At 39.9% G+C, this 230,686-nt stretch carries 198 protein-coding genes and 4 pseudogenes (2 of these 202 running past the window's edge); 83 read left to right on the plus strand and 119 right to left on the minus strand.

The window, feature by feature from the left end; genetic code table 11:
* The 3 genes from QUE46_RS07845 to QUE46_RS07855 all read left to right on the plus strand — a co-directional run.
* A protein-coding gene (locus tag QUE46_RS07845) for an efflux RND transporter permease subunit (protein ID WP_286247452.1) crosses the window boundary here: on the plus strand, nucleotides 1-926 show its end. It extends 2,152 nt beyond the left edge of the window; 926 of the gene's 3,078 nt are visible here — the last part of the coding sequence; its start codon lies off the left edge, out of view; its stop codon occupies nucleotides 924-926.
* 137 nt (nucleotides 927-1,063) lie between these two features.
* A complete protein-coding gene (locus QUE46_RS07850; protein ID WP_286247454.1) occupies nucleotides 1,064-2,959 on the plus strand; it encodes a DUF294 nucleotidyltransferase-like domain-containing protein in 1,896 nt (631 codons plus the stop codon).
* Between the two features lie 3 nt (nucleotides 2,960-2,962).
* Nucleotides 2,963-3,667 carry a 3'-5' exonuclease gene (locus QUE46_RS07855; protein ID WP_286247456.1) on the plus strand — a complete coding sequence of 235 codons (705 nt, stop codon included), beginning with the start codon at nucleotides 2,963-2,965 and terminating at the stop codon, nucleotides 3,665-3,667.
* 71 nt (nucleotides 3,668-3,738) lie between these two features.
* Here QUE46_RS07855 and QUE46_RS07860 read toward each other — a convergent pair whose 3' ends face one another.
* A complete protein-coding gene (locus QUE46_RS07860) occupies nucleotides 3,739-5,319 on the minus strand; it encodes a BCCT family transporter (protein ID WP_286247458.1) in 1,581 nt (526 codons plus the stop codon).
* 434 nt (nucleotides 5,320-5,753) lie between these two features.
* Between QUE46_RS07860 and egtB the strand changes: the two genes are divergently transcribed.
* Both egtB and egtD read left to right on the plus strand, forming a co-directional pair.
* Nucleotides 5,754-7,028 (plus strand): ergothioneine biosynthesis protein EgtB, encoded by a 1,275-nt coding sequence (egtB, locus tag QUE46_RS07865; protein ID WP_286247460.1) that lies wholly within the window; start codon nucleotides 5,754-5,756, stop codon nucleotides 7,026-7,028.
* Nucleotides 7,025-7,999 (plus strand): L-histidine N(alpha)-methyltransferase, encoded by a 975-nt coding sequence (gene egtD, locus QUE46_RS07870; RefSeq protein ID WP_286247462.1) that lies wholly within the window; start codon nucleotides 7,025-7,027, stop codon nucleotides 7,997-7,999. Before egtB ends, egtD begins: the two co-directional genes overlap by 4 nt.
* A 4-nt stretch (nucleotides 8,000-8,003) precedes the next feature.
* Here the strand turns inward: egtD and QUE46_RS07875 are convergent, their stop codons facing one another.
* The 4 genes from QUE46_RS07875 to pxpB all read right to left on the minus strand — a co-directional run bounded on the left by QUE46_RS07875 (nucleotide 8,004) and on the right by pxpB (nucleotide 12,508).
* Complete coding sequence (locus QUE46_RS07875; protein WP_286247464.1) at nucleotides 8,004-8,843, minus strand: PhzF family phenazine biosynthesis protein; 840 nt, start codon at nucleotides 8,841-8,843, stop codon at nucleotides 8,004-8,006.
* Nucleotides 8,827-10,500, minus strand: coding sequence for an asparagine synthase B (gene asnB, locus QUE46_RS07880; RefSeq protein ID WP_286247466.1), 1,674 nt, complete (start codon nucleotides 10,498-10,500; stop codon nucleotides 8,827-8,829). The genes QUE46_RS07875 and asnB overlap by 17 nt, the downstream gene beginning before the upstream one ends.
* Nucleotides 10,501-10,914: 414 nt before the next feature.
* Nucleotides 10,915-11,847 carry a biotin-dependent carboxyltransferase family protein gene (locus tag QUE46_RS07885; RefSeq protein WP_286247468.1) on the minus strand — a complete coding sequence of 311 codons (933 nt, stop codon included), beginning with the start codon at nucleotides 11,845-11,847 and terminating at the stop codon, nucleotides 10,915-10,917.
* 1 nt (nucleotide 11,848) lies between these two features.
* Complete coding sequence (gene pxpB / locus QUE46_RS07890) at nucleotides 11,849-12,508, minus strand: 5-oxoprolinase subunit PxpB (RefSeq protein ID WP_286247470.1); 660 nt, start codon at nucleotides 12,506-12,508, stop codon at nucleotides 11,849-11,851.
* A 196-nt stretch (nucleotides 12,509-12,704) separates the two neighbouring features.
* Here pxpB and msrA (QUE46_RS07895) point away from each other — a divergent pair, with 196 nt between their 5' ends.
* Both msrA (QUE46_RS07895) and QUE46_RS07900 read left to right on the plus strand, forming a co-directional pair.
* Nucleotides 12,705-13,994 carry a peptide-methionine (S)-S-oxide reductase MsrA gene (gene msrA, locus QUE46_RS07895; RefSeq protein ID WP_286247472.1) on the plus strand — a complete coding sequence of 430 codons (1,290 nt, stop codon included), beginning with the start codon at nucleotides 12,705-12,707 and terminating at the stop codon, nucleotides 13,992-13,994.
* Nucleotides 13,995-14,195: 201 nt separating this feature from the next.
* Nucleotides 14,196-14,867 (plus strand): ABC transporter substrate-binding protein, encoded by a 672-nt coding sequence (locus tag QUE46_RS07900; protein WP_286247474.1) that lies wholly within the window; start codon nucleotides 14,196-14,198, stop codon nucleotides 14,865-14,867.
* Between the two features lie 743 nt (nucleotides 14,868-15,610).
* On the opposite strand, the gene QUE46_RS07905 is transcribed toward QUE46_RS07900, so the two are convergent.
* The 9 genes from QUE46_RS07905 to QUE46_RS07945 all read right to left on the minus strand — a co-directional run bounded on the left by QUE46_RS07905 (nucleotide 15,611) and on the right by QUE46_RS07945 (nucleotide 25,189).
* Entirely contained in the window at nucleotides 15,611-16,492 is an 882-nt protein-coding gene (locus QUE46_RS07905; RefSeq protein ID WP_286247475.1) for a LysR family transcriptional regulator, read from the minus strand.
* 313 nt (nucleotides 16,493-16,805) lie between these two features.
* The gene (locus tag QUE46_RS07910) at nucleotides 16,806-17,462 is read right to left on the minus strand and encodes a CoA transferase subunit B (protein WP_286247477.1); all 657 of its coding nucleotides are present in this window, start codon (nucleotides 17,460-17,462) and stop codon (nucleotides 16,806-16,808) included.
* A gap of 14 nt (nucleotides 17,463-17,476) precedes the next feature.
* Entirely contained in the window at nucleotides 17,477-18,175 is a 699-nt protein-coding gene (locus QUE46_RS07915) for a CoA transferase subunit A (protein ID WP_286247480.1), read from the minus strand.
* Nucleotides 18,176-18,220: 45 nt separating this feature from the next.
* Nucleotides 18,221-19,123 carry a hydroxymethylglutaryl-CoA lyase gene (locus QUE46_RS07920; protein WP_286247707.1) on the minus strand — a complete coding sequence of 301 codons (903 nt, stop codon included), beginning with the start codon at nucleotides 19,121-19,123 and terminating at the stop codon, nucleotides 18,221-18,223.
* Nucleotides 19,123-21,114, minus strand: coding sequence for an acetyl/propionyl/methylcrotonyl-CoA carboxylase subunit alpha (locus tag QUE46_RS07925; protein WP_286247482.1), 1,992 nt, complete (start codon nucleotides 21,112-21,114; stop codon nucleotides 19,123-19,125). Before QUE46_RS07925 ends, QUE46_RS07920 begins: the two co-directional genes overlap by 1 nt.
* Before the next feature lie 8 nt (nucleotides 21,115-21,122).
* Nucleotides 21,123-21,893, minus strand: coding sequence for an enoyl-CoA hydratase/isomerase family protein (locus QUE46_RS07930; protein WP_286247483.1), 771 nt, complete (start codon nucleotides 21,891-21,893; stop codon nucleotides 21,123-21,125).
* Nucleotides 21,894-21,906: 13 nt separating this feature from the next.
* Entirely contained in the window at nucleotides 21,907-23,514 is a 1,608-nt protein-coding gene (locus QUE46_RS07935) for a carboxyl transferase domain-containing protein (protein ID WP_286247485.1), read from the minus strand.
* Between the two features lie 10 nt (nucleotides 23,515-23,524).
* A complete protein-coding gene (locus QUE46_RS07940; protein ID WP_286247486.1) occupies nucleotides 23,525-24,700 on the minus strand; it encodes an isovaleryl-CoA dehydrogenase in 1,176 nt (391 codons plus the stop codon).
* Nucleotides 24,701-24,754: 54 nt separating this feature from the next.
* On the minus strand, nucleotides 24,755-25,189 hold the full coding sequence (locus tag QUE46_RS07945) for a MerR family DNA-binding transcriptional regulator (protein WP_286247488.1): 435 nt from the start codon (nucleotides 25,187-25,189) through the stop codon (nucleotides 24,755-24,757).
* 330 nt (nucleotides 25,190-25,519) lie between these two features.
* On the opposite strand from QUE46_RS07945, the gene QUE46_RS07950 reads away from it, so the two are divergent.
* The 7 genes from QUE46_RS07950 to QUE46_RS07980 all read left to right on the plus strand — a co-directional run bounded on the left by QUE46_RS07950 (nucleotide 25,520) and on the right by QUE46_RS07980 (nucleotide 33,230).
* A complete protein-coding gene (locus QUE46_RS07950; protein ID WP_286247490.1) occupies nucleotides 25,520-26,701 on the plus strand; it encodes an acetyl-CoA C-acyltransferase in 1,182 nt (393 codons plus the stop codon).
* 102 nt (nucleotides 26,702-26,803) lie between these two features.
* Complete coding sequence (locus QUE46_RS07955; protein WP_286247492.1) at nucleotides 26,804-28,294, plus strand: CoA-acylating methylmalonate-semialdehyde dehydrogenase; 1,491 nt, start codon at nucleotides 26,804-26,806, stop codon at nucleotides 28,292-28,294.
* Between the two features lie 141 nt (nucleotides 28,295-28,435).
* Nucleotides 28,436-29,593, plus strand: a complete 1,158-nt coding sequence (locus QUE46_RS07960) for an acyl-CoA dehydrogenase family protein (protein ID WP_286247494.1) — start codon at nucleotides 28,436-28,438, stop codon at nucleotides 29,591-29,593.
* A 10-nt stretch (nucleotides 29,594-29,603) separates the two neighbouring features.
* Nucleotides 29,604-30,389: an enoyl-CoA hydratase gene (locus QUE46_RS07965; protein ID WP_286247496.1), complete on the plus strand. Its 786-nt coding sequence runs from the start codon at nucleotides 29,604-29,606 to the stop codon at nucleotides 30,387-30,389.
* Nucleotides 30,389-31,540: an enoyl-CoA hydratase/isomerase family protein gene (locus tag QUE46_RS07970; RefSeq protein ID WP_286247498.1), complete on the plus strand. Its 1,152-nt coding sequence runs from the start codon at nucleotides 30,389-30,391 to the stop codon at nucleotides 31,538-31,540. The genes QUE46_RS07965 and QUE46_RS07970 overlap by 1 nt, the downstream gene beginning before the upstream one ends.
* A 10-nt stretch (nucleotides 31,541-31,550) precedes the next feature.
* A complete protein-coding gene (gene mmsB, locus QUE46_RS07975; RefSeq protein ID WP_286247500.1) occupies nucleotides 31,551-32,450 on the plus strand; it encodes a 3-hydroxyisobutyrate dehydrogenase in 900 nt (299 codons plus the stop codon).
* Between the two features lie 9 nt (nucleotides 32,451-32,459).
* Nucleotides 32,460-33,230, plus strand: coding sequence for an SDR family oxidoreductase (locus QUE46_RS07980; protein ID WP_286247502.1), 771 nt, complete (start codon nucleotides 32,460-32,462; stop codon nucleotides 33,228-33,230).
* 252 nt (nucleotides 33,231-33,482) lie between these two features.
* Here the strand turns inward: QUE46_RS07980 and QUE46_RS07985 are convergent, their stop codons facing one another.
* Nucleotides 33,483-34,451 carry an integron integrase gene (locus tag QUE46_RS07985; protein WP_286247505.1) on the minus strand — a complete coding sequence of 323 codons (969 nt, stop codon included), beginning with the start codon at nucleotides 34,449-34,451 and terminating at the stop codon, nucleotides 33,483-33,485.
* Nucleotides 34,452-34,685: 234 nt separating this feature from the next.
* Between QUE46_RS07985 and QUE46_RS07990 the strand changes: the two genes are divergently transcribed.
* The 4 genes from QUE46_RS07990 to QUE46_RS08005 all read left to right on the plus strand — a co-directional run bounded on the left by QUE46_RS07990 (nucleotide 34,686) and on the right by QUE46_RS08005 (nucleotide 37,213).
* On the plus strand, nucleotides 34,686-35,042 hold the full coding sequence (locus QUE46_RS07990) for a hypothetical protein (protein WP_286244627.1): 357 nt from the start codon (nucleotides 34,686-34,688) through the stop codon (nucleotides 35,040-35,042).
* A 129-nt stretch (nucleotides 35,043-35,171) separates the two neighbouring features.
* Complete coding sequence (locus QUE46_RS07995) at nucleotides 35,172-35,528, plus strand: hypothetical protein (protein WP_286244627.1); 357 nt, start codon at nucleotides 35,172-35,174, stop codon at nucleotides 35,526-35,528.
* 157 nt (nucleotides 35,529-35,685) lie between these two features.
* Nucleotides 35,686-36,636: a hypothetical protein gene (locus QUE46_RS08000; RefSeq protein WP_286247507.1), complete on the plus strand. Its 951-nt coding sequence runs from the start codon at nucleotides 35,686-35,688 to the stop codon at nucleotides 36,634-36,636.
* A gap of 124 nt (nucleotides 36,637-36,760) precedes the next feature.
* Nucleotides 36,761-37,213 (plus strand): hypothetical protein, encoded by a 453-nt coding sequence (locus QUE46_RS08005; RefSeq protein WP_286247509.1) that lies wholly within the window; start codon nucleotides 36,761-36,763, stop codon nucleotides 37,211-37,213.
* A gap of 421 nt (nucleotides 37,214-37,634) precedes the next feature.
* Here QUE46_RS08005 and QUE46_RS08010 read toward each other — a convergent pair whose 3' ends face one another.
* Nucleotides 37,635-38,789: an IS110 family transposase gene (locus tag QUE46_RS08010; RefSeq protein WP_286247511.1), complete on the minus strand. Its 1,155-nt coding sequence runs from the start codon at nucleotides 38,787-38,789 to the stop codon at nucleotides 37,635-37,637.
* A gap of 130 nt (nucleotides 38,790-38,919) precedes the next feature.
* On the opposite strand from QUE46_RS08010, the gene QUE46_RS08015 reads away from it, so the two are divergent.
* From QUE46_RS08015 to QUE46_RS08025, 3 genes are all read left to right on the plus strand, one after another.
* On the plus strand, nucleotides 38,920-39,480 hold the full coding sequence (locus tag QUE46_RS08015) for a GNAT family N-acetyltransferase (protein ID WP_082422704.1): 561 nt from the start codon (nucleotides 38,920-38,922) through the stop codon (nucleotides 39,478-39,480).
* Between the two features lie 102 nt (nucleotides 39,481-39,582).
* A complete protein-coding gene (locus QUE46_RS08020; RefSeq protein ID WP_286247518.1) occupies nucleotides 39,583-40,041 on the plus strand; it encodes a hypothetical protein in 459 nt (152 codons plus the stop codon).
* A 611-nt stretch (nucleotides 40,042-40,652) separates the two neighbouring features.
* Nucleotides 40,653-41,429, plus strand: coding sequence for a hypothetical protein (locus tag QUE46_RS08025; RefSeq protein ID WP_286247520.1), 777 nt, complete (start codon nucleotides 40,653-40,655; stop codon nucleotides 41,427-41,429).
* A 397-nt stretch (nucleotides 41,430-41,826) separates the two neighbouring features.
* Here QUE46_RS08025 and QUE46_RS08030 read toward each other — a convergent pair whose 3' ends face one another.
* A complete protein-coding gene (locus tag QUE46_RS08030; protein ID WP_286247511.1) occupies nucleotides 41,827-42,981 on the minus strand; it encodes an IS110 family transposase in 1,155 nt (384 codons plus the stop codon).
* 198 nt (nucleotides 42,982-43,179) lie between these two features.
* Here QUE46_RS08030 and QUE46_RS08035 point away from each other — a divergent pair, with 198 nt between their 5' ends.
* Together QUE46_RS08035 and QUE46_RS08040 are read left to right on the plus strand one after the other, a co-directional pair.
* A complete protein-coding gene (locus QUE46_RS08035; protein ID WP_286247522.1) occupies nucleotides 43,180-43,641 on the plus strand; it encodes a hypothetical protein in 462 nt (153 codons plus the stop codon).
* A gap of 286 nt (nucleotides 43,642-43,927) precedes the next feature.
* Nucleotides 43,928-44,986 (plus strand): annotated as a pseudogene (locus QUE46_RS08040) (transposase).
* Nucleotides 44,987-45,287: 301 nt separating this feature from the next.
* Here the strand turns inward: QUE46_RS08040 and QUE46_RS08045 are convergent.
* Nucleotides 45,288-46,319 (minus strand): methionine synthase, encoded by a 1,032-nt coding sequence (locus QUE46_RS08045; protein WP_286247524.1) that lies wholly within the window; start codon nucleotides 46,317-46,319, stop codon nucleotides 45,288-45,290.
* 29 nt (nucleotides 46,320-46,348) lie between these two features.
* The gene (locus QUE46_RS08050; protein WP_286247527.1) at nucleotides 46,349-47,323 is read right to left on the minus strand and encodes a DUF1852 domain-containing protein; all 975 of its coding nucleotides are present in this window, start codon (nucleotides 47,321-47,323) and stop codon (nucleotides 46,349-46,351) included.
* Nucleotides 47,324-47,879: 556 nt separating this feature from the next.
* On the opposite strand from QUE46_RS08050, the gene QUE46_RS08055 reads away from it, so the two are divergent.
* The 4 genes from QUE46_RS08055 (at nucleotide 47,880) to QUE46_RS08070 (ending at nucleotide 50,582) form a co-directional block, all read left to right on the plus strand.
* Nucleotides 47,880-48,893: a DUF5924 family protein gene (locus QUE46_RS08055; protein ID WP_286247529.1), complete on the plus strand. Its 1,014-nt coding sequence runs from the start codon at nucleotides 47,880-47,882 to the stop codon at nucleotides 48,891-48,893.
* 71 nt (nucleotides 48,894-48,964) lie between these two features.
* Nucleotides 48,965-49,201, plus strand: a complete 237-nt coding sequence (locus QUE46_RS08060) for a hypothetical protein (protein ID WP_286247531.1) — start codon at nucleotides 48,965-48,967, stop codon at nucleotides 49,199-49,201.
* Between the two features lie 14 nt (nucleotides 49,202-49,215).
* The gene (locus QUE46_RS08065) at nucleotides 49,216-49,662 is read left to right on the plus strand and encodes a hypothetical protein (protein ID WP_286247533.1); all 447 of its coding nucleotides are present in this window, start codon (nucleotides 49,216-49,218) and stop codon (nucleotides 49,660-49,662) included.
* A 14-nt stretch (nucleotides 49,663-49,676) separates the two neighbouring features.
* A complete protein-coding gene (locus QUE46_RS08070; RefSeq protein ID WP_286247534.1) occupies nucleotides 49,677-50,582 on the plus strand; it encodes a cation diffusion facilitator family transporter in 906 nt (301 codons plus the stop codon).
* Between the two features lie 13 nt (nucleotides 50,583-50,595).
* Here the strand turns inward: QUE46_RS08070 and QUE46_RS08075 are convergent, their stop codons facing one another.
* A complete protein-coding gene (locus QUE46_RS08075) occupies nucleotides 50,596-51,795 on the minus strand; it encodes an Nramp family divalent metal transporter (protein ID WP_286247536.1) in 1,200 nt (399 codons plus the stop codon).
* Nucleotides 51,796-52,224: 429 nt separating this feature from the next.
* On the opposite strand from QUE46_RS08075, the gene QUE46_RS08080 reads away from it, so the two are divergent.
* A complete protein-coding gene (locus QUE46_RS08080) occupies nucleotides 52,225-53,025 on the plus strand; it encodes a hypothetical protein (RefSeq protein ID WP_286247538.1) in 801 nt (266 codons plus the stop codon).
* 162 nt (nucleotides 53,026-53,187) lie between these two features.
* A complete protein-coding gene (locus QUE46_RS08085) occupies nucleotides 53,188-53,847 on the plus strand; it encodes an NADPH-dependent FMN reductase (RefSeq protein WP_286247539.1) in 660 nt (219 codons plus the stop codon).
* A gap of 61 nt (nucleotides 53,848-53,908) precedes the next feature.
* Here the strand turns inward: QUE46_RS08085 and QUE46_RS08090 are convergent, their stop codons facing one another.
* A complete protein-coding gene (locus tag QUE46_RS08090) occupies nucleotides 53,909-55,924 on the minus strand; it encodes a TonB-dependent receptor (protein ID WP_286247541.1) in 2,016 nt (671 codons plus the stop codon).
* 234 nt (nucleotides 55,925-56,158) lie between these two features.
* Here QUE46_RS08090 and QUE46_RS08095 point away from each other — a divergent pair, with 234 nt between their 5' ends.
* Nucleotides 56,159-57,976, plus strand: coding sequence for a serine/threonine protein kinase (locus QUE46_RS08095; RefSeq protein WP_286247542.1), 1,818 nt, complete (start codon nucleotides 56,159-56,161; stop codon nucleotides 57,974-57,976).
* Between the two features lie 49 nt (nucleotides 57,977-58,025).
* Here QUE46_RS08095 and QUE46_RS08100 read toward each other — a convergent pair whose 3' ends face one another.
* Both QUE46_RS08100 and QUE46_RS08105 read right to left on the minus strand, forming a co-directional pair.
* Nucleotides 58,026-58,550: a hypothetical protein gene (locus QUE46_RS08100; protein ID WP_286247543.1), complete on the minus strand. Its 525-nt coding sequence runs from the start codon at nucleotides 58,548-58,550 to the stop codon at nucleotides 58,026-58,028.
* A gap of 23 nt (nucleotides 58,551-58,573) precedes the next feature.
* Nucleotides 58,574-59,569 carry a YHYH protein gene (locus QUE46_RS08105; RefSeq protein WP_286247544.1) on the minus strand — a complete coding sequence of 332 codons (996 nt, stop codon included), beginning with the start codon at nucleotides 59,567-59,569 and terminating at the stop codon, nucleotides 58,574-58,576.
* Nucleotides 59,570-59,733: 164 nt separating this feature from the next.
* On the opposite strand from QUE46_RS08105, the gene QUE46_RS08110 reads away from it, so the two are divergent.
* Nucleotides 59,734-60,165 carry a DUF3859 domain-containing protein gene (locus QUE46_RS08110; protein ID WP_286247545.1) on the plus strand — a complete coding sequence of 144 codons (432 nt, stop codon included), beginning with the start codon at nucleotides 59,734-59,736 and terminating at the stop codon, nucleotides 60,163-60,165.
* A 254-nt stretch (nucleotides 60,166-60,419) separates the two neighbouring features.
* Here QUE46_RS08110 and QUE46_RS08115 read toward each other — a convergent pair whose 3' ends face one another.
* The 3 genes from QUE46_RS08115 to QUE46_RS08125 all read right to left on the minus strand — a co-directional run bounded on the left by QUE46_RS08115 (nucleotide 60,420) and on the right by QUE46_RS08125 (nucleotide 62,582).
* Nucleotides 60,420-60,836 carry a VF530 family protein gene (locus QUE46_RS08115; protein WP_286247546.1) on the minus strand — a complete coding sequence of 139 codons (417 nt, stop codon included), beginning with the start codon at nucleotides 60,834-60,836 and terminating at the stop codon, nucleotides 60,420-60,422.
* A 73-nt stretch (nucleotides 60,837-60,909) separates the two neighbouring features.
* Nucleotides 60,910-61,899, minus strand: coding sequence for an MDR family oxidoreductase (locus QUE46_RS08120; RefSeq protein WP_286247547.1), 990 nt, complete (start codon nucleotides 61,897-61,899; stop codon nucleotides 60,910-60,912).
* Nucleotides 61,900-61,949: 50 nt separating this feature from the next.
* The gene (locus tag QUE46_RS08125) at nucleotides 61,950-62,582 is read right to left on the minus strand and encodes a TetR/AcrR family transcriptional regulator (RefSeq protein ID WP_286247548.1); all 633 of its coding nucleotides are present in this window, start codon (nucleotides 62,580-62,582) and stop codon (nucleotides 61,950-61,952) included.
* A gap of 440 nt (nucleotides 62,583-63,022) precedes the next feature.
* On the opposite strand from QUE46_RS08125, the gene rmf reads away from it, so the two are divergent.
* Nucleotides 63,023-63,193 carry a ribosome modulation factor gene (gene rmf / locus QUE46_RS08130; RefSeq protein ID WP_004586522.1) on the plus strand — a complete coding sequence of 57 codons (171 nt, stop codon included), beginning with the start codon at nucleotides 63,023-63,025 and terminating at the stop codon, nucleotides 63,191-63,193.
* Nucleotides 63,194-63,263: 70 nt separating this feature from the next.
* Here the strand turns inward: rmf and fabA are convergent, their stop codons facing one another.
* Nucleotides 63,264-63,779, minus strand: coding sequence for a bifunctional 3-hydroxydecanoyl-ACP dehydratase/trans-2-decenoyl-ACP isomerase (gene fabA, locus QUE46_RS08135; protein ID WP_286247551.1), 516 nt, complete (start codon nucleotides 63,777-63,779; stop codon nucleotides 63,264-63,266).
* A 204-nt stretch (nucleotides 63,780-63,983) separates the two neighbouring features.
* Between fabA and QUE46_RS08140 the strand changes: the two genes are divergently transcribed.
* Genes QUE46_RS08140 through QUE46_RS08150 form a run of 3 tightly spaced genes read left to right on the plus strand, consistent with a single transcriptional unit; the run spans nucleotide 63,984 to nucleotide 66,092 of the window.
* Nucleotides 63,984-64,841, plus strand: a complete 858-nt coding sequence (locus QUE46_RS08140; RefSeq protein WP_286247553.1) for a 6-carboxytetrahydropterin synthase — start codon at nucleotides 63,984-63,986, stop codon at nucleotides 64,839-64,841.
* Complete coding sequence (locus QUE46_RS08145; protein ID WP_286247554.1) at nucleotides 64,834-65,652, plus strand: M23 family metallopeptidase; 819 nt, start codon at nucleotides 64,834-64,836, stop codon at nucleotides 65,650-65,652. The genes QUE46_RS08140 and QUE46_RS08145 overlap by 8 nt, the downstream gene beginning before the upstream one ends.
* 5 nt (nucleotides 65,653-65,657) lie before the next feature.
* A complete protein-coding gene (locus QUE46_RS08150; protein WP_286247555.1) occupies nucleotides 65,658-66,092 on the plus strand; it encodes an acyl-CoA thioesterase in 435 nt (144 codons plus the stop codon).
* Nucleotides 66,093-66,299: 207 nt separating this feature from the next.
* Here the strand turns inward: QUE46_RS08150 and QUE46_RS08155 are convergent, their stop codons facing one another.
* From QUE46_RS08155 to QUE46_RS08175, 5 genes are all read right to left on the minus strand, one after another.
* Nucleotides 66,300-67,622: a Na+/H+ antiporter family protein gene (locus QUE46_RS08155; RefSeq protein ID WP_286247556.1), complete on the minus strand. Its 1,323-nt coding sequence runs from the start codon at nucleotides 67,620-67,622 to the stop codon at nucleotides 66,300-66,302.
* Nucleotides 67,623-67,630: 8 nt separating this feature from the next.
* Entirely contained in the window at nucleotides 67,631-69,592 is a 1,962-nt protein-coding gene (locus QUE46_RS08160) for a DUF3488 and transglutaminase-like domain-containing protein (protein ID WP_286247557.1), read from the minus strand.
* Nucleotides 69,585-70,397 carry a DUF58 domain-containing protein gene (locus tag QUE46_RS08165; RefSeq protein WP_374761401.1) on the minus strand — a complete coding sequence of 271 codons (813 nt, stop codon included), beginning with the start codon at nucleotides 70,395-70,397 and terminating at the stop codon, nucleotides 69,585-69,587. The genes QUE46_RS08160 and QUE46_RS08165 overlap by 8 nt, the downstream gene beginning before the upstream one ends.
* Nucleotides 70,398-70,581: 184 nt before the next feature.
* Nucleotides 70,582-71,487: a MoxR family ATPase gene (locus QUE46_RS08170; protein WP_286247561.1), complete on the minus strand. Its 906-nt coding sequence runs from the start codon at nucleotides 71,485-71,487 to the stop codon at nucleotides 70,582-70,584.
* Between the two features lie 12 nt (nucleotides 71,488-71,499).
* Nucleotides 71,500-71,883: a response regulator gene (locus QUE46_RS08175; protein ID WP_029772290.1), complete on the minus strand. Its 384-nt coding sequence runs from the start codon at nucleotides 71,881-71,883 to the stop codon at nucleotides 71,500-71,502.
* 677 nt (nucleotides 71,884-72,560) lie between these two features.
* On the opposite strand from QUE46_RS08175, the gene QUE46_RS08180 reads away from it, so the two are divergent.
* From QUE46_RS08180 to QUE46_RS08205, 6 genes are all read left to right on the plus strand, one after another.
* Entirely contained in the window at nucleotides 72,561-73,883 is a 1,323-nt protein-coding gene (locus tag QUE46_RS08180; RefSeq protein ID WP_286247570.1) for a hypothetical protein, read from the plus strand.
* A 139-nt stretch (nucleotides 73,884-74,022) separates the two neighbouring features.
* Nucleotides 74,023-75,327: a sugar ABC transporter substrate-binding protein gene (locus tag QUE46_RS08185; RefSeq protein ID WP_286247572.1), complete on the plus strand. Its 1,305-nt coding sequence runs from the start codon at nucleotides 74,023-74,025 to the stop codon at nucleotides 75,325-75,327.
* A 114-nt stretch (nucleotides 75,328-75,441) separates the two neighbouring features.
* Entirely contained in the window at nucleotides 75,442-76,314 is an 873-nt protein-coding gene (locus tag QUE46_RS08190; RefSeq protein ID WP_024033631.1) for a carbohydrate ABC transporter permease, read from the plus strand.
* Between the two features lie 2 nt (nucleotides 76,315-76,316).
* Nucleotides 76,317-77,147, plus strand: coding sequence for a carbohydrate ABC transporter permease (locus tag QUE46_RS08195; protein ID WP_286247575.1), 831 nt, complete (start codon nucleotides 76,317-76,319; stop codon nucleotides 77,145-77,147).
* Between the two features lie 10 nt (nucleotides 77,148-77,157).
* Nucleotides 77,158-78,171: an ABC transporter ATP-binding protein gene (locus tag QUE46_RS08200; RefSeq protein ID WP_286247577.1), complete on the plus strand. Its 1,014-nt coding sequence runs from the start codon at nucleotides 77,158-77,160 to the stop codon at nucleotides 78,169-78,171.
* Nucleotides 78,172-78,335: 164 nt separating this feature from the next.
* The gene (locus QUE46_RS08205) at nucleotides 78,336-79,295 is read left to right on the plus strand and encodes a sugar-binding transcriptional regulator (protein ID WP_286247579.1); all 960 of its coding nucleotides are present in this window, start codon (nucleotides 78,336-78,338) and stop codon (nucleotides 79,293-79,295) included.
* A gap of 835 nt (nucleotides 79,296-80,130) precedes the next feature.
* On the opposite strand, the gene QUE46_RS08210 is transcribed toward QUE46_RS08205, so the two are convergent.
* From QUE46_RS08210 to QUE46_RS08275, 14 genes and pseudogenes are all read right to left on the minus strand, one after another.
* Nucleotides 80,131-80,907: a DNA/RNA non-specific endonuclease gene (locus QUE46_RS08210; RefSeq protein ID WP_286247581.1), complete on the minus strand. Its 777-nt coding sequence runs from the start codon at nucleotides 80,905-80,907 to the stop codon at nucleotides 80,131-80,133.
* Nucleotides 80,908-81,376: 469 nt separating this feature from the next.
* Nucleotides 81,377-81,638 (minus strand): annotated as a pseudogene (locus QUE46_RS08215) (alpha/beta fold hydrolase); the annotation flags it as partial.
* Between the two features lie 129 nt (nucleotides 81,639-81,767).
* Nucleotides 81,768-84,599 (minus strand): response regulator, encoded by a 2,832-nt coding sequence (locus tag QUE46_RS08220; protein ID WP_286247584.1) that lies wholly within the window; start codon nucleotides 84,597-84,599, stop codon nucleotides 81,768-81,770.
* Nucleotides 84,596-85,759 carry a hypothetical protein gene (locus QUE46_RS08225; protein WP_286247585.1) on the minus strand — a complete coding sequence of 388 codons (1,164 nt, stop codon included), beginning with the start codon at nucleotides 85,757-85,759 and terminating at the stop codon, nucleotides 84,596-84,598. The genes QUE46_RS08220 and QUE46_RS08225 overlap by 4 nt, the downstream gene beginning before the upstream one ends.
* 9 nt (nucleotides 85,760-85,768) lie before the next feature.
* Nucleotides 85,769-86,584 (minus strand): type II secretion system F family protein, encoded by an 816-nt coding sequence (locus QUE46_RS08230; RefSeq protein ID WP_286247587.1) that lies wholly within the window; start codon nucleotides 86,582-86,584, stop codon nucleotides 85,769-85,771.
* Nucleotides 86,581-87,456 (minus strand): type II secretion system F family protein, encoded by an 876-nt coding sequence (locus QUE46_RS08235; protein ID WP_286247589.1) that lies wholly within the window; start codon nucleotides 87,454-87,456, stop codon nucleotides 86,581-86,583. The genes QUE46_RS08230 and QUE46_RS08235 overlap by 4 nt, the downstream gene beginning before the upstream one ends.
* Entirely contained in the window at nucleotides 87,449-88,747 is a 1,299-nt protein-coding gene (locus tag QUE46_RS08240; protein ID WP_286247591.1) for a CpaF family protein, read from the minus strand. Before QUE46_RS08240 ends, QUE46_RS08235 begins: the two co-directional genes overlap by 8 nt.
* Before the next feature lie 6 nt (nucleotides 88,748-88,753).
* Nucleotides 88,754-89,521 carry a hypothetical protein gene (locus QUE46_RS08245; protein WP_286247593.1) on the minus strand — a complete coding sequence of 256 codons (768 nt, stop codon included), beginning with the start codon at nucleotides 89,519-89,521 and terminating at the stop codon, nucleotides 88,754-88,756.
* Nucleotides 89,522-89,588: 67 nt separating this feature from the next.
* Nucleotides 89,589-89,978, minus strand: a complete 390-nt coding sequence (locus tag QUE46_RS08250) for a hypothetical protein (RefSeq protein ID WP_286247595.1) — start codon at nucleotides 89,976-89,978, stop codon at nucleotides 89,589-89,591.
* 396 nt (nucleotides 89,979-90,374) lie between these two features.
* The gene (locus QUE46_RS08255; protein WP_286247598.1) at nucleotides 90,375-91,046 is read right to left on the minus strand and encodes a lipopolysaccharide assembly protein LapB; all 672 of its coding nucleotides are present in this window, start codon (nucleotides 91,044-91,046) and stop codon (nucleotides 90,375-90,377) included.
* Entirely contained in the window at nucleotides 91,043-92,962 is a 1,920-nt protein-coding gene (locus QUE46_RS08260) for a pilus assembly protein N-terminal domain-containing protein (RefSeq protein ID WP_286247600.1), read from the minus strand. Before QUE46_RS08260 ends, QUE46_RS08255 begins: the two co-directional genes overlap by 4 nt.
* A 183-nt stretch (nucleotides 92,963-93,145) precedes the next feature.
* Nucleotides 93,146-93,718 (minus strand): tRNA-(ms[2]io[6]A)-hydroxylase, encoded by a 573-nt coding sequence (locus tag QUE46_RS08265; protein ID WP_286247602.1) that lies wholly within the window; start codon nucleotides 93,716-93,718, stop codon nucleotides 93,146-93,148.
* 75 nt (nucleotides 93,719-93,793) lie between these two features.
* Nucleotides 93,794-94,423: a sulfotransferase gene (locus QUE46_RS08270; RefSeq protein WP_286247604.1), complete on the minus strand. Its 630-nt coding sequence runs from the start codon at nucleotides 94,421-94,423 to the stop codon at nucleotides 93,794-93,796.
* Between the two features lie 11 nt (nucleotides 94,424-94,434).
* Entirely contained in the window at nucleotides 94,435-94,809 is a 375-nt protein-coding gene (locus QUE46_RS08275; RefSeq protein WP_286247606.1) for an MAPEG family protein, read from the minus strand.
* 118 nt (nucleotides 94,810-94,927) lie between these two features.
* Between QUE46_RS08275 and QUE46_RS08280 the strand changes: the two genes are divergently transcribed.
* On the plus strand, nucleotides 94,928-96,286 hold the full coding sequence (locus tag QUE46_RS08280) for a DUF2254 domain-containing protein (RefSeq protein WP_286247608.1): 1,359 nt from the start codon (nucleotides 94,928-94,930) through the stop codon (nucleotides 96,284-96,286).
* On the opposite strand, the gene QUE46_RS08285 is transcribed toward QUE46_RS08280, so the two are convergent.
* The 3 genes from QUE46_RS08285 to ggt all read right to left on the minus strand — a co-directional run bounded on the left by QUE46_RS08285 (nucleotide 96,276) and on the right by ggt (nucleotide 100,772).
* Nucleotides 96,276-97,004, minus strand: coding sequence for an SIMPL domain-containing protein (locus QUE46_RS08285; RefSeq protein WP_286247610.1), 729 nt, complete (start codon nucleotides 97,002-97,004; stop codon nucleotides 96,276-96,278). The genes QUE46_RS08280 and QUE46_RS08285 overlap by 11 nt on opposite strands.
* Nucleotides 97,005-97,156: 152 nt before the next feature.
* The gene (locus QUE46_RS08290) at nucleotides 97,157-98,851 is read right to left on the minus strand and encodes an NAD-dependent malic enzyme (RefSeq protein ID WP_029773682.1); all 1,695 of its coding nucleotides are present in this window, start codon (nucleotides 98,849-98,851) and stop codon (nucleotides 97,157-97,159) included.
* A 142-nt stretch (nucleotides 98,852-98,993) separates the two neighbouring features.
* Nucleotides 98,994-100,772, minus strand: coding sequence for a gamma-glutamyltransferase (gene ggt / locus QUE46_RS08295; RefSeq protein WP_286247615.1), 1,779 nt, complete (start codon nucleotides 100,770-100,772; stop codon nucleotides 98,994-98,996).
* 97 nt (nucleotides 100,773-100,869) lie between these two features.
* Here ggt and rrtA point away from each other — a divergent pair, with 97 nt between their 5' ends.
* Nucleotides 100,870-101,454, plus strand: coding sequence for a rhombosortase (gene rrtA / locus QUE46_RS08300; protein WP_286247617.1), 585 nt, complete (start codon nucleotides 100,870-100,872; stop codon nucleotides 101,452-101,454).
* A 56-nt stretch (nucleotides 101,455-101,510) separates the two neighbouring features.
* Here the strand turns inward: rrtA and QUE46_RS08305 are convergent, their stop codons facing one another.
* The 5 genes from QUE46_RS08305 to QUE46_RS08325 all read right to left on the minus strand — a co-directional run bounded on the left by QUE46_RS08305 (nucleotide 101,511) and on the right by QUE46_RS08325 (nucleotide 108,775).
* Nucleotides 101,511-104,015, minus strand: coding sequence for a prolyl oligopeptidase family serine peptidase (locus QUE46_RS08305; RefSeq protein WP_286247619.1), 2,505 nt, complete (start codon nucleotides 104,013-104,015; stop codon nucleotides 101,511-101,513).
* Nucleotides 104,016-104,119: 104 nt separating this feature from the next.
* Nucleotides 104,120-105,283, minus strand: coding sequence for an endonuclease/exonuclease/phosphatase family protein (locus QUE46_RS08310; protein ID WP_286247621.1), 1,164 nt, complete (start codon nucleotides 105,281-105,283; stop codon nucleotides 104,120-104,122).
* Between the two features lie 115 nt (nucleotides 105,284-105,398).
* Nucleotides 105,399-106,550 carry a 5-(carboxyamino)imidazole ribonucleotide synthase gene (locus QUE46_RS08315; RefSeq protein WP_286247623.1) on the minus strand — a complete coding sequence of 384 codons (1,152 nt, stop codon included), beginning with the start codon at nucleotides 106,548-106,550 and terminating at the stop codon, nucleotides 105,399-105,401.
* A 2-nt stretch (nucleotides 106,551-106,552) separates the two neighbouring features.
* The gene (gene purE, locus QUE46_RS08320) at nucleotides 106,553-107,035 is read right to left on the minus strand and encodes a 5-(carboxyamino)imidazole ribonucleotide mutase (protein ID WP_024033606.1); all 483 of its coding nucleotides are present in this window, start codon (nucleotides 107,033-107,035) and stop codon (nucleotides 106,553-106,555) included.
* Nucleotides 107,036-107,185: 150 nt separating this feature from the next.
* Nucleotides 107,186-108,775, minus strand: a complete 1,590-nt coding sequence (locus QUE46_RS08325; protein ID WP_286247709.1) for an ABC-F family ATPase — start codon at nucleotides 108,773-108,775, stop codon at nucleotides 107,186-107,188.
* 614 nt (nucleotides 108,776-109,389) lie between these two features.
* Here QUE46_RS08325 and QUE46_RS08330 point away from each other — a divergent pair.
* Complete coding sequence (locus QUE46_RS08330; RefSeq protein ID WP_286247626.1) at nucleotides 109,390-110,601, plus strand: porin; 1,212 nt, start codon at nucleotides 109,390-109,392, stop codon at nucleotides 110,599-110,601.
* Between the two features lie 44 nt (nucleotides 110,602-110,645).
* On the opposite strand, the gene QUE46_RS08335 is transcribed toward QUE46_RS08330, so the two are convergent.
* Nucleotides 110,646-111,587, minus strand: coding sequence for a LysR substrate-binding domain-containing protein (locus QUE46_RS08335; protein ID WP_308447159.1), 942 nt, complete (start codon nucleotides 111,585-111,587; stop codon nucleotides 110,646-110,648).
* 75 nt (nucleotides 111,588-111,662) lie between these two features.
* On the opposite strand from QUE46_RS08335, the gene QUE46_RS08340 reads away from it, so the two are divergent.
* The 3 genes and pseudogenes from QUE46_RS08340 to QUE46_RS08350 all read left to right on the plus strand — a co-directional run bounded on the left by QUE46_RS08340 (nucleotide 111,663) and on the right by QUE46_RS08350 (nucleotide 113,998).
* Nucleotides 111,663-111,869, plus strand: coding sequence for a hypothetical protein (locus QUE46_RS08340; RefSeq protein ID WP_286247630.1), 207 nt, complete (start codon nucleotides 111,663-111,665; stop codon nucleotides 111,867-111,869).
* 12 nt (nucleotides 111,870-111,881) lie between these two features.
* A pseudogene (locus tag QUE46_RS08345) lies at nucleotides 111,882-112,838 on the plus strand (MFS transporter); the annotation flags it as partial.
* A 23-nt stretch (nucleotides 112,839-112,861) separates the two neighbouring features.
* Nucleotides 112,862-113,998: an MFS transporter gene (locus QUE46_RS08350; protein ID WP_286247633.1), complete on the plus strand. Its 1,137-nt coding sequence runs from the start codon at nucleotides 112,862-112,864 to the stop codon at nucleotides 113,996-113,998.
* Nucleotides 113,999-114,286: 288 nt separating this feature from the next.
* Here the strand turns inward: QUE46_RS08350 and QUE46_RS08355 are convergent, their stop codons facing one another.
* Entirely contained in the window at nucleotides 114,287-114,901 is a 615-nt protein-coding gene (locus tag QUE46_RS08355; RefSeq protein WP_286244385.1) for a MarC family protein, read from the minus strand.
* Between the two features lie 139 nt (nucleotides 114,902-115,040).
* The gene (locus QUE46_RS08360) at nucleotides 115,041-115,523 is read right to left on the minus strand and encodes a GNAT family N-acetyltransferase (protein WP_286244386.1); all 483 of its coding nucleotides are present in this window, start codon (nucleotides 115,521-115,523) and stop codon (nucleotides 115,041-115,043) included.
* A gap of 99 nt (nucleotides 115,524-115,622) precedes the next feature.
* On the opposite strand from QUE46_RS08360, the gene QUE46_RS08365 reads away from it, so the two are divergent.
* Nucleotides 115,623-115,823 (plus strand): hypothetical protein, encoded by a 201-nt coding sequence (locus QUE46_RS08365; protein WP_002962626.1) that lies wholly within the window; start codon nucleotides 115,623-115,625, stop codon nucleotides 115,821-115,823.
* 57 nt (nucleotides 115,824-115,880) lie between these two features.
* Here the strand turns inward: QUE46_RS08365 and QUE46_RS08370 are convergent, their stop codons facing one another.
* On the minus strand, nucleotides 115,881-116,075 hold the full coding sequence (locus QUE46_RS08370) for a CPXCG motif-containing cysteine-rich protein (RefSeq protein WP_058428886.1): 195 nt from the start codon (nucleotides 116,073-116,075) through the stop codon (nucleotides 115,881-115,883).
* Nucleotides 116,076-116,310: 235 nt separating this feature from the next.
* Between QUE46_RS08370 and msrA (QUE46_RS08375) the strand changes: the two genes are divergently transcribed.
* On the plus strand, nucleotides 116,311-116,910 hold the full coding sequence (gene msrA / locus QUE46_RS08375) for a peptide-methionine (S)-S-oxide reductase MsrA (RefSeq protein ID WP_286244387.1): 600 nt from the start codon (nucleotides 116,311-116,313) through the stop codon (nucleotides 116,908-116,910).
* A 48-nt stretch (nucleotides 116,911-116,958) separates the two neighbouring features.
* On the opposite strand, the gene QUE46_RS08380 is transcribed toward msrA (QUE46_RS08375), so the two are convergent.
* Nucleotides 116,959-117,273 (minus strand): hypothetical protein, encoded by a 315-nt coding sequence (locus tag QUE46_RS08380; protein ID WP_286244388.1) that lies wholly within the window; start codon nucleotides 117,271-117,273, stop codon nucleotides 116,959-116,961.
* Between the two features lie 382 nt (nucleotides 117,274-117,655).
* Nucleotides 117,656-118,261: a hypothetical protein gene (locus QUE46_RS08385; RefSeq protein ID WP_286244389.1), complete on the minus strand. Its 606-nt coding sequence runs from the start codon at nucleotides 118,259-118,261 to the stop codon at nucleotides 117,656-117,658.
* Nucleotides 118,262-118,559: 298 nt separating this feature from the next.
* On the opposite strand from QUE46_RS08385, the gene QUE46_RS08390 reads away from it, so the two are divergent.
* On the plus strand, nucleotides 118,560-119,474 hold the full coding sequence (locus QUE46_RS08390; RefSeq protein ID WP_286244390.1) for a 2OG-Fe(II) oxygenase family protein: 915 nt from the start codon (nucleotides 118,560-118,562) through the stop codon (nucleotides 119,472-119,474).
* 137 nt (nucleotides 119,475-119,611) lie between these two features.
* Entirely contained in the window at nucleotides 119,612-120,361 is a 750-nt protein-coding gene (locus QUE46_RS08395; RefSeq protein ID WP_286244391.1) for an ABC transporter substrate-binding protein, read from the plus strand.
* A 120-nt stretch (nucleotides 120,362-120,481) separates the two neighbouring features.
* Here the strand turns inward: QUE46_RS08395 and QUE46_RS08400 are convergent.
* The 4 genes and pseudogenes from QUE46_RS08400 to QUE46_RS08415 form a co-directional block, all read right to left on the minus strand.
* Nucleotides 120,482-122,593, minus strand: a pseudogene (locus tag QUE46_RS08400) (TonB-dependent siderophore receptor).
* A gap of 84 nt (nucleotides 122,594-122,677) precedes the next feature.
* Entirely contained in the window at nucleotides 122,678-123,949 is a 1,272-nt protein-coding gene (locus QUE46_RS08405) for a DUF3526 domain-containing protein (protein ID WP_286244392.1), read from the minus strand.
* Nucleotides 123,946-125,394, minus strand: coding sequence for a DUF3526 domain-containing protein (locus QUE46_RS08410; RefSeq protein ID WP_286244393.1), 1,449 nt, complete (start codon nucleotides 125,392-125,394; stop codon nucleotides 123,946-123,948). Before QUE46_RS08410 ends, QUE46_RS08405 begins: the two co-directional genes overlap by 4 nt.
* Nucleotides 125,394-126,209, minus strand: coding sequence for an ABC transporter ATP-binding protein (locus tag QUE46_RS08415; RefSeq protein WP_286244394.1), 816 nt, complete (start codon nucleotides 126,207-126,209; stop codon nucleotides 125,394-125,396). The genes QUE46_RS08410 and QUE46_RS08415 overlap by 1 nt, the downstream gene beginning before the upstream one ends.
* Nucleotides 126,210-126,510: 301 nt before the next feature.
* Between QUE46_RS08415 and QUE46_RS08420 the strand changes: the two genes are divergently transcribed.
* Nucleotides 126,511-127,212, plus strand: a complete 702-nt coding sequence (locus QUE46_RS08420; RefSeq protein WP_286244395.1) for a metal-dependent hydrolase — start codon at nucleotides 126,511-126,513, stop codon at nucleotides 127,210-127,212.
* Between the two features lie 371 nt (nucleotides 127,213-127,583).
* Complete coding sequence (locus QUE46_RS08425) at nucleotides 127,584-128,186, plus strand: thiamine biosynthesis protein ThiC (protein WP_286244396.1); 603 nt, start codon at nucleotides 127,584-127,586, stop codon at nucleotides 128,184-128,186.
* A gap of 258 nt (nucleotides 128,187-128,444) precedes the next feature.
* On the opposite strand, the gene QUE46_RS08430 is transcribed toward QUE46_RS08425, so the two are convergent.
* The 3 genes from QUE46_RS08430 to QUE46_RS08440 all read right to left on the minus strand — a co-directional run bounded on the left by QUE46_RS08430 (nucleotide 128,445) and on the right by QUE46_RS08440 (nucleotide 130,203).
* Complete coding sequence (locus QUE46_RS08430) at nucleotides 128,445-128,801, minus strand: hypothetical protein (protein WP_286244397.1); 357 nt, start codon at nucleotides 128,799-128,801, stop codon at nucleotides 128,445-128,447.
* Between the two features lie 105 nt (nucleotides 128,802-128,906).
* On the minus strand, nucleotides 128,907-129,320 hold the full coding sequence (locus QUE46_RS08435) for a hypothetical protein (protein WP_286244398.1): 414 nt from the start codon (nucleotides 129,318-129,320) through the stop codon (nucleotides 128,907-128,909).
* Nucleotides 129,321-129,594: 274 nt separating this feature from the next.
* The gene (locus QUE46_RS08440; protein ID WP_286244399.1) at nucleotides 129,595-130,203 is read right to left on the minus strand and encodes a cold shock domain-containing protein; all 609 of its coding nucleotides are present in this window, start codon (nucleotides 130,201-130,203) and stop codon (nucleotides 129,595-129,597) included.
* Between the two features lie 236 nt (nucleotides 130,204-130,439).
* Between QUE46_RS08440 and QUE46_RS08445 the strand changes: the two genes are divergently transcribed.
* From QUE46_RS08445 to QUE46_RS08455, 3 genes are all read left to right on the plus strand, one after another.
* Nucleotides 130,440-131,372, plus strand: coding sequence for a permease (locus QUE46_RS08445; RefSeq protein ID WP_286244400.1), 933 nt, complete (start codon nucleotides 130,440-130,442; stop codon nucleotides 131,370-131,372).
* A gap of 526 nt (nucleotides 131,373-131,898) precedes the next feature.
* Complete coding sequence (locus QUE46_RS08450) at nucleotides 131,899-132,306, plus strand: metalloregulator ArsR/SmtB family transcription factor (protein ID WP_286244401.1); 408 nt, start codon at nucleotides 131,899-131,901, stop codon at nucleotides 132,304-132,306.
* A 241-nt stretch (nucleotides 132,307-132,547) separates the two neighbouring features.
* Nucleotides 132,548-133,168 (plus strand): trimeric intracellular cation channel family protein, encoded by a 621-nt coding sequence (locus QUE46_RS08455; protein WP_286244402.1) that lies wholly within the window; start codon nucleotides 132,548-132,550, stop codon nucleotides 133,166-133,168.
* A 65-nt stretch (nucleotides 133,169-133,233) separates the two neighbouring features.
* Here the strand turns inward: QUE46_RS08455 and QUE46_RS08460 are convergent, their stop codons facing one another.
* On the minus strand, nucleotides 133,234-133,743 hold the full coding sequence (locus QUE46_RS08460; RefSeq protein WP_286244403.1) for a DUF421 domain-containing protein: 510 nt from the start codon (nucleotides 133,741-133,743) through the stop codon (nucleotides 133,234-133,236).
* A 184-nt stretch (nucleotides 133,744-133,927) separates the two neighbouring features.
* On the opposite strand from QUE46_RS08460, the gene gloA reads away from it, so the two are divergent.
* Nucleotides 133,928-134,455 (plus strand): lactoylglutathione lyase, encoded by a 528-nt coding sequence (gene gloA / locus QUE46_RS08465; protein ID WP_286244404.1) that lies wholly within the window; start codon nucleotides 133,928-133,930, stop codon nucleotides 134,453-134,455.
* Nucleotides 134,456-134,520: 65 nt separating this feature from the next.
* Here gloA and htpX read toward each other — a convergent pair whose 3' ends face one another.
* From htpX to bioB, 6 genes are all read right to left on the minus strand, one after another.
* Entirely contained in the window at nucleotides 134,521-135,384 is an 864-nt protein-coding gene (gene htpX, locus QUE46_RS08470; protein WP_286244405.1) for a protease HtpX, read from the minus strand.
* A 230-nt stretch (nucleotides 135,385-135,614) separates the two neighbouring features.
* Nucleotides 135,615-137,186, minus strand: coding sequence for an FAD-dependent oxidoreductase (locus QUE46_RS08475; RefSeq protein WP_286244406.1), 1,572 nt, complete (start codon nucleotides 137,184-137,186; stop codon nucleotides 135,615-135,617).
* Nucleotides 137,187-137,376: 190 nt separating this feature from the next.
* Nucleotides 137,377-138,060 carry a dethiobiotin synthase gene (gene bioD, locus QUE46_RS08480; RefSeq protein WP_286244407.1) on the minus strand — a complete coding sequence of 228 codons (684 nt, stop codon included), beginning with the start codon at nucleotides 138,058-138,060 and terminating at the stop codon, nucleotides 137,377-137,379.
* A gap of 32 nt (nucleotides 138,061-138,092) precedes the next feature.
* On the minus strand, nucleotides 138,093-138,977 hold the full coding sequence (locus tag QUE46_RS08485) for a methyltransferase domain-containing protein (RefSeq protein ID WP_286244408.1): 885 nt from the start codon (nucleotides 138,975-138,977) through the stop codon (nucleotides 138,093-138,095).
* Nucleotides 138,974-140,131: an 8-amino-7-oxononanoate synthase gene (locus tag QUE46_RS08490; protein WP_286244409.1), complete on the minus strand. Its 1,158-nt coding sequence runs from the start codon at nucleotides 140,129-140,131 to the stop codon at nucleotides 138,974-138,976. The genes QUE46_RS08485 and QUE46_RS08490 overlap by 4 nt, the downstream gene beginning before the upstream one ends.
* Nucleotides 140,132-140,142: 11 nt before the next feature.
* Nucleotides 140,143-141,183, minus strand: coding sequence for a biotin synthase BioB (gene bioB / locus QUE46_RS08495; protein WP_286244410.1), 1,041 nt, complete (start codon nucleotides 141,181-141,183; stop codon nucleotides 140,143-140,145).
* Between the two features lie 93 nt (nucleotides 141,184-141,276).
* Here bioB and bioA point away from each other — a divergent pair, with 93 nt between their 5' ends.
* The 6 genes from bioA to QUE46_RS08525 all read left to right on the plus strand — a co-directional run bounded on the left by bioA (nucleotide 141,277) and on the right by QUE46_RS08525 (nucleotide 147,781).
* Entirely contained in the window at nucleotides 141,277-142,578 is a 1,302-nt protein-coding gene (bioA, locus tag QUE46_RS08500) for an adenosylmethionine--8-amino-7-oxononanoate transaminase (RefSeq protein WP_286244411.1), read from the plus strand.
* Nucleotides 142,579-142,742: 164 nt separating this feature from the next.
* The gene (locus QUE46_RS08505) at nucleotides 142,743-143,555 is read left to right on the plus strand and encodes a hypothetical protein (protein ID WP_286247711.1); all 813 of its coding nucleotides are present in this window, start codon (nucleotides 142,743-142,745) and stop codon (nucleotides 143,553-143,555) included.
* Nucleotides 143,556-144,596, plus strand: a complete 1,041-nt coding sequence (locus QUE46_RS08510) for an extracellular solute-binding protein (protein ID WP_286244412.1) — start codon at nucleotides 143,556-143,558, stop codon at nucleotides 144,594-144,596. It abuts the gene before it with no gap.
* The gene (locus tag QUE46_RS08515) at nucleotides 144,597-146,096 is read left to right on the plus strand and encodes an iron ABC transporter permease (RefSeq protein WP_286244413.1); all 1,500 of its coding nucleotides are present in this window, start codon (nucleotides 144,597-144,599) and stop codon (nucleotides 146,094-146,096) included.
* A 14-nt stretch (nucleotides 146,097-146,110) separates the two neighbouring features.
* Nucleotides 146,111-147,124, plus strand: a complete 1,014-nt coding sequence (locus QUE46_RS08520; protein ID WP_286244414.1) for an ABC transporter ATP-binding protein — start codon at nucleotides 146,111-146,113, stop codon at nucleotides 147,122-147,124.
* 18 nt (nucleotides 147,125-147,142) lie between these two features.
* On the plus strand, nucleotides 147,143-147,781 hold the full coding sequence (locus QUE46_RS08525; RefSeq protein WP_286244415.1) for a Vat family streptogramin A O-acetyltransferase: 639 nt from the start codon (nucleotides 147,143-147,145) through the stop codon (nucleotides 147,779-147,781).
* Between the two features lie 18 nt (nucleotides 147,782-147,799).
* Here QUE46_RS08525 and QUE46_RS08530 read toward each other — a convergent pair whose 3' ends face one another.
* Nucleotides 147,800-148,234, minus strand: coding sequence for an ATP-binding protein (locus QUE46_RS08530; RefSeq protein ID WP_286244416.1), 435 nt, complete (start codon nucleotides 148,232-148,234; stop codon nucleotides 147,800-147,802).
* Between the two features lie 283 nt (nucleotides 148,235-148,517).
* Between QUE46_RS08530 and asnS the strand changes: the two genes are divergently transcribed.
* Both asnS and QUE46_RS08540 read left to right on the plus strand, forming a co-directional pair.
* On the plus strand, nucleotides 148,518-149,915 hold the full coding sequence (gene asnS / locus QUE46_RS08535) for an asparagine--tRNA ligase (RefSeq protein ID WP_286244417.1): 1,398 nt from the start codon (nucleotides 148,518-148,520) through the stop codon (nucleotides 149,913-149,915).
* Nucleotides 149,916-150,067: 152 nt separating this feature from the next.
* A complete protein-coding gene (locus QUE46_RS08540; RefSeq protein WP_286244418.1) occupies nucleotides 150,068-151,000 on the plus strand; it encodes a PstS family phosphate ABC transporter substrate-binding protein in 933 nt (310 codons plus the stop codon).
* A 50-nt stretch (nucleotides 151,001-151,050) separates the two neighbouring features.
* On the opposite strand, the gene QUE46_RS08545 is transcribed toward QUE46_RS08540, so the two are convergent.
* On the minus strand, nucleotides 151,051-151,977 hold the full coding sequence (locus QUE46_RS08545) for an electron transfer flavoprotein subunit alpha/FixB family protein (RefSeq protein ID WP_286244419.1): 927 nt from the start codon (nucleotides 151,975-151,977) through the stop codon (nucleotides 151,051-151,053).
* A complete protein-coding gene (locus tag QUE46_RS08550; protein WP_004586651.1) occupies nucleotides 151,978-152,727 on the minus strand; it encodes an electron transfer flavoprotein subunit beta/FixA family protein in 750 nt (249 codons plus the stop codon).
* A gap of 206 nt (nucleotides 152,728-152,933) precedes the next feature.
* On the opposite strand from QUE46_RS08550, the gene QUE46_RS08555 reads away from it, so the two are divergent.
* The 6 genes from QUE46_RS08555 to QUE46_RS08580 all read left to right on the plus strand — a co-directional run bounded on the left by QUE46_RS08555 (nucleotide 152,934) and on the right by QUE46_RS08580 (nucleotide 159,778).
* Nucleotides 152,934-154,580, plus strand: a complete 1,647-nt coding sequence (locus QUE46_RS08555) for an electron transfer flavoprotein-ubiquinone oxidoreductase (RefSeq protein WP_286244421.1) — start codon at nucleotides 152,934-152,936, stop codon at nucleotides 154,578-154,580.
* Nucleotides 154,581-154,713: 133 nt separating this feature from the next.
* On the plus strand, nucleotides 154,714-155,178 hold the full coding sequence (locus tag QUE46_RS08560; RefSeq protein WP_055014849.1) for an acyl-CoA thioesterase: 465 nt from the start codon (nucleotides 154,714-154,716) through the stop codon (nucleotides 155,176-155,178).
* A gap of 239 nt (nucleotides 155,179-155,417) precedes the next feature.
* The gene (locus tag QUE46_RS08565) at nucleotides 155,418-155,987 is read left to right on the plus strand and encodes an outer membrane beta-barrel protein (RefSeq protein ID WP_286244423.1); all 570 of its coding nucleotides are present in this window, start codon (nucleotides 155,418-155,420) and stop codon (nucleotides 155,985-155,987) included.
* Nucleotides 155,988-156,187: 200 nt separating this feature from the next.
* A complete protein-coding gene (gene tsaA / locus QUE46_RS08570) occupies nucleotides 156,188-156,892 on the plus strand; it encodes a tRNA (N6-threonylcarbamoyladenosine(37)-N6)-methyltransferase TrmO (RefSeq protein ID WP_286244424.1) in 705 nt (234 codons plus the stop codon).
* 90 nt (nucleotides 156,893-156,982) lie between these two features.
* Entirely contained in the window at nucleotides 156,983-158,707 is a 1,725-nt protein-coding gene (locus tag QUE46_RS08575; protein WP_286244425.1) for a proline--tRNA ligase, read from the plus strand.
* Between the two features lie 231 nt (nucleotides 158,708-158,938).
* Nucleotides 158,939-159,778, plus strand: coding sequence for a UDP-2,3-diacylglucosamine diphosphatase (locus QUE46_RS08580; RefSeq protein WP_286244426.1), 840 nt, complete (start codon nucleotides 158,939-158,941; stop codon nucleotides 159,776-159,778).
* 17 nt (nucleotides 159,779-159,795) lie between these two features.
* Here the strand turns inward: QUE46_RS08580 and QUE46_RS08585 are convergent, their stop codons facing one another.
* From QUE46_RS08585 to QUE46_RS08600, 4 genes are all read right to left on the minus strand, one after another.
* Nucleotides 159,796-162,852 carry an ATP-binding protein gene (locus QUE46_RS08585; protein ID WP_286244427.1) on the minus strand — a complete coding sequence of 1,019 codons (3,057 nt, stop codon included), beginning with the start codon at nucleotides 162,850-162,852 and terminating at the stop codon, nucleotides 159,796-159,798.
* Nucleotides 162,853-163,145: 293 nt separating this feature from the next.
* Nucleotides 163,146-164,354, minus strand: a complete 1,209-nt coding sequence (locus tag QUE46_RS08590) for an ABC transporter permease (RefSeq protein ID WP_286244428.1) — start codon at nucleotides 164,352-164,354, stop codon at nucleotides 163,146-163,148.
* A complete protein-coding gene (locus QUE46_RS08595) occupies nucleotides 164,347-165,135 on the minus strand; it encodes an ABC transporter ATP-binding protein (RefSeq protein ID WP_286244430.1) in 789 nt (262 codons plus the stop codon). Before QUE46_RS08595 ends, QUE46_RS08590 begins: the two co-directional genes overlap by 8 nt.
* Nucleotides 165,132-165,944 (minus strand): DUF3025 domain-containing protein, encoded by an 813-nt coding sequence (locus QUE46_RS08600; RefSeq protein WP_286244431.1) that lies wholly within the window; start codon nucleotides 165,942-165,944, stop codon nucleotides 165,132-165,134. The genes QUE46_RS08595 and QUE46_RS08600 overlap by 4 nt, the downstream gene beginning before the upstream one ends.
* A gap of 113 nt (nucleotides 165,945-166,057) precedes the next feature.
* On the opposite strand from QUE46_RS08600, the gene QUE46_RS08605 reads away from it, so the two are divergent.
* Nucleotides 166,058-167,683: a M28 family metallopeptidase gene (locus tag QUE46_RS08605; protein WP_286244432.1), complete on the plus strand. Its 1,626-nt coding sequence runs from the start codon at nucleotides 166,058-166,060 to the stop codon at nucleotides 167,681-167,683.
* A 141-nt stretch (nucleotides 167,684-167,824) separates the two neighbouring features.
* The gene (locus tag QUE46_RS08610; RefSeq protein ID WP_286244433.1) at nucleotides 167,825-168,994 is read left to right on the plus strand and encodes a putative manganese transporter; all 1,170 of its coding nucleotides are present in this window, start codon (nucleotides 167,825-167,827) and stop codon (nucleotides 168,992-168,994) included.
* A gap of 67 nt (nucleotides 168,995-169,061) precedes the next feature.
* Here QUE46_RS08610 and QUE46_RS08615 read toward each other — a convergent pair whose 3' ends face one another.
* The 7 genes from QUE46_RS08615 to seqA all read right to left on the minus strand — a co-directional run bounded on the left by QUE46_RS08615 (nucleotide 169,062) and on the right by seqA (nucleotide 176,988).
* Complete coding sequence (locus QUE46_RS08615; protein WP_286244434.1) at nucleotides 169,062-169,427, minus strand: DUF805 domain-containing protein; 366 nt, start codon at nucleotides 169,425-169,427, stop codon at nucleotides 169,062-169,064.
* A gap of 141 nt (nucleotides 169,428-169,568) precedes the next feature.
* Nucleotides 169,569-171,167 (minus strand): dihydrolipoyllysine-residue acetyltransferase, encoded by a 1,599-nt coding sequence (locus QUE46_RS08620; RefSeq protein WP_286244435.1) that lies wholly within the window; start codon nucleotides 171,165-171,167, stop codon nucleotides 169,569-169,571.
* Between the two features lie 8 nt (nucleotides 171,168-171,175).
* On the minus strand, nucleotides 171,176-172,153 hold the full coding sequence (locus tag QUE46_RS08625) for an alpha-ketoacid dehydrogenase subunit beta (RefSeq protein ID WP_286244436.1): 978 nt from the start codon (nucleotides 172,151-172,153) through the stop codon (nucleotides 171,176-171,178).
* Nucleotides 172,153-173,367, minus strand: a complete 1,215-nt coding sequence (locus QUE46_RS08630; RefSeq protein ID WP_286244437.1) for a thiamine pyrophosphate-dependent dehydrogenase E1 component subunit alpha — start codon at nucleotides 173,365-173,367, stop codon at nucleotides 172,153-172,155. The genes QUE46_RS08625 and QUE46_RS08630 overlap by 1 nt, the downstream gene beginning before the upstream one ends.
* A 265-nt stretch (nucleotides 173,368-173,632) precedes the next feature.
* The gene (gene astE, locus QUE46_RS08635; protein ID WP_286244438.1) at nucleotides 173,633-174,685 is read right to left on the minus strand and encodes a succinylglutamate desuccinylase; all 1,053 of its coding nucleotides are present in this window, start codon (nucleotides 174,683-174,685) and stop codon (nucleotides 173,633-173,635) included.
* Nucleotides 174,686-174,764: 79 nt separating this feature from the next.
* A complete protein-coding gene (gene pgm / locus QUE46_RS08640) occupies nucleotides 174,765-176,402 on the minus strand; it encodes a phosphoglucomutase (alpha-D-glucose-1,6-bisphosphate-dependent) (protein ID WP_286244439.1) in 1,638 nt (545 codons plus the stop codon).
* Between the two features lie 10 nt (nucleotides 176,403-176,412).
* Nucleotides 176,413-176,988, minus strand: a complete 576-nt coding sequence (gene seqA, locus QUE46_RS08645) for a replication initiation negative regulator SeqA (RefSeq protein WP_024033550.1) — start codon at nucleotides 176,986-176,988, stop codon at nucleotides 176,413-176,415.
* Nucleotides 176,989-177,344: 356 nt separating this feature from the next.
* Here seqA and QUE46_RS08650 point away from each other — a divergent pair, with 356 nt between their 5' ends.
* The 5 genes from QUE46_RS08650 (at nucleotide 177,345) to fur (ending at nucleotide 179,883) form a co-directional block, all read left to right on the plus strand.
* Complete coding sequence (locus QUE46_RS08650; protein WP_286244440.1) at nucleotides 177,345-178,112, plus strand: alpha/beta fold hydrolase; 768 nt, start codon at nucleotides 177,345-177,347, stop codon at nucleotides 178,110-178,112.
* Between the two features lie 95 nt (nucleotides 178,113-178,207).
* Nucleotides 178,208-178,429 (plus strand): DUF2788 domain-containing protein, encoded by a 222-nt coding sequence (locus QUE46_RS08655; RefSeq protein WP_004586672.1) that lies wholly within the window; start codon nucleotides 178,208-178,210, stop codon nucleotides 178,427-178,429.
* A gap of 2 nt (nucleotides 178,430-178,431) precedes the next feature.
* A complete protein-coding gene (ybfE, locus tag QUE46_RS08660) occupies nucleotides 178,432-178,710 on the plus strand; it encodes a LexA regulated protein (RefSeq protein WP_004586673.1) in 279 nt (92 codons plus the stop codon).
* A 14-nt stretch (nucleotides 178,711-178,724) separates the two neighbouring features.
* Nucleotides 178,725-179,252, plus strand: a complete 528-nt coding sequence (gene fldA / locus QUE46_RS08665) for a flavodoxin FldA (protein ID WP_138541142.1) — start codon at nucleotides 178,725-178,727, stop codon at nucleotides 179,250-179,252.
* A 187-nt stretch (nucleotides 179,253-179,439) separates the two neighbouring features.
* A complete protein-coding gene (gene fur / locus QUE46_RS08670) occupies nucleotides 179,440-179,883 on the plus strand; it encodes a ferric iron uptake transcriptional regulator (RefSeq protein ID WP_286244443.1) in 444 nt (147 codons plus the stop codon).
* Nucleotides 179,884-180,013: 130 nt separating this feature from the next.
* On the opposite strand, the gene glnS is transcribed toward fur, so the two are convergent.
* Nucleotides 180,014-181,678, minus strand: coding sequence for a glutamine--tRNA ligase (gene glnS / locus QUE46_RS08675; RefSeq protein WP_286244444.1), 1,665 nt, complete (start codon nucleotides 181,676-181,678; stop codon nucleotides 180,014-180,016).
* A 208-nt stretch (nucleotides 181,679-181,886) separates the two neighbouring features.
* Between glnS and QUE46_RS08680 the strand changes: the two genes are divergently transcribed.
* Nucleotides 181,887-182,957 carry a DUF3083 family protein gene (locus QUE46_RS08680; RefSeq protein WP_286244445.1) on the plus strand — a complete coding sequence of 357 codons (1,071 nt, stop codon included), beginning with the start codon at nucleotides 181,887-181,889 and terminating at the stop codon, nucleotides 182,955-182,957.
* Between the two features lie 63 nt (nucleotides 182,958-183,020).
* Here the strand turns inward: QUE46_RS08680 and sucD are convergent, their stop codons facing one another.
* The 8 genes from sucD to sdhC form a co-directional block, all read right to left on the minus strand.
* Entirely contained in the window at nucleotides 183,021-183,893 is an 873-nt protein-coding gene (sucD, locus tag QUE46_RS08685; RefSeq protein WP_004586678.1) for a succinate--CoA ligase subunit alpha, read from the minus strand.
* The gene (gene sucC, locus QUE46_RS08690; protein ID WP_004586679.1) at nucleotides 183,893-185,059 is read right to left on the minus strand and encodes an ADP-forming succinate--CoA ligase subunit beta; all 1,167 of its coding nucleotides are present in this window, start codon (nucleotides 185,057-185,059) and stop codon (nucleotides 183,893-183,895) included. Before sucC ends, sucD begins: the two co-directional genes overlap by 1 nt.
* Nucleotides 185,060-185,236: 177 nt before the next feature.
* Nucleotides 185,237-186,760 carry a 2-oxoglutarate dehydrogenase complex dihydrolipoyllysine-residue succinyltransferase gene (odhB, locus tag QUE46_RS08695; RefSeq protein WP_286244446.1) on the minus strand — a complete coding sequence of 508 codons (1,524 nt, stop codon included), beginning with the start codon at nucleotides 186,758-186,760 and terminating at the stop codon, nucleotides 185,237-185,239.
* 3 nt (nucleotides 186,761-186,763) lie between these two features.
* The gene (locus tag QUE46_RS08700; protein ID WP_286244447.1) at nucleotides 186,764-189,583 is read right to left on the minus strand and encodes a 2-oxoglutarate dehydrogenase E1 component; all 2,820 of its coding nucleotides are present in this window, start codon (nucleotides 189,581-189,583) and stop codon (nucleotides 186,764-186,766) included.
* An 89-nt stretch (nucleotides 189,584-189,672) separates the two neighbouring features.
* Nucleotides 189,673-190,389 (minus strand): succinate dehydrogenase iron-sulfur subunit, encoded by a 717-nt coding sequence (locus QUE46_RS08705; protein WP_004586682.1) that lies wholly within the window; start codon nucleotides 190,387-190,389, stop codon nucleotides 189,673-189,675.
* Nucleotides 190,390-190,399: 10 nt separating this feature from the next.
* Nucleotides 190,400-192,172: a succinate dehydrogenase flavoprotein subunit gene (sdhA, locus tag QUE46_RS08710; protein WP_286244448.1), complete on the minus strand. Its 1,773-nt coding sequence runs from the start codon at nucleotides 192,170-192,172 to the stop codon at nucleotides 190,400-190,402.
* Nucleotides 192,173-192,520, minus strand: a complete 348-nt coding sequence (sdhD, locus tag QUE46_RS08715; protein WP_004586684.1) for a succinate dehydrogenase, hydrophobic membrane anchor protein — start codon at nucleotides 192,518-192,520, stop codon at nucleotides 192,173-192,175.
* Entirely contained in the window at nucleotides 192,511-192,888 is a 378-nt protein-coding gene (gene sdhC / locus QUE46_RS08720; RefSeq protein WP_084554498.1) for a succinate dehydrogenase, cytochrome b556 subunit, read from the minus strand. Before sdhC ends, sdhD begins: the two co-directional genes overlap by 10 nt.
* 416 nt (nucleotides 192,889-193,304) lie before the next feature.
* Between sdhC and QUE46_RS08725 the strand changes: the two genes are divergently transcribed.
* From QUE46_RS08725 to QUE46_RS08735, 3 genes are all read left to right on the plus strand, one after another.
* Entirely contained in the window at nucleotides 193,305-194,591 is a 1,287-nt protein-coding gene (locus QUE46_RS08725) for a citrate synthase (RefSeq protein ID WP_286244449.1), read from the plus strand.
* Nucleotides 194,592-194,701: 110 nt separating this feature from the next.
* The gene (locus QUE46_RS08730) at nucleotides 194,702-195,928 is read left to right on the plus strand and encodes an aminotransferase class V-fold PLP-dependent enzyme (protein ID WP_286244450.1); all 1,227 of its coding nucleotides are present in this window, start codon (nucleotides 194,702-194,704) and stop codon (nucleotides 195,926-195,928) included.
* A 13-nt stretch (nucleotides 195,929-195,941) separates the two neighbouring features.
* Complete coding sequence (locus tag QUE46_RS08735) at nucleotides 195,942-196,358, plus strand: SufE family protein (RefSeq protein ID WP_286244451.1); 417 nt, start codon at nucleotides 195,942-195,944, stop codon at nucleotides 196,356-196,358.
* Nucleotide 196,359: 1 nt separating this feature from the next.
* Here the strand turns inward: QUE46_RS08735 and tcdA are convergent, their stop codons facing one another.
* The 7 genes from tcdA to QUE46_RS08770 are packed head-to-tail and all read right to left on the minus strand — an operon-like array spanning nucleotide 196,360 to nucleotide 203,821.
* Nucleotides 196,360-197,163, minus strand: coding sequence for a tRNA cyclic N6-threonylcarbamoyladenosine(37) synthase TcdA (tcdA, locus tag QUE46_RS08740; protein WP_286244452.1), 804 nt, complete (start codon nucleotides 197,161-197,163; stop codon nucleotides 196,360-196,362).
* Nucleotides 197,164-197,835: a TIGR01621 family pseudouridine synthase gene (locus QUE46_RS08745; protein ID WP_286244453.1), complete on the minus strand. Its 672-nt coding sequence runs from the start codon at nucleotides 197,833-197,835 to the stop codon at nucleotides 197,164-197,166.
* Nucleotides 197,836-197,837: 2 nt separating this feature from the next.
* Nucleotides 197,838-198,599 (minus strand): 3-deoxy-manno-octulosonate cytidylyltransferase, encoded by a 762-nt coding sequence (gene kdsB, locus QUE46_RS08750; RefSeq protein WP_286244454.1) that lies wholly within the window; start codon nucleotides 198,597-198,599, stop codon nucleotides 197,838-197,840.
* On the minus strand, nucleotides 198,587-198,784 hold the full coding sequence (locus tag QUE46_RS08755; protein WP_286244455.1) for a Trm112 family protein: 198 nt from the start codon (nucleotides 198,782-198,784) through the stop codon (nucleotides 198,587-198,589). The genes kdsB and QUE46_RS08755 overlap by 13 nt, the downstream gene beginning before the upstream one ends.
* Nucleotides 198,774-199,754, minus strand: a complete 981-nt coding sequence (gene lpxK / locus QUE46_RS08760) for a tetraacyldisaccharide 4'-kinase (protein WP_286244456.1) — start codon at nucleotides 199,752-199,754, stop codon at nucleotides 198,774-198,776. Before lpxK ends, QUE46_RS08755 begins: the two co-directional genes overlap by 11 nt.
* The gene (gene msbA / locus QUE46_RS08765; protein ID WP_286244457.1) at nucleotides 199,751-201,496 is read right to left on the minus strand and encodes a lipid A export permease/ATP-binding protein MsbA; all 1,746 of its coding nucleotides are present in this window, start codon (nucleotides 201,494-201,496) and stop codon (nucleotides 199,751-199,753) included. The genes lpxK and msbA overlap by 4 nt, the downstream gene beginning before the upstream one ends.
* Before the next feature lie 60 nt (nucleotides 201,497-201,556).
* Nucleotides 201,557-203,821, minus strand: coding sequence for a DNA internalization-related competence protein ComEC/Rec2 (locus tag QUE46_RS08770; RefSeq protein ID WP_286244458.1), 2,265 nt, complete (start codon nucleotides 203,819-203,821; stop codon nucleotides 201,557-201,559).
* Here QUE46_RS08770 and QUE46_RS08775 point away from each other — a divergent pair.
* Nucleotides 203,801-204,307, plus strand: coding sequence for a DUF2062 domain-containing protein (locus QUE46_RS08775; protein ID WP_286244459.1), 507 nt, complete (start codon nucleotides 203,801-203,803; stop codon nucleotides 204,305-204,307). The two genes, QUE46_RS08770 and QUE46_RS08775, sit on opposite strands and share 21 nt — an antisense overlap.
* A gap of 59 nt (nucleotides 204,308-204,366) precedes the next feature.
* Here QUE46_RS08775 and QUE46_RS08780 read toward each other — a convergent pair whose 3' ends face one another.
* The 15 genes from QUE46_RS08780 to prc form a co-directional block, all read right to left on the minus strand.
* On the minus strand, nucleotides 204,367-206,103 hold the full coding sequence (locus QUE46_RS08780) for a DUF3466 family protein (protein WP_286244460.1): 1,737 nt from the start codon (nucleotides 206,101-206,103) through the stop codon (nucleotides 204,367-204,369).
* 11 nt (nucleotides 206,104-206,114) lie between these two features.
* Complete coding sequence (locus tag QUE46_RS08785; RefSeq protein WP_286244461.1) at nucleotides 206,115-208,025, minus strand: ABC transporter ATP-binding protein; 1,911 nt, start codon at nucleotides 208,023-208,025, stop codon at nucleotides 206,115-206,117.
* A gap of 12 nt (nucleotides 208,026-208,037) precedes the next feature.
* A complete protein-coding gene (locus QUE46_RS08790; RefSeq protein WP_286244462.1) occupies nucleotides 208,038-208,274 on the minus strand; it encodes a glutaredoxin family protein in 237 nt (78 codons plus the stop codon).
* Nucleotides 208,267-210,384 carry a bifunctional 23S rRNA (guanine(2069)-N(7))-methyltransferase RlmK/23S rRNA (guanine(2445)-N(2))-methyltransferase RlmL gene (rlmKL, locus tag QUE46_RS08795; RefSeq protein WP_286244463.1) on the minus strand — a complete coding sequence of 706 codons (2,118 nt, stop codon included), beginning with the start codon at nucleotides 210,382-210,384 and terminating at the stop codon, nucleotides 208,267-208,269. The genes QUE46_RS08790 and rlmKL overlap by 8 nt, the downstream gene beginning before the upstream one ends.
* Nucleotides 210,385-210,473: 89 nt before the next feature.
* Nucleotides 210,474-211,004, minus strand: coding sequence for a cell division protein ZapC (locus QUE46_RS08800; RefSeq protein WP_286244464.1), 531 nt, complete (start codon nucleotides 211,002-211,004; stop codon nucleotides 210,474-210,476).
* A gap of 130 nt (nucleotides 211,005-211,134) precedes the next feature.
* Nucleotides 211,135-212,145: a quinone-dependent dihydroorotate dehydrogenase gene (gene pyrD / locus QUE46_RS08805; protein ID WP_286244465.1), complete on the minus strand. Its 1,011-nt coding sequence runs from the start codon at nucleotides 212,143-212,145 to the stop codon at nucleotides 211,135-211,137.
* A 117-nt stretch (nucleotides 212,146-212,262) separates the two neighbouring features.
* Nucleotides 212,263-217,104: an NAD-glutamate dehydrogenase gene (locus tag QUE46_RS08810; RefSeq protein ID WP_286244466.1), complete on the minus strand. Its 4,842-nt coding sequence runs from the start codon at nucleotides 217,102-217,104 to the stop codon at nucleotides 212,263-212,265.
* A gap of 213 nt (nucleotides 217,105-217,317) precedes the next feature.
* Nucleotides 217,318-219,639 (minus strand): RND family transporter, encoded by a 2,322-nt coding sequence (locus QUE46_RS08815; protein WP_286244467.1) that lies wholly within the window; start codon nucleotides 219,637-219,639, stop codon nucleotides 217,318-217,320.
* A complete protein-coding gene (locus QUE46_RS08820) occupies nucleotides 219,639-220,634 on the minus strand; it encodes a YCF48-related protein (RefSeq protein WP_286244468.1) in 996 nt (331 codons plus the stop codon). Before QUE46_RS08820 ends, QUE46_RS08815 begins: the two co-directional genes overlap by 1 nt.
* 127 nt (nucleotides 220,635-220,761) lie before the next feature.
* A complete protein-coding gene (locus QUE46_RS08825; RefSeq protein WP_286244469.1) occupies nucleotides 220,762-222,126 on the minus strand; it encodes a DUF1329 domain-containing protein in 1,365 nt (454 codons plus the stop codon).
* Between the two features lie 13 nt (nucleotides 222,127-222,139).
* Nucleotides 222,140-224,233, minus strand: a complete 2,094-nt coding sequence (locus tag QUE46_RS08830) for a DUF1302 domain-containing protein (protein WP_286244470.1) — start codon at nucleotides 224,231-224,233, stop codon at nucleotides 222,140-222,142.
* A gap of 249 nt (nucleotides 224,234-224,482) precedes the next feature.
* Entirely contained in the window at nucleotides 224,483-224,704 is a 222-nt protein-coding gene (locus QUE46_RS08835; RefSeq protein ID WP_024033528.1) for a DUF2835 domain-containing protein, read from the minus strand.
* On the minus strand, nucleotides 224,705-227,299 hold the full coding sequence (gene pepN / locus QUE46_RS08840) for an aminopeptidase N (protein WP_286244471.1): 2,595 nt from the start codon (nucleotides 227,297-227,299) through the stop codon (nucleotides 224,705-224,707).
* Between the two features lie 43 nt (nucleotides 227,300-227,342).
* The gene (gene nhaC / locus QUE46_RS08845) at nucleotides 227,343-228,803 is read right to left on the minus strand and encodes a Na+/H+ antiporter NhaC (RefSeq protein ID WP_286244472.1); all 1,461 of its coding nucleotides are present in this window, start codon (nucleotides 228,801-228,803) and stop codon (nucleotides 227,343-227,345) included.
* A 180-nt stretch (nucleotides 228,804-228,983) separates the two neighbouring features.
* Nucleotides 228,984-230,686, minus strand: the 3' portion of a protein-coding gene (prc, locus tag QUE46_RS08850) for a carboxy terminal-processing peptidase (RefSeq protein ID WP_286244473.1). 322 nt of this gene lie beyond the right edge of the window; 1,703 of the gene's 2,025 nt are visible here — the last part of the coding sequence; its start codon lies beyond the right edge, outside the window; the stop codon is at nucleotides 228,984-228,986.

The raw sequence follows: 230,686 nt of genomic DNA on the forward strand, positions 1-230,686 counted from the left end.
TAAACGACATTGCTATTACCTTGCGCGCAGCAATAAATGGCGACGACGTAGAAGATTTAAACATTGGTGATCAGTCTGTGCCAATTATGTTGCAAGCGCAAAACCAAACAATAAACAGCCCAAGCGATCTGGTTAATTTATACATAAGAGCCGGTAATGGTAGTTTAGTTCCTTTAAGTAGTGTGGCTTATATTTCTGAAGAAGGCGTGGCAGCAGAGCTTGAGCGTCATGCCCAGCGCCGCTCTATAGAGTTAAGCATGGAGCTGCCAGAATCGTTAACCATTGCTGATTTAGTTGAGCAAATAAAAACGGTGTCTGAGCAGTCGTTAGAACCAGGTATTGCACTTGCGTTTAAAGGCGAAGCACTAACCTATGAAGAAACATCCAGCGAAGTACTTGTAACTTATGTTCTTGCTTTTTTAATTGTATTTTTAGTGTTGGCTGCCCAATTTGAAAATGTAAATAGTGCCATTGTGGTTATGATAACCGTTCCCTTTGGTATTACATCGGCCATATTAGCGCTTTATTTAACCGGCACATCGCTAAATATTTACTCTCAAATTGGTTTAGTCATGCTGATAGGCTTAATCGCTAAAAACGCAATTTTGCTTGTTGAATTTGCTGATCAATTACGCGATCAAGGTTTAACAGTCAGAAAAGCGGTCGAGCAAGCTGCACTGGTACGTTTGCGCCCAATTACAATGACCCTTATATCTACTCTACTTGGTGCATTACCGTTAATACTCTCTACAGGTGCGGGGGCCGAGGCCAGAAATGCCATTGGCTGGGTGGTGTTTGGCGGATTAGCACTTGCGGTGTTGTTTACGCTTTATCTTACTCCGGTAATTTACTTAGGCTTAGCACGCTTTACCACGCCAAGGGGGGATGAATCTAAGCAGCTCGCACAAGAGCTTGAAAAAATCTAACCTTAAAGCCATGCCCAGCAACGTTTATAAATTAAAAGTGTACTGGGCATGGTTATGGCTTGATTGGCATACCTTGTTTGTTAAGATAGCCACTTGAGCATATACATGCCTTTTTGTGTGGCCACAAGGAATCCCCAATGCAAGCCGAACAAGTTGAAATTGCGCAATTTTTAGCGCAGCACCCGCCATTTGATGACTTACCAACAAACGCTTTAAACGAGCTTGCGCAACAAGTTGAGGTAGCTTACTACCGCTCGCAAACTGATATTTTAACGTTAGGCCAAGACATCGCTGATTTATTTATAATTCGCAGTGGCTCTGTGGAAATTTATCGTCGTAATAACGAGCTTTATAATCGCTTAGATGTGGGCGGTATTTTTGGCCAAATGGGCTTGTTGATGAATCGTAAAGTGCGCTTTCCTGCAAAGGCATTAGAGGACACCCTAGTTTATTGCATTAACTTTGAACTATTTAACCGTTATTGTGATGAGTTTGACGGCTTTGCTGATTATTTTGAAGCCGATGGCAATGTACGCCTTCGCCAAGCGTTAGTTGAGCAAGCCGACAGCAACGATTTAACAACCGCCAAAGTTAAATCGCTTATTCACCGTGATGTGGTAACGCTAAGTACTCAAACCACCATACAAGATGTTGCAAAAGTAATGACAGAAGAAGCGGTATCTTCTGTGTTAGTTACCGATTTAGATAAACCAATAAGCGACGACCCAGAAGAAGATGATGGTCAAATAGTAGGTATTATTACCGACCGCGATATACGCACAAAAGTGGTAGCACAAGGCCTAGGGCTTGATGTTACTGCTGATAAAATTATGTCAACTAATCTTGTACTGCTTGATTCAAATGCCTATGTATTTGAAGCCGTGCTTGCCATGCTTCGTGACAACTTGCACCACTTACCTGTGGTACAAAAACGCCGACCCATTGGGGTTATTTCATTATCCGATATTTTAAGGTACGAGTCGCAAAGTAGTTTACTCTTGGTACGCGGTATTTTAGCGCAGCAAACTATTGAAGATTTAGCACATTATGCGCGCCAGCTGCCCAATGTATTTGTACGTATGGTAAACGAAGATGCTAATTCACATATGATTGGTACGGCAATGGCGGTAATAGGGCGTACTTTTAAACAGCGCTTATTAGTACTGGCTGAAGAAAAATATGGCCCGCCGCCAGTACCTTATTGTTTTATCGCGTTAGGCTCTATGGCGCGAGATGAACAACTTATTGTAACAGATCAAGATAACGCGCTTATTTTGGATGACAATTACGATGATGAAAAACACAATGAGTACTTTCAAAATATTTCTGATTTTGTGTGTGATGGCTTAGCGCAATGTGGTTATACCTATTGTAGCGGCGAGATTATGGCCTCGTTTAAAAAATGGCGTAAAACACGCTCGCAATGGTTTGATCAATTCTCACAGTGGATAGCCTTACCTAAACCACAAGCACTGCTTAACAGCTCAATATTTTTTGATTTAGATGGTGTGTGGGGTAAAACTAAATGGGCCGACGAGCTTAAAATTTTTATTGCTAAGCAAAGTAAACAAAACCGTGTGTTTTTAGCAAATATGGCCGCCAATGCCCGAAACCGTACACCGCCACTTGGTTTTTTTAAAGGCTTTGTGCTTGAGCATAACGGCCAACATAAGCGCTCAATGAACTTAAAACGTAGAGGCACTGCGCCGCTTTCTGATGTAATAAGAGTGCATGCTCTGGCGATAGGCTCTCGTAAGCAAAATTCGTTTGAACGCCTTGAAGATATTATTGAGTCGCGCTTGTTACCTGAGGGCAAAGCACAGGATTTACGTGACGCATTAGAATACATTGCCATGATGCGAATTCGTCATCAAGCATGGCAAATAGAGCAAGAAGAAGAGCCAGATAACGACATAGACCCGCATTTACTTTCGCCGTTTGAGCAACGCAATTTAAAAGAAGCGTTTGCGATACTCGAAAAAGCGCAAAGTTACTTAAAATTTAGTTATTCAGCTAATGTAGGTGTGAAGTAATTAATGGTTAAACAATCGCATTTTGATTGGCAGGCTCACTATAAAACACTGGCTAACAACGCTAAAAATGAGCATTTAAAAGCGTTTTACCAACACGCTTATGGTGAAACCCACGCGCCTTTAAAAGACATTTCGTTTGTGGCTCTTGATTTTGAGACAACCGGTCTAAATAGTGAGGTGGACGATATAGTTAGTATTGGCTTAGTCCCCTTTACAATGCAAAGGGTGTATTGCACACATGCTAAGCATTGGGTAGTGCAGCCTCGTAAAAGCTTAAGTGAGGAGTCGATTGTTATTCATGGTATTACGCATTCAGAAGTGGATGATGCTCCTGATTTAACCTCTCGTCTAGGGCCGCTACTTAATGCACTTAGTGGAAAAGTTGTGGTGGTGCATTATGCAGTGATAGAGCGGCACTTTTTAAACAATGCATTACTTGCGCGAATTAACGAAGGGATCCAGTTTGCATTAGTCGACACCATGGAGCTTGAGCAACGAGCATTGCGTGCTCGCCAAGGCTTAATAGGACGTTTGTTTAATCAAAAGATCGGTTCGCTTAGGTTAACTGATTGCCGCGCGCGGTATTCACTGCCGGCTTATCATAACCATAATGCGCTAACTGATGCTCTGGCAACGGCTGAGTTGCTTATAGCGCAAATTCAGTATCATTATCGTGAAGATACACCACTGTTCGAGCTACTTAGTTAAATAAGCATACAAAGCTATAAAAAATGCCGCAATAAATGCGGCATTTTTATTAAATGTATTACTAAACTGTATTATTTACCCGTACGAGGCTCAGTACGTAATCCTAACAGTAGGCTTACACACATTAATAACAGTACAGCTGTAAACGGAAGACCCGTTGATACCGCACCCGCTTGCAGGGCTTGTATTGCCTCTGTGCCGCCAATCCATAATAGAGCCGCAGCTATAGAGCCCTCAACCGTAGCCCAAAATATACGTTGTGGTACAGGTGCATCCACTTTACCGCCTGCTGTAATTGAGTCGATAACTAATGAACCCGAATCAGAAGAGGTAATGAAAAACACTAATACTAAAACCACAGCCAAGAACGAAAGCACGCTTGACATAGGCAGTTCGTCTAGCATTTGGAACATTGCCATAGGCACATCAGTTAAACCGTTTACGCCTAAGCTACCTACGCCTTGAACAACTTGGTCTATTGCAATGCCGCCGTAAATAGACATCCATAAAATAGTAACCGCAGTAGGAATTAATAATACAGCGATTAAAAATTCTCTAATTGTACGACCACGAGAAACACGCGCAATAAACATACCTACAAACGGTGACCACGAAATCCACCATGCCCAGTAAAATACAGTCCAACCGTGCATCCATGTTTCGTCTTCACGGCCGTGTGGGTTGCTCAGTGGAATAATATTTTCAATGTAACCCATAACAGTATTGGGTACGTTACCGATTGCCACAGCAAAGCCAACTAAACCAACAAACAAAAGTAAGGCAAATGCAATGAGCATGTTTATATTACTAAGTACCTTTACGCCACCGTCAATGCCGCGTACAACTGAGATAATAGCCAGTAAGGTAACGCCAATAATAACCAATAATTGTGCGCCTACACCGCCATCGGTACCAAATACATGATTAATACCGGCAGAAGCCTGCTGCGCGCCTAAACCTAACGAGGTTGCAAGGCCAAACAAAGTGGCAAGTACGGCAAGAATATCAATAATATGACCAGGCCAGCCCCACGCTCTGTCGCCTAATAGTGGATAAAAAATTGAACGAATTGATAAAGGAAGACCTTTATTATAAGTAAAAAACGCAAGTGAGAGCGCTACAACGGCATAAATAGCCCAAGGGTGAAGACCCCAGTGAAACATGGTTGCACCCATGGCTACTTTTGCAGCCTCTGGTGTATTTGCAGTTACATTAAGTGGGGTTTCGTACCAGCCTGTAAAGTAGGCTACAGGCTCTGCAACACCCCAAAACATTAAGCCAATACCCATACCTGCGGCAAATAACATGGCAAGCCATGAAATGCGTGAATGCGATGGTTTAGCACCGTCTCCGCCTAAACGAATATTACCATATGGCGATACAATTAATGCCAAGCAAAATATAACAAAGAAGTTTGCTGCCCACATAAAAAACGCATCAAAGTTATTTATTATATCGAGTTTAATACCATCAAGTGTTGCTTTGGCTGTTTGCGCATCCGAAACGAGAATGGCGACTAAAAAGATGACAATCAAACCGGCACTAATACCAAAAACAGGATTGTGTATATCAAACCCCCATTTTTGAACGTTATCTTGACCTACGGTGTAGTCCGTATTATCAATACTATACTTGTCATGATTTTCGCTCATGAATACCTCTTATGTTGTCCTAACAAGCCAGAGAATTCCGGCATAACACTAAGTTAATTAGCCACAGAGTAAGTTGCATTATTTTCAATAAAACTTATTTGAGGACTAACTAAATTAATCGCTGATCATACCCTTAATAGTGTATGAGTTAAATCGTAAATGTAAAACTATTTGGTGTTATATGCCTGATTACTTAGCGCTAAAAGCTATTTATCACCAAAAAGATAAGCTATTGTTAATTCAGTGAGTGTTAAAAATTAGTTTGTTATTAAACTAAAATTAAAGCAGCGCCTCCAAACTCGTTTAGTCGTTAATTCATTAGTCTACGTTTTAAATGGGTAGAGGGTTTGATTTAATCATTATGTAACATGCATAAAGGTAAAATCTGGCGTAGGCTTTATTTAATCGCAAAGAGTGAAAGGACTAACATTAATATGCTAAACAAGAAAACGAATGAAGCGCACGGCACTGAAAAAATACACGCTCAATTTCAGTCAATTCGCCAACATAGTCTTACACTTATAGAAAACCTCAGCGCAGAAGATTGCCAACTACAAGCAATGGACGATGCAAGCCCAATGAAATGGCACTTAGCTCACACCACGTGGTTTTTTGAAACATTTTTACTTAGTAAGTATCTGCCTAACTACACGCTCTTTGATGAACAATTTAAGGTGCTTTTTAACTCCTACTATAACGGCATAGGTGAGCAATTTAAGCGCGCTAACAGAGGAAGTTTATCTCGCCCTAGTTTAGAGGAGGTGTTGCGCTACAGAGCTTATGTTGATAATGCGCTAAACGAGTTGCTTAAATTAGGCACTAACCAAACACTGTGCAATATTATAGAACTTGGACTGAATCATGAGCAGCAACATCAAGAGCTCATGCTAATGGATATTAAGTATAATTTTTCGGTTAATCCAAGCTTTCCTGCCTACAGCCAAGCCCCAAGTTACTCACCAATGATTAGTGATTCATTAGGCACTTTAAAATTTACCGAATTTAGCCAAAGCATAACCAATATAGGGGCTAATGCTAAAAACGGCTTTTCGTACGATAACGAACAACCTAAACACCAAGCGCTTATCCATGCGTTTAGTTTTGCTAATCGATTAGTGACTAATAGAGAGTACTTACATTTTATAGAGGCGGGCGGATATAAAAACCCTTCATTTTGGTTAAGTGATGGCTGGGCTAATATAAATACCGAGCAACTTAGTCACCCTTTGTATTGGCATTATATTGACGGGCGATGGTTTGAATTTACCCTCTACGGGCTACAGCCTTTAAATTTAGATGCGCCAGTGAGCCATGTAAGCTATTTTGAAGCAGCGGCTTACGCTAATTTTGTAAATGCGCGTCTACCTACTGAGTTTGAGTGGGAGTATGTAGCACAGCAACAAGCACTTATACAACGACAAAACGATTTGCTCACGCCAAGTGCATGTAAAAACCTTGATGTTATCTCGCAGTTAAGCGATACATGCTGGCAGTGGACTAATAGCGCCTATTTACCTTACCCAGGCTTTAAACCCTTTAGCGGAGCCGCAGGGGAATACAATGGTAAATTTATGAATAACCAAATGGTTTTGCGTGGCGGGTGTGTGTTTACCCCAAAAGATCATTTAAGGCAGACTTACCGTAACTTTTTTTATCCACATCAAGCGTGGATGTGCAGCGGCATTAGACTAGCAAAGGACATACTATGAGCCAAGTAACAGCAATTAATCAGCAATCAATAACCGATCTAGACTTTTTAAATGATGTATTACATGGACTAGCTCAACAGCAAAAGTCGCTGCCATGTAAGTATTTCTATGATGATAAAGGGGCGGCCTTATTTGAGCAAATAACTTCATTGCAAGAGTACTATGTTACCCGCACTGAACTTTCCATATTAGAAGATTACTCAAAAGCGATTGCTAGTAGACTGCCCGAGAACCTATCAATTATTGAGCCTGGCTGTGGCTCGGGTAAAAAGGTCGCGTATTTACTCGCCCATATGAGCAATGTAAAAACCTTTGTTCCTTTTGAAATATCATCAGAAATGCTTAATTATTCGCTAGCGCATTTATCACCGTTATTTCCGGAGCTAGCAATTACGCCATTGCTAGGCGATTTTACCCATAGTCAAATGGTTAAGAAGTTAACAAAAGACACCGCCTTAGATAGCCAAACAAATTTAGTCTATTTTCCAGGTTCTACACTGGGTAACTTTGCGCCAGTAAAAGCCATTGAAATAATGAATAATTTTCACCGTTTATGCGGTGTTGATGGCTATGTATTAATAGGTATTGATTTAGTAAAAGAGCGACAAGTGTTACTTGATGCTTACGATGATAAAGCTGGCATTACCGCCGCCTTTAATAAAAACTTACTCCAGCGAATAAATAACGAATTAAATGGCACGTTCATTTTAGATAATTTTAAACACGAATCTCGATTTAACGAAGTGCATAGCCGCATTGAAATGCATTTAGTGAGCAAATGTAATCAAAGCGTGGTAATTAACAACACGCAAATAGACTTTGCAGCGGGAGAGAGCATTCACACTGAAAACTCGCACAAATATACCCTTGAGTCGTTTAAAAATCTTGCTGCCCAAGCTAATTTATCGCTTGAACAAACTTGGCAAGACGAGAAAAGCTACTTTGCACTTTGCCTACTAAGGCCAATGTAATAGCTTAATTCACAACTACCTGATTGCTGCTAAACGTATAGTTTAGCAGCGCGCCTTTTGGTGATTGTTGTATAAGGCTTACTTTATTTAAACCATATAGTCTAAAAATAAGTGGCGCAATAATCGACACCGCAGAGCCAGTTGCAGTATCTTCATTTATCCCAAATTGCGGCGCAAAATACCTAAAATACACGCTTGCGTTGGTATCATTAGTACTATCTATTTGCAGTGCTATCACCGCATTGTTATGCACTTTTGCCAAGCGTGTAAAATTAACCTCTAAATGCTTTAAATTAGCCATGCTTTTAAACAGTATAACGGTATAGCCATTTTTATAAGCTGTTGAGTAAGTTGCTTTTATAGAGTGCGAAAACACATCACAGAGACTGTTACTCTCATCACTTTTTTTGGAGTTAATAGCCGCCAGCTGAAGTTGTACACGGCCTGTAGCTAGCTTAATTTTAAACCGTTCTTTATCGTTTGAAATAAAGTGTGAAGGACAAAAACCAAAGTGTGCTAATAAACATTTTGCAGCAGCAAGGGTGCCATGGCCGCAGCGCTTAATTTCTGATGTTTGATTAAACCAGCGAATGTTACATATACGGCGAGAAATTTCATTTTCATTTATAAAAACGCTAGCAGGGTGCTGCGAATTTGATGCAATTTTTTGCATTACGCGAGTACTCAACCCTTGCGTATAAATAACAATTAACGCACTTGAACCGGCTAAGTGATGCTGTGAGCTAGAAAATACAGGAACTGAATAAAGATGCTTTATATACCGCAACATAGGCTGATTGAGCCTACGTTGCGATAAAAAGGGGCGTTTAGCCTTTGCTTGCATACGCGTCGTTGTGAACGCCAGCAGCACGGCCTGAAGGATCCGCATTATTTTGAAATGATGCATCCCATGCAAGTGCTTCAGGGGTTGAACACGCAACCGACTTACCATGTGGTACACATTTAGCTGATGCATCCCCCGGGAAGTGTGATTCAAAAATAGAGCGATAGTAGTACGCTTCTTTCGAATCTGGTGTGTTAATTGGGTATTTAAACTTAGCGTTAGCAAGCTCTTGGTCGCTTACTTGCTCGTTTACAAACTCTTTTAACGTGTCTATCCAGCTGTAGCCAACACCGTCTGAAAATTGCTCTTTTTGACGCCACAGTACTTCTTCAGGCAGGTAGCCATCGAAACCTTCGCGTAAAATGTGTTTTTCAATTTTGCCATCTTTACACATTTTAGCTTCTGGGTTGATACGCATAGCCACATCAACAAATTCTTTATCAAGAAACGGTACACGTGCTTCTACGCCCCATGCAGCCATAGACTTATTAGCTCGTAAACAGTCAAACATATGCAGCTTTGATACTTTACGGTTTAGCTCTTCATGAAATTCTTGTGCGTTTGGCGCTTTGTGGAAGTATAAATAGCCACCAAATAGCTCATCTGCGCCTTCGCCCGATAACACCATTTTAATACCCATAGCTTTAATTTGGCGCGCCATTAAATACATTGGCGTTGAGGCACGAATGGTGGTTACATCATACGTTTCAATGTGATAAATAACCTCACGAAGTGCATCAATACCTTCTTGAATGGTAAAGTGAATAGGGTGATGCACTGTGCCAATCATATCTGCTACTTTTTGCGCAGCGGCTAAATCTGGTGAACCCTCAAGCCCAACAGAAAATGAATGTAGCTTAGGCCACCATGCGTCACTTTCATCGTTATCTTCAATACGTTTAGCGGCAAAACGTTGCGTAATAGCCGAAATAACCGACGAGTCTAAACCACCAGAAAGTAGCACACCGTAAGGCACATCACACATTAGCTGGCGTTTAACTGCCGCTTCTAATGCTTCTTTAACGTCTTGCGCTTGTGCGCTGTTATCTTTAACTGCGTCGAAAGTTTCCCAATCACGTTTGTAATAAGGCTTAAGCTCACCATCTTTGCTGTATAAGTAATGCCCAGGTGGAAACTCTTCAATGTGCTTACAAATCGGTGAAAGCGCTTTTAGCTCTGAGGCAACATAAAAATTACCATGCTCATCGTGACCAGTATAAAGCGGAATAATACCAATGTGATCGCGGCCAATTAAGTACGCATCGTTTTCTTCATCGTATAAACAAAATGCAAAAATACCATTTAAGTCATCTAAAAACTCAGGCCCTTTTTGTTTGTATAACGCTAAAATAACTTCACAGTCTGATTGAGTCTGAAATTCAAAATCAACCTCTAACTCTGCTGCCAGCTCTTTGTGGTTATAAATTTCGCCGTTAACCGCTAAAATATTTGTTTTTTCAGGGTTGTATAAAGGTTGTGCGCCGCTTGATACACCAACAATGGCTAAGCGCTCATGCACTAAAATCGCTTTTTCAGATGAATACACTCCAGACCAATCTGGGCCACGGTGCCTTAGTAGTTTTGACATTTCAATTGCTTGGGTACGCAATTGAGTGGCGTTAGATTTAATATCTAATACACCAAAAATTGAACACATAGTAACTCCTCATTCCTATTATGTGTGCAGCAGGGCAACTTTGCTATGCTGCGAAACCTTGTTTTATCAGAAATAATTACTCAAGTCACACTGCTTTTACAATTAATTAAGAATAATTTATGCACCAAGTGAAAAGTGCGCGCACCAAACTAGTGCACCACTCACAGGTGTGTCTATATTTACAGCACTTTTGGTGGTTAAAGTCGCTTTAGTAAGGCATTTAGTGCAGTGTTTGAAAAAAAGCACACCATACAAACGCACCAAGTGTGTGCATAAATTAAAGCGAAGCTTAAATTATTTTATTGTAATTTTATGCGTTTAATTAAGTAATCTACGCTTACTTATTACACGTGAATAGAGCCTCGCTAATACTTTAAATAGCGTAATGAAATAGATTTATACCTCATCTTAAAATCAACTATATTTGAGCGCCAAACTGAGCTGGTGCAAGTGACCTTTAAGCTTTTGTTTTGCCAAGTGAGCTTGCTCAAGGGTGACTTGCTTAAATTCAATAGAGTCACCGGGTCTAAATTGCGCAAATTGATGTAAATCGGCCTCTATTACAGTGCCAAGTATAGGGTAGCCACCGGTAGTTTGCGCATCGTTTAGTAATACAATAGGCTCGCCACTGGGTGGTAATTGAATTGTTCCAGGGGCAGTGCCAACAGAGGCAAGTGAGTGACTATGAGTTAGAGGGCTTTCGTTTGTTAGCCTAAGTCCCATCCTGTTGCTGTTATGGCATACTTTAAACGATGTAGAAAAAAACTGTTTAAGAAGCGTATCACCTAGTATTTGTGCGTGCGGGCTTGCATGTATCCTGATCACCTTTAGTTTAGGCGGAGTAATAGCTCCGCGCTGTATAAAGCGCGTTATTGGCAGGGGAGATGTTTTAATAGGAATAATGTCGCCCTCGCTAAGTGCTTTACCTGCTAAGCCACCAAAGTGCGCGTTTAAATCGGTTGATTTTGAACCCATGACATCTTTAACATCAATGCCGCCTTGTACGGCTATATAGGCACGCAAACCAGCTCGACCTGTATCAAAGCTTAAAGTTTGATTGGCGCTTACTTGGTAACTCCACCCTGGGTAGAGGGGCGTTTCATCAAGCGTGGCGTTTAAATCAGCGCCTAGTAGGGCAATAATGGCATCGGCTTCAAACTGTAACTCGCACAGGCCTAACGTAACCTCAAGCACAGCGTCATTATCTTTGTTACCCACTAATTTATTGGCAATTATTTGTGCGTAAGGGTCTAAACAACCCGCTTGGCTAACACCTAAATGGCGATAACCGCAGCGCCCGCTATCTTGAATTGTAAGTTGCACGCCGGGTTTAAGTACTTTTATCACGTTATGCTCCTTGCACTGTATTTATTGAAACAAATGATAGCGTATCGCCGGGTTTGAATAAGCATGGCTCAGGATGTGTGCTATCAAAAAGGGGCGTGTTTGTGTGGCCAATGATATGCCAACCGCCAGGTGTTTCTGCTGGGTAAATAGCAGTTTGCTCTGCGCCTAAAGCAATGGCACCTTTAGGTACTTTAGTACGTGGAGTGTCTCTGCGTGGGATATGCAAGCGTGAATCTAATCCATGTAGGTAAGCAAAACCGGGCTGAAACCCTAAAAATAAAACGTGGTAAGTGGCTTGGCTGTGTATTTGAATAATTTGTTGGTGAGTTAGGTTAGTTTTTTTTGCAACAAAATCTAAATCTTCTCCATCATAAGTGGTGTGTATTTTATGGTGAGTGCCTTTAAATGTTGTTGCTTTTACTTTGTCCCATAAATCAGGCAAAGCGTTTTGCCACTTTTGTAAATTACTTGCCGATTTTAAATAAAGCGTTAAAGAGTTCATGCCTGGGACTAAATCAGAAAATTCATCGTATTGTTTTAGTTGTGCAGTGAGTGCCCAAATTTTTCTTTGCGTTTTAAGTGCATCACTTTGTTTATGGTGTGATGCACTAAGGAGCAAACTAGTATTTGTTAACGCCACGACTTGTAAAAGTTCAGTCATAATTATTATCTTTTTATACAACGTGCAGCAAAGCTAACATAGTTTTGTTTATTTATTCAGTACCTAGCCATAAGAAAAATAATGAAAATGAAATGCAGACTCAAACTGTATTCAAATTTAGCACGTATCTATTTACTGAAATTAAAACAAGGGATGTTAGGTCTTAATTAAAACACGTAGGTATTAAGAGGTATTTATGACATTTTCTCACTCAGTTTATTTATTTGGCGCCGCTATTACGTTTAGCGCCGGCTGTTTTGCTTTATCAACTGAAAAAATAGAGCACAGTAACGTAGAGGCTACAATGCATATAAAAACCATTGTGTTAGGTTCTGGCTGTTTTTGGGGGGCAGAAAAGCGCTACGAAGCATTAGAAGGGGTTATCGATGCAGAGTCAGGCTATGCAGATGGTCATGGCTTTAAAGCTACATATAACAATATCACTGATAAATCACGCCGCTTCGATGAAAATAACTACGCTGAAGTAGTACAAGTTATGTACAACGACAATGTTATTTCTTCTAAAGCATTATTACAGCATTACTTTGAAAGTCATGATCCTACAAAATTGAATCGCCAAGGTAATGATATTGGTACGCAGTATCGATCAATTATTCTTACTACCACAAAAGAGCAAGCCCAGCTTGCAGAGCAAGTTAAAGCCGAGTATCAGCCGTTATTAACAAAAGCAGGTTATGGACAGATTAAAACAGACATAAAGCCTCTTGAGGGGTTTGTATCTGCCGAGGAGTATCATCAAAATTATTTACAAAAGAATCCAAATGGCTACTGCCCAGATCACGCTACTGGTGTGGTATTTAATAAGTCTAAAAAAACCGATATAGACAATAATTTTTTACTCACTGGCAAGCAGATTGTGGTACTAGATTCGCGTGAGTACTGCCCTTATTGCGAAAAGTTTAAAAAAACAGTAGCAAACGATTACAAGGGCTCAATCCCTTTAACATTTCGTCATGCTGATGAGCTCAATGGTTTAACTATAAAATCGGCAACATGGGCAACTCCCACCATTTTGTTTTTAGAAAATGGTAAAGAGGTGTATGCGCATCAAGGCTACGCGACCTCTGCTGAATTTTACAAAGCGCTTGGCGCCTTTAAACTAGGCGATAGTGATGCCTACGAAGTCGCATTTCATGAGCGCACCGATAGACCTTACTGTAAAGAGTATAAAGAATTTAAAAACACTCCCGACGGCGTATTTGTAGATAAATTAAGTGGTGAGCCATTATTTGATACCCGCGATAGATTTAACTCAGGAACGGGGTGGTTATCGTTTAAACACCCGGTTAAAAATAGTGTTACTGAGCATAAAGATACTAGCTGGGGAATGACACGCATTGAGCTTAAATCAAAAAGCACAGGTATTCATTTAGGGCATTTATTTAAAGGTGAGGGGCCAAGAGGTACAGATAGATACTGTATTAATGCTACTGTGCTGGAGTTTATACCTCGTAATAAAAGCTGATTTATATGAGCTATCAGTTCGCTCTTATATATGTAATAAATCTAAACTTTAATTAACTGTGAATATGATATATAAATTAATAAAGCAAATGACAAAAAACGGCATTTTATTATCAAACTGATTAATACGTTAGCAATTGTCTCAGGGCTTATTACTATAAGCCCTGTATTAGCACAACCTGTCGAAAAATATGTAATAGGGGTGGAGAATATAGAATACCTGCCTTATTACGATGGCAGTGGCACTAACAAGCGTGACTATTTTGGTTTTAGCAAAGAGTTATTGGAACTATTTGCCAAACAACAGAATATAAAGTTTGAGTTTTACACTTTGCCAATTCCGCGCCTTTATAAAGAGTTTATAGAGCATCATCATGTTGACTTTAAATACCCCGATAACCCGCACTGGCAAGCAAGTTATAAAAATCAGCATCAACAAAGTATTATTTATTCAGTCCCTTCATTGGTTACACATACAGGTATAGCGAGCTTAAAAGACGATATTAAACTTGAAGAATGCAAATCACTTGCAAAAGTTCGCGGCTTTACATTGCAAGGACTTGGTAAATTAACGTCTAGCCCAGAGCTAAAAGTCGTTGAAAATGATAATGTAATCGAGATGATTTATTTGCTGCATAAAGAGCGAGTTGATTGTATATATATTTCACACGATGTACTTAAATACAATATAGAAGAGTTTTTTGATACACCCGTACCTGTGTTTTTTCAGCATCAGCTGCCTGTTGATCGCCAAGCGTTTATGTTATCGAGCATTAAACACCCACAGCTGGTTAAAAAGTTTAATGTATTTTTAAAACAGAATGAAAACACCATTAAACAGCTTAAAAAAAAGCATAACTTTATAGTTGAATAATACTTAATTAAGTGAATTGGTAAAAACGCTGGGGTAGGTAATAGTGTTTATAAAACAAAAACGGCCCATATAAGGTCACCACCTCACATGAACCGCTCTTCACACTGACAACATCTTACACACACAATATAAGATTTGGTTTGCTACAAAGTAGCTAATTTAGTTATTGCTGTGCGCTGCTGGTGGAATAAAAAACAGTTCAAACTAAGTCACCACCTAACTTGAACTGCTTTTTCACACTGACAACATCTTACACACACAATATAAGATTTGGTTTGCTACTCAGTAGCTAATTTAGTTATTGCTGCGTGCTGCTGGTGGAATAAAAAACAGTTCAAACTAAGTCACCACCTAACTTGAACTGCTTTTTCACACTGACAACATCTTACACACACAATATAAGATTCTTTTCTTACCTTGTTAGAGCTATTACCTCTAAAAAGGTTGCATTTATTTGGTGCAAAACAGTAAATAATGTCTAATAAGTAAAAACGTTTAGCTGCTTGCTTTCGATAAGTTAACTTTAAAATAATCATATAAGTCATACAAACGATAAAAATAAAACTAATAAGTGAAAAAAATTAAGCTATAGACTTTAGTCTAAAGCCTGGATTTATCTTTTTGTTTTTAAATGAAAAAATTTAAAGGTTAGGAAAGGGGCAATAGGGTGGCGATTAAAAAACTATTTTTAAATAATTAAAAAGTAGTATTGCAGGTTTTGCGAGCTCGACACCCTAAATAATTTAACTTTGAATTTTTCTAAAAGTAGATACCACCCACTTAGCAAATAGGTCTAATGCAGGATTTGGCGTATTAGCCTCGTGTTGTACTAAGTAGTATTTATCTTTAGTTGTAAGAGGCTGTTGAAATAGCTTATAAAGCCATTTTTCATCAAACCAACTTTGGCTAATAGGCAGCGGTATAAGTGAAATGCCAATGCCCTGTTGCGCTGCACGAGCGACCCCAAACATACTATCAATTTGTATGATTTGCGTAGGCGAAAAGTCATCTATACCTGCTTTTTCAGCCCATTGGTGCCATGCCCACGGCCTTGCTTTGTGAAGGATTAAAGGAACTTGATTTAATGCTTGGCAATGATCGTCTTTCCACTGTTTTAATAATTTTTCGTTACAAGCAGGAATATACTCTAAATTAAATAATTCAGTAGTAAGGCCCTCAGTGGGTTTACTCGATGATAAAACAATCGATAAGTCACTATGGCGCGTAAGCTCTTTACGTGTTTTAAGCGTATCCATTTGCAGGTTTATATTAGGGTGCTCAGATGTCCACTCACTTAATTTAGGCATGAGTAGCTCACTGGCAAAAAATTCAGGCAGCGTAATAGTTATATTGGTATTTTGTTGCAACTGACTAAATTCATTGATGGTGTTTTCAAGGGTATAAATAATAGGCGAAATGGCATCAAAAAAGTTTTTACCCGCAGCGGTTAAACTAATTGAGCGAGTTTGGCGCTGAAATAACTCAATGCCTAGTTGTTCTTCAAGTTGTTTTATTTGATGGCTAACCGCAGAGGGCGTTAAGTACAGCTCTTTAGCTGCATGTTTAAAACTTAAGCTTTTTGCTGCAAAGCAAAAAGAGCGGAGGCCTCGAATAGGAGTTTGCATGTTTTCCAGAATTGTTTAATTAATTTAAGACGCCTTTAACAGGCAATAATCGAACCAATAATTTAATATAATAATATCAATAGTTTAATTTTAAATATAGCACTAGTTCACAAAAAGGGTGCATAGCTTCTACAAATTAGTGCAAATAATCTAAGCGCTTACATTATAGTTATTTGTATTATAGATAATATTTACTACATATGTGTGAAAAGCTTAAGAATATTTTTAAAGGCAAAAAAAATCCCTCTTGCGAGGGATTTTGGGTAACTCAGCGCCATTGGCACTGGGAATGAGGTCGGTACATGGTAAAGCGTTAAAAAACCATTTCTGGTACTTCACCGTCAACAAGTAGTTTACCTGCTGTTTTACTAATTATTTCATCAACTGATACGCCAGGAGCACGCTCTAATAAATGAAATGCGCCGTCTTTAACTTCTAATACGGCTAAATCTGTTACTATTTTTTTAACGCAATTAACGCCTGTAAGGGGTAAAGAGCAATTTTCTAGCAATTTAGAATCACCATGCTTACTTGCATGGGTCATAGTAACAACAATATTTTTCGCGCCAGCGACTAAGTCCATCGCGCCACCCATGCCTTTAATCAGCTTTTTCGGGATCATCCACGACGCAATGTTGCCGTTCTGGTCAACTTCAAATGCACCCAGAACGGTTAAGTCTACATGACCACCCCGTATCATGGCAAAACTATCTGCACTATTAAATATGGCTGCGCCTGTTGCAGCTGTCACGGTTTCTTTACCCGCGTTGATCATATCGGCGTCTAATTCTGCTTTTGTTGGGTAGGGACCCATACCTAACAAGCCATTTTCGGACTGTAACATAACTTCAATACCTTCAGGTACATAGTTTGCGACGAGTGTCGGAATTCCTATGCCTAAATTAACGTAGTAGCCGTCCTTAAGTTCTTGTGCAACGCGCATTGCAACTTGTTCACGTGATAATGCCATAATTATGCTCCTGCTTAATCTCGTGTTGTTACACGTTCAATGCGTTTTTCAAAGTTGCCTTTAATAACGCGATTTACAAAAATACCTGGGGTATGAATTTGGCTAGGCTCAAGTTCACCGGGCTCTACAATTTCCTCTACTTCGGCAACGGTAATTTTACCTGCGGTTGCCGCCATAGGGTTAAAGTTCATAGCGGTGTGCCTAAATACTAAATTACCGTATCGGTCGGCTTTCCATGCTTTTACAATGGCAAATTCACCCGTTATAGACTCTTCTAAAATATAAGGGCGACCGTTAAACTCTTTTACTTCTTTACCTTCAGCTACAGGGGTACCGTAACCTGTAGCGGTATAAAAAGCTGGGATACCTGCACCACCTGCACGCATTTTTTCAGCAAGCGTGCCTTGTGGGGTAAGCTCTACATCTATTTCGCCGCTAAGAAGTTGTTGCTCGAATAGGGCGTTTTCGCCAACGTATGAGGCAATCACTTTTTTTATTTGTTTGTCTTTAAGTAAAATACCCAATCCAAAGTCATCTACACCGCAGTTATTAGAAACCACTGTTAGCTCTTTGGTTTTCATTTGTTTAATTTGTTTAATTAAGCCTTCAGGAATGCCGCATAAGCCAAAACCACCAGCAATTACGGTATCGCCATCTTTTAAACCTGCCATTGCAGCTTCGTAACTAGAAACTACTTTATCAAAACCGGCCATGAGTCTCTCCTCATTGTGTTAACTGCCATTTGGCAAGTCAAACTATTATTTTTGTGTGTTGTGCAGTGCAATTGCCACTTTACTTACAGGGGCTTTGCCAAGTGCTTGCGTAATTTGCCAACCTGCGTTACTTAACCTTTGTAAATCAATTCCATGCTCTATGCCAAGCCCATTGAGTAAGTAAACAACATCTTCAGTGGCAACATTTCCTGACGCACCCTTAGCATAAGGGCACCCGCCAAGGCCTGCAACGGCAGCGTCAATGGTGGCTATACCTAAGCTCAGTGCTGCGTAAATATTTGTGAGCGCTTGACCATAAGTATCATGGAAGTGAATTGCTAATTTCGTCTTATTTATGTGCTGTAATAATAAAGATAACACCTCGGTAATTTTATTGGCGGTACCAACTCCTACAGTATCGCCAAGGCTTACCTCATAACAGCCAAGTGCAAGTAGTTTTTGTGTTACTTCAAGCACTTTTTGTGGCGCTATGTCACCTTCGTATGGGCAACCGGCAATGCAGCTTACATAACCACGCACGCGTATATTATTGGCTTTTGCAAACGCCATTACTTCACTAAAGCGCTCAATACTTTCATCAATGCTGCAGTTTATGTTTTTTTGGCAAAACGATTCGCTTGCAGCAGTAAAAATAGCAAATTCCTTAACACCTGCATCTAGGGCAGCTTGAGCACCTTTTAAATTAGGCGTAAGGGCACTTAAATTTACATGGGGTAAATCAAGTGCTTTTATCACGTCGGCTGAGTCGGCCATTTGTGGCACCCATTTAGGTGATACAAATGCCCCTGCTTCTATATCTTTTAAGCCTGCATCACTGAGTGCATTAATTAAGGCAATTTTATCTTTTGTAGGTACGGCTTTTTCGTTTTGCAGACCATCGCGGGCACCCATTTCTACAATACGTACTTTTTTAGGAAAAGCAGTCATCACGATGCCTCCTGCGCCGTGGTATCTTCTACAATAGCAAGTAGGGCACCATGGGTTACAAGTTCGCCCTCGGCAAAACAATAACTTTGTAAAATACCATCGTGCGGAGCGCTCAGTGTGTATTCCATTTTCATGGCTTCAATAATAACAACCGCATCGCCTTTGGTTAAAGTGCTTCCTACTTCAACTAAGTGCTTAACTACTGTGCCATTAAGTGGCGCTGCAAGTGGTAGGGCGTCACTTTCGTGGCTGCTAATGTAATGTTTAGTATTTAGAGTAAGCTTGATTTGCAGCGCAGCAAACATCACGCTAATACTGTTATCAATGTGGCTTACATGGGCGGTAAATTTTTCGCCATTAATAAACACGCAGCATTGGTTTTGGTTTAGTTCACCCATAACCTCAAACAGTTCTTCATTATGGTTAATGACATAGCCTGTTTTAGTTTTAACGGCGTTTATAGGTAAATCTGTAAATGGAATATTTATTTTTTGCGGTGCATTAAGTGTAAAACCACTGAGTTGCTGCCAAGGGCTTGCACTTTGAACAGTTTCGTTTTTAGCGCTAAGCGATTCAAGATAAGCAAAGGCTGCAATTACGTGTGCTTTTTCAAGGGCAATGCTATTAACACTCACCAATGCATCACCTTGCTCAGCAATAAAGTGGGTACTTGGCGCACCTTGAGCAAACGTAGGGTGGCTTGCTAAGTTATGTAAAAAGCCAATGTTAGTGCTAAAACCCGCTAAGTGAAATTGCTCAAGTGCTTGGCGTAAACGCGATAATGCTTGCTCTCGGTTATCATCATGCACAATCAGCTTTGCAATCATAGGGTCGTAAAACGGGCTTATTTCATCGCCTTGTGCAATACCGGTATCAATACGTACAAACTCACTGTTAAGTGGTGTGCTCAACGCTTCTATTGTGCCCGAGCAGGGAATAAAGTCGTTAGCTGGATCTTCTGCATAAATACGTGCTTCAAAGCTGTGGCCTTGGAGTTCTATATCTGATTGCGTAAGTGGCAGTGTTTGCCCAGCGGCAATATTAATTTGCCAACTCACTAAATCTACACCAGTTACCATTTCTGTCACTGGGTGTTCTACTTGCAGGCGTGTGTTCATTTCCATAAAGAAAAACTCATCACCGCACAGCAAAAACTCAACGGTACCTGCACCTCTGTAATTTATAGCCAGGGCGCAGCGTACTGCGGCTTCCCCCATTTCTTTGCGTAGTTCATCGCTTAAACCAGGCGCTGGCGCTTCTTCAATAACTTTTTGATGACGGCGCTGCAGGGAACAATCACGATCCCCTAAATAAACACAGTTACCGTGGTTATCGGCAAATACCTGTACTTCAACATGGCGAGGCTGGTCAACGTAGCGCTCAAGTAGTACTAAGTCGTTTCCAAAACCGGCTATTGCTTCACGTTGTGCGCCCTCAAGTGCATTTATAAAATCGTTGGCTTGCTCAACTACGCGCATGCCTTTACCGCCGCCGCCAAAGGCAGCTTTAATTAGCACGGGATAGCCAATTTTTTCAGCCTCAGATTGTAAAAAAGCAGGGTCTTGGTTATCACCATAATACCCAGGCACTAATGGTACATTGGCAGCGGCCATTATTTCTTTGGCGCGGGTTTTAGAGCCCATAGCCTCTATGCTGCTTGCTAGTGGGCCAATAAACGCAATATTGTTTGCTTCACAGGCTTTAGCAAATTCGCTGTTTTCAGATAAAAATCCATAACCAGGATGAATACAGTCAGCGCCTGCATTTTTAGCTACTTGCAAAATTTTGTCGGCGACTAGGTATGAGTCTTTACTTGGTGCTGGGCCAATGTGGTAGGCCTCATCAGCCATTTTTACGTGTTGTGCATGTTTGTCGGCGTCAGAATAAACAGCCACTGTTGTTAGGCCCATTTGTTTTGCACTTCGCATTACACGGCATGCAATTTCACCACGGTTGGCAATGAGTATCTTTTTTAAAGTGTGTGTGTTCATAGTTAATCCTACAGTTGCCAAGCGGGTGGGCGTTTATCAAAAAAGGCACTTAGCCCTTCTTGGCCTTCATTTGATACACGAATTTTTGCAATACGTTCGGCCGTGAGCTCAATAAGTTCATCGTTAATTGGCTTATTTGCTACATCGTTTATTAATGATTTAGCGGCTTTTACAGCGACAGGGCCGTTATCGATTAATGTTTGCAGCATGTTATCAAGCGCACAATCTAAATTACCGGTGACCTGATGAACCAAACCAATTTGTTTTGCTGTGTGGGCATCAAACACCTCGGCGGTTAAAAAGTAGCGACGCGCAGCGCGCTCACCAATGGCTTTAATTACATAGGGGCTAATTACCGCAGGGATAAGTCCTAATTTCACTTCACTTAAGCAAAACTGGGCGTCATCTTTACTTAGGGCAATATCGCAACAAGCAATTAAGCCCAGAGCGCCGCCAAACGCAGCGCCTTGTACAGCACATATAGTTGGGTGAGGAGAGGTCGCTAACACCTGCATTAATTTAGCGAGTTGCATGGAGTCGGCAAGGTTATCGGCGTAATTGTTATCAGCCATTGATTTCATCCAGGCTAAATCGGCACCGGCAGAAAAATGCTTTCCTTCGGTTTTTAAAACCAAAGCGCGAATGTCGAGCGTATTTGCATGCTCTATGCACTGAATAAGCTCGTGGATTACTTCACTATTAAATGCGTTACGTTTTTCAACTCGGCTTAAAACAAGTACAGCCACATTAGATTTTGTTATTTGTAGTGTTACTGACATTTTTGCACTCCGGTTACATTCTAAATACGCCAAATTTAGAGTCTTGCTGTGGTGCATTTTTAGCTGCACTCAAGGCAAGGCCTAATACGTTACGGGTATCGGCAGGGTCAATAATGCCGTCATCCCACAAGCGCGCGCTTGCGTAATACGGATGGCCTTGCTCTTCGTATTGATCAATAATTGGCTTTTTAAAATCGTTAACTTCTTGCTCGCTCATGCTATGGCCTTTACGGGCTAAGCCATCTTGCTTAACTTGTGCCATTACACCGGCGGCTTGCTCTCCACCCATTACAGAAATACGGGCATTCGGCCACATCCACATCATGGTTGGTTCAAATGCGCGGCCACACATACCATAGTTACCCGCGCCGTAAGAGCCCCCAATTAGCACCGTAAATTTAGGCACATCGGCACACGACACTGCCATCACCATTTTTGCGCCGTGCTTTGCTATGCCTTCAGCTTCGTATTTTTTACCCACCATAAAGCCGGTAATATTTTGTAAAAACACTAAAGGAATATTGCGCTGTGCACATAGTTGAATAAAGTGTGCGCCTTTTTGCGCCGACTCACTAAATAAAATGCCGTTATTTGCCACTATGCCAACAGGGTTACCGTAAATACTGGCAAAACCGGTTACCAACGTTTCACCAAAGTAACGTTTAAATTCATCAAACGATGAGTCATCAACTGTGCGGGTAATAACTTCACGCACATCAAATGGTTTTTTAAGGTCGGTGCCTACAATGCCATAAAGCTCGTTTATATCGTAACGTGGCGGTTTAACATCTTCTAAAAGAGGGGTTGTAGGTCGCGTATAATTTATACGCTCAATACATTGGCGCGCAATAGACAGCGCATGCTCGTCATTTTCAGCAAAGTGATCGGCAACCCCTGATGTTTTACAATGCACATCGGCGCCGCCTAATTCTTCGGCGCTTACTATTTCACCTGTGGCTGCTTTTACAAGCGGCGGGCCGGCTAAAAATATAGTGCCTTGCTCTTTTACTATTATGCTTTCATCGGCCATAGCGGGTACGTAGGCGCCACCAGCGGTACATAACCCCATTACCACAGCAATTTGAGGAATACCTTTACCCGACATACGGGCTTGGTTATAAAAAATACGCCCAAAATGCAATTTATCAGGGAATACATCGTCTTGCTCGGGCAGGTTAGCACCGCCCGAATCAACTAAATAAATACACGGTAAGTGGCAGCGCTCGGCTATGTCTTGTGCGCGTAAATGCTTTTTAACGGTAAGTGGAAAGTACGTACCGCCTTTTACTGTGGCATCGTTTGCGATGATCATGCACTCAACGCCTTTAACACGGCCAATACCGGCAACTACACCCGCACAAGCAATTTCTTGTTCGTACACACCAAAGGCAGCAAATTGTGAAATTTCTAAAAATGGCGAGCCTTCATCTAGTAAAGTACTAATACGGTCGCGTACAAATAATTTACCACGACCTTCGTGACGCTGTTTTAACGCAGTGCCGCCACCTAAGCTGATGGTGGCCACTTTGCTTTGTAAATCATCAACTAAAGCGGCCATGTTTTTGTGATTTTGAACAAAAGTAGGATCGTGAGGATTAACGCTCGATTTTAATATCGTCATAATTTAATCCTTAACGGCTTTCGGTAAATAGTTCGCGGCCGATAAGCATGCGGCGAATTTCGGATGTGCCAGCACCAATTTCGTATAATTTGGCATCACGTAGTAAGCGCCCTGTGGCGTATTCATTTATGTAGCCGTTCCCACCTAAAATTTGAATGGCATCTAGCGCCATTTTAGTGGCAAGCTCAGCGGCATATAAAATGGCGCCAGCAGCATCTTTACGGGTGGTTTCGCCGCGGTCGCAGGCTTTAGCTACGGTATAAACGTATGAGCGAGCAGCGTTCATTTGCGTATACATGTCGGCCACTTTGCCTTGAATTAACTGAAATTGACCAATAGGGGTATCAAACTGTTTACGCTCATGAATATATGGCACCACTATATCCATACAGGCTTGCATAATGCCAAGCGGGCCTGCAGCAAGTACCACACGCTCGTAATCAAGGCCGCTCATTAGAACCTTCACGCCTTCGTTTAGCTTACCTAAAATGTTCTCTTCGGGTACTTCGCAGTTTTCAAACACCAGTTCACACGTGTTTGATCCACGCATACCAAGTTTGTCTAGCTTTTGCGCAGTAGAGAATCCTGGGAAGTCTTTTTCCACAATAAATGCGGTAATGCCTTTAGCGCCGGCTTCTAAATCTGTTTTTGCATAAATAACAAATGTGTTTGCATCGGGGCCGTTGGTGATCCACATTTTATTGCCATTTAAAATGTATTTATCGCCTTTTTTTTCGGCTTTTAGTTTCATCGATACCACGTCAGAGCCTGCGTTTGGCTCACTCATAGCAAGGGCACCAATATGTTCGCCGCTAATAAGTTTTGGTAGGTATTTTTCTTTTTGTGCTTGATTACCGTTACGGTTAATTTGATTTACACACAAGTTTGAATGCGCACCATAGCTTAAACCAATTGATGCACTCGCACGGCTAATTTCTTCCATTGCAATTACATGTTCTAAGTAACCTAAGCCTGCACCGCCAAAGTCTTCAGAAACGGTCATGCCTAATACACCCATTTCGCCCATTTGCGGCCAAAGCTGATTAGGAAACGCATTATCAATATCAGTTTGCTCAGCCAGTGGCGCAATTTCTTGGCTTGCAAAGCTATTTACATGGTCGCGGATCATATCGGCGGTTTCGCCTAGGCCAAAGTTCATCTCTTTATAAAGTGAAATAGTGCTCATGATTCATTCCTGTGTGAGTGTGTGTTGTCAGTGTGTTTTTATTATTAAAATAGGCTACTCGTCTATTTTATTAAGTGTGTCTCTGCAGCGGCGCTCCGCTGTCACTAATTCCATAAGCACAACTTTTATGTCGTCCATTTGCTGAGAAAGGTCGGCTTTTTTCTCTGCTATTAAATCGAGCATAGTTACCAGCTGTTTAGCGCTTGATTTATCGGCGTCGTACAGTTCAAACAAACGGCCTGTTTCAGCCAACGTAAAGCCTAAGCGTTTGCCACGCAGTATTAGTTTTAAGCGAACTTTGTCGCGTTTTGAATAAATACGGGTTTGGCCATTGCGCTCTGGGCTGACTAAACCTTGGTCTTCGTAAAAACGAATAGAGCGGGTGGTAATATCAAACTCTTTAGCTAAATCGCTAATGCTAAAGGTTTGATCGCTGCTGCTAGGCGCTTTTGCAGAACTTGCAAAGTTTGTTTGGTTATCTGGTTTCATAGTTGTGTTTACCTCATTCGAATAACTCCAATATAAGTGAAGTTTACGTAAAGGTAAAGCTTGGTGTGGTATGAAACTATTTATAAAGGAGTGTTGGTGTAGAATATTAAATTATATTTTTAATATTCAATGGTTTATTTTTGATATTTGTTCACATTGCCGTTACTGGAAAATAATGCTTACACTTTTAAAACTAAAAATTAAACGTTTTTTAGTTGACGTTAGCGTAAACGTTAGTATTGTGTAAGGGTGTTAAACAATAAATGAATACTAAATTAATAGAGCAAATATTCTAACAACTATTTGCATATAAATACAACGGAGTTAATTATGGCTTTAGAATCAGTGGTAATTGTAGCAGCAAAGCGTACGCCAATGGGCGGTTTTATGGGCGCATTGACCGATGCACAATCTACCGAGCTTGGCGCTACCGCCATTGCAAGTGCACTGGCACAAACTGGTTTAGCAAATGATGCAATAGATGAAGTAATAATGGGCTGTGTATTGCCAGCGGGCCTTGGCCAAGCGCCAGCTCGCCAAGCAATGTTAAAAGCAGGCCTTGCTCTGGGCACGGGTGCTACCACCATTAATAAAGTATGTGGCTCTGGGTTAAAAGCCGCCATGCTAGCAAACGATTTAATTAAAGCGGGCTCAATTAGTAGTGCAATTGCTGGCGGGATGGAAAGCATGAGTAACGCACCGTATTTTATACCTAAAGCGCGTGGCGGTATGCGTATGGGCCACGGCGAAATTAAAGATCATATGATGAGCGACGGCCTAGAAGATGCTTACGATAACAAAGCAATGGGCTGTTTTGCGCAAGACACCGCCGATGAATATGGCATTGGCCGTGAGCAAATGGATGCGTTTGCACTGGGTTCGTTAAGCAAAGCCAATGCGGCAATCGAAAACGGCAGTTTTGAAAACGAAATTGCACCGCACACTATAAAAACCCGTAAGGGCGATGTAACCGTATCGGTTGACGAACAACCGGGTAATGCACGCCCTGAAAAAATACCAAGCCTTCGTGCTGCCTTTAAAAAAGACGGCACTATTACTGCGGCAAATTCATCGTCAATTTCTGATGGTGGCGCAGCGCTAATATTAATGAGCGAATCAAAAGCAAAAGCGCAAGGCTTAACACCGCTTTGTAAAATTGTAGCGCACAGTACTCACTCTCAAAAACCAAGCGAATTTACAGTAGCACCCGTGGGCGCAATGAACAGCGTGCTTGAAAAAGCAGGTTGGACTACTGCTGATGTTGATCTTTGGGAAATTAACGAAGCCTTTGCCATGGTTACCATGCTTGCTATTAACGAATTAAAGCTTGATGAGAGCAAAGTAAATGTAAATGGCGGTGCGTGCGCACTTGGCCATCCAATTGGTGCCAGCGGCGCGCGAATTTTAGTTACGCTTATTCATGCCCTTAAAAACCGTGGTCTTAAAAAAGGCATTGCGTCTTTATGTATTGGTGGCGGCGAAGCCGTAGCCATGGCTGTAGAGGCTTACTAACAAAGCAGTTAATTAACTAACAGCAACTAAAATGCACCGTACTAATACTAATAACAAAACGGTGCCATTTTTAAAAGAACACACTAACAACAGGATTTACCCATGCACCAAGTTCCACTACTTATAAATGGCGAATTTGTTCAATCGGCTTCAAACGAGCTTATTGATGTAATTAACCCCGCAAACCAAGAAGTACTTGCACAAGTTCCATGTACTACCGACTCAGAAATGGATGCAGCCATTGCCTCGGCCTCAGAAACATTCAAAACGTGGAAAGATGTGCCTATTACCGAACGTGCCCGCATTATGATGAAATACGCCGCGCTATTAAAAGAGCACCACGATGAGCTTGCAACCATTATTTGCCACGAACTAGGTAAAACATTCGAAGATGCAAAAGGCGATGTATGGCGCGGTATTGAAGTAGTAGAGCAAGCAGCTAACGCACCGTCATTAATGATGGGCGAAACAATGGAAAACGTTGCCCGTAAAATCGATACCTATTCTTACATGCAGCCCCTTGGCGTATGTGCGGGCATTACGCCGTTTAACTTTCCGGCGATGATCCCACTTTGGATGTTTCCGCTGGCTATTGTATGTGGTAACACCTTTATTTTAAAACCGTCTGAACAAGACCCACTCACACCAATGCGCTTAGCTGAACTATTTATTGAAGCCGGCGCACCAAAAGGCGTATTACAAGTGGTTCATGGTACAAAACCGCAAGTAGACCGCTTATTAGAAGACAAAGCCGTACGTGCAATTTCGTTTGTGGGTTCGTGTGGCGTAGGTGCTTATATTTATTCTAAAGGCACACAAAACCTTAAGCGCGTGCAAGCGTGTGTGGGTGCTAAAAACCACATGGTTATTATGCCAGATGCGAGTAAGTCACATGTTGTAAATAACCTTGTTGGCGCCTCAGTAGGTGCTGCAGGGCAGCGCTGTATGGGTATTTCGGTTGCTGTGTTTGTAGGCCAAGCAAGCGAGTGGGTTGATGAAATAAAAGCAGGCTTTGAAAACGTACGTCCAGGCGTATGGGATGACAAAGACGCAGCCTACGGCCCACAAACATCAAAAGCCGCAAAAGCGCGTATTTTATCGCTTATAGCAAGCGGTAAAGAGCAAGGCGCCACCTGCTTAATTGATGGCTCAAACTATACAGTAGAGGGCTACGAGCAAGGTAACTGGGTTGGCCCAACGCTATTTACCGATGTGACAAAAGAAATGGATTTATACAAAGAAGAAATTTTTGGTCCTGTGCTTGCCTGTATGTTTGTAGATACGCTTGAGGAAGCAATTGCCCTTATTAACGAAAGCCCATACGGAAACGGTACATCACTATTTACCTCAAGCGGCGCTGCGGCTCGTAAATTCCAACACGAAATAGAAGTAGGCCAAGTGGGTATTAATGTGCCTATTCCGGTGCCGCTGCCGTTTTTCTCGTTTACTGGTTGGAAAGGCTCGTTTTATGGCGATACTCACACCTACGGTAAGCAAGGTATACGTTTTTACACAGAAACTAAAACCATTACCTCACGTTGGTTTGAAGACGACATCGCTTCAGGGCCAAACATGAGCATTAATTTAAAATAAACACACTCAAAAATAATAATAAAGAAGGGCGCAAAGGCTAAACTCGCTGACAAGCAAATAGAACACACACATCAGCCTTTGCCGCTCTTCACACCTATCCCAATAGGGCACACTAACAACACACAATTAAAGAGGTCTAACATGGACTTTAACTTATCAGAAGATCAACACGCCTTTGCAGAAACTGCACGCCAATTTGCCGAATCAGAACTTGCTCCACATGCAGCAAAGTGGGATCGCGAGCATATTTTTCCTAAAGATACGATTAAAGCCGCAGGCGAGCTTGGTTTTTGTGGTTTATACACGCCAGAGGAAGCCGGCGGCCTTGGGTTATCACGCTTAGATTCAAGCATTATATTTGAGCAGCTTGCTATGGGCTGTACTGCTACAACGGCCATGTTAACTATTCATAATATGGCTACGTGGATGGTAGCAAGTTTTGGTACCGACGCAGTTAAAGACAAATACGTAGAGCAATTAGTAATGGGCGAGCTACTTGCCTCTTATTGTTTAACAGAGCCTGGCTCGGGCTCAGATGCGGCATCACTAAAAACAAAAGCCGTACTTGAGGGTGATGAATACGTTATTAACGGCTCAAAAATGTTTATATCGGGCGCGGGCGAAACCGAAGTATTAGTAGTAATGGCACGCACAGGCGGCGAAGGTGCAGCGGGTATTTCGGCATTTGTAGTACCGGCCGACGCACAAGGCGTTGAGTACGGTAAAGCAGAAGAAAAAATGGGTTGGAACGCACAACCAACACGCTTAATTAGTTTTGAAAATGTGCGTATACCTGCGCACAACTTATTAGGTAAAGAAGGTGAAGGCTTTAAATTTGCAATGCAAGGCCTAGATGGCGGGCGAATTAATATTGCAACGTGCTCAATTGGTACAGCACAAGCCGCACTAAACACCGCAAAAGAGTACTTAAAAGAGCGCACGCAGTTTGGTAAGCCACTGGCTGCGTTTCAGGCTTTACAGTTTAAAATTGCAGATATGAATACCGAACTTGTCGCTGCGCGCCAAATGGTAAGGCTTGCGGCCTTTAAACTTGATACCGGCGATAGTGAAAAAACTACCTACTGTGCCATGGCTAAACGCTTTGCGACCGATGTTGGTTTTACCGTGTGTAACGATGCACTGCAAATTCATGGTGGTTACGGTTACATAAAAGAATACCCGCTTGAGCGCCATGTACGTGATGTGCGTGTTCATCAAATTTTAGAAGGCACAAACGAAATTATGCGCGTAATTATAGCGCGCCGTATTTTAGCAGAATCTGCAAGCGACGTTTTATAAGGAGCAAGTTATGTCACAATCAAAGCCGTGTATTGAATTAACAACCGAAGGCCATGTTGCAATTTTAACTATGTCTAACCCGCCAGCTAATACCTGGACAAAAGACACCTTAATAGATTTAAAAAACAAAGTTAACGAGCTTAATAACAACAAAAATATTTATGCCTTAGTACTTACCGGCGAAGGCGAAAAGTTTTTTAGCGCCGGTGCCGATTTAAACGTATTTGCCAGTGGCGATAAAGGCGTTGCTGCTGATATGTCGCGTGTATTTGGTGAAGCATTTGAAGCATTGACTAATTTTACCGGGGTGTCGGTTGCAGCCATTAATGGTTATGCCATGGGCGGCGGATTAGAAGTGGCCCTTGCGTGTGATATTCGTATAGCAGAAGAGCAAGCACAAATGGCACTGCCAGAGGCAAAAGTGGGTTTATTACCATGCGCGGGCGGTACACAAAATTTAGCATGGCTTGTAGGTGAAGGATGGGCAAAACGCATGATTTTATGCGGCGAGCGCTTAAAAGCCGATAAAGCCCTGCAAATTGGCTTAGTAGAAGAAGTAGTACCACAAGGTGAGAGTTTTGCAGCGGCGTTAAAACTTGCCAACCAAGTAAGCGAACAAAGCCCAAGCTCTGTTTCTGCGTGTAAAACGCTTATACAAAAAGGCCGCCATCAACCTATGGCCAGTGTATTACCACTTGAGCGTGAATTGTTTGTTGGTTTGTTTGATACACAAGATCAACAAGAGGGCGTTAATGCCTTTTTAGAAAAACGCCGTGCTAATTGGGTAAACGGCTAATGAGTAATTTAACATTATTAAATAATGCCGACGACCCCGTGCTATTTGAAACGGCAACCGCAGCAAACGGCAGCTTAATTGGGGTTATTACACTCAATGCGCCAAAAGCATTAAACGCCCTTAATTTTGACATGATCAAATTACTAGAGCCGCAGCTGCGCGCTTGGCAAGACGATGATGCAATCGCAATGGTGTTGTTAAAAGGCACAGGCGATAAAGCGTTTTGCGCTGGTGGTGATGTAGTAAGCCTGCATAATGCAATGGCGCAAGGTAAAACCACAAGCCTAGTTGAAGAGTTTTTTACCCTTGAGTACAAACTTGATTACCTTATTCATACCTTTGATAAACCAATTCTAGTCTGGGGTAGCGGCATAGTAATGGGTGGCGGTTTAGGCTTAATGGCTGGTGCTAGCCACCGCGTAGTAACCGAAACATCGCGCATTGCCATGCCAGAGCAAACCATAGGCTTATACCCAGATGTAGGCGGCAGTTATTTTTTACATAAAATGCCACACAGTGTAGGGCTATTTTTAGGGCTAACGTCGGCGTCTATTAATTGTGAAGATGCACGCTTTGTATCGCTTGCCGATCACTTTATCGACAGCACTAAATATGATGACATGCTAGCGCAAATTTTAGCTGCTAAGTGGGGCAAAACTGCAAGCTTAAATCATGAGCGTTTAACTAAATTATTAACCGATTTAGACAACCAATCTGCGCGTATGCCAAAAGGTAATATTAAAGCTAACTTAGCAACCATTCAAAAATTAGCTGACCTTAATACACTACAAGAACAGGTTGATTATATTTTAGGCCTAACTACTGACGATAAATGGCTGCAACGTGCTCAAAAGTCACTTAAGCATGGTTGCCCACTAAGTTGCGTACTGGTTAGTGAGCAATTAAAGGCCAGTAAAGGCAAAAGCTTATTAGCGTGTTTTAAAATGGAGCTGGGTATGTCGATACGCGCTGGCGAAGTAGGAGAGTTTCAAGAAGGCGTAAGGGCGCTATTAATAGATAAAGACGGCGCGCCTAATTGGCAGTACAAAACACTGAGCGATGTACCACAAGTCGTAATAGAGAGCTTTTTTGCTAACCGGTTTGGCGAAAACCACCCACTCAATGGCTTACACACGCCATCACACACATAAAGGAAAGACGATGACTAAACTCAATATTGGTTTTATCGGCTTAGGTAATATGGGCGGCCCAATGGCGGCTAACTTAATTAAAGCCGGCCACAGTGTTACGGCATTCGATTTAAACCAGTCGGTCTTAAATGAACTTGCAAGCAAAGGTGCACACGCAGCTGAAAATGCAAAAGCATGTGCAAGCAATGCCGATATACTCATTAGTATGTTACCAGCAGGCAAGCATGTTAAATCGCTTTACTTAGGTAATAACGACGATAGCGGCCTAATTAATGTGCTGAGCAAAAACACCCTAATTATTGATTGCTCAACAATAGATGCAGAGTCGGCCCGAGTGGTTGGCAGCGCACTTGGCGAGCAGGGTATTAGCTTTGTAGATGCACCGGTATCGGGCGGCGTTGCAGGCGCAGCGGCTGGCACGCTTACGTTTATAGTAGGTGGTAGTAAAGCTGCGTTTAATACCGCACAGCCAATACTCAGTGATATGGGTAAAAACATATTCCATGCAGGCGACATTGGCGCAGGGCAAGTTGCAAAAATATGTAACAACATGCTGTTAAGTATTTTAATGGCAGGCACCAGCGAAGCCCTGCAAATGGGTATTAATAACGGGCTAGATGCAAAAGTACTTAGCGACATTATGACTGCAAGCTCTGGCCGTAACTGGACGCTTGAACTTTACAACCCATGCCCAGGGGTGATGGATACTGCTCCTGCAAGTAAAGATTACAAACCAGGCTTTATGGTTGATTTAATGGCTAAAGATTTAGGCCTTGCCATGGAAGCCGCGCAGCAAAGTAATTCATCAACCCCAATGGGGTCAATGGCTAAAAATTTATACACTATGCTGCAGCACCAAGGTGCAGGCAGTGATGATTTTAGTGCCATTTTTAAACTGTTTTCTAAGTAGGAGCAAGGCGTGGAAATTAAAAATAACACGGTAGTAATAACCGGTGGCGCACAAGGCTTAGGTTTTGCAATGGCGCAAAAATTTGCCCTTATGGGCGCTAACATTGCACTTATAGATATGGCGCAAGAGTTATTAAACACAGCATGCGAGCAACTAACACAGCTTGACGGTGTATCTGGCACTATTAAAGGTTACGCTGCAAACGTAACCGTAGAGAGCGAAGTAGAAAACGTATTTAATACCATTAATAGCGATTTAGGCCACATTGGTGTGCTTATAAATAACGCCGGTATTTTACGCGACGGCATGTTTATAAAAGCTAAAGACGGCAAAGTGGTAAAAAAAATGTCCCTTGAGCAATTTCAATCAGTGATTGATGTAAACCTTACTGGCGTATTTTTAGCAGGGCGAGAAGCTGCAAGCCACATGATTGAATCAGGCAAAGGCGGCGTAATCGTTAATATGTCGAGCGTAGCGCGCGCAGGTAACATAGGCCAAACAAACTACGCAGCATCAAAAGCTGGCGTAGTAGCACTTACCACCACATGGGCTAAAGAGCTCGGCCGTTTTGGAATACGCGTAGGGGCTATTGCACCAGGCGTAATAAGCACCGCGATGACCGACGTCATGAAACCCGAAGCCAAACAGCGTATGCTGGCAGTCACACCCGTAGGGCGCTTAGGTGAAAGCGACGAAATTGCCCATACTGCACAATACATAATCGAAAACGACTTTTTTACCGGTCGCGTGGTTGAAATAGACGGCGGTATTCGTTTGTAATTTGTCAGCTCTCATTTAATTATTCGAAGCACAGCTCAAACGAGTTGTGCTTTTTTGTTTTCAATAGGGGAGGTTTATAATCTTGAAAAAGGGCTAATAACCCCGTTGGCACCTTGTTGTAGTACATGGGTAGGATACCCGCTGAATTAAAACGTTGACCATTTTAGCGCTCTAAATAACTCATTAACTGCGTTAAAAACTTCTCATGTAGAAAAACTATATAACTAACTTTTTGCCTTGTTACTGAGCTATTTATAATCTTGAAAAAGGGCTAACAACCCCGTTAGCACCTTGTTGTAAAACATGCGTATAAATCTGTGTAGTACGTACATCACTGTGACCTAACTGTGTTTGTACTGTACGTATATCAGCGCCGCTTTGCAGCAAGTGCGTAGCAAATGAGTGGCGCAAAGTATGTGGGGTAACGTGTTTATTAATTTCAGCTTTTGTTGAAGACAGTTTAACTGCCTTTCTTACCCCTGAACGATCTAAGTGATGGCGTCTTATTTCTCCTGTTTCAGGGTCTGTACTTAATTTATGTGATGGGAACAGAAACTGCCATTGTAATGACTTATTAGCACTTGGGTATTTTTTACTAAGTCGATGAGGCATCCATACACCGGCGTAAGCATCATTTTTTAAATCTAACTGTAAATATTCATCAACTTGAATTATTTGATTTCTTAGCATTGGTATTAATTCTTCAGCAAGTGTCACAATACGATTTTTATTACCCTTACCGTTCCATATGCGTATATTTTTATATTCGAAATCAATATCTTGAACTCTTATTTTTACTGCTTCCATCAGCCGTAAACCACTTCCATATAGCAGGCTTGCTATCAAATAATGTCGCTTATGTATATTTCTAAAAAGTAGCGATACCTCAGTTTGTGTAAGTACGACAGGAAGCTTCTGTTGGCGGTTACTTTTGATGAAATTTAAATCTAATGAAAGTTCATTCTTGATAATATGTTTATATAAAAAAGCAAGTGCATTTAAAGCGGTTGCTTGTGTTCTCGCTGCCACTTTTTTTGTAACTGTTAAGTGATTTAAAAATACTTCTACTTCATTATTGCCCATACTGGTAGGGTGTCGCTTATTATGAAAATGGATATAGGCAGTAATCCAAAAGACATAAGTTTCAATAGATTTTTTAGCATAATGATGGCTATACATATAGTCGATAATACTATTAAGGAAAGGGGATTTAGTTTTCATTTCAAATCCTATTTAGCTGTATTTATATACAGTATTGATATTTTTCCTCCTAAGTCAAGAAAGGAGGACGTTTTCCTCTTTTCTTCATTTTAATAAAAGAACAGCCTGACTTAAAGTTTAAAGCTGGCAATGTGTTACAGGATTTGTTATTAATATTAAAAATAATTAAGAGGACATACATTACTCATTAAAAGAGGAAAGTGTCCTCTGATAAAGTTGTTAGGTGCTACCTCGATGGATAACTTTCCAGAATTGCATGACTTAATTGGTTTCTTCGAAGTGGAACCGGTGATCGAAGACAGAGACGTACCTTGGTTCTATAGCAAGTTGGTTTTCAGAACTATACGCGAGCACAATAAGATCTACTTCGCTATTGAGCCGGGTCACGGAAAAGTTGTCTTTATCTGGGAAAGCTCAAATGAGCTAATCGCATCGTTAAATCTTGAAAATGTAACAGCGTTGCTATTATTCACAGAAAGTGGCACAGAGAAGCTTTTGGCAAAATTTGCTCCTTCTACAAATCAATTAGATTTTGAGCTTCAATTAAAGCCTACTATTCATATCAAATGGGGAAATGAGCGTGCAATGTAACGCACCTAACAATCGCATAAACTCGCTCGCAAGCTTGCTGGGACAAAAACACGTAGGCTCCCTTCGCTTCGCTCAGTATTATAGCCTACGTATTTTTGCCCGTTATGCGGGCCGTTAGGTGCTACCTCGATGGATAACTTTCCAGAATTGCATGACTTAATTGGTTTCTTCGAAGTGGAACCGGTGATCGAAGACAGAGACGTACCTTGGTTCTATAGCAAGTTGGTTTTCAGAACTATACGCGAGCACAATAAGATCTACTTCGCTATTGAGCCGGGTCACGGAAAAGTTGTCTTTATCTGGGAAAGCTCAAATGAGCTAATCGCATCGTTAAATCTTGAAAATGTAACAGCGTTGCTATTATTCACAGAAAGTGGCACAGAGAAGCTTTTGGCAAAATTTGCTCCTTCTACAAATCAATTAGATTTTGAGCTTCAATTAAAGCCTACTATTCATATCAAATGGGGAAATGAGCGTGCAATGTAACGCACCTAACAATCGCATAAACTCGCTCGCAAGCTTGCTGGGACAAAAACACGTAGGCTCCCTTCGCTTCGCTCAGTATTATAGCCTACGTATTTTTGCCCGTTATGCGGGCCGTTATAGCCTAGAAGCAATCTGCCCATCTACAAGGAGATAGGACTTGTCCGAAAAACCGAACTATTTTGTAAGAATTTTAATTGTTGGCTTCGTTGTTGCGTTGGTATCGATGGTTTTCGTAAGCTTTTCTTTCGCAGATACCAAGTATCAAATAACTGCCGGAATTATTACAGTAGTTGGATTTATAGTGATACTTATATTGTCAGAGTCATTTAATAATTTGAGTCTTGGCAAAATACTTTCCTTGAGCAGAGAAGTTCAAAAAAAGGAAGATGAAAAGGTACAGGTAAAAACTGAAAACAAGGAATTGAGACAAGAACTATTTAAAATAGTATCCAACATTCAACAGTCTCAAGTGAACAACACATACAACGCGCCTTCAGATGAATGGTTAAAGTTGCTTGGTGTAGTGAAAGCACAAGAACCTGAGAAAGAAGAAGATCAGGAAGAGCAAAAAGAAGTGCAGCGTGCGATGTCATATATGGCTGAAAGAGAGAAGTCTAGAGAGGAATCTCGACAACGTATGAAACAGCGAAGAACTGCTGAGTACGTAGGTATTAGTAAATATGCTGCAAACCTTTCTATACCAGATACAGAAATTATTACAGGAGCAGAGTTTTCACAAGCATTCGACGAAATTGACCCAATAATGAACCGAAGAATTGTTTTTGATGGTTATATTAAAGGTGAACACCAAGAGAGATTTATTGATGTGCGTCCTAAGAATCTAGTGTCACCAATGTATTACGATCGTCTTTACGTAATGCTTAACAAAATACACCTTTACCGAAAAGCTAAAGGCATTTCAGCAGAGCTAGTTTTAATAATCCTAGATATAGAGGGTGAAAGTGAGGATAGACCATGGAGGTCAGAACGATTCTATGAATATTTTCAATCTGCCATATCTAATAAACTACTTAAAATCGAGAGCATCAAAATAAGTGCTAAAGACATTGAGAGCTTCGATTCTAATGACCAGCAAAGTTTGCTATAACAAGCGCATGTTGTCGGACTGGTTTTACGCTGCGCTCCAAACCAGCCGCAAATGCGGGCGTTAGCATTACTTTTAATCTTGGTGCTAAAACTGAACTTTAAGTTAACAATCTAAGGATGGAAACATGAAAAAAATTGTATTATCACTTCTTTGTATCTTTTGTTGTTTACCTGCAATTGCTGTTACTCAGCAAGAATTAAGTGAAAATAAGAAACTTATTTCATCTGCCAAATCACTAATAGCAATAGATCAATTTAATGGCGCTTCAATTTGTGGTTTTACTAGCCATTATTTAGGCGACTCTAATTCTGGTGAACGACATAGTGAGAATGCATTTAATATAGGGTTAAAAAACGGGTTCACTTACCCTGAAGTTATGACCGCTATGGCTTTTTCAATGGAAGTATATAAAGCAAGATTAAATGCTTATATTGATGGTTTAGTTGCTGGATTTAAGCAAAACTCACCAGATGGAAATTATAGTCCTGAATTTCGTAAAGTTGCTAAAAACAAATTACTCAAGCACTGGCGTGAGTCTAATAATTGCAACAGTGCAAAAAGCAGCTCAAAATACTAAAGTGTAGTACCTGTAATGCTAACAAGGCATTCAAACGGACAAAAAACAGTTGGTTGTTTTCACTCCGTTCAATATTTTAACCAACAATTTTTTGCCGCTTAATGTGGCGTTGGTATGACTCCCACTGTCAAGTTAAACGCACTGGTCCCTGCCTAACTTTTTTAAGCCATAATTACTTTAGCTCGAATTAGAGCGAGTTAATACATAGGATGAAGCAAGTAATGTCGTCGGTTATCTTGCTGATATTCGTTGGTTATTACTATCTCTAGTAACAGAGCAGACCTTACTTATTTCGTCGTGGCACCTGTCTTCAGTCTATGTTCGTGGTTCAATGAAGCGTTAACTGCATTGCCATCCTAACGCCGTCGGTGGTTGTGCCACACCCGATGCTTGATCCCATGCATTAACTCTAATTCGTTTATCATGCAGGTACTCTTGCCAATCTAAGTTTTGTATTTACTGGCGTTAGCACCACTTCTTTTGCAATTGCCCATATGTATGCAATCATTTCTCGAGCAATGGCGGTGACAACCAGGTTGTAATGTTTCCCTTTGGCTATCATTTTTTTATAGCGCTTGCAGAGCCTAAGTTGTGCTTTCCACGCAATATCAATAATGTCCTTTGGTAAACCTTCTTGTCGTTTTTGCATATCTGTTGATATATTGGCCGCATACCGATAAGTGTGTGCGCCTTCAACGAGAAGGCGCCTCGCTCGGCCGTTTCCGCATTTTGTGATGGCGCCAATATGGCGTTTGCCACCACTCGAGTGCTCACTAGGTACAAGACCAAGATAACTCATTAATTTGCGGGGGTGGTCGAAGCGCGATAAATCGCCAAGCTCAGCAACAACGCCGGTGGCGACTAACAAACGAACACCACGCATAGCTTGTATTGCTTTTACTACAGGATAATAGCGCCATTGATGGACGTGATGTGTTAGCTCATTGTCTAGCCGCTCAAGTCGGCTTATTCGTTCATTAATTGTGTGTAAAAACTCTTGTAAGACGATGTGCTGCGCGGGATGTGGCAACACAAGCTCAGTGAGCCAACGTAAATGTTTTTGTGACCAATTTGCGGTGCCTTTATAATTAATATTATTGCGAAGCAGCAACGCTTTTAACTGATATTTAGCATCTTTTAAATCCTTCATGGCTACTTCGCGTGCACGAGATAAATCGCGTACAGCTTCATCTTCAGGCTCGGGGACATAAATAGGTGTTAAATCTTCAGATTTGAGTAATTTAGCAAGCTTAAGGGCATCACGTTTATCGGTTTTAATCTTCTCACCTGGCTTTTTAGGAATAAGAGAGGGTGCAACCACATAACAGCAATGGCCAAGGCTGGTAATTAATCGGTAAATCCAATAACCACAAGGGCCTGCTTCATAGACAAAGTGTAGCGTTGCGCCAGGGTATTTGGATTCAAACTGACGAACAAGCTTTTGAACGGCCACTTTGGAAGAAGAAATTCGGCCAAGATGAACGGGTTGCGCGCCTCTATGTTCTTCAATATAGGCGACTTCATTGAATTCTTTATGTGTATCAAGTCCGATAAAAAGTATGCTATGTTTGTTCATGTTAGCCTCTGCTATTTAGTTATTTGACAAACTAATTATGGCTCTGGCTTTGAATTAAGCTAACCCACGAAAAGCGGAGGCTAACACCGTGTGGGAGTCATTATGTCTATAAGGTCATCCTAGTTTGCATATGAATTCAAATAAAATTTTAACTACTGAACGATTGATCTTAAGACAATGGAAAAGCGAAGATCATGCCCCTTTTGCCGAACTAAATTCATGTAAGGAAGTTATGGAGTATTTTCCAAACACATTGAATGAAGTTGAAAGTACAAATTTAGCTTTAAAGCTTGCGCAGCTTATATCTGAGCGAGGTTGGGGGCTTTGGGCTGTAGAAGAGAAAAAAACAAGTAAATTTATTGGTTTTGTTGGTTTACATAATTCACCTGCAGAACTTGAGGTAAGTCCTGCAACCGAAATTGGTTGGCGTTTATCAAAACAATTTTGGGGTAAAGGTTATGCTACTGAAGCTGCAGAAAAAGTATTAGAGTTTGCGTTTAATGATTTAAATATTGAGAGTGTTATTTCATTTACTGCTGTTGTGAATAAACCTTCACAGAAAGTTATGTGCCGTTTAAAAATGACTAATACTGAGCAAAACTTTAAACATCCATTAGTTAGTAATACTCAATTAAAAGAACACGTCCTATATAAAATAACAAAGGACGAGTGGGTAGCTACAACCTTATAACAAGGCCTTTAAACGGAACAAAAACAGTTGGCTTTGTTTCGTGCCTCAACAAGTGTAGCCAACTTTTTTTGTCCGCTTAAGGCGGCGTTGGTAAGTGAAACGATGAATTATATTCCACGTGAAAAAGCAAAGGAGCTAATTGGAGAGTTTGGGTTTTCTAAATTTTTTATCGATGTAATAGATGGAAAACTTGATTCTCCCTTAAGCATTTATTTTGGGTGTCCAACTCTTTATTTCCTTAATGATGAAGAGCAGAAAGCATATAACCTAGGCGATATATTACCCCTTTGGGAAGATGCTGGTGGCTACATGCAGTATGCATATGACATCGATAAGAAAGATTACTTTTGCTTTGATATTGAGGATGGTGATGCATCAAGCCGATATACATGGGACGAGTTAATTAAGTCTGTTATAGATACTCTAATAGAGCATGAATATGATGATCATGAAAATCTAGAAGAAACAATTTCCGCAGTAAAGTTGTTGTTAGCAGATTTAAAAATAGAAAACTTTGATAAATTGTCGGCAGATATCAAAAATGAATGGAAAAACTCATAACAAGGGCGTGCAATCTGACCTCCGGCCACTGTCACCTTTTGTGCAAAAAAAACGCACAAAAGGCGCCAGTAGCCTCCGGCAGTTGACGCCGGCGTTATATTACAAAGGGAGTTGTGGTGAAGTTTCTAGTTTTTTTTACATTCAGTTTTTTGTCATACACAACTCAAGCTTGTATGTTTCCACCTAAAGGGTTAATTGAGGAGCATAATAATCAATTTGATTTACTTGTTTTATCTTCTCTCCTAATCGCGGTTATTTCTCTACTAATAAGGTTATCCCATCAAAAATCTAGATTGTGGGTGCCTGTGATATTAGTTTTAGGGTTTGGCTATTTTCCATTTATTCTCTTTAACCTTGATAGTTATGGGATGATCGGCCCAAGTGGTGCTTGTGGTCGTCCGGGGATGGTTCTAATTGGTCAAATATGTCTAGGTGGCTACTTATTAATTTTGTCCTACGAACTATTTAAGTACTTAAAATATCGGCGTAAATTGTAATATAACAAGCTAATTAACAGGACAAATTACAGTTGGTTTTTGCTCCTGCGTCGCCTATTATAACCAACTGCAATTTGCCCATTATTAGGGCGTTATGAGCCATAGGATAGCCTCGTGAATTTCTTCAAAAGATGGATAATAAAGTCACTTCTCAAGAAGCCAGCCCCAGATAGAATTCCTAGATCTGGAGATAAGGCTGGCAGTGTTGATTGCAATGTTGTCTATATAAGAGCTAAAGACGAATCTTGGACTATTTTATGTAATGAAATTAACTCGAAAGGAGTTACTGGTAAATATTGGCTTAATAAAAAAGATTATGGCGAACTTTCGATTCCTTGGACTTGGTTAATTGATTATGAGTTAGATATAACGCACTTTTACGGTACATATGACTTGCGTTACTCTTCAGTTTTACAGTATTTTTTTGAAGGTATATTACCTTGGGATAAATTAAAAATTGTTCTTGGCAAAGTTCAACAGTTTTTATTTAATCGTAAAGAGTTGGTGCGCTCTGAAAGGATAGAGACGCTTAAATTAATTCTTGAAGAAACAATTGAGAATAGGGACTTTACCGTAAGTTCAGTTTCTCTGTCAGGTCTTTTATATACACAAAAGTGGGTCTTTCACCCTGACAAATCTCGCCAACTTGCGTACAACGATTTACTTCTAAAGTCACTTGCTGAGAGTGGGGAGTTAACTTCTGTTCAATACGACTTCAAATTGTCACCTAAAGCTCTGGTAACTATATCTGAATATGAAGAGGATCAAAAAAGGCACAGAGATAATTTGGCACAATCAAGCGCTACAAAGTGGCTAACTTTTGCATTAATTATTGTAGGGCTTGTGCAAGCAGGTGTTACTTATTATGGTGTGTATAAAAATGGCTCATAACAAGCTGTTTAAAAAGGACAAAATACAGTTGGCTGTTTTCGTTCCTCAACATTTTAGCCAACTAAATTTTGCCCATTAACAGGGCGTTGGTATGACTCCCACTGTCAAGTTAAACACACTGATCCTTGCTTAACTTTTTAAGCCATAATTACTTCAGCTCGAATTAGAGCGAGTTAATACATAGGATGAAGCAAGTAATGTCGTCGGTTATCTTGCTGATATTCGTTGGTTATTACTATTTCTAGTAACAGAGCAGACCTTACTTATTTCGTCGGGGCACCTGTCTTCAGTCTATGTTCGTGGTTCAATGCAGCGTTAGCTACATTGCCATCCTAACGCCGTCGGTGGTTGTGCCACTCCCGATGCTTGATCCTATGCATTAACTCTAATTCGTTTATCATGCAGGTACTCTTGCCAATCTAAGTTTTGTATTTACTGGCGTTAGCACCACTTCTTTTGCAATTGCCCATATGTATGCAATCATTTCTCGAGCAATGGCGGTGACAACCAGGTTGTAATGTTTCCCTTTGGCTATCATTTTTTTATAGCGCTTGCAGAGCCTAAGTTGTGCTTTCCACGCAATATCAATAATGTCCTTTGGTAAACCTTCTTGTCGTTTTTGCATATCTGTCGATATATTGGCCGCATACCGATAAGTGTGTGCGCCTTCAACGAGAAGGCGCCTCGCTCGGCCGTTTCCGCATTTTGTGATGGCGCCAATATGGCGTTTACCACCACTCGAGTGCTCACTAGGTACAAGACCAAGATAACTCATTAATTTGCGGGGGTGGTCGAAGCGCGATAAATCGCCAAGCTCAGCAACAACGCCGGTGGCGACTAACAAACGAACACCACGCATAGCTTGTATTGCTTTTACTACAGGATAATAGCGCCATTGATGGACGTGATGTGTTAGCTCATTGTCTAGCCGCTCAAGTCGGCTTATTCGTTCATTAATTGTGTGTAAAAACTCTTGTAAGACGATGTGCTGCGCGGGATGTGGCAACACAAGCTCAGTGAGCCAACGTAAATGTTTTTGCGACCAATTTGCGGTGCCTTTATAATTAATATTATTGCGAAGCAGCAACGCTTTTAACTGATATTTAGCATCTTTTAAATCCTTCATGGCTACTTCGCGTGCACGAGATAAATCGCGTACAGCTTCATCTTCAGGCTCGGGGACATAAATAGGTGTTAAATCTTCAGATTTGAGTAATTTAGCAAGCTTAAGGGCATCACGTTTATCGGTTTTAATCTTCTCACCTGGCTTTTTAGGAATAAGAGAGGGTGCAACCACATAACAGCAATGGCCAAGGCTGGTAATTAATCGGTAAATCCAATAACCACAAGGGCCTGCTTCATAGACAAAGTGTAGCGTTGCGCCAGGGTATTTGGATTCAAACTGACGAACAAGCTTTTGAACGGCCACTTTGGAAGAAGAAATTCGGCCAAGATGAACGGGTTGCGCGCCTCTATGTTCTTCAATATAGGCGACTTCATTGAATTCTTTATGTGTATCAAGTCCGATAAAAAGTATGCTATGTTTGTTCATGTTAGCCTCTGCTATTTAGTTATTTGACAAACTAATTATGGCTCTGGCTTTGAATTAAGCTAACCCACGAAAAGCGGAGGCTAACACCGTGTGGGAGTCATTATGTCTAGTTTGCAAGGAAGCATCGTGCATATCGAATTCTTGAGAGATAAAAATCAAATAATGCCAAAAATAGAAAATCCCTCTAAGATTACTTCTATGAAAATATGGCACTGTAATTTTCACTCACTCAAATCAATCCATGAATGTAATAACTTAGAGCAACTATCTATTGCTACGCTACCTGAAAGTGATTTTGAATTTCTTAGTAAATGCCCAAACTTAAAATTGCTATCAATTGTTCACTTACCTGAAATTGAAAGCTTCGAAAGCTTTCCTATTTTAAACCAACTTGAAACGCTTTCTCTTTCTACGCTACCTAGTTGGGATTCTTCGGGTAAAAAGACAGTAGTAGACTCATTGGCTCCTTTAGCTAATTTGCCTAACCTAAAGCATGTAGAATTGTTTGGCGTTGTGCCAGAAGATTTGTCTAGTGAGAGTCTTAGCATTTTTGATAACCTGCAAAGCGCTCGTTTTTCTAAGTATCCTAAAAGGTTACTAAATGCATTTTACAAACAGTCAGGTGTAAGCGATGATTGGGCACCAGAAATTGCAAACTAACACATATGAACCTCAACTCTGTCAATAGGCAATAGTATTCTTTTTGACCGTTACAAACATTGACGGTCAATTCTAAACCAATAAACAAATTCGTTTACTTCGTCTGTCGATACGGCTGTTAAGCAAGTAGCTTACGGCAAACACATCTAGGGTGCGTTACGCAGTAATCTCTTATTGCGATCTCATCGCAGCCATAGAAAATAAATTAGACACCCATCTTAAATTTTGCTCTTTTTAAAATTGAAGACTACGTTTTAATCAGTGTAAAAAACGAGCTGGGTGTCTTATGGCAATTGCAAGAAAGCGACAAGTAAGTTTGGTTGATACAAAATATTACCATTGTATTTCACGGTGTGTTCGTCGTGCTTTTTTGTGTGGAGAAGATCGTTTTACTGGTCAATCTTACAAGCATCGACGAGGGGGGTTGAGGATAAGTTGCTTGAATTAGCTAAAGTATTTTGTATCGACGTGTGTGCTTATGCCGTTATGAGTAATCACACGCACTTAGTACTGTATGTAGATGATAAAAAAGCGAATAGGCTAAATGATAAAGCGATTATTATTCGCTGGCATAAACTCTGTAAAGGCACATTGTTAACACAAAAATACATACAGGGTGAAAAGCTAAGTAAAGTTGAGCTTATGTTTTTTAATCAAACAGTAAAGCAATACCGAGAGCGCCTATCAAATATCAGCTGGTTTATGCGGTTGTTAAATGAAAACATTGCTCGCAGAGCAAATAAAGAAGATAACTGCACAGGGCGATTTTATTCGCTGCCATCCATGGCGCTCACCCTTCGGGCCGCCTAAGGCGTTCAAAGTTGTTCCATACAACTTTGTGGGAAGGATCTTTCCTTAGAATAAAAAGTAATCTCAAGCACTTCTTGATGAAGCAGCACTTGCAGCCTGCATGGCCTATGTCGATTTAAACCCGATTAGAGCTAAAATGGCTAACAAACCAGAAGAATCAGACCATACCAGTGTACAAAATCGCTTAACATGCGCGGCAGAAGGTAAGCAATCTAAGCAGTTACTACGTTTTGCAGGTATGTCACGTCAGATTATGCCTAAAGGGCTGCCGTTTGAGCTTAAATCGTACCTTGAACTCGTTGAGCTAACAGGGCGAGTAATGCGAGAGGATAAGCTTGGGCATATAAATAATATGACCATTCCTTTGCTAGAAAGGCTTAATATATCACCAGAAAACTGGTTAAAACTCACTACACAATTTACGCGCGTATTTCATGGTGCAGTAGGGAGGCCCACTTCACAAGCAAGTTACTGTGAAAATTTAAAGCGCAAGCGGCGTTCAAATATTAGCAATTGCGAAAAGCTACTCGCATAAATTAAAAATTACTCAGTAAAAATTAAAACTGCAATCTTGCAGTTATTTTCATGCGTGAAATTCAGAAAGCCAACGGGGTCACCCATTAGAAAGTTCCGGTAAATCTTGACTTCATGCATCAAAACATCAATAGGTTAAAAGTTTTTATATAAGTTATTTATAGTCTCTAAAAGCGAAGCGCCTCTAATCCTCTTTGTGAATTAGTATTTTTTAAATACCTAAACGCCTAAATTATGAGCGCACTTATTTAAACTAACTAAGTGCGCTGGTTTTAATAACAGTGTTGCTTTTGAAGTAAGCTTTATTGTGTTGATAGCTCTTTTCTTACTATTTCCGCGCCTTTACTGAGTGCATTAAGCTTAGCGTTTGCAACTTCGCGCGAAAGCGGGGCCATGCCGCAGTTAGTACAGGGGTAGAGTTTGTCGGCATCTACAAACTGTAGGGCTTTGCGTAAAGTAGCGGCTACTTCTTCGGGTGTTTCTATTTCATTGCTGGCAACATCAATAGCACCCACCATTACTTTTTTACCACGAATGAGTTCGAGTAAATCCATAGGGACGTGCGAGTTGTGGCACTCTAATGAGATAATATCAATATTTGATTGCTGTAATTTAGGAAAAGCTTCTTCGTACTGGCGCCATTCATTGCCGAGTGTTTTTTTCCAATCGGTGTTGGCTTTAATGCCGTAGCCGTAGCAAATATGTACTGCGGTTTCGCACTTTAACCCTTCAATTGCGCGCTCTAGACAGGCAATGCCCCAATCGTTTACTTCATCAAAAAATACATTAAACGCGGGCTCATCAAATTGGATAATATCTACGCCAGCGGCTTCTAGCTCTTTGGCCTCTTGGTTGAGTATTTTGGCAAATTCCCACGCTAGTTTTTCGCGGCTTTTGTAATGGTCGTCATACAGTGTGTCTATCATGGTCATTGGGCCGGGTAGTGCCCACTTTATAGGTTGGTTAGTTTGTGAGCGCAAAAACTTAGCGTCTTCTACAAATACAGGTTTTTGGCGGCTAACAGGGCCCACTACGCTTGGTACACTTGCATCGTAACGGTCGCGTATTTTTACCGTTTTTCGTTTTTCAAAATCAACACCGTTAAGGTGCTCTATAAATGTAGTTACAAAATGTTGGCGTGTTTGCTCGCCATCGCTCACTATATCAATACCTGCTAGTTGCTGTGAGTGAAGCGCAATGCGCAGGGCGTCTTTTTTGCCTTCAATGAGTTCGTTGTTTTTAAGCTTCCACGGCGACCAAAGGGTTTCTGGCTCTGCAAGCCATAAAGGCTTTGGTAAACTGCCTGCTGTAGATGTAGGTAATAATTTTTTCATAATAAGGGTGACCATTTATTAAAATAAGGTTAGACGTTTGCTGATGTAAATTGCTCAAGTACTGATTTATACGGTTTTATAAAATGCTCTTCAGCAAACTTGCCTTGTTCGGCGGCTAATTTACTGCGCTCATCTCTGTCGTAAATAATTTGCGTGAGTGAGTGGTCGGCATTTTTTAAATTAGGCTTAAAGGCGTTACCCGCTTTGGCATTGGCGTTATAAATTTCTGGGCGATAAATTTTTTGAAAGGTTTCCATTGTGCTAATGGTGCTTATTAGCTCAAGGTTGGTGTAATCGTTTAGTAAATCACCAACAAAAAACAATGCAAAAGGGGCTGCGCTATTTGCAGGCATAAAGTAACGCACTTGTAGGCCCATTTTTTTAAAGTATTGCTCTGTTAACGAAGATTCGTTTGGTTGGTATTCAATGCCTAAAATAGGGTGCTGGTTGGCAGTGCGGTGATAGGTTTTGTTATCTGACACACTTAAGCAAATTACCGGTGGCTTTTTAAAGTATTGCTTATAAGTGTTTGAACTTACAAACGACTGAAACAACTTACCGTGCAGCTCACCAAAATTATCGGGAATACTAAATTGTGGTTTATTTTTATTATGTTGCTGAAGTAACACGCTAAAGTCGTAGTCACGAACGTACGAAGAAAAGTTATTACCAACAATACCTTCTATGCGCTTGTTTGTTTTGGTATCAATAATATTCGTTTTTAATATTTCTATAGAAGGAAAGCGTTGGCTGTTTTCATCTAAACCAATATCTACAGAAATAATCTCAAGCTCTACGCTGTAGCGCTCAGCAGTTGGGTTATCCCAATTAGCTAAGGTGTTAAAGCGGTTGTTGATCATATTTAGCGCTTTTCTTAAGTTTTGTTGGCGGTGCTCGCCACGTGCTAAATTTGCAAAGTTAGTAGTAATACGGGTGTTTTCAGCGGGTTGGTAGTTTTCATCAAGGCGCTGACTTTTAATATTAAATGTAATGTTTTTACTCATGGTGATTCTATCCATATTGTATATTTAAAACCTGAGCCTTTAGCGTGCTTAAAGGGTGGTTTTGTAATAAACAGGCTTAATGCTTATAAGCGCTGGCCGATGGATAATTTATACGTTGATTGGTGCTTTAATAAAAACGGTTTAATTTCACATAAAACATGAGTTTGATTCATTTATATAAATTAAATGCGTTACTAAGAGCGCATATCTCTGTGTTTGGGCGTGTAAAAAATTAGTGCAGCGTACAATTTGTAGGTGTTTAGACGTCTAGAAGTGTTTGTTGTGGTAAATTCACGTTGTTCATTAATAAAATTCAGGCATGGCTGTAACCCTTATTTTAATTAACTTTCAGAGTTACAATTTTAAAAATGACTGTAATTTTACGGTGCGTTATAGGCTTTTTTTTATTAAAAAAGCGGTTATAAGGGGTTTGTTTTTAATGCAACAACTAATAATAATACCTGCAGGCATCTATGTGTTGTTCATCTACGCTTAGTTACACTGATTTAACTAACTTGATAATAATAAAGTACATTATGCACGGACGTTCAAATAAATGAACAAACTAAAAAATCTCATTACACAATTTATAGTGGCAATGCAAAAAAGGCCAGGGCTATTGGCAGTATTGGCATTTTGCTCAGGTGTTGCAAGCTATGTAATGGTTGAGAGAAAAGAGTCGTTCTCACAGGTTATTGCCATTGTTTTACTGGTGAGCTGGTTTTGGTTGATTATTGATAACTGGCTACGCGATAAAGTTCAAGAGCGCTTTGGGCTAGCTGTATCTCCCAATGTAATACGCTTTGCACTGCAAATGGTGCAGCAAGAAAGCCTATTTTTTGCGTTACCGTTTTTTTTAGCGGTTACTCAGTGGGATCACCCACAAGCATTATTTACTTCGCTGATTATTTTATGTGCCTTAATATCGGTAATAGATCCATTTTATTATAAAAAGTTAGCTAAAAACCGCACGCTATTTACCGTGTTTCATAACTTTGCATTGTTTGTGGTTTTGCTTGTTACGTTACCTATTTTATTAAACCTAACTACGAGTCAAAGCTTAGCCATTGCACTTATAACCTCAGTGCTTATTACTTTACCAAGCTTAACAAACTTAATGCCTGATGCGCGCTGGTGGCGTTTCCCTATTTTAGTTTTAATGTTGTGTTCAATAAGCGCCGGGGTTTGGCAGCTTCGCAGCTTTGTACCGCCAGCAGCCCTGCGTTTAACCGATATTACCTTGGCACACAAAGTAGATGTTGAGCATAAAAAACCACTAGGAAGTATAGATACTCTTGATTTATATACACTTCATCATGAAGGGTTATACACATGGACTGCTGTAAAAGCGCCAAGAGGTTTAAACGAAAAAATATTTCATGTATGGATACACAATAAAAAAGAGGTCGACAGAATTACGCTCAGTATTAATGGCGGGCGAAAACAAGGCTACAGAGCATGGACGCATAAAGTAAATTTTCCGCATGACGCTCAAGGCAAATGGCAGGTAAAGGTGGTAACCGAGTCGGGGCAACTTATAGGGCTTACGAAATTTATTGTTACACCTTAAGGCTATAAATACGCTGATAATCAACTTTGAATTTGATACGCTATTTTTACATTACTTAATGGATGAGTGTTATGAGCATTGCTTTAGATATTGTTATGTGGCTGATGATAGATACCATTTTTGGGTTCATTTTGTATTCTACCGGCTGCGCAATTTTAAATGTATTCACCTTTGGTAAGTTTAAAGCTGATATTAAAGATTACGTGAGCTTTAAGGCAAATAAAGCTAAAAACGTTTACCTAATATGTTTGCTTGGTTTTAGCTTTTACGCAGCGTTAATTGGTTTTGTTGCTTACCTAAGCCAATAAAATATACAACGCCTATGAAACAAAATAAATTTTTAGTCATTGCAGGCACTTTGAGCTTTATAGCGTCACTTTTACATATTGCCTGTATTTTTGGCGGCCCTGATTGGTATCGCTTTTTTGGTGCTGGTGAACACATGGCGCAGTTGGCTGAGCAGGGCAGTATCTATCCTACCTTTGTTACTTTAATTATATCAGCCATACTTGCTATTTGGGGCATGTATGCGCTCTCTGGCGCGCGCGTTATTTTAAAGCTCCCTTTATTAAAAACTGCTTTGGTATTAATAACAGGTGTTTATTTAGTGCGCGGTATTGCAGGTTTAACCATTCCTTTTTTAACTACCAGCCAGGCCATTCATCATAACTCAATAGAATTTTGGATTGTGAGCTCAACTGTTTGCGGTATTTATGGGCTGTTTTATTTATTGGGTACGCTTGAATATTTACGTCAGCGAAAGCAATAAACTTAAGGAGTATTATGAGTCACGATCACAGCCATCATATTAGTCACTATAATCGTGCGTTTGCTATAGGGGTTTTACTTAATCTTATCTTTGTAGCGATAGAAGCAGGGTATGGATTTTTTGCCAACTCCCTCGCGCTTTTAGCCGATGCAGGGCATAACCTAAGTGACGTGGTTAGTTTATTACTTGCATGGGGAGCAAATGTTTTGGCAAGTAAAGCAGCTACCGATAAGCGTACCTTTGGCTATAAAAAATCAACGGTACTAGCGTCTTTAGCGAGCTCTGTTTTACTTATGGCTGCACTTGCTAGCATAGCCTGGCATGCCATTGAGCGTTTTGAAAACCCTCAGCCGGTTACAGGCATGACGGTTATAGTGGTTTCGCTTATTGGTGTAGTAATTAACACATTAACTGCGTTGTTGTTTGTGCAAGGGCAAAAGCACGATTTAAATATTAGAGGTGCTTTTTTACACATGGCGGCAGATGCAGCAGTGTCTTTGGGTGTGGTAATTGCTGGCGTTGTTATTTTATTTAAAAATTGGCAGTGGGTAGACCCTGTTGTAAGTTTGAGTATTGTTGTGATTGTGTTTATTGGCACATGGGGATTATTTAAAGACTCGCTCAATTACGCCACAGACGCGGTACCCAAAAACATTAGTATAGAAAAACTAAAGCAGTATTTTTTAAGCATTGAGCATATAACTGATGTGCATGGGCTACATGTGTGGCCACTAAGTACCACTGAGTCTGCGCTTATTGTTCACTTAGTAACTGACAACAACGCATTAAATAACGACTTTTTAATTGAAGTACAGCACCATTTACATGACCACTTTGACATTGAACACGCCACCATTCAAGTTGAAAGCAGCCAAGGCAGCGAAGGTTGCATGTTTAACCATAGGCATGCCCATGGTTAAACGTTAATTGGTTTTAAAAAATCAAGCCTGATAGCTTGTAACAACTTAACGAAAATATAAGGAGTAACACGGGTAAAATAACTACATTTAAAACCGTTGAGTTAGTGTATTTTCCCATCACCGATTTTTGGTTAACTAACCACACTAAATACGCGGTAATTATGGGTAGCAGCAACCCATTTGCAGCTTGTGCAAATATAATTACCGCAACAGGGTCAAGCCCCAATGATGCTACAAATGCACCAAAGGCTAAAATAGTGATAGCTACAGCTTTAAAACGGGTATTACTCATTTCGCTAGACCAGCCAAGCATACCACAAACCGCATACGCACCAGCTAATGGAGCTGTTATTGCACTGGTTAACCCAGCGGCAAATAAACCAATAGCAAAAAAGTAATGCGCTGCTTCGCCAAGTAATGGCTCAAGTTGCACGGCCATGTTTGCTGCACTAATTTTTCCGGCTTCGGTGCCATAAAAGGCAACAGATGCGGTTGATAAAATGGCAAGGGTGATCACCCCACCTAATGTAATTGATAAACCAGTATCGAGGTTCGTTTGTTTAATAACAGTGTCTTTATCACTTTTAGAATGATCTTGCGCTGCTAAAACACCTGAGTGCAAAAATAAGTTATACGGCACAATGGTTGTGCCAATGAGGGCCAATACCGTAGTAATTGAGCCACTTGGCATTGTAGGTATAAACCCAGCGAGTACCTTAGCCATTGGTGGCGCAGCCATAATTAGAGTAGATATAAATACCAGACTCATGAGGATCACCAGCAGTATTAATGCGTTTTCTACCACTTTGTGCTTACCACTGTATAAAAGAATGGCACTACACACAGCAATTAGCGGCGTCCATATTTGTGCGCTTATCCCAGGAAAAATACCAACTAGCCCCATGCTTGCACCACTGAGGTTTCCGGCTTCATATGCAGCACTGCCTACACCAATTGCACTTATTACTAAAAAGCTAGCAAGCGCTTTAAGATAAGGGGTTTTAATGTTTGCACGTAACGCTTGTGCTAAATCTTGCCCTGTTGCTACGCCTAATCGAGCAGCCATAGACTGCAGCAAAATAGTGGCAATAACCGAAAAGAGTAATGTCCAAATTAATGCAAATCCAAAGTTTGCACCGGCAACACTTGCCGTGGTGATTGTTCCGGGGCCAATAAATGCAGCTGTTACAAGTAATCCTGGGCCAAATCGCATACTGTTACCTTAATATTTACTTTTAAATTTAGAACAACGTTTTATTACGTTGAACCTAGATTGCTGCCACATTATGTGCCATGCAGCGAGTGTCCCACCTTGGCTAATTAACCTTAAACTCTGGGTAATTATTTTTAATATGGTTATTAAAAAGCCGCGTAGGATACCAACTTATATATAGAATTAAAGAGCCAAGCGTTTACCTGCTTGTTAATCACACAATATGCGCTAGTTATATTTATAAATCAGTCATGTGCGTTGTAGGTTTCTTTTTTATCCTACCTTATAGATTGCAAAATGAGCAAGATACTTAGCTATTTTAAAGAGATGCGCTATTTTTAAAATAAATTGTTCAAAAAGGCATCTTTTTATTGCTAAGCGTCGTTATATAGCACTATTATGCGCAACTTTTTGGTGTTGGACCTATTAATGAATACTTACCTAAAAATATTTCAATTAATCAGCGTTATGACGCTTGCTTTAGTGCCGAGTAAAAGCGTTGCAAATGAATCGCTACAAGAGCTTGAGGTAGGTGTAGGCGGTAATATAAAAAGCGTTGCAAGTACCGATTACGCTGATGAAAAGTTAAATATTCATATACATCCCTTATGGGAAAGCCATTATGTAACAGAAGGGCGGGATAATTTGCCTAATAGCGCCTTAGCATCTATAGCGAGCGAAATAAATTACAATGCTTTTACGTTTATTCCGTGGTTAGCAACAGGCACTGATACTGATTACGATGAGCTAAATTTAAATGCTATTTATACAGCTCAACTTGCAGAGCAGGTTACTTTGTATGCAGGTTACACCCATATAAAAGCACGCGAGGAAGGTGTAAATTCTACAGATAATGAGCTTAGCCTAGATATAAATTATGCTTATTCACAAGATTTTCATGTATTAGCAAGTATTTACCATTCGTTATCACTTAGTGGCTCTTTTATAGATCTGGCAATTAAAAAAGAGTATGCATTTAATGATTTAATGCTATTGGAGCTGCAAACTACGGCTGGCTTTAATAGCGGTTATGTAAGCGATGGGCACAATGGCCTAAACAACGTAAAGCTAGCTGCTAATTTATCTTATCAGCTATTAGATAATGTTATGTTATCTGGCTATGCCAGTTACAGCGTTGCAATAAATAAAGATGCTGCTCAATACAGCGGTGATGAGAATTTGCGATCCTTATTTTGGGCAGGGCTTGGCGTTAGTTATCAATTTAATTAAAAGTCGGCTTGGCGTTAACATTAAAATGTAAATGATATAGGCCTCCCATATTAATTTTTGCTTTTATGGCAAAAATTTGTGAAAACAAATATAAGCCTCGCATTTTTAATATGTTTTAAGTTTAAGGTATAGTGGGTACAACACTCAATGAAGGAGTCTTTCATGAAATTTTTAGTTTTTTTAGGCACCGTTAGAGATAGCACTCCCCCTAAGCCAGCGCGATTAGGAGAGCGAGTGGCTAAGTCATGCCTTAAATGTTTAAACGAGCGCTACAGCGAGCACGAATTTGAACTTATAGACGCGCTCGACTTTCCTTCTGAAGATGTATTTAAGCCGCATTTTGCTTATGCAAAAAGCCAAGCACCTTCTAATTTAACAGCCTTAGCAGATAAAATCAGCCAAGCCGATGGCTATATTATGATAAGCCCAGAGTACAATCATAGTATGAGCCCTGCATTAGCTGATTTATTAAGTCACTTTGGCAGCTCGTTATTTTCCTATAAGCCAAGCGCTATTGTCACCTATTCGGCAGGGCAATGGGGAGGGCTACGTGCGGCAATTAGTTTGCGTACCTTTTTATCAGAACTCGGCTGCTTGCCAGTCTCTGCAATGGTGCATGTACCTAAGGCGCAAGAGGTACTAAATAGCGATGGTTCAATGCAAGAGGGTGAAGAAGAAAAATCGTGGTTTAATTATTATTCGCGTACTTTTAGCCAACTTATGTGGTGGGCACAGGCGAGCAGCCAACATAGTCAAAACGTCGATCCCCACGCTATGTTAAAAAGCTTTAAAACTTCGCCTTCTCAGCGAAATGCACCTTAAAAAAAGTATTAAGGTGCGCTTTTATATGTGTGCTGTGTTTATATACAGTGATTGTGTTTGATTAAAATAATAAGCTAATAGTTAAGCGGGCTGTACGAGGTTCAATAGGATGAAAGTGATTATCTTCAACACCTTGTGCAGGCTCACCCGGTAGGCGCGAAGCGTAGTAGTAATCTATATCGTGATCGGTACTATCAAATAAATTTAGTAGTTCTAGGTCTACTTTCCAGTGAGTTTGTTTATAGCTAAGAGCACTATTAACTACTGTTAATGGGTTTGATCGTTTATCACCGTCATCAGTTAATGTACGTTTACCAATATGACGTACTCTAATTGATGACTGCCATTGTTCACTTATATGCCAGTTTAAGCCTGTACTTGCTACTACCGGCACAGCACCTTCTATGTAGTTATTTTCATCATTAATATCTAAGCGAGAATGTGTAAACGAGGTTTCTAAATCAATACTAAACTTGTCGTTTATCCAGTAATAAGCGCTCATTTCTAATCCGTAACGCTTAGACGCGTCACTAGGCTCTGTATTGCCTGCGTCTCCTACAAACAATAGCTCTGAGTCGAGGGATAACCACCAAAGTGCAGCCGATATATTAAACTTTTGCTCATCAGCAAATCTTAATCCAATTTCAGCGCCTTCACTTTTTACTAATAGGTCGACTTTATTTGCAGGCTCACCTGTAATTGGGTCGATACTTATTGTAGAACCACGCGCATCGTTAGAGTGAAATGATTGCCCCCAATTTGCATAGGTAGCAAGTACACTATTGAAGCGGTAATTTAAACTTGCTTTTAAACTAACTAAGTCATCGCTCGCTTTACCTGAATTGGCATTAGCAGTACTGGTTACGTTTGAATTAAAATAGTCATACCTTACACCAGCGGTGGCCTCTAATTTTGGGGTAAGTAAAAATTTAGACTCCCAAAAGCTTGAGTAACTAGTTTGCTTTAGTGCGTCTTGTCTTACCGTATTAAGTTGCTTTCTTGCTTTTGTATTATAAAGCCCTACGTTATCTATGTCATCGTGGCGAAGCTCAATCCCTGCAGTATGTTGCATGTTTATAGCTAGTGTTTGAGTGTCGAACTGATAGCTTAAATTAGTGCCATAAATAGTGCGGTTATCTTGCTGATTAAACTGATCGCCATTAATTGGATCATTTAAAAAGTAACTAAAATTAGAATACAGATTTAAATCGTAATTAATGATATAAGCGCTGGCTTTAACATGCTCACTTTGCCAGTTAGTTGATAAACTATAACGGCTAGAGCTGCCACCAAGGGTGGTATCTAGTGAGCCTAATTGATTTATTATACCTTGGGTTACAGCCCGCTGAGGAATTTGATCTGCTGAGTTCCATGCATTGTCGTAAGCCATTGCACTTATTGATAGGTCGCCATTAAAGGCTTTACCTACATAGCGTAATAAGGCATTTTTTTTATTGACGTCTTCGTTTATTTTATCCCATGGGCCGTCGTAACCTTGCCATTCTGCGGCTGCAATTAGTTTTCCTGTTGTAAGGTTTGTAGAGCCAAGTACTACAGCACGCTTATAATTATCCTCTCCTATGGCGAGCTCTATTTGTTGATGTTTTAAATCGTCAGCTAATTTAAACTGTGCACTACCTGCGCTTGAAAAGTCACCTTGTGATGCACTGTATGACCCTTTTTGGTAATTTATTGTTGAAATTGCTTCAGGAATAATAAAGTTTAGATCTGTGTAACCTTGGCCGTGACCATGGCTTCGCATATTTATAGGCATGCCCTCAATGCTGGTGGCAAAATCAGTACCGTGATCAAGATTAAACCCTCTAATAAAATATTGATTAGCCTTACCCGAGCCACTGTGTTGAGTGACTGCCATACCTGGTATAAGCTCTAACATTTCGGCACTTCTGAGCATAGGGCGTTGCTGTATTTCTCCTTGGCCAATAATTCCGCTCGACGCACTAATTGAGTTACCAATTAAGCCATCTCTATGCCCATAAACTGTGATGGTTTCTATATTCGCGTAACTGCAAGTGCTATATAAAGTGCTCAGTGTAAGTAATGCTAATCTCTTCATTGCTAAAATCCCTATGTATTTATTATTTAAAATAAGCTGCTAGATTAAATACGGGGAGGCGAGGACATTGGATGCAACAATTGTTAGCACAGTGTAATGATTAATCTTAAACGCGGAGCTAGCGCGCCTTTTAGTTATGAATAAAACGACCTAGTAAGTATTGTAATCTGCCTATATAACGCTAATAATCAACTATCTAGCCCTCACAAAAACACATTAAACAAAGAGCCTATATTGAAAGCCAAAGAAATTCGCAACTTTTATATTAACGAAGAGCAATCTGTTTATTTGCTTTCACATAGAGATGCCAAAAAACACCGTCAATGGCTAAATATTTGTATTAAACAACTGACTGCCCTTGGGTATAAAAATGTAGAGATGATTGGCTCTGGCGCATTTGGGTTTGTGTTTGCTGGTAATGACGAAAACGCCTTACCTTGGGTGTTTAAGTTCTCGCGTATTACGCTTGCCCAAAGTGTGCGCGATCGCCTAGAAGACGAAGCGTATATGCTCTCGCAAATTGATAATCCGCTCGTGCCAACCTTTTATGCTTTTGAGCGAATAAAAAAGCAAGGCATTTTAATGATGGCACGCGCCATTGGCGAAGATCTGGAAAAGGTATCGCTAAAAAAAGGGCGCTTTAGTGCTGCCCATATTATGCGTTTAGCTGTGCGCTTGCGTAATGTATTAATTGATCTGCGTAATCATAAAAACGGTTTAACCCCTCAACCTATAGTACATGGTGATATAAAACCTTCTAACTTGGTGTGGGATGAGCAAAGCGATGCGCTGTCTTTAGTTGATTGGGGAAGCTCTGTTTACGCACAGGTTGATAGTAATGGCGAACCTATAGCCAGTAATTTTATGGATTTAATGTCGGGCGATTTAAGCACTACTAATGCCAGAATGGGCGATGTGTATTTTATTGGTGATGCGCAAATGTCGGGGGAGCAATCATCTCCACGTTTTGATGAGCAAGGCGTTGCTTCTACTTTATATGCACTTGCCTCTGCTCAATCGTGTCGTTTTGGCGCGCAAGCTATTCCTGCAAGCTCACTTGGCTTACCTAAAGAGCTTGCTAATGTAATTGATGGCATGCTTTCTAAAAATAAAACCATACGGGATGGTGCTGGCGATTACTTTATGCGTAACATTACTAAAATGGCTAAGGCGTATTTACCTGAGCTTAAAAAAGACGAGCCTCGTCCTGCAATTCCGTATTGGTTTGGCAAAGGTGATAAGCCCGACACCGTAGTATATAGCTCGCGCAAACAGTTTTTACGACAGGCCGATCATAACCAGCACTTGCTTGATGTTAACGATGCACAATTAGACCGCTACTATAAAGAGTTTTTGTTTGATACCGGCGATACCGAAAAAGCCTTTTTGGCTTCTATTAGTCGCTTAGCTAAGTATCCGGTAGTGGGTGGATTGAGTTTTCATTGGAAAGATGAATTGTTGTTTGTTGAGTCATCGCTTATTATGCATGATGAAAGTTTAAAAATAGCCTTTACTGATGCTATAAATAATACCGTTATGCTGGCTCAAGCGATAAGTCAAAAAGGTTTATTTAAATGTTGCTTATTTGACGCGCGTAAAACTATTCAATTAGAGCGAGATGGAACCGGGGCGTTTAAGTTTGATAACCTCCCTGAGCTTGAGTACGAAGTGGTAAGTATGAAGGCTAACGAAATTGCACGTCCGCATTCTTACTTTGAAGACGGTAAAGACCCTGATGAGCAGCTGCAACTTCCTAAAAAAGTGATTAGATGTGTGTTTGAGCTAAACCAAATTCATCACACGGGTTGTATAATATTTGAAGCACTGCCAGATCGAATTAAAATACACCATTACTATCGCCTACTTGATGAAAGCAAAGAAGCAGAGTTTAAACGCTTACTTAATAAATTAATGCAGTATGCAGTTAACATTACTGATGTAGGGGTAGCGGGATTTATGAAGCTTCCTTATAAAAACACCCGCGAATTTTCGCTTTGCGAAAAACAACCAGAAAATTTCTTTCCTAAAAATCCTAAATTATTAGCCCAGTAAAAAAGGGCAGCTTAATAGTAAGTCTGCCCTTGGCTACTTAATTGTTAGTTTAAAACACTGTGCTAAAGGGCGTACGCGGTGTTAAAGCAAACTGATGAGTCATTTTTTGTTGCTTGTTAGTGGCGGTAATGTGGTATTTATTTAAATCAGAACTTTGACTAAATAACCTAACGTTTAATTTCAGCTGCTTACTTATAAGTGGCAGTGTATATCGGCCCGTAATAGTTATGTGCTCAATGTTATTAGTATCCGCATGAGATACTTCAGGATTTAATAATAAGCCCTCTAAAGTAAACTTATAATGGTGATCGTTTAAATAAACCCCTCGCTTTATAGTTTTGCTTATTTGCTTTTTATGGGCGTTAAATTCATCTATAGAGACTTTTTTATTTAAATCATCATCAAGGTCATTAAATGCTGAAATAGGAAGCGAGAGCACTATAAAGGCATGGTTATCAATCACATTTAATGTTCCGTGTTGAGCAACCATTAAATGTGCATAAGCAACCGGTGTTATAACAATGTTGGCTACTAAAATTAGCGCAATCAGTGCTTTTTTATGTAATTTCATCATACTTACTTTCCCTATCAGTAAATTTACAGCTCGCCTTTAACACAGCGTTGAAAAAACGGATAAGTATCGGTTGCGTAGTAATGGTATATGCCTTCAGGAAATTCAGGGGTTACGCCAAAACGGCCGTTGCATTCATCTAAATCGCCAGAGCCAGCTACATATTCCCAATCTTGTTCAAAAGTACCCAGTGGATAAATATCGGTAGAAGGGCGGTTATCGCTTACAGTACTAATATGTTGGTAGCTACCTGCCATCACTTTTAGTGACGAATTTGCATCATCAGCGGTGCTGTAGCCATAACGCGCATAAATAGGAAACCCGTCAGCTGCCCATGCAATTAAGGTCATTGTTGAACTATTGCCGCCTCTAAGGGCAACAAATCCCTCTGGCATGCCATGGTAATGATAGGTGCCATCGGGCTGTACATGCGCGTTGTTATCATCAGTACCAAAACTGAAGGTATCTTGGCTTAGTGCTTCAATACTCCAGTTGCCGCTATTATCGCCAAGCGAGCAATTATCGCCAGAATCATCACAGCTGCCGCCGGTACCTGCATCAATTTTAACGCCATTTAGTACTATGCCTAACACGCCGCGTGGGCCGCCCATTAAGGTTGCGGTATCGCTTTGTATAGGCGTTAACGTAAAGCTCTCACTCACAGTTTGTTCAGAAATGGTGTTTGGATTATCGGGATTAGGAAACGTGCCTACGTTATGATCGGGTATACCATTAGCGACTACATCTCGTGTTGTCCCTGTACATGCCCAATCAGCAGAGCTGGTGGTTTGTACTGATGTAGAGTCGTTGTATTCATTGTAACTGTATTGACATAGCACTAGCTCGGTAGAGCTGCTGCTACTTGTTGCTGTTGAAGTATCACTGCTTGAACTGGTAATTTCATCAGAGGCGGTTGTTAGGCTTTGCTCATTACTACCACATGCAACAATAGAGGAAATTGCTGCACTTAATAACGCAATTTTTAATAGTTTAGTTTTATTACATAGTGAGTGACTCATCATACATTGCCAATTAAGTACTAATTGACGCTATATTTGATCTTAAATGTGCAAGCAATGTGCAAAAATAAATCAACATTGAGTATGTTTGTTAATTAGGTGATTTTACTTAAGCATTATGTATTATAAAATCAGTGTTTTAACAGCCCAAAATAAAGAATGGTGCAATGGCAAAATCAAAACCTGAGGTGTCGATTCAAAGTTGTGGGATTTATTCTACATGGGATAGTAAAAGTAAAGCATTACCACAAATTGAGCAATTTACAACCAATGTAATTGCTAAGCTTGATGTTGAATTTGGCTTAATAATTAATATCAAAAAAGCCAAAGGTGAAAAACTCCACTTTTGTATTTATCACCCCAATATACCAGACAGTAATGGCGAAATAATGCCGCCCTTTGAAGGCATTGAATACATTAAAGAGAACGACTGGCAATTTTATTTAGGTGATACTCTGTGGGAGCCTATTGAAAATAAATTAGGTGATTGGAGAATGACACTTAGCCTTAATAACAAAATTATTGCCGATAAAACATTTAACGTTGCGCTTGCAGAGCAAGGCTCTGTAAATGATTTTTGGCGTAAACGAGGTTACTAAGCCCCAAAATGGCAGAGCTAAAAAAAGCCAATATAAATTGGCTTTAAAAATATAACTTAACCTGAACTCTGGTTATGAGATATACCAACATATTTTATCGTGATGATATTTAAGCTTAATTCTCTAGCCAGCGGTTTTAGGTGAAAACAAGGCGATTAACGCGTCAATAGCTAGCCTATTGCAAGTAAATTCAACGCTGTTAGCGCTGAAAATAGCTGCTAGAGATAGATTTATTATCCAGAGTTGAGGTTAACTTAGTTACCCCATGGGTTACTCGCGTTAGAACGTTGTTTTCGTGCTCTGGCGCGTTGCTTAGAGGCCTTTTTTTCCATGATGCGTTTTGCATCGCTAAAGCTTAATTCGCACGGCTCACCTGGTTTATGATCCGCAGGAATAACTCTGTCACGTGGCGGTAGCTCGTACTGAACATCGTCGGGTTTAGGTAAGTTTTTAAGGCGGTACAGGTAAAAGTTATCTACCTTTTCTTGTGCCCATTGCGTTTTACGTAAAAACTTAACCGCCGATTTTATATCTGGGTTGTTTTTAAAACAATTTAATTGCAAATAAGCGTGCAGTAGCTCCCACCCATATTGCTCAACCAGTTCTTCAACCACTTGCTCTAATTTTACGCCTTGCAGTGGGTTATTACTGTAAAGATCTTGGTTGCTCATAGGTGTTGCCTCATTAATAAAAATACAAATGCCATTATAAATTTAATAACGAGGCTTTAATAGATAAAATTGCTTAACTTTGGCAATTAACAACGACGCGGCCGCGAATTTTACCTTTCATAAGTTGCACGGCATTATCAATTACTTGCTCAAGTGTAATTTCGGTAGAAATTTTATCTAGGTAATCGGCTTTTACTAAGCTTGCTAGTCTGTCCCATGCTTCGATTCTGTCTGCCTTAGGGCGCATAACGCTGTCTATACCAATTAAAGACACACCACGTAAAATAAAGGGCGCTACTGATGCCGGTAAATCCATGCCTTGGGCTAAACCACACGCAGTAACCACACCACCGTATTTAAGCGATGCACAAATATTAGCAAGGGTGTGGCTGCCTACCGAATCTATAGCGCCAGCAAAGCGCTCTTTTTGAAGTGGTTTACCAGGATTTGAAAGCTCATCGCGGCTAATAATTTGTGACGCACCAAGCTCTTTTAAGTAATCGCTTTGCTCCATTCTTCCCGTTGCAGCGGTTACGTTATAGCCCAGCTGATTTAATAAATAAATGGCAAAACTGCCAACACCGCCATTTGCACCCGTTACTAATATTTCGCCATGATTTGGAGTGATACCTTGTTTTTCAAGGGCAATAACACTCAGCATTGCTGTGTAGCCAGCTGTGCCAATTTGCATTGCTTGTTTTGGCGATAGTGCGCCAGGGAGGGGGATTAACCAGTCACTATTAAGTGATGCCTTTTGCGCAAGGCCGCCCCAGTGTTTTTCGCCCACACCAAAGCCATTTAAAATGACATGATCGCCAACTGCAAATTCATCCGTACTTGTTTCATTTACAGTGCCAACTAAATCGATACCTGGCACCATAGGAAAGCTGCGCACAACCGGGCCTTTACCCGTAATGGCTAGCCCATCTTTGTAATTGAGTGTGCTGTAAAGTACATCAAGACGCACGTTTTGATCTGGTAGGTCACTTTGCTGCACTTCACTGAGTGTTGCAGCGTAGTTTTCGTCTTTTGTAATTACAATAGCTTTAACTGAGTTACTCATAACATATCCTTTTAGACCGATCGGTTTTTAATGGCTAAATAAAATGCGCATTAGGTGAGTAATGCGCGTAAAAACATTTCTGTATACAACGTAAGGGGTTTACTTGATTGGGTTAGTTTAGCGCGCATAACAGCGCCTTCCCAGCCAATCCAAAAATATTCACTCATAAGCTGTGTATCAACAGTTTTAGCAATCGTGCCTTGCTGCTGTGCTTCAGTTAAACATTGCTCAACTTGCTGCTGCCATGCCACATAACTTTGTAATAAGCGGGTTTTAAATTCATCACTTAAATGATTGAGTTCTTGATTTAAATTACCAACTAAGCAACCGCGTTTGTACTGATATTTTTGCATGCCCATTATGGCACTTTGCGTAAAGTGTATTAAACGTTCAAGCGGCGGGGTGCTGCTATCGGTTAAGTATTTTTTAAGCTTAGTAATAAAATAGTCGTCGTAGGCATTTACTAAGGCAATACCAAACGCTTCTTTACTTTTAAAGTAATGATAAAACGACCCTTTTGGCACGCCGGCCTTTTTTAAAATGGTATCAAGGCCAGTTGCGCTAAAACCAAATTCAGTTAAGGTTTCTAGGCCAACCCTAATAAGGTGCGCTTTGGTATCGGCGTTTTCGCGAGGCACTTTAGGGGGTCTTCCGCGTCGTGCAGGTGCGTGAGCTGTATTCATTATTAGTAACCCCCTAATTAGTCTTTTTAGTGTTAACCCATATTAGACCGATCGACTTTAATTAATCAAGCATAAATACCCATTGTTTAAAAATAAATCACTAAAGCAGTTTTTAACCAAAACATGAAATACAATAAAATTGTCATGATTACATTTTTGTTTGGAACTTAGCTTAAAAAGGTGTGTCGGATAATGAGCACATACGTGCATTTAAGCGGTTAGATAGCCGTATTGTAAATTAAAGAAGCAGTAAGAAATGAAGTGGTACGACCACTGTGTTTTTATTAATGTTAAATTATTTTTGCATCAGCATGTTAGTTAATGTCAAACAAATTAATTAACTTTGCTATTTGAATTTAACATTTTTATTAACTATTCATTAAATGTAGATTTCACTAATGCTACAAAATTTATAATTAAAAAAGGTGAGGATATTACCGATGAAGAGACAAAAAAGAGATCGTTTAGAAAGAGCTCATTCTCAAGGTTTTAAAGCAGGTTTAGCCGGGCGCTCAAAAGAGCTATGCCCTTATCAGCAAATCGATCCTAAGTCAGAATGGTTAGGCGGTTGGCGTGAAGCAATTGAAAACCGAAACATGTATAAAACCTAATTCATCAGATAAGAATTAACGTAAAAAGGCCTCCAACTAGAGGCCTTTTTGCATACATTCATTACTAATTTTAGAATGCGCTTGTGTCTTGAAATAAGCCCACTTTTAAATCTTTTGCTTCGTAAATTACGCGGCCATCTACTTCAACTGTGCCATCAGCCATACCCATAAATAGTTTACGCTTGATTACACGTTTCATATCAAGGCGGTACGTTACTTTTTTAGCTGTAGGTAAAACTTGACCGGTAAATTTAACTTCACCCACACCTAAAGCTCGTCCTAAACCAGGGCCACCAGACCAGCCTAAGAAAAACCCAACGAGTTGCCACATAGCATCTAGGCCTAAACAACCTGGCATAACAGGGTCGCCTTTAAAATGGCAATCGAAAAACCATAGGCTCGGGTCAATATCAAGCTCAGCTACTATTTGGCCTTTACCATGCTCGCCGCCATCAGCAGTGATTGAAGTAATACGGTCCATCATTAACATGTTGTCACTTGGTAAACGGCAGTTACCTTCACCAAACATTTCACCTTGACCACATAGGATCAAATCTTCTTTTGTATAGCTATTTTTAGGTTCCATAACACTTATCTTCGCTTAGAAATTGCCAAGTACTTTAGCGTACACTTGTACGCTAAACAACTCGGAGCAGTTGAAAAAAACACTTTTTTGCATGATTTATCGCCAATCAGTAGTGGCGACTGCTTTTTGCACTATAAAACCGCGCAATTACAATCAGAAATCATTATAATTACCCCTGACTTATAACCAGTTTAAAGGAAGTTTATGATCCTTTTTGTTAACTCACTAACAGTGATTGATTTTTCTTACTTATGTAACAAACGCGGCGCCGTTGGCGAGAGCTGGATTGTTGACTTAACGTTGCATGGCAAGCTAAATGAAGAGTCTATGGTGCTAGACTTTGGCTTAGTTAAAAAGCAAATTAAAGGCATAATTGACGACTGTTTAGACCACAAACTAGCAATTGCTAAAGGTATAAATGGCACAGTACAAGAATTTGATTCGCATAAAACGCTCGATTGCACATTTGGCGATAACCACCATTTAGCTATGAGCGCACCACATCAAGCTTATTGCATGATAGATGCAGCCGAGATCAGCGTTGAATCAGTGACTGAATTTTTAATCGACACTATTTTACCAAAACTGCCAGCAAACATTGAAAAAATTGAGTTGTCGCTTAAACCAGAGCACAGCCAAAGTTTTTATTACCACTACAGTCATGGTCTTAAAAAGCACGATGGTAACTGCCAACGCATTATTCATGGTCATCGCTCGCAAATTGGTATTAGTTTAGATGGTATGTCTATGCCGCGCTTACAAAAGCAATGGGCAGAAAAATGGCAAGATATTTACTTAGCCACACGTGAAGACAAAATTGCTGCAAGCGAATTAAAGCATATAAGCGCTAAAGACGATGATGTGTGTTTTGCTTACACTGCTGCACAAGGTTACTTTGAAATGGCGATTAGCGAATCTCGCTGTGACATTTTACCTGTTGATACAACGGTAGAATGTATTGCTCAACACCTTGCAGAGCAAGTTAAGGCAGAATACCCAGAAAAAGACGTAAAAATTACCGCTTATGAAGGCGTAGGAAAAGGATCGATTAGTTATGCTTAAAACTCTTTTAGCAACAGCGCTTGTAACCACAACTAGCTTTAGTGCATTAGCGCTTGAGCTAAAAGGGCACCTAACGCAGGGCGGCTTAGTGACAGGCAAGCTTGAAAATGTAAAGTCGGTATCGCTAAATGGTAAAGCGTTAAAGTTAACGCAGGATGGTGATTTTGTATTTGGCTTTGGCCGAGACGCGAAAGCAAAACACGCCCTTACGTGGGTAGATAATAACGGTAAATCACACACGCAAGATTTAATGATCACTAAACGTGATTATAAAATTGATAAAATTACCGGTGTGGCTAAAAAGTATGTGTCGCCGCCAAAAGAAGTAAGTGCACGTATTAGCCGTGAGGCACAAGCTGTACGAAAAGCCCGCGAGGTTAATTCTGATTTACAGTATTTTTTAGATCCTGTTTTAAAGCCTGCACAAGGGCGTATCTCGGGTGTTTATGGTAGCCAACGTTATTTTAATGGCGAACCGCGACGCCCACATTTTGGTTTAGATATAGCCAATAAAACGGGTTCGCCTGTCTATGCACCTGTTAGTGGCACCGTTGTGTTTGCTGAGCCTGATTTATACTACTCTGGTGGTACGCTCATTATTGACCATGGCCATGGTGTTACTTCCACATATATTCATTTAAGTAAGTTAGATGTAAAAGTAGGCGACACAATAACCCAAGGTGACAAAGTTGCCGAAATAGGTGCTACTGGGCGCGTAACTGGCCCACACCTAGATTGGCGTTTTAACTGGGAAGGCGAGCGCTTAGACCCAGCATTATTGATGCAAGATAAACTTGCTAATAAAAAGTAGAGACTATGACAGACATAAACCGTGATGCAATTATTGCAAAGCGTATTAAAGACTCAACAACCTCGGTTACTAAAACCGTGTTTCCTGGGCGCACTAATCATCACAATACTTTATTTGGTGGCGATGCATTAGCATGGATGGACGAGGTTGCTTTTATTGCCGCTACTCGTTTTTGCCGAAAGCCGCTAGTGACTATTTCATCGGATAGGGTTGATTTCAAAGAAGCAATTCCGGTTGGTTCTTTTGCTGAACTAATTGCTAAAGTTGTGCATGTTGGCAATACATCTTTAAAGGTAGATGTAGATATTTGTATTGAAACCATGCATAAAGATGATAAGCACTCGGCTATTTCAGGCAGCTTTACCTTTGTAGCCGTAGATGATGATCACAGACCGACACCGGTTGTGTGCGATAAAATGATTTACGGTTTTGATAAGTAAATATTAAGGCAAGCGGTCTTTAAATAAGCACCTTTATTAGGTGCTTATTTAATTACTTAAAAAGAACACATCATACTAGTGCGTTGTAAAAACAATCTTAGCAACGATGAAAATATATAAATTTTATATCAGGGAAGGAGGCATAAAAAAGGCATGAAACACATGCCTTAAAAATAATGAATTACACAAATAATAAGTGCGGAGGTGTTAAAGCACCATGGCCGCTATCCAACCAAATATAAGTAATGGAATATTAAAATGTATAAAGGTTGGGATCACCGAATCTCGTATATGGTCATGTTGGCCATCTGCATTTAAACCCGAGGTTGGACCCAGTGTAGAGTCTGAGGCAGGCGAGCCGGCATCACCTAATGCACCTGCTGTACCAACTAAAGCCGTGGTCGCCATAACCGAGAAACCTAAATCTAAACACAAAGGCACAAACAAGGTTGCTATAATTGGCACTGTAGAAAATGAACTACCAATCCCCATTGTTATTAGTAGTCCTACCAATAAAATAGAGGCCGCAGCGAGTGGCTTGTTACCATCAAATAATGCAGCGCCACTGTGAACTAAACTTGCTACATCACCGGTTGCTTTCATTACTGAGGCAAACCCTTGTGCCGAAATCATTATAAAACCGATCATCGCCATCATGGCGACGCCTTTACTAAATACGTCGCCGTTTTCTTCCCACTTAACAACACCAAATACACTAAATATCATTACACCTACAAGGCCGCCTAATATCATTGAGCCACTTAGGTTTTGTGCAACCAATGATGAAAGCACGGCAAACAAACCCACTATCATTACTTTTTTTGGTTTCTCAATGTCGGTAGCTTTGCTTTGCGTTGTTAACGGTTGCGCTTTGTATTCACGGCGCTTTGAATAACTTATAAATACCGCAATTATTAAACCAACTAACATACCACAGGCAGGAATAATCATTGCCATAGGCACTTGTGTGTTAACTATTTCTAGGCCGTTATCAACTAAGTTTTTATGCAAAATAGAGTATAAGTAAATGCCACCAAATCCATAAGGCAACACCATGTAAGAGGTGGCTAAACCAAACGTTAATATACAGGCAATGGCGCGGCGGTCTAAACGTAACTGATTAAATACAACAAGCAAAGGGGGGATTAAAATAGGTATAAAGGCTATGTGCACAGGCACTAAATTTTGAGAAGAAACAGCGCAGCCTAATATAATTAATAAAATAAAATAACTTAAAAAAGTTTCGCTGCCATTACCTTGTGCATTCACTTTATTTAGTAGCTTTTCAGCGAGGATACGAGTTAATCCCGATTTTGAAATAGCCACTGCAAACGCACCTAGCATTGCGTAACTTAGTGCAATCTCAGCGCCGGCCGACAAGCCAGAATTAAATGCATCAACACTTTCTTTTATGCCCAACCCCGCTGTTAAACCAGCTACAAGTGCACTAATTATCATAGCTACAATGACATTTACACGAGCTAAGGAGAGCCCAAGCATTAAAATAACGCCTATAACAACCGCATTCATAGTTTTCTCTATTTTGAAGATTTAATTAATTTTATCAGATCTTTAGCCTGATTTTTACGTTCTTTAGTAAAAGGTTTTTTAGCGTAGCGCACTTGATTAAATAAATAGCTAAATTCGCTTAAAGGTTCAGCAGCATCAGGGCTTTGCTCAGCAAAGTGTATTAATTGTTGATTAGGAGAGTAGTGACTAGGCGCCGCTATGTTGTTTTTATCTGCCCAGTGCTTAATTGCCTCAAATTCTGAAATTAAAGGCGGGCGTTTATTTTTATTGCGTGGCCAATTTAAATAAATAAAGTAAGCGGCAAAGCTAACAGCAAGTCCTAAAATAACCGCTAAAGGGACCAGCCAAAGGTGTTTACTGCCAAAAAGTGATTTTAAAAAGTTGCTTTGCTTTTCTTCGTCAAAGCCAAGTACCCAGCTGGTCCATTGGTAATCAAGGGTTTCTAATTTGAGCCTTAACCAATTAACGGCTGCAAAATTACTTAAACTCACTAAGCCAAAATCGAGGTTACTTTTAAATTCATCATTGAGTTCTTCGTTTTGCGAAAGTGACCCATTTAAACGCTCGGGGGCAACTACCGACGTAGCATCGAAAATTTGCCATTGATTATTAATATAGACTTCAACCCAGGCGTGGGCATCGTACTGACGAACTGATAAATAGTTATTTGTTTGATTTTTTTCGCCACCTAAATAACCGCTGGCCAAGCGAGCAGGAATACCGGCGCTTCTAAAAATATACGCTGCTGCACTGGCGTAATGGCCGCAAAATCCGCGTTTTTTTTCAAATAAAAATTGATCAATAGTGCTGTCACCCGTCATAGGATCAGGGGTTAACGTGTAACTAAATTCTTGTTTCGCAAAGTAGTTAAGTAATGCACTATAAAAGTCGCTTTGCGACGTTGTTGATTGTTTAAGTTTTGCAGCAAGCTCAGCAGCCTGTTGGTTTGTTTGGTTATTTAAGCGTGTGTAATAAGCGGTTTGCCACTTTGACAGTTGCTCTGTATTCAATGCTGCACTTGATACCTGATACTGCAGGCTTTTAGCCTGATATTGTTTTTTTCGTAATAGCCCTAACGCATTATTTTCAACATTTTTATTATCACTGGTGGCGAAATCAAGCCCATATAACCATTTTTGATTAGCAGGCTCGGCAATAATAGTGTAAGTATTTTGTACTGCAATTTGTTTATTAGGATCAGCGCTTTGATTATTGTATTTTAGTAAATCAGATGTTTTCCAGGCTTTACCATCAAAGGTATCGTGCACAAGTGCTCGCCAATAATAAGGCGAGGCGGGTGTTTTATTATCAAAACGGGCTCTAAAAACAAGTTCATCAGAATTAGACAACTTAGCAATGTCAAACGGGTCTACCTGTTCAGAGAGCCCCGTTTTAGCAAGCTTTGGCCCAGGTAATTGCCAAAAAGCGGGCATTTTAGGTAAAAACAACAGCAAAAATATAGCTAAAGGCAAAGCAATAAATAACAGCTTAGCACTTTGTTTAGAGGCTAATTTTAAACTATGAGAAGATTCAATTAAGCTCAATACCGCAAAATTGAGTAAAAATAGGGCGCTCATGGTTAAGGTGGTTATTATGCTTTGGTTAAATAAATACGCCGATGAAATAGAAAAAAACGTGAGTGTGACGATAATATGGTAATGTTTTTTGGTTTTAGCCTGCAGTAATTTAAAAATACTAGAGAGTAATAACATAGCCACAAACAATATGACTGTATCGCCTATACCTAGGGTGTAAATCATTAAAATTAAAGCAAGCCCAGCTAAAATATTAGCAAGCCACGCGTTAGGTTTAGGGGTGTTAGTCAGTGTTAAGTACACGTTCCAAAGGCATAAAAGCGATAAAACCCCAATAAACAGTAAGGGCATATGCGATAAATAAAACGCAAATAAACAGGCGTATATAAAGCTCATTGCTAAATTAATTGCCCGGTAATTTAATAGCTCAGCCATTATTTGCTCCGCCGTATTCGCTCAGAAGCGCTAAACACTGTGGTTTATCGTGCGTGTCGTTAGTTGCTTTGTAACTTGCCGAGGGCAAAATTAGTGTAAATGGCGTGTTGTTTTCGCATGCATTACACACTAAAAAGCAAAGCTGACTCAAACGTTGCTCGGTGTTACCTGTTAGTAGATTGAAATCAAAAACAATATCTGACTTTTTATAATCATTAAATTCTTTTACTAATAACTGCTGCGATTTAGCGTAATGTTTCCATGAAATTCGCTGCAACCCCATCTCTGGTAAATGCGTAATTAGTTCATCAAACTCTTCGCTGCCGCTCTCTTTAATACTGCCTGTTTGTGTTGTGTGTTCAAACTTGCTGTTATACGTGTCGTTTAATACATGCTCTGGCGCAGGGTAAACGTAAACAAAGTCATTGGGTTGTATATAACTCCACACGCTTACCAGCCCAAATGGGTAATTACTGTGTATTTTAAAACGTTCAAGGGTATATTTTCCGCGAGAGTTATAAGGTAGGTTAATAATTAAGGTGCTGTCTTTGGGTGTTACTTGTGCTAAGTGTTTTGCGTATTTCGGATCACGCGAGTAGCCAAGCGATACTGATTGCGTAAGCAAAGGGGCTTTTAAAATAAATTTAACCGAGCCTTTATTTGGCGAATAACTGGCAAAGTTTTTTATATAATCAACTGTTAGCCCTTTAGCGTTTGTATAACCAAGTAAAACAGCAATAATCATCACCACAAACATTAAATAAGCCATCACCAAAATTAAGTTATTTTGATAATTAATGCCCATAACAAAATTTAAAATAGCCACAATAATAAAATAAAAGCCGAGCTGCGAGGGCACCACATAAATATTGTTATGAGCAAGCGTAATGGATTGCTTTGAATGCTTATTTTTAAGTAGTTTATTAAGTAATCGCTTTTTTAATGCCCCTAATATACTGACCTTTTGTGCTTTTTTTTTAAATAACACGTTAAACTGGCACTGCAACGGTTTTTAAAATTTCATTTACTTGCGCTTCGCCTGACTCACTATGAAGTCCTAACCTGTGTTGGCATACACTTGCAAATACAGCTTGTACATCGTCAGGGGTAACAAAATCGCGACCTTCAATAAATGCCCACGATTTAGCGGCTTTTGCAAGCGCCATACTAGCTCTAGGAGAGAGAGAACCTGCAAATGCTGAGCTTTGGCGTGTATGCGTTACTAATTCAATAATATAATCGATTACAGGGCTACTTATCACAATTTGATTAATTAACGTTTGAATTTGCTGTAGCTGCTTAGCATCTATTCTTTGTGGTAATTGGCTGTAGTCTCGCGGTTTAATATTTAAAATTAGTTGCTTTTCAGCCTCTTTAGGAGGGAACCCTAAACTTATGCGCATTAAAAATCGATCTAACTGCGATTCTGGAAGTGGATAAGTACCCGATTGATAAAGCGGGTTTTGCGTGGCAATTACAAAAAAAGGATTTGGTAACGTGTACTTTGTACCATCTACTGTCACTTGCTGCTCTTCCATTGCCTCAAGTAATGCACTTTGCGTTTTAGGCCCTGCGCGGTTTATTTCATCTGCTAATACAACTTGGCTAAAAATGGGCCCTTTATGAAATGTAAACGTGTGCTCATTAGCGTTAAATACATTGGTTCCCAAAATATCGGCAGGTAAAAGGTCGCTTGTAAATTGTATACGCTGATACGACAGCCCAAGCACAGCAGCAAGTGCATGTGAGAGCGTAGTTTTTCCCATACCAGGTAAGTCCTCTATCAGTAAATGCCCCTCACTGAATAAGCATGTTAGTGCTAGTTTTATTTGTTGTTTTTTTCCAAAAATAACACTCGATAAATCGTCGATAATTGCCGTAACAGTGCTTTGCATACTTACCTTATTTTATTCGCTTAGTTCGAGGCGCTTCATAACAGAATTAACTTTTTTAGCATTAAAAGGTTTTTCAATAAAGCCTTTAGCGCCTAATTCCCATGTGTTTTGCACGTTTTCAAGGGTGTTATGACCCGAGCACATAACAACGTGAGCGTGAGGGTAACTATCATTAATATGTTCTAGAATATCAGAGCTTTCTGAATCAGGTAAGTCCACATCTAAAAATATGACATTGGGTGATTTTTTATCAAGAAGGGGTTTAGCAGAAAGGTAATCGTTGCTTTCTAAAATATCTTCAAAGCCTAGCTCCGTTAATATCTGGTTTAGGTAGTCACGTATTTCCTTAACGTCATCAATAATAAGTATAGGCTCAAGCGGGCGCACAAATTCCATATGTTAATTACTTCTATTTTTTATACATCTAAAGTAATTTAATTTTATGCTAAGCATTGTGTAAGCTCAAGAAAGTAAATCAAAAAACAACCAATTAGCGCTTTTACGCGCCTAAACCTGCCGTATTAATTAAACGCCCATACCATTTAATTGGTTAACAATACCAATCCGCAATAATATTTAATCATTTTCAGGGGCTAAACGTGTCGCTATCTGCGTTAAAAAATTCTCATTTACGACTGCATGGATGCAGAAGGTAGAGCAATGCAGGAGCAATTGCCGAGAACAACTAAATAGCGAATTTTTTGGCCTTTCCATCAACACGTTTATCCATCCTCAAAATAGATCACTTAATTATGCGGATTGGTATAAATGTTAAATAACGCGCTTCAATACTCCTCTACAGAACATATTAAATAAGACTTTAGTCATAACGAGCAATTTTATTCTGGAATTTAAAACTATTAAGCCCTTGTTTATAAATATAAATTTTTATAAGTACGATTTCATGTAAATGTTTTGTAATAAAAGATGTTGACGTTACATTATTCATTTGTGATTATGCTCACTAGCTGAGCCGATGCCCATTACGAGGTTTAAAAACACATTTAAGTAAAATGCTCATTTGCTTTAGCTGCACACTGAAAATACACAACACACTAAATAGAGAGTTCATTATGTTAAATAATAAGAAAGCTAAATTTGCGCTAACTTTAGTAGCAGCAGCGTTGGCGGCGCCTGCACAAGCAGAAATGTCAGATTACTTTGACCGCCTTGACGTTAACTTTCTAGCAATGCAAAACTTTCAGTCTATTCAAGCTAAAGACGGTGCATTTCGCCCTGAAGATGAAGAGCAGTCATCAGGTTTTGGGCGTATCAGAGCTAATTTAATGCTTAAGTTTCATATAAATGAATACATTACTGCCGACATTGATATAGCTGAAGAGCCAAACGATTTTGGCGGCGGCGACCGTGATTTTTCGTTTCATAACGACTTTGCAGGTATTGAATTTGATTTACTTGGCTTATACGGCACACCAAACGAAAACGAAAATTTAACGCTTCGTTTAGGTAACATTGGTGCATCTCCATTTCAGTTTAAAGGTTTTCAAGATGGCGCTGATAACCAAGGTAATGCCTTAATTGGTAACGGCATTAACGACTACGCAACCGCAGAAAACGGTGCACAATTAAGCTATACAGAAACGTTTGATAGTGGTGTGCTGCGCTCTTATAACGTAGCGGGTCATATTACTACATCAAGTTTTGGCGAAGCATTTCAAGAAGATAGGGGCTTTAACTACCGTTTACAAGGGTCATTAGAGTTTGAAGGGGGCTTTAAAGTTGGCTTAAATTACTTACAAGCTAACCAAGGCGACCAACTTCGTTTTGAAAATGGCGTAGCTAGCTTAGATGGACTCACAACAACTAATTACCGTTTTGGCGATGGCGAAAACTATAACTTTTCTGCTTCTCCTTCAAGCGAACGTGATACTCACGTAGGTGTTATGCCAGGGCTTGATCAGTCTATTATTCAATTAAATTTGGCGTATCAGCCATCAGATCAAACCAGTATCATTTTAATGTTAGGTAAATCGTCTGACGATTACACCTTTGCTGATTCTGCAGGTAACGCAGTGGCAGGTATTACCTACTTTGGTACAGATGGCGTAGCTGACGAAAACGGTACTACGTTTGATTCAAACAGCGTAATTAAAGGCGAGAGCTCAGTAGAATATTACGCAGTTGAAGCACAGCAATACATTATTCCTGAAAAACTTTACGTAGCAGCACGCTATGCAGAGTCAGAAAACACTTCCGATTTAATCAGCCAAAACGATAACACCGTTGAGCGCTTACAAGTAGCCGCAGGTTACTGGTTTACAGATTCTACACTATTAAAAGTTGAGTATGTAAACCAAGAAGAAGGCGCAAATTCAGGCGGCCAAATTGGTCGTGGTTTTGACGGTTTCACCTCAGAAATCTCAGTTAAATTTTAAATAGCTTACTAACTTACTGTTTGGTTTAAAGGTAATTTCAGCGCTGTAAATACGTTGAAATTACTCACCGCTTTAATTACTAAGGCGCTTTACAGTTATTTTTTAAGCGTCATTTAACATATTTATGAGGGTTAACCCGATGAAAACTAAATTATTAATGCTCGCGTGTTCAGTTATGGCTATTAACGTAGCCGCTAAAGAAACCATAACCATTGCCACAGTTAATAATGGTGACATGATCACCATGAAAGAACTTAGCAATCATTTTGAAGAACAAAACCCAGATATTTCTTTAAAATGGGTAACACTAGAAGAAAATATTTTACGTCAACGTGTAACAACCGATGTTGCCACAAAAGGCGGCCAATACGACGTAATGACAATTGGCACATATGAAGTGCCAATTTGGGGTAAACAAAACTGGCTAACTGAGCTTGATAACCTAGGTGAAAATTACGATGTTGATGACTTACTACCAGCTATTCGTAGTGGTTTAACGATAGATAACAAATTATACGCGGCCCCATTTTATGGCGAAAGCTCTATGGTTATGTACCGTACAGACCTCATGAAAAAAGCTGGCCTAGAAATGCCAAATGCGCCTACGTGGAGCTTTATTCAAAAAGCTGCAAAAGCGATGACCAATAAAGATGAAGGTGTATACGGCCTTTGCTTACGTGGTAAAGCTGGTTGGGGCGAAAATGTTGCTTTAATTACGTCAATGGCAAACTCGTTTGGCGCTCGCTGGTTTGATGAAAACTGGAAACCACAATTTAACACCCCTGAGTGGAAAGCCACACTCCAGTATTATGTAGATGTTATGAAAGAGTCAGGCCCTGCGGGTTCGTCAGCTAATGGGTTTAATGAAAACCTAGCGTTATTTCAAACGGGTAAATGTGGTATTTGGATTGATGCAACGGTTGCTGGCGCGTTTGTAACTAATAAAAAAGATTCTGAAGTAGCTGATAAAGTAGGCTTTGCACTTGCACCAGATAATGGCCTTGGTAAACGAGGTAATTGGCTGTGGTCATGGACACTTGCAATTCCTTCAAGCAGTAAAAAATCTGATGCTGCAATGAAATTTATTAGCTGGGCTACATCAAAAGAGTACAGTCAATTAGTTGCCGATAACAAAGGGTGGGCAAAAGTACCGCCGGGTACTCGCGCATCACTTTATGAAAACGAGCAATACATGAATGCAGCCCCGTTTGCACAAATAACGCTTGATTCTATTAATTCGGCCGACCCGAAAAACCCTACTGTTAAACCCGTACCTTATGTTGGTATTCAGTTTGTAGCTATTCCTGAATTTCAAGGCATTGGCACAGCTGTTGGACAACAGTTTTCTGCAGCACTTACTGGGCAAATGACTGTTGAGCAAGCGTTAAGCACATCACAGCGCTTAGTTGAGCGCACCATGCGTAAAGCACGCTACCCTAAATAAGTAGGCGGGTAAGTTAAATGCTTACCTCGTATTTTTCGTCAGCATTAGCATGTTATCTAGTAACCGTTTGTCGTTGTTACTAAGGTTAATGCTGACTTTTTGAAGGTCACTGATATGGCAACTACACAGTCTCGTACGCTTGCACGCATAATGCTATTTCCTAGTGTAATTTTATTACTAGGATGGATGATAGTGCCGCTGTGCATGACACTCTATTTCTCATTTGTAGATTACAACTTACTTATTCCTGGTGAACGCGAATTTGTAGGCTTTTTAAACTACGAGTTTTTCTTAACAGATCCTGCATTTGTTGAATCCTTTTTTAATACCCTTTATTTAGTAACGGGTGTATTAGCTATCACAATTTGTGGTGGTATCGGTTTAGCTGTTCTCCTCGACCAAGCAATATGGGGGCGAAATTATGTTCGTATTATGGTTCTCGCCCCATTTTTTGTTATGCCAACTGTATCGGCTTTGGTGTGGAAAAACATGTTTATGAACCCTGTAAATGGGTTATTTGCACACTTTGCAATATGGCTTGGGTTTGAACCTATCGACTTTTTTGCGCAAATGCCTTTATTTTCAATCATTATTATTGTTTCTTGGCAGTGGTTACCGTTTGCTGCGTTGATATTACTCACGGCAATTCAATCACTTGACCGCGAACAACTCGAAGCTGCTGATTTAGATGGTGCAGGGCCTTTTAGCAAGTTTTTTTACATAGTGCTGCCGCATTTATCACGTGCTGTTACCGCTGTTATTTTAATTGAAACTATATTTTTACTGTCTATTTTTGCAGAAATTTTAGTAACAACTAGTGGCGGGCCTGGGTATGCATCAACCAATATTACTTACTTAATTTACACCCAATCGTTATTACAATTTGATGTAGGCGGGGGCTCAGCAGGGGGCATAGTTGCAGTAATTATTGCCAATATTGTAGCCATATTTTTAATGCGCCTTATTGGTAAAAACTTAGAGGGTTAATCATGGCTAGTGCAGCAAATAAAAAATCAAAACTAATTTATACCCTGGCAGCATGGACCATTAGCGGGATGATATTTTTCCCAATTTTATGGACATTAATCACCAGCTTTAAAACCGAAGCAGAAGCAATATCAGCGACACCAGCGCTATTTGCTTTTGATTGGACACTGGAAAACTATCAAGATGTGTTAAAGCGCTCGCCATATTTTGATCACTTTTGGAATTCGGTGGTTATATCACTAGGCTCCAGTTTATTGGGCTTATTAATAGCCGTACCTGCCGCGTGGTCTATGGCGTTTGTGCAAACGAAAAAAACTAAAAACCTACTTATGTGGATGCTTTCTACAAAAATGTTACCACCGGTAGGGGTGTTAATTCCTATTTATTTACTCTTTAGAGACTTTGCCTTACTAGATACAAAACTGGGCTTAGTTATTGTTATGACCTTAATAAACTTACCGATTATGGTATGGATGTTATACACCTACTTTAGAGAAATTCCCGGTGAAATTTTAGAAGCGTCACGAATGGATGGCGCAACTATTGGCGAAGAAATATTTCATGTATTACTGCCAATCGCATTACCTGGCATAGCATCAACATTACTGTTAAACGTAATTTTGGCATGGAACGAAGCATTTTGGACACTCATTCTAACCGCTGCGAATGCCGCACCACTAACGGCATTTATTGCCAGTTACTCAAGCCCAGAAGGGTTATTTTACGCCAAGTTGTCGGCAGCTTCTGCCATGGCCATTGTGCCAATATTAATTCTTGGTTGGTTTAGTCAAAAACAATTAGTGCGCGGCTTAAGCTTTGGCGCAGTAAAGTAGGAGAACACACATGGGCAGCATCACACTAAAAAAAGTAACTAAAAGTTTTGATGAAGTTAACGTAATTAAACCGCTTGATTTAGAGATAAAAGACGGTGAATTTATTGTATTTGTAGGGCCATCGGGCTGTGGTAAATCAACATTACTTCGTATGATTGCCGGATTGGAAGACACAACCAGCGGCACAATTGAGATTGACGGCCAAGATGCAACACAAACGCCACCGGCAAAACGTGGTTTAGCTATGGTATTTCAGTCGTACGCTTTGTACCCACACATGAGTGTACGCAATAATATTGCGTTTCCACTAAAACGTGCAAAAGTAAGTCCTGCTGAAATTGAAAGTAAAATAGCAAATGCAGCTAAAATACTCAATTTAACTGATTACTTAGACCGAAAACCAGGGCAATTATCTGGCGGTCAACGCCAACGTGTAGCAATAGGGCGCGCAATAGTAAGGCAACCATCGGCATTTTTGTTTGACGAACCACTGTCAAATTTAGATGCATCACTGCGTGTAAATATGCGCTTAGAAATTTCTGAGCTACACAAAAGCTTAGCTACAACAATGATTTATGTAACCCATGACCAAGTTGAAGCGATGACAATGGCAGATAGAATTGCGGTATTTAATGGCGGCATTATTGAGCAAGTCGGTACGCCACTTGAGCTGTATCAGCACCCAGTAAATAAATTTGTTGCAGGCTTTATTGGTTCACCAAAAATGAACTTTATTGAAGTAGATAACGATAGCCACGCACAAACGCACAGTTTAGGTGTGCGTCCTGAGCACTTTGAAATCTCAACTGATTCTGGAACTTGGCAAGGTACTGTAGGCGTAATAGAGCATTTAGGCTCAGAAAGCTTTTTACATGTAACCATTAACAATGGCAGTACCGTTACGGTAAAAGCAGATGGCGATTGCCCACTAAAATATGGCGACACTATCTATTTAAGTGCGCCGGAGCACAAGTTACACAGATTTGATGAAAACGGGTTGACGATTAAAAACCCAACAGTTTAACCCGCCATTTAAGCCAATACTTTAGGAATAGCAATATTTGCCTAAAGTATTGGTTATTAAATTAATGTGACACTTCGGCATTTTATAAATGAATGATATATTTGCAAATATTATAAAATGATTTATCGCTAAAACTAAGCGGGTTATCACAGTAAGAGGTTTATGTGGCAAAGCTAACAAATACAGAAATACGTAAGCTCGATGATGCAGCTAGAGCAGGGTGGCTCTATTATGTTGCGGGTAAAACTCAAGACGAAATTGCCAAAAAGCTCAATGTATCTCGTCAATCGGCACAACGTATGGTGGCATTATCTGTAAGCCAAGGGCTTATTAAAGTAAGGCTCGATCATCCTATTGCTAAATGTATGGATTTAGCAGAAAAAATTAAAAGTCGTTTTGGCTTAGACTCCTGTGAAGTAGTGCCTAGTGATGGCTCTGATCCAAACTCTACCGTGGGTTTAGCGCAAGCCGGTGCTGCAGAAATACAACGCCATTTAAAATCAGAAACACCGAAAATTTTAGCTATGGGTACTGGGCGCGTTTTACGTGCATGCGTTGATGAACTGCCAACGCTAGATTGTAGCCAACACAAAGTAGTGGCTATGCTTGGTAACATGGCACTTGATGGGTCGGCTTCACCTTATGATGTAGTTGTTAGAATGGCCGAGCATATTAATGCAAAGCATTACCCAATGCCGCTTCCTGTATTACCAAGAAGTGTTGAAGAAAAACAGCAATTGCATTCACAACATAATATTACCAGTAACTTGAAATTGGCCACTCAAGCCGATGTAACCTTTGTAGGTGTAGGTAGCCTAGGCGAAAAATCGCCTTTGCATATTGATGGCTTTGTTGATGAGCAAGAGCTGAAAGAGTTACAAAATTTAGGGGCTGTGGGCGAAATGATCAGCTGGGTTTACGACAAACGCGGCCAATTAATTGACTGCACTGTAAACCAACGTGTTGCCAGTACGCCATTAAAAATTGAGGGTAATAAACAAATTTACGCTATAGCTGCCGGTGAAGATAAAGTACTTGCGATACTTGGTGCAGTTAGATCAAATATGATCAGCGGTTTAATTACTAACGAATACACAGCAGAACGTATTTTAAGTATGGATTAGCCAAAGTTGTTTTAGGTAGCTTTTTAAAGCTACGATAATAACTGACTGAATGAGCCTTAATTATTCAAATAAGGAAAACTAACAGGCTCATTTAAAATACCAATAAAGTTTTATAAATGTAGGCTTTTTATAAAACGTGTTAAATTGCGCTGTAACAAATCTGCGCTTAAATTTAAAGTAGCCAATGCTTACAGGTTTTCATAAGTAATATAGTTAGTAAAAAATTTATAGTTTGATAAATAATAAAACGTAATGACCAGGATTAAACTAAAAAGCACATAGCAAAGTATGGTTTGGTAATAATAGTCATAATGTCCGATACCGTCTAGTATTGGACATAGTAGGAGTGTAATACACACTCCATATTATAATATGCATAACTACCTATAATTTATATTATGTTAAATAAAGTAAGTTAATACATAATCAAAGTAAGTAGCTTCTATTAATTACGTTTAAACCCCTATTTTTGGTGTTTTGAGTAATAGTCTTTTAAAGTTGGTCTTTCAGTTAACCGTTCAAATTGTTATGCACAGTAACTTTTAACAACAACTTACGCACTACATTTTACACTGATATTTTCGCTAATGTTTATGTAGTATTTCAATGTTATAAAGCTTAGCAATTACAAATTCTATATAGCAGCCTCTATACTCCCTTATAACAATTAATTACTTTTTAAACAGACGCAAAATTTTGTAATTGTCGTTTCTATTATTTTATTTAGAGCTAACTTGTACTGCTACCAATTTTTTAGCGCCTCATATCAGGTTTAATTTAAAGCCTTAGATTAAAGTTTTTCAAAACCTAAGGCTTTAAGCAAAAATATTATGACTTAGTTACAACCTAGCTCAGTCCTTAAACCATACACTGATGATTCTATTGTTTGCGCACTGTTATACGATAAGTTTGGCATTACATTTATACCAGAGCGCGATTCAACTTCATCAATACTTACTTCGGTATTACAAAAGTTATCACTGCGACTTGCTGTTTGCTCCATAATAAATGCCGATGCTTTAATTGTGGTACCAGTTTGCTGCATAACAATTTTAAAATAGCCGCTTGGAATCGTATGCGCTTCGTTAGCTTGTGGTAACTCTGCAAAATAATATTCGTATAATGGACCTGTTACTACATATAAATCATTTCCATTTCCTACGTGATTTCGCACTGCAGATTCAAGCCTAACCCATGGGCCTTGATTTAATGCGGACGATTGCGGCGTAATATTAGAAAGTAAGTTTGTTAGCTTCCAATCAGCCGTATTACTAAAAGATGCTAATGGAACTTGATGACCTCTATCGGTATTTATTGTTGCATACGCATCGGTGTAATCAGCGGGTTCTAACGTATAGTGTGAGTATAGATCTGGGTCTGCTTTCCAACTTCTACTTCTCGATGGTCCACTCATAGTGCTAGTCGTAACATGGTAAGCCACCCAATCTGCAAACTTTGTGTATCGGTTATTTTTTAAAGTATAAATACTGCGCTCAATTGTATTGCCATTATCTAAACCTGTTGGGCAACCTTGTAAACAGTTGTCTGCACTTGCACTGTGTGCAAAACATAAACCTGTAAGTACTATTGATGCCTTTATTATTGTCTTCATTGTTTTTACCCTCAATTAAATGAGGGTAAAAATTAGCAGTACATTATTACAGCAATATGTATCTAACTGATTGTTTATAAATACAATAATATCGTCTTAGGCTTTTGGTATTACTAATAAAAGTCGCGAGTATACAGTCACCCTCGCCTTGTATTTAACACAGTAGCGTTGTTGGTAGATCTAGCGAATAAAGGGGTTTTTATACATCTAAATGCATTATGTTAAATTGAAGGTCTTATGGTTTTCTATGTGTAATCACCCAGATATAAAGCGTATACGCTCACCTTTAATGTTCAAATACTGAGCAATTAATATCGGTTTTACATAAATGGTTTAATACTAAAAAATAGATGAAAACAAACAAGCCGCTTGAGTAACTAATTATATAAAAGTTAATACAGCTCAAGCTGCATGGTTTTATATACATGTTAGCTAAAGTGGCTAACTAGGCCTTTAAAATTAAGGTGTTTTAAAACTTTTTATTAGCCAAAAATTCTTCCATTAACGCAGTTACTCGTTCTGGTTTTTCATCTGTAACCCAGTGCCCTGCTTTTTCTATCCAAGTTAGTGTTGCATTTGGTAAGGTTTGAGCCAACTGAGGTGCATATTTAGGTTTTTGAAAGTTATCTTCATCACCCCATAAAATGAGGGTTTCATGCTTTAAGCTTTTAAGCTCCCCGGCAATTGCTTGTGTACTCTTTATTAAGTCGACGCATATTATTAAATAAAGAGCCTAAAATAACCTTCATTTTTTAATTTATGAAATAAAGTAGCAGCTACATGAAATAATTACTGCCAGTTTGGGCCTATTAAAATAATAGGCCCAGTCTATTTTACAGTTTTATATTGTTTAATTTGGACTAGTTTAGTAAATACTTAATTTTATTAATTAATACTTGCTGCTTTACTGGTTTTTCAAGCATGTCGTCAAACCCAAGCTCAACATACTTAGCATTACTATTTGTGTCAGAATCTGAAGTGTGGGCAATAATTTTTGTTTGCTTGTCTGCGTTATGTTTTTTTATTTTAAGCATCGCGTCAGTACCCGAGAGTTCTGGCATAACAATATCCATTAAAATAATATCGTAATTATTTTGCGATACCATCAACATAGCTTCTATTGCATTGCTTGCATAATCTATTGCTACGTTTTCATCTTTCAGCATGGCTTTAATAACCATTTCTACAAGCGGTTCGTCATCAACTAATAACAACGATTTGGTGTTCTTAAATTCTGTATGCATTGTAGTTACAGTAATGTTTTTTTGCTTGTTTGCACTTACATGTTGTAATTCTACGGTGTTAACTAGTAACGATAAATTAATCGATGTTGTTTTACCACGCTCGTGCACAGTTATGTTTTTTCCGCCGAGCATTTTAAAAATTGAGATAAAAAACCGCAGCTCTAATGTCGCATCAAAATTAATATCACTTTCAAAAGACTGTTGTTTACATACCATTTGTAACTGACTATAAAAGCTTCCCTGATTTGCTAAGTTATTTATAGAAAAATCCAGCGACAAATAATGTTTACCTTGCTCGTTAATCAGCTCAGAATTTAACGACAATTTACCTTGGTGGGTGCTTTCTATAAGCTCACTAGCAAGCTGAATAATTAATTGCATTATCAGTTTTTCATCACTGCTTATGCCTTTATCTATGGGCACATTGTTATTAATAATTATATTTTTATCATCAGACTCTTTATTAAGAATATCGGCCGTATTTTTAAGTAAGTCAGCTAAATTAATAGCGCTCATTTTAAGCTTTAATTTACCGGTATCGGTTTTATTTATATTAATTAACTGCTGCACTACACAGTTTAACTGTGTGCATGCATTTTCTAATTCATTGCTAAAATTGGCTTTACTGTTTTTATAGTTAAGCTCTACTATAGATTGCAGCGAACTAAGTGGCGCTTTTAATTGCATTGCTAAGCGTGCTACAAATTTATCTTTAAACTGGTTAGCTTGCTTAGATTTTTCTACAACTTGGGCAAGTAATAACTCTTTTTGATGTGCTTGTGTCTCATCTCTAAAGTAACAAACAAATCCACCAAAGTCGGTATGCCTTTGCACAACGGTGATCCAACGGCCATCGTTAAAGCCAATATCTATTAATTGGCTATGTTCATTAGCTAATTTATTATGCTCTTTATAATGGGTAATAATATTGTTTTGTTGAGAAATACTAATTATTTGGCTGTAACTTAATTGTTTATTGTTTTGAATAACATGAGAAAACAATTCGTTAAACGCCTGGTTAGTTATTACCGGAAATTCGTTACTATTAAAAATGGCAAAGCCATGCGGTAGCGCATCAAGCGAGCTTGAAAACAACGATTCCCTATTAAGTATAAGGGTATTTTTTTGTTTAATTTCGTCATGTAAGCGCCTTGGTAAACGTAAAAAATAATAAACAAATGCAAATATAGCTAAGCTAATTAATGCCAGTTTAAATAAGTCGAACTTAGATACATTAACAGGCGTTATCGGTTTGATGGGTTGCACATGCAAGCGCCACGTAGCAGGAAAACGACTACTTGCTGCGCTTATGCTGTTAGGGATCGTTTTAACATTTAGCTCCCCCCTACTACCTAATATAAACTGAGGGGTTGATATAAATAAATTATAATTTTGCGTATTTAGCTTACCAATTATGGCATTTAAAAACTTACTTAAATCAAAGGCTGTGAGTGTATAAATAGCGCTATTGCCCATGTTAATTTCTGAAATTAAAAATGCGGTATCGGCTACAGTAAATACCTCTACTGATTGTTTATTTGCTCGCATTGAAAATGCATTTAGCCAATTAGTAAAGCCATAAGCTGCTAAATCAAAGTTATTTTTAGACCAAATGGCAAGTTGTTTATAGTTACTATCAAATACAACAAAACCTTTATACGTTAAACTACTTGATACCTGCGTTTTTACTAAATCACTTAATTGTTGCTGAGTATAACTTTGCTGGCTTTTTAAAAAACCTGCGACAATTTTATCTTTTTGAGTTATGTAAAGTGCTTGGTTATCAAAGCGCTCTAATGCATCAAATAGCGTTTGCCTTAACTGCTGAGTTTGTATGGCATAGGCACTTTTTTTGTCTTTTTTATCTAACGTATATAAAAGCAAAGCCGAGAACGAGCAAATAACCAGCGCAATTAAAAACGCCACCGGCGCTAAGCTAAATAAATGAACAAATCGATTAAGTGATTTTGTCTCACTCGGTTTAATTGCTTGGGGTGAGGTAAAATGCTTATTAAGCTGGGTTTGCAGTAGTTGCGCAAAAGATACAAATTGTTCTTTTTGAGAGCCAATAAGTGTTTTGGGTGAAATATCGGCAATGATCAGTACGCCAATTAAGCTGTTATCTAAATTATAAATGGGATATTGAGAGAAAAAACGTACCTGTTGGCAGCGCCCTTTTGTTAGTGGGTCAAATAGAGTGTCTTCAATTATGTAGAGTTTTTCTTGTGTGCACGTTTGTGCCAAGCTATTTAATTCACTGTCGGCTTTGTATGGGTCATCGCAGCTAATAATTTGGTGCGTATACAAGGCATTAAAATCAACGTATTTGATAATAGAAACATCATAAAACTGCTTCATTAGCGTCAGCGTTTCTGTTATTTCTTGTTTTACTTCATCAATTTGTGTGTCGTTAAATTCATTTATACTTTTTAAATATGAACTGTTCATGGGCGCACTCCTTCACCTTTCGGCGGTGTAGAAATCCAACGTGTGCTATTAGCACTTGTATGTGATGGAAGTTTTACTCTAAATGGCGGAAGTAAGTTATTTAAAGCGGGTTCGCCTTGTGCATTTAACACCGGCTCTGCCGAGGTTAAATTAAGCGAAGCCTCGCAGTAAGTCACGCCAGGCTCTATGCCAATAAGGGCCAGCGTTTGAATAATTATCTCGTTATTTATTAAATCGATACCTAGCAGTTCAAAGGTTGTTTCTAAAATAGTAAATACCAGTGTTTCTACTATATTTTCATCTTCTTCTAGTTGCGTACCTTGTGGGCAGCAAATACTGCCTAGCTCTACATCTACATTGCTTGCTACACCTAAGAGGGCCAGTGCATCAAGCGCGGTTCCTAACAAGACTTCAACTTGTGGTAAATATAAATCAAGAATATCACCTTGCGGATCGTACCCTGTTTGGCAACTATTGCACGACTGCGATAATTGCTGACTGTCTATGCCTAATAACGGATTACCAAGGGCAGTTACACCAACCAAACAACTACTATCAGCTTGCTGTTTAGCAATTGAAAAGCTTTCGCACGGGTTACCAGTAATTACCTTTTGAGACATATAGCGTGATACAATTTCGTCACCTGTTGCGGGGCACGCTAGTGCTGTACTTTTTAATAATTGTCCCATTACGGAGTTACTTAATTGCCCAATAGCATAATTAGGCCCTTGCTGTAGCGCATTGATGTAACTTACATTGCCACTATTAGCGGTGTTACTAACCCCTAAACTATCTGAAAACTCATCGCTTAAGCTTTTTATACACGGGTTGCCTTGGCAATTAGGTGCATCGTAATAAATGGCTTCTCGGGATGTGAACCTATCATCGCGTATCCCAATTAAAGCGCGATATGTTGCATTTGCTTGGCGGTCTGTGTAAAAAATTAAAGGCGCTTGATGCTCATCAAACCCAATGGCGATTCCTAAAGGGGTGTTGTTAGCATCAACCACTGTTATTTGGTTATCTACCTTTGTGTGATAGCGCTTAATAAGTGCATCGCGCACTAAAATAACACCACCAATAGAGCCAATAATTAAAATGGTAATAATTAAAATCAGCTCAATAGTCAGTATATAGCCCTGTTGGTATTGTTTATTCATAGAGCGCTCCTATAGCACTTCAACTAGCATTTTTAGTACATTCATTACTTGCAGTGCCGCAGGAAAAAACACCAGTACTAAAAACATAGGAAAACAAATTAAGATAATGGGAAACGTGGTATGCAGTGCTTTTTTGTTTACTTTTTTAGCTAATAAAATATTTTTTTTAAGCGCAAAGCTTTCTAATTGTGACTCAACCGCCTGTATTAACGGGGTGCCAAGTTTAGAGCCAATAAGCATTAAATTAGCTAATTTTTTTAAACCCGAGACCCCTGTTCTGTCATACAACGAGTTAAAGGCTGTTTCGCGGTCTTTACCGGCACTGAGCTCAAACAAAAATAGTTTAAGCTCTTTGTATAAAGGATGCTTTTTACTTAACCCGTGATCGACCGCTAATGCAAATGCGCGCTCTAGCGAAAAGCCAGCACGCATATACACTAACAGCACACTTAAAAAAAACTCTAAGCTATTGTTTATCTGCACTTTACGCTGGCCTTTTTTAAATAAAAACCACATGTCTGGCGCAAAAAAGCTGATAAAACAGATAATAGCTATAAGCGGTGTACTTAATACATAACCAGTGATCTCTATGGCGGTATAAGCACAAAATGAGGCGGCCATTTTAAAGCAGTACATACTCATTAAAATTTTATTTAACTGATACCCGGCTTGCCTAAATTGGTTTTTCGAAATAACAATTAATGGGTACCAATTTATATTGGTTTTTATAGGTTGTTGAACCTCAGCCTTTAATGACTGCTTTTGAATATGAATAAATGCACCCATGCTCACCAATAGGCCAACGAATAAAAATATGTCTATCATAGCGTTACCCTCAAACTTAGGCGCAGCCATAAAAAACCAAATAACTGACAAAGCACAGCAACAGTAATAAAGGCCATGCCATTGGGGTTATTTAAAAGCGGATCGAACCAGGTTGGATCGGTGTAATTAAATAAAGGGACTAAAGCGTAGGGTAAAACGCCACTAAACAGTGCAGCGTATTTAGTACCAGAAAGCTTAGCTTTGAGTTGCTGGCGATCTAGCGTTCTTAACGACATCATTTTGCATACACTTTTAAGCATGTCAGTTAAATCGCACTGGCTTTGTGTATGAGTAATTATGCTATGTGCAAATAACCGCACGGTTTCGCAGTTGTAGCGTTTAATTAAAGGGGCAAATGAGCTTTGCATGTCACTGCCCATATTTAAGCGTTGCAGTAATAAATGACTTTGCGGTTTAATGTACTTATCGGCGTGTTCATCGGCAAATTGCATAGCCTGAACAAGCGAAAGCCCTGTGCTTAAACACGATTGTACGGTTTCTATGTACTCTAGAAATAAGTGCTCAAACTTAGCTAATTTATAGTGTGCTAAATCAATTACCACTATAAAACAGGTTATAAATACAACTAAAGAAACAATTAATGCACTCGTAGTTGCTTGAGGATAAAAGTGCTGTGCAACATACCAAGTAAAAGAGGCAAGCGAGCAAGCAACGCTTATAAATAAAGCATTACTAATGTTAATTCCAAGTACGCGCAGTGACACTGTGATAATGTCTTTTTCTTCGAGTACATCTACCTCGTGTTTAGTGTTTGCAGCGAGTGTTTTTACCTTAAGTGTAAAAAAAACACTCAGTGCTAAGGTAAACGACATAACACTTGCTATGGCCAGTAAGTAATCAAGCTTATCCATGATTCTGCTCCTTGGCCGGCTGCAGTAATGCACTTATTTCGTTTGCGTTGGCACCTTGGCTTTGCATAAAGCTCACCACGCTTGAAGTACTAATTGCCTCACCATTAACTTGCTCGGTATCACTTATGCTATACAGCGCAGAATATTGTGCATGTCCATCTACCCGTTTTATTTCGCCAATACTTTTTAGGGTTCTTACACCGTTTGTATTTCTAGAAACATGCACAATTAACTGGATGCTTGATGCGATTAATGCGCTGGTGTGGGAGTCACTTAGCTGCGCGTTATGTAGTTGCACAAGCGTTGATAAACGGGTTACCGCATCGCTTGCACTATTAGCATGTACGGTGGTCATTGAGCCTTGGTGCCCGCAGTTCATAGCTTGCAGCATGTCTATTACTTCACCTGCACGTACTTCGCCTACGAGTATTCTATCGGCGCGCATTCTCAATGCCGCTTTTACTAAATCTCGTAGAGTAACGGCACCTTTACCGTCACTGTTGGTGTCGTGCGCCTCTAATTGCACAACATGATTATGATGCAAATTTAGTTCTGCACTTTCTTCTATTGTTACTACCCGCTCATTAGTATTTATTGAGTTAGCGAGCACATTTAACAAGGTGGTTTTGCCTGCGCCGGCATTTCCACACACTAAAATATTAACCCCTAAGGCCACCGCGGTTTTTAAAAAATGAAGGCAGTTTTTACTTAAAAATTTATTGTCGATTAAAAAATCATCGTTAATTTTTTTGTGGTTAAATTTTCTAATTGAAACAATAGCTGCACTGGTGCACGCCGGTGGCACCACAATGTGTACCCTGCTGCCATCTTTTAGTTTGCCATCTACAATGGGAGTCAGTGCGTTAACTTGTCGAGCGCAACTATCAAGTAACCTATCAACAAAACGACGTAAGTGACGTTCATCGTCAAACTTGCTGGCTGTACATAGCAATTTTCCTTGCTTATCTATCCAAATATTTTGCGTGTCGTTAATTAAAATATCGCTTACTTGGTCATCTAGCATAAATTGCGCTATTGGCCCTAAGCCTTGTATTTCGTCGTACACGGCTTGAACTACTTGAGCTTGTTGATGGCTGTTAAATGATGATTCTGAAAATTCATCAATATCACTGCAAAGGGCGGATATTTTTTCGAGCAGTGCATCATTAAGCAAAGCACTTGGGTCTTGCTCGTATTCTTCTATTACCGCATCGTGAAGGATTTTTTTAAGGGTTTCAAAGGTATTTAAATTGGTTTGTACAGACTCTGATTTACTCGATAAATTAAACATAGCGCCTCACTTAGCTACATATACAGCTTGGTTTTTAACGCCTTTAACCACTTGAATTGTCCGGCTAGTTTGTAATTGTGAGAAGTTTTGCAAGCGCCCTTGTTCGATGTCGTACGCACTGTGTACAATTATGGATACTTTGTCTTGGTTATCAATTGCGGCTAATGAATACACATCTTTAGGAAGTACAGCCAACACTAATGACACACCCGCGCTGGTTGACGGCTCTTTTTTTGCTAGGCTGTCCATCACGCCATTTTTTTGTGCTTTATTGGCTGGCCCTTTTGAAATACCAATAAGTTGCACATCACGCGCAACAGTTCTTACAAGTCGATTTGTTTTAGCAACAATATCCAAGCGGTCGCCTTTATGCACCCGCGATAAAGGAATATCTAACGTGGTTAACTTTAATGTATAAAGCACTCTGCCTGCGGGGATGGCCTCTGATAAATTTTGGCTTTTAACCTGCATAAAATCTGTTTCAAATAATGGTTGTTCACCCATTTTATTAGTGGCTAATTGCTTACCAATAAAGGCGCGGGGGTTTTGTATACTTAGCGCCATGTTTGCATAGTGACTGGGGTTTACATCTTTTTGGGTAATGTCGTGCACGCTTACTACTTGCCCCGCCGACATATTTTTATTTACCACCCAGGCAGTAACTAAGTCTTGTTCGTTTACTTGTCTGATCCCAAGCGCTGAGGCCAGCATGCCAGAGGTGATAAGTAAGGTGATTGCAGCGGTGGTCGCGCCTTTATTATTTTTACTTTTCATAATTTCCTCCTGACAAATTGCACTGCCACACGGTTGTGGCAGTGTGATTTAGGTAGTTATAATAAATTTAATTACCTTGTGAACCACCGGCTGCTGTACGTGTTGCAGCATCACCACTTGGCGTTGCATTAATAAGCGCAGCACTTTCACTGAAGTCAGAAGCAACAAAGGTAAATGAGCTACCATCACCTGCGTAAACATCTACTGCATCAACATAGCCAGAGCCTGAAATTTCTGCAGTGCCTTCGGCGTTGATCATGCCATCAAACACATAGCTTTGATCTAACGAGCCGATTGCTTCTGCCACATCTTCAAGTTCGCTGGTTACTGAGTCACGTAAGGTTGATAAACCAATCACCAGCGCTGCCACCATAGACGTTGAAAGAATAATTAGCTCAGAAGTAAGTACAAAGCCTTGTTGTTTTTTACTGTTTAAGTTGCTTTTCATAGTTTTCATAATGATCACCTTAAATGTGTTAGAGCTTATGCCCACTTTATATATAGCGAGGACTGTGCCATTAATTAAATATATAAAAATCAGTGGTTTATATATTTTTTATAAGATGTGCTTTGCTTATCCTTGTTATGATTCGCATTTTGCAAATCATTATTAAAGTGTGTTAAATCGCAAGCACAGTTTAAATAAAAGGCAAGGTGTTAACTCATTTATGGCAGGTTTTAAAAGTAGAATAACGAGCAATTTTATCGAGGGATTCACAAAGCGAGATAGGGTAAAACAACGACGAGGATGGCTATTTTAATTATTAAGGTAGGTACGTTGCTTTTACTTTTTATAAGTGTGTTTAAGTAAGGAGAGCATAGTTTAATAAAAAAAGGCCTTACGGCCTTAATTTTAACAATTACCAAGTACCGAAAGTTTCGCGTAGCGCGCTGTGGCTTGGCTGTGCTGCGCATCAAAACCTATTGCCTCATTATAATAATGACACGCCAACGCGTTATCAGGTGTCGCCTCAGCTATTAGCCCTTTATGATAGTAATAATGGCTTTTAACAGCGCCAAATTTATAGGCAAGCTCTAAATAGTTTGCTGCAATAACATAGTCCCCTTGTGCATAATAAATAGATGCCATTTGTAAATACGGTGAAGCCTCAGTACCAAATTCATCAATAGCGTATTGGGCAATTTGTTTAGCTTTGACTAAATTGCCTTGCTCAATAGCTAAGTTAATACCTAAAGACAATGCATTTAAAGGCGGTTCAGGTAAATTAAGTAACTTGTTTATTACCGGCTGCGCCTGATTAGCCCGCCCGCTTTTATAAAGCGCATAAGCTGATATAGATAAAATAACTTTATTGTTAGGGTGCTCAAGCATTAGCTGGTTAAGCTCATGCACAAGTGCTAAACAATTAACTGCGCTTACCCCTTCACACGTTAAAGTACGGGTATTTAATGCATACTTAGTAACAATATCACTTAGTGCAGAATGTGGGTTTACACTGGGCGCATAATCTATATGTGCGCAGCCCGATATGCTCAGTAAAATAACGATATATATTATTTTCATAACCCTTGCTCCTGTATAAAACTGGCCATTTGGCTATCTAAATCAACTGTTTGCCACACGCGTAAGTTATTTACCGGCTCGCGGACTAAATTAGGTGTAACTACAATAATCAACTCGCGGTTGTTTTCGCTTTTACTGGTTGTTTCGCTTAGTTTACCAAACAGGCTCTCGCCGTTTGCATCGGGTACAAAGTCGTGACTGGCGTTGTTATCTGTACTAATTAAGCCACCAATAATGAAAGGTTGCCCATCTTGTAAACGGGTCGATGTTTGCATGCTGCGTGTATTAAATGCACTGCTGTTTAGACTGCTGCCGGTGCTTTGCGCTATTTCTGCTGTAAGAGTGGTATCTGGTAATGAAATAACCGGATTTAAATCAAGGGTTATGCGGTCTTTGTCATCCACTAATGCACGAACATTAAGCTCAACGCCAAACGATTTAAACTCAGTACCACTAAACACAGAACCGCTATTACCTTGTTGCCCGCTGGTAACGCCTGATGGGCTATAGCTTGTAGGTACTGGCACTTCGCCGCCTACTTTAAATACCGCACTTTCGCCTGCAAGTACGCTAAGTGTAGGTCGCGAAAGCGTTCTTGAAATTCCCTCTTGCTCTAGCAAAGAAAACAACATATCAATGGCAAATTGCGAGGTTGATAACTGCAAGTTATTTGTTAATTGGCCGCCAATTAATTGCAGTGCGTTTTCTATTGATGCCGAGCCAGACTCACGGGCATTCATTCCTTCTAGGCCAAATAAACCTTGCTCCTTGTTATACCCATTCGAAAGCACGCTAATATCTGGACGCCATTGCTTTAAGCGGCGCTGATTAACCTCATAAAGTTGCACCGATACCCTCACTTGAGGTAAATCTTCTACCTCTATGCTTGAGAGCACTTTACCTTTAGCCACCGAGAGCAAGGTTGCCCGCGCTACATTTGAATTTACATTACTTAAAGTAAGGCCTGAATCATCATTTAATAACCCGCCAGACTCATTTGCGAGTACTTCAATAGCGTTTGTTTCGGTTTGCGCTGTGCTACTGATAAGCCCATTAGGATCGAGCGTCGATGTGGGTGCTTGGCTTGCTTGCTCTGGTTCAAATAACTTATTGATGGTATTTAACAAACGCACCAGTTCAATTTGATTTTTAACTGTGCCGCTGAGCATAAACACATCGTTTTCATCGTTTGATAACTCATCAACCGAAATACGTTTAACAGTTACTTTGTCTGCTCCCATCGATTTTAACACCTCAGCGATACGTACCTCTTTAGGTTTGGGTGCTTGTGTAACTTTTATTAGGTTAATAATGGCTACTTTATTTGAGCTTTGCGCTAAGCCATTGTTTAAATTACCCATGCCTTGTAAGCGCTGTGCTAAAGAGTTAAACATACCTTGGTTAGGTGCAGAGGTAATAACCGGTTGCGCCGCTTGCGAGCTGCTAGCATATAAATAGTTTTTTGCTGCTTCATGGGCTGCATGACGGTAATTAAGAGTAGGGACTTCGCCGCGCAGTACTACCGCATGTCTATCAGGTGCAATGGTGAGTGCTAAGTTAGAATGAATATCGTTAAGGGCATTTTCAAGTACACTGTAGTCTTCGGTTACGCCAAGCAAAAATGTTTCAGATGTGTTGTCGTCATACCATACCATCATAGAGGTACGGCCTAACTTTTTAGCTAAAATTAACAGCTCGCGTCCGTTTACAACGTTTACATCGAGTGTGGTTTCGTGGCCTAGCGCAACACGTGCTATATCGCGGTTAAATACAAAGCGTGTATGGGTCCACTTAACTAAGTGGGATACTTCTTTTACTCTATCGCCATTAGCATTTTCTATGTAATTTAAATTGCTTTGTTGGGCCGAAATACAACAAGGTAAAAAAAGTAACACTGCGATGATTGTTTTAAACATATGCGCGTCCTCATTTATGCTTTGTGTATACAGAGCAATTATAAGACCAGCGTTATATTTATAGTAAATTCAATAAACTAATTAAAAGTAGCAACGATGTGTGGAAGGAGTTTGTATTTTGATTTGCAAAATGCAAATGAAGTTAGGAGAAAAGGCACAAAGCAGTGCTTTGTGCCAAAAGTATTAATGCAGCGCGGCTGTAAAAGGAATACTTTTACAAATTTCAGCTTCGGCTACTAGTAGCTCTTCTAAACGAATATCAACTTCTTCTTTATCAAAGTATTCGTATGCTAACTCTACAAATAAGTTTTTATGTTTTTCTTCTGATTTAGCAATCGCCACATAAAAGTCTTTTTCTTTGCCTTCGGGTAATGCTTTGGCAACCAATGAAAAGCGCTCGTGGCCGCGGGCTTCAATAACGCCGCCAACCAATAATCTATCCATTAAAAATCCATCGCGTCCATGTCTAAATAAAGCACGTATTTGTTTTATGTATGGATCTTTTTTGTCATCACCTAAATTAGTATCGCGTTCAATAAGCAGTTTAAGCACTTGTTTAAAGTGAATTAACTCCTCAAGCGCTAAATCGGTCATGGCTTTTACTAGTTTACGTTTGTCTGGGTAATGAGAGAGCATAGAAATTGCCATACCCGATGCCTTTTTTTCTGCAGCGGCGTGGTCTTGTAAAAATGTATTAAAGTCGGCTAATACCGCTTCGGTCCATTCAAAGGGGGTGTTGTATTTTAATTCAAACATTTTTTGTACTACTTAAAAAATAATGCGGAGATTTTAGCGTATTTAATAGTAAAAATCTTGCAGCGCAGGGCAAAATTAACGCATATAGGGTAAATGCTTATCTATGCGCCCTTTTGCTGTTGAGTCAATTTTTAATGGGTGTTTTATATCATTCCACGCGGTCACTTTGCCACCTCTATTCATTTTTTCAAAGTCGGTACGATCGCTTTTAATACCCAAAAACGCAGTAAGCTCGGCAAAACTTTGCGGCTTGGCTATATCAATTTCTAAATACTCGTTACTACGGTGTTTAAAATACTCTCGGGCATTAGCTAAATGTGTGTTGTAACACTCTGCTAAATAATCATCTTGGTTAATATTTTCAATCGATAAGTCATTAAAGGTGCTTAAGTAACACCGTTTTATATGAATATTAAAACCGCCGTCTGGACGCGTTAAATTAGTATGCATTCGTAGCAGCAATTGCCTAATTGAGGCAATCCAAGGGGTTTTTTCGCGCACTAAATAAATAAATTTTGAACCGGGGTAATGGCTATCTAATGCTATGTAGTCATTAAATATGGGGGTATCGGCTATGGCTGTGGCGTTTTCAAAACAATACGAGGTGTACGCGGTGTGCGCCGTGGCAATGCCAAACTCTAAAAAAGCGTGGCATACACTCGTGGTGCCTGTACGCGGCAGCCCTATTATAAATATTTTACTCATTACTGCTATTACTAACTATTGCGTGTTACAAGCAGTAAAAAGGCACAAATAACCATCACTAAAAAGGTGGCAATGGTACCAATTTGACGATATTTAAGGTTTTTTTCGACTATGCCTAAATTGTGAAAAACGCGCCCTATTAATAATGCGCCGCCTAAAATATTACAATAATGACTGGCAAGGCCTTGATATTCAGCTAAAAAAAGCAAAATAAGTGCAAAGGGTACGTATTCAATAAAATTAGCATGGGCACGCACAGCACGTTGTAATTTAGGGTTGCCGTTATCGCCAAGCGACACTTGTTCGCTGCGGCGCACTTTGATCACATTAAAACTTAAGTAAATATAATAAAACGCTAAAAGCGCAGCATACGTTGAAACTATCACGGTGTTGTCCTATTTTATTTTTGGCAATAATAACATAGTTTTGCACAATCATTAGTTTACTTAGTAACTATGCTACAGTGTGTATTAGTTGAATTTTATAACGCAATGAAAGGAATTTATGTTTGTCCCTCGCAAAGTAGCCGACCGCTATCGTGAAATGATCAACAGCATTGGCTTTTACCCTTCGGTGCTTTCTGTTGGTTTTTTACTTTTTGCTGTAATTACCATGTCGCTTGAATACATAGCGCCTGTAGAGCAGATTAAGTCGTTTATATCTGTGGTATTAGTAGATAGCGCTGAAAATGCCCGCACCATTTTAAGCACATTAGCAGGCAGTATTATATCGCTTACGGTGTTTAGTTTTTCAATGGTGATGGTGGTTTTAAATTCGGCCAGTGCCAGTTTATCTCCGCGAGTTGTTCCTGGGCTTATTACCCGTAAGTCGCATCAAATGGTATTGGGCTTTTATTTAGGCAGCATAATTTACTCAATTATTATGCTCATTAATATTAATAAGCTTGAAGGTGGCGATACCGCTATTCCATCGCTTGGGGTACTGCTGTCGTTGGTATTTGGTTTAGTATCGCTTGGCTTGTTTGTATTTTTTATTCATTCAATATCTAAAGCCATTCAAGTAGATAATGTACTTAATGGCCTATTTAGCCAAACAAAACGTGAAATTAAAGCCATTATAGATAGGCAATCAGAAAAACCATTCACTGACTTTCCTGATTTTACTCAATGGCACTCAGTTAATAGCACCACCGAGGGCTACTACAAAGGGGTGCATACAGATAAGTTATGCGCCATTTTAGCTGAGGAAAATATTCGGGTGTATATCTCGGTAAACCAAGGTTACTTTACCGTTAAAGGCTATCCGTTTTTAAAATGCGATACATACATTTCAAATAATGAAGAGCTTATAGCCAAAATATTAGATTGTTTTATTTTTTATATAGAAGAGTACATTAGTGACCATTACCGTTATGGATTAACGCAAATTTCAGAAATTGCCGTTAAGGCAATGAGCCCTGGTATTAACGATCCCGGCACAGCGGTTAAATCAATAGATATGCTGAGTATTTTATTAATTGAGCGCCTGTCACTTAACGATACAAATTATTCGTTTAAACACAGCAACAATGCCCCGTTACTCTTTATACACGAAACCAGTTTTGATGAGTTATTGCACGATAATTTTACGCCACTGCGTAATTACGCAAAAGGAGATGCGTATGTAATGACGAACGTTTTAGAGGCATTTAAAAATATATTGTTTGTAGCGCATGGCAATGATGCAGCCCGAAACAGCCTATTTAATTACTTAAATGCTATTGTAGATGACATAAACGAGCACGTAAGTAACGAATACGACAGACAAGAGATTACCAACATGCTTAACGCGATTGCCCGCATTAGCAAGCCACAAGGAGATAAACTAGTGGCCCGTTTTACGAGCCAACATACTAGTCAATAAAGTAAACCGCATAGCTAGACGCTGTTACTTTAATTTCGCCAGCATGATACGCATCAGGAACAAAATTACCGGGTGCGCTATCTGCTACCATCATGGTTTTTTCTGAGCGAGCATAAGGCTGCGCAGGTACGTTCATTGGGCTTAACGATGCCGTATATAACCCTTTTAGCTCAACGCCGTAGTCGGCACTTAATTCTTTTGCGGCTTTACGAGCATCTTGAATGGCCAGTTTTTGCGCCTGTTTGTGCAGCTCTTCATAGTTACTTGCTAAAAATTGAGTTTGATTTATTTGGTTTATGCCATTATTTACCAGGTTTTGTAACAGCTGAGGGTATTTTTCGATTTGCGAGAGTTTAACGCTTAACGTGCGCGATACTCTAAAACCTTTAAATTCTTGCTCGCCAGAGCTTCTGTTGTATTGGCTTTCGCGATTTATAGAAATATGCCCTGCATTAATATTACCGTCTTTAATACCAAGCTCTTTTACTAATTTGATTGCTTTGGCCATGGTTTTATCGGCTTTATTTTTAGCATCAATTAAGTCTTTATCTATTTCTACAATGCCTACGCTTAATTGTACGTAATCAGGCATAGTGGTAACGGTTGCTTCACCTTTAACATAAATATGGGGAGCGTTAGGCGTTGAGTTTGCATGCGCACCAAGGCTTAAGGTACTTAAGGCAATTGCGCTACTTAATATAAGAATGTGTGTTTTCATCGCATTATCCATTGTATTTTTGTTGTCACCATTAAAGAGCCTACGTGGTTAACAATAAATGAACAAGCACAAAAAAACAGGCAATTGCCTGTTTTTTGTAACTGGCTGTAACGCAACGTACAGCCTTATTTACTTTATGCTACTTAGCGTAATCAAATGCTACAGCGTTTGTAGTTGCGGTATTTTGGTAACCAGTAATTTTTATCAATAGCTGCCCACAGTGCATCGTCGCTGATCTCTAGCGCTACGCCCTCTTCAATTGCTTTTTTTGCTACTGCAAATGCAATACGCTTACTTAACGTTTCAATTTCAGTCAGTGCAGGTAATAAGCTGCCTTTACCGGTGTTTGCACGTGGTGATGACTCAGCAAGCATTTCGCTCGACATACTTAGCATTGCATCGGTAATGCGTGTTGCTTTTGCTGCAATTACACCAAGGCCAATACCAGGGAAAATATAACTGTTGTTACATTGTGGAATTGGGAACACTTCACCATTAAATTCTACTGGTTCAAACGGGCTACCCGTTGCTACAAGTGCTTTACCTTCAGTCCATTTAATAACATCAGCTGGGTGCGCTTCAACCTGCTTAGATGGATTACTTAATGGGAAAATAATCGGCTGCTCACAGCCTGAGTGCATAGCGCGGATAACTTGCTCGGTAAATAAGCCCGGTTGGCCCGATACACCAATTAAAATATCAGGTGCTGCACAATGCATTACATCTAATAATGAGGCGTATTCGCCGCTGTAAGTCCACTCGCTTAATGCAGCTTGTGGTTGCGCTAGTGCTTGTTGGAAATCGCGTAAGCCTTCCATGCCTTCAGTGAGTAGGCCAAAACGGTCAACCATAAATACTTGGCTGCGCGCTTGTGCTTCGCTAATACCTTCAAACACCATTTGGCTAATAATTTGTTCAGCAATACCACAACCGGCTGAGCCTGCACCAACAAATACCACTTTTTGCTCGCTAAGGGTCGAACCTTTAACACGACACGCAGCTAATAAAGAGCCTACAGTTACCGCTGCAGTACCTTGAATGTCATCGTTAAAGCTACAAATTTCGTTACGGTAGCGCTTAAGTAATGGCATAGCGTTTGGCTGTGCAAAATCTTCAAACTGCAGTAATACATTTGGCCAACGGCGCTTCACTGCTTTAATAAATAAGTCTAAAAACTCATCGTACTCATCTTGCGCAATTCGCTTATGACGTGCGCCCATGTACATAGGGTCGTTCAGAAGTTTTTCGTTATTAGTACCTACATCAAGCATTACAGGTAATGTATACGCTGGGCTGATACCACCACACGCTGTGTAAAGTGATAATTTACCAATAGGAATACCCATGCCACCAATACCCTGATCGCCTAGGCCTAAAATACGTTCGCCATCGGTAACCACAATTACTTTTACTTTGCCTTTGGTGGCGTTGCGTAGAATGTCGTCAATTTGATAGCGATCTTCGTACGAAATAAATAAACCACGTGCACTGCGGTAAATATCTGAGAATTTTTCACAGGCATCACCAACCGTTGGCGTGTAAATAATTGGCATCATTTCTTCAAGATGATCGCGCACTAAACGGTAGTAAAGTGTTTCGTTGTTATCTTGAATGGCACGCAAGTAAATATGTTTGTTTAAGTTATCGTTAAAGCTTGAATACTGCTGATAACAACGCTCAACCTGCTCTTCAATTGTTTCAAAACGTGGAGGAAGCAAACCCGCAAGGTTAAAGTTTTCGCGTTCTTTTTTACTAAATGCGCTGCCTTTGTTTAAAAGCGGAGTTTCAATTAGGCCAGGGCCAGAGTAAGGAATATAAAGGTAGTTAGGATCAGTATTAGTTGTCATATTTCCAGGCTTTAACGGAGTCTTAAGTTATGATCTGCCATTATCATTGTAAAAGGTTAAATTGCAATGACAATTAAGCTTGTCAGACCATTGAGAGAAAACACATGCAGGCTTCTCTGCCTGCATGGCTATTATACATAAATTAAAATTTTATAGTGGCGTTTTTGTCTGTTAAATCCGACAAAGCGACCCCTTCACGGCGCGGGTCGGCCCCACCATACAATTTATTGTTTTTAACCTCTACGGCATGTAAACCAGAGTTTAAATCAAGCACGCGCACAGCATGGCCGCGTTTAGTTAATTGTGGGGCTATGGCTTCAAGCGCGGTGCCCTTTTCAAGGCTAGTATAATCGTTACGATTAGTAGTTCTTGGCAGGTTAATCGCCTCTTGCGCCGATAAGTTCCAATCGAGTACTCCAATAACTACTTGAGCTACGTAATCAATGATACGGCTGCCACCTGGCGAGCCAACCACTAAGCGTAAGCTGCCGTCGTTGTTAAACACCATCACTGGCGACATAGAGCTGCGTGGGCGTTTGCCCGCCTCAACGCGGTTAGCCACTAATTTGCCGTCTATACGAGGCGAAAGCGCAAAATCGGTTAATTGGTTATTTAAAATAAAGCCATTAACCATCACCGTTGAGCCAAACGCCATTTCAATTGAGCTGGTCATTGACACGGCATTACCAAAGCTATCTACAATGGATACGTGTGATGTTGATGGTAACTCAAAAGAATCATCTTTTGCGTAGCTTAAGTAGCCTACTGGATTACCGGCAACTGCTTTTGTGTCTTGCTCAGTAATAAGCTTGGCGCGCGATGCGATGTACTTTTTATTTAACAGCTCTTTAGTAGGCACTTGCGTAAAATCGGGGTCGCCCATGTACATATTACGATCGGCAAACGCTATGCGTGAGGCTTGGCTAAAGTAATGAATTGCCTCTTCGCTATTAGGTTTAAGCGCGCTCATGTTTTTGTGTTCAAGCAAGCCTAAAATTTGTAATACCGCTACACCACCACTACTTGGAGGAGCCATAGAGCACACGTTATACGCACGGTATTTAATACATACTGCGTCGCGTTGTTTGCTTTTATAATTAGCCAGGTCTGATTCGCTTAATGTACCCGGTGCAATTTTTGAATTTTGCACTGCGTTTACCATTTGCTTTGCGTTATCGCCTTTATAAAATGCATCAATGCCTTGTTTAGCAATCTCTTTGTATAAATTTGCTAAGGGCTGATTTGTTTTAATAGTACCGGCTTTAATTAATTCGCCATTAGGGTAAAAGTACTCATTAATCACCGGCATAGTCATTACACCAGGGTTTAATTGGCGTGCCAATAAACCGTGTAAACGTGGCGACACCTCAAAGCCCTGCTCAGCAAGTTTAATAGCAGGTTTAAATAACTCGCTCCACGCAAGTTTACCGTATTGTTGATGCGCATTAGCAAAGGCGTGCAAAATCCCCGGCACACCCACGGAGCGTCCGCCAACAACGGCTTCAATCCACTTAACGGCTTTACCGTGTTTATCTAAAAACAGGTTTTCGTCAGCATTTTGTGGTGCTGTTTCACGCCCATCAAAGCTTGTAAGTAGGTTATCGGCTTTGTTGTAGTACATCATAAATGTACCCCCGCCAATACCTGATGATTGTGGCTCAACTAAGGTAAGCACTAATTGCGTTGCAATAGCCGCATCTACCGCGCTTCCGCCTTTAGCTAAAATCTGTTGTCCAGCTTGTGAGGCATACGGGTTGGCCGCGGCCACCATGTATTGCTCACCAGTTATTAATTGTTTTTGTACAATTGAGGTGGTGGCTTCTGGCTCGCGAATTTCTAATTTTGCAGGTTCTTTTGCTATTGTTGGCAGCGTTACTGCAAACAAACCAATAGTAAATAATGACTTAAGTTTAAAATGCATAAAAATACTAAAAACACTTAATTACGTAGTTGTATTTGGCATCTTAAAGTTAAACGGGCACAATATGCAAAAATTTTGACTAAAAAAACATAATAAAATGCTTAATTTACCGCTACAACCTCGTTATTTACTTCCGCCATTATTTTTGATGCTTTTTAGTATTGTTTTTGCTGCATTTGATTTAAATAATTTACTTGAATTTAACCGAGTGCTCATTGAAAACGGCGAAGTTTGGCGAGTGTTTAGCAGCCAATTTGTACACGCTAACTGGGCGCATTTAGGATTAAACGCATTAGGCATATTTTTAATTTGGTTACTGCATGGTGAATACACATCGCCTGCACGTTATGCCTTTAATGTGTGTTTTTTAGCACTGTGGTGTGGACTCGGCGTATTATGGTTTTGCCCTGCCATCTCTGTATACACGGGGTTAAGTGCCCTATTGCATGGTGTCATTATTTGGGGAGCGGTGAAAGACATTACCCTGTCGCTTAAATCGGGTTATTTATTATTTATAGGCGTGTGGATAAAAATAATAATGGAACAAATAAATGGCCCCGATGCCAGTATTGGCCAGTTAATTGATTCAACTGTTGCCATTGATGCGCACTTAATTGGCGCTGTTGGCGGCACCTTGCTTAGCATACCTTTAGCAATAAAATACTTAAAAAATAGCGATTAATAAAAACGCCGCGTTAGTAAACGCGGCGTTTTTGTTTTAATACTTTAATTTAAAAACTAAAGTGTTTCTTTAAATAACTTATAGATACGGCGGTATTCATCTAACCAGCTTGATGGCTGCACAAAGCCATGCGGTTCAACTGGGAAAATAGCCGTTTCAAAGTTTTGCTTTTCAAGTTCAATTAATCGCTGTACTAAACGCACTGAGTCTTGGAAAAACACATTATCGTCAACCATAGGCGCGTTAATTAATAAGCGCTTGTTTAAGCCCTCAGCGTAATAAATTGGCGAGCTGCGCTCGTACGCGATGGGATCTACATCTGGGTGATTTAAAATATTAGCCGTGTAAGCGGTGTTGTAATGTGCCCAATCGGTTACAGGGCGAAGTGCTGCACCAGATTGAAATAGCTCAGGGGCAGTAAATAGCGCCATAAAGGTCATAAAGCCGCCGTATGAGCCACCATATGTGCCTACTGCGTTGGTGTCCACATTAGCATTTTGTGCCATCCATTTAACGCCATCTGCTAAATCTTGCGTTTCAGGTGTACCCATTTGGCGATAAATCGCAGTCCGCCAATCGCGGCCATAACCTTTAGAAGCGCGGTAATCCATATCCATCACTATGTAACCTTCATCGGCTAGTAATGAATGAAACATAAACTCTCGGAAATACACAGACCAACCCATGTGTGAGTTTTGTAAATACCCTGCTCCGTGGTTAAAAATAACCGCTTTACGGGTTTTGCCTGTTTCACCTTCTACATAGTCACTTGGGTAATACACCTTGGCATAAATAGGTTGCTCTGTGTGGCTAGATGGCACGGCAACAATTTTAGGTGCGGTGAGCTTTTTAGCTAAAAACTCATCTGACACCGTATGGGTGAGCTGTGTAGCCGTGGTGTTTGCTTTAGCATCGGCAACAAAAAGCTCTGTTGGCATTGTTATTTTAGAGTGCTTTAGCAGTAATTTACTTTCGTCTGGGCTTAACGTGTAGTCGGTCATACCGTTAAGATCAGTCACTTGCTCGTTTTTACCTGTTTGTGGATTAACACGGTAAATTTCGTAAAGGCCTGGGTGCTCTACGTTTGCCTTGTAATAAATAGCGCTATTATCATGAGTTAACGTAATGTCCGATACTTCAAACTGGCCACTCGTTAAAGCGGTTGCTTTACCATTAAGCGGCTTTTTGTAAAGCTGGCTATAGCCCGATTCTTCTGACAGGTAATATAAGGTATTTGAGTTATGTAACCAGCCAAAATTATTAAATGCGTAGGCTATCCAAGCATCATCGTGCAGACGGTGCTGCGACACAAGCTGGTTTTTGTCAAAGTCGATTGTGGCTATCCAACGGTCTTTATTATCCCACGCCTCTAACATAATAGCGACTTGCGTGCCGTCATCGTTCCATACTATCGGAGCTTGGTTTAAACCCCAATCCATAATTAGGTTAATACCACGTGGTGACTTTTTAGATTTATACGTTTTACCATCGCGCGCGTAGTTTTCTTTTTTAACCTCGGCTAAAACATCTTCATCGAAACCTGGTAACGTATCAAAGCTCAGTGGCGTTTGTGTTTTATCTGTAAGGTTGATGTATATAACACTTGATGTTTGCTCTTTTGCATCAGCCACTCTACGGCGTACTTTTTTAGGCTCAATCGTGGCATCATTAGTAATGTAGTTAGGCATAATATCGCCTTCACCACGCCATGACTGTTGCTTTTGCACCACCACAATTAAAGCATCACCGTTTGGTGATAGTTGCGCTTCTTTTATTTCATTGCCATCACCTAAGTAATAAGCGGTGTTAGCAATAGAGCTGTTTTGTGTATTAATTTGCTCATTGCGTGTTTGTACGTTTTGCTTATTTTTATGTTGTAGCGCAACAAATTCAATAAGTTTATGCTGCTCTTTTGCTATGTAAGTGCTTGGCTCTTGTAACCCTTTTGGTTTATCGGTCAATTTTAAGTTAGCAAGCTCTGTACTTAGCCCTGTTTTTAAATCTACTTTAAAAAACACATTACCTTGGCGGTAAACTAAATCGCCATTATTTAAAAATTGTGGTTTAGACTCATTAGCTGAGGTAGCTGTTATTTGTTTAAGCTCACCCGTTGTTAGGTTTTTAACAAATACATTGCCTTTAAACGTATAAGCTTGAAGTGTTCTATCTGATGAATAAACCGCTTTAGAAGCACCGACAGTATGTAGTTTATCAAGTGATACTTGCATCGCTTTTTTACTGTTAATTGGCTGGCTATAAATATCGTTTAGGTTACTGCCTTGCTGCTTTTGAGCATAAATAATGGTGGCTGAATCACTTCCCCAGTACGCATTTTTAGGCTGGTTGCCTATCCAGTCAGGATTTGCCATGGCTTGCTCTAGCGTTATATTTTGCGAGCCTACATCGGCAGGAGTATTAACAACCGCTGCAACGGGGGTTGTTGGTAAAGCGCTTTGTTGTGATGAAGAGGTATCAGCGGTAGCACTACAACCTGCAAGCATAATGCTTGAGGTTACAGCAAGCGCTACTAATGTTTTTGATGACGATAGGTTAAAAATCATAGTGCTTCTGAACGGTTATTATAATTGAACCGTATTTAAGCAGAAGCACTTGAGTTATTGCAATTTTTTAAGATAAATAACACATTTTCACGGTAAAGCTGAGTTTACTCTATTAGTAAATCTAGCCACACTAACCGATGATCGCTCGATGCGTTTCTATCTTTAATTAATCTATATTGCTCACTGTGCTTAGTGGGCCAAAACACGCCGCCATCTTGTATTTTAAACCCATAAGTAGAGGGTAAAACATAATCCACACGTGCTTGCCAGTTAGCGGTAAAGTGCTTTGCGTATGACTGCGGGTATTGCTCTTTAGCACCAGCGCTTTGCGGTATAAATTGTGAATTTATAAGTGGGTTGTTTAAAATTTGATTGGTGGTTTCAACCCGTGCTTTGTCGCCCTCTGGCGCTGCGTTTAGATCACCTAAAATAACAAAGCGCGAATTTGCTTTTAAACCGCCTTTTTGACCGTTATCGTCGTAAATGTACGCTTTATTAGCGATATAATCAGCAATTAATCTAACTTCATCGTGATTACGTTTACCGTTTCTGTCTTCATCGCCATCAAACACTGGCGGAGTTGGGTGCGAGGCAAGTACATGCACCGTTTTATTATTTATTACTACGGGTACATCCCAAAACGATTTAGAGCTAAGCCTAAGTGCTTGCCATTCTTGCGTGTTATACCAATTCTCTTTTGTTTTTGGATCAATTGGCATTTGCGCATCAGGCATATCTTTATATTTAAAGGTTTGTAATGTACGCAACTTTTCTATATCGATTGGAAATTTAGACAATATGGCCATACCATAATGCCCTTCAAAAAAACCAAAGCCTTGAGCATCACCCATTACTTTCGTTTTTTTACCATTATTGTCTAGGTCAAAATCAGTGGCTAAACCCGTATTTACAGGCGCTATAAAACTATACGGGTAATCTATAGCCTGTTGTTTATTTTGACTAATACTCAAATAATGTTTTTTAAAGTACTCTATCCCTTGCGCTTTTGGGATGTAGTCAAACTCGTTTAATAAAATAATATCAGGGCGAACACGCTGAATTATTTCGGCTATATTTTTTATTTGCTGGTGGTTTGATTTTAGTGCATTAACTAGCGCATCGGGGTTAACTTGCTCGCCTTTTGGCGTGTGATTAGTTGCATCCATACTCACATTAAAGGTGGCAATACGAAGGCTTTGGCTGGCTGTAGCATTTAAACTAAATGAAGCTGCAATGGCTAATGCGCCATAAAGTAATTTTTGTTTCATTTTATTACTTCAAAAAATTAAAAAATAGACTTTATCAGTATTACACATTTAATACCTATTTTTATGACAAAAAAATACCGGCTTAAGCCGGTACTTAACTAATTAATTACAGCCTTTACTCACTCAGCATTAATGCAGTAGCGGATTTTAAAATGCCGGGGTACTCTTGCTCAGGTAGGTAATCGGTTAGTTGCCCAAGTTTATCGGCAAGGTTATTAATATTATCTGCAGATACATTAATGTGCCCCATTTTACGACCTGGTTTTGCCGTTTTTCCGTACCAGTGGCTGGTTACATCACTAACCTTTAAAACTTCGGTAGGAATACTTGCTTGGCCCAGTACGTTAATCATGGCAGTAATCTGCTTAAGCTCTGTATTACCTAGTGGTAAACCAGCAACCGCTCGCATGTGGTTTTCAAACTGCGAACAATGACAGCCTTGCTGGGTCCAGTGACCAGAATTATGAACTCGCGGCGCAATTTCGTTAACCAGTAAAGTGCCGTTTACATCAAAAAACTCAATGGCAAGTACGCCAACATAATTAAGCTCGTTGGCAATTTTTGTAAATGCACTATGGGCCTGCTGCTCAACCAGTGTGTTATTTTTACCCGCAATTGATAAAGTAAGCACGCCGTTGGTGTGCTCGTTTTCAGTAATTGGGTAAATAGCCACATTACCTTGCTTATCGCGTGCACCAATAATAGAGACTTCACGGTCAAACGGGATCATTTTTTCAGCAATAATGCTGTGTGGCGCATCCTGTGTGCCAGAGGCAATAAAATCAGCCATTTCCGACCAAATTTGCTCTATTTGGTCATCTGATTTTAAACGCCACTGCCCTTTACCATCGTACCCTGCTTGGCACGTTTTAATAACCAGCGGTTTGCCTAGGGTTTTAACCGCTAATTCTAAATGCGCTTTTTCTGTGATCAGTTGATACGGCGCACACGCTACGTTTGTTTTATCTAGTAACGCTTTTTCTAATGCGCGATCGCCACCAGTTTTTATGGCAGCTTTCCCTGGGTAAAATTTATTACTGTTGCAACACAGTGTAAGTACATCATCAGGGATATGCTCAAACTCAGCGGTAATCGCATCAGCGTCACTAATTGCCTGCTCAAGTGTGGTTGTGTAAATTTCACCGGTTAGCGGATGCATAATTTTTTGGCTGCCTACATCGTAAGCAACCACATTTAAATTAAGGGGGGCGCCTGCTAGGCTCATCATTCGTGCAAGTTGGCCGGCACCTAAAATTAAAATTTTCATTTTTACTCTGCAGGATTAGGGTTAGCTAAAATAGTCTCGGTTTGTTCTTTACGAAATGCTTCAATTTTTGCAAAAATTTCTGGGTTTTGGCACCCTAAAATTTGTGCAGCAAGTAAACCTGCGTTAGCAGCACCTGGTTCACCAATTGCAAGTGTACCCACGGCTACGCCTTTTGGCATTTGGCAAATAGATAACAATGAATCTACACCGTTTAAGGCTTTAGATTTAACCGGAACACCAAGCACAGGAAGCGATGTAAATGCCGCTGCCATACCTGGTAAATGCGCAGCACCACCGGCGCCAGCAATAATCACTTTTATGCCACGATCTGCGGCTGAATTTGCATAATCTGCAAGAAGTTGAGGAGTGCGGTGCGCAGAGACCACTTTTGTTTCGTACTCAATACCAAATTTTTCGAGCATGAGCGCTGCGTGTTCCATGGTTGGCCAATCTGATTTAGAACCCATAATAATGCCAACAGTCATAAATACTCCTCAGTAATGTATTTTAAAAATAGCGGACTTATGTCCGGTTTTAGGCGGGTATTATACCCAAACCAAGTTTAATTGCGACTCACAAAAACAAAAAAAGCCACGTTTAAACATGGCTTTTAAAGGGTTGCAGTTACAAAGTGCTTATACTTCTTTGCTTGCTAGGTATTCGCTGTAGTTGCCTCTAAAGTCAATCACCTGGCCGTCTTTTATCTCCCAAATGCGGGTGGCAACCGATGATACAAACTGGCGATCGTGCGATACAAACAATAATGTGCCTTCGTACGCTTCTAATGCAAGGTTTAACGCCTCAATAGATTCCATATCCATGTGGTTTGTTGGCTCATCCATTAACAGTATATTTGGTTTATGCATCATAATTTTACCAAATAACATACGGCCCTGTTCACCACCTGAAATAACCTTTACAGACTTTTTAATATCGTTTTGCGAAAATAACATGCGCCCTAAAAAGCCACGAACCACTTGCTCGTCGTCGCCTTCTTGTTGCCATTGTTCCATCCACTCAAACAAGTTCATGTCTTTATCAAACTCATCTGCATGGTCTTGCGCGTAGTAACCAATATTGGCATTTTCAGACCACTTAAACTCTCCGGACTTAGGTGCTAAACGCCCTGCCAGTGTATTAAGTAGTGTTGTTTTACCAACCCCGTTTTCACCGATAATGGCAATACGCTCGCCTACTTCTACTAAGCCTTCTAAATTTGAAAACAAGGTATTGTCGTCAAAACCTTGGCTTATATTTGTCATTTCTAGTGCATTACGAAATAGTTGTTTTTCTTGTTCAAAGCGAATAAATGGCGATTGGCGAGAAGAGGCTTTTACTTCTTCTAGCTGAATTTTATCAATACGTTTTGCACGCGAGGTTGCTTGTTTAGCCTTTGACGCGTTTGCAGAAAAGCGCGATACAAACTGTTGTAGTTCAGCAATTTGGCTTTTCTTTTTAGCATTTTCGCTTAATAGGCGCTCACGTGCTTGTGTTGCTGCAAACATATATTCATCGTAGTTACCTGGATAAATACGAAGCTCACCGTAATCAATGTCGGCCATATGCGTACATACTGAGTTTAAAAAGTGACGGTCATGCGAGATGATGATCATGGTGCAATCACGTTGATTAAGCACATCTTCTAACCATTTAATGGTGTAAATGTCCAAGTTATTGGTTGGCTCATCAAGTAGCATAATATCAGGATCAGAAAACAGCACTTGCGCAAGTAGTACGCGTAGTTTAAATCCTGGTGCAATTTCAGACATTGGGCCGTAATGCTGCTCTGTAGCAATACCGACCCCTAATAAAAGCTCACCTGCTTTAGACTCAGCTGAATAACCGTCCATTTCGGCAAACTCAGTTTCTAAATCGGCTACTTTCATGCCGTCTTCTTCACTCATCTCTGGTAATGAGTAAATACGGTCACGCTCTTGTTTAATATCCCATAATTCTTTATGGCCCATGATCACAGTATCAATTACAGAGTATTCTTCGTAAGCAAACTGGTCTTGGTTTAGTTTAGCCACGCGTTCATTTGGATCTGTACTTACGTTACCTGAAGATGGCTCTAATTCACCACTTAGGATTTTCATAAATGTAGATTTACCACAGCCGTTTGCACCGATTAAACCGTAACGGTTTCCTTCGCCAAACTTTGCAGATATGTTTTCAAATAACGGTTTAGCACCAAATTGCATGGTGATGTTAGCTGTACTAATAATAGCGCTACCCTCCAAGGGGACAAGATGTATTTAAATTGCGCGCAGTTTAAACTAAATAAGGCTTTTTTTCTATGAAAGTTTAAGGTTGAAAAGTGATGAACAGTGCCCTATTCCATTCATTAGAATCCTAAAATAGTGACTTTAAAACAAGTGAATGCTTATTCAAATAAAAAGTGGGCTTAGATCCATATGAATGCGTTTTTATTTGTGCCATTACAGAGCGTGAACGACTACAAGTAATACCGTTTAACTTAATAAGTCGATTGTTTATCGCAAAGCATTTTATAAAACAGATTCCTGTGTTTATATTAATGATATAAAATGCTTTTTAGAGTTTTTGCACTAGCGTTTTATTTTTACACAACTTGAATTTATCTCACTTTAAAAGTGATGTGCATGCATCATATTCAGCACTTTTTACGTAGCTTTTAATTAAAATCCACACATCCCTTAACAGATAAAAAACACCATTAACGTCCAGTGAATATATATTCATTTTTGGCGTTATTTTTAATGATTATTTTTCACTTTTGAGCCTATTATGGCTTTGCTAGTCTTCATGCCTTCTAAATCTAATGTCACTTTTTAAAGTTAATACACACAAGGCATCACAAATGATTAAAAACTTTGCAACCCTACTATTAGGAACAAGCATAGTAGTTGCGCCAGCAGCTTCTGCAGTAGAGCTCTATAAGGACGATAAGAACACTATCAAAGTGGGTGGTTACCTTGATGTGCGTGTTATTAATACGCAAAACCAAACCGAAGTGGTCAATGGTACATCGCGTATAAACTTTGGCTTTACTCGCCAACTTAAAAAAGATTGGTCAGCACTGGCGTTAGTTGAATGGGGTGTAAACCCGGTTGGTAGTAGCGATATTATTTACAACAACCGCTTTGAATCTATTCAAGATGAGTTTTTATATAACCGTTTAGGTTATGCTGGCCTATCGCACGAAAAATACGGGCAAATTACCATTGGTAAACAATGGGGTGCGTGGTACGACGTAGTTTACGGCACCAATAACAGCTTTGTATGGGATGGTAATGCCGCAGGTGTTTACACATACAATAAAGACGACGGTGCGGTAAATGGTACTGGCCGTGGTGATAAACTAATTCAATACCGTAATAGCTACAACGATTTTAGTTTTGCCGTACAAGCGCAACTTAAAAACAGCGAATTTTATACCTGTGATGTTGATGATATTTCGGAAGAAGCCTGTGAAGCCCTTTGGAATACTGGCGACAGTGCAGCACAAGAAGTTGAATTTAACTACACCTTTGGTGGTTCTGTAACTTATAACGCTACCGAAATGTTAACGTTAACAGCTGGAATAAACCGTGGTGAATTTGATGTAACGTACGGCGATGGTACAACGCAATCCGTTGAAGATTTAATTTTTGGTGCGGGTGTAATGTGGGGCAGCATAGAAAAGCCCGGGTTATACGTTGCCGCTAACATAAATAAAAGTGAAAACCACGATACCGATAACCTAGGGCGCTTAATTAAAGACTCTATTGGTGTAGAAACCTTTATGTCGTACCGCTTTGATAATGATGTACGCCCATTTGTGGCTTATAACATTTTAGATGCCGGAGACGACTACGTTATTCAACCTAACTTTAACGCCGACCCAAACGATGTATTTAAACGCCAATTTGCTGTAGTGGGTGTTCATTATTTAATTGATGAAAACACCATTGCCTACGTAGAAGCACGTAAAGACTTTAGTGACTTTGAAAGCGACGATAAAGATCAGCAAGCACAAATGGAACAGTCGGAAGATGACGGTATTGCATTTGGATTCAGATATAAATTTTAACTTACTCGCTCAATTTTTAAGCCCAGCAATTTAGCTGGGCTTTTTTATGCCATACTTTTTTGAATTTGTTGTCTTGTACTAAGTGCAATATCTACAAACCCATTTACAGCTGCATTGGTAAGTGTTTTTTTAAATTGAATTTCTACCGGTATTTGCGTAGTAACATTATTTAGCGCAATAAAATGGCACCCTTCACTGTATAACTTACGCACGCAATAAGGCGCAATAGCCACGCCAAGCCCTGCAGCTACCTCGGTAACTAAGGTTTGCATATGTCTAGGCTGGCTAATAATATTTGGTGAAAACTGTGCATTTTTGCACTGTAAAATGGTTTCATCAAATAGCCCATGCGCTTCTTCGCGATTAAAAATAATAAACTGCTCGTTTTTCAGACTCGCCAAATCAATGCTTTTCCTCGTTGCAAGTAAATGATTTTGATTAACAATAGCCACTAACGAGTCAATATAAATACAGTGGTTAAAATAATCATCTTTAATCGAATTAGGTAAAGGACGAGAAAACGCAACATCAATGCGCTCATTTTTAAGCGCCTCTATTTGCTCTGTAGCGGTCATTTCTATAAGCGTTACGTGAACATGTGGGTATTTTTCTTTGTAGCTACGCACGAGCGCCGCCATAAACGATAAACACGCAGAACTTAAATGGGCTATAGTAAGCGACCCAATTTGACCACTTTGAGCACGTTTAACGTTAGTTTTAGCTTGTTGAGTTAATTCAACAATGGCATTGGCGTCTTTTAATAACTGCTCACCTGCTTCGGTAATAGCGACATCGCGTGAATTACGTATAAACAAATTAACCCCAAGTTCGGCTTCTAGAGTCAAAATATGCCGGCTTATTGCAGGTTGTACAGTATGTAATTCTCGCGCAGCACCTGAAAAGCTCTTGTGCTTTGCCACACTAATAAAACTTTTTAATGTTTTAATATCCAAAACGTCACCAATAACAAAACTGTATAGATTCAATAAAATAATAACATTTTTGTTATGTCATTAAAGCCATTATTGTGTACACATGTAAAACAAGTATGAGTAATGAGGATGTCAAAGGTTAAAAATAACCAACAGATAAGCCGTTTTTTATTACTATTAATGACAACTGCAATAGCAGCAACCGCTGCTAATTTATACTACAACCAACCCATACTGCCTTTAATGAAAGCCGCGTTTAATTTAACAGACGCTCAATTAGGAAGTATTCCTGCATTAACGCAATTTGGTTATGGGTTTGCCCTTTTGTTTATATAACCACTTGGCGATTCACTGCCAAGGCGAAAACTAATCAGTATTTTGTCTGGTTTGTTAGTTGCAGCGTCGCTCATTGCGGCATTAGCGCCCAATATAACTGTATTACTTATAAGCGTATTTTTAATTGGCATAGGCGCCAATATTACACAGCAACTTATTCCCTTTGTTGCATCAATGGTAAGCGCTCAAAACAAAGGTGCCACGCTGGGTACATTAATGATGGGGTTAACACTTGGAATATTACTTTCACGTACATTAAGTGGTTTTGTTGGTGAGCACATGGGCTGGCAAAGTGTTTTTTATATGTCGGCGCTATTAGCCACATTGTTTGGCGCCCTACTTTATGTATTTTTACCCGTTAATAAACCACATGCTAATTTAAATTACTTAGCGCTTATAAAAAGTAGCTTAAGTTTATTTAAGCAATACAAACAACTGCGTATGTTTACGTTTTCAGGCGCATTTTGGTTTGCCGCTTTTAATGTGCTTTGGGCAACCCTTGCAATTTATGTAAGCGATGGTCCATTTAATTACAGTGCGCAACAAGCTGGATTATTTGGCGTTATAGCCCTTGCAGGAGTTATAGGCGCAAAATTAGCGGGTAAGTTTGTAAATAAGCTTGGCTCTAAAAACGTTATTGCCATATCGCTTAGCTTAATTGCAATAGGTTTTGTAATTACAGGACTATTTGGTAGCAGTTTAGTGGCGTTAATAGTTGGCATTATACTCATAGACTTTGGGGTGTTTAGCGCGCAGGTATCAAACCAAGTTCGGGTATTTAGTATAGATCCAAAAGCACAAAGCAGAATAAACGGCATTTATATGCTGGGTTATTACATTGGTGGAGCCGTTGGCTCTGCGGCAGGTGTAAAAGCATTTGATTTATACAAATGGGATGGCGTAATTGCCATAAGTATTATTTTTATAATTATGAGCGCTCTTTTTAATGCCCTTGCTAAAAAAGCGTAACTTATAAATTAATTGGAGCAACGATGAATTCACTCAAAGCGGCAGGTAGCTTTACCTTATTATGTATTGCCAGCTTAACCATAATGGTTGGCACTCTTTTAGCGCCTGGCTTAGTTAGCATTTCAAACGGTTTAGGCATTACTAATAACACTGTACTTTTAATTACATTACCTTCTTTAGGTGCTGTTGTATTTGCGCCAATTGCCGGGCGGTTAATAGATAAATATGGCGCGTATAAACTTTTAATCATCGGGTTATTTTTATATGGATTTGTAGGTGCTAGCGGCTACTTTTTATATGGCCCAACAATTGTATTTATTAACCGATTTATTCTTGGTGGCATAACGGCCATAGTGATGGCTGGCTGCACTGTATTAATTTCTACTTGGTACAAAGGTGAAGCTCGCTTAAGCATGATAGCCAAACAAGGCATGGCTATAGAACTTGGCGGAGTCATATTTTTATTTTTAGGTGGTTATTTAGCTTCAAAGTTTTGGGGGTTACCACTGGCGCTTTATTTAATTGCCTGGGTATTTTTAGCCATGCTTTTGTTTTTTGTTCCAAGCAAACATAAAGCAAGCAACCTAGTGGAAGAACACATAACTGAAAATACCAAAACCGTTATTGGTTCTTTTAAATTAAAAGGGGTTTATATAGTTTCTACCCTCGCAATGACTATATTTTTTACCTCGACCGTTTTATTACCTATTACTATGAGTGCACTTGACTATAACGAATCTCAAATTGGCCAGTTACTCGCATTTATATCGTTAGTAGCTGTAGTTACTGCGGGCGTAATGCCTAAAGCAACCAAGCTAATTGGCGAAACAAACGTACTGGCACTGGCGTTTTTAGGGTTTGGCTTATCGTATGTATGTTTTACCCAACCAATTACCCTAGTTTTAATTTTAGGTGCAATATTAATAGGGATAGGTTTTGGCTTTAGCATCCCCCTTTTAAACCATATGACGGTAGAGCTCAGCGCAGAAAACGTACGTGGCCGTAACTTATCGTACTTTACTATGGCGGTATTCTCTGGGCAGTTTTTTACCTCGTTTATGGACTATATACCTGGGGGAATTCATAACGTATTTATTATTTGCTCCATTTTAAGTGCTGTTGTTGCTGTTACCTTATTTGTTAAACCCAAAGCACACTAGCAACAATCGATAAAAATGTTCTAATAAAGTAGTCATTCAGCCCTTTCTATTGGCTACTTTTATTTCATTTTACACTTTTGCTAAGATTAGTTTTATATAACACATTAGTATGATGTGTTCTTTTAATGTAAAACCACCAGCAATAATCGTTACTTTAGTTAACTGCATTGTAAAGTCAGCAAATTAGTCTTAGTAAACAAGTATTAATTAAAGCTATTATAAGCAAAAAGGTGGATACTGTATATAAATACAGTATCCACCTTAATTATAACAAACCTATAAAGCTGATCAGGGCCCTAACGTTACCCACTGCTTAATTTCAAGCGCAGTCATAATAAGCTCAACTGAAAACGCCGCTAAAATCATGCCCATTACGCGCGTTAAAATAGATGCGCCGCCCGTACCAATTAGCTTAATAATTTTACCCGAAAGTAATAGCAGTATTAATGTAACTCCTAATACACCTAGCGTAACCAACGCAGTGCCTATTTGAGTGGTAATAGGATGTATATGATTATCGGTAAGCAGTATTACAGCCAAAATTGCGCCTGGCGTAGCTGTGGCTGGTATAGCAAGCGGAAACACGGCAATATCGTGCCCTGGATCTTGTTTTGCTTTATTAGAGTCGCTGCCAAAAATCATTTGCAGGCCAAACAAAAACAATATAATTCCGCCCCCTAACTGAAACGAAACCAACCTAATACCCATCGCATTAAGTATTAGTTGCCCTATTAAAATAGAGCCCAGTAAAACAGCCCCGGCATAAAGCACCGTTTTAAATGCAGTTTTACGACGTTGTTGATCAGTTAAATGAGAAGTAAGCGCAGCAAATAGCGCCATGGTGCCTATTGGGTCTATGGTGGCCCAAATAACGAGGGCATCTTGAGATAGTTTTTCTAGCATATAAAATCCTTGTTAAGCGAACACGTTTTAAAAACTCGGGTAACAAATTCATTTGCTTACACTTCACTATAAGTCAAATAGACTAAATTTTATATTTTATTTGTTCCTATAATGATGAGTTTTTTTTAACGCATAATCGCTATAACTGTTTATGCCATATAGAATGCTCGCGTAAACTAAACCCCAATTTTAAAAGTAAATTATGCGAACGCGCATTATGGGCACTTACCTCAGCGCTTAAATATTTAAGGCCAATATGCTGTTTAAGTGTGTGTATAAAGCCAGTTATTACCTCAAACATAATGCCCTTATCCCAATACATAGGGTCAAGCTCAAAGCCAATAAACGCCCTACTTTTACACGCCGATAAATTATAAAGCCCACAGGTCCCCATTAACTCGCCGGTAATATTATGTTCAATTGCAACTCTAATCACTTCACCTTCGTAATAAGCGGTAATATCATCTTGTATTAACTGCTTAATTTCGCTTTTACTCAATGGTGTTTTGTAATCGTTAAATTCGCTCACTTGCGGGTGATTCAAAATAGTAAATAATTGCGGGGCATGTTTGTGGGTAATTAAACGCAAAGTAACACGTTCAAGGTGAGTTGTTTTAAACATTTTATACAGGAGTTAAAATAGCGCTTTATGGTTAAGCATTATTAACTTACCATAGCGTATTCACAAGCATTATCTTTATAGCCGATATTGAGAGCAATAATGAGCGACGATTTTAAAGTAATTCAACCCACCACCACCGTATACTGCCCTAAACGTGGTGAAGGCTGGACCCTAACCGGCATTACTAATATAAACGAGTTTACCTCAGTCATGTTTGATGGCACACGTTATACACTCCCCGCTCGCGAAATAGTAGAAGAGCTACTCCCTAACCAGCTAGCTCGAGAACAAAATAGCTAACACTTCATAAATAAAAAAGGCTGCAGTTTTGCAGCCTTTTTTATAATTAACGTCTAATTAAAATGTATCGTCTTCACTGTATACATTTACTTTTAACTCATCATCGTCTTCAAAAACAACAAACGAAATAGGCTTACAGCATACTTGGCAGTCTTCTATGTATTGCTCATCAATATCAGCCGCGTCTAATAATACTTCTATGCTTTCACCGCAATACGGGCAACTTATCGATTTTTCTGTTAACTGGTTCATTTAACACCTGCTACTTTTAGCTTAATGCTTTCACTTTAATAAACACACTCTAATAATACAACACTGTGCTAAGGGGGTAGCCAATGTAAGTATGGTCTTAATTTAAAACTAATACGTATAGTACTTTTCAGGATATTCACGTTAGCCTACTAAAAACAATGAAATAGGTTTTACAGTTAACGGGTCTAGCTATTAAGAATATGTATTTAAACTCATAGTAGAGGTAGATTATTTTATGAAGAAATCACTTACGCTTGCATTAACATCTGCCGCAATTTTGTTTAGCACCTTTTCACATGCAGCCAAAACCGAAAAAGCAGTGTTAGCCGGTGGTTGTTTTTGGTGCATGGAAAGCGACTTTGAAAAACTCGAAGGCGTGAAAGATGTAATATCAGGCTTTACAGGCGGTAAAATTAAAAACCCGACCTACAATGGCAACCATCAAGGTCATTACGAGGCTGTACAAATTACTTACGATCCTGATGTAGTAAGCTACAAAGGCATACTTGATCATTTTTGGGTAAATATTGATCCCTTTGATGCCAAAGGCCAATTTTGTGATAAAGGGCCAAGCTATTTAAGCGCCATATTTGTAGCTAACGAGCAAGAGCGCAAAATAGCAGAGCAAACCAAACAAGCAGTAATAACTGAATTCCCTAATCAAACAGTGGTAACACCAATATTAAGTACCAGCACCTTTTACCCTATTAAAGGTAAAGAGAGCTACCATCAAGATTATTATAAAAATAACCCTATTCGTTACAACACATACCGTTGGCGTTGCGGCCGCGATAACCGCCTAGAAGAAATTTGGGGCGATAGAGCAACCCACTAACAAGTTAATAATTATAAATTTGATGGGTTAGGTGTTAACTCATCAAATTTAATCGTTATTTTTAATCTCTTCTTTTAAATTATCATACTCAGAGAGTCTGTGTTGTTTAGGTATAAAAATCATCACTATAACTGCTAGCGCTAAAAGCAGTATAAATCTCAATACTGAAGAAGGTACAATACTCTCTAAAACATTCACTAAAGTTATCAGTGGAATTACAGCAATAATACCAATTAGTTTATGTCTTTGGGTAAACTCATGCAGTGCCCCGCATTCAGTACACCTATACTTTGTAGACATACGAGCAACAACAAACCAAGCTAAAGATATATTCTTTTGGCAATTCAGACATTTTGGCAACATGTGATTTCCATACTTTTACTACCTAGCTTAATTTTATCGCACCAAAATATAGGTTCCTATTGGCGTGACTAAGTGAAGGTTATTATTATCAACGAAAATAATCTCCCATTTAATAGTTTGAGAACCTGATGTTACAAATAAATTGTTCTCCTCTCTATAGTAGGGATAGTTTCTATTGCCAAAGGTCTTCATTACCTCGAGTATCGAATTTTCATCAATTTCAAGGTAGTTACCAGATGAAATTATTATAGATTTATCATCTGATTCAATAATCTCTACTAATTTCCATTTATACTCTATTGAGATATCTTTAGCGCTCAAAGGCGAGGATATAACAAGACTGAGAAAAATATATTTAATTAATAATATTTTCTTAAACATACTAACTATAGACTGAAGTTGTTATTTTAGGAGGGGAGCTTGCTAATAATCGACCTAGGCCATCAGGCAACTGATTAAGCTCGTATTTCTGAATGTTTTTATTTAATTTGACTTGTTGTCCTAGGTGGTTTTTAGAAACTCCAGTAATGGTTTGAGTTAAAGTCCTTCCAGAAAAAGGATGGGGTGACCATGAAAAATCATACTCAAATATAACCTCATAGCTCCAATCCCTTTCCATTTTAGGGTATTCAATTGAAGCCTGCGTTTCACCTAAAACAATGCCTGATAATACTGAAACTGAAAATGAAGCCGTAGCCGTAGCTATAAACCCTGTTGCTAAGCCTAATAAAGCAGAAGCAATATATCCTCCGTGTCGAATGGTTTTTTCCCATTCAGAATTCCATTTATTAGCTGATAAATCAGTAGGAAATAAAAGCGTGTGTGAGGATTTACTTTTGATTCTTTCCTTGACCATACAATTTGGAGCTTTCCCTCTCCCCATCCAATTACCTCCATCAGTCCAATTCAGTCTATTTGAGCACTTAATCTCTAGCTCTTTTCTCTCTTTAAGTGACAAATTTTCTGTTCTCATTATTATCGAAGACATGTAAGCTCCCTTTACTTTGCTTAATAAATATATAGGTACATTAGAAATTTTCTCCTTTTATGTCAAGCCTAGTATTTCTTTTTTACTAAGTAAGCTGACGTTTTTGTCTAAAAAGGCTCAAGCGATAGAGCAATTCACTAATTAAGCCAAATAAGAGCATTTATAAAATAGCCTTACCTAATTATAAATATTATTTTGATACTGTTTCCTAAAACAGCTTATTTATCTAAATTAATAAATATAATAAATTGCACTCCTAGATTGATACAAACTAATTCAACAACTGGAGTTACACAATATGTCTACCAATCAATTACAACTAGCACGTGCTCTAGATTTACCATCGCGAACAGCTATGTTAAACCGTGAGCGCTCGGTACAGCAGTTTTGGTACAACAACGACGACCTAATTACAGACGCGTGGAAAGAATGGGAAGAAACCGAAGTAGATACAACCACCTTTACCCTTGACGATTCATTACTAGATAAAAACTTACGTGAAGCCGTTAATGCTGCATGGCAAGATCCTTCAAAAGAGCATTTAGTAAAAGCACTTTTAGAAGAAGTAGCGACTGATGTGTATCAGTTTCAGTTTTTTGATCCTGAGCGTTTAGCAGTTCTACGTGGTTACCTAGAAAAAGTATGGAATGCTAACATTCCTATGCGTCCACCGTATGGTATTGTATTAAATCGCCGTGGTGCCATGCTCGACAAACGTTCAGAGGGTTATTTAGCTGCGCCAAGTTTTCAGGCATTTTATAACCAAGTATTAAATACATACATGCGCCCTATTTCACGTTTATTGTTTCCTGAAATAATTGGCTACGATACACAAACATTTGGCTTTTCTATTTATTACGATCCAAGTACCGATGCGTCTATTCGTCCGCATACCGATGCATCGTCGGTAACATTAAATATTAATTTAAACTTACCTGGGGAAGAATTTAGCGGATCAGAGCTTGATTTTTACGACCAAGTAAATGCTAAAGTTGTGCAGTTAAGTTTTAAACCAGGCACCGCCATGATCCACAAAGGCAGTGTGCCACACGCTGCAAAACCTATTACCAGTGGCGACAGAACAAACTTAGTGTTATGGCTTTTTGGCGATAATGGCCGTATACCTGCACCGGGATCAAAACGTACAGATATTGATGCAAAAGATCGTTGGACTACGCCAAAAACCACGCCAGATGGCTATGCACCTTTTTAAACGGTGCCAAGTTTAACCTTTTGCTCCTATTACTTGCCCATTAAAGGTATTTAATAATACTTTAATGGGCTATTTACTTGTTGCATAACCACTTAGTTACTATATTTTTATTATGCCAAGTTAATTAAAACAGCCTAATGAAGTTAAAATTTTTTATAATTATCGCATTACTTGTATCCCCTTTTCTTAGCGCAGCTCCTGCTAAAAAAAATTTGGTTGTGGGGTTTGGCGAGTCACTACCTCCCTTTGTAATGTCACATACCCAAAGCGGTATAACTCTCGATATAATTAAAGCTGCATTAATGCCTTTAGGATATGAAATCGAGCCGCGTTTTTACCCCTACGCACGCCGTGCTAATGGTTATGCAAGAGGTCGAATCGATATACTTTCCGACATAAATTTAAACACCGCTAACGGAAATCTACTCAAGGGTTATATTTCTGATGAAGCCTATGTATACGAAAACATAGCTGTAGCATTAACTAATAAACACTTTAACTTTACTAAAATTGAAGATTTAACAGATTACAGCTTAATTTCGTGGCCCAGCGCCGCCATACACTTAGGCGAAGAATATGCAAAAATGGCAAAAGCCAATACGCAATATTACGAAGTTCACGACCAATCTCTCCAAGTGAAAATGCTTTTTTCTAATAAAGCTGATGTCATTCAAATGGATAAACAAAGTTTTGACTACTATCGCTCTACCCTCAAAGATATTGATACCACTCAACCTGTAGATCGCTTTGCACTGTTTGGCAAAAGCCCTAATGGTTATCTATTTAAATCAAAAAGACTACGTGATGACTTTAATATTCAGCTACAAAAATTAAAAAAATCAGGCGAATACCACAAAATTTTTGAAAAATACAAACACGCAAAATAATAGCAATCAGCATTAATACTTAAATATGCGGGTTGGTAAAAAAAAGGCCGCTAAAAATCAGCGACCTTTTTACATTTTACAGCGCATAAGTTAAACGCTGCACTTTTAGCTTAAAAACGATTAAAACTTATATGATGCAGAAAACTTAACGTTTCTTGGTGTACCAGGTTGTACCCACGCATCTGCAAACGAATTTGTGTAATACGTTTCATCAAACAGGTTGTTTACCTCAGCGGTAATGCCAATCGCGTCTGTTACATCATAATTTACAAAAGCACGCGCGGTTGTGTAGCTTGGTAACTCAAAGTCGGTACCAAAAAAACCATTGCGGTTATCAACATATAACAACCCACCACCAAATTTTATAGCATTACCATAAAGCTCAGCCGTCTTAACCAGCTGTAAGCTAAGTTGGTGCTCTGGTACATTTAACAGTGGCTCGCCTGCGTTAACTGTGTAGCCAAAGTTTGCATCAAAAAATGAGTTTTCTATTTGGGCATCAACATACGCATACGACGCCCAAATTTCTAAACTATCGGTAAGCTCACCCGTTAGGTCTATTTCTATCCCTTTACTTTGTGCTTCACCAATGGCTGCGTAAGTAAACGCTGTTGGGTCATCTACAACTAGCATGTTGTCTTGCTCTACTTTAAACACGGCAACAGTACCAAATAAGGCGCCATCGTTTAGGGTAAATTTAACCCCAAGCTCAGCAGAGGTAGATTGGTTTGGCTCAAAACCATCGCCATTGGCATCAGCACCCGAAAGCGGACGGAAGTTTTCACCGTAAGCACCATAAACCGATACATAATCGCTTGCTTCATAAACCACACCAAACTGCGGGCTCACGCGCGACTCAGTTTGTTTAGTGTTGGTATTAGCTAAGCGGTTATTTAAGCGTTGCTCGTAATCATCAAAACGTGCACCAATACGAATATCTAGTTTATCGGTTAAGCTTATTTGATCTTGAATGAATATGCCTAACGATTCTTGAATCTCTACGCGGTCGGTATTTGATGTTGGCGTTGGTAATTCATACGCACCGTAAACAGGGTTAAATACATTAATGTATTGATCGCCACGTACACGTAAAATTACTTGGTCGTTTTCAAATTTATCTGCGTCTATACCCATAATTAAACGGTGCTCAAAACCGCCAAGCTCAATACTACCGCTTAGCTCTGCACGCAATACGTGGTATTTAGCATCAAAGTCGCGGTAGCGTCTAAAGCGATTTACTTCGCCATCTACTACGCCACCAAAACCGGTTTCGGTTGCAAAGCCTTCCATAGACGTATCGCGGTAGTTTGCACCAAATAAAATACTCCAGTTATCATCAAAGTCATGAATATACTCTAACTGATGCCCTAGTACATCGGCTTCAATGGGGCCATCGCCCGGTTCACCTAAAAAGCGACTTTCTGGAATAAGGCCAAGCTCGCCATCAATAGCTAATACACCTCTATCAAACGGTACTTCTTAGTCGCTGTATTCAAGTTCGTATATAAGCTGGCTGTTGTCGTTAATATTCCATACTATTGACGGGCTAAAGCCTTGCTTAGTAGTTTCTATGGTATCTCTAAAGCTTTCGGCATCTTCGTAAAAACCAACCAGTCTTATTGCAACGTCGTCGTTAAGCGGTGTGGTGTAATCAACATCAGCGCGGTAAGTGTCAAAACTACCTACAGAGAGTTTAATTTCGCCTTGCGTATCAAACGTTGGGCGTTTTGTTACTAAGTTTACAGTACCACCTGGTTCGCCACGGCCAAATAAAGCCGCGCGCGGGCCTTTTAAAACCTCTACCGACTCAATACCCGACAAATCACGCGAGCCACCAAAACCACGCCCTGCATTAAAGCCATTTACTAAGTAGTTACTTGGTAAGTTTTCGTCGCCTACAAAACCACGTAATGCAAAACTATTCCAAAGCCCACCAAAGTTGTTTTGGCGCGCAACAGAGGCAGATAAATCAAGTGCTTGGTCAAGGCTTACTGCACCTGCGTTTTCAAGGGCTTCTAAGTCAATTTTAAGCTCTGATTGTGGTGTTTCTAAAGGGCTAAAGTTACCTTGGTAAGCTTGGCGAGATGCAACAACGGTTACTTTTTCAATTGCGTCATCCTTTACGCTTGTACTTTGCTGGTTTTGCTCAGCAGCCATTACGTGGCTGCTAAATAAGCTTACTAGGCAAGTACTTAAATAGGTGAGCTTAAGCCCTTTTGGATTGGTTTTCATTGTGAACCTTGTGAGTAATGTAAGTATTTTATAGTTATATAGTCATTTATATAGCGCTAAACAGATACGTTTAGCGCTGTATTTTTAGTTGCTGCTTTGAGTGGTGCTTTCAAAGCGTGGCATGTTTTCAAGGGCTGCTTTAGTGGGGTCGCCTTTGTAAAATAGCCACGGGTAATAAAACTCGCGTAATTGCTTATGATAATCTCTAATTTGCTGCTCATACTGGTAAGCGGCAATCGAATCGGTATTAGCTGCTCGCGTAAGGTTGCGCTGCAATAAAAGCGGTGGCGAAATCCAAGATACAAAACCCGCTAACTCGTATTTTTTAGCGGCTGCATCGCGGTAGGCCTTTGAAAGCTCTGCTGCTTTTAAATCGCCCATTTGTTGAAATGCGTAATACCACTTCCACTCAAACTCACTACTCATATCTATGTAAGGCGCAAACTCAGGAAACTCTTTAACAAAAGGCTGCATAGTGGCTGATTTAGGTAAATCCCATGCATCATTTACGGCTTCACGTTGGGTAAGCATAATGTCGCCCCCTTTAGGCGAATGCACAGATTTATTGATAGCAAGGTCGCCTAAAATAGGAATAATAAAAGCAAACAACACCCATAAACCAATTAAGCCAGAGGCAACACGCGGCGCGCTGGTTGCATTTTTACCCCACCACACACTAAGTGCAGTCCAAAATCCTAAATAGGCAATACACAGCAGCGATACATACGCCACTTCAAACCCGCTTGCACCTGCTATAACTGCACCTACAAAAAATGGCAGCATTAAACACACAATTACCGCTACAAACCTCACGGTGATACGTGCGCCCCATAACGCAAAGTACGATTTAGCCGTAGTAACGAGTAAATCGTGTCTGCCGCTGGTACGCTCATTTGCAAATAAATCATGAAACAGCAATATAATAACTAATGGCGCTAGCGCACTAATTACAAACACAAAATCTATTTTACCTGCTTGGGCCAGCTCGGCATTTTGTGCATCGCTTTCATAAATTTGCCCCTCAAGTGCTAATAAATTAATGCGGTGTTTCCACGGGAATATATCGCGCTCACCTAAGGCTGCAAATGCCAGGTTAGATGGCTGCGAGTACGTTAAATGAAAGCTGTAATACGCTAACATGCCTGCATCACTTTGCTTTTGCTGTACTTTAGCGCGGTCGCTTTGATCTGCTACTTTTAAGCGCTCTATTGTTTGTTGCTGTGCGCTTACTTCGCTTAGCCCGCTGTAAATAGCAAAACCTGATAAAATAAAGCTACACAGTAGTAATACCACTAGGTATTTTTGGCGCAATAAAAAGCCCCATTCACGCGTAAGTTGTGTAATTAAATAACTCATATCAAACGTTTTCCTACAAATTTAATACCGCCTACTAGTACTACAATCCACAGTAATAACTGTAAAAACGCAGGTACACTTCTTTGTGCGCGAACATCTGCACTGTCTACATTAAAATTAAAGTCTTGCAGTACTTGCCAGTTTTTTGCACTTACACGTGCTTTTTTAGTAGCGGCCGCATTGGCGTTGCGGTTCATGTCGTCTTGGTAATCAAGTACTTCAATATGAACTTTGTTAAGCCCTTGCACAAAATCAAAGCGAAGCTGTTCGGTTTCGCGTAAAAAACGATGATGGGTTTCTATGCTGGTGCCCACCACAATCATAGATAGCGATCGAATAGCCACCATAGGAGATACCCAACCAAAGTAACGCGATACCTGCGTTTGCTTAAGTTCGGCTTGCATACGTTGCTCAGCAAATTGGTTTAGTACTTTGGCTTGTTTAGCTTCTGACTCACTGGCTACTAACCCTCTAAAGTTTATCGGCAGCTCATCAATACTATTTACGTTGTACTTTTTAAGGAGTGATTGTTTAAATTGCTTAAATGCAGGGTCGTTTGTGTTATGGCCATCACCTAATTTTCTAAGCTCAGCTTTAACAGCAAAGTCGGTTTCTATTTTACCGGCAGATGGCACAGCAGTAGAAGCACTGGTACTTGCTACACGCGGCATAACAATACATAGTAAAATCCATACAAACGCAAGTGCCGTAAAGCTACCACTGTTTTTATTAAATACGCTCGATGCGAGTAAAATAAGTAATACCCACACGGTTAAATATAAAACGTAACCTAGAACAAAACTTACAACGGCTAGTAGGCTCTCCCCTGCTGACACCGTCAATAATGCCGATATCGCCAACGGCGTAATAATTAAGCCCACAACCGAAAGCAGCGCCAACCCTTTACCGGCAATAAGCGTGCTGCCTTTGGTGCCTTGTGCTAATAAGTACGAAAGCGTTTGCGATTCACGCTCACGGCTAATAGAGCTGTAACCAATTAATATAAGCAGTAACGGCGCTAATGTTTGCACTATAAATGCAGGTGTTAAGCTACCTAATTTAGTCAGCGCTGTACCTTGGCGCTGTTCAGCAAACATGGCACTATTTTGCCTATGCCCTTCTAAAAATATTGAGTTACCTGTGTAGGCATCTATACCTGGGTCGAGCGTGCTAAGTGGGGTTGGCGTTCTAAAAGCATAATGCCCATAATGCACCATTCTGTGTGGGTGGCGATCGGGTTGATCAACAAAGCTTTGCTCAGCATTTGCTTGCAGTTCATGGCGATCGTGGCTAAGTTCATGCATTGTAATGGCAGTCACCACTACCGATGAAAGCGTCAGCAATAAACCAATCGCTAAAACGGTCATTGCTAGTTTTGAGCGTAGCCAATAGCGCCATTCATCTTTGGCAACTATAACCACTTTTGAAAAGTTATTTATACTCATTACGCGCCTCTTTGCGCAAAGGCTGCGTGTACTTGTTCGGTATCAATGCGGCCGTTTTCAGGCGCGTCAAATTCGCCCACCAGCTCACCGGCTCTAAGTAGGCCAATACGATTAGCTACTTGGCACGCGCCATATACATCATGAGTTACCATTAAAATAGTCGCACCCGTTAATGCAAGCTCGCGTACTAATTGGTTAAACTCATCTATGGCAACTGGGTCAAGGCCCGATGTAGGTTCATCAAGTAAAAATATAGGGGCTTCGCGTAAAATGGCTAATGCAATTGCGGTTTTTTGTCTCATGCCTTTAGAATACGTTTGCATAGGACGCTCCCACGCACCTTCTTGCAAGGCTACGCGGTTAAATGCGGCATTAATTTGATCATCTGTTTTTTTTATATCAGCAAGTGATAAAAAATATTCCACGTTTTCGCGGGCGGTTAAATGCGGGTATAACGTTGCCGACTCTGGTAAATACGCTGTTTTTCCGCGTACAAAATCAAGTGCTTGTGTTACCTCTTTACCCGCTACTTTTACCGAGCCTTGCGTTGGTTTATTAAAACCCAATAACGTTTTTAACGTAGTTGATTTACCTGCACCGTTACCGCCAAGTAACGCGTAAATTTCGCCCGAGCCCACAGTAAAGTTTAAATTTTTTAAAATAGCGTTGTTTTTAATACTAAAACTTAACGAATTAACTTCAATAATGGCTTCGCTGTTAGGGCTTTGAGCATTAGTTAATTCAGAATTGCTGATATTTTCAGGACGTTGAGATTCTATTGGTGATGTTTGATTAATTGCAGTAGGTGTAGTCACATTCAAACTCTATATAAGGGCAAATTAGAATGCAACGAATGTTATACCATATCAAACCCCAAATGCAATACTATAACATATGCATAATTAACAAATGATGCAGGAATTTTAATAGTGTTACCACCTTGATTATCCAACGGCTTTGTCGATTGCATTTTAATCACCATTAAGACTAAAATCACTCCTAACATGTTATGTACTATTAAAAAAATAAGTTATTCATATCTTAACTTTAAAGTAAATTGAACAATTAAGTTTTCAATTGATAGAATGCCAACCTACTTTTTTACCAAGAGATACAATGGCAAATTTCAATACTCATCTTAATACTGCAGTCATCATTACAGGTTTGGGCTCAGCCACTTTATTATCTGCAGGCCATATTGATTTAAACGGTGCACTTTGGTTATGGTTTTTAGGCTCAATTGGCGGCTTATTACCCGACATAGACTCAGATAACTCCACATCACTCGACACTATTTTTAACTTATTTGCACTGAGCGCTGTATTACTGGTGCTGCATTACATAACCACCGAGCTTATTATTACAATTAGTTTTATTGAATTAATTGTAGTGCCGCTGTTAGTGTACGGATTCATGAAATACATTGTTAGACCCATTTTTGAATGGATAACCGTACATAGAGGCAGTTGCCACTCTTTACTATTTTTACTGCTATGCGCGCTTTTAACAACGCAAGTAACATGGCAATTAAACGAGCAAACAACCGCACAAGCCGCTACTTTTGCCTGGTTAACTGGTGGGTTTATTTTACTCGGCGGGTTAATTCACTTATTACTCGATGAACTTTACAGTGTCGATTTAAATAATGTCACTATTAAACGCTCTTTTGGCACTGCGCTTAAAATTGCCGACTTCGACAATAAATTAATTACGTTGGCATCGGTTATTGCCATTGCAGGTTTAATTTATGTAGCCCCGCCTATCGAGCAAACACTTACCGCATTAAGTGATTGGTCTGATTTTAGGCTTTTATCTTAATGAAGTCCTTTTACAGCCTTGCCCAACTAAAGTAAGCGGCTTTTGTAAAGTCGCTTATGCCAAATGTGTAAATGCATCTAAATGCCCTCTTAGTAATTTAAAAATTAATTCACAAAGAGGGTAAAAGGCGCTGCGCTTTTAAAGGTTTAACAGCTTAAATCAATGCGTCTTTGCTCGTTTAAGTTTAATAATAAAGCCAAAGCTTGCGCCTATTTGTAATTAATTATTATTTTTATTGGTTTTAGTGAAATTTTTAAATCGCTTTGCCTGTCTTATAGTTTCAATATTTATATAAAAGTTTCAACGGTTTGATGTGTGCAAAACTACTGCAACTTTAAAAGCGTTAAATATAAAATTATAAGAGGTCCATAATGGAATTTACACATAAACGCACCACCCTAATTACAGCATCTTTATTGTTAGTGCTCGCAATATCACAGGGTATTTATTCAGCGCTTTACAGTGCTGAAATTAGTTTTTCAAGGCAGGTTGCTTGGGGGTTAGAAGCACTGGTATTTACTTTACTTGTTGCTTTTGCAGGCTCTGCTATGGTGCAAGCAAAAAATGCTCAGCTAGGCTGGTCGGCTATCGCGTTTAGTGCAGTACTTAACATAGTACAAGTAAGCGTTGGCCTTACGTTGTTTTCTACATTTGGTAAAGTTGCAGGCACAGTAGAAGGCGCACAGCCTTTAATTGGCGGCGTAGTTTCTTTGTCATTCATGATTTATTACGCAGCTAAATTATTATTAGGCTTGGCAGCAGTTGTATTTGGTCTGTCTTTTATTGCTAAAGGTGGCAAAGCCATAGGTAGTCTTACAGCCCTAGCAGGCGCAGTTGCAGTGCTTGCCAATGCTATTTTAATTACCTTTGGCCGTGATGGATTCTTGCCGTCAGGTGTTGCTGGCGCATCAGGCATGATTGCAACATTACTTTTAGCAATCTGTTTATTTAGCCTTAACCGTAAAGCGGACTAAGGCTTAATACCTTATAAGTAATGTGCTTATTTAGATAAGTTATAAACATCGGCGTGTATTAGAGTGCTAATTCGCCGATGTTTTACGCTTGAAGTATACTCTTTGCGCATTCCAATTTTGCTCCCTCTTAGTAACCTAAATACTAACTCACAAAGAGGCTATGAGGCGCTGCGCTTTTAGAGGGCTAATAGATTGAATCAAAATTTATATGATTAGACGCTCTCTTTGACTGAATTGGCTTTTTCTAATGGTGCCTTGTTAATTTTCATTACTCATCGCTGTAATTAAGCTTTCAACAAACTCAAAACCACCATTACGACTAAATAATAAAATAAAAAACGCGAGTAAAAATAAACGTAAACTAGATTTGAGCTTAGCAATAGCTAGTAAACGTTGCGTATTCATATTGCTATCAAATAATGAACTAGAAAATACACTGATTAGAAATTTAAAATATGACAATTCTTTAGCAGTGCTATCTGCTAACCAAAAATGATTCAAAGCTTTAAATCCTACAACGAATCTTTGTACAGCTAATAAAAAAATAAGCATAGAACTACCAACAAGTAGCAAAATGGTATATCCATGTTCCAATGAAATTTGAGGCGTATTCATATATCCCTGTGCAAATTAACGCCCGAATAACAGGCTAAAAATTGTTGGCTAAAATGTTGAAGAACGAAAACAGCCAACTGTTTTTTATCCTTATTTATTAGCTTTTTATATACCATCTTCTTCTGCGGCACGTTGCTTTATTTTTGGTAATTGTATATGAAAAGTTATATACACAATTACTAAAGGGAAAAAGCCAACCCAAGTTAAGTCATGGAACACCCAAAAATATGCAAACCAAGTTTGAATACCAATTAAAGTAAACAATTTCAGTAATCGAGGAAAAAGTAAAAGACTCCCCATACCTAAAACAGGAAAAGCGAATATACAATTCCCAGCCAGTGATAGCAGAAAATACCCAAAGCTTTCAGGAAACTCTAAACCAACAACAAATTTAGAATAAATGAGATCTGCGTAGAAAGGCAATAAGCCTAACAAAACAAAATACGTTAAGAATTTTTCATCCTTTTTTATTTTATTATGTTGGCGGTTTCTCTCCGCTAATTTTTCGAGCGCATGCATTTCTGGAGATTCCTTTGCATATAACAGCTTATTGAAACCCACTTTGGGGGATTATAACACCCCAAAACGTCGTATATTACGTTGCTTGTAAATCACACCAAACAACTCGCTTATAATCAGACAATAACAATTGCTACTCATTAGCCTTTGTTATTTAACCCCAAAACGACTTTTAATAATGTTATGGGAATAATTGTAAATAACTTTATTTATACCCAGCCACTAATTAATTCTATTTTGTTAAACCCTAACCTTAACTAACTGATTTATTAAATTACCACTCATCTTGGAACCTGGTATCGTTCTCACACGGGTCACCATCTCTATCGCCATCCATTTTTGTATTTGGGCAGTTATTTATAAAAAATACCGCCTCTGCACGTGAAGTCATTTGGCTACAGTGCTGCCTGCCGTCGCAGGTAAAGTTTTGTGAGTTTTGAGGGATCACGATTTTTGGATATTGATCATCAAAGCTGGCTAAATCGGCGTTGGTAATAACAGGTGTTTGGCTATTAAATTGCTCGTTACTTTTATAATGGTTGTATTTATTTACTGCGATAAAGCCAAGCACGGCAATAATACTCATTGAGACGACTTTGCCTAAAAAGCTGTCGGTAAAATTAGATTTCGCAAAACGATGATGGTTTGATTTTTTATGTGTAACTTTAAGCGCAGCTACGCCTTCTATGCGGCAATTAACGGCTTTTGATTTACCATCGGGCTGTTTAGCTACTTCAAAATAAATAGTGTCGCCCACTTTGGGCTTGCGGCTCATGTGTTTGAGCGCTGAAATGTGTATAAAGGTGTCGTGCGCTTGGGTGTCTGATTTAATAAAACCAAAGCCCTTTTCGTCATTCCACGCTTTTAACAATCCTTTGTTCATTTTTATTCTTACCTTTAAGTAGCTTCTTTTAGCCAGTTTTATTAATCCTTGCTTAACATTAGCACACGTTCCCAATTTAACACCATCCTTTTTATTAGGTTATAAGCTACTGCTATTAATGTAGATTTTAAAAACAGGCTTTTATTTTTATAAAAAACACAAAAGCACACTTGCACATTTGTGCATATGTGATTATATTGCGACCTCAAACTTGGTTATATACATTAGAGGTTATTGTGAATACAGATAAAATGATGGTTGCACTGGATGAATTTATTCATGTTGGTGGAGGCTTAATATTAATTATTGCTGCTGTTTCAATTTTGACAGGATTGATCAGAGAGTTTGTGCCGCAGGACACACTTCAAGCTAAATTAACAAAGCATGATAAGTGGGGCTCACTGTTAGGAGCTAGTTTTGGTATGTTAACCCCTTTTTGTAGCGCTGCTGTAGTGCCTGTAACCATGGGCATGGCTACTATGGGTACATCGCTAGGTACTATTTTAAGCTTTTTAATTTCAGCCCCTTTATGTAACTTTATTGTACTTGCAATGATATATGCTGCATTTGGTTTTAAAGTGACTGCTATATATTTAGCACTAACCTTTAGTGCTGCTGTTATAGGTGGATGGCTAATATCTAAATCACCTTGGAAAAATGAAGTAAGACGTCGTGATGAATTAGAGCTGGCTACAAACGGCAAAAGCTGCAGTTCAAACTGCAGTACAGATAGTGCCGCAATATTGCACACTACGAATTCTGATAAGTTTAAAAATGTTTTAAAATTTGCTGTATCTTTATTTAAAAGAATTATTCCGTATGTGTTGTTAGGTGCATTAATTAGTGGTTTGTCGGCAGCATATTTACCAGCTGAATTAGTTGAAAAATACATAGGTGGCGGAGATTTAAGTTCCATTATTATTGCTGCGCTTATTGGTATTCCGCTTTATTTGAGAATAGAAATGGCTATCCCGCTTTTAAATGTGCTGATTTTAAAAGGTATGGGTATGGGTCCTGCTTTAGCACTTATTATTGGTGGTACAGGTGCGAGTTTACCTGAAATTGCTTTAGTTTCTTCGGTATTAAAAAGAAAGGCTGTATTAGCATTTGTATTAATTATTTTAACTACTGCAGTAACAGGCGGTGTCATTTTTCAATACATTATTTAATGTAATGGCGTGTTGTTCTTTGATGGTTGAATTTGCAGCAGTATGTTTGGTTTTTAGGCAAGGCAGAGCCTATGAAGTGTGGTTACTCCCCATAAATAGGCGATAACGCAGCATAAATGCCAAACATGCGCTGCCCTTCGGGTTCTGCCTAGGGGCGATAAACTCTTTGTTGTCTACATGGATGTAGGTAAGGGGCGTGAGCAGGATGCGGAAGCTTTACTCGGTTTTTTACTTATTCTTACATCGATGTAAGTCATTAGAATAACGCAGGAGCAGTTATCGAGCCCACTAGGTTACAAACCTCGTGCCGCGATTTAATCGCCCCTAGATTGAATAAATTTCAATCCGCAAAGGTCAACACGCCCTAGTAAGCACCACTTTTAAGTGGTGCTTACTATTTTTTGATGACGTAAAATTTTACAGCATAGGCTTAGCGTCTGTTAGTTTTGAGGAAGTTTTATTTAGGCTCTGGTATAATCCGTTCGTGAATTTTTATGGTATTTTATTATTATCAAGAAGGTACATAATGGATGAAATGTATATTGATGCGCTTAAGGCGTTATCAGATCCTACCCGTTTAAGATTATTTTGGTTAGTTGTTGATGCTGGCCAACGTATTAATGTTGCTGAAGCAATGGATATTATTGGTGATACCCAATATAACGTTTCTCGAAATCTTAAAATGCTTCATAAAGCAGGTTTACTTACTTTAGAAAAAAAAGGAAAGTGGGTTTACTATACACTTAAAGAGCAAAGCGCCCCGCACTGCCAAGCTTTAGTAAACTCTGTAAAGTTTTTACCTAAAGAAACGTTTTCTGATGTTACAACTCGCTGCATGATGCGTTTATCAATGCGTGTAAATGGAGAGTGTGTTATTGGCGCCAATAGTGAACAGTGGTTAGCGGCATTAAAAGCTGAAACATCAACAAAATAAATTATGTATTAGATGAATTTAATGCCATTTATTTTGATACGTGGCGGCCATTTGTCCTTTGCTCTACCACTGTTAACTTTACTTAACCGATTAGCTTAACAGCTTGTTTACACAGCATTTATCTATTAGATATTTCTATCTGAATTAAGCATTTTTAGTGTGATTTTTCATTCGTTATTTTCTTAATTTATCTATACAATCCTCACCTTATTTTTACGCACAGATTTCAAGTGATTATCGCATGTTACTAACCGTTGTTTATATTATTGGTATTACCGCAGAAGCCATGACCGGCGCACTTAGCGCAGGTAGAATGAAAATGGATTGGTTTGGTGTTGTACTGGTTGCCAGTGCTACGGCAATTGGGGGTGGCAGCGTGCGCGATATTTTACTAGGCAATTACCCACTTACCTGGGTTCAGCACCCAGAGTATTTATTAATTACTTGCGTAGCAGGCATTGTGACTACCTGGCTTGCTAAGTGGGTGGTTAAATTTAAAGGCATTTTTATGCGCTTAGATGCGCTGGGCCTTGCGGCATTTAGTATTATTGGTTGCCAAGTTGGGCTAAATATGGGGCTGCATTATGGTATTTGTGCAGTGGCTGCAGTTGTAACCGGTGTTTTTGGTGGCTTACTGCGAGATTTAATATGTCGCCAAGCGCCGCTTGTATTACATAACGAGCTATACGCGAGTGTATCGTTACTGGTTGCTTGCTTATATTTAGCGCTGCACCATTACAATATTGATGACAACATCAGCATTATTGTAAGCCTTGTTGCAGGCTATTTAATACGTATGGCGTCAATACGCTTTAAATGGCGCTTACCTACCTTTAGTTTATTAGAGCAGCACGCTAAATAACGTAGGCTTTAATAAAATTAAGGCAAGGTAAAAAGCCCGCCTTGTGTATTTTGTAATGCATTACTTTAATGCCCACTTACATCGCTCAGCGCGGTTTTTAAGTTGCTATTATTTTGCTTAAGTACGCTAAAACTGCCGTCGGTTTCTAGCACTACGGCGGCTACATCTTCTATGGCTAATATACCCGCGCCACGAATGGCGGCGCGAATTTCTGATTTAGTTACCCGCTGCGATTTAAGTGCCGCCGTGCAGTATTCACCATTACTCAGCAATAGCGTAGGCTCTGCTTTTATAAGCGAAGCAAATTTAGATGAGCGCACACTTAGCCACGTAATAACATATTGCAGCCCTATTAACACAATAAACGCGAGCATGCCCTCTAGCAGCGCGACACTTTTTGTAATGATCACCGAGGCTAAAATAGAGCCCAGCGCAATGGTGACTATAAAGTCGAACACGTTCCATTTAGATAGCGTACGCTTACCCGATACACGCAGCCAAAACACCAGCACGATATAACTCAGTACACCAATAATAAGTACGCGTAGTAAACCCTGCATATCATCAAAAAACATAGTCACTCCCTGTAATTAATTTAGGTATAGCCTTTAATTAAACCGTACATGCCTACAAATTAAAACTGTATGAATAAAACTGGCAGTAGTCAGTTAAAGCAGTTTAAATTTAAACAACGGTTGATTATGTTGGTTTAAGCATTATATCTAAGTTTTCGCTTCTTAATTTATACAAAGGATTACCATGTCTAGCTATAACGAATCTCCAGAGCAAATTGAACAGGCCACTAAAGGCTATGTGATGCAACAAACTATGTTGCGTATTAAAGATCCCAAGCCGTCGCTCGAATTTTATCAAAATGTATTAGGTATGAAGCTATTAGGTAAGTATGACTTTCCTGAAATGAAGTTTACGTTGTACTTTTTAGGCTACGAGCCAGAGCAGCCAGAAGGTGATGATAAAACAAAAGCTAAATGGGTATTTGGTCGCCCTGCTTTAATAGAGCTTACCCATAACTGGGGCACAGAAGACGACGATAGCTTTGAGGGTTACCACAGCGGTAACCAAGAGCCTAAAGGCTTTGGTCACATTGGTATTAGCGTACCCGATGTATACGCAGCCAGTGAGCGTTTTGAAAAGTACGATGTAGAGTTTGTTAAAAAGCCAGACGATGGCTCAATGAAGGGCTTAGCCTTTATAAAAGACCCAGACGGCTACTGGATTGAAATACTCTCACCAGAGGGCATTACTGATATTATTTTTGATAAATAACCAGCGCCCACATACTAAAAAGCCAGCTTTTACGCTGGCTTTTGTGTTTTTGAATAAGGGTTAGCTTATTTACGCAGGGCGTCTATTCGGGCATCAAGCGGTGGGTGAGATGAAAACAGCTCAGCCATACCTTTACCACTTGCTATACCAAAGGCCATCATAGAGCCTTGTAATTGCGATGGGTGGTTTTGCTTTAATCGCTCAAGGGCTGAACGCATTTTGTCTGCACCTACCAATTTAGCTGCGCCGCTGTCGGCTGCAAATTCACGCTTACGGCTGTAACTTGCTACCACTATGCTTGCAAGCACACCAAATACCACTTGGAATAGCATGTCGAATAAAAAGTAAGACCAGCTACTACCGCCCTCTTCTTCATCGCCATTTAAAAAGTTATCAACTATGCCTGCCAGTACTTTTGCGGCAAATATTACAAAGGTATTTACCACGCCTTGTATTAGCGTAAGCGTTACCATATCGCCGTTAGCTACGTGCGATACTTCGTGGGCAAGTACGGCCTCGGCTTGGTCTTGATTCATGTTATGTAATAAACCAGTGCTTACCGCCACCAGTGATTTGTTTTTACTTGGGCCGGTTGCAAAGGCGTTCATTTCTGGGCTGTCGTAAATTGCTACTTCAGGCATTTTTATACCTGCTTTTTGTGCTTGAGCCGATACGGTTTGTACAAGCCAGTGCTCGGTTTCATTGCGTGGTTGAGTAATCACCTGTGCGCCCGTTGATTTTTTAGCAATCCACTTAGACATAAATAACGAAATAAACGAACCACCAAAGCCAAATACAGAGGCTATAAGTAATATCCCGCCAAGGCTACGATGGCTTAAACCCAGCGCGCTCATTATTATTGAAAGCACTACACCTAATACCAACATAACCGCTAGGTTAGTTAATAAAAACAAAAATATACGTTTCATATTGTCCTCACAAAAATAGGTTTGATCACCGAACATAAAATTAAATTAGGTTAAAGCAATCACCACGCTTTGACACACTATGTCAAAGCGCTGGTGTTATTCTGTGACAAACTATGTCATAACGCAAGGGTTATTTGTGAGTTTACTAATAAATTTTTGAGTGGCGTTTAAAAAGGCACTAAAGCGTGGCGTAACAAGGTTATTAAATCTAGTTACGCTTATAAAAACAACTAGTTGCAGGGTTTTCCATTACTTTTAATGCAATTATTAACCGTTGCCATATCTGTAGGAAAACCACGCTCTTTTGCAAGTAATTGTGCCACCTTGGTTATATCGTCATGGTTGTGCTTGGCAAGATATGTCCACTGGTGATGAGTACGGTGCTGATTAATGTGCGTATCGTTGCTTATTAAGCCAAGTTTAGTAAATTCAGCCACTATTTCATCGGCTGCGATTAAGGTGGATGACGCTTTTACGTTTTCGGCTCGTGCGTAGCTAATATGCGAATATAAACTAACATCTGCAACGCGCAAGGTGTCATCTTCGCCTGGGATTTGCTGGCCACCAAATAAAGCATTGTTTTGCGTGTTGGCACTTTTAAATGCCGGAACAAACTCAGCTACATAATCAATGGCTTTTTGACTACGCTCAAGTAATACCTGCTGATCCCACCCATTGTTTATGTAATTTAAATATTTAGCTGGCAATTGCGGCTGTGCACTTTGCTCGTTGGTATCGGCTAAACCATCGTTAAACAAGGTAATTGAGTTAGTCATACCATGAATTTGATAATAGCCATTAGGATAAGGCGTTAGCTGTGCCATGCCCTCTGGAGTACCACGGTTACCATAAATAATAATTTCCGGTATTTGCCCACCAGCGCCCTGCCAATGAGTAATGTATGAAGCTTTAAATTCAACCATACGTTTTGCATCAACCCCTACCATATCGTCTACAATACCGGTTTGAAAGCCGCAGGCATTTATTAGGTAGTCAACTTCTATTGTTTGTATGGCGTTACTTTGAACACTTTGGTATTCAATTTTCCAGGTTGGCGGTTGATTATTGGCACTGGTTTGCTCAATTTGGCTAACCTGCTTTACCTCTGTGCTGGTAAGTACATTAGCGTGTTCGTACTGGGCAAGGGCAAGTTGGGCGCTGGCCGATAATCTAAAAATATTCCAACCGTATTCTTGTGCAACAATTAGCGGGTATTTTACTTTGTTCAAATTTAAGTGCTTAGCAACGGGGATCATCCACTCATCTAATGTTTTAGGCTCAGCAACCTGTTCTTTTTTATTCAGCGCTAGCATTTGCTCATAACTATATAGCTGGTAGTAATTGTCGGGCTCGCCAAGTACCTCGTTATTGCTGTCTTGCGCGACTAACGCTTTATATACTTGGGTAAGCTTATCTAGGCGTGGTAGTAAGTCTTCAGGTAAGTCGTTATCGCGTGTTGGCACTGCAAACACGGTTGGACGCACGTCTATGGTGTATGGGTATAAGCGAACAATATCAATACATTGTTTGAGTAAATCTATGCAGTCTTCGTCCGGTATTTCGCGGTATAAATTACCACCGGCATGCAAATGGCACATGGGTGGGCCATCTATCAGTGAGGTTTTTTGCTCAAAAATAGTGGTTTGAATGCCTAGCGCTGCTAATCGTATAGCTATTGTTGCCCCTGCTGTGCCGCCACCTAAAATACCTACATGGGTTTTATGCTGAGTACTTGGCTTTACCTCGGTTTCACCCGTTACCTGTGTAGTTTGATTAAAGCGATTAATATATGGGTGCGTCATGTAGCGGGGTTTTTCCTTGGTAGCGATAGCTTTAGCTTCTAATATGTGTACTAAGGGTGATATTTTCAAGGCGTAAATACAATTAATAAGCTCATGTATTTAATATAAAAACTGCTTTGTATTTAATACCCATCCTCAAAATAGATCACTTAATTATGCGGATTGGTATAAAAACACAAAGCAGCCACAGTTAGCTTTGTATATTGAGGGTATTAAGTAAGGTTTTGTATATTTGCAGTTTAGGGGTTTGCTCGCTGTATGGACTTATAGCCAAAATAGGAAATGGCAAGCGTGCTTTTAATGAATCAAGGTTAGCTTGGTATTCGTCCATATTTGGGTCTACTTGGTTGGCAATCCAGCCTACGCAGTTAATGCCTAAACTCTGCATATGGGCAGCGGTGAGTAAAGCATGGTTTAAGCAGCCTAGTTTCATGCCTACTACTAAAATTACGGGTAGTTGCTCGGCCTTAACCCAGTCGTATAAATAATCGGTATTATTTATTGGCAGTGCCCAGCCACCAGCACCTTCGGTTAGGTGGTAATCGGCTCCTTGTTGTTTAAGGGTGGAGTACGCTGCGCTTAGTTTATCAAGCGTAATGGTTATCCCTACTTGCTCTGCGGCGATATGCGGTGCAATGGGCGGCGCAAAAGCAAAGGGGTTTATTACATCGTATTTGGCACTTACCGTGGCGCTTTCCATCAGCATAAGTGCATCGGCATTTACTAGCTGATCAAACGCCATTTCGCAGCCTGCGGCCAGTGGCTTAAAGCCAATCGCATTTTTTTTATGTTGGGCAAGCAGCTTTAATAGCAAACTCGTAACGTGGGTTTTTCCGGCGTCGGTGTCGGTTCCGGTAATAAAAAATTCTTTCATTTTACTGCCTTGATTAATTTTAACCTGGCTACTTATGTTTTGGTAATCGGTTTTTTTAAGGATAATAATACCACATGGTACGACACACACGCTTGATTGTTTAATAGCGGATATGCATTACACACTTTTTGCAGAGCCAATTTAGTTAATAACCCTTGTCGTGAATTAGCATGGTTTTGCGTTGTAGCACCAATGGCTTTAATAGATTTAATAGCTTGTAACGGGCTTGAATAACAATCGGTATACATTACTTTTTGCGAGCTATTAATACTAAACCCCGCTTTTTGGACCGACTGGTTTATATGTTCGTGTGTATTAAAAGTATTTATATGGCTGCGGTTATCAAGCGCTGCAAATGCAGTTTGTATTTCATTAAGCGAACCCGCCACTACGGTACTTATATAGGCTTGCCCTCCTGGCTTTAAGCTTTTATAAAGCGCCTGCATTAATTTTTCAAAATTAGCCGACCACTGCACTGCAAAGTTACTAAATACGGTATCAATACTGTTTGCTTGTAGCGGCAGGTTATCCATATCCGCACAAATTTTGGGGGTAGTTAATAGCGAACTTTTAAGCATGTTTAAACTTAAATCTATAGCGATTACATGGCCGTATTGTTCGTTTAGCCGTGAAGTATTAACCAATGGCCCAGCCCCTAAATCTACACACAGTTTATTTTGGTCTTGTGGATGAATGTTTATTAATTTAAATAGGTCACGTGCTGCGAGTTTTTGTACGTTTGCATGGTTGTTGTAATTATCAGCCGCTTTAGAAAACTTATTGCATGCTCCTTTTTTAAGCGCTGAACGAGGGCATACTTGCTCACTGTGTTGCGGTACACTATTTATTGGCGAAAGCACCGGTTTTTTATCTAAAACCGGCTTATTGTGGGTATGAGCTAAGGCCTGCGCTCTCATGCTATAGCGCCTTTTAGCTGTTCAACAAGTTTACTTATATCTGTATGGGTATGCGCCGCGGTTAAAGTAACACGTAGCCGTGCGGTATTATGCGCTACCGTGGGTGGGCGAATAGCGGTTAACCAAATACCCTGCTTTTTTAGTTGCTCAGCGGCTTTAAGCGTTTGCTCAGCGCAACCAAGTACAATGGGCTGAATGGCAGTGCTTGACTCCATTACAGCAATGGCGTGTTTTTTACAAAGCTGCTTAAAAAAAGCAATATTACTACTAAGCTGCTGGCGTTTATCGTTGGCTGATTTAACCGCTTTTAAACGCGATAACGTAAGCGCTGCAATAAGCGGCGACATTGCGGTTGAATACGTGTAGTCGCGGTTAAACTGTAGCATGTAATTAATAAATTGGTTATTTGCCAATACACATGCGCCACTACTCGCTACTGCTTTTCCAAAGGTAATCACCAGTATATCGGGAAGTGCAAATCCCTCTTCTAACAAAGCCTCACAGCTACCTAAACCGGTTTTACCTAGTGCGCCAAAACCATGTGCATCGTCAATCATAAGCCAGGCATTATGCTCTTTTGCCAAAGCAAGCAGCTCTTTTAAAGGGGCGATATCGCCATCCATCGAAAACACCCCTTCACTAATAATAAGCTTATTGTGGGCTTTTGACTTTTCGAGCCGCGAACGCAAATGCTTTAAATCGTTATGATTAAAACGCACTAATGCGGCATTTGAGTGCATTGCACCATCAATTAAGCTGGCATGATTTAGCTTATCTTGAAAAATAGCACTGTTTTGCGCGGCGGCTTTGTCTTGAAACAGCGCTTTAATTACACTGCTATTTGCACTAAATCCCGAGTTAAACAACATACCTGCCTCGTAGCCAAGTTGCTCACATAGGTAGTGTTCTAGCTGTTGTTGCTGCGCTTGATAACCTGTAACTAATGGCGAGCTATGGCTACCAAGTGCTTGGCTTTGCTCAAGGTTTAATTTGTACTCGCCAAAGCCTAAGTAGTCATTACTGGCAAAATTAAGGTAAGTTGTGTTATTTACCGTAATAGTACGTGCTGTGGCGCTTTGCACCACATGGCGTTTACGTAATAACGCATCTTGCTGGCGCGCTTGAATATGCGTATTTATAAATTCAAATGGCATAAAAGTTAAACTTAAGCTTCGTAAAACAGTTCTGACGTTGCTTTATCAGCTACTTGTGATGAAAGCGAGGCGGCTACGGCTTCGTCTGAATAGTCTTGGTGTTTTTCAGGGTTCATACCTAATTTTTTTATGAGCTTCATATCGGCATCGGCCTCTGGGTTTTCGGTAGTGAGTAGCTTATCACCATAAAATATTGAGTTAGCCCCTGCAAAAAAACACATAGATTGCATTTGCTCGTTCATGGCGCTGCGCCCTGCCGATAAACGCACGTAGCTGTGTGGCATCATAATGCGGGCTGTTGCAATGGTACGTATAAATTCAAAATGATCTAAATCGTCTACGTTTTCAAGCGGTGTGCCTTTTACTTTTACCAGCATATTAATAGGTACGCTTTCAGGTTGTTGTGGTAAATTTGCTAGCTGCATTAGTAAACCGTATCGGTCGCTTGCTTGCTCGCCCATGCCTACAATACCGCCTGAACACACTTTCATGCCCGCATCACGCACATGATCTATGGTGTTTAATCTGTCTTCAAAGGTGCGCGTAGATATAATTTGCTCGTAATACTCAGGCGAAGTGTCGAGGTTATGATTGTAGTAATCAAGGCCGGCATTACTGAGTTCATGTGCTTTTTCGTTGGTGAGTTTTCCAAGGGTCATACAGGTTTCTAGGCCAAGTTCTTTTACTTCTTTTACCATTTTAGAAATATAAGGCATGTCTCTGTCTTTAGGATCTGACCATGCTGCCCCCATACAAAAGCGGGTTGCGCCTTTTTGTTTAGCTAGGCGTGCTTGCTCTACCACTTTTTCTACTTCTAGCAGGCGCTCGCGTTCTAGGTCGGTTTTATAATGCCCCGATTGCGGACAGTATTTGCAATCCTCTGGGCAAGCCCCTGTTTTAATTGATAGTAAAGTAGATATTTGTACTTCGTTAGGATTAAAATTAGCACGGTGAACCGACGCGGCTTTAAAGAGTAAATCGTTAAATGGCATTTCAAATAATGCCTTTACTTGAGCGTGGGTCCAATCGTGGCGAACAGGTGCATGTTCCATATTAGTCTCTTATTTTTTCTCAGTGGTGATGTTGGATTAGTCTACGTCTTGAAGTACCATTGTCAACGAAACCAACCAAGTTAAAGTTTACATATGAACAAAAAACAAACGATTGACCTTGATTTTGATCGTGACCATATTTGGCACCCTTACACTTCAATGACACAGCCTATTCCGGTTTACCCTGTTACTCATGCAAATCATAATTTAATTTACCTAGAAACCGGTGAGCAACTCATTGATGGCATGGCCTCATGGTGGAGTGCAATACATGGCTATAATCACCCGGTTTTAAATAACGCCATGGTTGAACAAATGAATAACATGAGCCATGTCATGTTTGGCGGCATTACCCATAACAGCGCGGTAGAGCTGTGTAAAAGGCTTATTACAATTACCCCCAAAAGTTTAACTAAGGTGTTTTTAGCCGATAGCGGCTCGGTAAGTGTAGAAGTAGCGATAAAAATGGCGCTGCAATATTGGCTAAGCCAAGGCATTAACACAAAACAAAAATTAATGACGCCGTATAAGGGTTATCATGGTGATACATTTGCTGCTATGAGCGTGTGCGACCCCGTTAATTCTATGCACAGTTTGTACAAGGGGTTTTTACCAGAGCATCTATTTGTGCCCGCCCCTGTGAGTAAATTTGATGGCGATTTTAACCAAGCAGAAGCCCAAACACTTGAGCACTACTTTGAAGCGCACCACCACGAGGTAGCCGCTTTTATTATTGAGCCTATTGTCCAAAATGCCGGTGGCATGAACTTTTATCACCCCGATTACTTAGCTTGCGTTCGCAAACTTTGCAGCCAATATAATGTATTGCTAATTTGCGACGAAATAGCCACAGGATTTGGCCGCACGGGTAAATTATTTGCTGTTGAACACGCTGACATTGAGCCGGATATTTTATGTATTGGCAAAGCACTTACCGGTGGCTCAATGACGCTTTCAGCCACACTTACCAGTGAAAAAATTGCAACAGGCATAAGCGAAGGCGAAGCAGGTGTTTTGATGCACGGACCTACATTTATGGGCAACCCGCTTGCCTGTGCGGTTGCGTGCGCCAGTATAGATTTGCTACTAGCGCAAAACTGGCAACAACGTATTAGCGATCTAAACGGCCAGTTACAACAACTCAATAAGTGCAGTGAACTTGATGGCGTAGCCGATGTTCGCACATTAGGCGCAATAGGTGTAGTGGAGCTAAACGATGCTGCAGGCAGCGTTGATGTAGCTAAAATACAACGTTTTTTTGTAAAGCAAGGGGTATGGATACGCCCGTTTGGTAAACTTATTTACCTCATGCCACCGTATATAAGTGACGAAAAAAGCATTAAAACTTTGTGCGATGCGATTTATAACGCAATTAAAGGTAAACATTACCGCTAAAATACATAATCATACAACATTTGCATACTAACTATTTACTTGTTATTACCTAATTTATAACAAGTTTTATGCTTTATTTAGGTGCTTTTGATATATTGATTTTAGTAAATATTACGGATATGATAATGTCTATCATTTACAATTACCTTTCGGACTCTCTACTTATGAAACACCTTTCTAAATCTGTAAAAACATTAGGCGCAAGTTTATTACTTGCTTCTGCTTTTGTAACACAACCGGCGCTTGCAAATGGCCCAATTGGTGAGCATGTAAACCATTTACAGGCAAACCTTAAAGACTATTCAGAAGAAGTAGAATGGATGGTTGGCAAAGTAGATACCATGGTAAGCAACTACAGCAAAAGCGGCGCTAAAGCAGTTAAAAGTGATGATTTAATTGAATATTGGGAGTCAGTTAAGTTTCATAGCGCGATTGAAACAAACTACGTACCTGTTTATGCATCAATATGGCAAGGTATTTATGGTGTAAAAATGGCCATTGATAACAATAAACCTGCCGAAGAAGTACGCAAACAGCAAAAAGCCATGAACATAGCCTTGTGGCAAGGTCTTGGTGCTGTTAAGCTTGCCGCAAAATTCCAGCAAAAAGGCTTGCTAGACACTGTTAAAGCCACAGCAACAGAAGGCATGACGCAAAGTGCCACTATTGACGAAATTAAGCATAAGCTTGACCGTGTTGTTGCTAAATTTGCAGAGCGCTTAAACGAAGAAGCCACTGAAATTGTTCATGACACTTACCTGCACCTTTTTGAAGGCGTGGAAGGTACACTTATTGAACAAGATGCAAAATTAGTAGAAGTACTGGAAAAAGATTTTAACGTAACACTGCCGCAAACAATCAAAAGTGCTAAAAGCGTTGATGAGGTTCGTGATGTGGTAAGTGATATGCACACTAAATTAGACCGCGCTAAAACGCTAATAGAAAAAGCGGAGAAGTCGCGTAAGGATGTTTTTTAAGTGAAGCGTAGGACCTTTATACAAGGCCTAGCTGCGTTAGGGGTTGTTGGCGCTTTGCCACTGCCCCTTTCTCGCGCGCTAGCTGCCGATATAGCAAAGCCAGTGTCTGTTGATAATTTACCAAAGCTTAAAGGTGATTTAACCTTATACCTAGGCCGCGGCGAAGGTGGTTTGTATGAAAATGTATTACAAGCCATTCAGAAAAAAAATCCTGATTTTAATTTAGCTATTCGCCGCGGCCCGACTGCTGCGCTTGCTAATACAATAGTGGCAGAGGCAAAAGCAGGTGTACGCCGCGCCGATTTATTTTGGGCGGTTGACTCAGGCGCTATCGGCTTAGTAACCGATGCAGGCCTTGCAAAGCCCCTACCGAATGATTTATCTGCACAGTTACAACCGCAATTTAGATATGATCAATGGGCCCCTGTAACTGGCCGTATTCGTACATTACCGTATAACACGTCGCGGTTAACTAAAGATCAAATCCCAACAAGCATTATGGACATTGCCGATAGCGATTTATCAATTGGTTGGGCGCCTGCTTATGCATCTTTCCAATCGTTTGTAACGGCTATGCGAATTTTAGAAGGCGATGATAAAACCGCTAAATGGCTTAAAAAAGTTAAAAAACGTGCTAAAACTTACGCTGGTGAACTCGGTGTTGTTATGGCAGTAGAGCGCGGTGAAGTAGATATTGGTTTTGCTAATCACTACTACACACTGCGTCTTAAATCAGGTAAACCCGATGCTAAACTAGATTTAGCCTTTACCGAACAAGATGCAGGCTGTTTAGTTAATGCCTCTGGCATACTAACGCTAAACGATGACCCGCTTGCAACTAACTTTATGCGTTACTTACTTAGCGAAGAAGTGCAAGGTTATTTAGCACGCGAAGCATACGAAATACCGCTTGTTAATGGCATTACTCAGCCTGAAGGCTTGCCTTCTTTAAGTGATATCTCTCCACCAAAAGTTGATTTAACTCAACTTGCGGATTTACGCCCAACCATAGACTTAATGCGCAACAACGGCGTTTTATAAATGCGACTACCTGCTTCTTACCCAATGGCGCTGCTTGCAGCGCTCATTACGATTACCCCTGTTTATATTTTAATTACCTTAGCCAGTGACACAAGTACCCTTTTTGATAGCCATAATTTAAAAATACTCGGCAATACTTTATCGCTAATGGGCTTAACCGTATTAGGTTCAATTCTTATTGGGGTACCCCTGGCCTTTATAAGTGCTTATGTGCATTTACCATTTAAAAAAATATGGCTAGTGATTTTTGCAGCGCCTTTGGCCATTCCAAGTTATATTGGCGCGTTTACTTTGTATGCTGCGTTTGGCCCAGGTGGTGAAATAAATAACCTACTAGGCTTTGAAACCCCACCCATGTACGGGTTAAGTGGTGCCGCCATTGTAATGACCTTATATACATTCCCTTTTGTAATGATGACCACACGCTCGTCTCTGCTTAGTTTAGATGCCAGTATGGTTAACGCAGCACGCACTTTGGGTATGTCGATGACACAAAGTGTATTTAAAGTGATTTTACCTCGTGTTGTAAACGGTATTGCAGCAGGCTCGTTATTAGTAGCGCTTTATACCCTTTCGGATTTTGGTACTCCCGCCATGATGCGCCTAGACACCTTTACCCGTGTTATTTATGTTGAATACAATGCCTTTGCACTAGGCAGAGCTGCCATGCTCTCTTTACAATTAATGGTAATTGTGGGCTTTTTATTACTTGTTGAATCACAAATTAAAACTGCGAGTGAGCGCCACGGACGCCCCTTAGTGTTGTTTCCTAATAAATGGCAAATAACAGCGATGATTGCTGCCTTTGGCCCTATTTTATTACTCGCTATTGGCTTACCTCTGGCGATATTTTTTGTATGGCTTGCACGCGATGGTTACAGCAACTTTGACTTTAGCATTGCCTGGAATTCAGCGTATGCCTCAGCCATTGCGGCCATTGTTGCTGTTATTGTTGCAGTGCCTGTTGCTCATGCCGCATTAAGCGGAAAAGCCGGTAGAATCATGGAGCGTGTTACCTATTTTGGTTTTGGTATTCCTGGCATAGTAATGGGCACAGCGTTGGTATATGGCGGCTTGCAACTCCCGTTTTTGTATCAAACGTTAGCGCTTCTGATTATTGCTTACATGCTACGATTTTTACCCCTTGCCGTTGGCTCTATTCGCACCAGTACAGAGCATTTAGATCAAAGCTTAATTAAATCGGCACGTGTACTGGGTGCAAGCCCACGTGAGGCCTTTACCCGTATTACCTTGCCACTAACAATGCGTGGTATTATTGCCGGCGCTGCATTGGTATTTTTAGAATCAATGCGAGAGCTTGAAGCAACACTGCTTTTAGGCCCAACCGGATTTGAAACACTTTCTACCTATTTATGGCGTGTGTACGAAGCCGGCTATTTTGGACGCGCTGCAATACCAGGTTTATTGTTAGTGGTGATTTCTGCCTGTGGCTTAGCTATTATGATGTCTGGCGAAAAACGTAACCAACTCGAACATTGAGGATTTAAAAACAAATGCTATCTGTAAGCCAGTTGTCTATAGATTACGGCAGTAACCGTGTAGTAAGCGATTTAAATATATCGTTAGGTGACAATGAAATTCTCATGCTAGTAGGCCCTACGGGCTGCGGTAAAAGTACAATATTGCAAGCTCTTGCAGGGCTTATCCCCATTAGCGAGGGTGAAATAAACGTAGGTAAGTGGTGTGCAACGCCAAAGCGTAATGTGCCCCCTGAAAAACGCAGTGTGGGTATGGTGTTTCAAGATTTTGCATTGTTTCCGCACTTAACGGTTGAGCAAAACATTTGTTTTAGATTAAAAGACACCGCCATCGCCGATCATTGGATTAAACTACTTGGTCTAAATGATTTTAGAGCAAAAAAGCCTGCTACTCTTTCTGGTGGTCAAAAGCAGCGTGTAGCACTTGCTCGTACACTTGCCCACCAGCCAGATTTTGTGCTGCTGGATGAGCCACTTTCCAACCTTGATGCCGCATTAAAAGATATGTTGCGCTGGGATATTAGAAATGCCCTAAAAGAAGCGGGAGTGCCTGCAGTGTGGGTAACTCATGACCAGGAAGAAGCGCTTTCAGTAGGTGACCGTGTTGGTGTATTACAAAACGGTAAAATACAACAACTCGACAGCCCTGAGCATTGCTTTAGCATGCCGAACAACCGCTTTGTAGCGCGTTTTTTAGGTGAGGCAAGCTTTATTGCTGGGCAGTTCGAAAATGGCCAAGCAACAACCAGTATTGGTGTAGCACCTGGGCAAGGTATAGACTGCGACAGTGGCGAGGTTGATGTGTTGCTTCGCCCTGATGATGTACAGCTTATTCAAAACTTAAATCAACCTAACGGTGAAGTTGTTTGGGTACGCTTTGAAGGCGGCAGCCGTTTATGTGCGGTTAAATTAAGCTGTAATACGCTAGTTACTAGCCGTGTAAGCCATGAGGTTGTGGTTAATCCTGGCGACAGCGTTCATGTATCTATTGTGACGACTCACCCGCTGGCTGTGTATAAAAAGCAATAATTAAATTATGAGGTAGCTATGCCTAAACAGGGTCCTAATCCAAATAACCCAGCCCCTGTTGAGGGCTTTCCTCAGGTTGGTTTTTTAAAAAACTTTATTACCTCGCCTAATATAGTTGTGGGTGATTATACCTATTACGACGATCCTGATGGCCCTGAAAACTTCGAAAAAAATGTCCTTTACCATTTCGATTTTATTGGAGACCGCCTCATTATTGGCAAATTTTGCGCCATAGCTAAAAACGTAACCTTTATAATGAACGGCGCTAATCATCAAACAGCGGGGTTTTCTACTTATCCATTTTTTATATTTGGCAACGGCTGGGAAAAATCGGCCCCACAAGCTGGCGAGTTACCCTTTAAAGGCGATACGGTTATCGGTCACGATGTATGGATTGGCTATGACGCAACCATAATGCCTGGGGTAAATATTGGCAGTGGTTCTATTATTGCAAGTAAATCAGTAGTTACCTGCGATGTACCCGCTTATAGCGTGGTAGGTGGTAATCCGGCAAAAGTAATTAAGCACAGGTTTGATAGCAACACAATAAATACGTTATTAGATATAGCTTGGTGGGATTGGAGCAATGAAAGAATCACTGCTCATCTAGATGCCATTACTCAGTGTGATTTAAACGCTTTAGTAAAGCTTAAATAACCCATAAGTAACACTTACCTACCACTCAAACATGTACGCCATTTTACTAATGGTTTTTAAAGGCACGTTATGCGTGTTGCGCTTAGCGTATAGATGCTGCATGGATTTGTCTCTTACTTCACCAACAATAACTTCTTTTACTTGATAGCCAAGTGCATGTGCTGCTTGAGAGTACGCAATAAACTCCCACTTTTTTATATTGGTGTTATCAACAATTACAAGCGGTATATTTTGCGCTAAAGCATTAATAAAGCGCGCTAAATTTAAATTATGATATTGCGGTAGCTTAAATTTATCAAAGTGATACTCGCCTTGTTCATTAACAAAGTAGTCATCAGTTGAGCAAATTAAATACTGGCTTGTATCTACTCCACCTAGCTCATCTGCTAGGGTTTGTGCATAGTAAGACTTACCACTTCCTGGTAGCCCTCTTAAAATAAAAACTTGTTTCATAGCATCCATTTTTAGGTAATGGTAAACGTTTGTACGAATAGTTTAATAATGCCATAAAATCACTAAATTTCAGAGCATCAAATGATAATAGTGGTAATTTAAAGCAAAAAACGCTTTAAAAGTAACCCACTTGCATAAAAACTTTTAAAGAGTTGCTCACAATAGTTTTTTTATTTTATTTAACTAGGTAAGATACACGGTTCAAGTTCAACGCGCTAAATTTAACCATAGCGTTGAATAGTTAATATTATACAGTTAGGCAACTTATATCATTGGAGTGAAGATGAGCCATTTAGCGATTTCAGAGCTATTAAAAGGCAATGTTGCGGTAGACAGCCAAGTGACAGTAAAAGGCTGGATCCGTACACGCCGCGATTCAAAAGCAGGAATATCATTTTTAGCCGTTCATGACGGTTCGTGTTTTGATCCTATTCAAGCGGTAGTTCCTAATTCACTAAATAATTATGATGAAGTTACTAGCTTAACAGCCGGTTGTTCTGTGTCGGTTACTGGTGTGTTAGTACAATCTGCAGGTAAAGGTCAGTCATTTGAAATTCAAGCTAATTCTGTCACAGTTTTAGGTTGGGTAGAAAACCCAGATTCGTACCCTATGGCGGCTAAGCGCCACAGCATTGAGTATTTACGTGAGCACGCTCACCTTCGCCCTCGTACAAATATGATAGGTGCTGTAACACGTGTGCGTAACTGTTTAGCACAAGCTATTCACCGTTTTTACCACGAGCAAGGCTTTTATTGGATCAGCACACCAATCATCACAGCCAGTGACTGTGAAGGCGCAGGTGAAATGTTCCGCGTATCAACACTTGATATGCAAAACTTGCCACGCACTGATAAAGGCGACGTTGATTACAGCGAAGACTTTTTTGGTAAAGAAGCCTTTTTAACGGTATCTGGCCAATTAAATGGCGAAACGTATGCATCGGCTATGTCAAAAATTTACACCTTTGGCCCAACATTCCGTGCAGAAAACTCAAACACGTCTCGCCACTTAGCTGAGTTTTGGATGGTTGAACCTGAAGTAGCATTTGCTGATTTAGAAGATATTGCAAAACTTGCTGAAAACATGCTTAAGTATGTATTTAAAGCGGTACTTGAAGAGCGCCGTGACGATATGGAATTTTTTGCACAACGTATCGAAAAAACAGCCATTAGCCGTTTAGAAGAGTTTGTAGAAAAAGACTTTGCTCAAGTTGATTACACTGACGCTGTAGAAATTCTTAAAGCGTGTGGAAAGAAATTTGAGTACGCTGTTGAATGGGGTGTAGATTTACAGTCTGAGCACGAGCGCTACTTAGCAGAAGAGCACTTTAAAGCACCGGTTGTTATTAAAAACTACCCGCGCGATATAAAAGCGTTTTACATGCGCCAAAACGAAGACGGTAAAACCGTTGCCGCTATGGACGTTGTAGCGCCAGGCATTGGTGAAATTATTGGTGGTTCACAACGTGAAGAGCGTCTTGATGTGCTTGACGCCCGTTTAGATGAAATGGGCTTAAACAAAGAAGATTACAGCTGGTACCGCGATTTACGTAAATACGGTAGCGTACCACACTCTGGCTTTGGTTTAGGTTTTGAACGCCTAGTTGCTTATGTTACAGGTATGGGCAACGTACGTGATGTGATTGCCTTCCCTCGCACTAAAGGTAGCGCAACGTACTAATCAAATTGATTGATTTTAAAAGCCAGCTTAGTTGCTGGCTTTTTTAATGCCTGTTGAACTTTATTGATTGCTTTAAAGTATTGTTTATAAATTAGAGATTTATAAATTTTCAGCTATAGTTTTTATAACACATTCGTTATTTGGCTAACAGCATGATAAAAAACCTTATTTTGGCAGCCACCGTACTGCTTTCCTCATCTAATATTGCAACATCAGTTTCTAATATTGAACCCGAGCACAAGCCTTTACTTATAGGTGGTTCTTCTTCGGTCTCACACCTTTTGCATATTTTAAAGCCTAACTATGAAAAACAAACTAATACCGCCATGCAAGTCCGCTCTATGGGTAGCACCAAGGGCATTAAAGCAATAGCGCAAAACATTATTGATGTTGGTACAGCATCGCGCTACTTAACCAATGCAGAGCAAGAGCAATACCCTCATGTACGCCAAATTGTTATTGCGCAAGACGCGCTGGTATTTTTTACTAACAAAAAAAATAACATTAATTCGCTAAGTGTAGAGCAGCTCAGCGACATTTATTCGGGTAAATATAAAACGTGGCAAGAAGTTAACCCAAATTATAAACCAGAGACACAAAGAGATAATAAAATTCTCCTGTTTAGTAAGGCCTATAACCACGGCACATTTGATATTTTATTAGAGTTTTTAAACCTGACTTTTATGCGTGTTCCTAATGGTAATACGATTAAGCTAAAACCTGCAGGTAACCGCGGCTTGTTTCCAAAAATGGAAGTGCAAATGTATGACGAATTCAATCAAGCACTTGGCATAGTACAACGTATGCCCAATGCTATTGCTTTTGACTCTTTCGGAGCAATCTCGCAACTGCAGGGCTCTAAAAAAATAAATAAAATAAATTTACTTGGTATCGATGGTGTTCACGTTTCAGATGAAACGATTAAAAATGGTGAATATACGTTTGTTCGCCCTCTAATTTTACTGGTAAATAGCCAATCGAGCCGCTCTGTAGAACAAACTGAAGTGTTGCTCAATCTATTAAAAGATAACCGTGTTTTAAATACTTTGTCAGCGCATCATTATTCTATGGTTGAGACTGAATAAAAAAAGCCGCAGGAACCTAAGTTCACCGCGGCTTTACAACCAGAATATGTTTATAGCGCGTTTTCAAGCTGCGGTAGCACCTCAAATAAGTCAGCAACCAACCCGTAATCTGCCACCTGAAATATAGGCGCGTCTGGGTCTTTATTAATCGCTACAATAACTTTTGAGTCTTTCATGCCTGCTAAATGCTGAATAGCACCACTTATGCCAACGGCAATATACAGATTAGGCGCAACAATTTTACCCGTTTGACCTACTTGCATATCGTTCGGTACAAAGCCTGCATCAACCGCTGCACGAGACGCACCAACCGCTGCGCCCAGCTTGTCAGCAATACCGTTTAATAAAGTAAAGTTTTCTCCATTTTGCATGCCGCGGCCACCTGATATAACCACCTCTGCAGCAGTTAGCTCAGGACGTTCCGACTCGGTTTGCTCTACACTTACAAAGTCACTCAATTGAGTATCACTGAGCGCTTCTAACGCATTTATGCTTGCAGGTGATTGTTGGCTTTGTAAGTCAAAACTACTCGCTCGTACGGTGATCACTTTTTTACTATCAAGCGATTTAACCGTGGCAATTGCATTACCAGCGTATATGGGGCGTTTAAATGTATCGCTATCTATTACTTCTATTATTTCCGACACTTGCGCTACATCTAAAAGCGCTGCAACGCGAGGCATAAAGTTTTTACCTGTGGTAGTTGCACTGGCAATAATATGCGTATAATTATCAGCAATAGTTAAAACAAGCTCGGCCATATTTTCAGCTAACTGATGTTGATAAAGTGCATTATCGGCGATCAGCACTGTTGTAACACCTTCAATACTGGCAACCTCTTCGCTCATTGTACCTACATTTAAACCCGCTATAAGTACATCTATATCAAAGCCTAATTTACTTGCCGCATTGATTGTTTTTGAGGTTTCTGGTTTTAGTGCACCGTTATCGTGCTCTGCAATTACAAGTGTTTTCATTTAAATCACCTTTGCCTCTGTTTTAAGTTTCTCTACCAGCTGGGCTACATCTTCCACAATAATACCGCCACTGCGCTTAGCCGGCTCTTCTACTTTTATTAACTGTACGCGGGGTGTTAAATCAACACCTAACGAATCTGCTGCTATTACATCAAGTGGTTTACGCTTTGCTTTCATTATATTTGGCAGCGATGCATAGCGAGGCTCGTTTAAGCGTAAATCGGTGGTTACAATAGCGGGCAATTTAAGAGCAACTGTTTGTAAGCCACCATCTACTTCACGGGTTACATTAACTGTATTGCCGTTTATATCCACTTTAGAGGCAAATGTACCTTGGCCGCGCTTGGTTAAAGCCGCTAGCATTTGGCCTGTTTGGTTGTTGTCGGAGTCAATAGATTGTTTGCCTAAAATAACTAGTTCAGGGGCTTCTTGCTCAACCAACTTAGCTAATAATTTAGCAATGTGTAGCGATTCTAGTTTTTCATCGGTTTCGATGTGTATGGCTTTATCTGCACCTAATGCCAGTGCGGTGCGAAGCTGCTCTTGCGCTGCTTTTGCACCAATTGTTACCGCTATAACCTCGGTTGCTGTGCCCGCTTCTTTTAATCGAATGGCTTCTTCTATCGCAATTTCACAAAATGGGTTCATTGCCATTTTTACATTTGCTAAGTCAACGTCGCTGTTGTCAGCCTTTACGCGTGCTTTAACGTTGTAATCGATCACTCTTTTTATTGGAACGAGAACTTTCATAGGAACTCCATCTATATTTAAACCTACAAGCTAACGTGTACGTCAACCTATTTATTTTATGAATTCAGACTACTTCCTGTTGACGTAAACGTCAACCTAAAATAACCTTAAAGTATTCACAGCCTGTAACATTTAATGTGCAAGTATTAAAAAGGCTGCATTGCTTATCTAATTTAGCTAAGCCCGTCATTGATTAAGAGGTTATTATGGTCGAACGTGAAACCATGGAATTTGATGTAGTTATTGTAGGTGCAGGCCCCGCGGGCCTTGCCAGTGCAATTAAGCTCGCACAGCTAGCGCAAGAAAAACAACAAGAACAAACTATCTGTGTGGTAGAAAAAGGCTCAGAGGTAGGCGCGCATATTCTTTCAGGCGCGGTATTTGAAACCAAGGCCTTAGATGAGCTTTTGCCTAACTGGCAAGAGCTTGGCGCTCCTGTGGCCACACAAGTTACGCAGGATGAAATTTATTGGTTTAATAACAGCGAAAAAGCCACTACTCTTCCTCGCTTTGCTACCCCTAAAACATTTCATAATGAAGGCAACTATATAGTTTCGATGGGCAATGTGTGCCGATGGCTTGCCGAGCAAGCTGAAAATTTAGGCGTTGAAATATTCCCAGGTTTTAGCGCTCACTCTTTAATTATTGAGCAAAACACCGTTAAAGGCATTATTACGGGCGATATGGGCGTTGATAAAGACGGCAATGAAAAAGATGGTTATATGCCTGGTATGGAACTTCGCGCTAAATACACTGTATTTGCGGAGGGGTGTCGCGGCCATTTAGGCAAGCAACTTATTAATGAGTTTGCCCTTGATAAAGATGTGTCACCACAGCACTATGGCCTAGGTTTTAAAGAAATTTGGCAAATTGATCCTAGTAAACATCAACAAGGTAAAGTAGTTCACGGTACAGGATGGCCACTGAGTGGCGATACCAATGGTGGCTCTTTTATGTATCACTGCGATAACAATCAAGTAGTTGTAGGGTTAATTGTTGATTTAAATTATTCAAACCCGCATTTAAGCCCGTTTGATGAGTTTCAGCGAATGAAACAGCACCCTATTTTTAAGCAAACCCTTGAAGGGGGCGAGCGCATTGCCTATGGTGCCCGTGCTATTGCAAAAGGCGGTCTTCACTCGCTACCTAAAATGCATTTTGCCGGTGGCCTACTAATAGGCTGTGATGCAGGTACGCTCAATTTTGCTAAAATTAAAGGTAACCATACCGCCATGAAGTCAGGTATGGTTGCGGCAGAAGTTATTTTTAAAGCGCTCCAAAATGGCCAAGCAAATACTGATTTAACTGACTATAAAAACGCATTTGAAAATTCATGGGCATATAAGGAGCTTTACCAATCGCGTAACTTTGGCCCTGCCATGCACACTTTAGGTAAGTTTATAGGCGGTGCGTATAATACCCTTGATCAAAATATCTTCAACGGTGCACTGCCCTTTACCTTTAAAGACAACACCCCCGATTACGATACGTTAAAAGATGCTGCTTCAAGCACTAAAATTGACTACCCTAAGCCTGATGGTCTACTTAGTTTTGATAAACTCTCTAGTGTATTTTTATCTAATACTAACCATGAAGAGTCGCAACCTTGCCATTTAAAACTTAAAGATCCCGCCATTCCTATTTCTGTGAACTTAGTTAAATTTGATGAACCCGCGCAGCGTTACTGCCCAGCTGGTGTGTACGAAGTGCAAGAAATTGAAGGTGAAAATCAGTTTGTGATCAATGCACAAAACTGTGTGCACTGTAAAACCTGTGATATTAAAGACCCGAGCCAAAATATTACTTGGGTAACACCCGAAGGTGCTGGTGGGCCCAACTACCCCAATATGTAACTATTTTATGCACAAAGGTGCATTAAAAACGTATCTTTTACATATAAATTATAAACCTATCCTAAATTGCAGGGGCTTCGGCCCCTTTTTTGCGGTATGCTCATAGGTAAGTTTCATAAAGTGAGTGATTGATATGCCGTCGTCAAATGTTGTATTTCGATTTTTAGCAGAGCCTACCGATGTAAATTTTGGTGGGAAGGTTCATGGTGGAGTGGTCATGAAGTGGATTGACCAAGCAGGCTATGCGTGTGCTGCTGGTTGGAGTGGCCATTATTGCGTTACTGTTTCTGTTGCGGGGGTTAAATTTAGACGCCCTATTTTAGTTGGCCAAATTGTCGAAGTAGAAGCAAAAATTGCACATACAGGCTCAACAAGTATGCAAATATTTATTCAGGTACGCTGTGGCGATCCTAAAACACAAAACATGGTAGAGACAAACCACTGTGTTATTAGCTTTGTAGCAATGGACGAAACAGGTTACCCGGTAGAAGTACCTGCATTTAAAGCAGTAACAGATGAAGATAAAAAATTAGAAAACTACGCAATTAAAATGAAACAAATTGCAATTGAGACAGAAAATTTGCTCCATAAAGTATAAAAGTACAATGTAAAATTCACATAGACCATGTAAAAGGTACAACCTTTATTTAGAAAACAAAAAACTAAAAAAGTTCAATCTGCTTATAAAAAATACAAAATAGCCGTAAAAATGCCGTACAAGTCGTTTTTACGGCTATTTTGTAACCATATATTATATTGGCATGCTCACTGCAATTAACTAATTGTCGTTTGATAAGTTAAATCAAACATTTATTATTTTTTTAAAGGAGCTATACAATGATTAAAACACTTTCTCTTTCTGCAATTGCTTTAGCAACACTGGGTTTTAACTCTGCAGCACACGCTGACATTACGGATTTTGATTCTCCTCGCATTTATACAGGTGTTGGTTATGGCCAATACTCATTTGAATTTGAAGACAGCGAAAACGACACTAAATTTGATGACGATGCACAAATGTTAAAAGGTTACATTGGTACACAATTTAACGAACACTTTAGTGTTGAGCTAGCTTATCAAAATTTTGATGAAGTGAGCGACATCGACAGCAAAGCAGAAGTTGATGGTGTGTCATTAGCAGCTATTTTAGCGGCTCCGCTTTCTGAAAGCTTTTCTGTATATGCTAAAGGTGGTTGGTTTGAATGGGATGCAGATGTAGAGCAAGAGCTTCCTGTTGGCAGCATTTCAGCATCACAAGACGGTGGCGATGTATTTTACGGCGCTGGTATTCAATACGCGTTTTCTAGCAATGTTCAAATGCGCTTAGAGTACGAACGTTACGAATTAGATGATGAGATTGACCCAGAAATGGATGTTGCATCAGTATCTATTCAATACATGTTTTAATAGTTTTTAAACCACTTAAGGGTGAGCCATGTGCTCACCTTTTTGTTGCTTGCATATTTACATTAATTAGTACGAATTTTAAACCTATCAGTCTAAATAACAATTAAACCAGTTAGTCTAAAATATAACGAACTATGTGTACTGTTATAAATACTAAATAGAGGTAGAATAGCGCCCTATTTTTAAGATAACTGAGCATTATGAGCGATTATAGCATTTCGGCTATTGGCCACATTCAATCCCCTTATAAACAAAAGTTTGCAATTCCTAGGCAACCACGTTTAGTGCCGCAAGCTAAAGCCAAACTTATTTTTACTGCTGAGTTTAATCGTGAAGAATTTGTTCGTGGCATTGAAGAATTTAGCCATATTTGGCTATTGTTTAGGTTTCATGAAACCGCCGATAAAGGCTATTCAGCTATGGTACGCCCTCCACGTTTAGGCGGCAATGAGCGTAAAGGCGTGTTTGCAACGCGCGCCACATTTAGACCCAATGCTATCGGTATGAGCGCCGTAAAACTTGAAGGTGTTGAGTATAAAAACGGCCAACTTAGTTTACTGCTTGCTGGTATTGATTTGCTCGATGGCACGCCTATTGTCGATATAAAACCTTACTTACCTTATTCAGATGCAATGCTCGACGCCAGTGCAGGCTTTGCCGATACGCGCCCAGAAACACAAATGAGTGTTGAGTTTAGCCCTGAAGTAACAGAGTTTATTGCTAGGCAAACCCACTACCCTGACCTTAAAGACTTTATAGCTAATGTATTAAAACAAGACCCACGACCCGCTTATAAAAAACAAAAACAAGGCGAGCAAAGCTACGGCATGACATTGTATGATTTTAATATACGCTGGCAGGTTAACGGCGAGCATAACTTAGTAACAAGTATAGAAAATAGCTAAAAAGTGCAGTTAGCGCTTTAGTGTAAAAGCAAGCGCTGGTAAACTTAGCGCCCTATTAAAAAGAACATATTACTTTATTTCGGAAAAATCATGCGTACCAGTCAATATATACTCGCAACACTTAAAGAAACGCCATCAGATGCTGAAATTGTTTCGCATCAATTAATGCTTAGAGCCGGTATGATCCGTCGCGTCGCTTCGGGTTTATATACATGGTTACCCTCTGGTTTACGTGTGCTTCGTAAAGTAGAAAATATTGTTCGTGAAGAAATGGACAAAGCAGGCGCAATAGAAATGTTGATGCCAGTTATTCAACCTGCTGATTTATGGCAAGAGTCTGGCCGTTGGGAGCAATTTGGCCCTGAACTTGTTCGCTTTAACGACCGTCATAATCGTGAGTTTGCGCTTGGCCCTACCCATGAAGAAGTGATTACGGATTTTGTTCGTAAAGAAATTAGCAGCTATAAACAATTACCAATTACTTTGTACCAAGTGCAAACTAAAGTACGTGATGAAAGACGCCCACGCTTTGGCGTAATGCGCGCACGTGAATTTACAATGAAAGATGCGTATTCATTTCACTTAAGTGAAGCGTGTTTAGATGCTACTTATCAAGCAATCCACAAAGCATATTGTAATATTTTTGAACGTTTAAACCTTGAATACCGCCCTGTGCTTGCTGACACAGGCTCTATTGGTGGTAGCTTATCGCATGAGTTTCATGTACTAGCTGAATCGGGTGAAGACGCAATTGCCTTTAGTGATGCAAGCGATTACGCAGCAAATATCGAAAAAGCAGAAGCGTTAGCACCAACACAGAGCCGCCCTGAGCCATCTAAAGAGCTTAAAGCGTTTCCTACACCGGATGCTAAAACAATTAGCGAGCTTAAAAAGCACTACGGCGTTAAACCACACCGCGGTGTTAAAACATTAATTGTGTACGGTACTCCAGATGAAAACGAACAACGTGGTTTAGTTGCGCTTGTACTGCGTGGCGATCACGAGTTAAACGAATTAAAAGCCGAAAAGCACCCACTTGTTGACTCACCTCTTGAAATGGCCACTGAGGCAGACATAGTTGCAGCAATTGGTGCAAAGCCAGGTTCACTTGGCCCTGTAGGTTTAACAATGCCAATTATTGTAGACAGAACCGCTAACGTAATGGCAGATTTTGTTGCCGGTGCCAATAAAGATGACGAGCACTTTAGCGGAATTAACTGGGATCGCGATGTTAAAGAATATCAAGTTGCTGATATTCGCAACATTGTTGAAGGCGATCCGAGCCCGTGTGGACAAGGTACTTTACAAATTAAACGCGGTATTGAAGTTGGTCATATTTTCCAACTTGGTACTAAGTACTCAGAAGCCATGAAAGCAGGCGTATTGAGCGAGTCGGGTAAAAACCAAGTAATGACTATGGGTTGTTATGGTATTGGTGTTTCGCGCATTGTGGCAGCGGCTATTGAGCAAAATAATGATGATTACGGTATTATTTGGCCACAATCTATTGCCCCATTTGATTTAGCTATTGTGCCAATGAACATGCATAAGTCGCATCGTATTCCTGATATTGCTAATAATCTATACCAAGGTTTAAAAGAAGCAGGCCTAGATGTTTTATTTGATGACCGTAAAGAGCGCCCTGGCGTTATGTTTAACGACATGGAATTAATGGGTGTACCTTATACTTTAGTGATTGGTGAGCGTAACCTAGATGAAAACAAGGTTGAGCTTAAAAATCGCCGTACCGGTGAAAAGTTAATGGTTGATTTAGACACCGCAATAGAGACTATTAAAGCGGCTGTTAAAGGCTAATAACACCCACGCTTTATACAAACCTATAAGGCTGCATTTAATAATGCAGCCTTTTTTATGCGCGGTTAATAGTAATGTATATAAAAGCTGATCACCTAACCTCCCTCCCATTACAAAAAACTTTTAATTAGCTGGCTTGTTATAAATTGTCATAGAGGCTTCGTTAAAGTGTCTCATAAGTGTCATTAGATTTATCTACAGTGTTTAATTATTACACTATGGATGAAGGGTATGACAAACAATCAACAGCGTAAAAAACAACATTATCCAGCCGTTTGGATTTCGGATGTGCACTTAGGCTATAAAGACTGTAGAGCTGACTATTTGTTAGATTTTTTAAACTCAATTGAATGCGATACGCTTTATTTAGTGGGTGATATAGTTGATTTGTGGTCGATGAAGCGCAGTTTTTATTGGCATCCCTCTCATTACCAAGTGCTTAGCTGTATACAACAAAAAGCCCTTGATGGCACCCGTGTAATATACATTCCTGGTAACCACGACGAGACCTTTCGCCATTACATAAATCAAACCCTATTTGGTGTAGAAGTCCACCAGCAGTATATCCATACCACTAAAGCCAATAAGCGCTTTTTACTGCTTCACGGTGATGACTTTGACTCGGCAACCCGCTACAACAAGCTCATTAGTATTGCAGGCGATGCAGGTTACGATTTACTGCTATTTTTAAATCGTTGGACTAACCGAGTTCGTAAAGTGTTTGGCGGTAATTACTGGTCACTTGCGTCGTGGATAAAAGCACGCGTACATAAAGCCCGTGAAGCCATTGCAGCCTTTGAAGATGCCGCTATCCATGAGGCAAAAAAGCAAAAGGTCGATGGGATTATTTGCGGACACATCCATCACCCTAAAATTAAAGTGGTAGATGGCATTGTATATTGTAATGACGGTGATTGGATTGAAAGCTGTACCGCATTAGTGGAGCAATCAAACGGGAAAATAGAGCTGTTGCATTGGTCTGATACACAAAAAGTACTTGATACAGCCGATGTAACCAGCTTAGTTAAACCTATTCAAACGGGTTCTAAGCCAAGTAAGTCAGCAGCGTAACTGCTGACTTAGCGCATTTAGTTTAACCAGGTTAACAGCCTATTTTTAAGTGTTTTAGGCTTAATTGGTTTAGTAATGTAGTCGTTCATGCCAGCGGTAATACAGCGCTCTCTATCGCCTTCCATTGCACTTGCTGTCATAGCAATAATTGGGATGCTTATATACTCGACTCCCGCTTTAGCATTTCGTATTTCGCTGGTGGTATCGTAGCCATCAAGGTTAGGCATTTGACAGTCCATTAAAATTAAGTCAAAGGGTTGCTCTTGATTAAATTTAAGGGCTGAGAGTGCTTCTATACCATCACTGGCACAGGTGATTTTTATTCCTGTGCGTTTTAAAATAGCTTTAGCTACCTCAATATTAATCATATTGTCATCAACCAGTAATACATGATATTTAGACAACTCAGGCTCTGGCTCTATGTCATTTGCTTGTTTAGGTGCGGTTAAAACAAACTCGTTATTAGCGCCAAAAATACTTCCTAGCTTGTAGGTAAACTGATCTTGCGTGAGTGGTTTGTGCAAAATGTGGCTATTCTCAGGAAACACCTTTTTAGATTGCTTATTAACAACCATGTCTCGCAATATAAGCACATATTTTTTATCGGCCTTTTCACAGTAACTTATTAGTGCATTAACTTGTGGATGTTCGTCATCAATGATCAATAAATCGGCGTCAAATTCGCTATGTTCACTAAAATAGTCGAGCCTAGTAATGTGACTTGGCTGAATTTTACAAGTCTGAGTTAATAATCCACATACATTTTTAAATACGTTATCACGCGCAATAAGCGCCGCTACACTGACCTCTTTTGAAAGTTCAATGCCGGTATTTAGTTTTTGCTGTTGCGCAACATGTAACTCAACCGTTGCAACAAATGTACTACCTACGCCCTTTTCACTCGTAACAGTGATATTTCCGCCCATTAATTGCGCCAGTTTTTTACATATAGATAACCCTAAACCGGTGCCACCAAAATGGCGCGTTGTGCTTGAATCTTCTTGGGTAAACACATCGAACAGTTTATCGATGTTTTCAGGGGCAATACCAATACCGGTGTCTTTAATTATAAAGCTCATTAAAATTTTACTGTCGGTAATGTATTTAGAGTTTAAGGTTAAACTTACCTCGCCTTTATGGGTAAACTTAAAGGCATTATTTATTAAATTAATTAAAATTTGCTTAAGGCGATGGCTGTCACCAATAACCATTCTATCAACCACGTTTTGGGTATTTAAAAAGACCTCTAACCCTTTACGTTGGCCCTGCAGCGCAATTGAATTAATCATATCGCTACAGACAGAGATAACATCAAACGAGTGATTATCAATATCTAGCTTGCCCGCTTCAATTTTAGAAAAATCTAAAATATCGTTAATTAAATTCATTAACGAGTGCGCACTGCTATTAGCTAATTTTAAATAATGTTGCTGTTGCTCAGTGAGGCTGTCTTCTTTAAGCATTTCAAGCATGCCTAAAACACCGTTCATTGGTGTGCGTATTTCGTGGGAAATATTGGCTACAAAGTCACTTTTTGCTTGGCTTGCGGCAAGGGCTTGGTCAATCGCTCGCTCAAGTTCAACAGTACGCTGAGATACCTTTAACTCTAACGTGCTATTTAAACCCTGTAACTGTGATTGAGTATGCTTTAACGAGCTGATATTACGCAAAATAGCAGCAACCTGATATCGATTGCTAAATACATCAAATACGCTGGTCAGCGTGATTGAATAGTATTCTTTATTGCCATCATCACCAGCATAAACCGCTTCAAATGGCATTTTAGAGCCATGCTTTATAGTTTCAGCTATACAATCTTTATCTTCATCTGCAAGGGTAAATAAGTTACTAAAGCGAGTATTTTCATTAGCTAGCCTAGTACCAAACACCTTATTAGCCGTTTGATTACAATGAATGATGGTTTCATCACTGTCTATGGTAAAAATAGCGTCGAGTGAATTTTCAATCACTTTATTATTTTGCTCTGTTAAAGAGTGTATGAGCAGCTTGCGGTTAATATAGCGCTGATATAACAGCGTAATAATAATAAATATGGTAAAAAACGACGCTATTATAGTAATAAAGCTTTCTCGCCTTTTGGCAACGCGCTCAATTAATGTTTCTGAGTCAATAGAAACGGCCATTTCTAATGGCAACATGGCAATATCGCCTTCAAAACTTACCCGTTTATTTAAAAAATACTGTTTTGGGGTATCCCCAATTAACAAGGTTTCGTGAGAGTTCATGTTTTGTGTGGGGCTAAATTCATCGCTCCAGGTTTTGGCTTGGTTAAATTCAAAGCCAAACCGTAAATCAGGGTTTGGGTGGTATAAAAACTCGCTTTCATTATTAAGTAAATAAATATTAATCCCAGGTGGAAGTTCAAACGTTAAACTTTCAAATAGTTTATCTGCAGAATAATTTGTCACTAAAATGGCAAACACTTGTTTTAGATGATCAAAAACAGGCTTAGCTACGCGGTATGTACTTACTAAGGGTTTTTGTATTTCGCCATTTTCGCGGTTGTAGTTAATGGGCGATATATACACACTTTTTTCATCAAGCATACTGGCTTTAAGTACGTAGTCTCGCTCGCCCTTTTTTTGCAGTTGCGAACCCTCTAACCTAATAATATCGCCTAACATGCGATCTACACGTACTATTTCTTGGCCATTTTCAGCAAGCATAATGTAACGAGCTTGCAAAATAGAATCGTCGGTTTGCATAAACCCGCTAAAAATATCAGCAAGGCGGTCTTGCCATACAGCAATTGGAGTTTGTAATAGTGGGTCAATTAATTGGTTGTCGGTCGCTCTAGATATACCTTGAATAGGTGGAGTGGCATTTAAAAATCGAATAGCAGTAATGCTATCGGTTAAATGATTTTTTAAAGACGCGGCTTTTGTTTCAAGCTCACGATTGAGTTCATTACGTGCATCGTTATATATCTCTGCGCGCACTTTTTTTTCAAACACATACACCGAAGGCAATGCAATGAACAAGAAAACAATAATGGCAACCAGTAATAATTTATTACCTTTTGCTGCTGTTATAAATACATTCCTTTTTAGCATTGACCCCACTCCTCACTATTTTCTAGGTTAGATTATAGAGGAATATTTGATAAAAAATAGAAGCAAAAATAATTAGTTACTTAAAAAATTGTAATTAAAGTTTGAACAAATACTCTAAACCAATCACTTAGTATTACTATTCAAAAGTAGTGTGAATATAAAATGAATACCACGCTAAAAATTATTAAAACTAACTTTTTCCGTTAAGCTGTAAGCTAACTAAAAATGACTCTTAAAAAAGTTTAAAAACAAAAAGGGCAAGGTAAATACCTTGCCCGTTTATAAAACTTAAACTACCTAAATAATACATCTTCGCGGTTAAACCATTTAACACAAAATGCAAGCAATGCCCCAGCTATAATAGCCGTTGCTAAAAATATTAATCCTACCAAGGTGTAATCAACCGTGCCTTTAACAATTTCTTTAATTGCCAGTGCTACATTGGTAACAGGAATAAATGCAGTTTTAGCTGTTAGCTCTACATTAGGCATAATTGATACAATGATTGGAAAGAACACCCCCATACTCAAAGGTGCCATATAGTTTTGGGCCTCTTTGAATGTCCGAGCATAAATAGATATTGCTAATGCCAATGCTGAAAATATCGCGGCAATAGGCAGTAACAATACAAAAATCATTAATAAATCGCTTACTGCTAATGAGCTAAATGCGGTTTTAATTACTTCTAGGTCTGCAAATGCAAGGGCCACCGCTATCCATCCGCCCATACTGAGTACAGTTATAGTTGTTGATGCAATTGAGGTTGTCAGTAAGGTTATAAATTTGCCTAGTACAAGCTCTGTACGCGTTATAGGTGTAAGCAGTAAAGTCTCTAATGTACCGCGCTCTTTTTCACCCGCACCTAAATCTATTGCTGGGTACGTTGCGCCCATCAGTACTATAGGGATCAATAAATACGGTAAAAAGCCACCTAGTTTTTCTCCTAAGTTTTCACGCTTATCGGCGGTATCAACCTTTACAACTTCAATAGGTGTCAAAAGTGCTAAATGTGCCTCTTTTTCAATACCAAAACCTATTAATTTTTCTGTTTGTAATAAATCGCTGTACTCTTTGGCGAGCTCTTTTACACGCTGAAATAAAAAGTTGATAGACTTAGCATCATTAAATACCACTTGCCACTTGCTTTGCTGGCCATCATCTAGTGCTTGTTTAGCATTAGTGGGTAAATATATACCCATGTCTATATCACCTGCGATTACCCCTTCTTTTAGCTCTTCAATATTATTAAAGGTTTTTGCACCTTTATATTGCTCAAAGCTTTTATGGTAAAACACTTTTTCGGTAAACTCTGGCGCGTAGTCGCCATTAATAATGGCGTAGGTATGTACCTTTTGTTCAGCATCGAGTGCCGCTTGAGAGCTAATAAACGCCATAACGGCAAATAATAAGGGAAACACCGCAACGGGTAGAGCGACTACAAACAACAAGGTTTTTTTATCGCGTAAGAGTTCTGTTAATTCCTTTTTAAATACCTCAAACATGGTGTTTCTCCGTTAATATGCTCATAAACGCTTGGTTTAGCTCTTCACTATTGCCTGCCTGCTTAAATTCAGCAAGCGTGCCATCAAAACAACTTACGCCTTCATTAATAACCGCTACGCGGTCACATAAAAGAGCAACTTCGTCTAGATGGTGGGTAGAAAAAATAACGGGCGTGCCTTGCGCCTTTAAGCCTTTAATAAAGTTGATAACCGTTTGAGTAGTCATGATATCAAGGCCTGTAGTAGGCTCATCAAGTACCACCACTTCTGGTTGATGCACTACAGCGCGTGCAATATTGGCTTTTTGCTTCATGCCGGTAGATAGGTTTTCAGCGCGTTTATCAATAAATTTATGCATGTCGAGCAAAGTAAATAGCTCTTCGCAGCGAGTCGATATTTGCTCTTTATTCATGCCATGGAGCTTTGCAAAATATTCAATATTTTCTTTTACAGTAAGTCGACCATACAAGCCTGTTGAACCTGATAAAAAACCAATAGACTTGCGCCCTACTAACGGCTTTTTAATTATATCGTTGCCGGCAATAGTAATTGTGCCTTCATCGGGCTTTAGTGCGGTAGAAAGCATACGCAAGGTGGTGGTTTTACCCGCACCGTTAGGACCTAATAGCCCTAATACTTCACCTTTTGCACATTGAAAGCTGACATCTCTTACTGAATGAAAAAAATCTTTATCTTCACGCGGGTCTATATCATCAACTTTATTTTTTTTATGATCCTTGGTTAACTTAAACTTTTTTTTAAGCCCTGCGACTTCTATCATTTTCGTATCCTTCGTTTAGCTCTAAAGTAGTCAGTATTATCATAGAACGATTCATTTACGTTTTCGTCGTGCCATCCTGGTACACCTAATAATGGCAATGGAGAAAGCTGTTTGTTATCGGCTAAGCAATGCTCTATTTTTATCTTCTCATAAAGTACTTGGTCTAGGTACTGATATTGAGTAACTAAATCTTTACAAAATATTTCATCCGGTACACTTACAAATAATGCTTTACCCGTTAAACCAATATAGGGTTTTGTGAGCATTTCATAATTAGCGTGGCCAAACATAAAAGGTTGTATTGTTTTGCCCCACTCTTCTCGGTGAGTAATAAATGCAGTTTTCCATTGGTGCTCGGTTAAAAGCGTTTGCCACTTAGACTCACTAATGGCAAGTACCACACCACATTCGTCAAACAAGGTGAGTGCATTACGATGCTTAGTACGTTGTTTTAAGCCATGTTGTGCTATTTCTTGTACGTGGCGATGATTAATAAGCGACTTGGTTTTTGGAAATAAACACCATATAAATCCGCCAAATAGGTCGTGCCAATTTTCTGCGCGTGTTGGTACAACGCCAGTTTCAAAAATAACTTGTTCATAATAACGCTCAGCAAAATCTACTTTGGCATCATCTTCAAAAACAATTGGAAGATTATTAGCGTTAATGGCTGTTAAATAAGGTGAAAACCAATCAGGGCTTGGCCAATCTATTTGCTTATCAATATTAAACAATGTTCGTAAGTGCTCAAACGCACCGCTTTTTAAACTACTAACTTGCCATTGCTCGGGCGGAGTAAAGCGCTTCATTTATACCTTTAACAATTTATGCTGTTAATTTGCGGGCAGTTTACCGCAAAAACTGGTTCTAATTAATAGAAGTTAATATACTAATCACATCTTAGAACAAGAATAGAGCGACTATGAAACGTTATTTTTCTCTCACACTGATTGCCGGCGCGGTTTTAGCCGGTTGTGCAACAACAAGTATTACCCCTACAGACGTAACAAATGGTTACAACAGTATTAAAGCCGATGAGCTTGCTAAACATATTAAGGTATTAGCTTCTGACGAATTTGGCGGCCGAGCGCCTTCATCTGAAGGGGAAAAGTTAACGCTTGATTACCTAACTACGCAATTTAAAGCATTAGGGTTTGAACCCGGTAATGGCGATAGCTTTTTACAAGAAGTACCGCTTGTTTCACTTGAGGCTGACTCTGACATGGTATTAAGTATTGGTGGTAAAGATTACCAATACAAAAAAGATATGGTTATGGGTAGTAGCCGTATTAGCGCACAAGAAGGCATTGAAAACTCAGAGCTTGTATTTGTAGGCTACGGTGTTAACGCACCAGAGTATAACTGGAACGACTACGAAGGGTTAGACGTAAAGGGTAAAACTGTGGTTATGCTGGTTAACGATCCGGGCTTTGCGACAAAAGATCCTGCGTTATTTACGGGCGATGCAATGACCTACTATGGCCGCTGGACTTATAAATACGAAGAAGCGAGTCGTCAAGGTGCAGCCGGTGCTATTATCATTCACGAAACAGCCCCTGCGTCATACCCGTGGTCGGTTGTTGAAAACTCGTGGAGCGGTGAGCAGTTTGGATTTCAAAAAGAGAACAACAATATGGACCGCGTTGCGGTTGAAGGCTGGGTTACCACTGATGTAGCTAAAGAGTTATTTGCTAAAGCGGGCCTTGATTTTGATACTGCCAAAGCCAATGCAGCTAAAGGTGCTTATAACGTTGACATGGGTAATTTAACTGCCTCGGTTAATGTTAAAAATACAATTAAAAAGTCGGTATCGTATAACTTTATTGCAACCCTTCCTGGTAGTGAAAAACCTGAAGAACATGTTATTTATTCTGCGCATTGGGATCACCTAGGTACAGATACGACCCGTAAGGGCGATCAAATTTATAATGGTGCACACGACAACGCAACGGGCACCGCAGGGCTAATTGAGGTGGCAGAGGCATTTACTAAGCTGCCAACGCACCCTACTCGCTCAATGACATTTTTAGCTGTTACGGCAGAAGAACAAGGCTTACTTGGCTCTAAATATTACGCTGCTAATCCTGTTATTGCTGCAGATAAAACAGTCGCCAATATAAACATGGATAGTCTAAACTTATTAGGTAAAGTAAAAGATATGAACGTAGTAGGTTTAGGTAAGTCACAAATGGACGACCTACTAGCAAAAGCCGCAAAAGAGCAAGGTAGAACCATAGCTGGCGACCCAAAACCATCATCAGGTGGTTATTACCGCTCTGATCACTTTGCATTTGCAAATATGGGTATTCCGGCTATGTATGCAGGCGGTGGTACCATAGCAGCCGATGAAGACACAGAGAATTATCGTAAGCGAATGAGCTTAGTGTTACGTGGTTGTTACCATCAGCCATGTGATAGATACCGCGATGAGTGGGATTTATCGGGTGCGGTACAAGACTTACAATTGTTTTATAAAGTAGGCTTTGATATTTCTGAGCAAGCGCAATGGCCAAAGTGGTACGAAAACTCAGAGTTTCAACGTAAATAACCTATTTCGCCTAAGCTTAGGCTATTGACCATCGAAAAACTCAAACTGAGTTATCGATTTAAATAGATGCAAATGATATTGATTATCATTTGCAAAGCATATACAGTGTGTCCTAGTTAAAAATAAAACTGGGGCACACTTATGATTTTACTCTCTCAAATAGGATTTATTACGCCAGCTTCCAAACGGTTTGTTAGCCAAAATAAACGCTTACTCCTACCACTATTTTTATTAGTATGTTTAGTTGTACCTAGTCTTCGCGAAATCACCATTACTGCACTTAGTGATGCGTTTTTCCAAGTTAGTGTATTTGTAGCGGCTACGTTACTTATTTACTACTACGCAATAGAACATATCCCTCAATTAGAAATGAGCTACTTAAGCGCTAAATCCAAATCGCTTGAAGTGCTATTTGCATCTGTACTTGGCGCTTTACCTGGCTGTGGTGGCGCTATTATTGTGGTAACTCAATACACTAAAGGCCAAGCAAGTTTTGGAGCTATCGTCGCCGTGCTTACAGCTACAATGGGAGATGCTGCTTTTTTATTGCTCGCGACTCGCCCTACTGAAGGCTTAACAATAATGGCTATGGGTTTAGCGGTAGGTACAGTGTGTGGATTAATAGTTAATGCAATTCATAAACCTGACTTTTTACGCCCAAGCTCTCAAGAGCAAAAACACCAAGTAAAAGTGTTGCCCACTAAAATAATTAAAATTAGTAAACCCGTATGGATGTTTGCCATTATACCAAGTTTAGTTATTGCGTTTTTGATTGCATTTAATGTGGACTTTAACCAATTTGGGGAATATACCCACACTGGTGTGAGCTTATTTGGCGCTGCTATGGCTTTGTTTACTGTGACAATTTGGGCTTACTCTTCTAAAGGTGAAACATACAAAGAGATCACCTCAGAGGACGACGAATGTAATCCGCCTTCAAAGCTTATAAAAGTACTTCAAGATACACATTTTGTAACTGCTTGGGTGGTGGCTTCGTTCATGTTATTTGAAATATTAGTCAGTGTGGTAGGCCTTGATTTAAAAACCTGGTTTATGCACTACGCCTATTTAGCACCGTTGGTTGCTGTTGTGATTGGTTTTTTACCTGGCTGTGGGCCACAAATAATTGTAACCACGCTTTATATACAAGGTATTATTCCCTTTAGTGCGTTAGCTGCGAATGCGATTTCAAATGATGGGGATGCACTATTTCCAGCAATTGCAATGGCGCCAAAAGCAGCAGTGATCGCTACCTTGTATACGTCTATACCTGCTTTAGTTGTTGGTTACGGGCTTTACTTTTTAAGTTAACAGTTAAAAAATCATAAGTACAAAAAAAGCTCAGCAATTGCTGAGCTTTTTAATGCTAACGTATTATTTAAACCGTAGCAGGTTCAGCTGCTGACTCTTTTGGATTTGGACCAAAATCGTTTTCGCCTTCGTGCGAGTCTTGTGCAAGGAACACAATTAAAACAATCCAGCCAATAATTGGCACTAACCACAGTAGCTGCCACCAGCCAGAGCGGCCTGTATCGTGAAGACGACGTGCACCTGCACTTAACCCAGGTATTAATAGCGCTAAGCTATAAATAGAACCAATAAACATTGTTCCTAAAGCACCATCAATCACGTTACATATAATTGAAAAAATCGTATTAAATAATACAAACATCCAATAAGCTTTACGACGGTTACGCCCTGAAAAATCTGCATAACTGCGCAGCGCGTTCATATAATGTTCCATAAAAATTCCTTAGTGTTAGTGTTTATATTCCCTAATGGGTTTAATTTTTATTACTTTTTAGTAACACTTGTATCTTAAATAAAAACAGGCTCATTTAAAACAAAAAACCAGCAAATTGCTGGTTTTTTATAAGTTTAATTATTAACTCATAGCCATCATCATCGCCGATGGGTTTTCAAGATACGATTTCCACAAATTATTAAAGCGAGCTATGGTACCACCATCAATAACACGATGGTCGCCCGACCAACTTACTTGCATAATTGCTTTACTCACAACTTGACCGTTTTCATCAAAGCGCGGTAAGTGTTGTAACTTACCTAGCGCAACAATTGCAACCTCGGGCTTATTAATGATTGGGGTCGCAATAGTGCCACCAATTGCACCAATATTTGAAATGCTAATGGTGCCCCCTTTTAAGTCATCAGGTGCAACGCGCCCTTCCCGTGCGGCTTCTGTTAAGCTTGTTAAACTCTTAGCAAGGTCAACAATACTCTTTGTTTGGCACGATTTAATGTTAGGTACTAATAAACCCACTTTTGAATCTACCGCGACCCCAATATTATGATCGTCATAATAGGTAATCTCAGAGCAATCATCATTTACTTTAGAATTAAGCACTGGGTACTCTTTCATCGCAAGCGATAACGCTTTGATAAAAAATGGCATCATAGTGAGCTTTACACCTTGCGCTTTATACTGCTCTTTTAAGCTGGCACGCAGGGCAATTAATTGCGTTAAGTCTATCTCGTCACTAAAGGTAAAGTGAGGGATTGTAGAGACCGAGGCCACCATTTGCTTTGCCATAGCCGCTTTAATGCCTTTAATCGGCTCTACCCGCATGCCACCGCTTTGTGTTTGCGGCGATGGTAATTCTTTATTATTAGTAACGCTGCGTTTAGTAGTAGCGCTGCTAAGTGGTGATGTATCTATTGTGTTAGGCACCTCACCTTTAATAAATTCTTCTATGTCTTGCTTATAGATACGGCCATTTTTACCACTACCTGGTACACATGTTAAGTCAACATCTAACTCGCGTGCTTTTCGCCTTACAGCAGGTGAGGCAACCGCTTTTTTATTAACAATTTTATTTGCTGCTGTTTGTGGCGTTGCAACAGGTTTATCTGCCGCTTTGCTTTGAGCTTTTACAACGGCTTCGTTTACATCAACATTAGGTTTTGCTGAACTGCCAGCTATACTCATTTGAAATAATGGGCTGTGTACTTGAGCAATTTCCCCTTTTTGATAGTAAAGCTTTTGCACTGTACCTGTGTATTTAGCCGGAATTTGTACCAGTGCTTTGTCGGTCATTACATCACACACAGCCTGATCTTCTTGTATTTCATCGCCTTCGGCCACCAGCCAATCAACAATTTCACACTCAACAATCCCTTCACCTATATCCGGAAGAATAAAATCTTCTAAATGCTCTGACGATGCGCTGTCGATCTCTGTATTTTCTACTTGTTCTGTAGGAGCATCAGCGCTTTGGCTTTGCTCATCAGCTACATCCATAGCAAACAACGGCGCATGAACCTTCGCAATTTCTCCTTTTTGATAATACAATTTAGTGATTATGCCATCGTGCACAGCCGGTATTTGTACTAGGGCTTTATCGGTCATCACATCACAAATAGGTTGATCTTCTTTTACTTTGTCACCCTCTTGTATTAGCCATTCAACCACTTCGCACTCAACAATGCCTTCACCAATATCGGGTAATATAAAATCTTTAGCCATGGTATCCCCTAAAAATCCATTGATTGTTTAATTGCGGCCATTACTTTTAGCGCATCAGGCACATATTCTTTTTCGAGTGCTAATGGATAAGGTGTATCTAATCCACATACGCGCATAATAGGTGACTCAAGATGTAAAAAGCACTCCTGTTGAATAGTCGCCGCAATTTCAGCACCAAAGCCATTGGTAATAGGCGCTTCGTGGCTTATGACTAAACGTCCTGTTTTAGTGACCGATTTAGCAATTGTTTCAACATCCCAAGGTAAAATGCTTCTAAGGTCAATCACTTCACAACTAATGCCTTGTTCGTGGGCTTGTTTTGCCGAGTTTTCAACTATTTCCATTTGCGCGCCCCAAGCAAGTAAGGTTATATCTGTCCCTTCTTGTACTACTTCGGCTTTGCCAAGCTCAATGGTGTAATCATCCTCTGGTACTTCGCCGGTAGAAGCTCGGTATAAACGTTTAGGCTCAAAGAAAATAACGGGGTTATCGTCTTTTATACTTGCGCGTAGTAAGCCTTTTGCTTGATACGGGTTACGCGGCACTACTATTTTTAGTCCTGGTGTATGGGCAAAGTATGCCTCTGGCGATTGCGAGTGATATAAGCCCCCCGCAATACCGCCACCATAAGGTGTACGCACGGTGAGATTACCTACATTAAATTCGTTACCACTGCGGTATCTAAACTTGGCTGACTCATTAACTATTTGATCAAATGCCGGAAAAATATAATCCGCAAATTGTATTTCAGCCAGTGCTGGTGCGCCAAATGCGGCTAAACCATTGGCAAAACCTAAAATACCTTGCTCTGTAAGCGGTGTGTTAAATACGCGGTGTTTACCGTACTTTTCTTGCAAACCTGATGTCGCTCTAAAAACACCACCAAAATAGCCAACATCTTCACCAAAAATACACGCCTGTGGGTGCTCATTCATGGTGATATCGAGCGCAGAATTAATTGCGTGTAGCATGTTCATTTTAGCCATTACTTAATTCTCCCTGCGGTGATTGGGTATGCATCTGGGTGTTGCTTTATATGTGCTTTTAAATCGTTATATTGGCGAGTAAGCGAAGGGATTGGCGTATCGTAAACATCTGATATTAGCTCTTCAAGTGCAGGCTTTTGTACTTTTTCAGCGCGTTTGAGGGCGGCTAATATATCTTCGCGTATGGCCTCTTTTGCCTTAGCGTCATCTTCTTCGTTTAACCAATCTTGCTTAATTAACCATTTTTTAAATTTATCAATCGGGCACACTTTGTGATTGGCCTCTTCATCTTTTGAGCGGTAACCACTCGGATCGTCAGAGGTAGAATGGGCCCCTAATCTGTACGCTATTGACTCAATTAATACCGGCTCGCCCTGCGTTGCTGCAATTTCGCGAGCCTTTTGCGTTGCTGCAAACACAGCTAATGCATCTGAGCCATCAACTCGAATGGTTTTAATACCGTAGCCCACACCGCGAGAAGCAATGCCATCGCCTTTAAATTGCTCCTCAGCAGGCGTAGAAATCGCATAACCATTATTACGTGCAAAAAATATAACGGGTGCTTTGTGCACCGCAGCCATATTTAAACCTGCATGAAAGTCACCTTCAGATGCGGCGCCTTCACCAAAATAACAAATAGTTACATTATCTATGGTGCTGGCAAGCTCGCCGGTTTTAGCGTCAATGTGTTTTACTTTTTGCCCGTAGGCATAGCCTGTAGCTTGAGGAATCTGCGTACCGAGAGGCGATGATATGGTCATATAATTTAATTCTTTTGAACCATAATGAATCGGCATTTGACGCCCTTTCCCTAAATCTAATTCATTAGAAAACATCTGATTCATAAATTGATCAAGCGTAAATCCGCGATAATGCAAAGCGGCTTGCTCGCGGTATTGCGCCATAATCATGTCATTTTGATCAAGTGCAGCAGCTGAGGCCGTAACAGCGGCTTCTTCACCTAAACATTGCATATAAAAGCTTACGCGGCCTTGGCGTTGCGCCCCTTGCATACGCTCATCGAGTAGGCGAATAAAACGCATTGTTTCGTATAGTTTTAACGCTGTGTGTTTAGAAATAGTCGGTGCGGTAGCACTAGGATGAATGTCGCCTTCCTCAGTTAAAATACTAAGGGTTGGAATAGTTAGCGCATGACCATCTATAAATTCGAGGTCGTGGTTAATATTCAGCGATACGTTATTTGGATTACTCATAACCTACCTTCTCTTGTTGTCTGTGATACAGCACCCCTTTTAGATTTTTATTATGGGTGAGGCTTGCGAATAAACTTTGCAGCATCTGCGCTGTATTTAATTAAAGCTGCCACCACCTTACGTTAACGTAAGGTGTTATTCAATACGTGTAAGACGAAACAAAAGTAAAATAAGATTAAATAGTTGGAAAGTTAACTGTACGCATTTATTAAGTTAATAAAAACATACAGTTAAAAATATGGAGGTTGTGGTCTGATGAGTTGTATTAGACGAAATTACTATCTACTTGCATGGGAATAACAGTGAGTAATGCCCTTTGCCCAAGCGCTACGTGCGCATTAGGAAAGATAATCGCTTCCCCTTCAACATCAGCATAATAAGGTGTATCGCCGTCTGTTGCTAACAGCTCACCTTTTGCAAACCCTGTGAAATTTTCTGCATCATCAGAAAACGGAAAACTAAAGTCCTGCTGCGTTCTATTAATTGTACGATGTACGGCAAACAGCTCAAAGTCACTTGCATTAAATTGAGGGTATTGAACTTCTTTTTGGCTAATTAATGCAGTTAGCGTTTGCTTAGTTTTTGCAAAGCGAGTCATGTCGTTTTCACCAAACGGTTTAACTTGACCCAGTTCAACGGTAAATGAATCAGCGCCATGAACAAACGAAGAATAGTAACTGAATGTGGTTGCAGCCGATTTCATCATCAATACAGTATTTACACCGCAGCTAAGTAAAAATTGTAACTGCGATTTTTTCCATGGTTTACCATGAAGATAAGGATACACAGCAAATTTTTCATTTTTTGAGCCACGTATAGCAGTATGTAAATCATAATGGTAACGCGCACTGCCTTGCTCACCCCGTGCAAAAAAATCGGTAACATACTGTTCTAGTTTTGCTGCTCGTACACGCTCGTCATTCATTGGCACACCTTCAACAGTGTGATGGCCGTTAAATAAACGGTTTAGGTTTTCTTCTACAAAACGCAGGCCAATATTTATTGATTTTGGGTTACCAAATATAAAAAGCACTCGCTGATTTAAATCGAGCTCACCTTTTATTGTGGCTTTTATTAGCTCGTCACATATTTCTATAGGTGCGGTTTCGTTACCGTGTACAGCGCTTGAGAGTACGACATCTTTTGTTGTTGTAAGGTGAGGTTGAAATTCAATAACACCAGTATCGTGAACGGTTACGCGCGTGCCATTTTGTAAAGTAAATTCACTTGCCTCTAAATGCCATTCATTGTTGCGACTGAGTGTTAAAAAATCACCAGTATTTTTTAAATCATTTAAATAATTTGGTTTGGCTAACATGATAAGCCCTTTTATAGTGTGAGAGATACAAACAAAAACGGCTGAATAAATCAGCCGCTTTTGAATAGTGTAAGCCGTATTAGCTAATTACTGAATCAACTAATTGTTTAGCTTCTTTTTCTAGTAGTGCTAAATGCGCTTCACCTTTGAATGACTCAAGATAAATTTTATAAATATCTTCAGTGCCAGAAGGACGTGCGGCAAACCAGCCATTTTCAGTCACTACTTTTAAGCCGCCAATGGCCGCATCATTACCTGGGGCATGAGTTAGCTTTTGTAAAATAGGCTCGCCAGCTAATGTATCGGCTTTTACATCGCTTGCGCTTAGCGCTTTTAAACGTGACTTTTGTGCACTCGTCGCAGGGGCATCTAAACGCTTGTATAACGGAGAGCCAAACTCTTGCTCTAACTCTTTATAAAGCGCTGATGGTGTTTTACCGGTTACTGCGAGTATTTCAGCTGCAAGTAGACCCATGATGAAGCCGTCTTTGTCGGTACACCAAACACTGCCATCAAAACGTAAAAACGCAGCACCAGCACTTTCTTCACCACCAAAGGCAAGCTTGCCTTTGTTTAGCCCCTCTACAAACCATTTAAAGCCAACCGGCACTTCTTTAACTTTACGCTCATTACGTGCCACTACGCGGTCAATCATAGAGCTAGAAACCAGTGTTTTACCAATTTCTACACTGCTGTCCCAGTCGCGGTGTTTTAATAAATAATCAATCGCTACAGCTAAAAAGTGATTTGGGTTCATTAACCCATCTGGTGTAACAATACCATGGCGGTCGTAATCTGGGTCGTTGCCAATAGCAATATCAAAGTCGTCTTTCAATTTAATTAAATTAGCCATTGAGTAAGGCGATGAGCAATCCATACGGATTTTGCCATCTTTATCAAGTGGCATAAATGCAAAACGCGGATCAACACTGTCGTTTACTACGGTTAAATCTAAATTATATTTTTGCGCTATTAACGGCCAAAAGTTAATACCAGAGCCACCAAGCGGGTCAATACCTACTTTTATACATGCATCGCTAACGGCTTTTAAATTAACGATATTTTCTAAGTCGTTAATATATGGCGTCATTAGGTCTTCGTATTTAATAAACCCTGAACGCGATGCTTTAGCAAATGGAAACAGCTCAACTTCGACTAAATCTTCTAATAGTAATTGATTTGCTCTGTCTTCAATCCATTTAGTTACGTCGGTGTCTGCTGGGCCGCCGTTAGGTGGATTGTATTTAAAGCCACCGTCTTCTGGTGGGTTATGTGAAGGCGTTACCACAATGCCATCGGCTAATTCATTCGGGTTTAATTTGTTATGGCAAACAATAGCATGGCTAATGACAGGAGTTGGCGTGTAATCGTGATTTTGCTGAGTGATTACTTGCACCTCATTGGCCACTAATACTTCTATGGCAGAGTTAAAAGCAGCTTCACTTAACGCATGCGTATCTTTACCTAAAAAAAGCGGACCAAAAATGTCGTTTTGCTTTCGGTAGTCACATATAGCTTGTGTAATGGCTAAAATATGAGATTCGTTAAACTTAACATCGTAAGAGCAACCACGGTGACCCGACGTACCAAAAGCAACACAATGCTCTGGGTTTTGCTCTAAGTCTGGCTCATTTAAGTAATAAGCCGATACCAGTTTTGGTACGTTAACTAAAGTTGAATGTGGCGCAGTTTTCCCAGCACCTGAATGAATAGCCATGTGTATTTCCTTACAAGTAATCGCGAATTTCTTCTGCTTGCTCTGCTGAATAACCTAAGCACAGCGCAACCTCGTGTAGCATCATTTTTTTACGTGTCGTGTTCGAATTCGTCATCACCCAGTACTCACTGTCGGTAATGTTTTTAGGGTTCATACTACTGCCGCTATTAACTAAGTCTTCTTTGCTGGTTGCAAAGTAAACGCGGTCGCGCCCTTTTATATCAAGCACAGCACTAAACTCTTTTTTATGCGTTCTATAAAAAGCACTTAAAATAAATAAAAACCTGCCAACAACCCCTTTTTGCATTGCTAGTTCTTCTTTATTTAGAATATTAAATACATTAGCGTTTGTTTGCTTCACGGGTGTGACAACCTCTTGCTCTTGGCTGTCGTTAGTAGCTGGCGTGTCATCAAGTGGGGCTTGAGTCGCTGTTTGGTTGTTTTGATTGTTCTTAGCAACGGGAGTGTTGTCATCACCGTTTAGATTTAATAAACGACGTAAAATAGTGGATGCGCTTTCGCCAATACTTTGAGTATTGCTAGCAATATACTGATATAACTCGTCGTCTATGTCGATTTGTTTCATGTTGTTCCTGTCATTACGGGCCACATTTTTTCTTTCCCCGTGATTATACCCAAACCAAATATAAATGCGAGTTACAACAAGCACTCGCACAAACATAACCTTTAAACGCGCTAATAAAGGTGTGTTGATTATTTGCTTATAAACCCAATGTAGTAATTAACAGCTATTGAAATTAATAAAGCGATTACTACCAATATTTTTATCTCCATTAGGCTGGTAACACCAAATAGGCCACAACTGGTGTAAAAACAAACGATGTTACCCCATAAAAAGCGCGTGCAGAGTAGTTAACCGTTATATCTTTTGCTTTTTAGGGCAATGCTCGGCAAACTAAGCCAAAATTTTAGGAGGCGGTCATGCTATTAAACTATAAACAATACGGTGAAGGTCCGGATGTAGTGGTCATTCATGGTTTATTTGGCTCTTTAGAAAATCTAAATGTTATTGCAAAACCATTGAGCGAGCACTTTAGGGTCACTAATGTGGATTTGCGAAACCATGGCGCTTCACCGCACAGTAATGAAATGAACTACCCTGCAATGGCCGCAGATATTGTTGAGCTAATGAACACGTTAAATATTAACAATGCGCACCTGATTGGCCACTCAATGGGCGGTAAAGTGGCGATGGAAGTGGCGCTAATGCATAGCCAAAAAGTAAATAAGCTGGTGGTACTTGATATTGCCCCTGTGAGTTACCCTGCACGCCACACACACATTATTAATGCACTAAAAAAAGTGTCAACTAGCCAGATTACTGATAGAAAACAAGCTGATGCTATTATGAGCGAGTACATTAATGAACTAGGTGTTAGGCAGTTTTTACTAAAAAGCTTAGCTAAAAATGAAGCTGGCGAGTACAGATGGCGCTTTAATTTAGATGTACTTGATGAAAAATATTCTACAATCACCGCCAATATTAATGAAAACAATTCTTGTTTGTGCGATACTTTGTTTATCAAAGGGAATGATTCTGATTACATACTGCCAGAATACCGCGATGAAATAACAAAGCGCTTTAAAAATACACGAGCAAAAATTATCCACGGTGCAGGACATTGGCTTCATGCACAAAAACCCGCTGCAGTTAATAAAGCAATAAGTGACTTTTTAACAGGGCTTTAATGCAATTTTAATCATGTGTTTTTGGTTATCCGTACTAAATTAATGCATATTTATATGCTATAGTACGCGCCGTTTAATTTAAAGGTTATACGTTGATGGTCAGTCAGTTTATTAACGAATTTGATACCCTAGGGTTGTACTTTGGCTTAGCCGGTATTTTTGTATTCATCGGCCTGGCAATCAAAGACGTACTTAATAGTGGTAATGTACCTAAGTTTGGCCGCTACATTGTGTGGGGCGTCCTCTTTTTAGGCTGTTCTGGCTTTATTGCAAAAGGGCTTATACAAGTTTTTTGGCAAGGTGCAGGTGTAGGTTAGGCATGGCAAAGTCAGAAACAGATAGAACAACTCCCGATTTATTTGAATACGAAAAGCGCCCAGGCAGGCCTAAAACGAACCCTTTACCAAGGGATATGCAGTTAAAGGTTAATAAACGTAATCAAATAAAACGAGATAAAGCACGCGGTTTAAAGCGTGTAGAATTTAAAGTTTCATCACAGTTATATCAGGCACTGAGTGATATGGCAGATGCACAAAATATTAGCCGTAGTGCGCTGATTGAAACAATTTTACAAGAAAGATTGGCTATTGATAGATAAAAGGTTTGAAGTCCATGGCAAGTGTAGGCATTTTTTTCGGAAGTGACACAGGTAATACAGAACACGTAGCAAAAATGATCCAAAAAGAATTGGGTAAAAAGCTTGTGGCTGTACACGACATTGCAAAAAGCTCTAAAGAAGAGATTGCAGAGTTTGATTTGATCTTATTTGGTATTCCTACTTGGTACTACGGTGAAGCACAATGTGATTGGGATGACTTTTTCCCTGAGCTTGAGGAAGTAGACTTTGAAGGTAAGCTAGTGGCTATTTTTGGTTGTGGTGACCAAGAAGACTACGCAGAATACTTTTTAGACGCTATGGGTATGATCAACGATATCGTTACCGAGCGCGGTGCTATTGTGGTTGGTCACTGGTCAACTGAAGGCTACGACTTTGAAGCGTCTAAAGGAATGGCTGATGACACCCACTTTGTCGGTTTAGGCATTGATGAAGACCGCCAGCCAGAACTGACAGAGCAACGTGTTAAAGCATGGTGCGCACAAGTATATGATGAAATGTGCTTAAGCGAACTAGCAGACTAACCTCCCCCCTTTTATCGCTAACTGTTTAAATAATTATCAAACAGTTAGCGACTTTAGAATTAATAGCAAATTTGATCAATTGTTCTTTGCACTCAGTGCTTAGGCGCGTTATCCTTATTATTGCTAATGTGTCGTGTGCATCTGTAAGAGATGTCTAGTATAACCAAACAAATTTGAGACAGATTTAATGACTGATCATAACTTGGAACTTAAAAAAGCCGGTTTAAAAGTAACTTTACCGCGTATAAAAATTTTAGAAATTCTACAATCTCCAGAAAACCAACACATCAGCGCTGAAGATGTATATAAAATTCTTTTAGATCTAGGTGAAGAAATTGGTCTTGCAACTGTTTACCGCGTTCTAAACCAATTTGATGACGCCGGTATTGTTAGCCGTCACCACTTTGAGGGCGGAAAATCAGTATTCGAACTTTCTGGCAGTACTCACCATGACCACCTTGTGTGTTTAAAATGCGGTAAGGTTGTTGAATTTGAAGATGACTTAATTGAACGTCGCCAGTTAGAAATAGCCGAAGAAAACGGAATTACACTAACTAACCACTCGCTATATTTATATGGTGAGTGTCAGGACAAGGTAGCGTGTAAAGCGTTTAGCGATTCAAATAGCTAACATCAGCGCTTTATGAGTTATAAAAAACCTGCTGTTGCAGGTTTTTTTGTGTTTGAAAATAAAACATTTAAGCTATGTTAAATACCAATTTGCAATAATGATATATTATGCAAATTGGTATTTTAAAGCGTTACTGCTTCTCGATTTTTGCCCAAGAGTCTCTAAGACCAACCGTTTGGTTAAATACTAAATTTTCTGACTTAGTATCACGTGAGAAATAGCCGGTACGCTCAAACTGAAAACCTTGTGCAGGTTCGGCTTTAGCAAGCGATGCTTCTAGTTTTGCATTTTCTAATACAACTAACGAATCAGGGTTTAAAGTAGATTCGAACTCTTCAGCCGCAGCTGGGTTTGGCACATTAAATAAACGGTCATACAATCTAACTTCTGCATTAACCGATTCAGGTGCTGAAACCCAATGAATAACCCCTTTTACTTTACGACCGTCACTTGGGTTTTTACCTAAAGTTTCGCTGTCGTAAGTACAGTAGATAGTGGTAATTTCACCCTTTTCATCTTTTTCTACACGCTGAGCTTTAATTACATAAGCACCGCGCAAGCGTACTTCTTTATCTAGTACTAAGCGTTTAAATTTATTATTCGCTTCTTCGCGGAAATCTTCACGCTCAATGAAAAGCTCACGAGTAAACGGTACTTCACGACGCCCCATTTCTTCTTTATTAGGGTGATTAGCTACCGACAATGTTTCTACTTTATCAGCTTCATAGTTTTCAATTACCACTTTAACTGGATCGAGTACTGCCATTGCACGTGGCGCGTTTTCATTTAAGTCTTCACGAATACATGCTTCAAGCATGCCCATTTCAACCATGTTCTCTTGCTTAGTCACACCTATACGTAAACAAAACTCACGAATAGAAGCCGGTGTATAACCCCGGCGACGAAGACCCGCAATCGTTGGCATGCGTGGATCATCCCACCCTTCTACATAGTTATTCACAACTAAATCGTTTAGCTTACGCTTAGACATAATTGTGTATTCAAGATTCAAGCGCGAAAATTCAATTTGCTGTGGGTGGCATTCAAGGCTGATGTTATCAAGTACCCAGTCGTATAAACGTCGGTTATCTTGAAATTCAAGTGTACACAATGAATGGGTTATGCCCTCAAGTGCATCAGAAATACAGTGTGTGAAGTCGTACATTGGGTAAATGCACCACTTGTCACCTGTTTGGTGGTGATGTGCAAAACGAACACGATAAATAATTGGATCGCGCAGCACCATAAATGAGCTTGCCATATCAATTTTAGCGCGCAGAACACACTCACCTTCTTTGAATTCACCCGCGCGCATTTTTTCAAATAAGGCGAGGTTTTCTTCCACCGAGGTGTCTCTGTATGGGCTATTTTTACCAGGTTCTTTTAACGTACCGCGATACTCGCGAGCTTGATCGGCCGTTAAAAAACAAACATACGCTAAGCCTTTTTCAATAAGCTCTACTGCATAACCGTATAGGGTATCAAAGTAGTTTGACGAATATTTTATCTCACCACTCCAGTTGAAGCCTAACCACTGTACGTCTTCTTTGATTGAATTAACGTAGTTAATATCTTCTTTTTCTGGGTTTGTATCATCAAAACGTAGGTTACATAAACCATCGTAATCTTTTGCAATGCCAAAATTCAAACAAATTGATTTTGCATGGCCAATATGTAAAAAGCCATTTGGTTCAGGTGGAAAACGTGTATGCGTAGTTGCATGTTTGCCACTTGCTAAATCTTCATCAATTCGAGTTCTTATAAAGTTACTTGGGCGATTCTCAATTTCCGCCATAGGAGTGCGATCCTCTGAATATTCGTGATAACAAAACTAATGCATTATTACAAAAACAAACACTAACATACAGCACTAGATGCGCCTTTATTCTAGTTATTATTACAATGGTGCATTAGTTTATTACTTAAATTTGTTTTAGCGCAATATTTGAGTCATCAAAGGCATTTATAGTACCTAAACTTAAGCTCCTTTAAAGGATTCAAAGATGGCCAGTTCTACACAACACAGAGTTTATATACCAACAAATGCGCGAGCTAATCACTATTTACTCGCTGAAATTACACCCACAGATGACTTTTATGCTAGTTTTAGCGATATCGATAGTTGCTATGCCCGTATTGCTAAGCAACTATTTGCAAGCTGTGATGAATATGAGCTACACAATGTACACTTACTCGCTAACGACAAATTACCCGTTGTTAGATTTCATGATGAGTCGTATCAATTAGAAACAGCAAAGCAAATGTTGTTTTTTTACAACCCGCGTTACCACGAGGCGCACAAACTGCACTACACCCCTACTTTTAGAAGTAAAAAAATTCGCTTGTTATTTTTAGCTACCGGTGATGATTTACGCGCAAGCTCGGCACAGTTTCACAGCAAAGTGCAAAAAGTGTTAGATAATTTACAAACACAACTATTTGTTGAACAACCCCAGTTTAAGCTTCGCGATCATCAGCATTTAACCTATGATTTATTTGCCAAGAGCAAGGGCTACAATCAGAGTTACGGCTACAAACTTAGAAGCCTGTACCCTCGTTATTTAGCTCGACAATGTAAAATACCTGCCGAGCATGCAGAAATGACCTATGCAACGTTTTCTATACCGGTTTCACGTGGCATAAAAACGCAATTTCAAAGCCTAATAAATAAAAATAATTACACTGAGTTATATAACTACTTTGCCCAATCATTTAAAGGGTGCTGCGAGCGATACGATTTATCTCACAGCGCTATGGTTGCTAATGGCGCAAGGCCCATAGTACGTAATAGCCAAATAGATAAAAATGATGGGAATACAGAATTACAAAAAATAAGTTTTGATGTTAATGGCGCAGCAACGCAAATACATATTTTTTTCAATGCTGAAAAGTTAGTTGAGTCACTACATTTTGTGATAGTTGCTACCCATAAAGATAAGCATGAAATGGGCTATGGCCGTTTTATGAATCAAGTAGAAAAAACAATACATGCTATGTGCTCAGAGCTTGCAATAAATAAAGAACGGCAAGATTTATCAGTACGGTTTTTTCAACACATTAGTTACCCGTACTAATTTTTTAACTAATAATAAAAAGGCTCGCAAATGCGAGCCTTTTTTAAAGATTAAGCAAACTGATTACCAGCCTGTTTTCTCTTTAAGTGCTTTACCGATATCAGCAAGTGAACGTACAGTTTGTACGCCAGCAGCTTCTAAAGCAGCAAATTTCTCATCAGCAGTACCTTTACCGCCTGCGATGATTGCGCCAGCGTGACCCATACGCTTACCTTCTGGTGCAGTTACACCAGCAATGTAAGAAACAACAGGCTTAGTTACGTTAGCTTTAATGTACTCTGCAGCTTCTTCTTCTGCAGTACCACCAATTTCACCAATCATCACGATTGCTTCAGTTTGTGGATCTTTTTCGAACATTTCTAGAACGTCGATAAAGTTAGTACCTGGGATTGGGTCGCCACCAATACCAACACACGTAGACTGACCAAAACCAGCGTCTGTAGTTTGCTTAACTGCTTCGTACGTTAAAGTACCAGAGCGAGAAACAATACCTACTTTACCAGGTTTGTGGATGTGACCAGGCATGATACCAATCTTAGTCTCGCCCGGAGTGATAACACCTGGACAGTTAGGACCGATCATACGAACACCAGAGTTATCTAGCTTAACTTTAACGTCAACCATGTCTAGTGTTGGGATACCTTCAGTGATACAAACAATTAGCTCGATGCCCGCATCGATAGCTTCTAAGATTGCATCTTTACAGAACGGTGCTGGTACGTAGATAACTGACGCTGTTGCGCCTGTTTCTTTAACTGCATCGCGTACTGTGTTGAATACTGGAAGACCAAGGTGCGTTTGACCGCCTTTACCTGGGCTTACACCACCAACCATTTGTGTACCGTACTCAAGCGCTTGCTCAGAGTGGAAAGTACCTTGGCCACCAGTGAAACCTTGACAGATAACTTTTGTATCTTTATTGATTAATACAGACATTATTTGCCCTCCGCAGCAGCTACAACTTTCTCAGCAGCGTCTGTTAGTGATTCAGCAGCGATGATATCTAGGCCAGAGTTCTTAAGAACGTCACGACCTAATTCAGCGTTAGTACCTTCTAAACGTACAACTACAGGTACGTTTACACCTACTTCTTTAACTGCGCCAATGATACCTTCAGCAATCATGTCACAACGTACGATACCACCAAAGATGTTAACTAAAACAGCTTTTACGTTATCGTCAGAAAGGATGATTTTGAATGCTTCAGAAACACGCTCTTTAGTTGCGCCGCCACCAACATCTAGGAAGTTAGCTGGCTTACCGCCGTGTAGGTTTACGATGTCCATAGTACCCATCGCAAGGCCTGCACCGTTAACCATACAACCTACGTTACCGTCTAATGCTACGTAGTTAAGCTCGAAGCTTGCTGCGTGTGCTTCACGAGCATCTTCTTGAGATGGATCGTGCATTTCACGGATTTTTGGTTGACGGTAAAGTGCATTACCATCGATACCGATTTTGCCGTCAAGACAGTGAAGGTTACCTTCGTCTGTGATTACTAACGGGTTGATTTCAAGAAGTGCGAAATCAAAATCGTTGAACATGTTGCCAAGACCCATAAAGATCTTAACGAACTGCTTCATTTGCGTAGGGTTAAGACCCAGTTTAAAACCTAACTCACGTGCTTGGTAAGCTTGAGGACCCACTAATGGATCGATCTCTGCTTTGTGGATAAGCTCTGGAGTTTCTTCAGCAACAGTTTCAATTTCAACACCGCCTTCAGTAGACGCCATGAAAACAACTTTGCGAGAAGCACGGTCAACAACTGCACCTAAGTACAATTCGTTAGCGATATCTGTACAGCTTTCTACTAAAATTTTAGCAACAGGCTGACCATTTTCGTCTGTTTGGTAAGTAACTAAGTTTTTACCTAACCAGTTAGCAGCGAATTCTTTTACTTCTTCGATTGTTTTAACTAGCTTAACACCGCCAGCTTTACCACGGCCACCTGCGTGAACCTGAGTTTTAACAACCCACATATCACCGCCAATTTTTTCGGCAGCTGCTGCAGCTTCTTCAGGTGTATCGCAAGCGAAACCTTGAGAAACTGGTAAACCATATTCGGCAAAAAGTTGTTTTGCCTGATACTCATGCAAATTCATGATGCTTTATCCAATTTTTTATACTAAAAGAGCTGAATATTTATGCAAATAAACAGCTATCCCAAATTGCGCACCTAGTATAGATCCCAAGGCTTAACATGAAAACCCCAGTAAGACCAAAGGCGCAAAAAAAAAGCTGTGAATTGTCATTCACAGCTTATATTTCATACTACTCGATTAAACATCCAGTAATAAGCGAGTTGGATCTTCAAGTAACTCTTTAATAGTCACTAGGAAACCAACCGATTCTTTACCATCAATTTGGCGGTGATCGTAAGATAGCGCCAAATACATCATTGGAAGAATTTCAACTTTACCATTTACAGCCATAGGACGCTCTTGGATTTTGTGCATACCCAAAATTGATGACTGAGGTAAGTTAATGATAGGTGTAGAAAGTAACGAACCAAATACACCACCATTAGTAATGGTAAAGTTACCACCTGTCATATCGTCAAGTGTTAGTTTACCGTCACGGCCTTTAAGCGCTAATTCACGAATACCTTTTTCAATTTCTGCAACAGATAACTTGTCACAATCTTTAAGTACTGGTGTAACTAAACCACGTGGTGTAGATACAGCGATGCTGATATCAAAGTAGTTGTGATAAACAATATCATCGCCATCAATTGATGCATTTACTTCAGGGAAACGCTTAAGTGCTTCAGTTACTGCCTTCACGTAGAAAGACATAAAGCCTAAACGGATACCGTGGCGCTTTTCAAATACTTCTTGGTACTGCTTACGAAGGTCCATGATAGGTTTCATGTTTACTTCGTTAAACGTTGTTAACATTGCTGTTGAGTTTTTCGCTTCTAATAAACGATTAGCAATGGTTTTACGTAAACGCGTCATTGGTACACGTTTTTGTGTACGGTCACCCATAGGTGCAGCAGGCGCTGAAGTATCTTCTTTTTTAGCCGCTGGAGCAGGCGCTTTTAAGAAAGTATCAACGTCTTCTTTAGTTACACGGCCGTTTTTACCTGTGCCTTTAATTTTAGACGCATCAAGGCCTTTTTCAGCGATTAAGCGACGTACAGACGGCGTTAACACATCTGAGCTATCGTTAGACTCACTTGCAGCCGGCGCTTCTTCTGCTTTAGCTGCAGGTGCCGCTGGCGCGCCGCCCGCTTTTACGTTACCAATAACTTGTTCACCAAGTACAGTATCGCCTTCAGCGTTTAGTTGCTCGCCCATGATACCGTCTTCTTGAGCTACTACTTCAAGAACAACTTTATCAGTTTCAATATCTACCAAATTTTGGTCGCGTGTTACCGCTTCACCTGGTTGTACATGCCATGTAGCAATTGTTGCGTCTGCAACTGATTCTGGAAGTACAGGTACTTTAATGTCCACTTCTTTACCTTCTGATGCTGGAGCTGATTGCGCCGCTGGCGCGTCTTCTGATTTTTCAGGTGCGGCTTGTTCTTTAGCCGGAGCACTGTCACTTGCTGGTGCTGCATCAGCATCACCAAGTAAACCGATAACTTGGTCGCCAAGTACCGTTGCACCTTCTTCTTGTGATATTTCTGTAATTACACCATCATTTTGTGCAACTACTTCTAAAACCACTTTATCTGTTTCAATGTCTACTAAGTTTTGGTCACGGCTTACTTTGTCGCCTACACTTACATGCCATGTAGCAACGGTAGCATCTGCAACCGACTCAGGAAGAACAGGAACTTTAATTTCTGTGCTCATTGCTTATCCTTTCTTTTGTATAGTAAGCGCGTCTGCAACGAGCGCTTGTTGTTCTTTAGTATGTACTGACATGTAACCACACGCTGGAGATGCCGACGCCTTACGCCCTGCGTAAGTCAATTTAGCGCCCTGCGGGATTGCATCAATAAAGTGATGTTGCGAACAGTACCAAGCACCTTGGTTTTGCGGCTCTTCTTGACACCAAACAAAATCAGTAACGTGTTGGTAACGTTCCATAATCGTGTCCATTTCTGCATGTGGGAACGGGTATAACTGCTCCACACGTACAATAGCAATGTTGTCTTGCTCAAGCTTACGACGCTCTTGTAATAGCTCGTAGTAAACTTTACCACTACAAAATACCACGCGTTCTACTTTCTCAGGGTTAATATCATCGATTTCGTCGATCATATTATGGAATACACCTTGTGAAAGTTCTTCAAGTGAAGATACAGCAAGTGGATGGCGAAGTAGTGATTTTGGTGTCATTACAATCAATGGACGACGAAGTGGTCTAACTGATTGACGACGTAGCATAGCGTAAACTTGTGCTGGTGTTGAAGGAACACACACTTGCATGTTGTGATCGGCACAAAGCTGTAAAAAACGCTCTAAACGTGCCGAGCTATGCTCTGGGCCTTGACCTTCATATCCATGCGGAAGCAAACATGTTAAACCACATAAACGGCCCCACTTTTGCTCACCAGAGCTTAAGAACTGGTCAAATACTACTTGTGCACCATTTGCGAAGTCACCAAACTGGGCTTCCCAAAGAACTAATGAAGTAGGTTCAGCGGTTGCGTAACCGTATTCAAATGCAAGCACGGCTTCTTCTGATAATACCGAATCGTATACTTCAAAAGTGCCTTGCTCTTCACTTAAGTGCTGAAGTGGCAAGTACGTTGAACCATCTGCCTGGCTATGTACCACTGCATGACGGTGGAAGAATGTACCACGTCCTGAGTCTTGGCCTGTTAAGCGGATATCTGTGCCTTCAGAGGCAATTGTTGCATATGCAAGCGTTTCTGCCATACCCCAATCTAGTGGTTTTTCGCCACTTGCCATAAGCTTACGGTCATCGTATATTTTTTTAACTCGAGACTGTGCTTTATATTGTTCAGGGAACTGCGCAACTTGTTCACCAAGTGCTTTTAGCTTATCTACCGGTACACTGGCATCGTAATCAACATTCCACTCATGACCAACATATTTCGCCCAATCAGACGAGTGTGAAGTCTCTGGCTGAATTTCTTCAACAACACAGTTACCTTCATCTAAGCCGTTACGGTAGTCATCAGCTAATGCTTTAATTTCACTCTCAGTGAATGAGCCTTCAGACATAAGTTGATCAGCGTAAATCAAACGCGGCACCGCATGCTTTTTAATTTTTTGGTACATAAGAGGCTGTGTTGCATTAGGCTCATCAGCTTCGTTATGACCATGGCGGCGATAACATACTAAATCGATGACTACGTCACGTTTAAACTGGTTTCTAAAGTCAAGTGCAAGTTGTGTAACAAATGCAACGGCTTCAGGGTCATCAGAGTTAACATGGAAGATTGGCGACTGAACCATTTTAGCAATGTCAGTACAGTAATCTGTAGAACGTACGTCGTCTTGTTTTGAGGTTGTAAAACCAACTTGGTTATTTACAACAATACGGATACTACCACCACATGAGAAGGCGTTTGTTTGCGACAAGTTAAATGTTTCTTGTACAACACCTTGGCCTGTAATCGCTGAGTCACCGTGGATAGTAATAGGTAATGCTTTGCTACCTGTACTGTCACCTAAGCGGTCTAGACGCGCTCTTACCGAGCCCATAACCACAGGATTCACAATTTCTAGGTGAGACGGGTTAAACGCAAGTGCCATATGAACATTGCCACCTTTGGTCGCAAAGTCAGATGAATAACCCATGTGGTATTTAACGTCACCAGAGCTTAACGTATCTTTGTGTTTGCCAGCAAATTCATCGAATAACTCAGATGGGTTTTTTCCTAACACATTAACTAGTACGTTTAAGCGCCCACGGTGAGCCATACCAATAACGGCTTCTTTTTGCCCGCTTTCGCCAGCACGGTGAATAAGTTCTTTAAGCATAGGAACTAACGCATCACCACCTTCAAGTGAGAAACGCTTAGCACCAGGGAACTTTGCACCTAAATATTTTTCAAGACCATCTGCTGCGGTTAATCCTTTAAGGATACGCAATTTTTCTTCTTTAGAAAAAGTCGGTCGTGATTGAACAGATTCTAAACGCTGTTGTAACCAACGCTTTTCTTCTGTTGATGTGATGTGCATATACTCAGCACCAATAGAACCACAATAAGTGGTTTTTAGTGCTTGGTATAGTTCACCTAAAGGCATAGTATCGCGGCCTACGGCAAACGATCCTACGTTAAATTCGCGGTCAAAATCAGCTTTAGATAAGTCGTGGTATTCTAGCTCTAAATCTCGAACACGCTCTCGTTGCCAAATGCCTAATGGATCTAGGTTAGCATTTTGGTGTCCTCGAAAGCGGAAAGCATTAATAAGTTGTAGTACTTTAACCTGTTTAAGGTCACCGCCACTACCCTCTGCTACCACTACCTCTCTATGCTTGTTTTTAGCAAGCGCCGCAAACTGTGAACGAACTTCTGAATGCTTTACTTCAACATCCACACCATCTACTTTTGGTAATTGTTCGAACACTTCTCGCCATTCTTCTGGCACAGAAGTCGCATCATCTAAATACGCTTCATAAAGCTCTTCTACATAAGCAACGTTGCCGCCGTTTAAATGTGAAGATTCTAGCCATGCCTTCATCACACCTTCGTGCATTTATAAGCCCTTTTCTTTAGCGCAGAAATTAATAGTTGTCATAACAAGATGGCTAATAAAAATATTAGCCATCTTACGTTACTAAGTGATTAAACCGCGCGGTTTAATAACATAGATTTGATTTGTCCAATTGCTTTGGTCGGATTAAGACCCTTAGGACAAACGCTAACACAGTTCATGATACTGTGGCAACGGAACACACTGAACGCATCGTCTAAGTCTGCTAAACGTTCTTCAGTTGCCGTGTCGCGGCTATCAGCCAAGAAACGGTAAGCATGAAGAAGGCCTGCTGGACCAATGAACTTGTCTGGATTCCACCAGAACGAAGGACACGATGTAGAACAACATGCACATAAAATACACTCGTAAAGTCCATCTAATTTATCACGTTCTTCAATAGATTGAAGACGCTCACCAGCCGCTGGCTGATCGTTAATTAGGTATGGTTTAACTTTTTCGTACTGAGTGTAGAACTGACTCATGTCAATAACAAGGTCACGTACCACAGGCAAGCCAGGTAAAGGACGAATTACAATAGTACCTTTGCCGCCTTTTTGCAGCGTAGATAATGGTGTAATACACGCTAAACCATTTTTACCATTCATGTTAACGCCATCAGAGCCACACACGCCTTCACGACATGAGCGACGGAATGATAATGTTGGATCTTGCTCTTTTAATAATAAAAGGGCATCCAATACCATCATGTCCTGACCTTCCTCTGTTTGCAAAGTGTATTCTTGCATACGAGGTGCGTTATCAACATCCGGATTGTAACGATAAACTGAAAATTGTACTTGTGCCATCGTCTCGCTCCTAGTAGGTACGTGCTTTAGGTGGGAACGCTTCACGCGTCTTAGGCGCGTAGTTAACTTCACGCTTACTCATTTCATCCGTTACCGGATTGTATACTGAGTGACATAACCAATTTTCGTCATCACGATCAGGGTAGTCAAAGCGAGAGTGTGCACCACGGCTTTCAGTACGGAAGTTTGCAGCTACTGCAGTTGAGTAAGCTGTTTCCATTAAGTTGTCTAGTTCAAGACATTCGATACGCTGCGTATTGAAATCTGATGATTTATCATCAAGACGCGCATGCTGCAAGCGCTCACGAATTTCTTTAAGCTCTTTAAGACCTGTCGCCATAGACTCACCTTCACGGAATACCGAAAAGTTAAGCTGCATACATTGTTGTAGGTCTTTTTTGATTTGAACTGGGTCTTCACCTTGGCCAGCCGTTGAATTTTCCCAACGGTTAAAGCGTGCAAGAGACGCGTCAATATCAGAGGCTGTCGGTGCTTTAGTGATTTCAACTTCGTTTAAGTATTTACCTAAAAAGTTACCCGCCGCACGACCAAATACAACTAAATCGAGTAATGAGTTACCACCTAAGCGGTTTGCACCATGCACAGATACACAGGCAATTTCACCTACTGCAAACAAGCCTTCTACTACTTTTTCGTTGCCGTTTGCATCGATTTGTAGCGCTTGGCCATTTACGTTAGTAGGAACACCACCCATCATGTAGTGACAAGTCGGTATTACTGGAATTGGCTCTTTAGCAGGGTCAACGTGTGCAAATGTTTTAGCAAGGTCACATACGCCAGGTAGACGTAAGTTAAGTGTTTCTTCACCTAAGTGGTCAAGTTTTAACTTAATATGTGGACCCCACGGACCATCACAGCCACGACCTTCACGGATTTCAGTCATCATTGAACGAGCAACAACATCACGAGACGCTAAGTCTTTAGCGTTTGGTGCATAGCGTTCCATGAAACGTTCGCCATCTTTATTTAAAAGATAACCACCTTCACCACGACAACCTTCCGTTACAAGTGTACCCGCGCCTGCAATACCCGTTGGGTGGAATTGCCACATTTCCATATCTTGCATAGCAACGCCTGCACGGGCTGCCATACCAACACCGTCACCTGTATTAATGTGAGCATTGGTTGTTGATGCGAAAATACGACCAGCACCGCCGGTTGCAAGTACAACAGCTTTTGATTTGAAGAAAGTGATTTCACCTGTTTCAATCTCAATAGCCGTACAGCCTACTACATCACCATTATCGTTTTTAACTAAATCAAGTGCATACCACTCAGAGAATACATTGGTTTGGTTTTTAACGTTTTGTTGGTAAAGAAGGTGTAATAAAGCGTGACCAGTACGGTCAGCTGCCGCTGCAGTACGTGCAGCTTGCTCACCACCAAAGTTTTTCGATTGACCACCGAAAGGACGTTGGTAAACACGGCCATTTTCAAAACGCGAAAATGGTAGGCCCATGTTTTCTAATTCAGTAATAGCTTCTGGGCCTGTTTGACACATGTATTCAATAGCGTCTTGGTCACCGATAAAATCGGAACCTTTAACGGTATCGTACATATGCCATTCCCAGTTATCTTCGTGCGAATTACCTAACGCTACTGTAATACCACCCTGTGCAGATACAGTGTGAGAGCGTGTTGGGAATACTTTAGATATTAATGCACACGTTTTGCCAGATTCTGTAATGGCAAGAGCGGCGCGCATACCAGCACCACCTGCACCAATTACTACGGCGTCAAATTCACGAACAGAATATTTCACTTAAACACCCCATAAAACGATTAGACCAATAGCTACGTAAGCAACGGCCATCAGGTTTAATACAAAGCCTAAAACAGCGCGTAGTTTAGCGTTTTTAACGTAGTCCGTTAAAACTTGCCAAAGGCCAATGCGGGTATGAACCATCATGCACACAAGAGTAATAAGTGTGAAACCCTTCATGGCTAGATTAGAGAATAGGCCTGTCCAGGCTTCGAAAGTGACTTCTGGCGTTGCTAAAAAATAGCCGATAATAAAAATCGCATAAGCGGTGATTACTAGTGCCGTGGTGCGTAAAGATACGAAATCTTGTACACCATCACGTTTAAGAGTTGCTTGATTTAAGACCATATCCACACCCCTGCCAGTACGGCAAATACAACGCCAAGTGCCATTGCAATTTTAGCGCTAAGGTTACCTGATTCAAGTTCTTCCCAGTGACCCATATCCATAATGATGTGACGGATACCACCAATAAGGTGATAACCCAATACAGAAAGTGTGCCCCAAGCTATGAATTTGGCAATGAATCCGCTAAACAGACCCTTGACGAATTCAAAACCTTCAGCTGAAGAAAGAGACTCAGACCAAGCCCAAATGACAAACGTTAAAGCAAAAAATAATGCAACACCGGTGACGCGGTGAAAGATTGATGCTTTAGCCGTTGCCGGCATAGATATAGTTGTTAGATCTAGATTTACAGGTCTTTGCTTTTTCACAGTTACTTGCCCATCTTGCTCACATTGGAGCTCATCTACTTGTTTTTCTAAAACCCACCAAAACTTCTGGTGGAACTATCAAAGTAAACGTGTCAATACAGCAAAAGTTCACAAAACTGCAAAAATTACGCTGTAAAAATATGTTTACCTAAATACAAAGCGGTTTAAAACCTCCGATAGTATATATACCCAAAGGTTGTTTTACAATTCTTGTTTAGTTAGAGACGTTTGCGAATTAGCTGATAGTATAATATTTAATTAATGGCGAATATTTATTATACATATATGCATAATGTTTATAAAAATTGACTTTAACCCCCTCTTTCACGTTAAAATGTGAATATGTGCTTAAAACAAGATTTCAGAACTTTAAAAATCTAAAAATCAGAATAGATATCTTAATAGGAGATACATAGATGGCAGATAAAAAAGCCACAGTCCATATTGATGGACTAGATCCAATCGAACTTCCAATTTATCAAGGCACTGCTGGCCAAGATGTGATTGACGTACGTACGTTAGGTTCACATGGTCACTTTACTTATGACCCAGGTTTCATGTCGACTGGTTCTTGTGAATCTGCAATCACCTACATTGATGGTGGTAAAGGTGTATTACTTCACCGTGGTTACCCAATTGAGCAACTTGCTGAAGACTCTAACTATATCGAGCTTTGTTACTTACTATTAAACGGTGAGTTGCCAACTAAAGAGCAATATGATGTTTTTGCAAAAGAAATTACGCATAACACAATGCTTGATGAGAAAATTGCTAACTTCTTCCAAGGCTTCCGCTTTGATGCTCATCCAATGGCAATGCTATGTGGTGTAGTAGGCGCATTATCTTCTTTTTACCACGAAGATCTTGATATTACTGATGCAAGCCAACGTAAAACAAGCGCAATTAAATTAGTAGCTAAGCTACCAACTATTGCTGCAATGGCTTATAAAACAAATATCGGTCAACCATTTGTTTACCCGCGTAACGATTTAAGCTACGCAGAAAACTTCTTACATATGATGTTCTCTGTACCAGCTGAAGAGTACAAAGTTAACCCTGTAACTGCTAAAGCGATGGATAAAATCTTTATGCTTCATGCAGACCATGAACAAAATGCATCTACGTCTACAGTACGTCTTGCTGGTTCATCAGGTGCTAACCCATATGCATGTATTGCTGCTGGTATTGCTTCACTTTGGGGCCCTGCTCACGGTGGTGCTAATGAAGCATGTTTAAACATGTTAGAAGAGATTGGCTCTGTTGATCGCATTGATGAGTACGTAGCAAAAGCAAAAGATAAGTCTGATCCGTTCCGTCTTATGGGCTTTGGCCACCGTGTTTACAAAAACTTCGACCCTCGCGCTACAGTAATGCGTCAAACGTGTCATGAAGTTTTAGCAGAGCTTAACATTCAAGATCCACTGCTTGATATTGCTATGAAGCTTGAGCAAATTGCCCTTGAAGACCCATACTTTGTAGAGAAGAAACTTTACCCTAACGTTGATTTCTACTCAGGTATTATCTTAAAAGCGATTGGTATTCCAACAAGCATGTTCACTGTAATCTTTGCAATGGCACGTACTGTTGGTTGGATCACTCACTGGGATGAGATGCTTTCTCAACCTGGTCATAAGATCAGCCGTCCTCGTCAAATGTATACTGGTTACACTCAACGTGACTTCGTATCAACTGACAAGCGCTAGGTTTAGTTAGCTAAAAAAGGCCGCTTTTGCGGCCTTTTTTGTGTGCTTAGCTTGTCAATTTTATGAAACCGATTACAATTCCTGCCTAAATTTATAGATGTTGAATAGCCATGCCTTATCGAGAGTTTGATATAACAAAAATCCGCAACGACTTCCCTACTTTAAACCAAACCCTTAATGGCAACCCTTTAGTTTATTTAGACTCTGGCGCAACGTCGCAAAAGCCACAAAGTGTTATTGATACAACCACTGAGTTTTATAATTTAGGCAACGCAAATGTTCATAGAGGTCGCCACACTCTCAGCGAGCGCGCTACAGAGCAATATGAAGCAGCAAGATTAAAAACAGCTGATTACTTTAATGTAAATGCTAAAGAAATCGTCTGGACAAAAGGCGCAACTGAAGCGCTCAATTTGCTTGCTCATGGCCTGCAAGAACATATTACCCACGAAGATACGGTGTTAATAACACCACTTGAACACCACGCTAACATTGTTCCTTGGCAGGTATTAACGCAAAAAACGGGGGCTACGCTATCTGTACTTCCCCTTGAGCAAAATGCGACGTTTAATATAGCGCGCTGTATAGACATGATCACCCATACTAAAGCAAAGGTGCTGTGTATCAGCCAGGCATCTAACACATTAGGTAATATTACCAATTTAGCCCCATTAATAACTGCAGCAAAAGCAGTCGGTACGTTAATTGTTGTTGATGGCGCACAAGGAGCCATGCATTTACGCACCAATTTAAAGCAGCTTGGATGCGACTTTTATGTATTTTCAGCGCATAAAATGCTTGGTCCTACTGGTGTTGGGGGCTTATATGGTCACTATGAATTACTCAATGCGCTTGCCCCGTATCAAACAGGGGGCGAGATGATTGACACTGTAACCCTTGAAAAAAGCACCTACAGAGACGCACCTGCTAAATTTGAGACAGGCACACCAAATATAGCCGGTGTAATTGGCTTTAGTGCTGCAATTGATTATTTATCAGCCTTGGACATACAACAATTACACAGCCATGAGCAGGCTATTTTTAATTATGCAGCCACGCAATTAAGTAAAATTGAAGGTATCGCAATTTATAGCGACCTAAACAACAATATTGGCACACTGAGTTTTAATTATAAAAATGAACACCCCTACGATTTGGCAACTTTGCTTGACGGATTCGGTATTGCAGTGCGTAGTGGGCATCATTGCACACAGCCTTTGATGCAGCATTTAGGGGTAGAAGGCACTGTTAGAGCAAGTTTTGCATTTTATAATACTCATCATGATGTTGATAGTTTCATCAAAGCCTTAAAAGAATCGATTGATTTATTAGACTAATTTAGGATAACTCATGACAAATACGTTTAAAAACGTAGTAAAACCTATACAACTTGCACAATCTTGGCAGCAAAAATATCGCGAAATAATGCTCCTTGGCAAAACACTTCCCGTTTTAGCAGATGTACTTAAAACCGATGACGCGCTTGTACCCGGCTGTGAGAGCAAAGTGTGGATGTTTATGGAGTTTGACGATAGTGAAAATCGTTTAGTGGTTATTGGTGACTCAGATACGCGCATTGTTAAAGGCTTATTGGCGATAACTTTAGCGCTTTATAATGGTTTAACACCTGAAGAAGTGGTTAACATAAATGCGTATGATGAGTTTGAAAAGCTAGGCTTGATTAAACACCTTAGTGTATCTCGAGGAAACGGCATAAAAGCCATGGTCGAGGCAATACAAAGCATGGCAACTAACAAGCTCAATTAAACTATTGAGCTTGTAGTAAGCGGTGTTTTTTATCTAAATATTTACGTACTGCTTTAGCCGCTACAAAAAAACCGAAACTTCCGGTGATCATAGTTACCGAACCAAACCCGTTATTACAATCCATATTCATTGTACCATCAGCATTTTGTTTAGCATGGCATACACTGCCATCACTGCCTGGGTAAACTAATTGCTCAGTTGAGTACACACAATCAATATTAAATTTACGTTTAGGGTTGTTACTAAAATTATATTGTTTTCGTAAAATATAACGCACTTTGGCAAGTAGCGGATCTTGCGTGGTTTTAGCCACATCGCCAAATGTTATTTGGCTAGGATCAGTTTGCCCACCCGCGCCCCCAGTAGTGATAATAGGCATTTTGTTTCGCTTACAATGAGCGATAAGCGCTGCTTTTTCTTTAACGGCATCAATACAGTCAATAACATAGTCAAACCCCTGAATATGCTCACGAATATTTTCAAGTGTAATAAAGTCATCTATTACAGTTACTTTACATTCGGGATTTATCAGCTCACAACGGGCTTTCATTGCATCAACTTTAGCTTGCCCAATACTGCCGCTAAGAGCATGAATTTGCCTATTTACGTTCGTCGCACAAATATCATCTAAATCAATTAAAGTAATTTTCCCCACGCCTGTACGTGCTAAAGCTTCGGCGGCCCAACTTCCTACCCCGCCTATCCCCACGACACAAAAGTGGGCCTGTTGTAGCCAGTCAAATTGTTGGTGGCCGTATAGGCGTTTTATCCCGCCAAAACGAATATCTGTTACTTTTTCACTCATTTACCAATCCAGTTGCCATGGCGACTGCCATGCTTGAAACTCTTGATGATCAATTAATTGCTGGTACTCATCACCTGTAGAGGGAGGCAAACAACAATAAATTTGCTCTTCATGCCATAAAAAACTTAATGCATAAGCATGAAGATACGTGCGCTCTGCCGTGCTACCACTATAAAGTGTATCGCCTAAAATGGGCGCGCTTAAACTTTTTAATGCCACCCTTAGTTGATGGGTTTTACCCGAATATGGCTTTAATATATACGCTCTAAACCCTGGTTTATAACTAAAAGAGTAAAAACGGGTAATTGCCGGGTTTTGCATAGTTGCTAAAAGCTTAAACATGCCCCTGCGGGACTTAGCCATATCACCTTTTACCCAACCTTGCTTTTTTTTAGGTTTAGCGTCGCTGATAGCTAAGTAAAACTTATTTATCGCATGCTCAGTAAAAAGAGACGTAAATTTAGCTGCGGCTTCTTTACTGCGACTAAGAATAATAAGGCCAGATGTCACTTTATCAAGGCGGTGAACAGCAAATAATTTTTCACCAGTTTGCTGCTCAGCCAATACAACAAACCCCTTTTCACGTTCTGAGTGAAAATTAAGCCCCGCTGGTTTTTCAAAAATGTAAAAATCAGCGTGCCTAAACACGATGGTTAATTCACTTTTAACCATTATTAGGCTTGCTTAGCTTTTAGATAGGCAATCACTTTTTCTAAATCCTCGGCCGTATCAACGCCAGCATGCGGCGCTACTTTTGCCTGTTCAATTTTGATAGCGTAACCGTGATACAGCACCCTAAGTTGTTCTAGCGACTCTAGCACTTCAAGTGGCGATACACTGAGCTCAATATATTGCTTAATAAACCCCGCTCGATAAGCATATATACCCACATGGCGTTGAAAAGGCGTTATATCTAACACACTGTTATTATTTAACATTGTACTTCTATCAAACGGAATACTGGCACGTGAAAAGTACAACGCATTTTTATTTATATCACTAACAACCTTCACGGCATTAGGGTTAAACACTTCATCTTGCTCTTCAATAGCGACGCTTAATGTTGCCATTGGTGCACTCGAATTATTTAGTAAAGTGGCAACTTGTGATACGTTTTCGCTGGCAAGTAATGGCTCATCACCTTGTACATTTACTACCACGGTTTCAGCATCTAGCTTAAGTAAATCAACAACCTCTGCCAAGCGTTCAGTACCCGATTGATGATCTTCTCGCGTCATCAACACATCGTTTGTAAACAATTTAACAGCATCAAAAACTTTTTGATGATCGGTTGCAATAACCACTTTACTTGCACCTGATAAACACGCTTTTTCATACACGTGTTGAATCATAGGTTTACCGCATATATCAGCTAATGGTTTGCCAGGCAAACGGGTAGACGCGTAACGCGCAGGTATAACAACTACGAATTCCACTTATCAACCTCTTCTTGAGATAGTTCACGGGCTTCATTTTCTAAAAGTACCGGTATATCATCGCGTATAGGGTATGCAAGCTTAGCTGCGGTACTGATAAGTTCTGCATTTTCTTTATCAAAACGAAGCTTTCCTTTACACACAGGACAAGCAATTATTTCAAGTAATTTTGTATCAAAGGCCATTGAGGATCCCTTTTTGTTTTAATAATAAATCTAATTTATGTATTACAGCGTCTGTAGGTTTTGCATCTACAGGTAAAAAGTACCAATTATTTTTTGCAAATTCTCTGCACTTTACTGCGTCTTTTTCTGTCATTAATACGTTATCATCATTAAATTGAGTAAAATCAGCCATGTTATAAGCATAGTGATCCCTAAAATGATGGGTTGAAAGCAGGTGAATATTTTGAGCTTTTAATGAATTTTCAAATCGCTCAGGGTTACCAATTGCACTAATTGCATGTCCTTGCTCAATTGCTTTACTCACTGTGCCATTATCTGCAACGTGTTTAAGTGCACTAGTTTGTAAAACGTAGCTAAGTGGTGCATCTCCCCCGTTTTCAATCACTAGGTCAACACTTTTTAATCTGTTTGTGGTTTCGCGTAATGGTCCTGCGGGCATAACCAAGCCATTGCCAAAACGCCTTTGGCTATCAACAATACAGCACTCAATATCACGCGCCATTTTATAATGCTGCATGCCATCATCTGAAATGATCACATCCACACAAAATTGCTGTTCTAATAATGTGATATTGGCTTTTCTATCGGGTCCAACAACAAGCGGACACTTTAAACGATTAAATAAAAGTATTGGTTCATCACCAGCTTGTGCACTTGTTACACCTCGCTCTACCACCAGCGGGTAGCTGTTGGCTTTACCGCCGTAACCACGGCTAATAATACCTACTTTTAGGCCTTGTTCAGACAAGTATTCATACAACCACAATACAAATGGTGTTTTACCATTTCCACCTACGCTTATATTACCCACTACAATAACTTTAGATTTAGCTCTAAAAGGCGTGACAATACCTTGCTGATAAAGGCATTTTCTTATGCTTGAAATTAACCAAAAAAGCGCAGCTAATGGCAGTAAAACGAGTGTTATAAAACTAAATGGTTTATACCAGCTTTGTTCTATTTTACTCATCCGTGCTCGCCAAACTGCATTTTGCATAGAGCTGAATAAGTACCATCTTTAGCGAGTAAACTTTGATGATCACCACTTTCAATCACCCGGCCGCCGTCGATAACGTATATTTTGTCGCTGTTTTCTATCGTCGATAAACGATGCGCAATAACAATCGACGTTTTGTCTTGCATTAACGTATCTAGTGCTTGCTGAATTAGCTTTTCTGACTCTGTATCTAAGGCTGAGGTTGCTTCATCTAAAATTAATATAGGTGCATCTTTTAATATAGCGCGAGCAATTGCTATACGTTGACGTTGGCCACCAGAGAGCATCACCCCGTTTTCACCGACCATGGTATTAAGTTGTTCTGGTAAGTCTTTAACAAATTCCCACACATGGGCTTGCTTAACGACCTCTTCTAACTGCTGAGGTGTTATTTCGCGACTTAGTCCATAACAAATATTGTTGGCAATTGTGTCGTTAAATAACACCACTTGCTGCGATACTAATGCAAACTGGCGGCGTAAATCTGCAAGTTTATATTTTTCAATAGCAACGCCATCTAATAAAATTTCACTTGGTGCTTCTAAGTCATAATAACGCGGTAATAAGTTAGAAATAGTCGATTTACCGGACCCTGAGCGCCCTACAAGCGCAATACTTTCACCGGCTTTTATACTTATTGAAAGGTTATTTAAAACAGCTTCATCTTTAGTTGGGTATTTAAAGGTAACGTTTTTAACCTCAATTTCGCCCTTCACTTTATCTACGCTGTAAGTACCTTTGTCTTTTTCAATTTCTTCATCTAAAACTAAAAAAATACTTTGCGCTGCAGAAATACCGCGCTGCATATCACTGTTTACGTTTGCTAATTGTTTAAGCGGACGTAAAAGCATCATCATAGAAGAAATGAGTACCACAAAATCGCCGGAGCTTATTGTATCTATCATTGAAGGCATAGATACAACCCACAAAATAACAGCCATAGCACTTGCTGCAAGCACTTGAATTACCGACACGCTTAGTGCTTTAGTGGCATCCATTTTAATGCGTTGCTGGCGATTATGGTTATTGATTTTGGAAAACTGATCGATTTCTTGTTTTTGTCCACCAAAACCATGAATAACCTTATGCCCACTTAACATTTGCTCAGAGCTACGGGTAACTTGCCCCATGGCAGACTGTATATTTTTTGAAATGTGGCGAAAGCGCTTAGATACAAACGTTACAATAATTGCCACTAATGGAATGATCACTAAAAAAATCAGTGAAAGTTTCCAGCTGGTATAAAACATAACGCCAAGCAAAAAAACCACAAAAGCGCCTTCTCTTACAACAATTAACAATGCTTTAGTAATTGCTTGCTGAACTTGTTCTGTGTCAAAAGTAATTTTTGAAATTAAATCACCTGTTGAGTTTTTATCATGAAACGACACAGGTAAATGTAATATGTGCTCAAATAACTGCTGGCGTAAAGCGCGTACAACTTGCGAGCCTACATAGCTTAAGCAATACGAAGACATAAAATTAAACAAGCCACGCCCTATTACCAGTGCAATAACAACAAACGGGGCATAAGCTAACACTTCGTTGTTGCGTTGGTTTAGGCCTTCATCAATAAAGGGTTTCATTAATTGAATAAATAAAGCATCCATACCTGAATAGCCGATCATTCCAATAATAGCGACGAAGGCAACGCTTTTATAATCACCTACGTAAGAAATCAATCGTTTATAAATTTGTGTAGTACTTTGACTCATATTACTCTCGTTATACAATTACAGCCCTTATTGTATCCTTCAAACCGTTAAAACTAAACGTCAATCTTCTATAAACCAATAACTTTCGTGTTTACGGGCGGTTGTTACTTTAAAGCTGTCTTGATAAATACTTACTGTAATTTGCCCATTCAATGCAGTTACATATTGTTTTGCGTTTATTGCCTTATAGCGCGAAACGACGTTTTCACTCGGAAATTGCCACTGACCTTGAAAAGCGGTTGAATGAATAACGGTATGAGGATTGACATGATTAATAAATTCGACACTAGAAGAAGTATCACTGCCGTGGTGTGGGCTTAAAATCACATCAGCTTGTAATAAATGAGTTTTAATAAGGCTTAGCTCACGCGCTTTAGAAATGTCGCCCGTTAGTAACATCGTCAGTTGTGGCGATTTAATTAAAAGCACACAGGAATTATCGTTTTCATTATCATATTTATCACTCGAAAAACTGCTAATAAATAACCCATTAAAGTTATAATCCAAAGAGATACATCGCGTAGTTATGCCATGCGGATGAAACCGCTTAAAGCTATCACCAAATCCCGCCTTGATAAAATGTGTTGCACCACCAGCATGATCGTTATCTTGATGGCTTATTATTGCGTCACGAACGGCCAAATTATGAATTTTTAAATAGGGTATCAACACACTATATGTACGACTAAAACGATTAAAATAACTAGGGCCAAAATCGTAAACCAATGCTTGATTATCTTTTTCTAGTAATGTCATTAACCCATGCCCAACATCAAATACATGAAATTTCCAAAGGGGTTTTGGTACAAACATGTAATCAACCAATGCAATACATAGGGGGATAATTGTTAAACGTTTAAAAGGACTATACCAAGCGACTAAAATACATAAATAAAATGCAACTAAATATAGGCTACGCGGTTTAGCTACATCTAACCACCTATAATGCCAAGGAATTGCATTCATAGACTCAAACAAAGTTAGCAGCACATTATCGAACAACAAAATTACTGGTGTTATATCTGCTACAACGCTTACTATGGTAAATAACAATAAAAGAGGCATGATCACTACACTTAGCAATGGAATAGCTATTAAGTTAATAACAAGCCCTGCAATGCTTACCCCACTGAAATAAATAAGAGTAATAGGCAAAAGCCCAATAAATAAAGCAAGCTGAATAATACACAACGCCATAAACGCGCTAAGCCAATTATATTTTGTTTTAGGAAGATGCTTTATAACCAAGTAAATAATGACAACTGCAATAAAAGAAAAATATAAACCTGGGTTTAAAACATTAAAAGGATTGATCAATAATACAGTGACTAGAGCATATAAAATGACCCGCCACCGCAATGGTTGTTTAGCAATAAAATACAGCGCTAATAGGCAACTTAGCATGATAAATGCGCGTGTTGCTGAGAGTAAAAAATCACTTAAATACACGTAAATAAATGCTGCTAACCAGCCAATAAAGCTATAAGCGATGGTTAAATTAATAGACTGTAATACGTTCACTTTTAAAATGTAAGCTGTGTACTTACTTAGTAAATAAAAACAACTAAATATTAGCCCTATATGTAGCCCTGAAATCGCCAATAAATGGCTTAATCCCAAACTTTGCATCGTTTGTTTATTATCATAAGACATCAGTGATTTATCGCCACTGAGTAATGCATAGTAAAGCCAGTTAAGCGCTGTTTCTTGATAGGTTCGCTTTAAAAAAGCCCTGTATTTAAATGTTATTGAAGGAGAGGTAGCGTTCGTGACGAGTAATTGCTTATTTAACACTTTGCCTTTAAATAATATGCGCTGTTTAAAGGCGTGCACATTATTATCAAACACATCACTATTTTTAATTGTTCTAAATTTTTTTAGCGAGATTGTTGCCTCAAAGGTGTCGCCTTGCTTAATACGTTGATCCGAATCGACGCTTAACATCGCTTTTGGCGCTTTAAATTTATGTATTGTGTCCCCATTAAGCTTTAATAACGTTGCTTTAATATACTGTGGTTGCTTTGCTGAGATGACTTCGTCAACAAGAATGCTGGCAGGATAAGCGTAGTTATTTTCAACATTTGGCAATGTATAGCTATAAAACAGGTAAAAGTGCACAACAATGCAGCAAATAGCTAAAATAAACCCTAACAAAACATTTAAAAACGGCTTAAAATAGGCGCTCGCAATAAGGATAGCTATTGTGATGACTGTAAATTCATGGGTTTGATAATAAAATACGGTTGAAATACAGCCAATTACAAATCCAAGACTAATCCACACTGAAGTAAATGGTTGCTTGAAATGCCTAAGAAAACGATCCAACGATTTTTACCTGATCCTAATAAAATTAGGCATCATAAAACACTTAGAATATTCGGCCGCCTTTTACAAGACGCCAATTTATGGCACTTAAACAGGCGCTCAGCAAGAGGCGCATTTGCCGTTGGTTTATTTTTTGCTTTCATCCCTGTTCCTTTTCAAATGGTTTTAGCAGCTGCAGCAGCTATTGTATTTAGAGTTAATTTACCTATTTCTGTAGCGTTAGTGTGGCTAACCAATCCATTGACTATGCCGCCAATATTTTATGGCTCGTACCTTGTTGGCACGATGGTTTTAAATCAACCTGAACAACACTTTTCTTTTGAAGCTAGCTGGGCATGGTTTATAGAGAGCCTCTCTACTATCGGACCTGCATTTTTAATTGGCTCATTAGTGTGCGCTTCTGTCGCTTCTGTTATTGCTTATTTTAGTATTGATATTATTTGGCGCCGCTCTGTGCGTAAAGCATGGCTTGCTCGTAATCAGTAAATTATAGACGAAAAAAAACCAACTTTTATAAGTTGGTTTTTTTATCAACAGCTTTAGGCTTAAAATCTAAATACTCTGCGTAAGCCAACAAGCGGTAATAACAGTAGTGTGTACCACGGGAAGCTTGCTGAGCTTCTTTCATAAAGCTCTTCTTCAATAGCGGCACAGTCTTCTACTTCGCCATCAATAGGTGTAAGTTTTACTGCAACAGCAACACTTTCATACTCGATATTACCTTCAAGATCAGTTTCTACATTACCAAAGGTATCTCGCTTTTCAACGGTTTTAGTAGCTACACCAAAGATTTCATTATCTTCATTAATAACCTTTGCTTCTGCCATTGTGTAGGCGTAGTCTGTTTCACCATCTGTTTCGTAACACGGGAGCAAATCGTTTAGGTTGGTAATTTTATCGTCACCAATTTTATAGATAAACGCTTCTTTACGGCGGCTGTTTTCAGATGTACCCACCTCGCCTTCACCCACAACATATCCTTGGTTATTAATGTCATTACCATAAGCACTTGAACTATTAAAATAACCGGTAGGAAAAACGGTATTGCCCGTACTTATATCATGATAAAAAAACTGATCACGAAGAGTGGTTTCAATGCGCTTTGAAGCATAACCAACAATTATATCGTTGTCGTTTACTGCAAGTGCTTTACCCGAAAGCCAATCGTCTTCTTGGTCTATAAAATTAAACACGTCACCATTTTTAAAATACACAGGCATTGTTAAAATAGTGTCGTCGTTCTTATAGTAGCGAGCGTTAGACGAGCCTACAATTGTGCCATTGTTATTGAGTGCAAGCGCTGTGCTTGTAAAAGCAAAGTCATCATCATCTTCTGGCGTTAAGGCAAGGCCAAGTGTTTCAGTAGAAGTGATATTAAATGCTTCATCAAGCTCCCACTTTACCGCACGCTCATCAAATACGCCTGTAGTAACACTTGAGTTTAATAATTGTACACACGTATTTGTTGGTTCGTCTTCGTTATCACAGTTATCTTCAATATTATCAAGACGATCTTCTGGAATACCTGTAGAAACATAGCCAACTACTGTATAGCCGTCGTTCGTTTTTATAATATCGTTAGCCCGGCTGGTACCGCCATAGTCATCAAAATCTGGAACCAGTTCGACCTTTTGGGTGCCATCTTCAGAAATAACGATACCGCGTTCTATAAAGTCATGCGTAAACCATGTTTCTTCTTCATCTTCACCATCTGGGGTAAATAAAACTTTATCGTATGGCGCCGCACTCCAACCAACACTCACGCCATCTTCGCTTACTGCGTTATAAAAGTTACTAATAGAACGTGTTAAACCATCGTAATCAACCGACTCTTCATCAAATAGAACTTGTTCAGTAACTATGCCATCGTCAAATTTAATACCAACTACTGAGCTTAGTTTTTGGTATTCAAAATCAGTGGGTCTGCCAGCTAAAAAACTGACCATAAATGAATGCGCATCGGCGTTATTAAATACCGCATCGTTATTCTCTATATCATCAAGTGTAAACGTGATTTCTTTATCGCTTAATTCAAAATTGTACTCTTCACTATCGTACGCATTTTCAATCACGTTTTCGGTAAAATCGATATAGCTGATATCGATTGGTAAATTATATAATCCGTTGGCAGTACCAATAATGTGCCCGCTTTCACTTACGTCAGTTACGTAAGAATGTTTAGCGCCGTCAAGAGTACCTAGTTCTGTTAATTCATAGGTTGCACTTAATGCAGATGTACTCAATGTCGCTAAAATACTGGCAGCGAGTAATTTATATTTCATTTTAATCCTTACTACTGATTCTGTAATTCTTCAAGTTCTTCCCAGCGCTCAAACGCGGCTTCAAGGTCAGACTCAAGTTTTGCTAAATGGTTCAATGCATTAGTGGTAACGTCACTATCTTGTTTGAAAAAGTCAGGATCGCTCACTACAGCTTGCTGCGCTTCTACAGCGGCTTCAAGTTGTTCCATTTTATTGGGTAGTTGCTCTAATTCAAGTTTTAATTTGTAAGAAAGCTTAGTACTTTTGTTTTCAGGTTTTTTAGCCGTTACCGGTGCTGGTTTAACGTCTTTTTTGGGTGCTTCTTGGTGTTTTTCTTGCTCGGCTAAATAACTTAGATAAGCTTGGTAATCGGTATATCCCCCTACCATATCTGTTATTTTTCCATTACCTTCAAACGCCCATACGCTGCTACAGGTATTATCAATAAATTCACGATCATGGCTTACTATAAGTACAGTACCCTGATACTGATTGATAATTTCTTCGAGTAACTCTAATGTTTCAATATCCAAATCATTGGTTGGCTCATCGAGAACTAAAATATTTGAGGGTTTTAAAAATAGCTTTGCAAGTAAAAGCCTATTTTTTTCACCACCAGAGAGTGCTTTTACAGGTGTACGCGCGCGTGCCGGCGGAAATAAAAAATCTTGCAGGTAACCCAACACATGTCGAGAACGCCCACCCATCATGACTTCTTGTTTACCTTCTGCAACGTTATCTTGGACCGTCGCCTCTTCATCAAGCTTTTGCCTATATTGGTCAAAATAAGCAAATTCTAAATTAACCCCTTGCTTAACATGACCACTATCAGCTTCTAAATCACCAAACAATAGTTTTAGTAAGGTTGTTTTACCAATACCATTAGGCCCCACTAAACCTATTCTGTCTCCACGCATTACTAAGGTAGAAAAATCGTTAGCAATCACTTTGTCTTTAAATGCATGATTTATATGTTTAGCCTCAAATACTAACTTACCAGAGCGATCAGCAGTCTCGATGTTGAAGTCCGTTTTACCTACCTGCTCTACGCGGGCTTTACGTTCTACTCGTAGCTGTTTAAGTTCACGTACGCGACCCTCGTTGCGAGTGCGTCGCGCTTTAACACCTTGGCGTATCCACGCTTCTTCTTCTGCTAAACGTTTGTCAAAAAGAGCATTTTGTGTTTCTTCCACTTTTAAGTCGTGCGCTTTTTGTTCGAGGTAAGTAGCGTAATCACCTGGGTAAGATATAAGCTTACCGCGATCTAAGTCTAAAATACGGGTTGCAACAGCACGAATAAAGGCACGGTCATGCGATATAAATACAATACCGCCTTTAAATTCTTTTAAAAACTGCTCTAGCCATTTAACACTGTCTACGTCTAAATGGTTTGTTGGCTCGTCAAGTAGCAGTAAGTCAGGCTCGCTTACCAACGCGCGTGCTAAAGCTACTTTACGTAACCAACCGCCCGATAACGACTCTAACTTAGCATCAGGACTAAGTTCTAAACGCGTTAGTACAAGTTGAATGCGTGAATCAAAACGCCATCCGTCACACGCTTCTAATTCGTTTGATAACCGCTCGAGCTTGTTAAGTAGTTTGTCAGTGCAATCAGTTTGTAATTGAGTGCTGACATGGTGATAATCAATCAATAAATTAGCAATATCAGGCATGCCCTGTGCTACGTAGTCAAATACCGAACCATTTGCACCTTTAGGGGGATCTTGCTCTAGGCGCGATATTTTTATTCCGCCAAGCTGATTAATTTCACCATCATCTAAAATCACTTGCCCATCAAGTACTTTTAAAAGTGTTGATTTACCTGCACCATTTCGCCCTACAATACAGACGCGTTCGCCACTTTCAATAACAGCATCGGCATTATCTAATAATGGGTGGGTACCATAAGCTAACTGCGCTTTTTGTATTCTTATTAAATCCATAAATACTGCTCTTTATTCTTGCGCTAAAAATTCATGCACTGTTTGTGCATCAAACGGCCAATACAAGTGTTGGCCAGTTTTGTTTTTAAATACGGGAATACTTAACTGAAACCGTGCTATTAATTGCTCATCAGTCAAAATATCGACTAGCTCTAGCTCGTTTTTATTACCTAAAACCGACAATAACACCTGCTCGGCTTGCTCACATAAATGGCAGCCATCGGTATGGTATAAAACATAACTAGCCATGGGTAATTAACCAACTGTTGTGTATTTTTTTATTGCGTTTGAAATCAGGTGATAACGTTTTATCAGAGATATTTTCAGCTTTTAAACCTAGCCCCATTAAACCGACTTCATCCATAACAAAACCACGTTTGTTGTTAGAAAAAATTAACGTACCTGAAGGACTTAAGATTTTTTTAACCCAAGTAAGTAATTTTATATGATCCGTTTGCACATCAAACGCGTCTTTCATTCGTTTAGAATTAGAAAATGTTGGCGGATCTAAAAATATTAAATCGTATTGGCCTTGTGCGTATTCTAGCCATTTTAAACAATCAGCCTGTTCAAAACGGTAACGGGTATTGCTAATATCATTTAACGCAAAGTTATCTTGGCCCCACTTAAGGTAGGTTTTTGATAAATCGACGGTGGTTATCGCTTTTGCACCCCCTAATGCAGCGTGCACAGAGGCTGTACCTGTGTATGCAAATAAGTTTAAAAAACGTTTACCTTTTGCATTTTGCTGAATATAACGACGTGCTAAACGATGGTCTAAGAATAGCCCTGTATCGAGGTAATCAAACAAGTTTACTTTAAACTTAGCACCAAATTCTTCCACCACCATAGTGCGGTTTTGTTTAGCCATTGGGGTGTATTGCTCTTCCCCTTTTTGTTTTTTACGCACTTTAACTGCGATGTTCTCAGGTGGTATATTTAGCTGCTGTGCAGTTAAGCTAATCACATCTTGAAGGCGTTTTTGGGATGTTTTTTCATCAATTTCTTTGGGGGCGGCATATTCAAAAATAACAGCAGAGTTGCCGTAAATGTCAACCGCTACGTTGTACTCAGGAATATCAGCATCATATACGCGATAAGCTTGTACTTCGTTTTGTTTAAGCCAATTTTTAAGGCCTTGTTTGTTCTTTTTCAAACGATTAGCAAACGACATTGAGCCTTCGAAATTAAGCGCCGGTTTATCATCGCTTGTCAGGCTTACTTGCTTATCATCTAACTGATATAAATTTAGCTCTACATCCAATGGGCCGTTTTTAAATTTATAACGCTTTTGTTTAACCAGTTTTAAAAGCTTAAATAGGCTTTCATCCATACCTAGTAACGCAAGCTTCCAATGATTAAAGTGCTTTTTAAAACCCACGCCCATACTGCGGTGTAAATTTACCAGCTCGGCCATAGAGCCAATACGCTCGCCGTACGGTAAGTTAGAAATAACCACGCCGGGTAATTTAGCAACAGAGGTAAGCTTAGTTGCATCACTTTGCTTAAACTTAATAACATGACCAAGCTCTGCTCGCTCGGCGTTGGCAATGGCTTTATCAAGAACTTGCGCATCGTAATCGTGGCCAATTAACCACAATTTAGGATCGGTAATTTGTGCAATTAACTCTTCACGAAGTTGTTTAAATTTAGCCGCTCTAAAACTAGGTAAACGCTCAAACGCAAACCCTTCTCTAAATAAACCAGGGGCTTCATTACGGGCCATGCCCGCCGCTTCTATTAAAATAGTACCCGCACCACAACATGGATCAAATAAAGGTTGATTTACATTTTCAAGCCAGCCACTGCGTTTAATAATCGCAGCCGCTAAATGCTCTTTAATAGGGGCTTTACCTTGGCCTTGGCGATAACCGCGTTCAGATAAACGAGGACCTGAGTAATCAATGTAAAGAGCCACACCATGGCGGTTTAAACGCGCAACAACACGCACATTGGCATCTTGCTTATCTACATTTGGGCGCTGTTCGTATAAATCATTAAAGTAGTCAACAATCGCATCTTTAATTACCAATCCTGAAAACTGGGTATTTTTTAAAGCGTCGTTTGTACCACTGAAGTCGACAGCAAATGTTTGTGTTGGGCCAAACCATTCTTGCCACGGCTGAAAGCGTGCAAATTTATACAAGCTATCTTTATCATTAACGCCTTCTTTTTCTTCAATAAGCATCAGCACACGTGTTGCATAACGAGTTGATAGACAAACCTTTTGCGCCAATGTTGAATCTGCCTCAAAGCGAACAGAACCCACAGTTTGTTTAGACACAACTGCGCCTAATTCTGTTAGTTCATCAACAAGTAAATTTTCGATTCCGATAGAAGTAAGTGCGATAAATTGCAAAGTAATAACCCTTAATAGCTAATTGCGCAGGATTATAACATAGGTTGGCTGACAAACACTTGATAAACGCAGCTCGATCTGTAAATTTGCTAAGCTGATTTAGTGTGGTATTGCTCAAGCAATAAAGGATGAACTCGATTGTTTAAAACACGAATCACTTCAAACTGCTCAAGCGATAAATTTTCATCAAGTTTGAAGGTGTTGCTTAGGTTTAAACAAATTGACGCATCAGGGCAATGCTCAACTATTAAAAATTCGCCGGTTTGTGCTTTAGAGGTAAGTTTAACAATGGCTTCTGTACTTGGCTGGGTGCCCGTGTACTCTTCAAAAAACCAACTTTTAGCCAAAACCGGTTTTAAATGAAATTTTACAGCGGTTGCATTAAGCGCAATTTGACAAACCTGCGCAGGAGTATACAAATTAAAGCCATCTAAGTAATTGTATACTTGCTCATAAAAAGCAGCATCTTCTAAGCTAAAACGTGGGTTTTCAAAAACACAGTCGGTAAGTTGCCTTAATTTATACGGTGTGCATAATTGCATATCGTCATTTAAATCAAGCAGTAAGCGGTTTTTATTTGCACATGCAATCCACTGCCATTGTTTTGTTGCTTGTAACATCTGCCTCCTCCTTGTTTAAAAATTTATTTTTTAATAAGACATTAATATTAGATTATAACGGCTTTTGACCATTTTTAAAACATTTGTTTAGAACATTTATTGAACGATCAAAAGCTTACATAACTGATCCTTATAAGGAATCAACGATCGATTTTACCAATTGTGGCCCTTTGTAGATGAACCCAGTATAAACCTGCACTAAATTTGCGCCTGCATTAAGCTTTTCTTGGGCAGATTGTGCGTCATCAATACCACCTACACCAATAATTGGTAATCTACCCTGTGTTAAGCGTTTAAGTTCGCTAACAACGTGTGTAGAGCGCTCTCTTACTGGGCTGCCAGATAAGCCTCCAGCTTCATCGGCATATTGCTGGCCCATTACTGCACTACGTTCAAGTGTAGTATTTGTTGCGATTACGCCATCAATTTGATTAGTTAATAGTGACTCGCTAACCTGCTCAATTTGGATTTGATCAAGATCTGGCGCTATTTTAACCAACATGGGTACTTGCTTATTATGTTTGGCAATTAAGTCAAGCTGCTCGTTTTTCAAGCTCTGAAGTAAGTCATCAAGTGCGGCGCCATATTGTAAATCACGTAGCCCTGGGGTGTTTGGAGATGAAATATTCACAGTAATATACGAAGCATGCTCGAAAACTTTACGCATACAATGAATGTAGTCGTCTTTGCCTTGCTCATTTGGGGTATCTTTATTTTTACCAATATTAATACCTAATATACCGGTGTACTTAGCATTTTTTACGTTATTAACTAAGTTATCGACCCCTTTATTATTAAAACCCATTCGGTTAATAATGGCATTTGACTGCGGTAATCTAAAAATTCGCGGCTTATCATTACCTGCCTGTGGGCGCGGGGTTACCGTTCCTACTTCTACAAAACCAAAGCCCATTTGGCTAAAGGCATCAATACACTCAGCGTTTTTATCTAAGCCCGCAGCTAAACCCACGGGGTTTTTAAATTCAAGGCCTAAAAAGTTAACTGGTTTGTTTTGTAGCTGTTGCGACCAAGCTGCGTTTAAAGGGGTGTGTGCAAAACGGCGTAAATTATTAAGCGCAAACTCATGTGCCCATTCAGCATCTCGGGTGAACATAAAACGGCGGGCTAAATCGTAAAACATGAATTGTTCCTCTTTAAATTTCAGACAAAAAAATACCTCAGACTAGGCTGAGGTATTGTATAACAATTTTAACAATTAACTGATTATTTACTGAGTAAATAACCAATTAAAGCTAAATTATTTTCCTGATGTATCACAGTTATGGCTTAACAACATCAATTCGCGCAGTGCAACTGAGAACTTGGCAAAGTCATGGCTTTGCGACGTTTTAAACTCAGCTAACATTTGCTTCCAACGCTGTAGTAGCAGATCTTGGCTTTCCATCCACTGATCTATTTGATTATCTACATCATTTTCGTCACCCTCAAAGCTGTTTAACACAACATGAGAAAGGGTACGTTGTTGCCAATCAAGCTCCTCACGGTACGATGCACGGGCAAGTGCTTGCCAATGATTAGAAACAGGCTGATTAGTGATTTGGTCTAAGAACCAATGTAAGCCCATACGCGAGCCAAGTTTAAAGTAAGTGTTAGACACCATCGCCACACTGCGGCCTGAATTATGCGCTATTTCAGCAATATCCATAACAGAGAACAGACTAGAAAGGTCAATAATACGCTTAGCAATTTGCTTAGGTACACCTTTTTCAACTAGCTCATTTGCTTTACCAGTCAAACATTCGTGCTCTTTATCTTGCATGTAGGTATTTAAGTTTTCGCTTAAATCTTTAAATGTTGGAGCAAAGAATTCGATTGCTTGTTCAATTGTTTGTGCCTTATTACGATGACGTAAGAACCAGCGTGTTGTACGGCGAACTGTACGACGTAACTGGTAAAGCATTTCTGTTTGAACTGCTGCTGGGATTTTATTATCTAGCGCGCTGATTGATGACCAGGTTTCGCGCATTTCAAAAATCTCGCTCGCAATTGAATAGCACATTGCGATTTCAGCTTCGTTAGCACCGGTCTCTTCGTTCATGCGTACCATGAAGTTTAAGCCCATGTCATTAACGATGTTATTCGCCAGTTTTGTTGCAATGATTTCTTTGCGCAGTGGGTGGTTATCCATCGCATCGTTAAACTTCTCACGTAGTGGACGTGGAAAAGACTTAACTAATAACTGACGGTAATAAGGATTTTCAGTAATTTCATCCGTTACTAAAGACTCTTTAAGTACCATTTTAGCGTACGAAACCAATACTGAAAGCTCTGGACGTGTTAGATCTTTTCCTGCTGCCGCGCGTTCTGCCAACTCTTCATCAGTTGGTAAAAACTCAATTGCACGGTTTAGCTTGCCTTCTTTTTCAAGGGCATGAATAAAGCGGATCTTCTCTTTAAGAGTTGATGCACCTTTAGATTGCGTAATAGACAGCGTATGAGTTTGACGGTAACAATCTTTAAGTACAAGCTCAGACACTTCGTCGGTCATAGAGTAAAGTAACTCATCACGTTGTTTACGTGTTAAATCACCTTCTGAAACTAAGCCGTTAAGTAAAATTTTAATATTTACTTCGTTATCTGAACACGCAACACCGCCTACGTTATCAATAAAGTCGGTATTTACACGCCCACCTTTGGCTGCAAACTCGATACGCCCTAACTGGGTTGCACCTAAGTTACCACCTTCGCCTAATATTTTAGCGCCAAGGTCTTTACCGTTTATGCGCAGCGCATCGTTTGCACGATCGCCTACATCAGCATCTGTTTCGTGGCTATTTTTAATGTAAGTACCAATACCACCGTTCCACAGTAAATCAAATTCCATCATTAATGAGGCTTTGATCAACTCATTCGGTGTCATGCTTGCTTTTTTAGTACCCAACATTTTTTTCATTTCTGGGCTCAAAGAAATCGACTTAGCTGCGCGCGAGAATATCCCACCACCCGCTGAAATCAGATCTTTATTGTAATCTTCCCATGATGAACGTGGCAGGTTAAACAAGCGCTCACGCTCTGGGTAAGAAGTTTCAGCATCTGGTGTAGGGTCTACAAAAATGTGCATATGGTTAAACGCAACTTGTAAGCGAATATGCTTAGACAATAACATGCCGTTACCAAATACGTCGCCGGCCATATCACCAATAGCAACCACAGTGAAATCGGTAGTTTGACAGTCAATATCCATTTCACGGAAATGACGTTTAACAGACTCCCAAGCACCTTTTGCTGTTATGCCCATTTTCTTATGGTCATACCCTACTGAACCACCTGATGCAAACGCATCACCTAGCCAGAAGTTATATTCGTTAGCAATACCATTAGCGATATCTGAGAAGGTAGCCGTGCCTTTATCGGCTGCAACTACTAAGTACGGGTCGTCTTCATCGTGACGAGTTACATTAGCTGGCGGTACAATTTCACCACGCTCAATGTTATCGGTAATGTCTAATAAACCACGAATGAAAATTTTGTAACACTCTTGACCTTCTTTAATAAAGGCTTCGCGTTCACTCGGTAGCTGCTTACATACAAAACCACCTTTAGAACCTACCGGCACAATTACGGTGTTTTTAACTTGTTGTGCTTTTACTAAGCCCAATACCTCTGTACGGAAATCTTCACGACGGTCTGACCATCGAAGGCCACCACGCGCAACTTTACCACCACGTAAATGCACACCTTCTACACGCGGAGAGTATACAAAAATCTCAAATGCTGGCAGCGGAAGCGGCATATCCGGAATTAAGCTAGGCTGTACTTTAAACGACACGTAAGATTTAAACTGACCCGCTTCATCTTTTTGGAAGTAGTTGGTACGCAATGTTGCCACTATCATATCTACGTATAAACGTATGATACGGTCGTCATCAAGGTTCGCTACGTTTTCAAGCTCTAAGTATATTTGTGCACTTAATTTCTCAAGCGTTTTTGCGCTTGCAGGGCTTTTTACTGAGAATTTTTTAGCGAATAAGTTAACTATTTGCGCAGCAATATGCGGATAGTTTGCAAACGTGCTCTCAATGTAGGTTTGCGAGAAAGTAACCCCAATTTGACGCATGTATTTTGCGTAGGCACGTAATATAGACGCTTCACGACCTGTTAAACCACCCATTAAGACTAAGCGGTTAAAGCCGTCGTTTTCAAGGCGGTTGCCCCAAACGTTAGTTAGTGCAGCGCGAAAACGAGCTGAAATCTTATCAAAGTCGGCCATACCTTTGCTGTCGATCAGCATAGAGAAGTCCATGATCCAGTTGATACGACCATCACTTGTTTTTACAGAATATGGCGTTTCACCTACAACGCGTAAGCCAAAATTTTCTAGCATTGGCATAACATCCGATAAGTGAATAGGCTCATCTTTATGGAACAAGCTTAGGCGAACAATATTACTGTTAGCTTCTTCTTGCGGGCGGTAAAACAGCATTTCTAGCTTGTTATCGTCGTTTAACAATTCTAGTTTTTCAATATCAACAACCGCAGCACTCGGTAGTACTTCATCTTTGTAAGAGCGTGCAAAGGCGTTGCAATATTTACGATTTAGCTCATTACCGCGGGCTTCCCCTGCTGACTCTAACAATGCAGATTGTAATTTATCTTCCCAAGTACGAGCAGCTTCTACTAAGTTGTTTTCGATGTCTTTCACGTTATATTCGATATTGTTATCGGTCACACGAACGGTGTAATGAGTACGCGCCAGTGTTGACTCAGAGAAATAGGTAGTAAATTCGACTTTTTCGTCAGAATTAAAGGCGTTCGCTAAAATGTCTTGAGTTTCTCGGCGCAGCGCTGTGTTATAACGCTCACGAGGTACATACACCATACACGAGAAGAAACGTCCGTAGGCGTCTTTACGGACAAACAAGCGACACATGTCACGTTCTTGTATTTGTAAAACACCCATAGCTACTTCGAGTAACTCGCTCTCGCGGGCTTGAACTAATTCATCACGTGGGTAAGTTTCTAAAATATTAAGTACCGCTTTGTAAGCATGGGTGCCTTTAGCAAAGTCACACATATCCATAATGCGGTTAATTTTAGTTTTTAGTACAGGCACATCAGCTGCACTGTTGTTGTAAAAGCTTGATGAAAATAGGCCTATAAAACGATCTTCACCAATAACATTGCCTTTATCATCAAAACGTTTAATGCCCACGTAATCGATGTAAGCTGGGCGATGAACACGCGATACAGAATTAGTTTTTGTTAATACTAATAAGTTACTGCTTAGTGCTTCTTGGCGGGCGAACTCTGGTAATTCAGATAATAAACGAGTGTGTTCATCGGTCGCATTTTTCATCAAACCAAGGCTTGTGTCCATTTTACCTTTTAACTGGTAATCACCTTGTACAGGAGTTAGCTCGTACTCGCGATAGCCCATTAAAGTAAAGTTATCTTTAGCCACCCAATCTAAAAACTCTACGGCTTCAGATACTTCGTTTTTATTTTTATTGTGTTTACGTTTTGGTACTTCTTTAGTAACAGAGACTAATTTTTCGCGAATCGGCTGCCAATCATCTACCGCAATAGAAACATCAACCAATACTGACTCAAGCTCTTTTTTGAAAGAAGCAATAACAGATGTATCGGTTTGGCGGTCTATCTCAATAAAGAACACTGTTTTAGTAGAGGTCGATTCTTGCTCTGCTTTTAAATTTGATAAACCAGAAATTTTTGCGTTTTCATCACGCTGAATTTTTAGCGGACAGTGAAGTAATAAGTGAGAAGCTATATTTTCACGGGTCATAGCCATACGTACAGAATCTACTAAAAATGGCATATCTTTAGCAATAATTTCTACAATTGTATGCGATGACTGCCAGCCATCTTTTGCTACTTCAGGGTTGAAAACGCGAATTACTGCGTCGTCTGTAGTGTTTTTTTCTAGTGCATTCCAAAGGCTGAGTGCAGCACCGTATAGGTCACTATCATTGCGATTTGCCAAATCCTCTTTAGACATATTGCTGTACAAGGCTTTGGCGAATTTCTCAACGAGTAACACATTATCAGCGTGAACTTTTTTCTGGATAAGCTTACAGACATTATCTAGGATAACCGAGGCTTGGCCTTCATTTCGTGTCATTGTATGTTCCTTAATCTATTACTGCTTGTAGTTAAGCAGAATATTTGTACAGCCATTTATTAGCGTGGAGTCAGTTAAATTCTAACCCTTTTAGCGCTAATAAACAGCCTTTTCGATGAAAACATTTTAAGCATTTCAGCTATTTGGTCATCTATTCACAAAATATAGATATAAATGACCATTACTGGCCATTTAGGAGCACAATTATTCACTTTATTTTTTCTGGTCGGTCCACAGTAGGCTACCAATTGCTGGCAATAGTAGTACCGCACCTAACATATTCACTAAAAACATGAAGGTAAGCAGTATACCCATATCTACTTGAAACTTAAGATCAGAGAATATCCACGTACTTACACCTATCGCAAGGGTAATGCCAGTAAACAGTACAGCACTACCACGCTCAACAAGCGCATTACGATACGCCACGCTCAGCGGTACGTTTTGCTTCAGTTGGCCCATCATTGAAGAAAGGATATAAATACCGTAGTCCACACCAATACCTACACCTAAGGCTATAACAGGTAAAGTAGATACCGTTAAGCCAATTTCTAATTGCACCATAAGTGCTTGTGCAAGCGTTGATACAATATACAAAGGTAATACCACTGCGATTGTCGCTTTTACGCTCTTAAAGCTTAATAAACACAAAATAATAACTGCGCCGTAAACGTAAAGCATCATCGGAATTTGTGCTGCAGAAACAGACTCATTCGTGGCTGCCATTACCCCAACAGGTCCCGACGCTAATTTAAAGGCTAATTTATCACTGCCTTCTTCTTGTGCAAATTGCTTAACACTTTGAATAACGGTATCGATTGTATTTGCTTTGTGATCATCTAAAAATATAATCACAGGCATTACAGAGCAATCACCATTAAGAAGCCCTGTGCTGGTTTCTACACGAGCTGTTGATTGCACTAAACTAGCAGAGTTACGCGGTAAGCTTTGCCATTTTAAGTTACCTTCGTTGTAACCTGCATTAACCGATTGCGCCACAGAGCTTAAGCTCACCGCCGATTGTACGCCTGGCACGTTTTCTACCTTGTATTGAAAACGGCTAATACGTTCCATCACATCGTGTTCTGTACACGCTGCAGGGTAAGCCTCAACAATCACTTTTAAAATATCAGATGAAATGGTGTATTTGTCCGATATTAAAAAAGTATCTTGATTGTAGCGAGCATCCTGATGCAGTGAGGGTGCACCAGCATGTAAATCACCTATTCGCATTTTATCAGCTTGCCAGAAACCCAGTGCAAATAACACCAATGTAAAACCAATAATAATTTTTGCTGTTTTAGGGTCTGTGGCTTTTACTAGTAAATCGCGTATTGCATCTAGCATATTTGGCTTTTGCGTATCGCCTGATTGAATATGCACACTGTTGGCAAAATTCATATACGAGGCCCATACAGGCAATAAAATTAAATTTGTAAATATAATAACCGCTACACCTAAACTTGCTGTGATTGCAAGTTCACGAATAATACCAATATCAATAGTCAGCAGGGTTAAAAAGCCTACCGTGTCTGAAAGCAGTGCAATACCACCGGGTACAAGTAATGCTCTAAAACTTGATTGACAACAAATGCGCGTACTTTTACCTTCGCCTACTTTTTTACCTATGGCGTTGATCATCTGTACGCCGTGGCTTACGCCAATCGCAAATACTAAAAACGGCACTAATATAGACATAGGATCGAGCCCAAAGCCTAGGCTCGACAATAAACCCATTTGCCAAATTACAGCAATAATTGAACACGCTATAGGTAATATAGTGAGCTTTAAACTGCCACAAAATAGCCATACCATAATAAAGGTAAAACCAATGGCAATAGCAAAAAATAGCACAACCCCTTTTGCCCCTTGTGCAATATCGCCGGCCATTTTGGCAAATCCAATAATATGAATACTGACTTTATCTGTACTTAAAGGGTCTCTTACTTGCGTTTCTAACTTTTCTGCGAATGCAAGTGTATCAAGCTTTTGCTGAGTTTGCGGGTCGGTTTCTAGTAGCTGAGCGGTTACCATTGCACATGAGTAATCACTGGCAATCATGCGTCCTACTACTTTTGCTTTTTCAATATTTTCTTTAACAACAGCTAACCCTTTTTGGTCGGCTTTAAAGTTTGCAGGAATAATTGGGCCGCCAGCAAAACCATCTTCAACCACTTCGACAAAACGCGCACTGGGCGCAAAAATAGAGTTAACTAATGGGCGGTTTACGCCAGGAATAAAATACAGTTGATCGTGTACTGCTTTTAATTGGGTGAAAAATTCAGGGTTAAAAATGTTGCCACTGTCATCACACACCGAAATTAAAATGCTATTTGCTCCACCAAATTGTTTTTCATGTTTAGTGTACACTTTCATGTATTCGTGATTTAGCGGTATATTTTTGTTAAACGAGGCGTCTAATTCAATGTGAGTGGCTTTATAGCCTAAAAAACATGTGATTAGCGCAAAAGCGATTAACATGATAGTCCGGTGTCTAAACACCGCTTTTTCTAAAAAATCTAAAAACGTATGCATTAAGGGGTCAACTCCTTCACTTTAATGCCATCTTCTGTTGCCATGACCAATTTATTATTAATTATTACGCCATCAAGAATAGCTTTACCATCAGGGCGTTGTTCATGTGTAAGTAAGTCGTCTTTTAAATGAAAGATCACACCACTATTTGCCAGCAGTAACCAATGCTCATTATTGTAATTTATAATGTTATTAATCGTGGCCGTTTTAACATTTTCGTAATGATGCCATTGTTGTTCATTTTTATTTTTAGCAAATACATTTCCTCTGAGCCCCGCCACAATCTCTTGCTGCGGATCTGATGCAACCGCAAAAAAAGAACCTGGGTAAATTTCATCAAGGCGTTGCCATGTTTGGCCGTTATCACTGCTTTTGGCCATTAACCCCATTTCACCGACTAACATCAAACCACTGTCTGTTTTTTCAATACGGTTAAAATGAGGCAGTATAGATGCTGTTTCGGCCTCGTAGCCTTCAGGATCATTTTCTTTCAAATCATTCAAATACTCTCTGTCTTCACTAAACAGTAAAGAGTCTAAAAAGCGTTTTTGCCAGTGCTTGCCGCCATCATTAGTTTGATAAAACATGCCATAAGCGCCAACAGCGAAACCAGTTAAGTCATCTTCAAAGTAAATATCTAAACACGGCTTATCAAGCTCTGGCTTTGCTTGTTGTAATTGCCAATTTAAACCACCATCGGTGGTATTAATTATTGTGGCATCGTGCCCGCACGCCCATCCATGAGTTTCATTAGAAAAGTCGACAGCAGTTAACAATACCTGTGTAGGTACGCTTTGCGCTTGCTGCCATTGCTCAGCGTTTTTGCTTGTTATTACCGTACCGTGCTTACCTACAGCCACTAAACCAGCACCTGTATTAGTAATATCAGTTAGTAGGGTTTTATTTGCGTTAATTGCGCTAATAGCATACTGAGGTGCATCTTGTGCAATACTCGCACCGCTTATGATCAGGCTGGCATATACCAAATACTTCATAAATTTTAATCGCCTTGAACTGAAGAATTGTTTGTCTGTTTGCTGAGGAAAATCCTGCGTGTCGTATAAACAAACGCGATGAGAAAGAAAAAAGCAGCTAACGGGCTGTTAGCTGCATATTACGTTGTTATCTACCTTCACGGCGTAATGCGCTTGAAGTAAATTCGTTATCGTTAAATGACTCTGAAAAATCATACATTTTTTCTTGGTTATCTAAACCAATAGCTAAGTAACGGCGCGAATTTAAATCGTGATACACTTCTAAGGTACTCCACTGCGTAGGTACTTCGTAGTAGTTTAAGCCATATGCCATTGCTACACGATAAAGTTGGTCGCGATTATCATAAATATCGGTCACTTGTACTTGCCAGCTATCCTCATCAATATAGAACACGCGTTTTTTATAAATATGGCGTGTATCATCTTTTAAGTTAGCTTCAACAACCCAAACACGGTGCTTTTCATAACGTGTATGCTCTGGGTTAATGTGGCCTGGTTTTAAAATGTCATCGTACTCTAGTTTATCACTGTGTAACTTGTAACTATTGTACGGAATGTATAACTCTTTCTTACCTTTTAGCGTCCAGTTGTAACGATTAGGTGAGCCGTTAAACATATCAAAATCATCGGTAGTACGTAGGCTATCTGCGGCTGTACCTGGTGCATCATATGCAACATTTGGTGCACGACGAACACGACGCTGACCTGAGTTATATGTCCACGCTTGACGAGGGGTTAATATTTGATCCATGGTTTCGTGTACAAGTAGCGCTGTCCCCGCTAGGCGTGCAGGCTCTGTCACCTTTTGCTTAAATTTAAACAAAATGTTTGAGTCTTGTAGCTCAGCCGGAGTCGCTTTAGGGTCAGAATATTTAACCAGTAGCTGCTCATCAAAGCCTACATAATTATACGAACCCGATGCAGTGGGTGCAGCTTGTCCACCAAAACGCTCGATTGATTGTCCGCGGTAACGTAATAAGTGATTCCAAATTGCTTCTAAGCCAGATTTAGGAATAGGAAATGGAATACCAATTGCGGTATTTTTAATTCCATTGCCACCTTCAATAAGCTCAGCCGTTGCTGCAAACTCTTTTGTTGCATCGTATACAAACTGTGGGTAAGACGCAGAGCGGCGCGTTTCATAAACAGGCATTTTAAACGTATCTGGGTATGCTTCAAATAAAGCAATTTGACCAGGGCTTAAGTTAGCTTTGTACTTATCAAGGTTTGTTTTATCAATGGTAAACAGCACTTTGTCCGCAGAATACGGGTCTAAATGGTGCATACCTGGCTCATAACCTTCTGGTGCAGATGTAATGCCGCCATTCCACGCTGGAATAGACCCATCAGCATTGGCAGCTTTTTCTGCGCCAAATGGCGTTAAGTCTTGTCCTAAACGTGCAACTTCTTCAGCGCTCATTTTTGCCATTGCCGCTGAACTTAAAAACATGCTACACAAAGCGGTAGCGATGAGGGTAGGTTTTTTAATCATACTAATATTACCCCTATATAGAATATTTTAAATTGAAAGAAACGTAGTCACGATCTGAGAAAGTATTGATATCGCCACCACCCCAAAATGAGTTGTAGCTCACATCAAGTGACCATGCATTTTGGTAATTAAAGTTCATCGTTACACCCAACGATTTACGGTCTTCAATAAACAAGAACATAGGATCAGGTGTGTTACCGTTTACATCATGAGAAAATACAAATCGTGGAGAGAAATTAATACCATTGTAAAGGTTAAAGTAATCACCTTTAGCTATTAAGCGATAACCCCAAGATGATGCCGTAGCAAACGACTTTTCTTCTGGGCCATTAGAAAGACCTAGTTGTAATGTTGTGTAGTCAGTAGTGCCTGGCCCTGTGATTATACCGCTTCGGCCAGTACCCGACACATTTAAACGCATTTCGTCGTAATCAGGCATGTCATGAATTTTCACAGCACCTACTTCACCTACTACAGCCCAGCTATCAGCACCCAATGACGGACCAAATAGATGTGTTGCAGTAAATTGAATTTGTGATGTGTCGCGTTCAATATAACCTTGCGCAACTTCACCTGCCGCAACAGAGCTAATCGCATCACCAAAACTCATTTGCGAAATACCCGCAAAGTCTGGGCGAATACCAGCCAGCGCCAATTGTTCAGGCATTGCGGTATAAAGTAATTCTACATCATCTATTTGTAATGGTTCGTCTTTACGAAATGCAAACTCACCAGCAAACGCGGTTTCGCCAATTGTGGTGTTAAAGCTTAAACCGTAAAGTTTAATATCTTCTGGGTAATCATTTTCTGCTTTTGAAAACGCAACTAAATCTGCCACATTGTCATCTGTAATTTCTGTTGTTGCAATCATCGCTAAATCTTGTGCGATCGCAGCTTGCGAAAAGTTAGATACACGACCAGAAATTAGCGGGCGACGACTGTGGTAGTTTACGTGGTATAACGCCACTTCTGTGTCGTTCCACTCAGGTAAAAACACACCTAAACGTAAACCATATTGGCCACCGTCATCTGGCTCTGTTTTACCGTTATCACCTTTACCTTTAAGCGCAACTTTAGTTGGATGAGCTAAATACATATTTGCAAGCAGAGCTTGGCCTTCTGCACTTGTCGGGTCAATACCCTGTGCAGCGGCTACCTGAGCAAAATTAGTATAAAGGTTATTAAGGCTGTCGGTTAAAAATGCCATATCAATATCAGGGTTTGAGGTAAAACCTAACTGTACATTTTGCTGATAGCCGTTTTCTGCTGCAAAGTCATTAGTAGAAAAATAAGTACCCGCAGCCGGTAGGCGTGTTTCATGCCATTGGTACTGATAAAAACCTTCTAAAGTAATATTTTCAGTGATCCCTAATGACGCCCAAAGCATACCTACAGGAATAAATGCTTCTTTAAGTTCAGCACCTGGCGCTTTTAAGCGGTCAATATCAACTGGGTTTACGTTAATACCATGAGAGATAAGTGTACTCTCACCCCAGTTGACTACTTGTTGACCAAGGCGAATTGACAGCGGGTTATTGCCATCGTTTAAGTCAAAATTTGCCCAAACGTAGGCATCTAATAAACGGATGTCGGCACAGCTTTGCTCTTTTGTGTCATCATCATCACATGGATCTACGCCTTGTCCTGAGGTTGGATTAACGTAGGCTCTATCACCATCCATTAACTCAAAATCGTAAAAGTACATAAATCGCGTAAATAAGCCGTAGTTATCTTTACTTATTGAAAGGTCGTGTGTTCCTTTCAGTAATTTTGAAAACGAATCACCGCTATCAAAATTAAGATTACCCGCATCGCCATTATTAGAGTATGAGCCTGGCTGAGCCCACACATCTTGAGAAGAATAAATTGTATTTAACGAAGGATTATACCCAGTCCAATCAAATGCAGGATTATTGCTTTTACCAATAATGTCGAAATCTCTATCTTCAACACGGACGCTTTGGCCATAGGAAAAAGTTGAGTCAAAGGTAACATCAAAGCCCCCTACCTCAAAACTTGCTGCATTCGCTGCTGCTGATAAACCTAAGCTTGCGGCTGCTAAACCTATAGCTATTTTGTTTTTAACAAAAAGCGATCTTCTTATCATTGTGTATCCCCCCTGTCGTGGGTAATTATGTGTGATCAAGTTATTGTTTTTAGTGTAATCTTAACGATAGAAGCGATTATAAAAAATTACAACTGGTCGCGTTCAATCAATTATTTTATTTATTAGCTGACGTTTACGTATTGGTAAGACGTCATACCAGATAATTTATACACGTAAATTAACAATAGAACAAATTGAAATTAACAAAAAGATAATATTTCTATGTATCTATAACATAAAAACAGTAGGTTAGGCGATACGTTCGAGACGAATAAATTTATTCTCGGGGGTAAGTAAAAGTCTAAAACGCCCTCTTATTCCAATAGATGAAATATAAGGGCGTAAGTGCGAGGCAGCAAAACGTATTGTTTTGCCGTTATCCTCAACCACTTGTACTGAGCTAAAACGACCATGGTAGTAGTCCATACATTTGTTGTAGCTCAGGTGTAAAGAAAAATAATACTCAATCATTTAATTAAGTGCTTTTTCAACCTTTTCATATAAATCAGCGCTTAACCCTTCAAGGCTTGCTAAGCGTTGTAACTGTGCTTTCATGGCTTGAGCACGGGTTGTGTCAAAGCGTTTCCACGACATGAAAGGCGTTAACATTCTAGAGGCATTTTGCGGATTAATCGCGTTTAGCTTAATAAGTAAATCACCTAATAATGCGTAACCTTCACCATCTTTACGATGAAATTGCGCGGTATTAAAATGACTAAAGCTGCCCACTAATGCGCGTACACGATTTGGGTTAGAAAAATCAAAGCTAGGATGCGCGTACAACGCTTTTATATTCTCAATAGCATCATCACCAGATTGCATAGCCTGCAGCGCAAACCATTTATCCATAACTAAAACATCATGACGCCACTGGCTATCAAAATGATCTAACAATATGGTTCTCAATGGGTGTGATGCTTTTACCACCGCACTTAATGAGGCTAAAACATTGGTCATATTCGCTGAACCTGCCGATTCTTTAATAAAGCGGTCAACTTGCTCTGAAGGTATTTTAGCTAAGTAATGTAAACAAACACCTTTGAGCGCTCTTATAGCCACTGCATCTGGATTGATACTGCCATCATCTACTAACGAACTGTAACAATGTAAAAGCTCATCAGATAATTGCTCAGCAATTTGTTGCTCAAACAACTTAGTGATTGTAATGATTTCGTCAACGGGAATGATGTCAAACTCAGCGGCAAATGTATCAAAGCTTGGCAGTTTTATAAGCTCTGCTATAAGTGCTAAATCGCCACTTTGTGCGCTTATTAACACACGTAGTGCATTAATAACGTTTTCACTTAATGTTGCGCGCTTTGGTGCGTTGACTGCTTGCTTAACTGCATTAATGAATAACTGCTGCTGCGCATCCCAACGCGAAAAATCGCTGCGCGCAAAACGCATAATGTGCAGTAAATCAGGTTCTGAATTTTGCTGGCTTAAAATACAGGGCGCAGAAAAATCTTCTAGTAACACAGCCACTGGGCGAGCAGGTATTTGATCAAAATAAAACGTTTGTGCAGGTGCAGTTACGTTAAGCACATGGTCTTGTTTTTCACCTTGATAAGTAAGTGCAATACTTTGCCCATTTTCATCTAATAATTCGATGGCAAATGGAATATGAAGGCTCTTGTTATCTGGCTGATTTAGCGGAGCTGTTTGCTCAATTGTTAAAGTATAAAGTTGCTTATCGTGATCATAGTGCTGTGTTGCATTTAATCGTGGTGTCCCTGATTGGCTATACCAACGCTTAAATTGGGTTAAATCTATGCCTGAAGCATCACTCATTGCAGCAACAAAATCATCACAGGTAACCGCTTGACCATCATGGCGTTCAAAGTAAAGCTGCATCCCTTTTTGAAAATTAACCTCACCTAACAAAGTGTGCATCATTCTGATAACTTCAGCCCCTTTATCGTACACCGTTACGGTATAAAAGTTATTCATTTCGATAACTTTTTCAGGGCGAATTGGGTGCGCCATTGGCCCCGCATCTTCACTAAACTGATGTGTGCGCATTACTTTAACAGCATCAATGCGGTTAAGTGCGCGTGAGCCTAAATCGCTACTAAACTCTTGGTCTCTAAATACTGTGAGCCCTTCTTTTAACGATAGCTGAAACCAGTCTCTGCAAGTAACACGGTTTCCCGTCCAATTATGAAAATACTCATGACCAACAATAGACTCTATCGTGTGATAATCTTTATCGGTGGCGGTTTCTTGGTTAGCCAATACGCATTTACTATTAAATACATTTAGCCCTTTGTTTTCCATTGCTCCCATATTGAAAAAATCCACGGCAACAATCATGTAAATATCTAAGTCGTATTCTAGGTTAAAGCGTGTTTCATCCCAATGCATGGCTTTTTTTAAAGAGTTTATTGCATGTGGTGTTTTAGATAAATTGCCTTTATCAACAAACAACGCAAGCTCTATTTCACGCCCACTTTTTGTTGTGTAAGTGTCTTTTAGTACATCAAAATCGCCCGCTACTAATGCAAATAAATAACTTGGCTTTTTAAATGGGTCTTGCCATTTAGCAAAATGGCGGCCATCAGCTGTTTCACCACTGTCAATTTGGTTACCATTTGACAGTAAATGCTTAAAGCTTTTATCAGCAATAATCGTCACATCGTACGTGCTTAGCACGTCAGGGCGGTCTAAAAAGTAGGTTATTTTTCTAAAACCTTGCGCTTCACATTGCGTGCAATACGCTCCGCCAGATAAATACAAGCCTTCTAAAGAAGTATTTGTATCAGGAGAAATTTCAGTAACAATTTTAAGCTGGCATGTGTGAGGTAAATCATTAATGATTAATTGCTCACCTTCAATCTTATAATTAGTATAAGCAACGTTGTCTACTTGCAGCTCCACTAATTGTAAGTCTATGCCATCTAACACAAGCGCTGAGTTTTGATTTGTTGTTCTTTTAAGCGTTAGTAGCGCCGTCACTTTTGTATTTAGTGGTTGTAAGTCAAAAGTGAGTTCAGTGTGCTCTATAGAAAAATTTGGCGCAGTGTAATCTTTTAAGTATTGCGCTTTTGGCTTTACTGAAACAGTCATAGTTACTCCAAGTAAAGCTCCTTAATAAAGGAGCTATTTAGATTTATGCAGATTGCTTAGGTTCAATGCGTAAAATTTTAATGCCTACGTACGCATAAATAATGGCTAAGAAAGGGTTAATTAAATTAAAGAAAGCATACAAGGCATAGTCAAATGGGTTTATTAATAAAACGCTTTGCATGTACGCACCACAGGTATTCCAAGGAATTAACGGGCTTGTTATTGTGCCGCCATCTTCTAAAGTACGCGATAAATTAACGGGCTTTAAGCCACGCTTTTTATATTCTTCTTTAAACATACGACCCGGCACTACAATAGCGATGTATTGATCAGCCGCTATTAAGTTTGTGCCCACACAAGTAGCAATGGTAGATGTAATAAGGGAGCCTGTACTTTTTGCTATTTTTAAAATGCTCTTAACAAAAATATCTAATAAACCGGTTTTTTCCATAATGGCACCAAACATAAGAGCCGTCATGATCAGCCATGTTGTAGTTAACATCCCTGCCATACCGCCACCACTGAGCAATGAATCCATTTTGTCATCGCCCGTGTCGATGCTAAAACCATCGAAAAAAGTCGTCCAAATAATTTTGAAATAACCAACCAGCTCCCCCTGAGAAAGGTCAATTTGTGTCGCTATTAAATCTGACTGAAACAACATGGCCCACACAGCACCAATTACAGCGCCAATTGAAATAGCTGGAAATGCTGGCATTTTTTTAATCGCTAAAGCTAGTAGCACAATTAATGGAATTAACATTTCAAAGCCAATATTAAAGTTTTGCTCTAAAATCGCTGTTATTTCGTCGATCCTGCCAGCTTCGTTGGAGGCAGTTGCATTAAAGCCCATAAATATAAAAATGATTAATGCAATAACAAAGCTAGGAACAGTAGTCCATAGCATGTGGTGAATATGTTCAAATAAATCAGCTCCAACAACAGCCGGTGCTAGGTTAGTCGTTTCAGATAGCGGACTGAGTTTATCACCAAAGTAGGCACCCGAAATAACCGCCCCTGCCGTCACAGTTTGATCAAGCCCTAAACCGGTGGCCACCCCTAAAAGCGCAACACCTATGGTGGCGGCTGTGGTCCAAGAGCTACCTATACTCATTGCAACAATGCCACAAATTAAGCAACTTGCGGCGTAAAACCAGCTTGGGTTAATAACCTGTAAGCCATAATAAATGAGTGTTGGCACGGTGCCCGACAACAGCCAAGTACCAATTAAGGCACCCACCATTAATAAAATTAAAATTGCCCCCAATGATAAGGTAATACCTTCAATCATCGCTTCTTCAAGCTTTTTCCACGTATAACCATTTTTTAGCCCTATTAATGCCGCTGCAAAGGTGGCAAATAATAACGCTATTTGGTTGGGGCCTGATGACGAATTATCGCCAAATAAATAGACCGCTGCGCCTAAAAGGCAAATTAAAACAGTAATAGGAACAAGTGCATCAAAAAATGAGGCGGGTTTAATTGGTTTTTCTAAAGGCTTCAAAATAGTGACTCCTGCACACCACATACCGCGGCGTGGTTATTTATTATTTTTAGCGTATCAGTGCTTTTTTAAGCCACAGTAATGTAACTCAATGTAGTAATTTGCGATTATAGCAATTTAGCGAAATTTAGGTAACAAAAAAGGCGCAAAAAGCGCCTTCTAAACGGGGTAAACACGTGTTTATTTTTTAGCGATACGGCCAAAGTTAATGTAATCTTGAGTGATCAGTGCTGCCTCTTCTAAGAAAGGGTCAAGCTCTTCAATTATCTCAGGTACATCATCTAGGTTTTCTATTGGCTCTTTACCTAAACGCTTTAAGCGCTCATTAGTGCGCGCTAGAGTACGTGCTTCGTTTTCATCTTTTTCTTTAATACGGTCTGCTTCAACTAAAGAAATAGTTTTGCGATCTTTTTCTTCGTTGTAACGGGCAATATCATCAAATACGTAACTAAACTCTGGCTCTGACTTAATACGTACTTCGTGCTGTTTTTCAAGATAAGTGATTACAGGCGTTAAATTACCCTGCTTATTATACTTAGCTCGAACTATGCTGTCCCACGGCAATGCATTATCTTGCTTGCTCTCGCCCCATTCTGCTGGGTCTATCGCTGAAGGGAATGAAATATCGGGAATAACCCCTTTATGCTGAGTACTGCCGCCGTTTATGCGGTAAAATTTAGCAATAGTGTATTGCACGCTACCTAAATCGTTGTCGTATAAATCATACGCACGGCCTAATCCTTTGTGCTGCTGAACCGTTCCCTTACCAAAGGTTTGCTCGCCAATAATAACCGCGCGGCCATAGTCTTGCATTGCGGCGGCAAAAATTTCAGAGGCAGAAGCACTGTAACGATCAACTAAAACTGTTAATGGGCCATCATAATAGGTAATTCCGTCACGGTCTTTTTGCTCTTCAATTCGGTTATTTAATGTATGAATTTGTACAACCGGACCTTGGTCAAAAAAGAGGCCTGATAACTGTGTAGCTTCATATAATGATCCACCGCCATTTTGGCGCAAATCAATAATAATACCGTCTACGTTTTCTTCTTTAAGTTTGGCTAGTTCAACTTTAACGTCTTTTGAAAGGTTGTTGTAAAAACCAGGTATTTCTATAACACCAATTTTTGAAGTTAAATTGGAGTAACTTGCTTCAAATACTTCCGATTTTGCGGCTCTATCTTCTAAACGAATTTTATCACGAGTGATCTCAACGACTTTAGGCGTACCATGCGCATCAGAACCTTTAAGATACTGTAAACGTACCTTAGTGCCTTTTGGGCCTTTGATTAAATCAACAACATCGTCTAAACGCCAGCCAATAACATCAACAAACTCTTTTTGATCTTGAGCAACGCCAATTATTTTATCGTCAGCTTTTAGCTGCTCTGTTTTATCGGCTGGGCCACCTGGTACTAAGCTGCGAATAACGGTGTAATCTTCATCTGGGCTTAAAACAGCACCAATGCCCTCAAGCTCTAAGTCCATATCCATTTTAAATTGTTCAGCACGGCGCGGTGATAAGTACGACGTATGCGCCTCAATGCTTCGCGCTAGCGAATTCATCACAATTTGAAATGCATCTTCTGAATTGGTTTGTACTAACCGTTTTTGTGCATTTTTATAACGCTTGGTAAGAACCTCTTTAATCCCTTCCCAATCTTTACCGGTCATTTTTAAACGTAAAGCATCGTATTTAACGCGTTCACGCCAAATTTCATCAAGCTCAGCTTGTGATGCTGGCCATGCTGAATCTTCACGGTCAAAAAAGTATTCGTCGTCTTTATCAAACGTCATTTCTTTATCTAGAAGTGATAAAGAGTAATCATAACGTTCAAAGCGGCGCTTTAAGCTTAAGTTAAAAATATCAAACGTAAAACCTA

Origin of the sequence: Pseudoalteromonas sp. MM1, from assembly GCF_030296835.1 — a bacterium.
In the GTDB taxonomy this organism is placed as follows: domain Bacteria; phylum Pseudomonadota; class Gammaproteobacteria; order Enterobacterales; family Alteromonadaceae; genus Pseudoalteromonas.

What these genes read in the sequence shown, in the direction of transcription:
- QUE46_RS08140 (WP_286247553.1), top strand. Translation starts at nt 63,984, where the DNA reads ATGATCCTTTTTGTTAACTCACTAACAGTGATTGATTTTTCTTACTTA.
- pgm (WP_286244439.1), bottom strand. Translation starts at nt 176,402, where the DNA reads ATGGCTATTCATTCAGGTGCTGGGAAAACTGCGCCACATTCAACTTTA.
- QUE46_RS08305 (WP_286247619.1), bottom strand. Translation starts at nt 104,015, where the DNA reads ATGATTTTTAACCTATCGTCATCAAAAACATTAGTAGCGCTTGCTGTA.
- QUE46_RS08745 (WP_286244453.1), bottom strand. Translation starts at nt 197,835, where the DNA reads ATGGTTAAAAGTGAATTAACCATCGTGTTTAGGCACGCTGATTTTTAC.
- QUE46_RS08395 (WP_286244391.1), top strand. Translation starts at nt 119,612, where the DNA reads ATGAAGTTAAAATTTTTTATAATTATCGCATTACTTGTATCCCCTTTT.
- QUE46_RS07875 (WP_286247464.1), bottom strand. Translation starts at nt 8,843, where the DNA reads ATGCAAGCAAAGGCTAAACGCCCCTTTTTATCGCAACGTAGGCTCAAT.
- QUE46_RS08065 (WP_286247533.1), top strand. Translation starts at nt 49,216, where the DNA reads ATGAAACAAAATAAATTTTTAGTCATTGCAGGCACTTTGAGCTTTATA.
- QUE46_RS07935 (WP_286247485.1), bottom strand. Translation starts at nt 23,514, where the DNA reads ATGACGATATTAAAATCGAGCGTTAATCCTCACGATCCTACTTTTGTT.
- QUE46_RS08200 (WP_286247577.1), top strand. Translation starts at nt 77,158, where the DNA reads ATGGGCAGCATCACACTAAAAAAAGTAACTAAAAGTTTTGATGAAGTT.
- QUE46_RS08785 (WP_286244461.1), bottom strand. Translation starts at nt 208,025, where the DNA reads ATGGATTTAATAAGAATACAAAAAGCGCAGTTAGCTTATGGTACCCAC.
- QUE46_RS08145 (WP_286247554.1), top strand. Translation starts at nt 64,834, where the DNA reads ATGCTTAAAACTCTTTTAGCAACAGCGCTTGTAACCACAACTAGCTTT.
- QUE46_RS08160 (WP_286247557.1), bottom strand. Translation starts at nt 69,592, where the DNA reads ATGGCTGAGCTATTAAATTACCGGGCAATTAATTTAGCAATGAGCTTT.
- QUE46_RS08280 (WP_286247608.1), top strand. Translation starts at nt 94,928, where the DNA reads ATGTTTGTCCCTCGCAAAGTAGCCGACCGCTATCGTGAAATGATCAAC.
- fur (WP_286244443.1), top strand. Translation starts at nt 179,440, where the DNA reads ATGACTGATCATAACTTGGAACTTAAAAAAGCCGGTTTAAAAGTAACT.
- QUE46_RS08430 (WP_286244397.1), bottom strand. Translation starts at nt 128,801, where the DNA reads ATGAATACGCCTCAAATTTCATTGGAACATGGATATACCATTTTGCTA.
- lpxK (WP_286244456.1), bottom strand. Translation starts at nt 199,754, where the DNA reads ATGAGTAAAATAGAACAAAGCTGGTATAAACCATTTAGTTTTATAACA.
- QUE46_RS08245 (WP_286247593.1), bottom strand. Translation starts at nt 89,521, where the DNA reads ATGAAAAGTAAAAATAATAAAGGCGCGACCACCGCTGCAATCACCTTA.
- QUE46_RS07940 (WP_286247486.1), bottom strand. Translation starts at nt 24,700, where the DNA reads ATGAGCACTATTTCACTTTATAAAGAGATGAACTTTGGCCTAGGCGAA.
- pepN (WP_286244471.1), bottom strand. Translation starts at nt 227,299, where the DNA reads ATGACTGTTTCAGTAAAGCCAAAAGCGCAATACTTAAAAGATTACACT.
- ybfE (WP_004586673.1), top strand. Translation starts at nt 178,432, where the DNA reads ATGGCAAAGTCAGAAACAGATAGAACAACTCCCGATTTATTTGAATAC.
- QUE46_RS08420 (WP_286244395.1), top strand. Translation starts at nt 126,511, where the DNA reads ATGGCAAATTTCAATACTCATCTTAATACTGCAGTCATCATTACAGGT.
- ggt (WP_286247615.1), bottom strand. Translation starts at nt 100,772, where the DNA reads ATGCATTTTAAACTTAAGTCATTATTTACTATTGGTTTGTTTGCAGTA.
- QUE46_RS08370 (WP_058428886.1), bottom strand. Translation starts at nt 116,075, where the DNA reads ATGAACCAGTTAACAGAAAAATCGATAAGTTGCCCGTATTGCGGTGAA.
- QUE46_RS08680 (WP_286244445.1), top strand. Translation starts at nt 181,887, where the DNA reads ATGGCCAGTTCTACACAACACAGAGTTTATATACCAACAAATGCGCGA.
- QUE46_RS08735 (WP_286244451.1), top strand. Translation starts at nt 195,942, where the DNA reads ATGACAAATACGTTTAAAAACGTAGTAAAACCTATACAACTTGCACAA.
- QUE46_RS08705 (WP_004586682.1), bottom strand. Translation starts at nt 190,389, where the DNA reads ATGGCACAAGTACAATTTTCAGTTTATCGTTACAATCCGGATGTTGAT.
- QUE46_RS08820 (WP_286244468.1), bottom strand. Translation starts at nt 220,634, where the DNA reads ATGAAGTATTTGGTATATGCCAGCCTGATCATAAGCGGTGCGAGTATT.
- QUE46_RS08235 (WP_286247589.1), bottom strand. Translation starts at nt 87,456, where the DNA reads ATGGATAAGCTTGATTACTTACTGGCCATAGCAAGTGTTATGTCGTTT.
- msrA (WP_286247472.1), top strand. Translation starts at nt 12,705, where the DNA reads ATGACATTTTCTCACTCAGTTTATTTATTTGGCGCCGCTATTACGTTT.
- odhB (WP_286244446.1), bottom strand. Translation starts at nt 186,760, where the DNA reads ATGAGCACAGAAATTAAAGTTCCTGTTCTTCCTGAGTCGGTTGCAGAT.
- QUE46_RS08210 (WP_286247581.1), bottom strand. Translation starts at nt 80,907, where the DNA reads ATGAAGACAATAATAAAGGCATCAATAGTACTTACAGGTTTATGTTTT.
- QUE46_RS08520 (WP_286244414.1), top strand. Translation starts at nt 146,111, where the DNA reads ATGCTATCTGTAAGCCAGTTGTCTATAGATTACGGCAGTAACCGTGTA.
- bioD (WP_286244407.1), bottom strand. Translation starts at nt 138,060, where the DNA reads ATGAAAGAATTTTTTATTACCGGAACCGACACCGACGCCGGAAAAACC.
- QUE46_RS08615 (WP_286244434.1), bottom strand. Translation starts at nt 169,427, where the DNA reads ATGGAACATTATATGAACGCGCTGCGCAGTTATGCAGATTTTTCAGGG.
- QUE46_RS08630 (WP_286244437.1), bottom strand. Translation starts at nt 173,367, where the DNA reads ATGAGTAATCCAAATAACGTATCGCTGAATATTAACCACGACCTCGAA.
- QUE46_RS08625 (WP_286244436.1), bottom strand. Translation starts at nt 172,153, where the DNA reads ATGGCTAAAATGAACATGCTACACGCAATTAATTCTGCGCTCGATATC.
- QUE46_RS08550 (WP_004586651.1), bottom strand. Translation starts at nt 152,727, where the DNA reads ATGAAAGTTCTCGTTCCAATAAAAAGAGTGATCGATTACAACGTTAAA.
- asnB (WP_286247466.1), bottom strand. Translation starts at nt 10,500, where the DNA reads ATGTGTTCAATTTTTGGTGTATTAGATATTAAATCTAACGCCACTCAA.
- QUE46_RS08060 (WP_286247531.1), top strand. Translation starts at nt 48,965, where the DNA reads ATGAGCATTGCTTTAGATATTGTTATGTGGCTGATGATAGATACCATT.
- htpX (WP_286244405.1), bottom strand. Translation starts at nt 135,384, where the DNA reads ATGAAACGTATATTTTTGTTTTTATTAACTAACCTAGCGGTTATGTTG.
- QUE46_RS08075 (WP_286247536.1), bottom strand. Translation starts at nt 51,795, where the DNA reads ATGCGATTTGGCCCAGGATTACTTGTAACAGCTGCATTTATTGGCCCC.
- astE (WP_286244438.1), bottom strand. Translation starts at nt 174,685, where the DNA reads ATGTTAGCCAAACCAAATTATTTAAATGATTTAAAAAATACTGGTGAT.
- QUE46_RS08340 (WP_286247630.1), top strand. Translation starts at nt 111,663, where the DNA reads ATGTCAAAGGTTAAAAATAACCAACAGATAAGCCGTTTTTTATTACTA.
- QUE46_RS08155 (WP_286247556.1), bottom strand. Translation starts at nt 67,622, where the DNA reads ATGAATGCGGTTGTTATAGGCGTTATTTTAATGCTTGGGCTCTCCTTA.
- QUE46_RS08355 (WP_286244385.1), bottom strand. Translation starts at nt 114,901, where the DNA reads ATGCTAGAAAAACTATCTCAAGATGCCCTCGTTATTTGGGCCACCATA.
- QUE46_RS08175 (WP_029772290.1), bottom strand. Translation starts at nt 71,883, where the DNA reads ATGGAATTTGTGCGCCCGCTTGAGCCTATACTTATTATTGATGACGTT.
- QUE46_RS08600 (WP_286244431.1), bottom strand. Translation starts at nt 165,944, where the DNA reads ATGAAGCGCTTTACTCCGCCCGAGCAATGGCAAGTTAGTAGTTTAAAA.
- QUE46_RS08755 (WP_286244455.1), bottom strand. Translation starts at nt 198,784, where the DNA reads ATGGCCTTTGATACAAAATTACTTGAAATAATTGCTTGTCCTGTGTGT.
- QUE46_RS08035 (WP_286247522.1), top strand. Translation starts at nt 43,180, where the DNA reads ATGAAAATATGGCACTGTAATTTTCACTCACTCAAATCAATCCATGAA.
- QUE46_RS08105 (WP_286247544.1), bottom strand. Translation starts at nt 59,569, where the DNA reads ATGATGAGTCACTCACTATGTAATAAAACTAAACTATTAAAAATTGCG.
- QUE46_RS08265 (WP_286247602.1), bottom strand. Translation starts at nt 93,718, where the DNA reads ATGTTTGAATTAAAATACAACACCCCCTTTGAATGGACCGAAGCGGTA.
- pyrD (WP_286244465.1), bottom strand. Translation starts at nt 212,145, where the DNA reads ATGTTTTACGATTTAGCCCGCCGTTTTATGTTCACCCGAGATGCTGAA.
- QUE46_RS07970 (WP_286247498.1), top strand. Translation starts at nt 30,389, where the DNA reads ATGAGTAATTTAACATTATTAAATAATGCCGACGACCCCGTGCTATTT.
- QUE46_RS08055 (WP_286247529.1), top strand. Translation starts at nt 47,880, where the DNA reads ATGAACAAACTAAAAAATCTCATTACACAATTTATAGTGGCAATGCAA.
- QUE46_RS08455 (WP_286244402.1), top strand. Translation starts at nt 132,548, where the DNA reads ATGTTACTAACCGTTGTTTATATTATTGGTATTACCGCAGAAGCCATG.
- QUE46_RS08290 (WP_029773682.1), bottom strand. Translation starts at nt 98,851, where the DNA reads ATGACAACTAATACTGATCCTAACTACCTTTATATTCCTTACTCTGGC.
- QUE46_RS08085 (WP_286247539.1), top strand. Translation starts at nt 53,188, where the DNA reads ATGAAATTTTTAGTTTTTTTAGGCACCGTTAGAGATAGCACTCCCCCT.
- QUE46_RS08450 (WP_286244401.1), top strand. Translation starts at nt 131,899, where the DNA reads ATGGATGAAATGTATATTGATGCGCTTAAGGCGTTATCAGATCCTACC.
- QUE46_RS07985 (WP_286247505.1), bottom strand. Translation starts at nt 34,451, where the DNA reads ATGAAAACTAAATCCCCTTTCCTTAATAGTATTATCGACTATATGTAT.
- QUE46_RS07925 (WP_286247482.1), bottom strand. Translation starts at nt 21,114, where the DNA reads ATGAACACACACACTTTAAAAAAGATACTCATTGCCAACCGTGGTGAA.
- QUE46_RS08185 (WP_286247572.1), top strand. Translation starts at nt 74,023, where the DNA reads ATGAAAACTAAATTATTAATGCTCGCGTGTTCAGTTATGGCTATTAAC.
- QUE46_RS08595 (WP_286244430.1), bottom strand. Translation starts at nt 165,135, where the DNA reads ATGATAGAAGTCGCAGGGCTTAAAAAAAAGTTTAAGTTAACCAAGGAT.
- sucD (WP_004586678.1), bottom strand. Translation starts at nt 183,893, where the DNA reads ATGTCTGTATTAATCAATAAAGATACAAAAGTTATCTGTCAAGGTTTC.
- QUE46_RS08815 (WP_286244467.1), bottom strand. Translation starts at nt 219,639, where the DNA reads ATGCATACGTTTTTAGATTTTTTAGAAAAAGCGGTGTTTAGACACCGG.
- QUE46_RS08360 (WP_286244386.1), bottom strand. Translation starts at nt 115,523, where the DNA reads ATGTTTAAAACAACTCACCTTGAACGTGTTACTTTGCGTTTAATTACC.
- QUE46_RS08285 (WP_286247610.1), bottom strand. Translation starts at nt 97,004, where the DNA reads ATGAAAACACACATTCTTATATTAAGTAGCGCAATTGCCTTAAGTACC.
- QUE46_RS07965 (WP_286247496.1), top strand. Translation starts at nt 29,604, where the DNA reads ATGTCACAATCAAAGCCGTGTATTGAATTAACAACCGAAGGCCATGTT.
- QUE46_RS08425 (WP_286244396.1), top strand. Translation starts at nt 127,584, where the DNA reads ATGGAATTTACACATAAACGCACCACCCTAATTACAGCATCTTTATTG.
- QUE46_RS08170 (WP_286247561.1), bottom strand. Translation starts at nt 71,487, where the DNA reads ATGCAAAGCACTGTTACGGCAATTATCGACGATTTATCGAGTGTTATT.
- QUE46_RS08835 (WP_024033528.1), bottom strand. Translation starts at nt 224,704, where the DNA reads ATGATTGAGTATTATTTTTCTTTACACCTGAGCTACAACAAATGTATG.
- QUE46_RS08830 (WP_286244470.1), bottom strand. Translation starts at nt 224,233, where the DNA reads ATGATAAGAAGATCGCTTTTTGTTAAAAACAAAATAGCTATAGGTTTA.
- QUE46_RS08655 (WP_004586672.1), top strand. Translation starts at nt 178,208, where the DNA reads ATGGTCAGTCAGTTTATTAACGAATTTGATACCCTAGGGTTGTACTTT.
- QUE46_RS08030 (WP_286247511.1), bottom strand. Translation starts at nt 42,981, where the DNA reads ATGAACAAACATAGCATACTTTTTATCGGACTTGATACACATAAAGAA.
- QUE46_RS08120 (WP_286247547.1), bottom strand. Translation starts at nt 61,899, where the DNA reads ATGAGTAACTCAGTTAAAGCTATTGTAATTACAAAAGACGAAAACTAC.
- asnS (WP_286244417.1), top strand. Translation starts at nt 148,518, where the DNA reads ATGAGCCATTTAGCGATTTCAGAGCTATTAAAAGGCAATGTTGCGGTA.
- sdhD (WP_004586684.1), bottom strand. Translation starts at nt 192,520, where the DNA reads ATGGTCTTAAATCAAGCAACTCTTAAACGTGATGGTGTACAAGATTTC.
- QUE46_RS08485 (WP_286244408.1), bottom strand. Translation starts at nt 138,977, where the DNA reads ATGAGAGCGCAGGCCTTAGCTCATACCCACAATAAGCCGGTTTTAGAT.
- QUE46_RS08585 (WP_286244427.1), bottom strand. Translation starts at nt 162,852, where the DNA reads ATGCTAAAAAGGAATGTATTTATAACAGCAGCAAAAGGTAATAAATTA.
- QUE46_RS08250 (WP_286247595.1), bottom strand. Translation starts at nt 89,978, where the DNA reads ATGAAAACTATGAAAAGCAACTTAAACAGTAAAAAACAACAAGGCTTT.
- QUE46_RS08530 (WP_286244416.1), bottom strand. Translation starts at nt 148,234, where the DNA reads ATGAAACAAGTTTTTATTTTAAGAGGGCTACCAGGAAGTGGTAAGTCT.
- QUE46_RS08260 (WP_286247600.1), bottom strand. Translation starts at nt 92,962, where the DNA reads ATGTTTAAAACAATCATCGCAGTGTTACTTTTTTTACCTTGTTGTATT.
- QUE46_RS07930 (WP_286247483.1), bottom strand. Translation starts at nt 21,893, where the DNA reads ATGTCAGTAACACTACAAATAACAAAATCTAATGTGGCTGTACTTGTT.
- QUE46_RS08190 (WP_024033631.1), top strand. Translation starts at nt 75,442, where the DNA reads ATGGCAACTACACAGTCTCGTACGCTTGCACGCATAATGCTATTTCCT.
- QUE46_RS08440 (WP_286244399.1), bottom strand. Translation starts at nt 130,203, where the DNA reads ATGAACAAAGGATTGTTAAAAGCGTGGAATGACGAAAAGGGCTTTGGT.
- QUE46_RS08350 (WP_286247633.1), top strand. Translation starts at nt 112,862, where the DNA reads ATGAATTCACTCAAAGCGGCAGGTAGCTTTACCTTATTATGTATTGCC.
- egtB (WP_286247460.1), top strand. Translation starts at nt 5,754, where the DNA reads ATGCTAAACAAGAAAACGAATGAAGCGCACGGCACTGAAAAAATACAC.
- QUE46_RS08230 (WP_286247587.1), bottom strand. Translation starts at nt 86,584, where the DNA reads ATGATAGACATATTTTTATTCGTTGGCCTATTGGTGAGCATGGGTGCA.
- QUE46_RS08110 (WP_286247545.1), top strand. Translation starts at nt 59,734, where the DNA reads ATGGCAAAATCAAAACCTGAGGTGTCGATTCAAAGTTGTGGGATTTAT.
- msrA (WP_286244387.1), top strand. Translation starts at nt 116,311, where the DNA reads ATGAAGAAATCACTTACGCTTGCATTAACATCTGCCGCAATTTTGTTT.
- QUE46_RS08775 (WP_286244459.1), top strand. Translation starts at nt 203,801, where the DNA reads ATGCCTAAGAAAACGATCCAACGATTTTTACCTGATCCTAATAAAATT.
- QUE46_RS08270 (WP_286247604.1), bottom strand. Translation starts at nt 94,423, where the DNA reads ATGAGTAAAATATTTATAATAGGGCTGCCGCGTACAGGCACCACGAGT.
- QUE46_RS08565 (WP_286244423.1), top strand. Translation starts at nt 155,418, where the DNA reads ATGATTAAAACACTTTCTCTTTCTGCAATTGCTTTAGCAACACTGGGT.
- QUE46_RS08405 (WP_286244392.1), bottom strand. Translation starts at nt 123,949, where the DNA reads ATGAGTTATTTAATTACACAACTTACGCGTGAATGGGGCTTTTTATTG.
- QUE46_RS08525 (WP_286244415.1), top strand. Translation starts at nt 147,143, where the DNA reads ATGCCTAAACAGGGTCCTAATCCAAATAACCCAGCCCCTGTTGAGGGC.
- QUE46_RS08460 (WP_286244403.1), bottom strand. Translation starts at nt 133,743, where the DNA reads ATGTTTTTTGATGATATGCAGGGTTTACTACGCGTACTTATTATTGGT.
- QUE46_RS08390 (WP_286244390.1), top strand. Translation starts at nt 118,560, where the DNA reads ATGTCTACCAATCAATTACAACTAGCACGTGCTCTAGATTTACCATCG.
- QUE46_RS08780 (WP_286244460.1), bottom strand. Translation starts at nt 206,103, where the DNA reads ATGAAATATAAATTACTCGCTGCCAGTATTTTAGCGACATTGAGTACA.
- QUE46_RS08315 (WP_286247623.1), bottom strand. Translation starts at nt 106,550, where the DNA reads ATGAAAATTTTAATTTTAGGTGCCGGCCAACTTGCACGAATGATGAGC.
- QUE46_RS08380 (WP_286244388.1), bottom strand. Translation starts at nt 117,273, where the DNA reads ATGTTGCCAAAATGTCTGAATTGCCAAAAGAATATATCTTTAGCTTGG.
- msbA (WP_286244457.1), bottom strand. Translation starts at nt 201,496, where the DNA reads ATGAGTCAAAGTACTACACAAATTTATAAACGATTGATTTCTTACGTA.
- QUE46_RS07915 (WP_286247480.1), bottom strand. Translation starts at nt 18,175, where the DNA reads ATGGCCGGTTTTGATAAAGTAGTTTCTAGTTACGAAGCTGCAATGGCA.
- QUE46_RS08610 (WP_286244433.1), top strand. Translation starts at nt 167,825, where the DNA reads ATGATTTTACTCTCTCAAATAGGATTTATTACGCCAGCTTCCAAACGG.
- QUE46_RS07945 (WP_286247488.1), bottom strand. Translation starts at nt 25,189, where the DNA reads ATGAAACCAGATAACCAAACAAACTTTGCAAGTTCTGCAAAAGCGCCT.
- QUE46_RS08115 (WP_286247546.1), bottom strand. Translation starts at nt 60,836, where the DNA reads ATGAGCAACCAAGATCTTTACAGTAATAACCCACTGCAAGGCGTAAAA.
- mmsB (WP_286247500.1), top strand. Translation starts at nt 31,551, where the DNA reads ATGACTAAACTCAATATTGGTTTTATCGGCTTAGGTAATATGGGCGGC.
- QUE46_RS08195 (WP_286247575.1), top strand. Translation starts at nt 76,317, where the DNA reads ATGGCTAGTGCAGCAAATAAAAAATCAAAACTAATTTATACCCTGGCA.
- QUE46_RS08700 (WP_286244447.1), bottom strand. Translation starts at nt 189,583, where the DNA reads ATGCACGAAGGTGTGATGAAGGCATGGCTAGAATCTTCACATTTAAAC.
- purE (WP_024033606.1), bottom strand. Translation starts at nt 107,035, where the DNA reads ATGACTGTTGGCATTATTATGGGTTCTAAATCAGATTGGCCAACCATG.
- QUE46_RS08385 (WP_286244389.1), bottom strand. Translation starts at nt 118,261, where the DNA reads ATGTCTTCGATAATAATGAGAACAGAAAATTTGTCACTTAAAGAGAGA.
- QUE46_RS08410 (WP_286244393.1), bottom strand. Translation starts at nt 125,394, where the DNA reads ATGAGTATAAATAACTTTTCAAAAGTGGTTATAGTTGCCAAAGATGAA.
- QUE46_RS07920 (WP_286247707.1), bottom strand. Translation starts at nt 19,123, where the DNA reads ATGACTGCTTTTCCTAAAAAAGTACGTATTGTAGAAATGGGTGCCCGC.
- QUE46_RS07955 (WP_286247492.1), top strand. Translation starts at nt 26,804, where the DNA reads ATGCACCAAGTTCCACTACTTATAAATGGCGAATTTGTTCAATCGGCT.
- QUE46_RS08435 (WP_286244398.1), bottom strand. Translation starts at nt 129,320, where the DNA reads ATGCATGCGCTCGAAAAATTAGCGGAGAGAAACCGCCAACATAATAAA.
- QUE46_RS08020 (WP_286247518.1), top strand. Translation starts at nt 39,583, where the DNA reads ATGAATTATATTCCACGTGAAAAAGCAAAGGAGCTAATTGGAGAGTTT.
- QUE46_RS08330 (WP_286247626.1), top strand. Translation starts at nt 109,390, where the DNA reads ATGATTAAAAACTTTGCAACCCTACTATTAGGAACAAGCATAGTAGTT.
- tcdA (WP_286244452.1), bottom strand. Translation starts at nt 197,163, where the DNA reads ATGAGTGAAAAAGTAACAGATATTCGTTTTGGCGGGATAAAACGCCTA.
- QUE46_RS08015 (WP_082422704.1), top strand. Translation starts at nt 38,920, where the DNA reads ATGAATTCAAATAAAATTTTAACTACTGAACGATTGATCTTAAGACAA.
- QUE46_RS07910 (WP_286247477.1), bottom strand. Translation starts at nt 17,462, where the DNA reads ATGGCATTATCACGTGAACAAGTTGCAATGCGCGTTGCACAAGAACTT.
- fldA (WP_138541142.1), top strand. Translation starts at nt 178,725, where the DNA reads ATGGCAAGTGTAGGCATTTTTTTCGGAAGTGACACAGGTAATACAGAA.
- QUE46_RS08365 (WP_002962626.1), top strand. Translation starts at nt 115,623, where the DNA reads ATGAGCGACGATTTTAAAGTAATTCAACCCACCACCACCGTATACTGC.
- QUE46_RS08125 (WP_286247548.1), bottom strand. Translation starts at nt 62,582, where the DNA reads ATGAATACAGCTCACGCACCTGCACGACGCGGAAGACCCCCTAAAGTG.
- QUE46_RS08620 (WP_286244435.1), bottom strand. Translation starts at nt 171,167, where the DNA reads ATGGCTAAAGATTTTATATTACCCGATATTGGTGAAGGCATTGTTGAG.
- QUE46_RS08240 (WP_286247591.1), bottom strand. Translation starts at nt 88,747, where the DNA reads ATGTTTAATTTATCGAGTAAATCAGAGTCTGTACAAACCAATTTAAAT.
- QUE46_RS08545 (WP_286244419.1), bottom strand. Translation starts at nt 151,977, where the DNA reads ATGAAAACACTTGTAATTGCAGAGCACGATAACGGTGCACTAAAACCA.
- QUE46_RS08540 (WP_286244418.1), top strand. Translation starts at nt 150,068, where the DNA reads ATGATAAAAAACCTTATTTTGGCAGCCACCGTACTGCTTTCCTCATCT.
- QUE46_RS07995 (WP_286244627.1), top strand. Translation starts at nt 35,172, where the DNA reads ATGGATAACTTTCCAGAATTGCATGACTTAATTGGTTTCTTCGAAGTG.
- QUE46_RS08255 (WP_286247598.1), bottom strand. Translation starts at nt 91,046, where the DNA reads ATGAAAATAATATATATCGTTATTTTACTGAGCATATCGGGCTGCGCA.
- QUE46_RS07855 (WP_286247456.1), top strand. Translation starts at nt 2,963, where the DNA reads ATGGTTAAACAATCGCATTTTGATTGGCAGGCTCACTATAAAACACTG.
- QUE46_RS08730 (WP_286244450.1), top strand. Translation starts at nt 194,702, where the DNA reads ATGCCTTATCGAGAGTTTGATATAACAAAAATCCGCAACGACTTCCCT.
- QUE46_RS08310 (WP_286247621.1), bottom strand. Translation starts at nt 105,283, where the DNA reads ATGAAACAAAAATTACTTTATGGCGCATTAGCCATTGCAGCTTCATTT.
- sucC (WP_004586679.1), bottom strand. Translation starts at nt 185,059, where the DNA reads ATGAATTTGCATGAGTATCAGGCAAAACAACTTTTTGCCGAATATGGT.
- bioA (WP_286244411.1), top strand. Translation starts at nt 141,277, where the DNA reads ATGAACAAAAAACAAACGATTGACCTTGATTTTGATCGTGACCATATT.
- egtD (WP_286247462.1), top strand. Translation starts at nt 7,025, where the DNA reads ATGAGCCAAGTAACAGCAATTAATCAGCAATCAATAACCGATCTAGAC.
- QUE46_RS08810 (WP_286244466.1), bottom strand. Translation starts at nt 217,104, where the DNA reads ATGACACGAAATGAAGGCCAAGCCTCGGTTATCCTAGATAATGTCTGT.
- QUE46_RS08555 (WP_286244421.1), top strand. Translation starts at nt 152,934, where the DNA reads ATGGTCGAACGTGAAACCATGGAATTTGATGTAGTTATTGTAGGTGCA.
- QUE46_RS08825 (WP_286244469.1), bottom strand. Translation starts at nt 222,126, where the DNA reads ATGATTAAAAAACCTACCCTCATCGCTACCGCTTTGTGTAGCATGTTT.
- QUE46_RS07905 (WP_286247475.1), bottom strand. Translation starts at nt 16,492, where the DNA reads ATGCAAACTCCTATTCGAGGCCTCCGCTCTTTTTGCTTTGCAGCAAAA.
- glnS (WP_286244444.1), bottom strand. Translation starts at nt 181,678, where the DNA reads ATGGCGGAAATTGAGAATCGCCCAAGTAACTTTATAAGAACTCGAATT.
- QUE46_RS08560 (WP_055014849.1), top strand. Translation starts at nt 154,714, where the DNA reads ATGCCGTCGTCAAATGTTGTATTTCGATTTTTAGCAGAGCCTACCGAT.
- QUE46_RS07960 (WP_286247494.1), top strand. Translation starts at nt 28,436, where the DNA reads ATGGACTTTAACTTATCAGAAGATCAACACGCCTTTGCAGAAACTGCA.
- QUE46_RS08090 (WP_286247541.1), bottom strand. Translation starts at nt 55,924, where the DNA reads ATGAAGAGATTAGCATTACTTACACTGAGCACTTTATATAGCACTTGC.
- seqA (WP_024033550.1), bottom strand. Translation starts at nt 176,988, where the DNA reads ATGAAACAAATCGACATAGACGACGAGTTATATCAGTATATTGCTAGC.
- QUE46_RS07990 (WP_286244627.1), top strand. Translation starts at nt 34,686, where the DNA reads ATGGATAACTTTCCAGAATTGCATGACTTAATTGGTTTCTTCGAAGTG.
- QUE46_RS08725 (WP_286244449.1), top strand. Translation starts at nt 193,305, where the DNA reads ATGGCAGATAAAAAAGCCACAGTCCATATTGATGGACTAGATCCAATC.
- QUE46_RS08475 (WP_286244406.1), bottom strand. Translation starts at nt 137,186, where the DNA reads ATGACGCACCCATATATTAATCGCTTTAATCAAACTACACAGGTAACG.
- QUE46_RS08050 (WP_286247527.1), bottom strand. Translation starts at nt 47,323, where the DNA reads ATGAGTAAAAACATTACATTTAATATTAAAAGTCAGCGCCTTGATGAA.
- QUE46_RS08490 (WP_286244409.1), bottom strand. Translation starts at nt 140,131, where the DNA reads ATGCCATTTGAATTTATAAATACGCATATTCAAGCGCGCCAGCAAGAT.
- QUE46_RS08800 (WP_286244464.1), bottom strand. Translation starts at nt 211,004, where the DNA reads ATGTTACAAGCAACAAAACAATGGCAGTGGATTGCATGTGCAAATAAA.
- QUE46_RS07860 (WP_286247458.1), bottom strand. Translation starts at nt 5,319, where the DNA reads ATGAGCGAAAATCATGACAAGTATAGTATTGATAATACGGACTACACC.
- bioB (WP_286244410.1), bottom strand. Translation starts at nt 141,183, where the DNA reads ATGGAACATGCACCTGTTCGCCACGATTGGACCCACGCTCAAGTAAAG.
- QUE46_RS08580 (WP_286244426.1), top strand. Translation starts at nt 158,939, where the DNA reads ATGACAAACAATCAACAGCGTAAAAAACAACATTATCCAGCCGTTTGG.
- QUE46_RS08010 (WP_286247511.1), bottom strand. Translation starts at nt 38,789, where the DNA reads ATGAACAAACATAGCATACTTTTTATCGGACTTGATACACATAAAGAA.
- QUE46_RS08505 (WP_286247711.1), top strand. Translation starts at nt 142,743, where the DNA reads ATGAAACACCTTTCTAAATCTGTAAAAACATTAGGCGCAAGTTTATTA.
- QUE46_RS08590 (WP_286244428.1), bottom strand. Translation starts at nt 164,354, where the DNA reads ATGTTTGAGGTATTTAAAAAGGAATTAACAGAACTCTTACGCGATAAA.
- QUE46_RS08180 (WP_286247570.1), top strand. Translation starts at nt 72,561, where the DNA reads ATGTTAAATAATAAGAAAGCTAAATTTGCGCTAACTTTAGTAGCAGCA.
- QUE46_RS08005 (WP_286247509.1), top strand. Translation starts at nt 36,761, where the DNA reads ATGAAAAAAATTGTATTATCACTTCTTTGTATCTTTTGTTGTTTACCT.
- tsaA (WP_286244424.1), top strand. Translation starts at nt 156,188, where the DNA reads ATGAGCGATTATAGCATTTCGGCTATTGGCCACATTCAATCCCCTTAT.
- QUE46_RS08605 (WP_286244432.1), top strand. Translation starts at nt 166,058, where the DNA reads ATGAAACGTTATTTTTCTCTCACACTGATTGCCGGCGCGGTTTTAGCC.
- QUE46_RS08790 (WP_286244462.1), bottom strand. Translation starts at nt 208,274, where the DNA reads ATGGCTAGTTATGTTTTATACCATACCGATGGCTGCCATTTATGTGAG.
- rrtA (WP_286247617.1), top strand. Translation starts at nt 100,870, where the DNA reads ATGCTTAATTTACCGCTACAACCTCGTTATTTACTTCCGCCATTATTT.
- QUE46_RS08100 (WP_286247543.1), bottom strand. Translation starts at nt 58,550, where the DNA reads ATGATGAAATTACATAAAAAAGCACTGATTGCGCTAATTTTAGTAGCC.
- QUE46_RS08220 (WP_286247584.1), bottom strand. Translation starts at nt 84,599, where the DNA reads ATGAACAGTTCATATTTAAAAAGTATAAATGAATTTAACGACACACAA.
- QUE46_RS07850 (WP_286247454.1), top strand. Translation starts at nt 1,064, where the DNA reads ATGCAAGCCGAACAAGTTGAAATTGCGCAATTTTTAGCGCAGCACCCG.
- QUE46_RS08045 (WP_286247524.1), bottom strand. Translation starts at nt 46,319, where the DNA reads ATGAAAAAATTATTACCTACATCTACAGCAGGCAGTTTACCAAAGCCT.
- QUE46_RS08575 (WP_286244425.1), top strand. Translation starts at nt 156,983, where the DNA reads ATGCGTACCAGTCAATATATACTCGCAACACTTAAAGAAACGCCATCA.
- rmf (WP_004586522.1), top strand. Translation starts at nt 63,023, where the DNA reads ATGAAGAGACAAAAAAGAGATCGTTTAGAAAGAGCTCATTCTCAAGGT.
- QUE46_RS08225 (WP_286247585.1), bottom strand. Translation starts at nt 85,759, where the DNA reads ATGAATAAACAATACCAACAGGGCTATATACTGACTATTGAGCTGATT.
- QUE46_RS08650 (WP_286244440.1), top strand. Translation starts at nt 177,345, where the DNA reads ATGCTATTAAACTATAAACAATACGGTGAAGGTCCGGATGTAGTGGTC.
- QUE46_RS08070 (WP_286247534.1), top strand. Translation starts at nt 49,677, where the DNA reads ATGAGTCACGATCACAGCCATCATATTAGTCACTATAATCGTGCGTTT.
- fabA (WP_286247551.1), bottom strand. Translation starts at nt 63,779, where the DNA reads ATGGAACCTAAAAATAGCTATACAAAAGAAGATTTGATCCTATGTGGT.
- QUE46_RS08515 (WP_286244413.1), top strand. Translation starts at nt 144,597, where the DNA reads ATGCGACTACCTGCTTCTTACCCAATGGCGCTGCTTGCAGCGCTCATT.
- QUE46_RS08080 (WP_286247538.1), top strand. Translation starts at nt 52,225, where the DNA reads ATGAATACTTACCTAAAAATATTTCAATTAATCAGCGTTATGACGCTT.
- gloA (WP_286244404.1), top strand. Translation starts at nt 133,928, where the DNA reads ATGTCTAGCTATAACGAATCTCCAGAGCAAATTGAACAGGCCACTAAA.
- QUE46_RS08165 (WP_374761401.1), bottom strand. Translation starts at nt 70,397, where the DNA reads ATGGGCATTAATTATCAAAATAACTTAATTTTGGTGATGGCTTATTTA.
- pxpB (WP_286247470.1), bottom strand. Translation starts at nt 12,508, where the DNA reads ATGACTGAACTTTTACAAGTCGTGGCGTTAACAAATACTAGTTTGCTC.
- QUE46_RS07950 (WP_286247490.1), top strand. Translation starts at nt 25,520, where the DNA reads ATGGCTTTAGAATCAGTGGTAATTGTAGCAGCAAAGCGTACGCCAATG.
- QUE46_RS08150 (WP_286247555.1), top strand. Translation starts at nt 65,658, where the DNA reads ATGACAGACATAAACCGTGATGCAATTATTGCAAAGCGTATTAAAGAC.